This window comes from Micromonospora sp. CPCC 206171 (genome assembly GCF_036906755.1).
GTDB classification, from domain to species: Bacteria; Actinomycetota; Actinomycetes; order Mycobacteriales; family Micromonosporaceae; genus Micromonospora; species Micromonospora purpureochromogenes.
Genome location: NZ_JBAKHT010000001.1, coordinates 343884 through 574569, shown reverse-complemented (window position 1 = coordinate 574569; position 230686 = coordinate 343884). Strand labels below are relative to the sequence as shown.

Sequence of the window (230686 nt, the reverse complement as noted above, 5' to 3'; positions counted from 1 at the left end):
TGGCCGCGTCGGGCAGCCCCACCGTGTGCAGCAGCGGGCTGAGCAGGTGTTCGATCGCCGGCTCGGCGAGCGCGCCGAGCCCCAGGGTGCACAGCGTGATGCCAAGCTGCGCGCCGGCCAGCATCAGCGACAGTTCGCGGACGCCGTCCAGGGCGGCCCGGGCCGCCCGGCCGCCACCGGCGGCCCCCTGTTCCAGGCGGTAGCGCTTGCTCGCCACCAGGGCGAACTCGGCGGCCACGAAGAAGCCGTTGAGCGCCAGCAGCAGCGCCGAGACCAGCAGTGCGACGCCGGGGCTCATGCCGCCACCTCCCCGCCGGGCGCCTCGCCGGCCATCCGCAGCCGCACCGAGTCGGCCACGTGCCGGTCCACCACGAGCACCTCGACCAGGGCGCGCTCGCGCGGCTCCTCGCCGTCGGCGAGCAGGCTGATCTCCAGCCGGTCACCCACCTCGGGCACCCGGCCCAGCTCCCGCATGACCAGCCCGGAGAGGGTGTCGTACTCGGGGGCCTCGGGCAGCGCGATGCCGGTGCTGTCCGCGACCTCGTCGATCCGCCAGCGGGCCGGCACCACCCAGGAGCCGTCCGCCTGCCGGGCGGGGGCGCGCTCCGGCGGGTCGTCCTCGTCGCGGATCGGGCCGACCAGTTCCTCGGCGATGTCCTCCAGCGTGATCACGCCGGCGAAGCCGCCGTACTCGTCGACCACGCAGGCCAGCTGCCGGTGCCCGGACCGCAGCCGGTCCAGCACCGTCGGCAGCGGCAGCGTCTCGGGCACCAGCAACGGGGGTACGGCCACCGCGCTGACCGGGGTGGTGGCGCGCCGCGCCGGGGGTACGCCGAGCACGTCGGCGATGCCGACCACGCCGACCAGGTCGTCCACGCCCTCGGCGCCGCGCACCGGGAAGCGGGAGTGGCCGGTGTCGAGCAGCTCGACGACCCGACTGACCGGCTCGTGCGCCCGTACGGTGTGCACGTCGACCCGGGGCACCATGGCCTCCCCGGCGGTCAGCTCGCGGAAGTCGAGGCCCCGGTCGAGCAGGTCGGACATCTCGGCGTCGAGGTGCCCCTCCTCCCGGGACTCGGCGATGATCTGCTCCAGGTCCTCCGGGGTGGCGCCGCTGGGCAGCTCCTCGATCGGCTCGATGCCGACCCGGCGCAGCAGCCGCACCGCCGCCCGGTCGAAGAGCGTGATCAGCGGGCCGGCGACCTTCAGGTACATCAGGGTGGAGCGGCTCAGCGCCCGGGCCAGCGGCTCGGCGCGGGCGATGGCCAGGTTCTTCGGGGCGAGTTCACCGAGGACCATCTGCACCACGGTGGCGATGAGCAGGGCCAGCACCACCGACAGCGGGAGGCTGACCGCGGTGGAGACACCGGCGCCGCCGAGCAGTTCGGCCAGCCCGGCACCCAGGTACGGCTCGGCGACGTAACCGACCAGCAGGGCGGTCACGGTGATGCCGAGTTGGGCGCCGGAGAGCATGAACGACAGCCGGCCGGTGACCTCCAGGGCCCGGGCGGCCGCCTGGTCGCCCTCCTCGGCCTGTTGCTTGAGCCGGCCGCGGTCCACGGCGACGTAGCCGAACTCCTGGGCCACGAAGTAGCCGGTGGCGGCGGTGAGAACGATGATGAGTACGAGACCGACGACGATCAACACGGGTCGCTCAGGGCTCCCGGGGACGTCGGGGCGATGGGATGCCGGGCACGACCCGGCTGGCTACTGCTGCCCTCCTGGGCAGAGGAGTCGATCATGCGCCAATTCTATCCGCGGTCGCTGAAAGCCCGCTGAAGGTGGGGACAAAGCCGCCGCTCATCCCCTATTTCCGGTGCTCGGCGAGTTCATCCCGGTCCAGCAGGGTCCGGTCCACCCGCCCCGACCGGTACGCGGCCCGCCCGATCATCTGTGCGGTCACCGGCGCGGTGGTCAGTTGGAAGACGGCGACCAGCGCGATCATGCCGAGGTCGGCGGGACTGCGCAGCCGCAGCGCCAGCCCGAGCAGCAGGAGCAGCGCCCCGAGCACCTGCGGCTTGGTGGCGGCGTGCATCCGGTCCAGCACGTCCGGGAAGCGCAGCACCCCGATCCCGGCGGCGAGGCTGAGCAGCGCCCCCGCCACCAGGGCGACCGCTCCCAGCCAGTCGGCGACCGTACCCGCACTCATCGGGCCACCTCCTCGCTCGCGACGGCGGGGCTCCGCTGCGCTGCACTCCTCGCGCTCACCGGGCCACCTCCGGTGCGGCGTCGCGGCACCGCACCGGGCCCGGCCACGACTGCGGGCACCCGGGCCGGGGCATGGCGGGTCACGCCTGCTCCCGGACGGCGAAGCGGACCAGAGCCACCGAGCCGACGAACCCGAGCAGCGAGAGCACCACCAGCACCGGCAGGGTGGTGCCGTGCCGGTTGACCGCGGCCTCCGCCCCCACCGCGCCGAGCATGATGGCGAGCAGCAGGTCGGCGGCGATCACCCGGTCCAGCAGCGACGGGCCCCGGTAGATCCGGGCCAGCGCCAGCAGCGCGGTGACCGAGAGCAGCACGGTCAGGACGACGGTGAGGACGACGGTCATGTGGACCTCCGGTCGACGGGATCGGTGGCGAGCAGGCGCACCTCGGCGTCGGAGCCGACCGCCCGGACGACGCGTTCCTCGACGGCGAGGACCCGGTCCCGGCTGTCGGACAGGTCCTCCGGACGCCGGACGTCCAGGACGTGCACGTAGAGGACGCCCGCGTCGCGGTCGACCTCGAGGATCAGGGTGCCGGGGACCAGCGAGAGCAGCTCGGCGGTGAGCGCCAGGTTGAGGTCGGTGCGCACCCGCAGGCGTACGCCGATGATCGCCCCGCGCGGCCGGTAGCCGGGGCGGACGGCGATCGCGGCGACGTGCACGCTGGCGTCGACCAGCTCGACGACGAACCTCGCCAGCAGCACCAGCAGCGCCCGGGGCCGCAGCCGGCCGCCGAAGGAGACCGGCGGCAGCGGGAAGAACAGCAGCACCGCGACGCCGACCAGCGCCCCGCCGAGCAGGTTGCCCCAGGAGATCTCGCCCCAGAGCAGGTTCCAGACCGCGATCAGCCAGCCCAGGGCGATGGCCTGGTCGCGGCGGCGGCCGGCGCGCCCTGTGGGCGGCGACCCGGCGGTGTCCGGGGTGGTCACGGGGCACCGCCGGGCAGCACGGCCCGCACGTACGGGGTGCGCTGCCGCAGGTCGGCCGCGGCGTCGGCGGTGACGCGGAACAGCGGACCGGCGGCGAGCGTGAACGACAGGCCCAGCACCACCAGGGCGGCGGTGGCGCCCACCATCAGCTGCGGCAGCCGGACCACCGGTTCGTCGGTGGCCAGCCGGGGGGCCCGCCAGAACGCGATGTTCCACACCCGCGAGGCGGCGTAGAGGGTGAGCAGGCTGGTCGCCGCGCCGGCGGCGACCAGCACCCAGGGCAGCGGCCCGCCGACCGCCACGCCGGCCTGGAGCAGGCCGACCTTGCCGAGGAAGCCGGAGAAGGGCGGGATGCCGGCGAGGTTCATCGCCGGGACGAAGAAGAGCACCGCCAGCAGCGGGGCGATCCGGGCCAGGCCGCCGAGCCGGCGCAGGTCGGTGCTGCCGGCGCGCTCCTCGACCAGCCCGGCGACGAGGAAGAGCGTGGTCTGGATGGTGATGTGGTGCACCACGTAGAAGATCGCGCCGGAGAGCGCGGCGGCGGTGCTCAGCGCCACCCCGTAGATCATGTAGCCGATGTGGCTGACCAGCGTGAACGAGAAGAGCCGCTTCATGTCCGACTGCGCCACCGCGCCGAGCACGCCGACCACCATGGTCAGCCCGGCCACCGCCATGAGCAGGTCGGAGACCTGCCCGCCGGGGAAGAGCAGCGTCTCGGTCCGGATGATCGCGTAGACGCCGACCTTGGTGAGCAGGCCGGCGAAGACCGCGGTCACCGGGGCCGGCGCGGTGGGGTAGCTGTCCGGCAGCCAGGCGGAGACGGGAAAGACCGCCGCCTTGATGCCGAAGGCGAGCAGCAGCATCAGCTGCAACCCCAGCCGTACGCCGTCCGGCAGCGCGTCGAGGCGGGTGGCGAGCTGGGCCAGGTTGAGGGTGCCGGTGGCGGCGTACACCAGGCTGACCGCGACCAGGAAGATCATCGAGGAGAGGATGCCGACGACGACGTAGATCGAGCCGGTGCGGATCCGGACCTCGGTGCCGCCCAGCGTGATCAGCACGAAGCTGGCCGCCAGCAGCATCTCGAAGCCGACGAAGAGGTTGAACAGGTCCCCGGCGAGGAAGGCGTTGGTGATGCCGGCGGTCAGCACCAGGTAGGTCGGGTGGTAGATGCTCACCGGCGCGGATTCGCTGGTCTCGCTCCGGCCCTGGCCGATGGAGTAGATCAGCACGCAGAGGGTGACCGCCGACGAGACCACCAGCATCAGCGCGGCCAACTGGTCGGCGACCAGCACGATCCCCACCGGTGCCGGCCACCCGCCCACCTGCGTCACCACCGGCCCGTGCCGGTACGCCTGCACCAGCAGCGCCACCGCCACGACCAGGTTGCCGGTGAGCGCGACCACGCTGACCGTGCGCTGCAGCCGGGGCAGGTTGGCCAGGATCAGGGTCAGCGCGGCGCCGAGCAGCGGCACCACCACCGGCAGCGGCAGGAGCCGGTTCACTGCCGCCCACCCCGTCGGCGCAGCCGACGCCGGGCGGGCTCCGGGTCCACCTGCTCCGGGTCGTCGTCCGGCCCCTCCCCGCCGAGGTCGCCGTCGAGCGCCTCGTTGCGCTCGGCGAGCTGCATGATCTGGCGGTCCTCCAGGTCGTCCTGCACCTCGTCGTCGCCGCCGAGATACCAGCTGCGGTAGGCGACCGCCGCGAGGAACGCGGTCAGTCCGAAGGTGATCACGATGGCGGTGAGCACCATGGCCTGGACCAGCGGGTCGCTGAACTCCGCCACCTCGGCGGTGCCGACCACCGGTGCCGCGCCGGACCGGCCGCCGAGCAGGATGAGCAGGTTCACCCCGTTGCCGAGCAGGATGACGCCGAGCAGGATCCGGGTCAGGCTGCGCTCCAGCAGCAGGGTCACCCCGGTGGCCGCGAGCACGCCGACGGCGAGCACCAGCACCAGGGTCGGCCCCGCGCCGCCCTGCCTCACCCCGACTCCCCCTCCCGCTCGACGACGAGCCCTCGCTCGGACCTGCCGGCCGCCTCGATGTGCCGGTCCACCTCGGCGCCGAGGCTGCGCAGGATGTCCAGCACCAGCCCGACCACGACCAGGTAGACACCGACGTCGAAGAAGAGCGAGGTGACCAGGTACGGCTCGCCCAGCCAGGGCAGCGGCAGGTTCACCTTGGCGCTCGCCAGCACGTCGCCGGTGGTCAGCAGGGACACCACGCCGCCACCGACGGAGATCGCCAGCCCGGCGCCGAGCACCGTCCCCGCGCCGACCGGGGCGCCCTCGGCCAGCTCGTACCGGCCGCCGGCGAGGTAGCGCAGGGTCAGCGCGAGGCTCGCCACCAGGCCGCCGGCGAAACCGCCGCCGGGGGCGTTGTGGCCGGAGAAGAGCAGGAAGAACGAGAAGAGCACCATGGTGTGGAAGATCAGCCGGGTGACCACCTCGAAGACGATCGAGCGGCGCCGCTCCTGCAGGGTCGGGCCACCGCTGAGCCAGACCGGCCCGGTGTCCCGCCGGGGTGCCCGCGACGGTTCGCCCCGGCGCGGTCGAGGGCCGGTGCGGGACCGCTCGAAGATCAGGCTGGCCACCCCGGTCGCCGCCACCACCAGCACCGCGAGCTCGCCCATGGTGTCCCAGGCCCGGATGTCCACCAGGGTCACGTTGACCACGTTGCGGCCGTACCCCTCGACCACGGCGAGGTCGGGGAAGGCCAGCGAGATCGGCGCGGCGGTCCGGGAGCCGGCAGCGACCAGGGCGAGGCCGGCGAGGACCACTCCGACGCCGACGCCGACCAGCCGCCGTGCCCACCGGCTGCGGCGCAGCGGGCGGGCGGAGAAGCGTTCCGGCAACCGGCGCAGCACCAGCACGAAGACGGCGATGGTCGCCGTCTCCACCAGGAACTGGGTCAGCGCCAGGTCGGGCGCGCCGTAGAGCACGAAGAGCATCGCGGTGCCGTAGCCGGTCACCCCGACCAGCAGCATCGCGGTCAGCCGCCGGCGGGCGCGGACCGCCAGCAGCGCCGCGACCGCGACGACGAGGGTGACCACCAGCTGCAACGGGCTGTCCCAGAGCGCGATCCGCTCACGCCAGGGGCGGGCGGCCAGCAGCGTCGCGCCGGGCACCAGCACCAGGGCGAGCAGCATCGCGCCCAGGTACTGCGGCAGGGAACCGCGCTGGGTGGCGCCGGTGACCTCGATGGCGAGCCGGTCGAAGCGGTGGGTGACCCACTCGTACCCCTGGTTGCCGCCGACCGGGGCGCGCAGCCGGGCCAGCGCGGGCGCGAGCGGGCCGCGCACCGCGTGCAGCAGGTAGCCGCCGGCCAGCGCCACCGCCGACAGGCCGAGCGCGGGGGTCAGGCCGTGCCAGAGCGCCAGGTGCTCGTGGGGTGCGCCGAACAGCTCCGCGTACGGGCGCAGCGGCCCCTCCAGCCCGGCCACGGCGGGACCGGCGACGAGCCCGCCCACGGCGAGCAGGGCCGGCGGCAGCAGCATCGGCACGGGCACCGGGTCGGGCTCGGTCGGCTCGACGTCCGGCCGGGTGGCGAAGGCGCCCCAGATGAGCCGGATGCTGTACGCGACGGTGAGGGTGGTGCCCACGACCAGGCCGGCGAGGACGACCGGCCGCTCGGCGAGCGCGGTGAAGACCGCCTCCTTGCCGACGAAGCCGAGCAGCGGCGGCACGCCCGCCATGGAGGCGGCGGCGAGCGCGGCCACCGCGGCGAGCACCGGCGTCCGTCGCCCCAGGCCGGACAGCTCCCGCAGGTCACGGGTGCCGACCTCGTGGTCGATGATGCCGACGACGAGGAAGAGCGCCGCCTTGAACAGGGCGTGCGCCAGCAGCATCACCACCCCGGCGAGCGCGGCGTCCGGGCTGCCGGCGCCGAGCACCACCGCCAGCAGCCCGAGCTGGCTGACCGTGCCGTACGCCAGCAGCAGCTTCAGGTCGCACTGCCGCAGCGCCGCCCAGCCGCCGGCGATCATCGTGACCAGGCCGAGGGTGAGCACCACCGGTCGCCACGGCCCGACGTCGGCCAGCACCGGGGCGAGCATTCCGATCAGGTAGATCCCGGCCTTGACCATGGCCGCCGCGTGCAGGTACGCGCTGACCGGCGTGGGTGCGGCCATCGCCACCGGCAGCCAGGCGTTGAACGGCACGATCGCCGACTTGGCGAGCGCGCCGGTCAGGATCAGCAGTACCGCGACGACCAGCGCGGACCCGCCGGGCAACGGCGCGCCGGTGATCTCCGACCAGCGGTAGCTGCCGGCGTGCTCGCCGAGGATCAGGAAGCCGACCAGCATGGCCAGGCCGCCCAGGGTGGTGACGGTCAGCGCCTGGGCGGCCGCCCAGCGGCTGGCCCGCCGCTCGGTGCTGTGGCCGATCAGCAGGTAGGAGAAGACCGTGGTCAGCTCCCAGAAGACGTACAGCAGCAGCAGGTCGTCGGCGAGGACCAGGCCGAGCATCGCGCCGGCGAAGGCGACCAGCACCCCGACGAACCGGACCAGGCCGGCGGAGTCGGGGGCGAAGTACCGGCCGCAGTAGACCAGCACCAGCGCGCCGACGCCGCCGACCAGCAGGGTCATCAGCCAGGAGAGCGTGGTCAGCCGCAGCGCCACGTCGAGGTCGAGCTGGTCGATCCAGTGGTACGTCTCGACGACCGCGCCGCCGTCGCGGACCGTCGGCGTACGGGTCAGCGCCCAGCCGAACGCGGCGGCCGGCGCCAGCGCGAGCGGGTAGCAGGCGCGCGGACCCCACCGCCGGACCAGCAGCGGCGCGGCGAGGGCCGCCGCCAGGTGGAGGAGCAGCAGTACGAGCACGCGTCCTCCCCGGTCGAGGCTGGCGGCGCGCGCCGGGAGGAATGTCCCGGTCTGCACCGATCAGACGCCAGATCGCCGGTGGATGGGGCGTTTTGCGGAAATCGCCCGCCGTCGCCGTACTCAGGGCGAGGGTGGCAGAGGCTCCCGCCGCCCCTGTCGAGCTGATGTCGTGAGCGACTCAGCCGCGCGGCTGACCCTCTCGGCCGGTCAGCGCAGCGCGACGTCGCCGGCCGGCACGGCGGCCTCCCGGGACGGCCGGTCCCGCCGGGTCTCCACCAGCAGGTCGGGGCGGCCGAGCTGGACGACCACCTTGTTGACCACGCGCTGGGCGGCGGCGAGCGAACGGACCGAGAGCAGGTTGCCCCGGCTCTCCCGGCGCAGGACGAAGTAGTGCACGGCGGCCCGCACCTGACCCCGGTCGGCGGCGCTGGCCTGGGCGGTGGAGACGACCAGCTCGCGCAGGGAACCGGCGAGCCGCTCGGCGAGCTCCAGCTCGGGGCCGCGCAGACTGCCCCGGACGGCCGCGAGGTGACTGTCGACCTTCCGGATGAGCACGTCGGTGGCGGGCGCGAAGCCGGGCTCCTCGACGGTCATCCGATCCCCTCCACCCGACGCTGCGTTGCGAGTGAAGTTACTTTATGTTGCGCGTCACAAGCAAGCAGTTAGTTAAGACGTAACACGCAAGGCACTCATCCAACCCGTAAGCAGCCGCAGCCGGACAGACCACGTCCGCGTGCCGGCCGGATGTCACACCGACCGGGCAGGATGGAAGGCGTGACAGAGCAGGTGGGCGGGGCCGACAGCGCGCGGGTGATGGCCGGCTTCGGCGCGGCGACCCGGGAGTGGTTCACGGCCGCCTTCGCCGCGCCCACCCCGGCGCAGACCGGCGCCTGGCGGTCGGTGGCCGCCGGGCGCAACGCGCTGGTGGTCGCGCCGACCGGTTCCGGCAAGACCCTCGCCGCCTTCCTCTGGTCGCTGGACCGGCTGGCCAAGGAGCCGCCGCCGGCCGAGGCGCGGCAGCGCTGCCGGGTGCTCTACGTCAGCCCGCTCAAGGCGCTCGCGGTCGACGTCGAGCGCAACCTGCGCGCCCCGCTCGCCGGCATCCGCCAGGCGGCCACCCGACTCGGCATCGCACCCCCGGAGATCACCGTCGGGATGCGCACCGGCGACACTCCCGCCGACGAGCGGCGGGCCTTCGCCCGCACCCCGCCGGACATCCTCATCACCACGCCGGAGTCGCTGTTCCTGCTGCTCACCTCCGCCGCCCGGGATTCGCTGCGCGGCGTCGAGACGGTGATCGTCGACGAGGTGCACGCGGTCGCCGGCACCAAGCGCGGCGCGCACCTGGCGCTCTCCCTGGAACGCCTCGACGAGCTGTTGGAGACCCCGGCCCAGCGGATCGGCCTCTCCGCCACCGTCCGCCCGATCGACGCGTGCGCCCGGTTCCTCGGCGGTGCCCGCCCGGTCGACGTGGTGCAGCCGGCCAGCACCAAGACCATCGAGGTGAGCGTCCAGGTCCCGGTGGAGGACATGACCCGCCTCGACGAGCAGGAGCCGCCGGAGGACGACCTGGGCGGCCCGGGGCCGCGCCGGGCGTCGATCTGGCCGGCCGTCGAGGAACGCGTCTTCTCGCTGATCCGGGCGCACCGGTCGACCATCGTGTTCACCAACTCCCGGCGCAGCGCCGAACGGCTCTGCGCCCGCCTCAACGAGCTCGCCGCCGACGAGCTGGCCGCCGCGAGCATCCCCGACGGCACTCCGGAGGCGGGGTCCGAGGCGTGGGGCGGGCCGGTCGGGCCGCTGCGGGCCAACCGGCCGCCGGCCGAGGTGATGGCCCAGTCGGGCGGGGCGGTCGGCGCGCCGCCGGTGATCGCCCGTGCCCACCACGGCAGCGTGTCGCGCGAGGAGCGCAAGCACATCGAGGAGGCGCTCAAGTCCGGTCAGCTCCCCGCCGTGGTGGCCACCTCCAGCCTGGAGCTCGGCATCGACATGGGCGCGGTCGACCTGGTGGTGCAGATCGAGGCGCCGCCGAGCGTCGCGGCCGGCCTGCAACGGGTCGGCCGGGCCGGGCACCAGGTCGGCGCGGTCTCCCGGGGCGTGGTCTTCCCCAAGCACCGGGGCGACCTGCTCTCCTGCACCGTGGTCGCCGAGCGGATGGCCGAGGGCGCCATCGAGGAGCTGCACTACCCGCGTAACCCGCTCGACGTGCTGGCCCAGCAGGTCGTCGCGATGGTGGCCCTGGAGCCGTGGCGGGTCGGCGACCTGGCCGTGCTGGTCCGCCGGGCCGCCCCCTTCGCCGAGCTGCCCGACTCCGCGCTGCACGCCGTGCTCGACATGCTCTCCGGCCGCTACCCGTCCACCGCCTTCGCCGAGCTGCGCCCCCGGCTGGTCTGGGACCGCGCCGCCGACGTGCTCACCGGCCGGCCCGGGGCCCAGCGGCTGGCCGTGACCAGCGGCGGCACCATCCCCGACCGGGGGCTGTTCGGGGTCTTCCTGGCCGGCGCGGAACGCGCCGCCCGGGTGGGCGAGCTGGACGAGGAGATGGTCTACGAGTCGCGGGTCGGCGACGTCTTCCTGCTCGGCTCCTCCTCCTGGCGGATCGAGGAGATCACCCCCGACCGGGTGCTGGTCTCCCCCGCCCCCGGTCAGGCCGCCCGGATGCCGTTCTGGAAGGGCGACCAGCTCGGCCGGCCGGTGGAGCTGGGTCGCGCCATCGGTGCCCGGGTGCGGGCCCTGCTGCGGCAGAGCGACGAGACGGCGGTCGCCGCGCTGCGCGCCGGCGGGCTGGACGACTGGGCCGCCGGCAACCTGATGGCGTACCTGCGCGAGCAGAAGGCCGCGACCCGCTCGCTGCCGGACGACCGCACGGTGGTGGTCGAACGGTTCCGCGACGAGCTGGGCGACTGGCGGCTCGCCGTGCACAGCGTGCTCGGCGCCCGGGTCAACGGGCCCTGGGCGCTGGCCATCGGCCGCCGGCTCGCCGAGCGGTACGGGGTGGACGCCCAGGTCATGCCTTCGGACGACGGCATCGTGGTGCGGCTGCCCGACACCGCCGAGGAGCCGCCCGGCGCCGACGTGGTGGTCTTCGAGCCCGACGAGATCGCCCAACTGGTCGAGGAGTCGGTCGGCACCTCCGCGCTCTTCGCGTCCCGGTTCCGCGAGTGCGCCGCCCGGTCGCTGCTGCTGCCCCGTCGTGACCCGCGCCGCCGCCAACCGCTCTGGCAGCAGCGGCAGCGCGCCGCGCAACTGCTCGACGTCGCCCGCGAGTACGCCGACTTCCCGGTCACCCTGGAGGCCGCCCGGGAGTGCCTCCAGGACGTCTTCGACCTGCCGGCCCTGGCGGAGCTGATGCGCGACCTGACCGCCCGCAAGGTGCGCCTGGTCGAGGTGGAGACCGACCGCCCGTCGCCGTTCGCCCGCTCCCTGCTCTTCGGCTACGTCGGCGCCTTCCTCTACGAGGGGGACGCCCCGCTCGCCGAGCGCCGGGCCGCCGCACTCGCGCTCGACTCGGCCCTGCTCGGCGAGCTGCTCGGCCGGGTCGACCTGCGCGAGCTGCTGGACCCGGCGGTGCTCGCCGAGACCGAACGGCAACTGCGCTGGCTCACCGAGCAGCGCCGCCCCCGCGACGCGGAGGACGTCGTCGAGCTGCTCCGGGTGGTCGGCGACCTCGCCGAGGCGGAGCTGGCCGAGCGGGGCGCGCCGCTGCCCTGGCTGACCGAGCTGGAAGCCGCCCGCCGGGTGCTGCGGGTCCGGGTCGCCGGCGAGGAACGCTGGGTGGTCGTCGAGGACGCCGCCCGGCTCCGCGACGCGCTCGGCGTGGCACTGCCGGTCGGGGTGGCCGAGGCGTACCTGGCGCCGGTGGCCGACCCGCTCGGCGACCTGGTCGCCCGGTACGCCCGCACCCACGGGCCGTTCGCGGCGGCGACCTGCGCCGCCCGCTTCGGGCTCGGGGTGTTCGTGGTGGAGCAGGCGCTGCGCCGACTCGCCGCCACCGGGCGGGTGGTCTCCGGGGAGTTCGCCCCGGACACCGTCGGCACCCAGTGGTGCGACGCCGAGGTGCTGCGGCTGCTGCGCCGACGCAGCCTGGCCGCGCTGCGCCGGGAGATCGAGCCGGTGCCGCCCCGGGCCCTCGCGGCGTTCCTGCCCCGCTGGCAGCAGGTCGGCTCGTCGGCGCGGGGCGTGGAGGCGCTGGCCGCCACCATCGAACAGGTGCAGGGGGCGGCGGTGCCGGCATCCGCGCTGGAACGGCTGGTGCTGCCCGCCCGGGTCGCCGACTACTCCCCCGCCCAGCTCGACGAGCTCTGCGCCAGCGGCGAGGTGGTCTGGGCCGGCTCCGGAGCGATCTCCGGCGGGGACGGCTGGGTCACCCTCGCGTACGCGGACACCGCGCCGCTGCTGCTGCCGCCGCCGGACGAGGCGCTGACCCTCACCCCGCTGCACGAGGCGGTCCTCGACGCCCTCGCCGAGGGGCAGGCGCTCTTCTTCCGCGCCCTGTCCGACCGGGTCGGCGCGACCGACGACGCGGCGCTGACCGGCGTGATCTGGGACCTGGTCTGGGCCGGTCACCTCACCAACGACACCCTCGCCCCACTGCGGGCCGTGCTCGGCGGCGGCGGGGCGCACCGGTCCCGGCCGGCCGCGCCGCGCACCCGCTACCGCCGGCCGGGCCGGGTCGCGCTGCCCACCCGGGGCGGCCCGCCGACGGTGGCCGGGCGCTGGTCCCGGCTGCCGGAGCGGGACACCGACCCGACCCGACGTTCCGCCGCACTGGCCGACCTGCTGCTCGAACGGCACGGGGTGGTCACCCGGGGCGCGGTGATGGCCGAGCAGGTGGTCGGCGGCTTCGCCGCGGTATACCCGGTGCTCTCCGCCCTCGAGGAGCGCGGCGCCGCCCGGCGCGGTTACTTCGTGGAGGGGCTGGGCGCGGCCCAGTTCGCCGTGCCCGGGGCGGTGGACCGGATCCGAGCCCTGGCCGACCCGATGGACGGGGCGCGGGGCCGGGGCGGGCCGGCGGTGGTGCTCGCCGCCACCGATCCCGCCAACCCGTACGGGGCGGCGCTGCCCTGGCCGGAACGGGTGGTGGACTCCGGGGACGGGGCCGTCCCGGCGACCGGGCACCGGGCCGGGCGCAAGGCCGGTGCGCTGGTGGCGCTGGTCGACGGGGACCTGGTGCTCTACGTGGAGCGGGGCGGCCGGACGATCCTGTCGTTCACCGACGACGCCGAGGCACTCGCGGCGGCTGGCAAGGCGCTCGCCGACGCGGTGCACTCCGGCGCGCTGGGGGCGATGTCGGTGGAGCGGGCCGACGGCGAGGCGGTGCGCTCCTCGCCACTGCGCGACGCGCTCACCGCCGCCGGTTTCCGCGCCACCCCGCGCGGGCTGCGGCTGCGCGGCTGACCCCGGGCTGTTCCGCCCTGCCCACTGCGATGCGACGGACGGGCGCTGCCACCGCCGCCTTTCCCCTGCCACCGCGATGCGACGGACGGGCGCTGCCACCGCCGCCTTTCCCCTGCCACCGCGATGCGACGGACGGGCGCTGCCACCGCCGCCTTTCCCCTGCCACCGCGATGCGACGGACGGGCGCTGCCACCGCCGCCTTTCCCCTGCCACCGCGATGCGACGGACGGGCGCTGCCACCGCCGCCTTTCCCCTGCCACCGCGATGCGACGGACGGGCCGCACCGCGCTGGCATGCCCCCTGGGCCGGCGGCCGACACGCTGGGCGACACCCTCACCCGGCACTCCTCTACCGTTCTGGGGCCGGCGGCGGTCGGCACGGCGACCGTGATACCTCAGAGGCATATCGATACCTCTGAGGTATCACGCTCACGGGGAGGTCCGCCGCCGGCGCAGGCTCGAACCGGTGACCGGTGACCGGTGACCGGTGACCGGTGACCGGTGACCGGTGACCGGTGACCGGGGCGGATCGACGGCCAAGAGCAGGTCCGCTGCCGGCGCAGGCTCGAACCGTGCTGGCGGCCGGCGCGGCGCTGCTCTGCGCGCCCGAGCTGCTGGAACGGCTGACCGGGTGGGATCGACCGCCAGGAGCAGGCCCCGCCGCCGCGGCCTCGAACCGCTCACCGGCGTCCGGCATGGACCGATCGCCAGGAGCAGGGCGCGGACCCCGCCGGCACCGGGCGTCCGGAACCTGGCGTCCGGCCCCGGACGGGCACCCCGGCGCGGCGGTCAGCTCAGCTTGGTGAGGACGTCGTTGTACCGCTTGCGCTCCGCCGCCCCGGTCTTCGTGCCCAGGTAGCTGAGCACCACGGCACCCTTGCGGAAGGCGTCCCCACCCCAGACGTCCATCTGGTTGGTCGCGTTCGCCTCGTTGGGGAAGACGTACACCTTGACGGCATCGGTGGTCAGCAGCTCGGCGCAACCGATACCGGCACCGTCCGGTCCACAATCGACCGTCCGGTTGCGCAGGTTGGTCACCTTCAAACCGGCCGTCTTGAAGGCGTCGACGACCTTCCGGGCGCCCGGGGTGCCGGCCGCCTTCGTCGGCATCCGGAACGCCGGGGTGGACGGGCTCTCCGACGGGGTACGGGGCGCCTTGCCGTTCGTCGGGGCGGCCGGGTCCTCGGGCGGCGGCGCCTCGCTGGTGGCGACCGCCTTCGGCGAGCCGTTGGCCCAGGCCGGGTCACCGGGCTCCGGGTCGTCGCCACAGGCGGCAAGCCCGAGGGCGAGCAGGATCGTCACGGCGGCCGGGAGGAGGCGAGCGCGTTTCGTCACCCCGGCAGTCTGCCGAACGCGGTGACCGGACGGCACCGGCCGGTCGGCCGACCGGCGTTCTCCGGTCAGCGCCGCCCCCGCACCGGCTAGCCTGCTGACCATGGCCCCGACCGCCTGGATCTCGCTGACCACCGACTACGGCCTCGTCGACGGGTTCGTGGCCGCCTGCCACGGGGTGATCGCCCGGCTCGCCCCGGCGGTGCGGGTCCTCGACGTGACCCACCTGGTGCCGGCGGGCGACGTACGGCGCGGGTCGGCGGTGCTGGCGCAGACGGTGCCGTCCCTGCCGTACGCGGTGCACGTCGCCGTGGTCGATCCGGGTGTCGGCACGGCCCGGCGCGGGATCGCGCTGGTCACGCCGGGCGGGCTGCTGGTCGGGCCGGACAACGGCCTGTTGCTGGCCGCCGCCGAGGCCCTGGGCGGGCTCACCGCAGCGGTGGAGCTCACGAACCTGGCGTGGCTGGCCCCGGAGGTGTCCCGCACCTTCCACGGTCGGGACGTCTTCGCCCCGGTCGCGGCCCGGCTCGCCCTCGGCGCCCCGCCCGCCGACGCGGGGCCGCCGGTGGACCCCGCCACCCTGGTCCGTCTGCCCGAACCGGTGCTGCGACGGGACGCCGACGGATTCACGGCCGAGGTGCTGACCGTCGACCACTTCGGCAACGTCCAACTCGCCGCCGGGGCCGACCTGCTGGCCACGGTGCCTCCCACCGCGCGGGTGGCCGGGCGGGCCGCCGTACGCGGGCGGACCTTCGGCGACGCGCCGGCCGGGGCGCTGGTGCTCTTCGTGGACTCCGCCGGCCTGCTGGCCGTGGCGGTGAACGGCGGCCGGGCGGCGGACCTGCTCGGGGTGGCGCCGGGCGACGTGGTCACGGTGTGCGGGAAGCGCTGACCCTGCCGCCGCGTCGTCCGGTGTGGAATGCTGCTCGGCGTGGGTGAGCTCTGGGTACCGATCGCCTGTCCCTGTTGCGCCGCAAGGACCGGCGGGGGCACCTGTCCGATCTGCTTCTGGACCGACGACGGCCAGGCCGACGCGGACGCCGACGTGGTACGCGGCGGCCCGAACGGCGACCTCAGCCTGAGCCACGCGCGGCTGAACTTCGCCGTCTACGGCGCCAGCCACCCCCGCTACCAGGACATGGTCCGTTCCCCCCGTCCGGACGAGCGGCCCTGACCGCACCGCCCTGACCGCACCGCCCTGACCGGGCGACCTGGACCGGGCGACGGGGAGCCCGCGGAACCGGCGGGACGTCCGTGCCCCGCCGGGCAGTTGCCGGGTCAGCAGAGCGAAACGGTCCCGCCGTAGACGGCGGAGATGTACGCGTGACTGACGTACTGGCCACCGGCCAGCCGGTTCCACCGGTTGGTGGTGCGGTACGGCCCGGTCACCGTCTGCCCGACGACGTAGCACTGGATCGGCACGTTGGCGTACCTGGCGGCGAGCCCGCGCACGCCGTACCCGGTGCCGGGGCCGGTACGGACGTTGAGCGGCCCGTCGCCGACCACGCCCCGGGGTCCGGCCCCGGTCCACAGGTACGCCACGTCGACCCAGGCGTTGTCGGTCAGCCGCAGCCCGTCGGCGAACGTGCCGTCGGCCAGGTCGATGCCGGCCGGGTTGCGCACGGTGCGCCCGAACTGGTCCCGCCCACCGTTGTAGCCGGACTGGTACGCCGCCTGCGCCTCCGGCCACCCCTGCGGCAGGTCCTTCCAGTTCTCCCGGACCGCGCTGGGGTTCCAGTAATCGTCCCGGGTGTTCCACGGCCCGACGTCCCAGACCGGGGCGTACTCGCAGCGGCTGCCGCTGGTGGTGCAGACCCGTACCGTGTAGTCGCCGGTGTTGAGCGGGGCGAGCCCGCGCCGGCTGGGCAGCGCCACGAAATGGTCCCGGGCCTGGATGATCCGCCCGTTGGCGGTCTGCCCGCCGACCGAGCCCTGGCGGGTGGCGAAGACCCGGTAGACGAGGCCGGTGGTGGCGGCCGAGACGGTGGCGACGGTGTCGGCGGTGAGCTCGACGGCGCGTACCGACGCGGTGGCGCGGGGGTCGCGGGCGGTGAGCAGCACCCGGGTCTGGACCCGGGTGACCGGCCGGTCGAAGACGGCGCCCGCGCCGGCGGCCTCCCGCCACTCGGTCCAGCCGGCGGCCCGCCAGCCCCGCACCTGGGCCTGCACCCCGCCGCCCCGCGCCACCTCGGCGGTGACCTGGGCGCGTACCCGGGTGGCCGGGCGGGCCAGGGTGCGCGCCGCGGCGAGCAGGGCGCCCTCGGCGACCGGCCCGCCGACGGCGGCGGGGCGGGTGCGGGCGGCCGGCCGGGTGTCGGCGAGCCGAAGCCGGCCGGCGTCCCAGCGGACGTTGACGTCGTCGCCACCGGCGACGGCGAGGTCCACGGACCAGCGCTCGACGCCAGGCACGGCGGCGGTGGCGGCGGGAACGTCCGCCGGAGCTGCCAGCGCCGCGGCGGGGACGAGACTCGCGGCGGTGGCGGTCAGCACGCCCGCGAGCAGGGCGGACAGGGTACGAAATGGGGAACAGCCCATGGCATTCTCCTCAGAACCTCCTGATAGTGCGTTGTCAAGACATGAAGGGGAAGCACCGTACAAATAGCGACACATGCGAATTCGGCTCGACCGAGGGAGGATGGTGGGGTGCCCGAAGGCGACACCGTCTGGAACACCGCGCGCGTCCTGCACCGGGCGCTGGCCGGCGCTGCCCTGACCGGCAGCGACTTCCGGGTGCCGCAGTTGGCCACCACCGACCTCACCGGATGGACGGTGCGCGAGTCCGCCAGCCGCGGCAAGCACCTGCTGCTGCGCCTGGCCGCGCCAGAGGGGCGGTCGGACGTGCGGCACTGGACACTGCACTCCCACCTACGGATGGACGGCGCCTGGCGGGCGTACGCGCCGGGGGAACGCTGGGGGGCGCGGCCCGCGCACCTGATCCGGGTGGTGCTGCGCGCCCCCAGCGCGGTGGCCGTCGGCTACCACCTGCACGAGCTGGCCCTGTTGCCGACGGCCGAGGAGGAGTCCCTGGTGGGGCACCTCGGCCCCGACCTGCTCGGCCCGGACTGGGATGCGGCCGAGGCGGTCGGCCGGCTCGCCGCCCACCCGGAGGCCACCATCGGCGAGGCGCTGCTGGACCAGCGCAACCTCGCCGGGGTGGGCAACCTCTACAAGTGCGAGGTGCTCTTCCTACGCGGCGTCTCGCCGTGGACCCCGGTCGGGGCGGTGCCCGACCTGGCCGGCACCGTGGCGCTGGCCCAGCGGCTGCTCGCGGCCAACCGGGGCCGCTGGACGCAGAGCACCACCGGCTCGCTGCACCGGGGCGGGACCAGCTACGTCTACGGCCGGCGCGGGCAGCCCTGCCGGCGCTGCGGCACCGCGATCCGTAAGGAGGAGCTGGGCGAGCGGGTCACCTACTGGTGCCCGAGGTGCCAGCCGGCACCCGACCCGCCACAGCCCTGACCCGACAGACCCGACCCCGCCGACCCGACCCCGCCCGACCCGACACGCCGGTCCGACAGGACACGTACCGGATTGGGACGATTGGGTAGTTCCGAACCGGCCTCCCAGGTCGCATGCTGCGGTTGAGTGCTCACCGCTCGTCACTGCCGGGCGCGACCACCCGCCACGTCGAGGTGGCGGCCGTCGTGCCCCCAGTCCCCGGGGAGAGCCATGGCCCTGTTCCGCAGACTGCGCTCCAGTTGGCCGGTCCGCGCGGTCCGCACCGACCGCGCCGGTGGACCGACGGTGCCGACGGCGCGTACCGGCGAACCGGCCGGACCGGCACCGGCCAGCCTGGACCCGGCCGCCGTCCCACGCTGCTTCGGGCCGGTGCCGAACTTCGCGCACAGCCCGCTGCCGGCGCTCGACGGGCACGGCCGGGTGGTGCCGGGCACCGGAATCCGCAAGTTCGTCGACGCGCTGCCGCTGCCCGGCCCGCTCGGACGCAACGGGCTGGGCGCGCACCTGCCCGTGGCCGTGCCGGACACCATCAGCTACCCGGGCTGCGACTACTACGAGATCGGGCTCTGCGAGTACACCCAGCGGCTGCACCGCGACCTGCCCACCACCCGGCTGCGCGGCTACCGGCAGCTCAACCTCGGCACCGACCCCGACGGGCACAACACCGTCGCCCCGCCGGAGCGGCCGTACCACCTGGGGCCGATGATCGTCGCGCGGCGGGGGCGGCCGGTGCGGGTCAAGTTCATCAACCAGCTGCCCACCGGGCGGGCCGGCGAGCTCTTCCTTCCGGTCGACACCACCCTGGACGGTGCCGGCATCGGGCCGCTGGACGGGCCGGCGCCGTACCCGCAGAACCGGGCCGTGCCGCACCTGGCCGGCGCGCAGACCGGCTGGACCAGCGCCGGGAACCCGTGGCAGTGGGTGACGCCGGCGGCCGAGATCACCCCGTACCCGAACGGGCCGGGACTGAGCCACGTGCCGGACATGCCGGCCCCCGGCCTGGGCGCCACCACGCTCTACTTCCCGAACGAACAGAGCGGGCGGCTGATGTGGCTGCACGACAACACCCTCGGGATGTCCCGGCTGACCGTCTACTCCGGACAACTGGCCCCCTACCTGCTCACCGACCCGGCCGAGGAGCGGCTGGCGGCCGACGGGGTGGTGCCCGCCGAACAGCTCCCCCTGGTGATCCAGGACAAGACCTTCGTCCCCGACGACGCCCAGCTCGCCGCCGAGGACCCGACCTGGGACCGGGACCGGTGGGGGGCCCGGGGCAACCTCTGGCACCCGCACGTCTACCAGCCCCGGCAGAACCCGTACGTCGCCTCCGGGCGCAACCCGACCGGGCGGTGGGACTACGGCCCCTGGGTACCCGGTTCGGGCGGCGACGACCCGCTCTGGGTCGGCCCGGTGGACAACCCGCACCACGATCCGGTCGCCGCCCCGGAGGAGCCGCCCCGCGCGCCGGGCCTGCCGCACCCGAGCGCGGTGCCCGAGGCGTACGGGGACACCGCTCTGGTCAACGGGATCGCGTACCCGTACCTGAGGGTGCAGCCGAAGGCGTACCGGTTCCGGATCCTCAACGCCTGCGCCGACCGCAGCCTCAACCTGGCGCTCTACCGGGCCCGCTCGGACGCCGCGATGTGGCACCCGGACGGCGCGCTGGCCGACGCCGGGGCCGGTGAGGTGCCGATGGTGGAGGCGATGCGCGCCTCGGGACGGCCCCCCGACTGGCCCACGGACGGGCGGGAGGGTGGCGTGCCCGACCCCCGGGCGGCCGGGCCCCGCATGATCCGGATCGGCAACGAGTGCGGCCTGCTCCCCGCGCCGGTGGTGGTGCCGAACCGGCCGGTCGGCTACCGCTACGACCGCCGCGACCCGACGGTGCTCAACGTGGACACCCACGCGCTGCTGCTCGCCCCCGGCGAACGGGCCGACGTGGTGGTGGACTTCTCGACCGTCCCGCCCGGCGGCACGCTGATCCTCTACAACGACGCCCCGGCCCCGCTGCCCTGCTTCGACCCCCGCTACGACCAGCACAGCGACGCACCGGACCGCAGCGCCGAGGGCGGCGTCGCCAGCACCCGCCCCGGGTACGGCCCGAACACCCGCACCCTGCTCCAGTTCCGGGTGGCCGGCACCCCGGCCGAGCCGTACGACCTGGGCCGGCTGGTCGAGCGGTTGCCCGCGGCGTACGCGGCCAGCCAGCGACCGCCGATCGTGCCGCAGCCGGAGTACGACGCGGCGTTCGGCACCCGTACCGCCGGGCGGACGCTGGTGCCGGTGCACGCCACCACGGTCAGCTTCACCCCGGCCGGCGCCACCGCCCCGGTGACCCTGCCGATCCAGGTGAAGACGGTCGGGCAGGTCTTCGAGCCGGGGCACGGCCGGCAGGCCGGGCGGCTCGGCGTCGCCCACCCGCACGCGGGGCCGCTCGGTCCGGCGTCCCTGCCGCTGGGCCCGGTCGACCCGGCGACCGAGGTGCTGGTCGCCGCCGAGCCGGACGGGCCGCCGGGCGCGGCGGCCGACGGCACCCAGGTGTGGCGGATCAGCGGCACCGGCCGGCAGACGCACGTGGTGCGGATCAGCGGCTGCGACGTGCAGCTGGTCAGCCGGGTCGGCTGGGACGGCACGGTCCGGCCGCCGGAGGGCGGGGAGCTGGGCTGGAAGGAGACCATCCGGGTGAACCCGGCCGAGGACGTGGTGGTGGCGCTGCGCCCGGTGGTGCCGCCGTTGCCGTTCAAGATCGGCGACAGTCTCCGGCTGCTCGACCCGACCCGCCCGGCCGGCGCCCGGGTCGGCTCCACTCCGGTCAGCCCGCTGGACGGGCGCCCGGCGACGGTGGTCAACCAGCTGGTCAACCTGGGCTGGGAGTACCGCTGGTCGAGCGGCGCGGCCGGCCACCGCGATCTGGGGATGAGCCGGCCGCTGGTGCTGCGGGTCGCCCCCCGGGGGCCGAGCGGGCTCACCGCGACGCCGCTGCCCGGCTCGGCGACGGCGTTGCCGGCGATCGCCCTGGCCTGGACCGGCAACGGCAGCCGCCCGCCGGCCAGCAGCCACCTGCTCCAGCGGGCCACCGACCCGGCCTTCATTGAGGGGCTGACCACGATCACCGTGGCGGCCACCGCCACCCGGTACACCGACGCGACGGTCACCCCCGGCGTCACCTACCACTACCGGATCCGGGCGGAGAACGCGGTGAGCTGCTCGGCCTGGTCCAACAGCGTCCCCGCGTCGGTACGGCTCAGCGCGCCGACCGGGATCGCCGCCGCCGTTCCGCCGGCCGCGCCGCTGCGGATCGCGCTGCGCTGGACGAACCGCTCCTTCGCCACCGGGATCGACGTGCAGCGGGCCACCAACCCCACCTTCACCAGCGGGCCGGCCACCACCGCTGTCGGCGTGGCGGACAACCACCTCGACCCGGCCGTCGCCCCGGACACCACGTACTACTACCGGGTGCGCACCACGTACCTGGGCGCGGCGTCGCCGTGGTCGACGGTGGCGACGGTGACCACCCCGCCGGCTCCGACCGTGCCGACCGGGGTGACCGCCACCCCGAGCGCCCCCGCGCCGGACACGGCCACGGTGGTGCTGAACTGGGCGGCGGGTACGCCGAACGGGCCGGGCGCGGGCTTCACGGTGCAGCGGGCGCTCGACCCGTCCTTCACCCGGGAGGTGGCCACCTTCACCGTCACCGGTCGGGGCTTCACCAACACCGGGCTGGCCCGGGGCGTGACGTACCACTACCGGATCCGCTCGTTCAACGTGGTGGGCAGCTCACCGTTCACCGGGCCGATCCCGGTCACCACGCCGGACTGAACCGCCCGGGCGGCGGCGTGCCGGGCGGGTCGGTCAGCGGGTGGGGGCGCGCAGTGGCTCGCCGACGGCGCGCAGCTCCGCCAGGGCCGACGCCACGCCGTGCAGCAGGTCGGTCGCCTCGGTCAGCCGGGAGGCGGCCGGGTGCTCGGTGCTGGGGCGGGCGTCCTCCGCGACGTAGCCGGCGGCCGCGGCCACCAGCCCCTCGTACGCGGCCACCCCGCTGTCGAGCTGGCCGATCAGCGTCCGGTGCGCCTCGGCGAGGCGGGGCCGGGCCTCGGCCGGGGCCAGCTTGAGGGCGCGTTCCACGCTGGCCGCCCGGCCGGCCAGGTCACGCAGCGAGCGGTCGGCAGCGGCGGCCTCCAGCACCGCCGGCTCGGCCAGCCCGGTCAGCCGGGGCGCCATCCCGGCCAGGGTGAGCGCCGCCCGGTCCAGCCGGGCCCACGCCTGCGCGGCGGTGGTGCCGCGCAGCGCCAACCGGGACCGGACCCGGCGCACCTCGGCCAGCACCCCTGGGCCGACGGGAAGGCGTTCCACGGCGGCGACCAGCCGGGCCCGGGAGCGGGCGGCGGCCTCGACCGGGTCGAGGGCGGCCGGCGCCGGCCGGGCAGCGAGGGCCCGCAGGTCGACCCAGCGCCAGACGGCCAGTGCCACCGCGCTGCCCGCCGCGCCGGCCCAGGCCGCGTCGGGCAGCCCAAGCCCCGCGTACGGGGTCAGCACCGCCGCCGCGCCGCCGAGCCCACCGGCCAGGACGCTCCACCGTCGGGCGGAACGCCGCAACCGGCGCAACCGACGGAAGTGTCGTGCTCGCTCGTCCGCCACCCGTACCTCCTCGTGCCGTCCGCTCAGCCGGCGGCGGTGGTGTCCCCCGTGCCGCGGTCGCGGGTCATGCTCGCCCGGATCTCGTCGAGCCGGGCGGCGGCGGCCGGGTCGGCCGCCGGGGCGGCCGGCTGGGTCTGCTGCTGCACGGCCGGCTGCTCCTGCTTGCCGAGCTGGTCACCGGCCATGCTGGCGCGGATCTGCTCCAGCCGGGACGAACCGGCGCTGTCCAGCGTCGACTTCTGGATCTCCAGCATCCGCCCCTCGACGGAGTTGCCGGCCAGCTCGGCGCGGCCCATCGCGTTGGCGTAGCGGCGCTCGATGCGGTCGCGCACCTCGTCCAGGGAGGGGGTGTTGCCGGGGGCGGTGACCGCGGACATCGACTCCAGCGAGCGGGCCACGCTCTCCTGCATCTTGGCCTGCTCCAGCTGGCTGAGCAGCTTGGTGCGCTCGGCGAGCTTCTGCTGGAGGATCATCGAGTTGTTCTCGACGGCGCGGCGGGCCTGGGCGGCGGCGCCGAGCGCCTGGTCGTGCAGGGTCTTCAGGTCCTCGGTGGCCTGCTCGGCGGAGACCAGCTGGGTGGCCAGCACCTGGGCGGACTGCTCGTAGCGGCCGGCCTCGGTCTCGTCGCCCCGGGCGCGGGCCTGGTCGGCGAGGACCAGCGCCTGCCGGGCGTTGGCCTGGAGCCGTTCGACCTCGGACATCTGCCGGGAGAGCTTCATCTCCAGCTGGCGCTGGTTGCCGATCACCGCGGCCGCCTGCTGGACCAGCGCCTGGTGCTGGCGCTGCGCCTCCTCGATGGCCTGCTGGATCTGGACCTTCGGATCGGCGTGCTCGTCGATCTTGGCACCGAAGAGCGCCATCAGGTAGTGCCAGCCCTTGACGAACGGGTTCGCCATCTCCGCGGTATCCCCTCAGTAGCGTCGCTGCGCCTCGACCGGAGCCGGCCCGGCCGGCCACGCGGTGTGCTCCCATCGTCGCAGCGGGACGCCAGTCGGGCATCCGCACCGCGGGAGTGCGCCGTACGGCCTGCGATCAACCCTACGCGGCGGGGGCGAGCCCGGCCATGCGTCGCGGCGGGCGGGAGGTCAGGCGGCGCAGACCACGTCCCGCTCGGCGGGGCGGACCCGGGTGCTGCGCAGGGTGGCCTTCAGCGGCGAGTCCTGGCGGACCGAGACGGCCACCTTGCCGTCCGAGGTGACCTGGCGGACGCCCCGGTTGGTGGCCTTGCGCACGGCCACCGGGGCGGGCGTCGGCTCGGCCGGCTCGTCCTGCATCGGCACCAGCACGCCCGGCAGCTGCTCGGCGAGGGCCACCGTGTCGCTGACCTCGCGCAGCAGCTCGGAGAGCCGGGCGCCGAGGGCGTCGCAGATCGCGGCCAGCAGCTCGCTGGAGGGCTCCTTCTGGCCACGTTCGATCTCGGACAGGTAGCCGAGGCTGACGTTGGCGGCGGTCGAGACCTCACGCAGGGTGCGGTGCTGACCCTGTCGGCGCGCCCGCAGAGCGTCGCCGATCACGCGGCGTAGCAGGACCATCGCACCTCCCCCTGACGGGAATCCCTCTCGCCCGGGCATCCGCCCGCGCCGTACACGGTCACCCGCGCCGTCGCCGGCGTCGCGCGCCGGAGCCTTCCCGCAACCGTACCCGTTGCCCGCCCCGCCGACATCCCACCCCGCCCGGCAAATCCGATCACCGGGTCACCGCCGGCCGGTCGCCGCGGCGGTGGCGTCGTCGTCCACGCCCGCCCCGGCAGGGTCGCCGGCGGCCTGGATCCGCTCGACCAACAGCCGCAGCGCCTCGATCACCGCGGCGGAGCGGATGTGGTCCCGGCCACCGTCGAGGTCCAGTTGGCGGACGACCGTGCCGGCCGGCCCGGCCGCCGCGACGTAGACCAGCCCGACCGGCTTGCCGTCCTGCGGCTCCGGCCCGGCCACGCCGGTGGTGGCCAGCCCCCAGTCCGCCCCGCAGCGCCGCCGCCCGCCCTCGGCGAGCGCCCGCGCCACGTCCGGGTCCACCGGCCCGCGCTCCGCCAGCAGCTCCGCCGGTACGCCGGCCAGCTCCGACTTCAGCTCGGTGGCGTACGTGACCAGGCCGCCCCGGTAGACCCCGCTGACCCCGGCGATCTCCACGATCGAAGCGGAGAGCAGCCCACCGGTCAGGGACTCGATGGTGGCCAGCGTCTCGCGTCGCTCGTGCAGGCTGTGCACCACGGCCGCCGCCGGACTCCCGGCGGGCCGCTCGTCGTTCGCATCCGTCCCCATGTCCCGCTTCCCTTCCCCGCCTGCCGACGCCTACTCGTCCTCCGCCCGGAGGCACTGGTCACGGCGCTGTCGCGGCGACCTGCCGGACCCCGCCCCGGCGACCGCGGGTCGGCCGGGGTGCGCGTCAGCGGGCGGGGCGGCGCAGCCGCAGCGCCTGGGCGACGTAGTCGAAGCCGGTGACGACCGTGACCACCACGGCGGCGGCCATGATCCACGGGCCGACGGCGGCGAGACCGGCCGGCATCGGCCAGAGGTACCAGGTGATCGCGAGGATCTGCAGCGCCGTCTTGATCTTGCCGCCCCGGCTGGCCGCGATCACCCCGCGCCGGATCACCCAGAAGCGCAGCGCGGTGACGCCCCACTCCCGCACCAGGATCACCGCCGTCACCCACCAGGGCAGCCGGTCGTACCAGGAGAGCAGCACCAGGGCGGCGCCGGTGAGCGCCTTGTCGGCGATCGGGTCGGCGACCTTGCCGACCGAGGTGACGAGCTGGAACCGGCGGGCGATCCAGCCGTCGACCAGGTCGGTCGCCGAGGCGAGCACGAAGATCAGGCAGGCGGCCATCTGCCAGCCGGCGTGGGTCGTCCCCGAGACGATCACCGACACCGCGAAGACCGGCACCAGCACCAGCCGCAGGGCGGTCAGCGCGTTGGCCGCGTTGAGCACCGGCACCCGGGCGACCACCGGCGCCGGCTCCGTCGCCCCGGTCACGGCCGCACCCCGCTCGGGCCGCCGGGGCGTACCAGGCACCGCACCACGTGGCCTCCCCGCTTCCTCCGGACCCGCCGTCACCGTTCCGCGCCGGGCGCCGCCGAGATCATCTCATCCGGCACGGCGACCAGGTCGACACCCTCGGTCGCGGTGACCGTCGCCCGGACCAGGTCGCCGGGGCGCAGCGCGGCCAGGTCGACCCCGCCGCCGACCGGCGCGACCAGCGTGGTCGAGCCGTCGACCTCGGGAGCCTGGTGGGCCGCCCGCCCCTCGACGACGCCGCCGTCGACCGAGTCGACCAGCATCTCGACGGTCGAGCCGAGCCGCTCCTCGGCCCGCTGCGAGCAGAGCTCGTCGGCGAGCGCGCTGAGCTTGTCGTAGCGGCGCTTGACGGTGGCGGCGGAGACCTTGCCGGGCAGGCCGGCGGCCTCGGTGCCGTCCTCGTCGCTGTAGTCGAACATGCCGATCGCGTCGAGGCGCGCCTCGGTCAGGAACCGGACGAGCTCGTCGACGTCGGCGCGGGTCTCGCCGGGAAAGCCGACGATGAAGTTGCTCCGCGCGCCGGCCTCCGGCGCCAGGGCCCGCGCCCCCGCCAGCAGCTCCAGGAACCGGTCGGTGGAGCCGAACCGACGCATCCGGCGCAGCACCGGCTCGCTGGAGTGCTGGAAGGACAGGTCGAAGTAGGGCGCCACGCCGGGCGTGGTGGCGATCGCCTCGACCAGGCCGGGCCGGGTCTCGGCGGGCTGGAGGTAGCTCGCCCGCACCCGGACGATGCCGTCGATGGCGGCCAGCTGCGGCAGCAGCTTCTCCAGCGCCCGGGGGTCGCCCAGGTCCTTGCCGTACGAGGTGGAGTTCTCGCTGACCAGCACCAGCTCACGGACGCCGGTCTTGGCCAGCCACTCCGCCTCGGCCAGCAGCTCGTCCGGCGTACGCGAGACGAAGGCGCCGCGGAAGGCGGGGATGGCGCAGAACGCGCAGCGCCGGTCGCAGCCGCTGGCCAGCTTCAGCGAGGCGACCGGGCCGGTGTCGAGCCGGCGGCGCAGCACCTGGCGCAGGTGGGCCGGGGTGTGCTCGTCGGTCTCGGTGACGCCCCGAGCCGGGGTGCCGTGCCCGGGCAGCGAGACCGCGCTGTCCCGGCGGGAGACCGGGGTGAGCGGCAGCAGCTCGCGCCGGTCGCGGGGGGTGTGCGCGGCGACCGCCTCGCCGGCGACGACCGCGTTCAGCCGGGCGGAGATCTCCGGGTAGTCGTCGAAGCTGAGCACCGCCTGCGCCTCGGGGAGGCTGTCGGCCAGCTCACGCCCGTACCGCTCGGCCATGCAGCCGGCCGCGACCACCTTGGCGCCGGTGTCGGCGGCGGCGAGCAGGGTCTGGATGGAGTCCTGCTTGGCCTTCTCCACGAAGCCGCAGGTGTTGACGACCACCACGTCGGCGCCCTCGCCGTCGGTGGTGACCTGCCAGCCGTCGGCGTGCAGCCGGGCGGCCAGCTCCTCCGAGTCGACCTCGTTGCGGGCACAGCCCAGGGTCAGCAGGGCGACACGGCGGCCGTCAGGAGCGGAGGAGGTGGCAGACACCATCCGAGGGTACCGGGCGGCGGGGCGGGGGCCGGCAACGGCGGGCCGCCGCATCGGCCGGCTCACACCCGCGACCGGTCAGACCGCCGCCGCGCCCACCCGCACCAGCCGGTCGAGGAGGAAGACCTCCGTGCCGGCCAGGCCGGTGGAGCAGAAGACGGAGACCTGGTCCGCGCCGGTCCGGCCGGGGACCGCGCCGGCCAGCAGCGCGCCCAGGTCGCGCAGCCGGCCCGCGTACGGCTCGACGGCGGCGAGCATCGGCGGGGAGTAGGCGCCCGCCTGGGCCGGCGAGTCGGTGACCAGCAGGTCGGCGCGGTCCAGCAGGTCGCAGCCGAACTCGTGCCGGTCGGCCTGCTTGAAGCCGACGGCGTTGACCTGGGTGCCCGGGGCGAGGTCGCTGGCGTCGAGCACCGGCGCGGTGCTGGTGGTGGCGAGCACCACCACGTCCCGGTCCCGGACCGCCGCCCGGGCCGAGTCCACCGCGCGGGCCGGCACCCCCAGCTCGGCGCGGACCCGGGCCGCGAACGCCTCCCGGCGGGCGGCCGAGCGGCTGTGCACGGTCACCTCGCGCAGCGGGCGTACCGCCGCGGCGGCCCAGACCTGCGTCCAGGCCTGCCGGCCGGAGCCGATCACCCCGAGGGTGGCCGCGTCCGGCCGCGCCAGCACGTCCACCGCGACCCCGCCCAACCCCCCGGTACGCCGGGAGCCCAGCTCCTCGCCGACCGCCACCGCCCGCACCGCCCCGGTACGCCCGTCGTGCAGCACCACCAGCTGCTCGGACTCCGGCAACCCGAAGGTGTCGTACGACCGGAAGCCGTACCACTCGCCGGTGAGGTGGCCGGCGGTGAGCACCATCCGCCCGCCGTCCAGCGGGGCTGCCGCCCGGGGTGGGGCGACGAGCCGGCCGGCGTGGGCGGCCAGCAGCGCGTCCCGCATCGCCGCGACGGTCGCCGAAGCGTCCAGGGCGGCGGCGACCTCCCGGTCGGTGAAGATCAGCGTCATGCTTGCCATCCTGCAACCTGAAGTCAGGTTCAGCTCAACCGGTGGTGCGCGAGATCACCACCCGCCCGGACGGGACGGTGTTAGCGTCGGCGGTGGCGGCCCCGGCCGTCCCGGACGAGTGGTGGGCGTACCCGGTCAGGCCAAGACGCCCCGCGACAGGCAGACCGACTCGTCCCGGGCCGCGAGGGTCCGGGCCCGCTTCCCGAGGTGATGACCCGTGGCCTGGATCGTGCTGGTGCTCTCCGGCCTGCTGGAGACCGCGTGGGCGGTGTCGCTCGACCGCAGCGCCGGCTTCAGCCGCCCGCTGCCCTCCGTCGTCTTTCTGGTCACCCTGGTGCTCAGCATGCTCGGGCTGGCGTACGCGCTGCGCGAGATCCCGGTCGGCACCGGCTACGCGATCTGGGTCGGCATCGGCGCGGTCGGCACCGCCGGGTACGGGATGGTGGCCCTCGGCGAGTCGGCCAGCCTCGCCCGGATCGTCTGCCTGCTGCTGGTGGTCGCCGGCGTGGTCGGGCTCAAGGTCTACCACTGAACCCCGCCGGGGTGCGCCGGGACGAGCGGTATCGGCCCTGATGAGTAGTCCGAGGCCGGAGTGGGTAGACAGCGGCCGGACACCCAAGAGGCTCTCACCACGGAGGACGTCATGGCCGACATGCACGCGACCGCTCGCCCGCGCAGCAACGCCGCCCGGATCTGCACGATCCTGGCCTTCGTCTTCGCCGTCGTCGCCATCTTCGTGGCGCCGGTGATCTTCGGTATCGCCGGCCTGGTGCTCGGCATCGTCGGCGCAGTGCTCGGCGACAAGCCGCTCGGCTGGTACGCCGCCGCCGCCAGCGTCGTGGGCGCCATCATCGGTGTCGCCCTCGTCGCCGCCATCATCAACAACTGACCACCGCAGACTCCCCACGAGGCCCGCCGGCGTTCGGCGGGCCTCGTGTCACGGGTGCCGCCGCGATGACGCCGACATTGCGGTGCCCCGGGCCGGAAAACACCGCCGGAACGGAGTCGATCAGCTGGCGGGCGGGGCCGGTCAGTCGGCGACGGGCCGGTCAGTCCTCGGCGCCGCGCAGGCCGACCAGGACCTCTTCCAGCTCGTCCGGCTTGACCAGCACGTCGCGGGCCTTGGAACCCTCGGACGGGCCGACCACACCCCGGGTCTCCATCAGGTCCATCAGCCGGCCCGCCTTGGCGAAGCCGACCCGCAGCTTGCGCTGGAGCATCGAGGTCGAGCCGAACTGCGAGGTGACCACCAGCTCGACCGCCTGCACCAGCAGGTCCAGGTCGTCGCCGATGTCCTCGTCGATCTTCTTCTTGCTGTCCTGCGCGGGGGCCAGCACGTCCGGACGGAACTCCGGCTCGCGCTGGTCCTTGCAGAACTTCACCACGTCGGCGATCTCGCGCTCGGTCACCCAGGCGCCCTGGATCCGCACCGGCTTGGAGGCGCCCATCGGCAGGAAGAGCCCGTCGCCCCGGCCGAGCAGCTTCTCCGCGCCCGGCTGGTCGAGGATGACCCGCGAGTCGGCCAGCGAGGAGGTGGCGAACGCCAGCCGGGACGGGACGTTCGCCTTGATCAGGCCGGTGACCACGTCGACCGACGGGCGCTGGGTGGCCAGCACCAGGTGGATGCCGGCCGCGCGGGCCAGCTGGGTGATCCGGACGACCGAGTCCTCCACGTCGCGCGGGGCGACCATCATCAGGTCGGCCAGCTCGTCGACGATCACCAGCAGGTACGGGTACGGGCGCATCTCCCGCTCGCTGCCCGGCGGGGCCTTGATCTCGCCGTTGCGCACCTTGCGGTTGAAGTCGTCGATGTGCCGGACCCCGTTGGCGGCGAGGTCGTCGTAGCGCATGTCCATCTCGCGGACGACCCAGTCCAGCGAGTCGGCCGCCTTCTTCGCGTTGGTCACGATCGGCGTGACCAGGTGCGGGATGCCCTCGTACCCGGTCATCTCGACCCGCTTCGGGTCGATCAGCAGCAGCCGCACCTCGTCCGGGGTGGCCCGGGTGAGGATCGACACCAGCAGCGAGTTCAGGCAGGACGACTTGCCGGCGCCGGTGGCGCCGGCGATCAGGATGTGCGGCATCTTGGCCAGGTTGGCCACCACGTAGCCGCCCTCGATGTCCTTGCCGAGCGCCACCACCATCGGATGGTGGTCGCTGGTGGCGGCCCGCGAGCGCAGCACGTCGCCGAGGGCGACGTTCTCCGGGTCGGTGTTCGGGATCTCCACGCCGACCGCGCTCTTGCCCGGAATCGGGCTGAGGATCCGCACGTCCGGCGACTTCACCGCGTACGCGATGTTGCGGGAGAGCTGGGTGATCCGCTCGACCTTGACCCCGTGCCCGAGCTCCACCTCGTAGCGGGTGACCGTCGGGCCCCGGGTGAAGCCGGTGACCGCGGCGTCCACGTCGAACTGCTCGAAGACGCCGGTCAGCGCCGCGATCACCTCGTCGTTGGCCTTGCTGCGGGTCTTCGGCGCGGCGCCGCTGCTGAGCATGTTCGCCGGCGGCAGCGTGTAGTCGCCGGCCAGCCCGGTGAGCGCGAGCTGCTCGGCGCGGGTGGGCGCGGGCGAGTGCTCCGGCGGCTCGACCGGCTTGCGGCTGGCGGGCACCTTCCCCGGCGGCTTGCGCGGCAGCACCAGGGTGTCCTGGAGGTTGACGGCGTCCGCGTCGGCCAGGTCGTCCGGGTCCAGCGGCGGCGGCGCGGTCCGCTTCGCCGGCCGGCGGCGGGCCCGCTTCGCGGCCGGGTCCTCCTCCGTCTCCGGGTCGGCCGGCGGCGCGACCAGCGTGCCGGCGAGCAGGCCGAGCCGCTCGGGGATCTTGTTGATCGGGGTCGCGGTGACCACCAGCAGACCGAAGACGAGCAGCAGGATGAGCAGCGGCACCGCCACCCAGGCGGTGACCCCCGCCTCCAGCAGATCGCCGACCCCGGCGCCGATGAGCCCGCCGGCGTAGTCGCGCTGCACCGGGTCGACCGGGTTCTGTCCGATGTGCAGCATCGCCGCCGTGGCCACCAGCATCGAACCCCAGCCCACCAGGCCACGGCCGCGGTGTTCCGGATCGGCGGGCGTGCGCATCAGCCGCCAGGCGCCGATCATCAGCAGCACCGGCACCACGATGGCGATCGCGCCGAGGAAGAGCCGGACGGTGTCGGCGAGCCGGGCGCCGAGCGGGCCCGCGCCGGAGAACCAGATCCCCACCCCGCTCAGGATGGCCAGGCCGAACAGCAGCAGCCCGGCGCCGTCGCGGCGGTGCTCCGGGTCGAGGTCGCGGGCGGAGGCGGCCTGCCGGCCGGCGGCGCGGACCGCCCAGCCCACGCCGTGCGCCAGCCCCATCCACAGTGCACCGACCGCGCGTCCGAGGTAGACCGTCGGGCCGGGCCGGGCCGCCGTTCGCCGCCGGGCGGTCGCCCGGGTGGCCTTCTTCGCCGGCTGGCGGGCACGGCTGTTCGTGGTACCGCGCGGCGACGCGCCGCGTCGCCGGCTCGCCTGAGAGGTACGGCCCGCCATACAGTCACCGTAACGGCGTGACCCGGGAGATCGCCGCTTTTCCGGGTCGTGTCCGCGCGTCGCAGCACGGACCACGCCTCCAGACGTGTTATTTGCCTCAGGAAGGGATGCCCGATGGCGTCGCCTGCTTTCGAGGACGGTCCGGACGACCCCCTGGCCGGGCACCCGCAGGCCCTGCGGCCACTGACCGGCGAACTGATCGCCGCCGTGCTCGGCAACCGCGGGTACGCGTTCTCCGCCGACGCCGACGGCGACCTGGTCGGCCGCTGGGACGACAACCTCATCTGGTTCCTGCGCCCCGGCGAGGCCGGCGAGCTGCTCCAGGTCCGCACCATGGCCGCCCCGGCCTTCGGCATCGAGTACGTCCCGACGCTCTACGCCTTCTGCAACTCCTGGAACCACGACCGGCTCTGGCCCAAGGCGTTCGTGCACGTCGACGACGAGGGGGTGGCCCGGGTCTGCGGCGAGGTGATCACCGACCTGGAACGGGGGGTGACCCCGCACCAGCTCGACCAGCTCCTCGACTGCGGCATCTCCACCGGCTGCCAGTTGGCCGCCGCCGTCGCCCAGCTTCCCGGCGGGACGACCCGGTGACCGGCCGGGGCGAGCCCGTCGGGCGGGGACTGACCGGCCGCGTCCCGGAGCTGGTCGGGGCGCTGGCCGACGCCCGGGACATGCCCGACGGCGAGGCCCGCTTCGCCGAGCTGGACCGGATCGCCGCCCGGGCCGACGCGCTGGGCGACGCGCACTCCGGGCTGGACGCCCGGTTCGCGCTGGTCGAGGCGTACCTGCTGCACGGGGAGCGGTGGCGACTGGCCGAGCCGGTGCGGCGCTGCCTGGCCGCCGTCGACCGGTCCCCCGGCCTGCTGACCGAACGCCCCGGCGACGCCGAGCTGCTGCGCCGGCACCAGCGGTACGCGGTCGAGGCGGCGATCGGCACCCCACGGGTCGGCCTGGACCAGGCCCGCGCCCTCCTCGACGACCTGGCACAGCGGGCCGGCGAGCGGACCGGGCTCGTCGCCCAGCTGCGCTGCCGGCTCGCCGACCACCTCGGCGACGAGCCCACCGCCCGCCGCCGGTACGACGACTGGGCCGCCGCCGAGCCCGACCCGACCGCCGGCTGCCCCGGCTGCCTGCCGGCCCGCCGCGCCGAACTGCTCGCCGGGTGGGGCGACGACGCGGCGGCGCTGGACACCTTGCGTCCCGTCCTCGACGGCGCGGTGGACTGCACCGACTCGCCCGAGCGGGCGCTGGCCGTGGCGCTGCTGCCGTGGCTGCGCACCGGCGAGGCGGAGCGGGCCGGGCAGGCGCACCTGCGGGCGTACCGGCGGCACCGGCGGGAGCGGGGGGCCTTCCCGTACCTCGCCGCGCACCTGCGCTTCTGCGCGCTGGCCGGGCACCCCGGCCGGGGCCTGGACATCCTCGCCGAGCAGCTGCCCCGGCTGGACCACCCGTACGACGACCTGTCCGCGATGGAGTTCGCCGCCGCCGGGGCGCTGGTCTGCGCCCTCGCCGCCGAGGCGGGGCTGGCCGGGCGGCGGGTGCACCGCCCGGCGCACGGCGGCCGGCCGGCGGCCGAGGTGGACGTGGAAACCCTCGGCACCGACCTGCTGACCGTGGCCACCGGGCTGGCCGGCAGCTTCGACGCGCGCAACGGCACCGGGCACCAGTCCGGCCGGATCGCCTCCTGGCTGGCGGAGCGGCCGCTGGCCACCCCGGTGCCGCTGCCCGACGAGGAGACCGGCGACGACCCGGCGACGGATCCGCCGTTCGTTCCGGCGGCCGACGAGCTGGCCCCGCTGAGCCTGTCGATGATCATCGCGGCGCTGGACCGCCGGGGCGACGTCTACGCCGTGGACGCCGGCGGAGTGGTGGTCGGCCGCTGGCACGAGGCGGTGATCCAGTTCCGGCAGGTCGGGCGGCGCGGCGAGATCCTGCACGCCCGGGTGGTGGCGGCGCGGCGACTGCCGGCGGCCCGGCTGACCGAGGCGTACGAGTTCTGCAACGCCTGGAACCACGACCGGCTGCTGCCGAAGGCGTACGTGCACGACCTGGGCGAGGGCGAACTGGTGCTGGCCGGGGACGTCACCACCGACCTGGAGCACGGGGTGGCCCCGGCGCAGCTCGGCGTCCTCATCGACGCGGCGGTCGCCACCGGCGTCGCGTACGCCGACGCGGTCGCCGCGCTGCCCTGACGCGCGGGTGAGGTCCGAAACCCGCCGGACGCCGACGCCCCGTGCTGGTGGACTTGCCGCATGACGACAGCACAGCAGCGGGCCGCCCGGCTGCGCGCCCTGCACCGGCCCGGTACACCGCTCGTCCTGCCCAACGCCTGGGACGTGGCCAGCGCCCGACTGGTCGAGGAGTGCGGGGCCGCGGCGGTGGCCACCACCAGCGCCGGCATCGCCTGGGCGCTGGGCGTCGCCGACGGCGGGGCGCTGGACCGCAGCCGGGCGCTCACGCCACTGGCCCGGATCGCCGCGACGGTGACGGTGCCGGTCACCGCCGACATCGAGGACGGGTACGCCGCCGACCCGGCCGGCGTCGCCCGGACTGTCAGCGAGGTGCTGGCCGCCGGCGCGGTGGGAATCAACATCGAGGACGCCGACCCGGCCGACCTGACCCGGCTGCGCCCCACGACGGAGCAGTGCGCCCGGATCGCCGCCGCCCGCCAGGCCGCCGAGGCCGCCGGGGTGGCGCTCTTCGTCAACGCCCGGATCGACACCTACCTGCGGGCGGTCGGCGACCCGGCGCAGCGACTCGCCGAGACCCTGCGCCGGGCCGAGGCGTTCCTGGCGGCCGGGGCGGACGGCGTCTTCGTGCCGGGGGTGGTCGACGTGGCGAGCATCGCCGCGCTGGTGTCCGGGGTGGACGGACCGGTGAACGTGCTCGCCGGCCCGGGCGCACCCACCGTGACCACCCTGGCCGAGCTGGGCGTGGCCCGGGTCAGCCTCGGCTCGTCGCTGGCCCAGGCCGCCTACGGCCTGGTCCGCCGTGCCGCCACCGAGGCACTGACCAACGGCACCTACACCGCCCTAACCCCCGCCACCTCCTACGACGACCTGAACGCCCTCCTCCACTGACCGCCCACCCCACCCCACCCCAGCGCGCTCTTTCCGAGAAAGCCTGGCTATTCCGCGCGCCGTAGCCACGCTTTCTCGGAAAGAGCGGCCACTCCGGAGCCCGGCGTCAGGAGCGGAGCCACCCGCCCCACCGCACCTTCCGGCCCCACCTCAGCGCGCACTTTCAGAGAAAGGGTGCCTATTCCGCGCGCCATGGCCACTCTTTCTCCGAAAGAGCAGCCACTCCGGAGCCCGCCGTCAGGAGCGGAGCCAATCCGGCCGACCGCAACGTCCACCCCAGCCCAGCCCAGCCCGGGGCGCGCTTTCCGAGAAAGCGTGGCTATTCCGCGCGGCATGGCCACGCTTTCTCGGAAAGAGCGGCCGTGGGGGCGGGGGGGCGGGGCGGGGACGTGGAGCGGCCCCCGACCACCGGGCGGTGGGGGTCGGGGGCCGCGGTCGGGGTGGGTCAGCTCGCCGAGAAGGCGAGGGTGTACTGGCCGGAGCCGGTCAGCGCGGTGACCCGGTAGCGGTAGGCGCCGGCCGAGCCGTCGGCCTCCAGCCTCGCCACGCCGTCGCCGGTGGCGGTGCGGGCCACGGTCCGGAAGCCGGTGCCGGTCCAGCGCTGGAGTTCCAGCACCAGCTGGGCGCCGGCGGGGGCGTCGAGGCAGGCGCTCTGCGCGCCGCCGTCGGCGACGAACCAGCGACCGTCGGGCTGCGCCTGGGAACGGCCGGCGGCGATGGCACCGGAGCGGCTGACGTCGCCGGTGCAGACCGCGGAGTCGCCGGCCGGTGGGGCGGTGGGGGCGGCGGTCGCCGGCGGGGCGGTGGCGTCGCCGCCGGCGGGCGGCTCGGCGGGGGCCGACCGGGTGTCCGCGGTGACCAGGGTCAGGTTGTTGCGCTGGAGGATCTCGTTGACCGGCTGGAAGAACGTGATGCCGCCGGCGGTGCAGTCGCCGGACCCGCCGGAGGTGACCCCCTGCGCCTGGTCGCCGGAGAGCCACGCCCCGCCCGAGTCGCCGGGCTCGGCGCAGACGTTGGTCCGGGTGAGCCCGGTGACCGTGCCCTCCGGGTAGTTCACGGTGGCGTTCTTGGCCTGAACCACCCCGCAGCGGGTGCCGGTGGTGGAGCCGGAGCGGCAGATCGAGGCGCCGACCGGGGCCTCGGTGGAGCCGTTGACCGGCACCGTGCCGCCGTTGAAGTCGTTCACCACGCCCTGCGGCGTCCACTGGTTGTTGACCTCGACGAACGCCCAGTCGTCGCCGGGGAACGAGGACGCGGCGAAGGTGCCCTGGGCGACCCGGTTCGCGCCGGTGGTGCGGTCCCCCGGCTGGCCGCAGTGTCCGGCGGTGACGAAGCCGCCGACCACGGAGAAGCCGACCGAGCAGCGGCCGGCGTTGTTGATGAGGTACGCGTCGCCGCCCCGCACGTCGAACAGCGGCCGGGGGGACTCGGTGGACGCGGTCACCCGTACCGCCCCGGCCGGCGCCCCGGTCGCCGCCGCGAACCGGCGTCCGGCCTCCTCCGCACCCGGCTTGGCGAGCACCACCACCGAGTTGGTGGCGACGTCGACGTACCAGCCGGCGATGTCCGGGGTGGCCCGGCCACCGGCCGAGTCGAGCCGGCCCTTGACCGCGTCCAGCTCCCGCACGCCCCGGTCGACCTCCTTCGGCACCGCACCGGCGGCGCGGACCCGGTCCGCCTGCCTCGGGTCGGCGACCGCCACGGTCAGCGTGGCGCCGTCGGCGCTGAGCCAGCTGCCGCCGTACGCCGCGCCCAGCTCGGCGCGCAGCCGGTTGAGGGTGCCGGTGGCCCGCCGCTCGGCCGCCAACCGCCGTACCGCCTGCTCCCGGCTGAGCGAGAGATCGCGGCTCATCGCGTCCAACACCTCGGGGGCCACCCCGCCGGCGGCGTTCGCCCCGGCCGGTCCACCGGCTCGCGGGGCGGCGTTCTCACCGGCGAACGACGGCAGGGTCACCGCCGCCGTCAATCCCGCCGCCGCCACCACGACACCGATGGCTGTCATCCGTCTGCGGTCCATCCGCCACGCTCCTCCCGGCCGGCGCGGGTACGCCTGCCGGACCGGAGTACGGAGACGACGGCCGATCGGTTGACCCGGAACCAGACCTTTCAGCGCAGCGTGTCCGGGCGGTCACTCGCCGGGGCGTACCCGGGACACGACGACGCCGGCCCACCGCGGACGGTGGACCGGCGTGCGGAGCCGGTGGGTCAGACCTCGACGACCGTCGGGACGATCATCGGGCGACGCCGGTACTTGTCGTTGACCCAGCGCCCGACGGTGCGCCGGACGATCTGCTGGAGCTGGTGCGGGTCGGTGATGCCGTCCGCGGCGGCCCGGTTGAGCGCCTCGGTGACCAGCGGGACGACCGGATTGAACGCCTCCGGGTCCTCGGAGAAGCCCTTCGCGGAGAGGGTGGGGCCGCCGACCACCTTGCCGGTGACCGAGTCGACCACCACGGTGGTGGCGATGAAGCCACCGTCGCCGAGGATCCGCCGCTCGGTGAGCAGTGACTCGCTGACGTCGCCGACGGCGAGCCCGTCGACGTAGACGTAGCGGCTCTTCACGTGCCCGACCAGGCTGGCCCGGCCCTCGACCAGGTCGACCACGTCGCCGTCCTCGCAGAGCACCACCCGGTCGGGGGCGACGCCGGACTCGACGCCGAGGCGGGCGTGCGCCCGCAGGTGCCGCCACTCGCCGTGCACCGGCATCAGGTTGCTCGGGCGCACCATGTTGAGCAGGTAGAGCAGCTCACCGGCGGGGGCGTGGCCGGAGACGTGCACCTTGGCCACGTCCTTGTGCACGACCACCGCGCCGGCGCGGGCCAGCCGGTTGATCACCCGGTAGACGGAGGTCTCGTTGCCCGGCACCAGCGAGCTGGCCAGCACCACCGTGTCGCCGGGGGCGATGGTGATGTGCCGGTGGTCGCCGCTGGCCATCCGGCCGAGGGCGCTCATCGGCTCGCCCTGGGAGCCGGTGGACATCAGCAGGATCTGCTCGGGCGGCAGCGTGGTGGCCTCCTCCAGCCCGACCACCAGGCCGGGCGGGATGTTGAGCAGGCCGAGGTCGCGGGCGATGCCCATGTTGCGCACCATCGACCGGCCGATCAGCGCCACCTTGCGGCCGTGCTCGATCGCCGAGTCGAAGACCTGCTGCACCCGGTGCACGTGCGAGGCGAACGAGGCGACGATGATCCGCCCCCGCGCCTTGGCGAAGATCGAGTCGAGCACCGGCCCGATCTCGCGCTCGGGGGTGACGAAGCCGGGGATCTCCGCGTTGGTGGAGTCCGACAGCAGCAGGTCGACGCCCTCCGCGCCGAGCCGGGCGAAGCCGGCCAGGTCGGTGATCCGGCCGTCGAGCGGGAGCTGGTCCATCTTGAAGTCGCCGGTGTGCAGCACCAGCCCGGCCGGGGTGCGGATGGCCACCGCGAGGGCGTCCGGGATCGAGTGGTTGACCGCGAAGAACTCGCACTCGAACGGGCCCAGCCGCTCCCGGCCGCCCTCCCGCACGGTCAGCGTGTACGGCTGGATCCGCCGCTCGGCCAGCTTCGCCTCGACCAGGGCCAGGGTGAACTGGGAGCCGACGAGCGGGATGTCCGGCTTGTGGGCGAGCAGGTACGGCACCGCGCCGATGTGGTCCTCGTGACCGTGGGTGAGCACGATCGCCTGGACGTCGTCGAGGCGGTCCAGGATCGGGCCGAAGTCCGGCAGGATCAGGTCGACGCCCGGCTGCTCGACGTCGGGGAAGAGCACCCCGCAGTCGACGATGAGCAGCTTGCCGTCGTACTCGAAGACGGTCATGTTCCGACCGATGGCGCCGAGCCCGCCGAGCGGGATGATCCGCAGGCCGCCCTCCGGCAGCGGCGGGGGCAGCTCACCCTCGATGTGCGCCTCGGTCACGCGTCCACCTCAATCTGCGACGCCGTTACCCGGCGTCCGTCGTGTCGTTCGATCATTCGGGCAGTTCCAGGCCCGCTGCGGCGCAGTCGGCGCGCAGCTGGGCGAGTTCGTCGGCGGTGGCGTCCGCCAGCGGCGGCCGCACCGGGCCGGCCGGCAGGCCCTTGGCCGCCAGGCCGGCCTTCACCAGGATCACGCCCTGGGTACGGAAGATTCCGGTGAACAGCGGCAGCAGCCGCCGGTGCAGCGCGAGCGCGGTCGCCGTGTCCCCCGCGTCGTACGCCTCGATCATCTGCTTGGCGGGCGCGCCGATGAAGTGCGTCGACGTGCCGACCAGGCCGACCCCGCCGACGGCCAGCGTCGGCAGGGTGAGCGCGTCCTCGCCGCTGTAGTAGGCGAGGTCGCTGCGGCTGAGCACCCAGCTGGTGGCGGTCAGGTCGCCCTTGGCGTCCTTCACCGCGACGATCCGGCCGTGCTCGGCGAGGCGCACCAGCGTGTCGGTGGCGATGGCCACCCCGGCCCGGTGCGGGATGTCGTAGAGCATGATCGGCAGCCCGGTGGCGTCGGCGACCGCGGTGAAGTGGCGCAGCAGTCCGCTCTGCGGCGGCTTGTTGTAGTACGGGGTCACCACCAGCAGGCCGTGCGCGCCCGCCTTCTCGGCCGACGCGGCCAGCTCGATGGTGTGCCGGGTGTCGTTGGTGCCCACCCCGGCGACGATTCTGGCCCGGTCGCCGACCGCCTCCACCACCGCCCGGATCAGGGTCTCCTTCTCCGCGTCCGTGGTGGTCGGCGACTCACCCGTGGTGCCGTTGAGCACCAGCGCGTCGTTGCCCTGCTCGTCGACGAGGTGGGTGGCGAGCCGTACGGCGCCGTCCAGGTCCAGCGAGCCGTTGTCGGTGAACGGGGTCACCATGGCCGTGAGCAGTCGCCCGAACGGGCGGGACGCGCCCCGATCGGGGGCGGCAAGGTGGTCGTGCGTCATGTTCACAACCTAGCGGACGACCACCGGAGAGCCGGTGGGGAAGGGCTCAGGACAGCTCGGCGTGCGGGCTGGTCGCCACCTCGGTGCCGTCGGCAAGGGTGGAGATGACGAAGTCGGCGAAGACGTTCGGGGCGACCTGCTGGAGCTGGCGCAGGCACTCCACCGCCAGCTCGCGGATCTCCACGTCGGCGTGCTCGGTGGCGCGCATGGCGATGAAGTGCCGCCAGGCCCGGTAGTTGCCGGTGACCACGATCCGGGTCTCGGTGGCGTTGGGCAGTACCGCGCGGGCCGCTTGCCGGGCCTGCTTGCGCCGCAGCGTCGGGTTCGGCTCGTCGACGAAGCGCTGCTCCAGCCCCTCCAGCAGCTCGGTGTACGCCCGGACGCTCGCCTCGGCGGCCTCGACGAACTTCTTGTGCAGCTCCGGATCCTCGGCGATCACCCGGGGCTCGACCATCGCCGCGTCCCGCTCCGGTACGTAGCGCTGGGACAGCTGGGAGTACGAGAAGTGCCGGTGCCGGATCAGCTCATGGGTGAAGGATCGGGAGACCCCGGTGAAGTAGAAGCTCACCGAGCCGTGCTCCAGCACGCTCAGGTGGCCCACCTCGAGGATGTGCGCCAGGTAGCCGGCGTTGGTGGCGGTCGCCGGGTTCGGCTTCTTCCAGCTCTGGTAGCAGGCCCGGCCGGCGAACTCCGCCAGGGCCTGACCGCCGTCGGCGTCGGTCGACCACGGCACGTCGTCCGGGGCCTGGAACTGGGTCCATGCGATCAGCTTGACCTGGGGCTGCACCATCTCCGGCATTCCTGGGACTGTAGTTGCCCGGCACCGGTGCGGGAAAGTTGACCTCCCGGCTGCGACAGCGGCCGTGAGCTGCGAATCTTGGACAGTTCGCGTGCCGGGGAAACGACAAGTGTCCAAGATCTCGCAGCCGCCACCGCGCGGCGGGCCGTCGGACGCGGCGCGGTGGCGGGGGCCGTCGGGTGCGGGGGTCAGACGTAGAGCGCGGTGAACGGGGCCCAGGGAAGGTTTCTCGCCACGGAGAAGGCCAGCCAGACGGCGAGGAATCCGGCGATCACCGGCGAGCTGATCCGCAGCTCGGGCAGGCGCCAACCGAAGGCCTGCTTCCCGGCCCACGCCACGAAGAGGTACGCCAGGAAGGGCAGCGCGAACACGAAGAGGAAGTGGTGCCGGGCGGCGGCGGGCAGGTCGCCGTGCAGCACGTACCAGAGGGCGCGGGTGCCGCCGCAGCCCGGGCAGTCCAGGCCGGTGGTCAGCTTGAGCAGGCAGCTCGGGGCGGCATCCGGGTCGCTGCGGGTGGGGTCGCTCACCAGCGCGTACGCCATCCCGATGCCGACGCAGCCGAGCGCGGCCAGCGGCGCCGCCCAGCGCGGCGAGCGCGCGTGCACCCGGAGCACGAAGCGGGTGAGCCGGTCCGGCTCGACCTGCTGGTAGGCGCCGGGCGGCCAGGCGGCGGACCCGCCGTCGTGCGCCCAGGCGCCCTCGGCGTGCCCGTGCGCGACACCCTCACCCGGAAGGGCCTCGGCGTGCGGGGCGGCCACCGCGCCGGGCGGTGCGGCCTGCGGCGCGCTGGTGTCGGACACCTGCTGACCCGGCTGACCCGCCGACCCGTCCACGCTCGTCACGCGCTCACGGTACACCGGCCACGCCCTTCAACGCGGCGGCCAGCGGATCGGCGAGATCCCCGGCGACCGGCGGGGCCACCGCGTCCAGGCCGAGCCAGCCGGCGAGCCGGTACAGCTCCGCCGCCAGCGCCACGGCGGTCTCCCCCGGGTCGGCGCCCGGCTCGATCCAGGCGGCCGGCACCAGCAGCACGCCCGCCCGCCGGTCGGCCTTCAGGTCCACCCGCGCGGTGAACCGCTCCCCCTGCAGGAACGGCAGCACGTAGTAGCCGTACACCCGCTGCGGCGCCGGCACGTAGATCTCGATCCGGTAGCTGAAGTCGAAGAGCCGCTCGGTGCGGGCCCGCTCCCACACCAGCGGGTCGAAGGGGCTGACCAGGGTGGTGCCGCGCACCCACCGGGGCAGCCGGGCGGTCTGGTGCAACCAGGCCGGCTGCCGCCAGCCCTGCACCGTCACCGGCCGCAGCTCACCGGCCTCGACCAGCTCGGCGATCGCCTGCCGGGCGCCGGCCAGCGGGAGCCGGAAGTAGTCGCGCAGCTCCGGCTCGGCGGCCACCCCGAGCGACCGCGCGGCCAGCGACACCAGCGTGCGGTACGCCTCGGCGTCGGTGGGGGTGGGCGCGGCCAGGGCGGCCGCCGGCAGCACCCGCTCGGGCAGGTCGTAGCGGCGCGCGAAGGAGGTCGTCCGGTCGGCGGCGCTCACCTCGCCGGCCCAGAAGAGGAACTCCAGGGCGCGCTTCACCGCCGACCAGTTCCACCCCCAGTTGCCGGTCTCCCGGGGCGCGTCGTGCTCGATCTCGGCGGCGGTCAGCGGCCCCCGGGCGGCCACCTCGTCGCGGACCCACGCGACCAGTTCGGGTTGCTCCTGGGCGATGCGCCGCATGCCGCCCCAGGCGTCGGAGTGGGCCTTGGCCATCCGCCAGCGCAGCGCCGCGTGCAGCCCCACCGGCACCAGCGACGCCTCGTGGCCCCAGTATTCGAAGAGCTCGCGGGGGCGGCGGTAGGCGGCGGTGTCGAGCAGGGTCGTCGGGTAGGGCCCGAGCCGGCTGTAGAGCGGCAGGTAGTGCGCCCGTTGCAGCACGTTGACCGAGTCCATCTGGATCAACCCGACCCGGTCCAGCACCCGGCGCAGGTGTCGCCGGGTGGGCACGCCGGTGGGTGCCGGGTCGGCGAAGCCCTGGGCGGCCAGCGCCACCCGCCGGGCCTGGGCGAGGGAGAGTGATTCCGGTGCGGCCATCGTCGGGCACCCTAAACCAGCGGTACGACGCCGGAGCGGACGCTGGACCCGACGCCCGGCGAGGAATAGAACGGACACATGCTCACCATCCGCCGCGAAGAGCCCGAGGACGCCGAGGCGATCGCCCGGGTGCACATCCACGGCTGGCAGGCCGGCTACGCCGGGATCATGCCCGACGAGGTGCTGCGCCGGCTCAACCCGGTGGCCTGGGCGCAACGGCGTCGGGACCTCGGCACCGCCGACCCGGAGCACCCGTTCACCACGCTGCTCGCCGAGGTCGACGGGGTGCCCGCCGGGTTCGTCACCTTCGGGCCGTACCGCAACAACCAGGACCGGGGCGACCTGGACCCGGCGTACGGCGAGGTGCTGGCGACGTACGTGGAGCCGGCGCACTGGGGTGACGGGACCGCGCGGGCGCTCCTGGCCGCGGCCCGCGACGGGCTGGCGGACCGGGGCTGGCGGGAGTACCGGCTCTGGGTGCTGGCCGGGAACACCCGGGCCCGCCGCTTCTACGAGCGGGCCGGGTTGTCAGCGGACGGCGAGCGGTCCACCTACCCGGTGCCGCTCGCCGGTGGGCGTCCCCCGGTCCGGCTCGACGAGTTGCGGTACGCCGGCCGGCTCGACGGCTGACCCGGCGGGTTCCGGACGGCCGGCGGCCGGACCGGCGGCGGCCGGGACGGCCCAGCGCCGGATCGGCAGCAGCACCAGCAGCGCCAGGCTGATCCAGACGTAGGTGTTGCTGCCCAGGAAGCCGTCCAGGCCGGTGAAGTCCTTCTCCCACGCCCAGACGATCCGGCTGATCAGCAGCCCGTACGCGACGACCGCGAAGGCCAGCAGGGCGCGCCGCCGCGGACCGTGCGCGGGCGCGGCCATCGCGTTGTCGACCAGCAGGATCAGCGCCGGGATCAGCCAGACCAGGTGATGCACCCAGGTGACCGGGCTGACCAGGCACATCAGCGCGCCGGTGAGCGCCAGCCCGGTGGCCTCGTCGCCGACGGCCACCGCCGCCCGGGACCGCCAGGCCCAGACCCCGAGGGTGGCCAGGACCAGCAACAGCCAGGCCAGGGTGCTCGGGTGGTCGGGGTCCAGCCGGGCCACCACTCCGCGCAACGACTGGTTGGAGACGAACGCCAACTCCCCCACCCGGCTGGTGTTCCACAGCGACGAGGTCCAGAACTCCCGGGAGGCGTCCGGGAAGAGCGCGGCGGCGAGCAGGGTGGCCACCGCCGCGGCCGCCGTCGAGGTGAACGCGGCCCGCCAGCGGCGGGTGATCAGCAGGTAGACGATGAAGACGCCCGGGGTCAGCTTGATCGCGGTGGCCAGCCCGATGCCCACGCCGGCCCACCGGTTGCCGGCCGGCAGCAGCCGCAGCAGGTCCAGTCCGACCAGGAAGAGCAGCAGCATGTTGACCTGGCCGAAGTTGATCGTCTCGCGCATCGGCTCGTACGCGGCGGCCAGGCAGAGCGCGACGGCCAGGGTGAACCAGCGGGACCAGCCGGCCCGGCGGGAGACCGGGTCGAGCAGCCACCAGATGAGCACCGCGCTGGCCACCACGCTGGCGGCCACGCTGACGGTGATCGCCGCCGGCCACGGCAGGTACGCCATCGGGAGCATCACCAGCGCGGCGAACGGCGGGTAGGTGAAGCCGTACTGGGTGCCGGGCTTGAGGTAGTCGTAGATCTCGCCGTGGTCGTGCACCCAGAAGGTCAGCGCGCCGTAGTAGACCTTGAGGTCGAAGAAGCCGTGCCGGACGGCCGCCACGGAGAGGAAGGCCGTCACCGCGACGGCGAGCGCGACCACCCCGGCGACCTGCGCGGCCGTCCGCCTGGCACCCTGCGCCACCATCGTCACTCCCGCCCTGCGTAGGCTTCCGTCCCGTGACTCCTCCAGTGCCTGACGGCACCGGCTTCTCAGGCCGATTCGGCGGCCTGACGGGCAAGCCCTGCCCGCAAGATGTTAACGGCGGCGTTGACGTCGGCATGGGCGATGTATCCACAAGCCACGCACCGGAAATGGGCCTGGTTGACGCGATTCTCGCGCGCACAGTGCCGACAAGACGAGCAGGTGCGCGACGTGTCACGGGCAGTCACCTCGACCACCGTTCGTCCGGCACTTTCAGCCTTGGCGCGCAGCACGTTGAGGAACACCCCCCATCCGGCGTCCAGAATGCTCCGGTTCAATCCACGCTTCTGCGCGACGTTGCGGCCAGGCGTATCAGCGGTTCCCGACGCCGAACGAGTCATCTGGGCGATCTGAAGACCCTCGTGAGCGATCAGGTCGTGCTGTGCGATGAGCCGGCGCGCGGTCTTGTGAGCGTGGTCGAGACGCTGACGACGCACTTTCCGGTACAGGGCGCCAACCCGCTCCCGCGCCTTGCGCCGCCGACTCGAGCCGCGCTGACGGCCGCCGACGACCCGCTGAGCAGTCGCGAGGCGCTCTGCCGACGCGTCGAGGTGGCGCGGGTTAGCTACCTGAGTTCCTTGAGAGGTGGTCAGGAAGGCGGCCACGCCCATGTCGATGCCGACCTGCGATCCGGTCGCGCTCAGCGGCTCAGCCGGCACCTCGTCGCAGGACAGGACAAGGAACCAGCGATCTCCCTCCCGCCGGACGGCGAGAGTCTTGACGTGGCCCGCAACCTCGCGATGAGCGTGAACTCGTACGTGGCCGATGCCCTGGAGATAGACGCGTCTGTGCCCGGACCCCGGAACGGAGTCCCACCGACAACCATCCCGGTCCTTCGGCCACTCGACGGTGTCGAACCATCCGGGCCCCTTGAAGCGCGGATAACCGGGCTTCTCGGCGGCCCTGATTCTGCGAAAGAACGCCGTGAAAGCCTTGTCGAGTCGACGCAATGTGGCTTGCTGGGAGGAGAAGGACCTATGTCCTTGCCCGTCGGGGTCGGCGCGTCGAATGTCCTTGAGCTGCGAGGACTGATCGCTGTAACGCACAGTCTTCCCAGCTTTCCGGTATACCTCCCGACGCTCCTCGAGCGCAGCGTTGTAGAGGAGCCGATGGTCCTTGAGGCAGGACTTCAATGCGGAGGACTGACGCCCCGTCGGGCGCAACAGGAACTTGTAGGACCGCCTCACGATTCCTGCTCCCGCAGCAGATGTTCCACTGCGTCAGGTCCCGCGTTGAAAACCCCCAGTACCGCGCGAGCCATGCGTAAATCATACCGGGTCGACACATCTGTAGCGGAAGGGAGGGAGCGCGGATCCGTCCTGCGCCTTCGGGTGCACACTTTCTCCGCGCGACAATAATGGCGATGGGGTTCGTACGCCCGGCGCGTCCCGAGGACTCCGGCGAGATCGCACGCATCCAGCTCGCGACCTGGCGGGTCGCCTATCGCCGGATCCTGCCCCGGCACGTGCTCGACAACCTGGACGAGGCGTGGCTCGCCCGGCGGTGGAGCGCGGCGGTGCAGGAGCCGCCCTCCGGCGCGCACCGCGTGCTGGTCGCCGTCGAACAGGCCGAGCAATCCTATCTGGTGGGGTTCGCCGCCTCCGGTCCGGCGGATGCCGAGGCGCTCGCCCCCGACGAGCCGGCCGAGTCCCTCGGCACGGGTGTGGTGGCGGTGACCGACCTGCTGGTCGAGCCCCGCTGGGGTCGACGCGGGCACGGCAGCCGGCTGCTCGCCGCCGCCGTCGACCTGTGGCGGGCCGACGGCTTCGAGCGCGCGGTGGCCTGGGCGTTCGAGGGCGACGAGGCGACCCGGAAGTTTCTCACCTCCACCGGCTGGGAGCCGGACGGCGCGGCGCGGGCGCTGGACGTCGACGACATGCTGGTCCCCCAGCTCCGGCTGCACGTCGCGGTCCCGGCCGAGCCGGTCGCCACCGACTGAGCGGCGGGCGGGGCGCGCCGTCGGCCTCCGGTGTCGGGGGCCTCGCCTACGGTATGCCGCATGACCGCACCGACGGCGAGATCCGACGCGGGCCCGAACCGGGCCGCCCCGGTGCCCGGCGCGCGCCCGGCGGCCGACCCCGCCGGCCTGGAGGGGTTCCGCGTCGAGCTGACCGGCTACGCCTACCGGATGCTCGGTTCGGTCTTCGACGCCGAGGACGCGGTGCAGGAGACGATGCTGCGCGCCTGGCGCGGCCTCGACCGCTTCGACGGGCGGTCCAGCCTGCGCACCTGGCTCTACCGGATCGCCACCAACGTCTGCCTGGACCTGCTGCGGGGCCAGGGCCGGCGGGCCCTGCCGATGGACCTCGGCGAGCCGGGCGCCCCGGTGGCGGCGTCGCTCGGCGCGCCCGGCTCGGGCCGGGAGTGGCTGGAGCCGGCGCCGGACGCCGCCGTCCTTCCCGAGGACCCGGCCGAGCTGGCGGTGACCCGCGAGTCGGTCCGGCTGGCCTTCGTCGCCGCCTTGCAGCACCTGCCGCCGCGGCAGCGCGCGGTGCTGATCCTGCGGGACGTGCTGCGCTGGCACGCCGGCGAGGTCGCCGAACTGCTCGACACCACCGTCGCGGCGGTGACCAGCGCGGTGCAGCGGGCCCGGGCCGCGATGGCCGACCGGGAGGCGGGCGCGCCGGCCCCCGCGCTGGACCGGGAGCACCGGGAGCTGCTCGACCGCTACGTCCAGGTCTTCGAGCGGTACGACATCGACGCCCTGGTGGCGCTGCTGCGCGAGGACGCGGTGCACGCCATGCCGCCGTACCCGCTGTGGCTGCGGGGGGCGGCCGACATCGGCCGGTGGCTGACCGGGCCGGGCGCCGGTTGCCGGGGTTCCCGGCTGCTGCCGGTGGCCGCCAACGGCGAGCCGGCCCTGGCGCAGTTCCGGCCCGACCCGGCCGGCGGCCACCGCGCGTTCTCGATCCAGCTGGTGGAGTCCTCCGGTGGCCGGATCACCCGGCTCACCCATTTCCTCCAGCCGCGGCTCTTCCCGCTGTTCGGCCTGCCCGACCGGCTGCCCTGAGCGGTACGGCGCCGACGGGCCCGGTGGCCGGACCCGCCGTCTCCGTGCAGGGCCCGCGCGACGGGGTCAGGAGGTGAGTTCGGCGACCAGTTCGTCGTCCTCCAGGGCACCGGTCGGGGCGAAGCCGAGGGCGGTGTAGAGGCGGGCCGCCGGGGTGTTGTCGGGGTGGTACGAGAGGCGGACCACGCTGCCGCCGTCCTGCGCGGCGAGCCAGTCGGCCAGGGTGCGGACGGTGGCCCGACCGACGCCCCGGTCCTGTTCGTCGGCCGCGATCACCATGCCGCCGATCCAGCGGGAGCCGTCGTCGTCCACCCCCCACATGGCGTGCCCGACCACCGTCTCGTCGGCGTAGACGGCCAGCGAGGTCCACACGTCGGAGCGCATGGTCAGCACCAGGTAACGCGCGGCCAGGGCGGGCACCCAGGCGCGCTGGTCGTCGCGGGGCGCCACGTCGGCGACATCCCGCCAGTTGTCGTCGTCGACCGGCCGCAGCGTGATGTGACGTCCGGCCCGGTCACGCAGCCCTGAATCGATCATGACGATCAGCCTAGGTCCCGGCCGGACCGGGCGACGAGCCAATTCACCCGGCCGGTCCGGCTCACCCGGCCCGTCCCCCAGGGCGCGGCCGGGTGCGCCTCGACCGTCCGGCTCAGTCAGCCCGGGCGTCCAGGTACGGCCGCGGGTCGCCGGCCCCGAGGTCGGTGATGCCGGCGGTGCGCAGCGCTCCGATGGCGAGGGTGCGGCGCACCGCGGCGAAGGTGATCACGTGTCCGATCGTGCCGCCCAGGGTGTGCGTGGTCGGCGGCGAGCAGGTGGTGTCGACGAAGGTGTCGGCCAGCGTGCCGTCGGCGAGCGTCCGGGCGACGAAGGCCCGCCAGTCCCGCCCGGCCACCTCGTGCCGGGCGGACAGTCCGACGATCGACCGGTCGCTCTCGTCGGGCCAGCCGCCCCCGCGCAACGCCGACAGCCAGTGCTCCTCCTGGGTCACCATGGCGTTGATCAGGGAACGGAGGGTCGGTCGGTCGTCGATGGTCTCCACCGAGACGGTGACGGGCCGGTCGAGCACCTCGTCATCGAGGGTGGCGGCCCGCTCGATGACGGCGGACAGGGTGGCGACGTGGTGGTCGACGAGATGTTGCAACACGTCCATGGCGGTCTCCTCGTGGGTGCCCGGCAGCCGCAGGCCACCGGGGGGCTGGAAGTGCACGCCGCTGGGACAGGGCAGCTCCAGCTCGCGGAAGGTGAGTGGCCGGCGCCGCCGGACCTGGGTCGGCGACGCGCCGTAGGAGCGCAGGAAGGCGCGGCTGAACGCCTCGTGGGAGCCGTACCCGGCCTCGACGGCGACGTCGAGGACGGTCCGGTCGGTGGTGGTGAGCCGGTGCGCCGCGCGCTCCAGCAGCAGCCGGCGGCGCATCGCGCCGGGCGGTTCTCCGGTGGCCGCCGCGACGAGCCGGTCGAAGTGGAACCGGGACAGGTGCGCCCGGGCCGCCAAGTCGGCCGGGCTGACGCCGGGATCGTCCACGCCCACCTGCACCCAGTGCAGGATGCGGGCCAGTCCGTCCGTCGTCATGCGAACAGCCTGCACCCGAGGGTGGCGGGCGCGCTTGACCGCCGTTGCGCACCTGCCGGCGCGACCGCCGGCCCGCGACCCGGGCCGGCGGGCGGACGCTCAGTCGAGCAGCGAGTCCAGGCCGATGGTCAGGCCCGGGCGGGTACGCACCGCGCGGACGGCCAGCAGCACGCCGGGCATGAACGAGGCCCGGTCGTACGAGTCGTGCCGGATGGTCAGCGTCTCGCCGGTGGTGCCGAAGAGCACCTCCTGGTGGGCGACCAGCCCGGTGGCCCGCACGGCGTGCACGCGTACCCCGTCGATGTCGGCGCCGCGCGCGCCCGGCACCTCGTCGGAGGTGGCGTCCGGCGACGGGCCGAGACCGGCGTCGGCGCGCGCCCGGGCGATCCGGCGGGCGGTGTGGGTGGCGGTGCCGCTGGGGGCGTCGAGCTTGCGCGGGTGGTGCTGCTCGATGATCTCGACGGACTCGAAGTGCCGGGCGGCCCGCGCGGCGAACTGCATCATCAGCACCGCGCCGATGCCGAAGTTCGGGGCGATCACCACGCCGACGCCCGGCTTGCGCTCCAGCCAACCGCGCACCCGCTCGATCCGCTGCTCGGTGAAGCCGGTGGTGCCGACCACCGCGCTGATGCCCTGGTCGATGCACCAGTGCAGGTTGTCCATGACGACGTCGGGGGTGGTGAAGTCGACGACCACCTCGGCACCCGCGTCGGAGGCGTTGAACAGCCAGTCGCCCTGGTCGACCATCGCCACCAGGTCCATGTCGGAGGCCGCGTCGACCGCCTTGCACACCTCGACGCCCATCCGGCCCCGGGCACCCAGCACGCCGACCCGGATCGGCTCGTCCAGGCCCTTCTCCTGCTCGTCAGTCACGGGGCACAACCTATCCCAATCGGGACGCGGTCACCCGCCGGGACCACCCACGTCCCATGGGACGCCGGTGATCCACGCGCGGCGGACCCGGCGCGCGGGTCGGCACCGCCGGTCGGGCGGGTCAGGCGGAGAAGTCGTGCTCGCCGAACGGGCCGACGACGGCCAGGGACATCGGCCGGCTCAGCAGCTCGGCGGCGAGCGTGTTCACGTCCGCCAGGGTGACCGCGTCGACCCGGGTGAGCAGCTCGTCCACCGGCATCAGGTCGCCGTAGAGCAGTTCTCCCTTGGCCAGCCGGCTCATCCGCGAGCCGGTGTCCTCCAGGCCCAGCACGAACGATCCCTTGCTCATGCCCTTGCCCCGGGCCAGCTCGGCCGCGGTGATCCCCTCGGCGGCCACCCGCGCCAGCTCGGCGCGGGTCAGCTGCAGCACCTCGTCCACCTTGCCCGGCGCACAGCCGGCGTAGACGGCGAAGAGGCCACTGTCGGCGTACTGGCTGGCGTACGAGTAGACCGAGTAGGCCAGGCCACGCTGCTCGCGGATCTCCTGGAACAGCCGGCTGGACATGCCGCCGCCGAGGACGTTGTTGAGCACGCCGAGGGCGAAGCGCCGCTCGTCGAGGCGGTCGATGCCGGGGCAGCCGAGGATGACGTGCGCCTGCTCGGACTCCTTCGGCTCCACCAGGGTGGCGGCCGGCCTGGTGCGTACCGCCGGGGTGGCCGGCCGGTGCGGAGCCGGGGTCGCCGGGTCGGTGTCCAGCGGGGTGCCGCGCAGCGCCTGGCGGACCAGCTTGACCACGGTGGCGTGGTCCAGGTTGCCGGCGGCGGCGATGACGATCTGCGGCGCGGTGTACCGGCGCCGGTAGAAGCTGTGGATCTGCCGCCGGGTCATCGGGGTGACGGTCTCCTCGGTGCCGGAGATCAGCCGGCCCAGGGGGTGGTCGCCGTAGACGGCGCGGGCGAAGAGGTCGTGCACCTCGTCGCCGGGCTCGTCGTCGTGCATGGCGATCTCTTCGAGGATGACGCCGCGCTCGGTCTCCACGTCGGCCGCCTCGATCACCGAGTCGGCCACCAGGTCGCACATGACGTCGATCGCCAGCGGCAGGTCCTCGTCCAGCACGCGGGCGTAGTAGCAGGTGTATTCCTTGGTGGTGAAGGCGTTGGTCTCGCCGCCCACCGCCTCGATCTCCGAGGAGATCTCCAGCGCGCCGCGCTTGTGGGTGCCCTTGAAGAGCAGGTGCTCCAGGAAGTGCGCCGCGCCGGCCTGCGGACCGGTCTCGTCCCGCGAGCCGACCGCCACCCAGATGCCGAACGAGACGCTGCGCATCGCCGGGATCGCCTCGGTGAGCACGCGCAACCCGCTGGGCAGCACGGTACGACGTACCGTGCCGCCCAGCGGGTCGTCACTCAGCGTGCGGGTGACCGCCCGGCCCGACCCCGCGCGACCGGCTTGCGTCCCGGTGGCGCGCCGGACGGCTCCGGACGGCCCCACCCCCCGTCGACCCGCAGGAAAAGACGAACGCTGGGCCCGACTCACGGAAACCTGCTTTCAGTTGACGAGGGGTGGGTGGTGCTGTGGCGCGGGTGGGTCAGCTGTGCCGGGTCCGGCGACGCGGACGCTCGCCGCCCTCGCCACCCTCGCCGCCGCCCTGGGGCCGGTCGCCGCGCTCCGGGGCACGACCGCCCCGGTCGCCGCCGCCGCGCGGGCCACGGTCACCGCCGCGGTCGCCACCCCGGCCGGCCGGACGCTCGCCACCGGCGGCCTCGCCGGCGGCCGGCGCCTCGGCGCCCTCCGGGCGGACCTTGTCCAGGTAGATCTTGCCGCGGGCGTCGATGTCCGCGATCTCGACCTCGACCTTGTCGCCGACGTTGAGGAAGTCCTCGACCTTCTCGACCCGCTTGCCGTCGCCCACCTTGGAGATGTGCAGCAGGCCGTCGCGGCCCGGCAGCAGCGAGACGAACGCGCCGAACGCGGCCGTCTTGACCACCGTGCCGAGGAACCGCTCCCCCACCTTCGGCAGGGTCGGGTTGGCGATGCCGTTGATCCGGTCCACCGCGGCCTGGGCCGACGGGCCGTTGGTCGCGCCGACGTAGATCGTGCCGTCGTCCTCGATGGAGATCTCGGCACCGGTCTCGTCCTGGATGGCGTTGATGGTCTGGCCCTTCGGGCCGATCACCATGCCGATCTTGTCGACCGGGATCTTGACCGTGGTGACCCGCGGCGCGTAGTCCGACATCTCGGCCGGAGCCTCGATCGCCGCCTGCATCACGTCGAGGATCGTCTGCCGGGCCTCGTACGCCTGCTGGAGCGCGGCGGCCAGCACGTCCGACGGGATGCCGTCGAGCTTGGTGTCGAGCTGCAGCGCGGTGACGAACTCCCGGGTGCCGGCGACCTTGAAGTCCATGTCACCGAACGCGTCCTCGGCACCGAGGATGTCGGTCAGCGTCACGTACTGGGTCTTGCCCTCGACCTCGTCGGAGATGAGGCCCATGGCGATGCCGGCGACCGGCGCCTTCAGCGGCACACCGGCCGACAGCAGGCCCAGCGTGGAGGCGCAGACCGAACCCATCGAGGTGGAGCCGTTGGAGCCGAGCGCCTCGGAGACCTGCCGGATGGCGTACGGGAACTCCTCGCGCGCCGGCAGCACCGGGATCAGCGCCCGCTCGGCGAGCGCGCCGTGGCCGATCTCGCGCCGCTTCGGCGAACCGACCCGGCCGGTCTCACCGGTCGAGTACGGCGGGAAGTTGTAGTTGTGCATGTAGCGCTTGGACTTCTCCGGGGAGAGGGTGTCCAGCGACTGCTCCATGCGCAGCATGTTCAGCGTGGTGACGCCCAGGATCTGGGTCTCGCCCCGCTCGAACAGCGCCGAACCGTGCACCCGGGGCAGCACGCCGACCTCGGCGGTCAGCGGGCGGATGTCGCGCGGGCCGCGGCCGTCGATGCGGATCTGCTCGCGCAGCACCCGGTTGCGGACCTCGGACTTGGTCAGCGACCGGAAGGCGGCGCTGAGCTCCTTCTCCCGGCCCTCGAACCGACCGCCGAGCTCCTCGGCGACCCGGGCCTTGACCCGGTCCAGGGCCTCCTCGCGGGCGGCCTTGCCGGCGATGGTGAGCGCCTCGGCCACGTCGGCGCGGGCCAGCTCGGCCACCGCCGCGTACACGTCGTCCTGGTAGTCCAGGAAGACCGGGAACTCGGCGACCGGCTTGGCGGCCACCTCGGCCAGCTCGCTCTGCGCGCGGCACAGCTCGCGGATGGCCGGCTTGGCGGCCTCCAGGCCGCTGGCCACGACCTCCTCGGTCGGGGCCGGGGCGCCGCCGGCGACCAGCGCCACGGTGTGCTCGGTGGCCTCGGCCTCGACCATCATGATCGCGACGTCGCCGTCGGGCAGGGCGCGGCCGGCCACCACCATGTCGAAGGTGGCCCGGGCCAGCTCGTCGATGGTCGGGAAGGCGATCCACTGGCCGTCGACGTGCGCCATCCGGGTGGCCCCGATCGGGCCGGAGAACGGCAGGCCGGAGAGCTTGGTCGACATCGAGGCGGCGTTGATCGCCACGACGTCGTACGGGTGCTGCGGGTCGAGCGCGAGGACGGTCTCGACGACCTGGACCTCGTTGCGCAGGCCCTTGACGAACGACGGGCGCAGCGGCCGGTCGATCAGCCGGCAGGTGAGGATCGCGTCCTCGCTGGGGCGACCCTCGCGGCGGAAGAACGAGCCGGGGATCCGGCCCGCGGCGTACATCCGCTCCTCGACGTCGACGGTCAGCGGGAAGAAGTCGAACTGCTCCTTCGGCTGCTTGCCGGCGGTGGTGGCGGAGAGGACCACGGTCTCGCCCAGCTGGGCGACGACCGAACCGGCGGCCTGACGGGCCAGCCGGCCGGTGGAGAAGGTGATCTCACGGGTGCCGAAGGACCCGTTGTCGATCACAGCGGTACGGGATTCGGTGCCGAGGTTGGTCTCGGTCATGGTGCTGTCGTGCTCCTTCGCGTCGGGGGCCCACGACACGGGAGCTGCTCAGACGGCCGGTCTTCGATCGAAGCGCCCGGGTGACCGGCGTGATGCCGGGGTGCCCGGAGGCCACTACCGGAGACCGGTACGCTGACCGGCTCCCTCTCGGGTGGTCGCGCGGCCCTGTTCTTCAGTGGTACCGGAACGGGGGAGCGGCCGCAGGCCGCTCCCCCGTCACGTCACCGGCGCAGACCGAGTCGCTCGATGAGCGACCGGTAGCGGTTGATGTCCTTCTTCTGGACGTAGTTGAGCAGCCGACGGCGCCGGCCGACCAGCAGCAGCAGCCCGCGGCGGCTGTGGTGGTCGTGCTTGTGCACCTTCAGGTGCTCGGTCAGCTCGGCGATCCGCTTGGTGAGGACCGCGACCTGCACCTCCGGCGAACCGGTGTCGCCCTCGGCGGTCGCGTACTCCGCACGGATCGTGGCCTTGGCTTCCTGGTCGAGCGCCATGTTCTCCCTGTTTCGGTGGGTTGATCACTGGTGTCCGTCGAACCGGTCAGGAGACCGGAACGGACCGGTACCTCGCACCCGCGGCGTCGTGCAGGCACGCGAGGCCCCACGTCGGTCAGCCGACGTCCCCGCCAGACTACCAGTCCGGCCCGGTCCGATCCGGTCAAGGTCGGCAAAGCCGCCCGCGGCGCGCTCAGCCGACCGCCCGGCGGGTCCGCTCGACGTCCTCGGCGATCTGCGCCAGGAGGGGCTCGATGGAGTCGTACCGGCGCTGCTCCCGCAGGTGCGCGACGAAGTCCAGGGCCAGCCGCTCGCCGTACAGGTCGCCGGAGAAGTCCAGCGCGTACGCCTCCACCCGCCGCTCCCGACCGGAGAAGGTCGGGTTGGTGCCGATCGACACCGCGGCGACCAGGGGCTCCGGCTGACCCCGCCGCACCATCCGAGCGGCGTACACCCCGTCGGCGGGGACCGCGGCGTACCGGTGGCGGAGCAGGTTGGCGGTGGGGTAACCCAGCTCACGTCCGCGCTGGTCGCCCCGGACCACCACCCCCTCCAGCCGGTGCGGGCGGCCCAGCGCGGCGGCCGCGGCGGCCACGTCGCCGGCGTCGACGCAGGAGCGGATGTACGTCGAGGAGAACACGGTGCCGGCCTCGGCCACCAGCGGCGCGCCCTCCACGCCGAAGCCGAAGGTGCGGCCGAGCCGGGTCAGCAGCGCCACGTCGCCGGCCGCCCGGTGCCCGAACCGGAAGTTGTCCCCCACCACCACCAGCGCGGCGTGCAGGTGCTCGACCAGGACGTCGTGCACGAACGCCTCCGCCGGCAGCCGGGAGAACTCCGGGGTGAACGGCACCACGCAGAGCACGTCGACGCCGAGGGCCTCGATCAGCTCCGCCTTGCGGGCCGGCTCGGTGAGCACGGCGGGGTGCGAGCCCGGGCGGACCACCTCCGCCGGGTGCGGGTCGAAGGTGACCACCACCGACTTCACGCCCAGCTCCCGGGCCCGGGCCACGGCGTGTCCGATGGTCGCCTGGTGCCCCTTGTGCACGCCGTCGAAGACGCCGATGGTGACGACCGAACGCCCCCAGCCACCGGGTGCCGCGTCGTACCCCCGCCACCGCTGCATGCCGCTCCTCCCCTGCTTCCCCGGCCTCGCCGGGTACCCGCGCCGGCCGCGTGACCGGCGCACCCGCCACCGCCGTCAGGCCGGGGCGAGGACGATCTCCGCGCGGGCCCGGCCGTCCCGCTCGCTGACGATAGCGATCAGTCCGCCGTCGGGACCGAAGACCGCGTACGGCCCGGCGATGCCGGCCGCGTCGAGCGGCCCGCCGTGGGAGAGCACCTTCGCCTCGTCGGCGCTGGCCTCCCGGCGCGGGAAGAACCGGTCGGCGGCCGCGTCGAGCGGCAGGTTGACCACCTCGGGGGCGCGCTGCTCCAGCTCGTCGAGGGTGGCGGCCTCGGTCAGCCGGAAGCCACCCACCGCGGTACGCCGCAGCGCGGTGAGGTGCCCGCCGACCTGGAGCGCCAGGCCCGCGTCCCGCGCGATGGCCCGGATGTACGTCCCGGACGAGCAGGTCACGTCGATGTCCACGTCCAGCACGTCGGGGGTGTCCCGGCGGACGGCCAGCACGTCGAGGCGGGAGATGGTGACCCGCCGGGCGGGCAGCTCGACGCTCTCGCCCTCGCGTACCCGCTTGTAGGCCCGCTGCCCGTTGATTTTGATGGCGCTGACCGCGCTGGGCACCTGGTCGACCTCGCCGGCGAGCGCGGCGAACGCCGCCCGGACCGCCTCGTCGGTGAGCTGGCCGGCCGGGGTGGTGGCGATCACGTCGCCCTCGGCGTCGTCGGTGACGGTGGCCTGCCCGAGCCGCACCGTGGCGGTGTAGCTCTTGCCGGCGCCGATCACGTACGTCAGCAGCCGGGTCGCCCGGCCCACCCCGATCACCAGCACGCCGGTGGCCATCGGGTCGAGGGTGCCGCCGTGCCCCACCCGCCGGGTCCGCGCCAGCCGGCGGATCCGCGCCACCACGTCGTGCGACGTCATGCCGCCCGGCTTGTCCACCACGATCAGCCCGTCACCGCTCACGACCGCCAAGCCTGCCAGACGGGGTCGCCGGGGCCGTCACCGCACGGCACAATGCCCCTCGCGTCCCCACGACCGTCCCCCGGAGTCCCGATGAGCAACCCGCCCTCCCACGAGCACCGCGCCCGGGTCGACCTGCCGGAGTGGATGCGCAACCCCGAGCCGCCCCGCCGCACCCCGGGCCGGCTGCTCTCCGAGCTGCTCGACCGGACACCGGTGCTGCGCGAGCTGCGGCGCGCGGTGTGGCGGTGGCGGGAGCACACCCGGTTCAGCGAGCGGCACCCGGTGCTCTCGGCGGTCGTGTCGTTCGTGTTCGTCGCGGCCGTCGCCACGGTGCTCGTCGCGGGCGCGGCCTACCTGTTCGGCAGGATGCGCGAGGGCAGCCTCTGAGGCCGGGCCCGTCCGGGCCGCGGGTCGCGAGGGCTGGCGTTCGATCGGCGGCCGGGACGACCGCATCCGGACAGGGACGACGCGACGGGCCGCCGGGGTGCGAAGATCATGCGCCCGCTCCCTCCGCCCGACTCAAGAGGCGCCCGATGACGGACGAACGGTCCCCCGGCAAGACCCACGACCGGTTCGCGGTGGCCGCCGCCGACGAGCCGGTCCGGCTGCCGTCCTGGATGGCCGAGACCGGGTCGGAGCAGGAGCTGACCGGCGCGGAACGCCGCCGGCTGACCTGGGCGCGGCACCGCGGCAAGCTCGGCGCCGGATTCGTCGTGGGCGTCGCCGTACTCCTGGTCGCGCTGACGATCGTGGTCGGCGTCGCCGTCGTCCGGCTGGTCCGCGGGGAGGCACCGCCGGCACCCGCGCCCACCGGCACCGCCGGCGCTGCGCAGGACGGCGGCACCGACGGCTAGGCGCGACCCGGCGGGTCACCGCACCCGGGCCACTGCGGTCAGCGGACCGCGCCGGTCACCGCCCATCCGCCCGAGCGCAGCCGCAGCAGCAGCGCGACCAGCCGGATCACGATGAACAGGGTCAGTCCGGCCCAGATCCCGCCGAGCCCCAGGTCGAGCCCGTGGGCGAGCCAGATCGCCGGCAGGAAGCCGCCGAGCGCCGCGACGATGGTGAGGTTGCGCAGGTAGCGCACGTCCCCGGCGCCGATGAGCACGCCGTCGAGGGCGAAGACCACGCCGGCCAGTGGCTGCATCGCCACGAACCAGGGCCAGGCCACCATGGCCTGCTCGCGTACCTGCGGATCGGAGCTGAACCAGGACGGCACCACGCCGGCCCCGGCGGCGATCAGCACCGCGAAGCCGATGCCGGCAACGCCGCCGAGCAGCGCGAACCGGCGGGCGAGGGCCCGCGCCCCGGCGGCGTCGCCGGCCCCGAGCGCGGCGCCGATCAGCGCCTGGGCCGCGATGGCGAGGGCGTCGAGCACCAGCGCGGTGAAGAACCACAGTTGCAGGGCGATCTGGTGGGCGCCGACGGCGGCGGCGCCGAACCGCGCGGCAACCGCCGTGGCGGAGAGGAAGCTGGCCTGGAACGCGACGCCGCGGACCAGCAGGTCACGGCTGAGCGCCAACTGCTGCCGGATCAGCCGGGGCCGGGGCCGCAGGGAGACCCGCTCGCGGACCAGCGCCGCGGCGAAGAGCGCGCCGGAGACGGTCTGGGCGACGGCGTTGGCCACCGCCGAGCCGGCCAGCCCGAGCCCGGCCGGGTACACCAGCAGCGGGCAGAGCAGCGCGGAGAGCAGGTTGGGCGCGAGCACGAAGACCAGTGGGCGGCGGGTGTCCTGGATGCCGCGCAACCAGCCGTTGCCGGCGGCGGCGAGGAGCAGCCCGGGCGCGCCGAGCGCCGCGATCCGCAGCCACTGCGCGGCCGCGCCGGCCACGTCGTCACCACCCCCGGCGAGGGCACGCGCCAGCGCCCCGCCGCCGAGCTGCATGGCGAGCGCGACGAGCACGCCCACCCCGAGGGCGAGCCAGGACGCCTGCACGCCCTCGGCCACCGCCGCCGCCCGGTCGCCGGAACCGAACCGCCGGGCCGCCCGTCCGGTGATCCCGTACGCGAGCACGGTGCCCAGCCAGGCGGTGAGGGTCATCACGGTGCCGCCGACGGCCAGCGCGGCGAGCGGCACCCGGCCGAGGTGCCCGACCACGGCGGTGTCGACCAGCACGTAGAGCGGTTCGGCGGCGAGCACCACCAGCGCGGGCAGGGCGAGGGCGGCGATCCGGCGCGGCGGCGCGATCGCGGTGGCGGTCTGACTCATCGCCGCCGATCCTGGCACGGGATAGGTAAGGATCGCAAGACCAGTCAGCGCTTACGCCTACGGTGACTTCGGGTGGCTCGTTCTGAGCGGGCTTCGACCCCTGCGCATGACCGGGAGATCCACTCCAGATGCGGCATGTCGGGGTGCCCCGCTCGAGAAGACCCCGACATGCCGCGTTCCGCGTCGATCACGGGACCGGGAGCCGGCCCGCCGGCGGACGGCTGGCAGGGCCCGGGGGTTCAGCGGGAGGGGAGGGTGTCGAGCCAGCGGCGGACCTGGCGGCGGCTGCGCAGCCGGACGACCGGCAGTTCCGGTGCGTGGGCGGCGACCGCGGCGAACACCCGGGGCCGGGAGCGGCCGGGATACCGCCAGATGTAGCGCAGGAAGCCCAGGTCGAGCCGTTCGGGGCAGCCGGCGGGCAGGTCGGGGCGGTCGGCGGCGCGGCGGTCCCAGCGGCGACGGACGACCCGGGCGAGGCAGAGCGGCCAGGGCAGGTCGACCAGCACCAACAGGTCGGCGCGGGGCAGGCGGAGATCGAGGGTGCTGCCGTAGTTGCCGTCCATCACCCAGCGCTCACCGGCGGCGAGCGCGGCGACCTGGGTGCGGAAGGCCGCGTCCTCGGCGGGGATCCAGCCGGGTCGCCAGTAGTGCCGGTCGAGGTGGATCAGCGGCAGGTCGAGCCGGCGGGCGACCGCGCGGGCGAGGGTGCTCTTGCCGGCACCCGAACTGCCGACGATCAGGATGCGAGGCACCGGGCGACGCTACCGGCCAGGGGTCGGACGGCGGGGGCCTCGACCGCTCGGATGCGGGAGGCTGCGGCCTTCGCCGCCACAGGCGGGCGACTCGACGGGCCGAGCCGGGTCGGGCTGGGGCCCGGTGGTGGCGCCGGGCCGGAGAACAGGACCGAGAGGCGGTGACGTCGGCGACGCGGGACGTCGGCGGCGTCACCGCCGGTCGGGCAGCGTCACTGACGGGTGTCCATCGAGGTCTGCAGGGCGCGCCGCATCTGCTCGCGCGCCTCGTCGGTGGTCTCGGGCTTGGGCTTGGTCGGCATGGGAGTTCCCTTCCAGGGCGCGGACCACCGGGGACGGCGGCCCTACGGGCGGGTTCTGCTGAGCGCCCGACGGCGGTCCGGGATCACCGGAGCGGCTCGCCTGGCAGCGTGAGCCCGGGTCGGTCTGACCCTGGAGGGAGGCGGCGCCGGGTGTGGCACCACCGCCCACGACCTGCGTCGCGGCGCGGCGCCCGGTCGTTTCCCAAGTTAACGTTCAGTTCCACATGCTGCCCACAGTTCCCGCCATCTGGACCAGATGGCGGCCGGGCGCTCACCGGGCCAGGAAGTGCCAACCCAGCCACCACCAGAAGCCGAACACGCCGATCCGGCCCACCGGGACCGGCCCGACCTCGTACCGCATCACGTACGCGCAGACGTCGCCGAGCGACGGCACCCGGGAGCCCGGGCGGCGGGAGGCCCACTCGACGGCGGCGAAGAGCAGCAGGGCGGCCAGGAAGCCGGTGACGGCCAGGGTGCGCATCATCGCCGGACCAGCCCCCAGAAGGCGGCCAGCCAGCCGAACCACGCGGCGGAGCGGACCAGCTCGTCGGTGAGCAGCGGGTCCGCGAGCCGGGAGAAGGTGGGGAACTCGTTACCGACCGACAGCACGAACGTGGCCGCTTCGAGGACGCCGAAGACGGCCGCCGGCAGCACCCACCAGAGCGCGCCCCGCCCCAGCCGGTGCGGCGCCGGCCGGCGCGGCACCCGGTTGCCCAGACCGAGCCAGATCAGCGTGCCGCCGGTGCTCAGGGTCCACAGGTTGGCCTGGGTCGAGAAGGACGGCAGCTGCCCACCGACCAGGGAGAGGCAGGCCAGCACCGGCACCGTGACCACCGGACGGTCCCAGGCGCGCGGCAGGTCGACGGTGAGCTCGGGGGGCTGCTCCATCCTCCGATTCTCCCCGCGCTCACACAGCGCGGGAAGACCAACACACGTCGGGGCGCGCGGAGATCAGCGGGCGATCAGCGCGCCGTCCAGCTCGGCCCGGATGGCGCGCACCACGTCCTCGGCGCTGCCCGCCCCGGTGAACCCGGCGGCGAACCGGTGGCCGCCGCCGCCCAGCGCCACCGCCACGGCGCTCACGTTCACCGCGCCCTTGCTGCGCATCGACACGGCCCACTCGGCCGGGCCGACCTGCTTGAGCACGCAGGCCACGTCGGCTTCGGCGGTGCACCGCACGGAGTCGATCAGCGCCTCCAGCACGTACGGGCGCTGGTCGTGCCGGGCCAGGTCGTCCTGGGTCGCGTACGTCCAGACCAGTCCGTGACCGGCGGCGGCCGACGGCTCCAGGCGGGCCCGGCCCAGCACCTCGCCGAAGAGCCGGACGGCGCCGAACGGCCGGGTGTCGAAGACCTGGCGGGAGATGTCCCCCGGGCGGATGCCGGTGGCCAGCAGCCGGGCCGCGAACTGGTGCACGGCGGGGGTGGTGGCCTCGAACCGGAACGACCCGGTGTCGGTGGTCAGCGCGACGTAGAGGCACTGGGCGATCTCCGCGTCCAGCGGCACGTCGAGCCGGGTGAGCAGCTCGTCGACGACGACCGAGGTGGCCGCGGCCGCCGGATCGACCAGGTGCACCCGGCCGAACCGGGTGTTGGAGGCGTGGTGGTCGAGGACCAGCGCGTCGCCGGCGGTGTCGAGGCGGTCGATCAGTTCACCCAGCCGGGACTCGCTCGCCGCGTCGAAGCAGACCACCAGATCCGGATCCGGGTACGCCCCGGTCGACGGCACCAGCAGGTCGAGCCCCGGCAGCCAGCGGAACGGCTCGGGCACCTCGGGCGGCCCGGGGAAGGTCGCCTGGAGGTGCCGTACGCCGAGCCGGCGCAGCCCGAGCCCGAAGCCGAGCATGCTGCCCAGCGCGTCGCCGTCCGGGTTGACGTGACAGATCAGCAGCACCCGGGCGTCGGCCGGCAGCCGGCGTACCGCCGCGACGGCGGCGGCCCAGTCGGACTCGTCCGGGCCGGTGCGGGCCGGCCCGGTGAGCAGATCGCCGGCCGCGCCCGGGGTGCCGCTCACCGCCGATCCGTGGCCGACGGGGTGCCCTCGTCGTCGTCCTGGTCGCCCTCGACGTCCTCGTCCTCGTCGAGCCGGTACGGCTGGGCCTCGCCCGCGTACTTGGCCTGGGCCGCCAGCCGCTGCACCTCGGCGTCGGACTGGCGAGCCGCGGCGAGCAGGTCGTCGATGTGCTTGACCTGGTCCTGCACGTCGTCGAGGACGAAGGTCAGGGTCGGCGAGTGGCGCAGCCCGAGCGCCTTGCCGACGGTGCTGCGCAGCATGCCCTTGGCGCTCTCCAGGGCGGCGGCGGTGCTGGCCTGGGCGGCCGCGTCACCGAGCACCGTGTAGAAGACGGTGGCGTCGCGCAGGTCGGCGGTGATCCGGGCGTCGGTGATGGTGATCATGCCGAGCCGGGGGTCCTTGATCTGGCTCCGCACCACCGACGCGACCAGTTCGCGAATGCGCTCCGCGTGCCGGCGTACCTTGGCCGGATCCGTCATGTCCCCCACCTCCAGGGCGTTCTGCTCCCGGCCGGCACGACGGCGCAGGGCACCGCCGGGACCGACCGCCCAACATGTCGAACACTACCCGCGCGGCCGGGCCGGTCGCGCGGCACCGCCGGTGGCGACGGCCACCCCGGGCGTCAGTCGTCCTCGCCGTGCAAGCGGCGGCGCACCGACAGCAGTTCGGTCTCGGGGCGAGCGGCCACCAGGCGCTCACAGGAGTCGAGCACCTCGCGCACGTGGGCCGCCTCGGCGGCCACCACGGCCACGCCGATCTCGGCCCGGCCGTGCAGGTCCAGCGCGCCCACCTCGGCGGCCGACACCTCGAACCGGCGCAGCGCCGCCACGATGGGGCGGACATATGATCTCTTGGCCTTGAGCGACCGTGAGTCGCCCGGCAGCAGCAGGTCGAAGACCGCGGTTCCCGTGTACATCGCTCCGGACGATACGGACATCCCCGGACATGATCAAGGGGTTTACGCCGAACGGCGTAAACCCCTTGATCACTGTGTCAGCACCGGATCAGGCGCGCGGCTTCTCCCGCATCTCGAAGGTCTCGATGATGTCGCCGACCTGGACGTTGTTGAAACCGCCCAGCGTCAGACCACACTCGAAGCCCTCGCGGACCTCCGTCGCGTCGTCCTTGAACCGCTTGAGGGAGCTGATCGTGAGGTTGTCCGCCACGACCGCCCCGTCCCGCAGCAGCCGCGCCTTGGCGTTGCGGCGGATGATGCCGGACCGGACGATACAACCGGAGATGTTGCCGATCTTGGACGAGCGGAAGACGTCGCGGATCTCCGCGCTGCCCAGCTCGACCTCCTCGTACTCCGGCTTGAGCAGACCCTTGAGCGCGGCGTCGATCTCCTCGATGGCCTGGTAGATGACCGTGTAGTACCGGATCTCCACGCCCTCGCGGTCGGCGATCTCGCGGACCTTGTTGGCGGCCCGCACGTTGAAGCCGATGATCGTGACCGCCTCGGACGAGGCGCTCGCGAGCATGACGTCGCTCTCGGTGATCGCACCCACGCCCCGGTGGATGATCCTGAGCTGGACCTCCTCCGGGATGTCGAGGTTGAACAGCGCGTCCTCGAGCGCCTCCACGGAACCGGAGACGTCGCCCTTGAGCACCAGGTTGAGCGAGGTCTTCTCGCCCTCCTTGAGCTGCTCCATGAGGGTCTCGAGGGTGGCCCGACCGCGGGAGTTGGCGAAGGACGCCGCCCGCCGCCGTGCCTGCCGCTGCTCGGCGATCTGCCGCACCGTACGGTCGTCGGCCGCCGCGAGGAAGGTGTCGCCGGCGCCCGGCACCGCGGTCAGACCGAGGACGAGCACCGGACGGGCCGGCCCTGCCTCGGCGACCTGGTTGCCGTTCTCGTCGAGCATCGCCCGAACCCGGCCGTGCGCCCCGCCGGCGACGATCGAGTCGCCCGCCCGCAGGGTGCCCTTCTGCACCAGCACCGTCGCCACCGCACCGCGACCCTTGTCCAGGTGCGCCTCGATGGCCACACCCTGCGCCGGCCCGTCGATCGGAGCGGTCAGCTCCAGCGACGCGTCGGCGGTCAGCAGGACCGCCTCGAGCAGGTCGTCGATGCCGATACCCGGCTTGGCGGCCACGTTGACGAACATGGTGTCGCCGCCGTACTCCTCGGCGACCAGCCCGTACTCGGTCAGCTGCTGGCGGACCTTGTCCGGGTTGGCCTCGGGCTTGTCGACCTTGTTGACCGCCACCACGATCGGCACCTCGGCCGCCTTGGCGTGGTTCAACGCCTCGATCGTCTGCGGCATCACGCCGTCGTCGGCCGCGACCACCAGCACCACGATGTCCGTCACCTGGGCACCACGGGCACGCATGGCGGTGAACGCCTCGTGACCCGGGGTGTCGATGAAGGTCACCGCCCGGTCCTCGCCCTCGTGCGGGACGTGGACCTGGTAGGCACCGATGTGCTGGGTGATGCCACCCGCCTCACCGGCCACGACGTTCGCCTTGCGGATCGCGTCGAGCAGCTTGGTCTTACCGTGGTCGACGTGACCCATGACGGTCACCACCGGCGCACGGCTGACAAGTCGCTCCGCCGCGACCTCGGCGTCGAGGTCGATGTTGAACTGCGCGAGCAGCTCGCGGTCCTCGTCCTCCGGGCTGACGATCTGCACGTCGAAGCCGAGGTGCTCACCCAGCAGCAGCAGGGTCTCGTCAGAGCAGGACTGGGTCGCCGTGACCATCTCGCCCAGGTTGAACATCTCCTGGACCAGCGAACCCGGATTGGCGTTGATCTTGTCGGCGAAGTCCGACAGCGAGGCGCCACGGGAGAGCCGGACGACCTGACCCTGACCCCGGGGGGCACCCGAGCTCATGGTCGGGGCCGACAGGTTGTCGAACTCCTGTCTGCGCTGCTTCTTGGACTTGCGACCGCGGGTCGGCCGGCCACCCGGACGCCCGAAGGCACCCGCGGCACCGCCGCCACGGCCACGACCGCCGCCACCGGGACGACCGCCGCCGCCGGCCGGGGCACCCGGACGGAAACCGCCGCCCGGAGCACCGCCGCCGCCACCGGGACCGCCACGGAAGCCACCGCCACCGCCGCCGCCACCGGGACCGCCGCGGAAGCCACCGCCGGCGCCGCCGCCACCGCCACCGGGGCGGAAGCCACCGCCGGCGCCGCCGCCGGGACGACCTGCGCCGCCACCGGGGCCGCCACGACCGCCACCGGGGCCGCCGGGGCGACCGGTGGTGGGACGCTGGCTCGGCATGGAGGCCGGGCTGGGCCGCGGCGGCATGGAGGCCGGGCTCGGCCGCGGCGGCATGCCTGCCGGGCTGGGCCGGGGGCCACCGGCACCGCCGGCCGGCGGCCGCTGCTGGCCGCCCTGGATACCGAACGGGTTGTTACCGGCGCCGCGCGCCGGCGGACGACCGCCCGGACGGGCACCCGGACCCGGGGTCGGCGCGCCGGGACGACCGGCGGCCGGGGTACCCGGACGCGGGGGCACGGCGTTGGGACCCGGGCGGGGACCCGGACGGGGACCACCCTCGGTCGGGGGCTCCCGTCGGACGTTCTCGCGCTGCTGCTGGCGGGCGGCCTGCGCGGCCTTGACCGCGGCCTCCTGCTCAGCCTTCAGCGCGGCGGCACGCGCCTCGGCGGCCGCCACCTCGATGTCGTGGGCGCTCGCCGGCTTGGCGACCGGGGCCGCCGGCTGCGGCGGACCGGGAACGGGGCCCTTGGGCTTCGGCCCAGGGGTCGGCGCGGCCGGCCGCCGGGGCGGCATCGGCTTGGCCGACACCCGGGGGGCGCCCGGGGCCGGGGACGGCGTCGGGGTCGAGGCCGGAGTCGGTGCGGCCGCCGGCGGGGCGGCCTGCGCCGAGGCACCTCCGGCGGACGCGACGAATGCGCCACGCAGCCGTCGGGCGACGGGCGCCTCGACGGTGCTGGACGCGGACTTCACGAACTCGCCCATTTCCTTCAGCTTGGCGAGAACGGTCTTGCTTTCGACCCCGAGCTCTTTTGCCAGCTCGTGTACGCGGGCCTTACCTGCCACTGCACTCCTCACTCCGAGGTCGTGCGGGCAGTACCCGCAACAACCTCACTCGTGCACTTGAAGCCTGGTCATTTCAGGGACTTCATCGTGTGCTCATGTCGGTCGTCCTACCCTGCTAGCGACCCTCGCCCGGTCGGGTTGACCGGACGTAGTGGTTGGCGCATCGACATACTCCGCCAGCTCGCCGTGGTCGAGGACCCCGGTGATGCGCAGCGCACGCCCGAAGGCGCGCCGCCGCACCGCCTGCGCGAAGCAGGCCGGATCCGGGTGCATGTGCGCTCCCCGACCCGGCAGCCTGCGAGCCGGATCGGGCCGGAGGCTGTGACCAGCCTCGTCGCCGACCGCGACGATCCGCAGCAATTCGCTGGCCGGCGCACGTCTCCGGCAACCCACACAGGTGCGCTCCGGCTGCGCGCGTCGTACCACTGGAGGAAGTCTACCCCTAGCTGCTCGAGATCGCGCCGCCCGGCTCCGGCACGTGATCGGCTCCGCCCCGTCCCGCCGGGCTGGTCTGCTCCGCGTCCGACCGGATGTCGATCCGCCAACCGGTCAGTCGGGCGGCAAGCCGGGCATTCTGCCCCTCGCGCCCGATCGCCAGCGAGAGCTGGAAGTCCGGCACGGTGACCCGGGCCGTCCGGCTGGCCAGGTCGACCACCTCGACGCGCAGCGCCTTGGCCGGCGACAAGGCGTTGCCGACGAAGGTCGCCGGGTCGTCCGACCAGTCGATGATGTCGATCTTCTCACCGTGCAGCTCGCTCATCACCGCGCGGACCCGCTGGCCCATCGGGCCGATGCAGGCGCCCTTGGCGTTCACGCCCTGCGTGGTGGAGCGCACCGCGATCTTCGTACGGTGACCTGCCTCACGCGCGATCGCGCCGATCTCCACCGTGCCGTCGGCGATCTCCGGCACCTCCAGCGCGAAGAGCTTCTTGACCAGCGCGGGGTGCGAGCGGGAGAGGGTGATCTGCGGGCCGCGCATCCCCTTGGCCACGTGCACCACGACGCAGCGGATCCGCTCGCCGTGGTTGTAGCGCTCGCCGGGCACCTGCTCGGACTGCGGCAGGACGCCCTCCAGCTTGCCCAGGTCGACGCTGACGATGCCCTTCTCGACCCGCGCCTCGTGCGCCTGCACCACGCCGGTGACCAGGTCACCCTCGCGGCCGACGTACTCGCCGAAGTGCACCTCGTCGGTGGCCTCCCGCAGCCGCTGGAGGATCACCTGCTTGGCGGTCATGGCGGCGATCCGCCCGAAGTCGTGCGGGGTGTCGTCCCACTCCCGCACCACGGTGCCGTCGGAGTCGACCTCCTGGGCGTAGACCAGGGCGGCCCCGGTCTTGCGGTCGATCTCCACCCGGGCGTGCGGCTCGGCCCCGTCGGTGTGCCGGTAGGCGGTCAGCAGTGCGGTCTCGATCGCCGCGAGGATCGTGTCGAACGGGATCTCCCGCTCGCGCTCGAGTGCGCGCAGCGCCGCGAGGTCGATGTTCACCTCTCCTCGTCCTCCACATCATCTTCGTCGTCGATGTCGTCAATGTCGTCGGTGTCGTCGGTGTCGTCGCCGGCCTCGTCGATCTCGTCGAGGCGGCTGAACTCGACCTGCACCCGGCCGGGGCCGAGCTCGGCGTACGGGTGCTCGGCGCGGCCGGAGTCGGTCTCCAGCACCACGCGCTCGTCGTCGGCCGCCACCACCCGGCCGGTGACCTGACGGTCCCCGGCGGGCTGCTCGCCACGCGGCCCGGGCAGGCCCGCGCCGGCCCGGGTGGTCACCTTGACCAGCCGGCCCACGTTGCGCCGCCAGTGCCGGGGCAGGGTCAGCGGCCGGTCCACGCCGGGGGAGCTGACCTCCAGCTGGTACTCGCCCGCCACGATGTCGCCGCCGGCCTCCTCGGCCGCGTCCAGCGCCGCCGAGACCGCCCGGGAGACGTCCGCGACGCCGTCCAGGTTGATCCCGCCGTCGGCGTCCACGATCACGCGTACGACGTGCCGCCGGCCGGCCCGGGACACCGACAGGTCCTCCAGGTCGTATCCGGCGCCCTGCACGACGGGCTCGATCACCTCGCGCAGCCGGTTGCGCCGGGCGGCGAGGTCACCGCCCCGGGGTGCGCCCGCACGGTCCCCGCCCCGGGGGCCGTCGGTACGACGGGGTCGCCCCGTCGGGCCGGTCGGCCTGGTGGCACGGCCACGCTGCGTCATCTGGCGCACCCTTCTCCTGTTGTGCGGCGGCCCGGTGGCCCGCATGCCCACACGCCACCGGGGCGAACCCGCCGGTGGCTGCGCAGAGCGTAACGCGCCGGGCGGGTGCCGGACCGGGCGGCGCACCGACGCCGGTCGCCCACCTGACGGCGGAGATGGTGTTGACTTGTCCGGTGGCGACGGGAAGAACGACTACGCAGCGCGGTGGACCGGGGCAAACCCGGCGGGCGGTGCTGCGCGCGGGGGCACTCCTGACGGCGGGCGGCGCGACCCTGCCGCTGACTGGCTGTGATCTTTTCGACCGGAACGAACCGCCCCCGCCGCCCGATCCGCTGGAGCCGCTGGCCGCCGAGTCACGCGAGCTGGCCGCCCGGCACCGGGCCGCCGTCGCGGCCGATCCGGCGCTGGCCGACCGGCTCACCCCGATCGCCGACGCGCACGCCGCGCACGCCGAGGAGATCCAGCGGCTGATCGGGCGCCCCGCGCCCGCCGGCTCCCCCGCCGCCGGCACCACCGGACCGGCGACCGACCGGGACGGACTGCTCGCCGAGCTGCGGACGGCGGAGAAGCGTGGCCGGGAGTCGGCCGCGAAGGCGTGCGGGGCGGCCCCGGCGGAGCGGGCCGCCGTGCTCGGCTCGATCGCCGCCGCCCGGGCCACCCACGTGGAGGTGCTGAAGTGATCCGGGGACAGGCACCCACCGACCCGGCCCAGGCGCTGGCGGACGCGCTGGCCGCCGAGTACGCGGCGATCTTCGCGTACGGCCCGATCGGGGTACGGCTGACCGACGCCGCCCGCCGCGACGCCCGGGCGGCCGAGGCGGCGCACCGGGCCCGGCGTGACGCGCTGGTGCTCCAGCTCAGCGCCGGGGGCGGCCAGGTTCCGGCGGACCGGGCCGGCTACGCGCTGCCCTTCCCCGTCACCGACCGGGCCGCCGCGCTGCGGCTGGCGGTGGAGATCGAGGAGCGCACGGCGGCGTTCTGGCGCGCGGCGCTGCCGGTGACCACCGGCGCGGACCGCACCCGGGCGTTGAACGCGCTGACCGACTGCGCCGTGCGCGCCACCCGGTGGCGGCGGACCGCCGGCGTGTCGCCGGTCACCGTGGCGTTCCCCGGCCGGCCCACCTGAGCGTGCCGACCCGCGTTCCGGTTGCGGAGCGCATACCAGGTATGCATACTCCGTTGCCATGTCCATCCGTCACGGCCTGCTCGCCCTGCTCGAGCGTGGCCAGATGTACGGCTACCAGCTGCGCGCCGCGTTCGAGGAGTCGACCGGCTCGACCTGGCCGCTGAACATCGGGCAGGTCTACACCACCCTCAACCGGCTGGAGCGCGACGGCCTGGTCCGGTCCCTGCCCGAGCACGAGGGCGGGCAGCGGCCGTACGAGATCACCGACGCCGGGCGGGCGGACCTGGCCCTCTGGTTCGCCACTCCGATCAGCCGCGCCGACCGGCCCCGGGACGAACTCTCCATCAAGCTGGCCCTGGCGCTGACCACCCCCGGCGTCGACGTCCGCTCGGTGGTGCAGACCCAGCGCAGCGCGACCATGCGCACCCTGCAGGAGCTGACCCGGTTGAAGTTCGCCAGCGACCGGCCGGAGGACCTGCCCTGGCGGCTGGTGCTGGACGCGATGGTGTTCCAGGCCGAGGCGGAGATCCGCTGGCTGGACCACTGCGAGACGAGCCTGGTCCGGTACCGCCCGGCCCCGCCCACGAGCCCCGCCGGGCGGCCCGGGGCGGTGTGGCACGCCGACGAGGAGGCCCGCCGGTGAGCGACGGCGACCACGAGCGGGCGGGCGTGCGGTGAACGCGGCCGGCGGCCCGGTGCTCGAACTGCGCGAGGTGCACCGCACCCACGGCGAGGGCGCCGCCGCCGTGCACGCGCTGCGCGGGGTGAGCCTCACCGTCGAACCGGGCGAGCTGGTCGCCGTGATGGGTCCCTCCGGCTCCGGCAAGTCGACCCTGCTGACCCTGGCCGGCGGACTGGACCGCCCCACCGCCGGTGAGGTGCGGGTCGAGGGCCAGTCGCTGGGCGCGCTCGACCGCCGCGAGCTGGCCCGGCTGCGCCGCCGCCGGATCGGGTACGTCTTCCAGGACCTCAACCTGCTGGGCAGCCTCACCGCGGCGGAGAACGTGGCGCTCCCCCTCGAACTCGACGGCGTCGGCGTCCGCCCGGCGCGCCGGGCGGCGCTGGCCGCGCTGGACGAGGTGGGACTGACCGGGCTCGGCGGGCGCTTCCCCGACCAGATGTCCGGCGGCCAGCAGCAGCGGGTGGCGATCGCCCGGGCGCTGGTCGGCGAGCGCCGGCTGGTGCTGGCCGACGAGCCGACCGGGGCGCTGGACTCGCAGACCGGGGAGGCGGTGCTGGCCCTGCTGCGCCGCCGGGTCGACGCGGGGGCGGCCGGCGTGCTGGTCACCCACGAGGCCCGGCACGCCGGCTGGGCCGACCGGGTGGTCTTCCTGCGCGACGGGGTGATGGTCGACTCGACCGCGCCGCTGGGCGGCGTCGAGCAACTGCTCTCCGGCAGCGGCCGGTGAGGCGGTCGCCGGTGCGGCGCGGCACCGGGCGCCTCGCCGGGGCGGTCGGGTCGTGGCGGGCCGCGCTGCGGATCGCCCGCCGGGAGGCGCGCCGGGCGCGCGGGCGTACCGCGCTGGTGCTGGCGATGATCACGCTGCCGGTGCTGGCGCTGACCTTCGTCGCGGTCAGCTACGACATGGCCGCGCTCACCCGCGGCGAACGCGCCGCGCAGCGGCTCGGCGCCGCCGACGCCGAGCTGCGGTGGATCGCCGACACCGCGGTGACGCAGGACCCGTGGGGAGACAGCGCCTACCCGACCGGGGACGACCCGTCGCGCAGCCGGGTCACCGCCGAGGAGGTCGTCGCGCTGCTGCCGGCCGGCACCCGGGTCGCCCGGGTGCGCTGGTGGGTGCCGTTCGAGGTACGCGTCGACGACGACCTCGTGGCCTTCAACGGCCGGTCGCTCGACCTGGCCGACCCGCTCGCCCGGTCGACGGCCCGGCTGCGCGCCGGCCGGACGCCCACCGGCCCCGACGAGATCGCGGTCAGCGCCCGGGCGTTGCGCCGCCTCGGAGCCGAGGTGGGCGAGCGGGTGACCCTGGCCGACGGCTCCCGGAGCTACGCCGTGGTCGGCGTGGTGGAGTTCCCCGACGACCTGACCGAGGTGGTCGCGCTGCACCCGGGGGCGGCGCCCCCGCCGGAGAGCGCGGCGGAGGAGAGCTGGCTGGTCGACCTGCCGGGACCGGTGGACGCGACGCTGACCGACCGGCTCAACGCGCACGGCATCACGATCAGCGCGCGGACGCCGGTCCCCGGCGCGGCCGTCGTCGAGACCGACCTGACCCGTACGCCGGTCCCGGGCGACGCCGAGGAGACCGGCACGCTGGTGCTGGTCGGCGGGCTCGGCCTGCTGGAGGTCGTGCTGATGGTCGGGCCGGCCTTCGCGGTCGGCGTCCGCCGGCGACGCCGGGACCTCGCCCTGGTGGCGGTGGCCGGCGGCGATGCGACCCACCTGCGCCGGATCGTGCTCGCCGACGGGGTGGTGCTGGGCGCCGGCGGGGCGACGCTCGGGCTCGCGCTCGGCATCGCCGCCGCGTTCGCCGGTCGGCCGCTGGTCGAGCAGTACCTCTTCGGTGCCCGCGGCGGCGGCTACCGGGTCTTCCCGGCGGCGCTGGCCCTGATCGCGGCGGTGGCCGTGCTGGCCGGGGTGCTGGCCGCGCTCGCCCCGGCCTGGGCCGCGGCCCGGCAGGACGTGGTGGCGGGCCTGGCCGGCCGCCGCACCGTTCCGCCGCACCGCCGGCGCTGGCTCGTGCTCGGCGCGGCGCTGACCGTCGTCGGGTCCGCGATCGCCGCGTTCGGGGCGCAGCGCAGCGGACCGACGGTGATCCTCGCCGGGCTGACCCTCGGCGAGCTCGGGTTGGTCTTCGCCACTCCCACGCTGATCGGGCTGCTCGCCCGGGCCGGCCGGGCGCTGCCACTGGCGCCGCGGATCGCGCTGCGCGACGCCAGCCGCAACCGCTCCTCGGCGGGCCCGGCCATCTCCGCGGTGATGGCCGCGGTCGCCGGCAGCGTCGCCCTCGGCGGCTACGTCGCCAGCGACGACGCCCGCACCCGCGCCGACTGGCAGCCCGGTGTCCCGCCCGGTCATGTGCTGCTGCTGCGGTCCGGCCCGGCGAACGGGCCGGACCTGCCGCCGGTGCCCGCCGTCGCCGACCGGGTGCGGGCCGTGCTCCCCGCCGGCTCGGTCGGCCCGGTCGACGTGCCGATCTGCGCGCCACCCCGCGAGCCCGACGACTACTGCAACGTCACCGCGATGCTGCCGCCCGAGCGGGTCTGCCCGTTCGAGGCGGAGGTGTTCCGGTCGGCCGCCGTTCGGCAGCGCGCCCTGGCGGACCCGCGCTGCCGGCGGCCGACGCCCAGTCCCCAGGGGATGTACCTGCCGGTGCTGGTGGACGACGGGGCCGCCCTGCCGGCGCTCACCGACGCCCCGCCGGACGAGGTGGCGCGGGCGACAGCCGTGCTGCGGGCCGGCGGAGTGGTGGTGACCGACCCGCGCTATGTGGTCGACGGGACGGTGGCGGTGACGGCGGACCGGGCGTCCGAGAATCCCGGTCCGCCGGTGAGCACCACCGTCGCCGCCCCCGGGTACGTGCTGCGCGGTGGTCTGCCGGTCGACCGGCTGGTGCTCTCCGCCCCGGCGGCGACGAGGCTCGGCCTGGCCGCCGAACACCTCGGCTACGCGGTGCAGACCGACGGCACGCCGAGCGCCGCCCAGCAGCGGCGTCTCGCCGCCGAGCTGCGCTCGCTGATCCCGGTGCTGGTCGAGGTGGAGTCGGGGCCGCCGGCGTCGGACCAGCGACCGCTGCTGCTCCTGCTGGCGCTCGGCGCCGGCGTGATCACCCTGGGCGCGGCCGGCACGGCCACCGGGCTCGCCGCCGCGGAGGGCCGCCGGGACCTGACCACGCTCGCCGCCGTCGGCGCCAGTCCAGCGGTACGCCGGGTGCTCTCCCTCTGCCAGGCCGGAGTGATCGCCGGACTCGGCTCGGTGCTGGGCATCGTGGCCGGCCTCGGCTCGGCGGTGATCATCCTGACCTCGATCAACCGCCAGTACGCCGAGGCCTGGCCGATCCAGACGCCGTACCCGGTGGTGGTGCCCTGGCCGACCCTCGGGGTGCTGGTGGTGGTGCCGCTGGTGGCGATGCTCGGCGCGGGCCTGTTCACCCGGTCCCGGCTGGCGGTGGAGCGGCGGCTGGACTAGCGGGGGTGTCCCCGGGCCCGCCGACCCGGCAGACTGGCGACGTGTCCGTCCTGGGAACCCTCACGCGCCGACTCGGTCACCACGCGTGGTTCGGCGCCACCATGCGCCTGCTCGTCCCCGCCGACCGGGTGGTCGGGCGGCTCACCCGCGGCCGGGTGGTCGCGCTCGGGCTGATCCCCTCGCTGGTCATCACCACCACCGGCCGCCGCTCCGGCCAGCCCCGCAGCAACCCCCTGCTGTACGTGCCGGACGGCGACGCGTACGTGGTGATCGGGTCGAACTGGGGGCAGCAGCACCAGCCGGGCTGGGCGATGAACCTGCTCGCCGAACCGAACGCCGAAGTGGACGTGAAGGGGCGCCGGTTCGCGGTCCGCGCCGAGGTGGCCACCGGCGCCGAGCGGGACCGGCTCTGGAGCCTGCTGGTCACCGAGTGGCCGGCGTACCGGACGTACGTCGAGCGGGCCGGCGGCCGGGAGATCCGGATCTTCCGGCTGGTGCCGACCGGCGGACCGGTCGGCGACGCGCCGGACTGACCCGGGCGCGGCGGCCCGGCGCGGCGGCCGGCGCTGACTAGGGTGCGGTGTACCGACGGTGCGCGAACCGTGACGGAGGTGGTACCCGGTGGGCGTCAGCAGCACCGAGATCGGCGCCGAGGAGCACCTCGACGATCCACGGTGGCGGGTCGCCGAGCGGGTGGCCGAGGCGGCCCGGCGGCGGTTCCCGGCGGACATCCTGGCGGTGGCGGTGCACGGCCCGCTGGCGCACGGTGACGACGACGGCGGCGGGGACCGAGAGGTCGGCCTGCTGCTGGCCACCTACCGGGCCGGGGCCGGCCCGGAGCCGTCGACCCGGCGGGTGGACGGCGTGCTGGTCGACCTCACCGTGGCCGGCGCGGAGGACTACCTGCGGCAGGCCCGGGCGCTGACCGCGCTCTGGCCGTTGACCGCCGACCGGTACGTCACCACCACCGCCCTGTACGACCCGACCGGCTGGCTGCGCACCCTGCGCGACGAGCACCTGGGCCGGTTGGCCCGGGCCCGCCCGGCGGAGTTCAGCACCGCCGCCCGGCAGGCCTGGTACCGGGGCTGCGCGGCGCACGCCCGGGCGGCCCGGCTCGCCGAGTGGTACGAGACCGACCAGGCGCTGCTGATGCTCGGCGAGGCCCGGCTGGCCGCGGCCACGGTGACCGGGCTGCTCACCCGCACCTACTTCCGTGATCCCGGTGACGCGGTCCGGCGGACCGGGCTGGCGGGCGCGGACATGACCGAGGTGGGCGCGGTGCTGCGCCGGCAGGCCGACGAACTGGCCGCCCGCGGCCGCCCCGTCGACGGCACCGTAGACGACCTCCTCACCACCTGACCCACCCCGCCCGCCCGCCGCCCGTGTTTTCGAGCGCCCTCTTTCACGAAAAGAGTGGCTATCCGACGCGGAACAGCCACTCTTTCTCGGAAAGTGCGCGCCGGGAGGGGGCCCGGGAGGCGCGCGCCGGGAGGGGGTTAGGCGAGGCCGTTGATGCCGATGAGGGCGCCGACGAGGTAGGTGGCCGCGGCGGCGGCGGTGCCGAGCAGGAGTTGGCGCAGGCCGCTGGTCCACCAGGGGCGGTTGGTGAACCGGGCGACGATCGCCCCGGCCACGAAGAGGCCCACCGCGCCGACGCCGAGCGCCAGCCAGAGACTGGTGAAACCGAGCAGGTAGGTCAGCAGCGGCACCAGCGCACCGACCGAGAAGCAGAGGAACGACGAGGTCGCCGCCGACCAGGGGCGGGGCTGCTCGTCGGGGTCGACGCCCAGTTCCTCCCGGACGTGCATCCGCAGCGCCTCCTCCGGGTTGCGCCGGACCGCCTCGGCGACCTGGGTGGCGAGGTCGCGGGGCAGGCCCCGGGCGACCCACGCGTCGGCCAGCTCGCGGGCCTCCGCCTCGGGGTGCCGCTCCAGCTCGCGCCGTTCCTTGGCCACCTCGGCGGCGACCTGCTCGTTGGCCGAACGGACGCTGGTGTACTCCCCCAGCCCCATCGAGATGGCGCCGGCGACCAGGCCGGCGGTGCCGGTGAGCACGATGCTGCGCGGGGAGACGCCACCGCCGCCGACGCCCGCGATCAGGGCGATGTTGGTGACCAGTCCGTCCATCGCGCCGAAGACGGCCGGGCGCAGCCAGCCGCCGGACACGTCCGCGTGGTGCGCCTCGCGCAACGCCGCCGGGGTCTCGGTCACGGCAGGGTCAGGATCTCGTAACCGTCGTCGGTGACGACGATGGTGTGCTCGAACTGGGCCGTCCACCTGCGGTCCTTGGTGACCACCGTCCAGCCGTCGTCCCACATGTCGTACTGGTAGGTGCCGAGGGTGATCATCGGCTCGACGGTGAACGTCATCCCCGGTTCCATGATGTCGGTCGGGCGCGGGCTGTCGTAGTGCGGCACGTAGAGGCCGCTGTGGAAGGCCTCGCCGATGCCGTGACCGGTGAAGTCCCGTACCACGCCGTAGCCGAACCGCTTGGCGTACGACTCGATGACCCGGCCGATCACGTTGATCTGGCGGCCGGGCCTGACCGCCTTGATCCCGCGCATCATCGCCTCGTGGGTGCGCTCGACCAGCAGCCGGGCCTCCTCACCGACCTCACCGACGCAGAACGTCGCGTCGGTGTCGCCGTGCACCCCGTCGAGGTACGCCGTGACGTCGACGTTGATGATGTCGCCGTCCTGGAGCACGGTCGAGTCGGGGATGCCGTGGCAGATCACCTCGTTGAGGCTGGTGCAGCAGGACTTCGGGAAGCCCTTGTAGCCCAGGGTCGACGGGTAGGCGCCGTGGTCGACGAGGAACTCGTGCACCACCCGGTCGATCTCGTCGGTGGTCACCCCCGGCTTGCAGTGCTCGCCGGCGAGCTGGGTCGCCTGCGCGGCGAGCCGACCGGCGACCCGCATCTTCTCGATGGTCTCCGGGGTCTGCACGTGCGAGCCACGCCACTCCTGCGGACGCTTCTTGCCCACGTACTCCGGACGGACGATGTGGCCAGGAACCGCTCGCCACGGGGAGAGCGTGCCTGGGGTCAGCGGCGCACGGACGGTCATGGCGACAGCCTATCGCCGAGCCCCACGGTGACCCCCGCCACGGCCGGGCCGCGAGGGTTGTTGCCGTGGGCATACGGCTGTGCCATTGTGGCTGCGTGGATCAAGGAGGAGCACCTCCCGTCTTCGCCGTGAGCGCGGAACTCGACGGAGACCACCTCCACGTCCTGGTGACCGGCGAGGTCGACATGGCGACCGCCGACACGATGCTCCAGGCCGCCCTGCGCGAGCCCGCCGCGCGGGTCACGCTGGACCTGCGGGCCGTGACCTTCTTCGACTCGGCCGCCATCCACGCCGTCGTCCGGCTCGCCCAGCGCGTTCCCGGCCGGCTGGCCGTGCTGCCGTCCCGGCAGGTCGCCCGGGTGCTGGAGATCTCCGGCCTCGGCGAGCAGGACTGGCTGCGCCGGGACTGACCGGGTGCCCGGGGGCCGGCCTCAGTCCCGCAGCCGCCGGGTCAGTCGCACTTCCGTCCCGTCCGCGCCCCGGCTGACCGTCAGCTCGCCCAGCGCCTGGATCAGCGCCAGTCCCCGGCCGCGGAAGCCCGCCCCGGTCGACTCGCGCCACTGGCCGCTGTCGCGCACCGTCGCCACCACCGTCCGGTCGGCGATGGTCACCTCGACACTGATCGTCGGCTCGGTGGGCGCCACCGGGTGCTCGATCGCGTTCGCGGCGGCCTCGGAGACCGCCACGGTCAGGTCGAACAGGTCGGTCTCGCCGACCCGGTGGGCGACCAGGAAGTCCTCCAGCCGCTTGCGCAGCACGCTGAGCCGGGTCGGGTCGGCCGGCAGCCGCAGCGCGAACCGGTTGAGCTCGACGGCCTCCAGCGCCAGCACCGCGACGTCGTCGTGCCGGGTCCGCTCGGCGACCCGCTCCACCACGGCGTCGATGAGGTCGGCGACGTGCTCGCCCCGGACGGCGGCGTCCCGGCGGAGCTGGGCCAACGACTCGTCGATGCCCACCTGCCGGTCCTCGACCAGTCCGTCGGTGTAGAGCAGCAGCCGGCCGCCGGGGGCCAGTTCGCCCTCGACGGTGCGGTACGTGGTGCCGGCGATCGCGCCGATGGGCGGACCGAGCGCCGCCTCGTGCAGGAACGCCACGTCGTCTCCTCGGATCAGCAGGGGGGACGGATGGCCGGCGCTGGCGTACCGCAGCCGGCCGGTGCGGGGGGAGAACCAGAGGCACACCACGGTGGCGAACGACTGGCGCTCCGTGGAGCCGACCAGCCGGTTCAGCCGGGTCAGTGACTCTCCCGGGTCATAGCCCTCCAGCAGGTACGCCCGCAGCCCGTTGCGCAGCTGGCCCATCGCGGCGGCGGCCTGGACGCCCTTGCCGACCACGTCGCCGATGACCAGCACGACCTCGTCGTCGGCGACTCCGATCACGTCGTACCAGTCGCCGCCGACCTCCACGTCGGCACTGCCGGGCAGGTAGCGGCTGGCCACCACCGCGCCGGGCAGCTGGGGCAGCGTCCGGGGCAGCAGGCTGTGCTGGAGGGTGGTGGCGATACGGTGCTCGGCCTCGTAGAGCTGGGCGTTCTCCAGGCGTACCCCGACCAGGCGGGCCAGTTCGGTGAGCGCGGCCTGCTCGGTGCCGTCGCCCTCGCGGTGCCACACCCGCAGCTCGCCGAGTTGCGCGCCGGCGGTGCCGGTCAGCGGCAGCACGTGTGACGGCTCGGCCGGGACGGTCCCGCCGGCGTCGACCTCGTGGCGGGCGCCGGCGGTGGTGACGAGCACTCGGGCCGCCTCGGCCAGGCTGAGTGCGTGCCGGGCGGCGACCTGCACCACCTCGGCGGTGGACCGGGTCGTGTTGACCGCCACCGCCGCGTCGGCCAGTGCCCGGAGCCGGCGGATGATCTCACCGCGCAGCTGGCCCAGCTCGACGTTGGCCCGGACCCGGGCGATCAGCTCCTGGCCGGAGAAGGGCTTGGTCAGGTAGTCGTCGGCGCCGACGGCGAGCCCGGCGACCGCCTCGGCGGAGCCGGCCCGGGCGGAGAGCAGCACGATCGGCACGTGCCGGGTCCGCGGGCTCGCCCGCAGCGCCGTGACCAGGCCGAAGCCGTCCAGCCGGGGCATCATCACGTCGGTCAGCACCAGGTCGAAGGAGCTCTCCGTCGTCTGTTCGAGCGCTGCCATGCCGTCGGGCACCGCCACCACCTCGTACGACGAGCTGAGCAGTCGGGTGACGTGTTCGCGCAGGTCGGCGTTGTCGTCGGCGAGCAGAATCCGGCCGGTGCCCGCGGTCACCGGCCGGTCGTCCGGCTCCGGTGGGTGCGCGACGTCGCCGTCGTCGCCCCAGATCGCGGTCTCCGCGACGTAGAGCCGGGCCTGCTGCGGCTCGGCCAGCGGGGCGGGCGCGCCGCTGGCGACCCGGTCGGCGGGCAGGTGCGCGGAGCCGAACGGGACCGTCACGGTGAACGTGCTGCCCTGGTCCACCCGGCTGCTCGCCACCACCCGACCGCCGTGCATCTCGATCAGCTCGCGGACCAGCGCCAGGCCGATCCCGGTGCCCTCGTGGGTGCGCGAGCGCACGCCGGGCACCCGGTGGAACCGCTCGAAGACGTGCGGCAGCTCCTCGGGCACGATGCCGACGCCGGTGTCGCTGACCTCCAGCCGGGCGACGCCGTCGACCGCCCGGATCCGCACCCGGATCTCGCCGTCGAAGGTGAACTTCAGCGCGTTCGACACCAGGTTGAGGACGATCTTCTCCCACATGTCCCGGTCGACGAAGACCGGCCCGGGCAGCGGTGGGCAGTCGACCACCAGGCTCAGCCCGGCCCGCGCGGCGGCCGAGCGGAAGGTGCTCACCAGCCGGGAGGTGTAGTCGGCCAGGTCGGTGGGCTGGTAGTGGGCGGCCAGCCGGCCGGACTCCAGCCGGGAGAAGTCGAGCACCGTGTTGACCAGCTTGAGCAGGCGCAGCGCGTTGCGGTGCATCACCGTCAGCCGGTCGGTGTACGCCGGGGGCAGTGCCGGATCGGCGAGCATCTCCTCCAGCGGCCCGAGGACCAGGGTCAGCGGGGTGCGGAACTCGTGGCTGACGTTGGCGAAGAAGTTGGTCTTGGCCCGGTCGAGCGCGGCCAGCTCGGCGGCGCGGGCCCGCTCCTGGGCGTACGCCCGTTGCTGTCCGACGGCCCGGGAGATCTGCGCGGCGACCAGGTCGAAGAAGTTGCGGTACTCGTCGCCGAGGAACAGCCGCCGGGAGACGCCGACGACCAGCACCCCGGCGGGCTCGTTGGTGGCGGTCAGCGGCAGCGCCAGGGCCCGGTCGGCGGCCTCCGGCGGCACCGTGCCGAACAGGTCGGCCACGTCGATCTCGGCGGGGACGCCCTCCTCGGCGACCCGGAGCAGCGCGGGCGACGCGTCGGCCGGGACGCTCCCCGGGCCGGTGCCGCTGCACCCGGCCAGCGCGAGCTGACCGGTGTCGTCGTAGAGCCGGAGGCGGGCGAAGGGGATGTCCGAGCGGTATCCGTCGAGCACCTCGGCGGCGACCCGGCCCACCTCCGCCACGGTGCGCGCCTCGCCGAGCCGGGAGCCCAGCTCGGCCAGCGCCCGGAGCCGGCGCTCGCCGAGCACTCGGCCGGTGGTCTCGTTCACGAAGCAGAAGACGCCGGTGACCCGCCCGTCGGCCGCCCGGATCGGGTCGTACGAGACGTCGAAGTAGACCTCCTCGACGAAGCCCTGCCGGTCGATGACGAAGGGGTGGTCCTCACCGTGGTACGGCTCGCCGGTGCGCAGCACGCCGTCCAGCACCGGGCCGAGCACGTCCCAGGTCTCGGTCCAGTGTTCGCGGGCCGGCTGGCCGATGACGCCCGGGTGCTTGGTGCCGATGGTGGGCAGGTAGGCGTCGTTGTAGAAGGTCCGGTGGTCCGCCCCCCAGAACATGGCGATCTGGGCGCGGGAGGCGAGCATCATGCTGACCGCGTGGCGCAGCGCCGCGGGCCAGGTGTCGGGGGTGCCGAGGGGAGTGCGGGACCAGTCGTACCCGGCCAGCCTCCAGCCCATCTCGCCACCGGCCGCGAACGCCTCGGCGAGCTGCGGAGGGAGTGAGCCGTCGCCGGACCGACCCGACGAGTTCCGCTCGCCCTCGCCCACCTGGGCCGAGCTCATGAATCCTCCCGCTCCGGCCGTGCCCCGCGACGCCTCAGCGTTCACCGGCCGTGCCCCGCCTCCTACCCAGACGGATCAGCAACGTAACGCATCGGTCCCGGTGGACGCTGGTTACCTGGATCTCATCCTGCCGTCACCGGCGGCGGACCGCTCGCCCGGAGCAGGCCCGTCCGGCCGCAGCGGCGGGTCAGAAGACCGGCAGGCCGTCGATGCTGGCGGCGTTCTTCCTGCTCCGGTAGGCCGCCAGGTCCTCGTCCGTGCGACGGGAACCCCACTCGATCAACAGGTCGCGTTCGCCGCGGTAGTCCATCAGCGGCACCGCGTACCCGCAGGAGTCGCTGACCCGGTCGACGGCGACCGTGACCACGCTGCGGACGGCGTGCGGGTCGGGCGGGTCCGGGAAGCCGGCGAGCAGGGCCGGGAAGCCCGGGTCGGTGAGCGGGGTGGCGGCGCCCCGGCCGTGCACCCGGACGATCTTGGGCGGGCCGGTGAACGCGCAGAACATGACGGTGACCCGGCCGTTCTCCCGCAGGTGGGCCAGGGTCTCCGCGCCGCTGCCGTGGTAGTCCAGCCAGGCCACGGTCAGCGGGTCGACGACTCCGAAGGTGCCGCGCATCCCCTTGGGCGAGACGTTGACGTGCCCGTCCGGCCCGGACGGGGCGGAGGCCACGAAGAACACCGGCTGCGCCTCGATGAACTCCCGCAGCCGCCCGCCGATCTCCGGATACACCTTCCCCATGCCGGCCATCCTCGCACCCGTTGCCGAAGAGTGGGACGCCCGTTCCCGTCAGTTGGAACGGGCGGCCCGGACCAGGGCGGTGACCGGGCGCGGGTCGGCCTCGTTCTCCGGGTGCCACTGCACCCCGAGCAGGAAGCGCCGGCGCGGATCCTCGACCGCCTCGACGACCCCGTCGTCCGCCCAGCCGGTGGCGACCAGCCGCCCCGGGTCGGCGACCCCCTGGTGGTGGTAGGAGTTGACCCGGTCCACCCCGGCCATCACCGCCCCGGCCAGGCTGCCCGGCGCGAACCGGACCGGGTGCGCGCCGTACCGGCCCGGGGCCGGGCGGTGCCGGTCGTGACCGACCACGTCCGGCAGGTGCTGGTGCAGCACCCCGCCGTGGGCGACCACCAACAGCTGCAGGCCCCGACAGATGCCCAGCACCGGCAGGTCGGCGGCGAGCGCCCCGGCGAGCAGCGCCAGCTCGCCGGCGTCCCGGTCCGGCCGGGGCTCGGTACGCGGGTCGGGCGGCTGGTCGTACCGCTCCGGACCGACGTCGGCGCCGCCGGCCAGGACCAGCCCGTCGAGCACCCGGACCACGTCGGCGTCCACGTCGTCCGGGGGCAGCACCAGCGCCCGTCCGCCGGCCGCGCTGACCGCCCGGACGTACGCCTGCGGTACCAGGGTCGCCGGCACGTCCCGCCACACCGCCCAGGCGACCGGCTCCACGTACGCGCTGATCCCGATCAGCGGGCGGCTCACCGGGCCGGCACCGTTCGGGACCGCGGGGCTCGCAGACCCGGCTCACTCCTCGCGCTCACAGCGGGGTGACGTAGGCGCCGGTGATGCCGCCGTCCACCACGAACTGCGCGGCGGTCATGAACGACGCGTCGTCGCTGGCCAGGAAGGCGACCGCGGCGGCGATCTCCTCCGGGGCGCCGAACCGCCCCATCGGCACGTGCACCAGCCGGCGGGCGGCCCGCTCCGGGTCGGCGGCGAAGAGCTCCAGCAGCAGCGGGGTGGCAACCGGGCCGGGGCAGAGCGCGTTGACCCGGATCCCCTCCCGGGCGAACTGCACGCCCAGCTCCCGGGTCATCGCCAGCACCCCGCCCTTGCTCGCCGTGTACGCGATCTGCGAGGTGGCCGCCCCCATCAGCGCGACGAAGGAGGCGGTGTTGATGATCGAACCCCTGCCCTGCCGGCGCATGTGCGGGATGACGTACTTGCAGCAGAGGTAGACGCTGGTGGTGTTGACCCGCAGCACCCGCTCCCAGGCGTCCAGCCCGGTCTCCAGGATCGAGTCGTCGTCGGGCGGGGAGATGCCCGCGTTGTTGAACGCCACATCGACCCGGCCGTGCCGCTGCACCACGCCGTCGAACAGTTCCCGGACGGACGCCTCGTCGGCCACGTCGCAGGCGACGAACTCGCCGCCGACCTCGTCGGCCGCCCGCTTGCCCGCCTCGGTGTCGATGTCGACGCAGACCACCCGGGCCCCCTCGGCGGCGAAGCGCCGCACAGTGGCCAGACCGATCCCGCTGCCCGCCCCGGTCACCACGGCCACCCGGTCCTGAAGTCGTCCCTGCACGCTGGTCACTCCTCTGTGCTGATGAACACGTTCTTGACGTCGGTGAAGGCGTGCAGCGCGTCCGGACCCAGCTCACGGCCGAGGCCGGAGCGCTTCATCCCACCGAACGGGGTCCAGTACCGCACCGAGGAGTGCGAGTTGACGCTCAGGTTGCCCGACTCGACGGCGCGGGCCACCCGCAGCGCCCGGCCGACGTCCCGGGTCCAGACCGACCCGGACAGGCCGTACTCGGTGTCGTTGGCCAGCCGCACGGCGTCGGCCTCGTCGTCGAACGGGAGCACCGACACCACCGGCCCGAAGACCTCCTCCCGCCAGTGCCGGTCGGCCGGCGACTCGGCGAGCAGCACCGTCGGGGCGTGCCAGTAGCCGGTGCCGTCGGGGCACGAGCCGGTGAAGGCGACCTTCGCGCCGTCGACGTACCCGGCGACCCGGTCCCGGTGCGCGGCCGAGATCAGTGGCCCCATCTCGGTGCTCTCGGCGGCCGGGTCGGCCACCCGGAAGGCGCGCACGGCCGGTTCGAGGAGTTCGAGGAAGCGGTCGTACACGCTGCGCTGGACCAGGATCCGGGAGCGGGCGCAGCAGTCCTGGCCGGCGTTGTCGAAGACCGCGTACGGCGCGGTGGCCGCCGCCTTCGCCAGGTCCGCGTCGGCGAAGACCAGGTTGGCGCTCTTGCCGCCCAGCTCCAGGGTCACCCGCTTCACCTGCGCGGCGCAGCCGGCCATGATCCGGGTGCCGACCTCGGTGGAGCCGGTGAAGCAGACCTTGCGCACGGCCGCGTGGGTGACGAACCGCTCCCCCACCACGGCACCCTGCCCCGGCAGCACGGTGAACACCCCCTCCGGCAGGCCCGCCTCGACCGCCAACTCGCCCAGCCGCAGCGCGGTCAGCGGGGTCAGCTCGGCGGGCTTGAGCACCACCGTGTTGCCGGCGGCGAGCGCCGGGGCGAAGCCCCAGCCGGCGATCGGCATCGGGAAGTTCCACGGCACGATCACCCCGACCACGCCGAGCGGCTCGTGGAAGGTGACGTCCAGCCCGCCCGGCACCGGGATCTGCCGACCGGTCAACCGCTCCGGGGCGCCGGCGTAGTAGTCGAGCACGTCCCGGACGTTGCCCGCCTCCCAGCGGGCGTTGCCGATGGTGTGCCCGGCGTTGTGCACCTCCAGCCGGGCCAGCTCCTCCAGGTGCGCGTCCACCACGGCGGCGAACCGGCGCAGCAGCCGCGCCCGGTCGCCCGGCGCCACGCCCCGCCACCTCTCGTACGCCCGCGCGGCCCGCTCGATCGCCGCGTCCACCTCCGCCGGCGAGCTGGCCGGCACCTTCCGCAGGATCTCCCCGGTCGCCGGGTTCCGCACGTCGGTCACCCGTCCCACCCTGCCCTCTCCACGGTGTCTGCGCAGCTGTCGTCCCGGCGCGTCGTGCCCGTCCCGCGCCGGCCCGACGGGCGGCCGAGGCGGGCGGCCTCAGAGACGTTCGAAGCCACGGACGAGTTCCCAGTCCGTCACGGCGGCGTCGAAGGCGGCCAGTTCGACCTTCGCCTGGTTGGCGTAGTGGGCGACCACCTCGTCGCCGAAGGCGTCCTTCGCGACGGCGGAGGATTCCCACAGCGTGAGGGCGTCGCGGAGGGTGGCGGGAACCCGCTCGGCGGCCGGGTCGTCGTACGCGTTGCCGGCGCACTCCTCGCCCAGCTCCAGCTCCCGTTCGATACCGTGCACCGCCCCGGCCACCAGGGCGGCGATCGCCAGGTACGGGTTGACGTCCGCGCCGGGCACCCGGTTCTCCACCCGCATACCCTGCCCGTGCCCCACCAGCCGCAGTGCGCAGGTGCGGTTGTCGGTGCCCCAGCGCAGCGCGGTCGGGGCGAACGAGCCGGGCTGGTAGCGCTTGTAGGAGTTGACGTTCGGCGCGAAGAAGAGGCTCAGCTCGCGCATGGTGTCGAGCAGCCCGGCCAGCACCCGCTGCCCGGTCACCGACAGGTGGGCGGGCCCGTCGCCGAGCATCGCGGAGCGGCCGTCGGCGTCGCGCAGCGAGAAGTGGATGTGGCAGGAGTTGCCCTCGCGGGCGTTCGGCTTGGCCATGAAGGTGATCGACATGCCCTCCTGGGCGGCGATCTCCTTGGCCCCGTTCTTGTAGATGACGTGGTGGTCGGCGCAGGTCACCGCCTCGTCGTACCGGAAGGCGATCTCGTGCTGGCCGAGATTGCACTCGCCCTTGGCGCTCTCCGGGGTCAGCCCCGCACCGGCCATCTCGGTGCGGATGCGGCGCAGCAGCGGCTCGACCCGGGCGGTGCCGAGCAGCGAGTAGTCCACGTTGTACTGGTTGGCCGGGGTCAGCTCCCGGTAGCCGCGCCGCCAGGCGTCCTCGTACGAGTCGCGGAAGAGCACGAACTCCAGCTCGGTGCCGGCGTACGCGGTCAGGCCGTGCGCGGCCAGCCGGTCGAGCTGACGGCGCAGGATCTGCCGGGGCGAGGCGACCACCGGCCCGCCGCCGTCCAGCCACTCCAGGTCGGCCAGCAGCATCGCGGTGCCCGGCTGCCACGGCACCCGGCGCAGGGTGGCCAGGTCCGGCCGCATGGCGAAGTCGCCGTAGCCCCGCTCCCAGCTCGACATGGCGTACCCGTCGACGGTGTTCATGTCGACGTCGACCGCGAGCAGGTAGTTGCAGCCCTCGCTGCCGTGCCGGACCACCTCGTCCAGGAAGAACGGGGCGTGGAACCGCTTGCCCTGCAACCGGCCCTGCATGTCGGTCAGGGCCAGCACCACCGTGTCGATCTCGCCGCCCCGGATGGCGACCCGCAGTTCTTCGAGCGTGAGCGGAGCTTTCCTCATCGGCGAGCCTCCATCACCAAGGTCTACCGGCCTGGCGGATCACCGTCAATGCCCCGGGCCGGACCCCCGGCAAACCAGGTCGACCGGCTGATCGGGCAGGACGGCTGATCCCCGCCATCCGGGCCGCCTCCGACGCGGCCGCTGATGGTCGCCTCCACCTCCCCGGGGTGGCGGTATCCGAGGCCCGCCGACACCCCCACCTCGGCGTACCGGGGTCGATCACGGCGCGGGTGACCCGCAACTATTCCCAGGTCAGGGGCGTTCTGCTCAGCAGCGGGCCGTCATCATCCAGGCCTACCGGTAACCGGCAACGCCCCGGCGCGGTCGGGGACGAGACCGAGGAGTTCACATGCGTCGGATCGTCGCCGCCGTCGCGGCCGTGCTCGCCGTCGGGCTGGGCGCCACGGACGCCCGGGCGGATCGGCAGCCGCCGGCCGGCACCGGACGGCCGCCGGTCCCGGCCGGCTTCGATTTCACGAACCCGCAGGTGGTCGCCGCCGGCCTGGAGGCGCCCTGGGGGCTCGACTTCCTGCCCGACGGCAGCGCGCTGGTGGCCCAGCGCAACCTGGGCACCGTCGTGCGGGTCCGGCCCGGTGCCCCGCCACGTCAGGTCGCCCGGATCGCCGGCGTGGTCGCCGGTGGGGAGGCGGGCCTGCTCGGGCTGGCCGTCTCCCCCACGTTCCGGCGGGACCGGCTGGTCTACGTCTGCTACACCACCGCCTCCGACATCCGGATCGCGCGGTTCCGGCTCCACGCGCCACAGTCCCTCCGGGTGATCCTCAGCGGTATCACCCGGGCGGCCGCCCATGACGGCGGCCGGATCGCGTTCGGCCCCGACGGCATGCTCTACGCCGGCATCGGTGACGCCGTCGTCCCCGCCAACGCGCAGAACCTGGCCAGCCGGAACGGCAAGATCCTGCGGATGCGGCCGGACGGCGGGGTGCCGGCGGACAACCCGTTCCCCGGTTCGCTGGTCTACAGCTACGGTCACCGCAACGTGCAGGGTCTCGCCTGGGACCGGCGGGGGCGGCTGTTCGCCACCGAGTTCGGCCAGAGCACCTGGGACGAGGTGAACCGGATCGTCCCGGGCGGCAACTACGGCTGGCCGGTCGTCGAGGGCAGAGGCGGCGATCCCCGGTTCCGCGACCCGGCCGTCGTCTGGTCACCCGCGGAGGCGTCACCGAGCGGGGCGGCCTTCGCCGCTGGCACGCTGTTCGTCGCGGCGCTGCGGGGAGCGCGGCTCTGGGCCGTACCCGTGGACGCCGCCGGTCGGGTCGGCACGCCGACCGCCGTGTTGCAGGGGGCCTACGGCCGCCTGCGTACCGTCGAGGTGGCCCCGGACGGCGCGCTCTGGGTGACCACCAGCAACCGGGACGGCCGGGGTAGCCCGGCGGCGGACGACGACCGCGTCCTCCGCTTCCCGGCCGGGGCGCGGCAGCCGCAGCCCCCGGCGCTCCTCGTCGGCGCCGGGTGACCCGGCGCCGACGAGGGGGGCGGGTCAGGCCGGCTCGTCGGCCCGCGCGGCGTCGGTGGCCGCGCGCGGCGAAGGCAGGTCGACGGTACGGCGGGGGCCGGTGAACCACTTCCGGGCCGAGGCGTACCACCAGACGGCGACCAGCAGCAGCAACCCGCCCACCGCGAGCGGCGCGTAGTTCACCGCCGACCAGCTGAAGTCGGCGTTGCCGGGCACCCCGGCGGGGACGATCGGCAGCACGAAGTAGACCGAGATGACGGCGATCTCGATCACCGCGATCCAGCCGAGCAGCTTGTACTTCGGGCCGAGCGTCCACGGCCCGGGCTGGAACCGGTCGCCCATCCGCAGCCGCAGCGCGATCGGGATGACGAACGACAGGTAGAGCCCGAGCACCGCCACCGAGACCACGGCGTAGAACGCGACCGGGATGCCGGACGGGCTCTCGTAGAGGGCGGGCAGGGTGAGCACCAGCCCGGCCAGGGTGGCGCCGATGATCGCGTTGGCGGGGGTGCCGTTGCGGTCCACCTTCGACCAGAGCCGCCAGCCGGGCACCGCGCGGTCCCGGCTGAACGCGTACGTCATCCGGCTCATCGAGGTCACGCAGCTCATCCCGCAGAAGAACTGGCCGATGGTGGAGATGATGATGACGGCCTTGAAGAAGAACGGCGTCAGCGCGGTCTCGAAGATCGCCCCGGAGAACCCGCCGGCCTCGTTGATCGCGTCGACGTCGGTGGCGGCGAAGAGGAAGGCCAGCAGCAGGATCCAGCCGCCGACCGCGGAATAGAAGATCGACCGCCAGAGTCCCTTGGCGGCGGCCTGCGACGCGCCCCGGGTCTCCTCGGAGACGTGCGCGCAGGCGTCGAAGCCGGTGATCGTGTACTGGGTGAGCAGGAAGCCCAGTGGCAGCACGTAGAACCAGAAGGTCAGCCCGCCGGTGTCGCCGTCGCCGAAGCCGGAGTTGTTGAACCGCTCGGTGAAGACGAATTTGAAGCTCTGGTGGTCGTCCGGCACCAGCAGCAGGATCGCCACCACGGCCGCCGCGCCCGCCACGTGCCACCAGACCGAGACGTTCTGGAGCACGTCGATGATCCGGTGCCCGAAGATGTTGATCAGCCCGTGCAGCACCAGGATGATCACGAAGAGCAGGAACGCCTGGCGTAGCGTCCCCGCCCAGCCGTCGAAGAGCGCCGACAGGGTCAGGTTGAGGAAGGTCGCGCAGCCGTAGTCCACCGAGGCCGTGACGGCGACCAGCCCGATCAGGTTGAGCCAGCCGGTGAACCAGCCGTGCACCGGGCGGCCCATCTTCGCCGCCCACCAGTAGATGCCGCCCGCCGTCGGGTACGCCGAGACCAGCTCGGCCATGCAGAAGCCGATGATCAGGATGAACAGCGAGATCAGCGGCCAGCCCCAGGAGATGGCGACCGGGCCGCCGTTGTTCCACGCCTGGCCGAAGGTGGTGAAGCAGCCGGCCAGGATCGAGATGATTGAGAACGAGATGGCGAAGTTGGAGAAGCCGCTCCACTTGCGGCGCAACTCCTGCTGGTAACCGAGTTCGGCGAGCCGTCGGGCGTCGTCGTCCATCGGTTGCTCGGCGGTCGGCGAGGGCGTCGTGGCCACTGCACACCTCCCTGAGGTGATCCCCGGTACGAGTGCGCCCGAGTCTCGTCCCGTGGATCACCGCGGTCAATCCGTCGCAGGTCCCGAACTCGCAAATTGCGTTGCCGACCGGGGTGGCCCGGCGGCATGCTTGAGCCCGTCACCAGGCCCGATCGCGACGGGCCTTCCCCGGGCGCTCGGCAACGCCCGGTCCGCGGCGGCGCGGGGGCACCCACCTCTCTCTCACGTACGGCGTGCTCCGCCGTGCCCGACGGGTGCCCCGCGCCGCCGTCCCTCCGCCCGGGCGGTCCGGCGAGAAGGGCTCACCTGATTCGGGTGGCAGCACACCACCTGACCGCCTTACCGTGCCAGCCGTGCCCATCCATGACGACGAGATCCGAGCCACCGTCGGCCAGGTGCGCCGCCTGGTGGCGGCCCAGTGCCCGCAGTGGGCCGACCTTCCCGTGACACCCCTGGCCGACGATTTGGAGGGCACCGACCACGTACTCTTTCGGATCGGCAACGACCTCGTCGCCCGGATGCCCAAGATCGCCTGGGCGGTCGACCAGGCCGATTCCGATGCGCGGTGGCTGCCCTTGCTGGCGTCCCACCTGCCGGTGCGGATTCCCGTTCCGCTTCATCTGGGCGAGCCGGGCGCGGGGTACCCGTGGCGGTGGACCGTGGTGCCGTGGGTCGTGGGGAGCACGCCTCCCAGGCTTGGCTGCGACGACGTACTCCTGGCCCGCGAGGTGGCAGCCTTCGTTCGCGCCCTGCACCGGGTGGATCCGGCCGGAGGTCCGCTCAAGCCACCGGGTTCCCGCGGGGCAGCCCTGCTCCACGCCGATGAAGGCGTCCGCCGTGTGCTGCCCCGGCTCGCCGAACATGACGACGGCTTCGATGTGACCGCGGCCGAGGCGGCCTGGGACGCCTGCCTGGCTGCTCCTGACTGGGACCGGGACCCGGTATGGATCCACGGTGATCTGCAACCGGGCAACCTGATCACCGACCGCGGCCGACTGGCCGCGGTCATCGACTTCGGCGCACTCGGTGTGGGCGATCCGGCGCCGGACGTGGCTCCGGCGCTGTGGACCTTCACCGGCGCGGCCCGGGCAGCCTACCGAGAGGCAATCGGGTACGACGACGCTACCTGGCGCCGCGCCTGCGGCTGGGCCCTCGCACCGTCGCTGACCGGCATCGACTACTACCGACACACCTTCCCGCGAATGGCCGAGCACGGCCGCCGAATGGTCCGCGCAGTGATCGCCGAACTGGCGTGAGTGCCACTGGCAGTCGAGTGGCTGCGCGCCCTCGCGGGTTGCTCAGAGCCGGGCATCTCTTCTTCACTCGTTGGCGAGAACGCTCACGGGAGTCGGCAATGCCTTCGCGGTCCGGGTTGGCCTGGTCGGGCGCCTACGGAGCGCCCATTCGATCACGGCAAGGTTGATCACCCAGCCCGCGAGCATCAGCAGCGCCCGGCTGAGCCCACCCGGTTGACCGACCAGCAGAATCCAGGGCAGGTGGGTCAGGACCTGAGTACCCGCCCCGAGGCCGATCGCGTAGCCGCGGGCCATCCAGGCGCGGTGACCAGCGATGTCCCGATGCCGGATGGCGGCGAAGCCGAGGACGATACAGCCGACCATGGCCGAGCCGAATACGAGCCGGAAGCCGGTCAGGAGCTCGACGTCGCTGGGCGGGCGGGGATAGAACAGCGTCATCCACAGGCCCGACAGAGCCGCGGCGAGCCCGAGGGGGATCAGCAGCCGCCCGGCCATGCGGTGCCACCCGGGTCTGCGGCGGCGGAAGCCGCCGGCGAACTGGAACGCGCCCAGCAGGCAGTACAGGCTGGCGCCGACGATGTGCACCAGCACGGGTACCGGCGAGGCGAAGAACCGAGCGCTGTCCGGCGTGACCGTCGCACCACCGGTGAGCTCCGCGAACCGGGCGGCGCCGGCGACCACCGGAACGGCGCTGAGCATGATCAGCCCTGCGGGCACCAGCCACTGTCGCGCAGAGGAGGTCACCACGAGTCCCTTCTTCATTCCGGCCATCGATAGGCCGGCCGCTTCGACACCACCCGCAGGTGTACGGCGTACACCTGCCGGTTAGCGTAGAGTGTACGCCGTACACCGTCAAGAGCGGGGTGTCGGTCCACACCGGTTCGAAAGGAAGGCGGTCGAGATGGTCCAGCAGGTGGACGGGGCACGCCGGGCCCCCCTCAACCGGGACCGCGTGCTGCGCGCCGCCGTCGCGCTCGCCGACAACGCCGGGATCGAATCGCTGAGTATGCGCAACCTCGCCCAGGAGCTGGGCGTGGTGCCGATGGCGCTCTACAAGCACGTGGCCAACAAGGAACAGCTCCTCGACGGGATGGTCGACGTCGTCGTCGGCGAGATCGATCCACCGGTCCCCGGCGCCGACTGGAAGGTCGCGATCCGCCAGCGCATCCTTTCGGCCCGAAAAGTCCTTTTGCAACACCCCTGGGCGTCGCGCGTCATCGAGTCCCGTCCCCAGCCCACCCCGGTCGTACTGGACTACCTGAACTCGATCATCGGGATGTTCCGGGCCGGCGGCTTCTCCGTCGACCTCACCCACCATGTGATGCACGTTCTGGGAAGCCGCGTGTGGGGATTCACCCAGGAACTCTTTCCCGCCTCACCGCTGCCCGCCGACCCGGAAAAGCAGGAAGCCATGTTCCGCGAGATGGCAGGCAGGTATCCCCACATCGCGGAGATAGCCATGGCCGCCGCCCACGACGAAGGGTCGGTCGTCGGTCACGGCTGCGACGACCAGTTCGAGTTCGAGTTCGCGGTCGACCTGCTGCTCGACGGGTTCGAAAGGCTCCACCGGCAGGGGTGGACGTCCACCAACCGGTCCTGACGAGACGACAGCGTCTGCGGTCGACCCTGACCGATGCCCACCGCCCGGACCGGCCGCTGGCTCAGGCGAACAGCAGGCCGGCGACCCAGAGGGCGGCGACGACCAGCCCGGCCAGGAACTCCACCATCATGGACAGCCCGGCCGCCTTGAGCGCCTGCACGGTCGCCGGCCAGGCGAGCTGGTTGCTGCCCAGTCGGAGCCGCTCGGCGCCGAACACCCCGCCGACGAAGCCGAGCACCAGCCCCACCACCGGGATCACGAAGAACCCCACCACCCCGAGCAGGCCGCCGGCGAGCAGCGACGAGGTGGGCACCCCGGTCCGCTTCAGGTTCCGCCCCGGCCAGGCGTACTTGACGACGGTCCCGCCGGCGGCGACCACGGTGGCCGCGGCGAGCACCGCCCACCGACCCGGGCCCGCGCCGCCGAAGAGCGCCCAGACCAGCACCCCGCCCCAGCACAGCGGCAGCGTCGGCAGCCCGGGCACCACCACGCCGGCCAGTCCGGCCAGGATGGCCAGCGCGGCCACCACCGACACGGCCGCCTGTGAATCGGTCAGGCCCACGCCGCCTCCGCCCGTCGCACACGGCCCCCGGCGGGACCACCACCCGGGTACGCCCCGCCGCGCCCGACCCGCGCGCTCACGCCGCCGCCTTCCCGCCGCGCAGCCGGGCGGTGATCTCCTCCGCCGGCATCGGCGGGCCGAACCAGCGCCCCTGACCGGTGTCGCACCGCAGCGCCCGCAGCCGTTCGGCCTGGGCGCCGGTCTCCACGGCCTCGGCGGTCACCGACAGCTCCAGCGCGTGCGCGAGCCGGACCAGGGCGTCCACGATGCGCTCGTCCCGGTGGTCCCCGGGGGCGTCCGGTTCCTCGGCGCGGATCCCCTCGACGAACGGGCCGGCCAGCTTCAGGCAGTGGATCGGCAGCCGCCGCAGGTACGCGAGGTTGGAGTAGCCGGTGCCGAAGTCGTCGATGGCGAGCCGGACGCCCAGCCCGGCGAGCCGGCGCAGCGAACGCAGCGGCTCCCCGGCGGTGCCCATCACGGCGCTCTCGGTCAGCTCCAGCTGCAACAGCTCCGCCGGCAGGCCCGTCCGGGTCAGCGCGCCCGCCACGGTGTCGACGATGGCCGGGTCGTCGGCCTGCCGGGCGGCCAGGTTGACGCTGACCACCAGCGGCTGCGCGGGGAACTCGTGGTGCCAGGCCCGGGCGTCCCGGCAGGCCTGCCCCAGCACCCACTCGCCGAGCCGGACGATCAGGCCGGTCTCCTCGGCCAGCCCGATGAACCGGTCCGGCCCGACCAGGCCCAGCTCCGGGTGCCGCCAGCGGACCAGCGCCTCCACCGCGAGCATCGCCCCGTCCAGCAGCGAGACGATCGGCTGGTAGTGGACCACGAACTCGTCCCGGTCCAGGGCGGCCGGCAGCCCGGCGGCGAGCGCCGACCGGGCGATGTCGGCGGCGCTGCGCTCCGGGTCGTACACCGCCCAGCGGCCCCGGCCCTCCGCCTTCGCCCAGTACAGGGTGGTGTCGGCAGCCTTCATCAGCTCGGAGGCGCTGGTCTCCGCGGCCGGGCACTCCACCACGCCGACGCTGGCGGAGACCGCGAGCTGCTGGTCGCCGACCAGCACCGGGGCGGAGACGGCGGCCAGGGCCAGCTCGGCGACGCCGACGGCGTCGTCCAGCCCGTCACCGCCGTCGACCAGGATGACGAACTCGTCGCCGCCCATCCGGGCGACCAGGTGGCCCTGCCCGGCCACGCAGTCGGCGAGCCGGCGGGCGATGGTGATCAGCAGCCGGTCGCCGAGGTCGTGGCCGAAGCTGTCGTTGACCGCCTTGAAGCCGTCCAGGTCCAGGAAGCAGACGGCGATCCGCTGCTCCGGACCGGCCCGCTCGAAGCACCGCCCCAGAGTCTCGAAGAACAGCGTCCGGTTGGGCAGGCCGGTCAGCGGGTCGTGCAGGGCCTGGAACCGCAGTCGCTGCTGGAGTTCGTACCGCTCGGTGATGTCCTCGATCATCGCCACCGTGAACCGGGGGCGTCCGTCGTCGTGTCGGATCAACGAGACCGCCAGGTCGGTCCAGACGATGGTGCCGTCCTTGCGGTGGTAGCGCTTCTCCACCCGGGCGTGGTCATGCTTGCCCTCGATCAGCTCCTGGTACAGCTCCCACATGCCGGCGGCGTCGTCGGCGTGGAACAGCGACGCCACGTTGAGCTGCCGCAGCTCGTCGACGGGGTAGCCGAGCATGTCGGCGAAGGACTGGTTGACCTCGATGATCTGACCGTCGATGCCGGCGATGCCGATGCCGATCGCCGCGCCGGTGAAGACCGCGCGGAAGCGCGCCTCGCTGTCGCGCAGCGCCCGCTCCACGGCGTCCCGGGCCTGCCACGCGGAGCGGGCGATGCGTTCCTGCTGGCTGAAGGTCCGGTTGCGCAGGGCGCGGGCGAACCCGGCCGCGAGCGCCCCCTGCAACGCCGCCACCCGGTCGGCGACGTCGGCGGGGTGGACCCGGTCCGGCAGCACCTGCGCCAGGAACCGGTGACCGAGGGCGTGCACCGACCAGTCCAGCACCCGGGGCTCGGTGAGGTGCGCCTCCACCAGCGCCCGGCCCACGTCCTCCGCCGGGGTGGCGGAGAACTGCCGGGCCAGCACGGCCTGGCCCAGCCGTACGGTGTGGACGAGCAGCAGCCGCTCGGTCTCCTCCGCGCTGAGCGGCACGAAACCGAGCCGGCGCACCGCCCGGGCCCAGTCGGCGGCGTACCGCTGGGCGCCGGGGCGGTGGAGATCGTCCCCGCCGGAATCCGGGACGGCGGCCATGTCGGGCTCAGCCGGCGGCGCGGTCGTACCGGGCGACGCCGCCGAAGGCGCCGAACCGCTCGGGGTGCTCGTCCACGTCGGAGGCTGCGTCCGGCCGCCACAGCGGCATGTGCACCACGCCCGGCTCCAGGATCGTCCAGTCGCCGAAGAAGCCGGTGATCTCGGCCCGGGAGCGCAGCGTGATCTCGGTGGCGGTACGCGCCGACAGCCGCTGCGCGTCGAGCATCTCCTGCGGCTGGTCCTCGAAGGTCGAGTGGGAGATGACCAGGAAGCTGCCGGGCACCGCGGCGGCCCGCAGGGCGGCGAGGATGTCGGCCGGCCGGTCGGCGTCGGGGATGAAGTGCACCACCCCGGCGAGCAGGATGCCGACCGGGCGGCTGAAGTCGATCAGGCCGCTGGCCCGGGCCTCGTTCAGGATCAGCTTCGGCTCGCGCAGGTCGGCGTGGATCGCGATGGCCCGGTCGTTGCCGGCCAGCAGCTCCAGGCTGTGCGCCACGGCCACCGGGTCGATGTCGACGTAGACGATCCGGGCCTGCGGGTTGGCGGCCTGCGCCACCTCGTGCACGTTGCCCACGGTGGGGATGCCGGAGCCGATGTCGAGGAACTGGTCGATGCCGGCGTCGAGCAGCACCCGGACGGCCCGGCGCAGGAACTCCCGCCCGGAGCGCATGGTGGCCGCCAGGTTCGGCGTCATGCTGGCGATCTGCTCGGCGAGCTGCCGGTCGATCTCGAAGTTGTGCGCTCCGCCGAGGAAGTAGTCGTAGACGCGGGCCGCGCTCGGCCGGCTCAGGTCTATCTCGGCGGGAGTTCCGTCCGGCATCTGCATCGGTTCGCCCCAGTTCGTCGCCGCGGTGCGGGAGGGCACCGGTGTCCGGACGCCCGCAGGCACGCGGAGGCGACACCGGCCGACCCGCGGAAGGTGTGGTGCTGACCACTCTAGGCGCGTACGCCCGAGCGCGGGAGATCCACAGTTGGGCGGTGATCATCGGCTCGCCCGCGGCGTCCGCCGCCGGCGGTGACCCGGGGCCCGGGACACCGCCGGCTGTCCGACCGCGCGCCGCCGACCGGCGCGACGGGTCAGGCGGCGGACTCCAGCATCAGCGCGATGCCCTGCCCGACGCCGATGCACATGGTGGCCAGCGCCCGCCGGCCGCCCCGGCGGCGCAGCTCCAGCGCGGCGGTCAGCGCCAGCCGGGCGCCGCTGGCGCCGAGCGGGTGGCCGAGCGCGATGGCGCCGCCGTTGGGGTTGACGTGCTCGGCGTCCTCCGGCAGGCCCAGCTCGCGCAGCACCGCCACGCCCTGCGCGGCGAACGCCTCGTTCAGCTCGACCACGTCGACGTCGCCGAGGCCCAGGCCGAGCCGGTCGAGCAGCTTACGGGTGGCCGGCACCGGCCCGATGCCCATGATCCGGGGCGGTACGCCGGCCGCGGCGGCCCCGCCGATCCGGGCCAGCGGGGTCAGTCCGTACCGGGCGACCGCGGCCTCGGAGGCGACCAGCAGCGCCACCGCGCCGTCGTTGACGCCGGAGGAGTTGCCGGCGGTCACCGTGCCGCCCTCGCGGAACGGGGTGGGCAGCGCGGCAAGCTTCTCCAGCGACGTCTCCCGGGGGTGCTCGTCGACCTCGACCAGCTTCGTCTCGCGCCGCCCGGCCGGCACGGTCACCGGCACGATCTCCTCGGCGAACCGGCCGTCGGCCTGGGCCTTGGCGGCCCGCTGCTGGGAGCGCAGCGCGAACTCGTCCTGCGCGGCCCGGTCGACGCCGAACTCGGCGGCCACGTTCTCCGCCGTCTCGGGCATCGAGTCGATGCCCCAGCCGGCCTTCATCAGCGGGTTGACCAGCCGCCAGCCGATGGTGGTGTCGTACACCTCGGCGGTGCGGGCGAACGGCGTCGCCGCCTTCGGCATGACGAACGGCGCGCGGCTCATGCTCTCCACCCCGCCGGCGACCACCAGGTCGGCCTCGCCGGCCACGATGGACCGGGCGGCGATGGCCAGCGCGTCCAGGCCGGAGCCGCAGAGCCGGTTGACCGTGCTGCCGGGGACCTCCTCGGGCAGCCCGCCGAGCAGCGCCGCCATCCGGGCGACGTTGCGGTTGTCCTCGCCGGCCTGGTTGGCGCAGCCGAGCACCACGTCGTCGGTGCGGGCCCAGTCCACCGACGGGTGGCGGGCGACCAGCTCGCGGATCACGTGGGCGGCGAGGTCGTCGGGGCGTACCCCGGCGAGGGCGCCGGCGTACCGGCCGATCGGCGTGCGGACTCCGGCCACGAGGTATGCCATGGTCATCGGCGCTGTCCTTCGGGGGTGGAAGGGGTTCGGCGTCGCCCCGGTCGCGGGGACGCCCGAGCGCCAGGATATCCGCGGGCCGAGCCGATAGGTTGACGGCATGGCCCGGGCCCAGTTCAGCGCAGAGACCGCCGGCGGCGGCGCGTTCGTCCGCCAGCCCAACCGGTTCACCGGTCGGGTCACCCCGCACTCCACCTCGCCGCCCGGTGGCGGGCCGGACGAGCAGGACCGCTGGCCGCTGGAGCCGGGCCGCTACCGGCTGATCTGGTGCCGCGCCTGCCCGTGGGCGCACCGGGCGCGGATCGTGCGCGGCCTGCTCGGCCTCGACGAGGCCATCTCGCTCGGCACGGTCGACCCGATCCGCGACGAGCGGGGCTGGCGGTTCGCCCTCGACCCGGACGGCTTCGATCCGGTGCTGGGCATCGGCTTCCTCTCCGACGCGTACCTGGCCACCGACCCGGACTACACCGGGCGGGTGACCGTGCCGGCGCTGGTCGACACGCTCACCGGCCGGGTGGTCACCAACGACTACCCCCAGCTGACGCTGGACTTCTCCACCGAGTGGCGGCGGTTTCACGCCCCGGGCGCGCCGGACCTCTACCCGGTCGAGCTGCGCCCGGAGATGGACGCGCTGATGGCCGAGATCCACACCGACGTCAACAACGGCGTCTACCGGTGCGGCTTCGCCACCTCCCAGGAGGCGTACGACGAGGCGTACACCGCGCTCTTCGCCCGGCTGGACGCGCTCTCGGAGCGGCTGGCCGGGCGCCGCTACCTGATGGGCGAGCAGATCACCGAGGCGGACGTCCGGCTGTTCACCACCCTGGTCCGCTTCGACGTGGCGTACCACGGGCACTTCAAGTGCAACCGGCAGAAGCTGACCGAGCTGCCGGTGCTCTGGGCCTACGCGCGGGACCTGTTCCAGACGCCGGGCTTCGGCGAGACGGTCGACTTCGACCAGATCAAGCGGCACTACTACGCCACCCACGAGATGATCAACCCGACCCGCATCGTGCCGCTCGGCCCGGACCTGCACGGCTGGACCACGCCGCACGGGCGTGGCTGAGCCGGACCGGGCCGTCGGCCCCGCCCGGGCCGCCGCCGCGTCGGCCGCCGCCGGCTGTGTGCTGGCCGGCACGGTCGCGGTGATCGTCGCCGTGGTCGCCGGTCCCGGCCCGGGCCTGACCGGGTACGTCAGCGAGGCCGGCGTCGCCGAGAGCGCGTACGCCCCGACGTACCGGATCGGGGTCTTCGCCCTGGCCGCGGCGCTGCTGCTGCTCGCCGCCGCGCTGCCGGCGGCGCTGCGCCTCGCCGCGGCGCTGCTCGGCGCGGGCAGCGGGTTCACCCTGCTCTCGGCGGTGGTGACGTGCAGCACCGGCTGTCCGCTGCCGCCGTTCGAGGCGGCGACGGTGGCGGACCTGGTGCACGGCGGGTCGAGCATCGCGGCGGTGGCGGCGGTGGTCTTCGCGATGCTCGCGCTGGCCTGGTCCCCGGCGACGACGCCCGCGGTGCGTCGGCTCTCCGCCCTGGGCGGGGCGCTGGCGCTGCCGCTGTCCGGCGCGATCGCGCTGGCCATGCTGGTCGCCGGTCGGGGCGGGTTGGTGGGCGGCCTGGAGCGGGTGCTGCTGGCGGTGACCTTCGGCTGGGGCCTGGCGGCGGCGACGGCGCTGGGGCTGCGCCGGGACCCGACCGCGACGAAGCGGTCAACGGACGACGAACCCGCTCTGTAAGGAGCCTCACGCCCTTCGGTCCTTCCCGTTGCGCGGTGGCCGGGAGTAGCGTCGCCAAACGATGACCAATGTCTGGCACCTCACCGTGCGCCTGTACGTCGATCTCCGACTGCAGGCCAGCGGCGTCTGTCCGGCGCGGCCCGCTCTCTGACGCCGCCCGTACCGACCTCCGACAGACCTTGGACGCATCCTCATGGCTTCCGCCCTGCGCAAGATTCCCTTTTCCGCCCAGATCCTGCTCGGCCTCGTCCTCGGCGTGGCGCTGGGCTTCCTCGCCCGCGCCAATGACCTGACCTGGCTGGCCAGCACCCTCGACACCGTCGGCGGCCTCTTCGTCCAGCTGCTCAAGCTGGCCGTCCCGCCGCTGGTCTTCACCGCCATCGTGGTCAGCGTGGTCAGCCTGCGCGGCGTGGCCAACGCCGCCCGGCTGGCGCTGAAGACGCTGCTCTGGTTCGGCATCACCGCGCTGATCGCGGTCGGCATCGGCATCGGCCTCGGCCTGCTCACCGACCCGGGTCGCGGCGTCTCGCTAGACACCGGCGCGGCGAGCGTCCCGAAGAAGACCGGCTCCTGGACGGACTTCCTCACCGGCATCGTGCCGACCAACCCGGTCGGCGCGTTCGTCGAGGGCAACGTGCTCCAGATCGTCTTCCTCGCCCTGGTGGTCGGCGCCGCCGCGCTGCTCGTCGGCGAGGCCGCCGAACCGTTCGTGGCGCTCAACCGCTCGCTGCTGGAGATCGTGCAGAAGGCGCTCTGGTGGGTGATCCGGCTCGCCCCGATCGGCACCCTCGGCCTGATCGGCAACGCCGTCGCCTCGTACGGCTGGGACCTGATCGCCCCGCTCGCGAAGTTCACCACCGCCGTCTACGTCGGCTGCGCGATCGTGCTGTTCGTGGTCTACCCGCTGGTGCTGGTGGTGGCCGGCCGGCTCAACCCGCTGCGCTTCTTCGCCGGCGCGTGGCCCGCGATCGAGCTGGCCTTCGTCTCCCGCTCCTCGGTGGGCACCATGCCGGTGACCCAGCGTTCCGTCGAGCGCCTCGGTGTCCCCCGCGAGTACGCCTCGTTCGCGGTGCCGTTCGGCGCCACCACGAAGATGGACGGCTGCGCCGCGATCTACCCGGCCCTGGCGGCGATCTTCGTCGCGCAGGTCTTCGGGGTGGACCTGGGCGTCACCGACTACCTGCTGATCGCCTTCGTCTCGGTGGTCGGCTCGGCCGCCACCGCCGGCCTGACCGGCGCGATCGTGATGCTGACCCTGACCCTGAGCACGCTGGGTCTGCCGCTGGCCGGCGCCGGCCTGCTGCTGGCCATCGACCCGATCCTGGACATGATCCGCACCGCCACCAACGTGGCCGGGCAGGCGCTGGTGCCGACCATCGTCGCCGCCCGGGAGGGCACCCTGGACCGGGCCGCGTACGACTCCGCCGGCACGCGTGACCTCGTCGACACCGAGGAGCAGCGACCGACCCGCTCCGACGAGCTGGCACCGGTTCCCGCCTGAGTCGCCCCTTCGGGTGCGTTTCCGGTCGCCGGAGCGACCGGAAACGCACCCGAACCACGTGGACCGCCGAACGGCCGCCGCATCCCGCGGACATCGGGCTCCGCGAGCACCACCGGTCACGCCGGGCCCTCCCCGGCGGGTCCCGCCCGTCGCCTCTCCCGGAGGATCACCTCATGAGTGCCCTGTTCACCCCGCTGACCCTGCGCGCGGTCACCCTCCCCAACCGGGTCGCCCTCGCCCCGATGTGCCAGTACAGCGCCGGCCCGGACGGCCTGCCCACCGACTGGCACCGGATCCACCTCGGCTCCCGGGCCGTGGGCGGCGCCGGCCTGATCATCACCGAGGCCACCGCCGTCGTGCCGGAGGGGCGGATCAGCCCGCAGGACACCGGCCTCTGGTCCGGGGCGCACGTCGACGCCTGGCGCCCGGTCACCGGGTTCGTCGCCGCCCAGGGCGCGGTGCCGGCGGTGCAGCTCGCGCACGCCGGGTTCAAGGCGTCGACGTACCGGCCGTGGGCCGAGCGGCGCGGCGGCGTGCCGGACGCCGAGGGCGGCTGGACCCCGGTGAGCCCCGGCGCCGAGCCGTTCCTGCCCGACTACCGCGAGCCCACGGCGCTCGACGAGGCCGGGATCGCCCGCGTGGTGTCCGCCTTCGCCACCGCCGCCGGCCGGGCGGTGGACGCCGGCTTCGGCGCGGTGGAGATCCACGCCGCGCACGGCTACCTGCTGCACGAGTTCCTCTCCCCGCTGACCAACCACCGCACCGACGGCTACGGCGGCGACCGGACCGCCCGGATGCGGCTCCCCCTGGAGGTGGCTCGCGCGGTCCGGGCCGCCGTCGGCGAGCGCGTGCCGGTGCTGACCCGGATCTCGGCCACCGACTGGGTCGAGGGCGGCTGGACCGTCGAGGACAGCGTCGTGCTCGCCGGCGAACTCGCCGCCGCCGGGGTCGACCTGGTCGACGCCTCCTCCGGCGGCGCGGCGGCCCGGGCCAGCATCCCGGTCGGGCCCGGCTACCAGGTGCCCCTCGCCGCGCGGATCCGCCGCGACGCCGGGGTGCTCACCGGCGCGGTCGGCCTGATCGTCGAGCCGGAGCAGGCCGAGCAGATCGTCGCCGGCGGCGAGGCCGACCTGGTGCTGCTCGGCCGGGAACTGCTCCGGGACCCGTACTGGCCCCGCCGCGCCGCCGCCAAGCTCGGCGCCCGCCCCGGCTGGCCCGACCAGTACGCCCGCGCCTTCTGACCGTGCCCCGCCGACGCTGATCCGCTCCGTGGCGGCGTGGCGCGGTGTCCCCGCTCGGGGACACCGCGACACGCCGCACACCGTCGAGCGCCCGGCCGGGGTCAGCCGGCCAGATGGCCCCAGTCGTCCTCCAGGTCGCGCCAGGGACCCTGCGCGGCGACCGCCCCGTCGCGCAGCACCACCACGTGGTCGGCCCGCACCAGCGCCGCGCGTTTCGACGTCGAGCCGACCACGGTCACGCCGTGCTCGCGCAGCGCCGCCCAGAGCGCCAGCTCGGTGGTGACGTCCAGCGCCGACGAGACGTCGTCGGCCACCAGCAGCTCGGTACGCGGCGCCAGCGCCCGCGCCAGCGCCAGCCGCTGCAACTGGCCGCCGGAGAGCCGGGTCCCCTTGTGCCCGATGAGCAGCCCCAGCCCACCCCCGGCGGCGGCCAGGTCGTGGTCGAGCTGCGCGGTCGACACCGCCCCGGCCGCGTCCACCTCGTGGCCGAGCGCGATGTTGTCGGCGACCGTGCCGGAGAGCACCCGGGGCAGCTGCCCGACGTACCCGACCTGCTGCGGACGCAGGAACAGCTCCGGCTCGGTCACCGGCTCGCCGTTCCAGCGCAGCGTGCCGATGTGGTGCACGATCCCGGCCAGCGCGCGCAGCAGCGAGGACTTCCCGGAACCGACCGGCCCGACGACCAGCACCAGCTGCCCCCGGTCGACGGTCAGGTCGACGTCCCGCACGGCCAGGGTGCCGTCGGAGTGCAGGGCCCCGAAGCCGGCCAGCTCCAGCCGCCGCAGCGGACGCCGGGCCGGCGGCACGGGTGCCGGTGCGGTGCCGGCGGCCAGATCGACCCCGGGGACCGCCGCCGAGTACGTCCCGACCCCGCACATCGCCGCCGTCCGCCGGGTCCAGACCCGCGCCGACGGGTAGTGCGAGACCAGCGACGCGGTGGTCCAGGCGAACCAGCGGGCCGCACCCAGCGTGGAGACCGCCACCAGGGTCGCCCCGGCGGAGAGCCCACCGGCCAGGTAGAGCGCCCATGCGCCGATCGGGAGCAGGCCGCTGACCAGCGACGGCGTGGACCGCGCCCACACCTGCGCGGAGATCTCCCGGCGCTGCCGGTCGCTGCGCACGGTGTCCAGGGCGGCCAGGTGGGTCAGCACCGGCCGGGTGGCGCCGGCCAGCTTCACCGTGCGGGCCGCGGAGAGCGCGGAGACCAGCGCGGTGGCGAAGGCCGCCCGCGCCGCCACCGTGCCCCGGGCGGACCGCTCCAGCCGAGGCCCGAACAGCGTCGCCGCCAGGCCGGAGACCACCATCGTCCCGGCGAAGAAGAGCGCCGGTACGAAACTGCCGGTCACCGCCGTCATGGTGGCCACGATCGCCAGGGCGATGAACTGGTCCATCAGGTTGTCGGCGAGCTGCACCACCCGCTCGGTGTCGCCGCTCTGGGCGACCACCTCCGCCGGCGTGTGCCCGCTGACCCGGCGCGCCCCGGTCTGCCCGTGCACCAGGCGCAGGCTGATCCGCAGCATCTGGCGTACCCACCACTGCGGGAACCACAGGTTGGTGTAGAACGGCAGCGGCAGGACGACCAGCAGCGCGGCGGCGATGCCGAGCGCGGGCAGCCACGGGCTGCCGCCGTCGACCACGTCGGCCCAGAGCCAGGGCAGCACCGCGCCGTCCAGGCCGAGCAGCGTCATCACGACGAACATGGCGACCGAGACCAGGCCGTACCTCGGGTCGTTGGTGCCCAGCCGGAGGATCTCCCGCATGGTGCGGGCGGGCGGCGGGGCGGGCAGCGGCGGCGGGTCGGTCTTCGGCACCGCCACGGTGGCCGGCCGCTCGACCGGTGCCGCCGGTGCCGACGCCGGCGGCTCCACCTCCCACTCCTCGCGCGGCCCGGGCAGCAGGTCCACCCCGCTCCCGCCCGCGCCGGCCGGGGCGTACGCGGCGGCGTGGCTGCTGGCCAGCAGCTCGGCGAAGCGTTCCGACTCGCGCAGCGGGCCGGCCTCCAGCACCGCGCCGTCGGCCATCACCACCACCTCGTCGCAGCGGCGCACCGAGGAGAGGCGGTGCGCGATGACGATGCCGATCCGGTCGGTGAGCAGCCGCTCGGTGGCCTGCCGCACCCGGGTCTCGGTGACCGGGTCCAACCGGGCGGTGGCCTCGTCGAGGATCACCACGTGCGGGTCGCGGACCAGGATCCGGGCGAACGCCACCAGCTGTTCCTGCCCGGCGGACAGCACGTGCCCGCCCTCGCCGAGCCGGGTCCGGACGCCGTCGGGCAGCTCGGCGATCCACCCGGCCAGCCCCAGCTCCTCCAGCGCCCGGGTGGCGTCGTCGAGCAGGTCGGGGTCGAAGAGCGCGACGTTCTCGGCCAGCGTCCCGGCCAGGATCTCGGTGCGCTGCGGGACCACGGCGACCCACCGGCGCAGCTCCTCGACGTCCAGGTCCACTAGGTCGGTGTCGCCCAGAAACACGGTGCGGGGGGGCACGTCGACCGCGCGGGTGAGCACCTTGGCCAGCGTCGACTTGCCCGACCCGGTCCGCCCGACCAGGGCGTACGACCGGCCGCGGGCGAAGGTGAGCCGGATGTCGCGCAGCGCCGGCCCCCGCTCGCCGTCGGCGGTGTCCGGGTACTGGAAGGTGAGGCCGCGGACGCTCAGGTCGCCCTCGGCCGGGGCCGCGCCGCCCGCCGGCTCCTGCCGGGCGTCGGAGAGCAGTTGCACCCGGGCCCATGCGCCGAGCGCGTACTGCAGGTGGGGCACCCAGCGGGCGAGGTGCTCGACGGTGGCCCCGAAGGCGATGGCGAGCAGCCAGATCGCGGTCAGCCGGGCGCCGTCGATCCGGCCGGTGGCCAGCGCCCAGGCCCCGCCGAGCACGACGGCGGCGATACCGGCGCGGATCGCGCCGGCGGCGATCGTGGTGACCCGCGCGGACATCAGGAACACCCGCCGGCACCGGGCCAGCACCTCGGCGGCGCGCCCGGCGTAGAGCCGCAGCACGTACGGCCGCGCCAGGCTGGTCCGCACGTCGTCCTGGCCGTGCACCGCCTCCTCCATCACGGCGGCGAGGTCCGACCAGGCCTCCTCCTCGGCCATCCGGGCCGGGGCGATGCGGGCGGTGGGGCGGCGCAGCACGACGCCGAGCAGGGCGGTGAGCACGAGCATGCCGACACCGGCCGGCCACCAGACGAACAGGGCGCTGACCGTGGCCAGCAGGCAGACCGCCAGCCCCTGGACGAGCCGTACGCCGGTGTTCCGCAGCTCGGAGGCGACCTGGTAGACGTCGTTGTCGATCCGGTCCAGCAGCTCGCCGACCGGCGTGGTCTCCAGGGTGGTCAGGTCCTGCCCGAGCGCCACCCGGCAGAGCCGGCGGCGGACGTCGGCGGACCAGTCGGCGGTGAGCCCGGCCATCAGCAGGCCGATGACGAGATCGCTGAGGACGGCGGCGACCAGCGCCAGCACCAGCAGGGCGAAGAAGGTGGCGGAGCGGTGCACCAGGACCGGGCCGGCCAGGGCCGAGGCGGCGGCCTGCCCGGCGGCGCCGAGCACGATCAGGACGACCACCACCGCCATCCGACGTGGGGCGGTGGCCCAGAGATCACGGAGCAGGCGCATGGGAGGGTCCCTCCGGACTCGGGTGGTGGTGGCGGTACGTCCCAGCCTGGTCCTCCGGCCGCGACGATTCAACGCATTTACCGCGCCCCCACCCGCGCCCCGACCTGCGCGCACGCCCCCGCAGGTCAGGTCTGGGCGACCCGGCGGACGATGCCGAGCAGCGCCTCCTGCACGTCCTCGATCGGCCGGTCCGGCTGGAAGACCAGCCAGTCCACGGCCACCACCAGACCGACGCCGAACAGCGCCGACGAGGCGGTCCGCACGTCCAGGTCGGCGGGAAGGTCACCGCTGGCCACCCCGGCCCGGACGGTGTCCGCGATCACCTCGATCGCCTCCCCGCGCAGCAGGCGCAGGGTCTGCTGCCACTCGCGGTTGGTCCGCCACATCTCCGAGAGCAGCAGCTGGGCGAAGGCCCGGTAGCGCCGGATGTACTCCAGCTCGGCGCGGACCAGGGCGCCGAGCGCCTCGCGCGGCGGCAGGCCGGCCACGGCGGCCCGGAAGTCGGCGGTGAGCAGGCCGATGCCGTGCCGCAGCAACTCCTCGAAGAGGACCGTCTTGGACTCGAAGTTGTAGTAGACGGTGCCCTTGGCCACCCCGGCGCGGGCCGCGATGTCGTCCACGGTGGTGGCGGAGAAGCCCTGCTCGGCGATGAGTTCCACCGCCGCCACGAAGAGGCGCTGCCGGGTGTCCTCCCGCCGCCGCGACCGTCCGTCCGTCACTCGCCCTCCCCGTCCGCCCGACCGGCCCGTGGCGAACCGGTGCGAGCCGGGGAGGGGTTGCTCGCGTACCCCCGTCCGGCCCACCAGCATCCTCACATGGTCAGTTCGGGGTGCAGCTTCGCCGGGGTCAGTCGCCGGGACCGGCGCGCCGCGGCGACGGTGAGCACCAGCGCCGCCGCGCCGAAGGCGACGATGACCAGCGCGCCGGTGACCACGGTCGCCGACGACCCGCCGTTGATGGTGTGCCGCAGCCCCTGCACCACGTACGTCATCGGCAGCCACGGGTGGACGGCCTGGAAGAAGTCGGGCGAGGTCTGCACCGGGTAGGTGCCGCCGGAGGAGGTGAGCTGGAGCATCAGCAGGGCCAGCGAGGCGAGCCGGCCGGCCGGGCCGAGCTGCGCGCCGAGCCACTGCATGATCGCGGTGAACGCCAGCGAGGTCAGCGCGAGCAGCCCGAACGCCGCCGCCGGGTACGCCGGGTCGAGGCCGAGCACCAGGGTGACCACGGTGAAGAGCACCCCGGCCTGGGCCAGTCCGATCGCCGCGGCGGGCAGCCAGCCGGCGAGCGCGACCCGCCAGGCGGGCGCGTCGGACATCACGTGCCGCCGGTTCACCGGCCGCAGCAGCATGTACGTGATCATCGCGCCGACCCAGAGCGCCAGCCCGAGGAAGTACGGGGCGAAGCCGACGCCGTACGAGCCGGCGGGGTGCTCGGACGTGCGGTCCAGTGCGACCGGGTCGCCGAGGACGCCGGCCCGGGCGGCCGCGTCGTCGTACCCGGGGATCTTCTTCTCCCCCGCGGTCAGCCCGTCGGCGAGCTGGCCGGCGCCGCCCTCCAGCTTGGTCAGGCCGGCGGCGAGCCGGTCGCCGCCCCCGCTGAGCCGGGCGAGCCCGCCGTCGAGGTCCCGGGCCCCGGTGGAGAGCCGGAACAGCCCGCCCCGCAGCTGGTCGGCGCCGGTGGCGGCGGTGCCGAGCCCGTCGCGCAGCTCGGCGTTGCCCTTCGCGATCCGGTCGATGGCGTCCGCGAGCCGGTGCACCTTGGCGTTGGCGCCGGCCACGTCGTCGGCGAGGTGCGGCGCCGCGGCGGCCACCTCGCGGGCGGCGACGGCGACCTCCCGCATCTTCTTCTGCAGCGCGGCCAGGTCGGTCCGGTCGATGGTGGCGGTCAGGTCCTCGGCCTCGGCGACGGCCCTGTCGGCGGCGGCGCGGGCGGCGGTGACGGTCGGGTCGTCGGCGAGTTCGGGGTGCGCCGCGACGAGCGCGTCGAGGCGGTCGGCGACCTTGCGCGCCTGGGTCAGCACGACGTCGGCCTGCTCGGGCAGCGTGTCGAGCCCGTCGGCCAGCGCGTCGGCGCCCTCGGCGATGACGGTGGCGGCCGCGCCGATCTCGTCGGCGTTGTCGCGCAGGAACGGCTCGGCCCGGTCCGCGAGGGCGTCCACCTTGTCGGCGGCGGCCCGGGTGGCGGTGGCCGCCTGGGCGCTGCCGTCGGCGAGCTGGGTCGCGCCGGTGCGGAGTTCGTCGAGGCCGGCGGAGAGCTGGTCGGCGCCCTGGGCGCTGCGGTCCAGGCCGGTGGCGAGCTGCCCGGCACCCGCCTCCGAGCGGTCCAGTCCGTCGGCGAGCTGCCCGGCGCCGTCCTGCGAGGTGCCGAGCCCGTCGGCGAGCTGGCCGGCGCCGTCTGCGGCCTTGCCGGTCTCGGCCTTCAGGTCGGTGAAGCCGACCAGCATCTTGTCGAAGTAGCCGCTGGCGGTGCTCTCCGCGGCGGCGGCCCGGATCTCGCTGAACGCGGAGCGGGCGAGCAGGCCGGAGAGGTAGTTGGTGGCGTCGTCGTTGACCACCCGCAGCTCGCCGCGGCGGGCCGGCTGGTCGGGCTCCGGGCTGGCGACGAGGGTGGCGGAGAAGTCCGCCGGGATGGAGAAGACCAGGTGGTAGCGGCCGCTGCGCAGGCCGGCCGTGGCGTCGTCGGCGTCGGTCACGTGCCAGCCGAAGACCTTGCGGTCGAGCAGCTCGTCGGTGAGGTCCTGCCCGGCGTGCACCACCCTGCCGTCGCCGGCGGTGGCGGGCCGGTCGGCGTTCACCAGCGCCACCGGGATCCGGTCCATGTGCCCGTACGGGTCCCAGAAGGCGTAGAGGTAGAGGGCGCCGTAGAGCAGCGGGATCACGGTCAGCACGGCGAGCGCGGCGCGCGGCAGCCGGCCCCGGGTCATCCGGCGCAGCTCGAAGCGGGCGAGGCGGAAGACGCTCATCGGTTCACCTCGGGGTCGACGATGTCGGGGGTGGCGGGGTCGCCGGCCGGGCCGCCGTCGGCGGCCCCGGTCCGGGCGGGGTCCGGACCGGTCGCGGCGTCGGTCGCGGTGCCGTCCGGCTCGCCGGCGAGATCCAGGTCGGCGGTGGCGCCGGGGTCGGCGGTCGGGTCGGAGTCGGCGGTCGGGTCGGGGTTGGCGGTCACGCCGGGGTCGGAGTCGGCGGTCACGCCGGGGTCGGAGTCGGCGGTCACGCCGGGGTCGGCGGCGTCCGTCCGGACGGCCTGGGCGGGGACGGCGACGGTGCGCGCCGGGGTGGTGCGGGCCGGGAGGCTCAGGTCGGGCCGGACCGGCAGCGACGGGTCGCCGAGCCGGTGCACGACGGCCGGGGCGCCGGGCTCGACCGCGCGGGCGCTGGCGACCACCGCATAGCCCCGGTCGGCGAGGCGGGCCAGGGCGTCCCAGAGCCAGGCCCGCTCGGGGGCGTCGGAGCCGGCGTCCACGTCGTCGGCGACGATCAGGCTGGGACCGCTCAGCGTGGCCAGGACGAGGCCCAGGACCTGCCGCTGCTGCGGGGTGAGGTCACGGCCGCGCACGTCCGGATCGAGGGGTACGTCCGTGAAGCCCGCCCCGGCGATCGCGGCGGCGAAGGCGTCCCGCCGGTACGCCCGGCGGGCCCGGACGGCGGCCACCGGCACCAGTTGGCGACGGCGGCGCGGGACGGGCCCGAGCAGCAGCAGCCGCTCCTGGATGTGCTCGGCGACGGTGAGCGCGGGGTCGGGCTCGTGCACCCCGGCGACCTGGCCGAGCGCGGCCGGCCCCCGGGTGCGCAGGGTGCCCTCGGTGTGCGGGAAGCGACCGGCCAGGGCGAGCAGCAGCGAGGTACGCCCGCTGCCGGGCGGCCCGGTTAGGGCGTGCAGCTCACCCGCCTCGGCCGTCAGGTCGACGTCCCGGTACACCCAACCCCGCCGGGTGCGCAGACCCAACCCGTGCGCCTCGACGATCTTCACTTGCCATCCCGACATGCTTGAACTGACTGGTCAGTATAAAAACATGCCCAGCATAGCGCCGGACGTCCGGTTTCCCGATAGGGGCGGGCGTGATCCCCGCCATGGCTGACGGGCGGGAGGGGTCAGAACAGCACGGTGGCGAGGGTGCCGACCGGCTGGAAGCCGCAGCGCTCGTAGACCCGGCGGGCGGGCAGGTTGAAGTCGTTGACGTAGAGGCTCACGGTCGGCGCCACCCGCAGCAGCGCGTCGCGCACCACCGCCGCCATCGCCGCGGTGGCGATCCCCCGCCCGCGCCACTCGGGAGCCACCCAGACCCCCTGGACCTGGGCGGTACGCCGGGTCACCACGGCCAGCTCGGCCTTGAAGACCACCCGGCCGTCGACGAAGCGGGCGTACGCCCGACCGGCCCGCACCAGGTCGGTGACCCGCCGCCGGTAGGCCCGTCCACCGTCCTCGGCCAGCGGCGAGACGCCGACCTCCTCGGTGTACATGGCCACCGCCGCCGGGAAGAGCCGGTCGATCTCACCCGGGCACACCCGGCGTACCTGCGGGTCGGCGGAGACCGGGGGCAGCGCGTCGGTGGCGAGCAGCGGCTGGTTGGGGCGGACGTCCCGGGCCGGACCCCAGTAGGTGGAGAGCCGGTCCCAGAGGCCGAGCACGGCGTCGGCCCGCCCGACGATCGAGGAGCAGAGGCGCTCCTCGGCGGAGAGCTGTTCGGCGAAGGCGGCGACGGCCGGCTCCGAGGCGAGCACCGGGGTGAGGTTGCCGCCCAGCCAGCAGATCGACTCCAGGTTGCGGCGCGCCCCGTACCCGAGGATCCGCCCCTCGGCCCGCCACCAGGCCAGGCCACGGGCGGCGACCCGCTCGGCGACCTGCGCGCCCGCGAACGGGTCGAGGTCCAGCAGCCGCTCGACCGCGCGGCGCTCCGACTCCCCCAGTTGGCGTACCGGCACCGTCAGCACGGCTACCAGCCTGCCAGATGTGGGCGGCCACTCGCCGGTCGACCGGTCAGACGGCGACAGGTTCGGCCACCGGCTCGGCCGGCCGGGTCCGCGCCGCCCACCGCACCACCGGCGGCACCAGCGCGCCGAGCACCAGGAACAACCCGCCGAGCACCAGCCAGCCGGGCGCGCCCCAGCCGACCGCGAGACTGGTCACCACCACCGGGGCGACCATCCCGCCGAGCTGCATGCCCATTCCGTACGCCCCCTGGTACTGGCCCTGCGCCCGGGCGGGGGCGAGGCCGAAGGAGATGCCCCAGCCCGCCGCCGCGTGCCACAGCTCGCCGACCACGTGCACGAGCGCCCCGGCCAGCAGCAGCGCCACGGCGACCGGGGTCGGCACGCCGGCGCTGGCGGCGAAGAGCGCGCAGGCCACCGCGATGACCACGCCGGCCCGCCGGGCGGCCCGCGCGGCCCCGGGCAGTTCCTCGGTGCCCCGGGAGGCGCGCACCTGGAAGAGCACCACCGTCACCGTGTTGACCAGCATGCAGGCCGAGATGAGCCAGTGCGGCGCCGTGGTGTGGTCGGCGATCCAGAGCGGCAGGGCGATGTTGAGCAGCCCGAAGTGCATCGACATCAGCCCGTCGAGCACGGTGAACGCCAGGAAGGGGCGGTCCCGCAGCGCGATCAGCCGTGGCCCGTGGGTGGGCGCCGGCACGGGCGGGACCGGCGCCAGCCGGAGCAGGACCACCGCCGCCAGCAGGTAGGTGACGCAGTCGAGCAGGATCAGCGCGACGTACGCGGCGCGGGTGTCGGCGGCGAGCCCGAGGCCGGCGACCACGGCGCCGACCGAGATCCCGACGTTGGTCACGGCGCGCAGCCAGGCCCGGGTGCGGACCCGCTGGTCGGCGGGGACCGCTCCGGCGATCAGCGCGCCCCGGGCACCCCGGCTGGCGGCGTCGGCGACCGCCATCAGCACGCCGACGATCAGGAACGTCGGGAACGACCGGACGGCCACCAGGGCGGCGGTGAAGACGCCGGAGGCGACCAGCGCGGCGAGCTGGATGCCGCGTGGGCCGTGCCGGTCGGCGAGGTACCCCATCGGCGTGCTGGCGATCAGGCTGACCAGGGCGGTGACGGTGAGGCCGACGCCGACCTCGCGCACCGAGAGGCCGACCGAGCGGGTGAGGAAGAGCGCGCTGACGGTCAGCCAGGTGCCCCGGCCGACGGTGTTGACCAGGGTGGAGAGGGCGAGGGTCCGGGCCGGACCCGGTTCAGGAAGCAGGCGCACACCGACACTCTAACAAGACGTACGTACGGTTTGGTACCCGCCTCGGTCGACCTTCTTGCTGCCGACACGTTGCCGATATATCGTCGATGCATCAACGACAGTCCGAGAAGGGATCGTGGCATGGGATTCCATCAGCACTTCCACGCGATGCACGAAGCCCGTCGACGCGGGTTCGGCTTCCCGCCCGTCCCGCCGGGTCCGCACGGGCACGGCGGCTGGGGTGGGGGCCGGGGCGGCCGGGGTCGGGGACGCGGGCGCCGGCCGAACGTCCGCGGCGCCGTGCTGGCGCTGCTCACCGAACGGCCGATGCACGGGTACGAGATGATCCAGGAGATCGACTCCCGCACCGGCGGGGCCTGGCGGCCCAGCCCCGGCTCGATCTACCCGACCCTCCAGCTCCTGGAGGACGAGGGGGTCATCGAGGCCAGCACGGACTCCTCCACCGGTGGACGGAAGCGGTTCGGCCTCACCGACGCCGGCCGCGAGGAGGCCGCCGCCGCGGCGCAGAACCCACCCTGGGCGGAGTTCGCCGAGAACACCGTCAACAGCTGGCACGACATCCGCGACGCCGGCGCGCAGGCGATGAACGCGCTGCGCCAGGTGATGATGACCGGCACCGACGACCAGCGGGAACGGGCCGCCCAGGTCCTCGACGAGACCCGCCGCAAGCTCTACGCCATCCTCGCCGAATCCGACTGACCCCCGCCCGGCCCCGCGAACGGACGCGTGGGGTCGGCAGATACAGAGAAAGAGTGGCTATTCCCTCCGGAATAGCCACTCTTTCTCTGAAAGTGCATCCGCGGCGCGGGGGGCGCCCGGGCGCGGGGTGGGTCAGTGGACGGTGACGGTGGCGCCGGGGACCAGGTCGCGGAGTTCCTCGGGGATCTCGGCGCCCATCTCGTCGGCGAGGCGGAGCGCCTCCTCGATCAGCGTCTCCACGATCTGCCCCTCGGGCACGGTCTTGATGACCTGGCCCTTGACGAAGATCTGGCCCTTGCCGTTGCCGGAGGCGACGCCGAGGTCGGCCTCGCGGGCCTCGCCCGGGCCGTTCACCACGCAGCCCATGACGGCGACGCGCAGCGGCACCGGCAGCCCCTCCAGGCCGGCGGTGACCTCCTCGGCCAGCTTGTAGACATCGACCTGGGCCCGGCCGCAGGACGGGCAGGAGACGATCTCCAGGCCCCGCTCACGCAGGCCCAGCGACTCCAGGATCTGGTTGCCGACCTTGATCTCCTCGACCGGCGGCGCGGAGAGCGAGACCCGGATGGTGTCGCCGATCCCCTCGGCCAGCAGCGCGCCGAAGGCGACCGCCGACTTGATGGTGCCCTGGAAAGCCGGGCCGGCCTCGGTGACGCCCAGGTGCAGCGGGTAGTCGCACTGCTCGGCGAGCTGCCGGTACGCCCGGATCATGACCACCGGGTCGTTGTGCTTGACCGAGATCTTGATGTCCCGGAACCCGTGCTCCTCGAAGAGCGAGCACTCCCAGAGCGCCGACTCGACCAGCGCCTCGGCGGTGGCCTTGCCGTACTTGGCGAGCAGCCGCTTGTCCAGCGAGCCGGCGTTCACGCCGATCCGGATCGGCACACCGGCCGCACCGGCCGCCTTGGCGATCTCCTTGACCTTGTCGTCGAACTGCCGGATGTTGCCCGGGTTGACCCGGACGGCGGCGCAGCCGGCGTCGATCGCGGCGAAGACGTACTTCGGCTGGAAGTGGATGTCGGCGATCACCGGGATCTGCGACTTGCGCGCGATCGCCGGCAGCGCCTCGACGTCGTCCTGGCTGGGCACGGCGACCCGGACGATCTGGCAGCCGGACGCGGTCAGCTCGGCGATCTGCTGGAGGGTGGCGTTGACGTCGGAGGTGAGGGTGGTGGTCATCGACTGCACCGAGACCGGCGCGCCGCCACCGACCGGCACCGAGCCGACCATGATCTGGCGGCTGGCCCGACGGGGGGCCAGCGGCGGGGGCGGTACGGCGGGCATACCGAGACTGACAGCGGTCACTTCAGGCACTCACCTTGAGAAGAGCGTGATCGGATTGATGATGTCCGCGGTGGCGGTGAGCAGCGTGAAGGCGCCACCGACCAGGATCACCGCGTACGTGAGCGGCATGAGCTTCATGTAGTCCACCCGGCCCGGGTCGCGGCGGCCGATCCGGGCGTACAGCCAGGAGCGGACCCGCTCGAACCAGGCGATGGCGATGTGACCGCCGTCCAACGGCAGCAGCGGCAGCAGGTTGAACACGCCGACGAAGAAGTTCAGCGAGATGAACAGGTAGACCAGCACCTGCCAGAAGCCGTTCGCAAGCGCCTCGCCGCCCAGCCGGCTGGCGCCGACCACGCTGATCGGGGTGTCCTTGTCCCGCTCGCCACCGGTGATGGCGGTCCAGAGGGCGGGGACCTTCTCCGGAATCCGCTTCATCGCCTCGTACGTGCCGACGGCCAGGTCCCCGGTGTAGCCGGCGGTGGCCGGGATCGCCTCGACCGGGCCGTACGTGACGTTGGCCGGGACCCCCGGGGGCAGCGACGGGCCGGCGACGCCGAGGGCGGAGACGGTGACCGGGGCGCCGTTCGGATCGTCCAGCGGCTTGCGCTGCACGGGGGCCAGCTGAACCTGGGCGTCGCTCTGCACGCCGTCCCGCTCGTAGCGGATGGTGGCCTTGCCCGGCGGCAGCTCGCGGACCTTCTTGACCAGGGCGGTGTAGTCGGCCACCGAGGTCCCGTTCACCGCGAGGATCTTGTCGTCGTCGCGCAGCCCGGCCTGCTTGGCGGGGCTGACCGGGTCGCCGGGGGCGCACTCGCGCTGGGCGTCGGTGGGGATGACGCAGTCCACGACCTTGACGTGCGCCGGCAGCGGGTTGGGCAGGTCCCGGTTCGGCAGGCCCATGAACATCGCGGCCAGCCAGATGGCGATCACGGCGAGGGCGAAGTGGGTCACCGAGCCGGCGGACATCACAATCGTCCGCTTCCAGACCGGATAGCGCCACATCGCCCGGTGCTCGTCGCCCGGCTCCACGTCGTCGTCCTGCGGCGTCATCCCGACGATCTTGCAGAAGCCGCCGAGCGGGATGGCCTTGATGCCGTACTCGGTCTCACCGCGGCGGAAGGACCAGAGGGTCGGGCCGAAGCCGACGAAGTAGCGGGTGACCTTCATCCCGAACGCCTTGGCGGTCAGCATGTGACCCGCCTCGTGCAGGCTCACCGAGATGAGAATCCCCAGGGCGATCACCACCACCCCGAGCAGATAGAGCATCAAGCTTCCTTCCCCGACCCCGAGATGATCTCCTGCGCGTGCGCGCGTGCCCACGACTCGGCCGCGAGCACGTCCTCGACGGTACCTGGTTCGCCGAAATCGGGTGCCTCCTCCAACACCCGGCGCAGGGTGTCGACGATGCCGAGGAAGGGCAGCCGGCCGGCGACGAAGGCGGCGACGCACTCCTCGTTCGCCGCGTTGTAGATGGCCGGGCGGCAGCGGCCGGTCTCGCCGGCGGCCTTGGCCAGGGCGACCGCCGGGAACGCCTCGTCGTCCAGCGGGGCGAACTCCCAGGTGTGCGCGGTGGTCCAGTCGACTGCGGCGGCGGCGTCGGCCACCCGGTCCGGCCAGCCGAGGCCGAGGGCGATCGGCAGCCGCATGTCCGGCGGGCTGGCCTGGGCGAGGGTGGAGCCGTCGACGAACTCGACCATCGAGTGGATCACCGACTGCGGGTGGACCATCACGGTGATGTCGGCGTAGGGCACGTCGAACAGTTCGTGCGCCTCGATCACCTCCAGCGCCTTGTTGACCATGGTGGCGGAGTTGATCGTGACGACCGGGCCCATGTTCCAGGTGGGGTGGGCCAGGGCCTGCGCGGGAGTGACCTCGGTCAGCTCGTCGCGACGCCGGCCGCGGAACGGCCCGCCGCTGGCGGTGACGACCAGCCGGCGCACCTCGCCGCGGGCCCCGCCGCGCAGGCACTGCGCCAGCGCCGAGTGCTCCGAGTCCACCGGCACGATCTGCCCCGGCCGCGTCACCGCGGCCTTCACCAGCGGGCCGCCGGCCACCAGCGACTCCTTGTTCGCCAGGGCGAGGGTACGGCCGGCGCGCAGCGCCGCCAGGGTCGGCGCCAGCCCCAACGACCCCACCACCCCGTTGAGTACGACGTCGCAGGGCCACTGCGCCAGCTCGGTCATGGCGTCCGGGCCGGCGACGATCTTCGGCAGCCGGAAGTCCCCGGTGGCCCAGCCGCGCCGGCTCGCCTCGGCGTAGAAGGCGAGCTGGAGGTCCTGCGCGGCGGAGGACTTCGCCACCCCGACCGCGTCCACGCCCAGCTCCAGGGCCTGCGCGGCGAGCAGCTCGACGTTGCCGCCGCCGGCCCCGAGCGCCACCACCCGGAACCGGTCCGGGTTGCGCCGCACGATGTCGATGGCCTGGGTACCGATCGAGCCGGTGGAGCCGAGCAGAACGAGGTCGCGGGGAGTTGTCACGCGGCCATTCTGCCCCGGCGTCGCTGTGCGCCCGCTGGGAGCCTCGGCCCTCGCCGTCCGGATCCTCGGCCGGCGCCTCCTCATCGAGGAGTTCGGCCTGCCGCCGCGCCTCCGCTGCCCCGTGGCGTGTCGCGGTGAGGGCGACGTATGCCTGGTGAGCGATATACCTCAGAGGCATAAATATGACGCTCAGGTATATCGCTCACCGGCACGTCGGGAGGGTGGGCACCACCGTGCGTGACCGATCCCTCGGGGCGACCTAGCGCCGGACGGCCTGCGGCCCCGGCTCGACCGGATCGGCGGTAAGCAGTCCCCGACCGCGCAGGTAGGCGTACAGCTCGGCCCGTTGTTCCGCGCGAAGACCGTCGATCGGCACCGGGAACAGCTGGTGCCGGCTGAGCCGGAAGAGCAGGTGGTCGGGGATCGGCTCCACCCCGGTCAGCGCCGCCCAGCGCACGACGCTGTCGGAGAGCGCGTTCACACAGCGGACGCCCTCGTCGGAGATCGTCCACGTGATCGGGATGCCGTGCATCTTCCAGCTGGCCCGGACCAGCGCCCGCAGGACCAGCGGGGACAGCAGCGTGGCGGTCACCGCGGCGGCGACCCAGGGCACCCCCTCCAACGGATCTCCGAGGAGCACGTCGACCAGAGCCGGCAGGAGCAGCGCGACCGGGCAGAGCCAGTACAGCAGCAGCGTGCGGCGGTAGGCGCGGCGCAGGGCGGCGGTGAGCCGCCGCCGGTCCGGCTGCGTCTCGAAACTGATCATCACGGCGGACGACGATACGGCCCCCGCGGAGCCCCCCGCTGCCCCGCCGGGCGTCAGGCATCCGCCCGGCGGACGAAGGTCTCCAGCACCTCGCCGCCGTACCAGTCGGTGCGCCGGCCCAGATGTGTCATGCCGAGCCGGCGGGCCACCGCCATCGACGGGTGGTTGCCGGGCGAGACCACGGCGTACACCTGCAAGGTGCCGGCGGCGAACTCGCGGGCCAGCACCGCGCGGGCCGCCTCGGTGGCGTACCCGTGCCCCCAGGAGTCCGGGTGCAGGTGCCAGCCCACCTCGATGTCGTCGGTCTCCGTCACGCCGTCCGCGCCCGGCAGCGGCTTGAGGATCAGGGTGCCGGCGACCCGGCCGGTGTCCCGGACCTCCATCGCCCAGGTGCCGTACCGGCCACCCTGGCCGGCATGCCGTTTCCGCCAGATGGCCAGCCGATCCAGGGCCTGGACCGGGTCGGTCAGCGGCAGGCCGGACGCGGCCAGCCAGCGGGTGATCTCGGTACGCGAGTAGATGTCGAAGATCCGATCCAGGTCCGCCGGGGCGTCGGTCCAGTCCCGCAGCACCAGGCGTTCCGTGGTGAGCACCGTCATGACGCGCGATCGTAATGCGTGCCCCCGGCCAGGAGGGGGAAGGAGATCGCGATGGGCCAGGCATGGCAGCGCACCAAGCGGATCACCAGCGCCGCCTTCCGGCCGGTACGCGGCCGGGACCTCTCGCTGCACGCCGCCGCGATCACCTTCTACGGGGGGATCGCCGTGGTGCCGGTGGCGCTGCTGGCGATCTGGACGACCTCGCTGCTGGTCGGCGCGGACCGGGTCCGCCGGCTCACCTCGTACGCGGTCAACACGCTGCCGGACGCGATCGGGGCCCCCCGGGCGGTGGAGGCGCTGGTCGCGGCCGGGGTGGAGTTGACCCCGCTGCTCGCGCTGGCCTCCCTGCTGCCGGCGTCGCTCTACGGCGAGGGGCTGCGCCGGGCGTTCGTCTCGGTCGCCACGCCGCCGAACCCCGACGAGTCGCTGGTGGGGTGGCGGGGGCGGCTGCTGCTGCTGCCGCTGCTCGCCCCGGCCCCGGCGCTGCTGCTGTCGATCCTGATCGCGCTGCCCACCACCACCCACCTGGTCCGGCAGGGCGGCTGGATCGGCGCGCTCGGCGTGGTGCTGTCGTTCCTGGGAGTGTGGCTGGTGCTCACGCCGGTGCTGATGTGGGTGTTCCGGGTCGTCGGGCCCGCCTCCCCGGACTGGTTGTCCACTCTTCTGCTCGGCTCGTTCACGGCGGCGAACCTCTCCGGCTTCCTGCACGGGTTCGTGCTGTTCGCCTCGCTCCCGATCGACCTGGGGGCGCCCTTCGGCGGCTTCGACGAGATCGGCGCGGGCGTCGCGGTGCTGCTCTGGCTCTACCTGTTCCACGTGATCGTGCTGGCCGGCTACTCCGCCACCCTGGCGCTGAGCCGCTGGCGCGCCATCCGCCGCTGAACCCTGCCGCCACGCGCAGCCCTGCCGCCGCTCAAGCCCTCCCGCCGCTGAAGCCCTCCCGCCGCGGGCCGCGCCGCACTAGGCTGCCCGGGCATGAGCGAAGCGAGTGAGCTGCCGGCCCGCGCCGACGTCGTGATCGTCGGATCCGGGCACAACGGGCTGGTCTCGGCCGTCCTGCTGGCCCGCGCCGGGCTGGATGTGCTGGTGCTGGAGGCGGCGGAGGAGATCGGCGGGGCCACCCGCACCGAGAACCCGTTCCCCAAGGTCCCCGGGCTGCGCCACTCCACCGGGTCGTACCTGCTGGGGCTGATGCCGCCGGAGCTGCTCGCCACGCTCGACGTGCGGATCCCGGTGCTGCGCCGCGACCCGCACTACTTCCTGCCCACGCCGGGCGGCATCGGCTCGCCGTACCTGCTCTTCGGCAGCGACACCGCGGCGACCCGCAAGCAGCTCGCCGAGTTCTTCTCCCCCGCCGACGCGGCGGCCGACGACGCGTTGCAGGCCGAACTGGCCCAGCTGCGCGAGGACCTGGCGCCGGCCTGGCTGGCCGAGCCGCTGCCGGTGGAGGAGACCGCCGAGCGGTACGTCCGCCCGGCGCTGCGACAGGCCTTCGTCGACCTGGTCCGCGGCTCGGTCGCCGACCACCTGGCCCGCTTCGACTTCCGCTCCGAACTGCTGGTCAGCATGTACGCGGTCACCGACGGCCTCTCCGGCCTCAACGCCGGCCCGGACGACCCCGGTACCGGACACAACTTCCTGGTGCACAACATGTGCCGGCTGCCCGGCGCGGACGGCACCTGGATGATCGCCCGGGGCGGCATGGGCACCGTCTCGCGGACCTTCGCCGAGGCCGCCCGCGCCGCCGGGGCCACCATCCGCACGGGTACACCGGTGACCGGGGTGACCCTGGACGGCGGCGCGGCCAGCGGGGTGACGCTCGCCGACGGCCGGCACGTCGCCGCCCCGGTGGTGCTCGGCGCCTGCGACCCGTACCGGCTGATGGACCTGCTGCCCGACGGCGCGCTCCCGGCGCCGCTGCACGAGCGGATGACGGCGGTCCGCCGCCCCGGCACCACCCTGAAGCTGAACCTGGCGCTGACCGGGCTGCCCCGCTTCGCCTGCCTGCCGGCGGGGGCGCCGAGCCCGTTCGGCTCCACCATCCACCTGCTCCCCGGCTCGGCCTCGCTGGTCGGCGGGGGCGGCGAGGCGCCGATGGCCGCGCTGCGCGCGATGTGGGCGGACGTGCAGGCCGGGCGGCTGCCCGAGGAGCCGACCATCGAGTGGTACCTGCACACCACCGTCGACCCGTCGCTCTCCGACGAGGCCGGCCACCACTCCTCGGCCCTGTTCGTGCAGTCGGTCCCCTACGAGTTGGCCGGCACCACCTGGGACGAGGCCATGCCCGGGTACGTCGAGAAGCTGATCGCCATCTGCGAGCGGTACGCCCCCGGCGCCGGCGACCTGATCGCCGACGCGGTGCCGCTGTCCCCGCCCGGCATCGAGGCGCACTTCGGCATCACCGGCGGGCACATCCACCACGTCGACAACACCGTCTCGTTCACCGACCGCATGCCGTACGCGACCGGCGTCGACGGCGTCTACGCGGGCAGCGCCGGCTGCCACCCGGCGGGCAGCGTGATCGGGGCCGCCGGCTACAACGCCGCCCGTCGCATCCTCAGCGACCTCGGTCGCTGACCTCACCGCCGGCCTCGGCGGGGGGCAGATCGCCGGGGCGGCGGATGAGGGAGAGGCCGACGAGCAGCAGGTAGAGGACGAGGCTGAGGATCGGGTCGACGAAGACGAAGGCGAAGGCGATCAGATAGAGCAGGGGGCGCACCAGCAATCGCCGCGAGACCGCCCGGGCCAGCTGGGGGTCCAGGTCGGGGTGGAGCAGCCGCCGCCGTCGAGCCCACCACCAGCTCAGGTTGAAGAAGAGCGACTCGCCGAGCACGGTGCCGAGGTAGAGGCCGGCGGTCAGCCGCTGCTCGGTCGCGCTGCCGCGCAGGTTGTCCGACAGCAGGTCGGCGGTGAACGGGATGGCGGCCACGAAGAGCAGCACGAGCAGGTTGAACACCAGCAGCAGCTGGTCGACCCGGACCACGTACCGCCACATGTTGTGATGGCCGAGCCAGATCTGACCGGCGATCCCGAAGGTGATCACGTACGCCAGGTAGGTCGGCCAGGCGTGGGCGAGGGCGTCGGGAAGCTCCCTCCCGCCGGCCCTGGCCGGCCCGTACTGGAGCAGTTCGACGGCCATCACCGTCAGCACGACCGCGAAGACGCCGTCGCTGAACGTCTCCACCCGGGAGGCGTCCCGGGTCATCTCCCGGTCACGCCTGAACCGGTATCCGCTCCTGCCCGCGCCGTCGGCCACGCCGCCGCCCCCCTTCCCGACCTGATGGTCACCCGGCGGGGGCGGCGGGCGCGGGGAAACCGCTAGCTGAGCGCCTCCCCGGCGGGCGCGGGGGTCTGCTCGTCGGCGCGGTGCGCGCGGATCTTGTGGCCGACGCTGGTCAGGCAGCGGCCGCTGGGCATGTCGAACTTCCAGCCGTGCAGCTGGCAGGTGAGCTGGTCGCCCTCGACGATGCCGAACCGGCTCAGGTCCGCCTTCAGGTGCGGGCAGCGGCGCTGCACCACCCAGTCGCCGATGGTGATGTCCTCGGCGTCGACGGCCCGCTCGTGCTCGTCGTACCAACCCTCGGCGTACTGGAGACGCTCCTCCGAGAGGCACTTGAAGAAGGCGTAGACGAACTCGTTGTACTGGCCGATCCGGGCCGCCGAGAAGCGGCACGAGAGGAAGAGGGAGTTGACCCAGTCCACCTCCCCGATGTGCAGCAGGTGCTCGATCAGCGCCCGCTCGGTACGGAACCGGTAGCGCACCTTCTCGTCGGCGTACGGCCGGACCTCCTTGCCCGGGAAGTCCACCACGATCGACTCGACGCTCTCGCCGTCGTAGCCGACCAGGTCGAAGCGGACCGGGCCGCCGACCCCCTTGGCCAGGTAGATCGACTCGTCCAGCAGCGGCTCGATGCGGCGCTTCATCTCGCCGAGCACGTCCACCTCGGGGTGCCGCCAGGACGCCTTCTCCGCCTCGATGATCGGGCGCTTGCGCTCCCGCATCTCCTCCAGGTGGGCCACCTTGTTCGCGAAGAACTCCTCCACCGGCACCGGGTGGGTGGTGCTCGCGCCCTCCGTGGTCACCTCGGCGACGCTGCCCGGCAGCAGCACGATGCCGTTGGTGCCGCCGACCTTGGCGTACTCGGCGAGGAAGACCGACTGGTCCGGGAAGATGTTGCCCTCGTCGCCGTGGATGTCGTTGAACTGCCACAGCGCGTCGTCGAGGAAGCACGGCGGGCCGGCGATCGGGAAGACGTGGTCAGCCTTCAGGTCGTCGATGTATCGCCAGGTGCGGTCGAACTGCCGGTCGCGCTTCTGCTTGCCGAACGCCGTCTTGGCCGCCTGCGGCAGCTCGTAGACCATCGGGTACCAGATCGCGCCGGAGAACTGCAGCAGATGCGCGTGCACATGACCCAGCTCGGCGAAGACGCTCAGGTCGGTCGGGCGGGCGTCGTTCTGGTTCAGCAGCCGGACCCCGTCGTACTCCACCCAGAGCGAGGAGTCGCCGATCGGGCCGTCGGTCGGGCTGGTCAGCGCCTGAATCATGATCTTCAGGCCGCCGTCGAGCTCCACGACCTGCTCGTTCGGGGCCTTGAGGAACTTCGTGAAGCCGAGCGCCCGCAGCTCGTCCTCCATCTCCGAGGTGGGGAACTCGGGCAGGAGCACGGTGGCGTCCTTGGAGACGTACCGCTTGAGGTGGGCGGCGTCGAAGTGGTCCCGGTGCAGATGCGAGACGTACAGGTAGTCGACGTCGCCCAGGGCCGCCCAGTCGAGCTGGGAGTTGTCCGGGAAGGGGAACCACGAGGCGAAGTAGGCGGGATTGACCCACGGGTCGCACAGGATGCTGCCCGCGGCCGTGTCGATCCGCATGCTGGCATGTCCCGTACCGGTCACTCGCACCGCAGTCCCCCTCAAAACGACAATCAAGGTGTACGTCAGAACGCTACCGGAGGCAGTGTTGTCGCCGACCCGCGACGCCGTACCCCCATCAGGCCGGACCCTGCGCCGGGCCCGCCGCGGGGCGTGCCAGACTAACCGGAGATCCGATCGCGAGGGAAGGACCGACAGTGGCAGGAAGCGAGCCGGTAACCGCGCCAGATCAGCACAAGCCCGGGCACCGCAGGTCCGGACGGATCGGCGCGGTGCTCTCCGCGTTGGCGCTGCTGGCGATGCTGTGCGGCAACCACGAGGGCAGGGTCGAGGACATCTGGCTGGTCGGCCTGGCCGCGCTGCTGCTGGCGATCGTCATCGGCGACGCCGTGCTGCGCCGCAACGGCCTGCGCTCCTGACCCGACCGCCACGCCGGACCGGACACGTACGAAGGGCCCACCCCCTCGGGGGTGGGCCCTTCGTCACATCGGTCCTCGCCGCGCCGGTCAGCGGCCGAAGAGGATGTCCTGCACGTCCTTGAGCGCGGCGTCGACCTCGGCCTCGAAGTAGCCGCCCGGCACCAGACCGAAGCGCAGGGTGTCCAGGTCCTTCGGGTTCACCGGCATCGGGTTGCGGCCCTGCATGCCGCCGAGCAGCGTCTCGAAGAACCGGTCCACCTGGTCCGGGTCGTACCCGCTGCCGAAGCGACGGACCTGGAAGCTGCGCCGGATCTGGTCGACCCGGTAGAGGTCGCTGCCGGGCGGACCGGCCATCGGCGGGCCGCCCACCGGCGGACCGGCCATCGGCGGCGGGCCGCCCATCGGCGGGCCACCGAGCGCCGGCGGCTGCATGGGCGGGCCGGCCGGGCCGCGCCCGCGCATGTCGCGCTGGTCCCGCTCCGGCATCCGGATCTCGGCGGTCATGTCGGCGCGGCCGTGCCGGCCCGCCTCGAAACCGTCGAACCGGGGATCCTCCGGGGCGCCGTAGCCACCCGGACCGGGGGGCAGGCCACGCTGCGGCGGACCGCCGTGCCCGCCCTGGCCACCGGGACCACCCGGACCCATCGGGCCACCCGGGCCGGGGCCACCCGGGCCGCGCGGAGCGTCGTAGCCGCCCCGGGGGGCGTCGTACCCGCCGGCGAAGGCGCCGGTGGGCTCGTCGTACCGGTTGCCGTAGCCCTGCGGGCCGGCCTGGGCCGGCATCGCACGCGGCGGGAGCGGCTGCGGCACCGGGGAGAGGCCGCGGTGGTCGTCGCGCATCGGCGGGCCGAGGCGGTCGGCGCCCCGCGGGTCGGCGCCGCGACCGCCGAGGCCGCCGCGCTCCTCCAGCTCGGCCAACTGCCGCTCGACCCGGTCCAGGTGCAGGTCGACCTGCCACTCGTCGTAGCCGTTGAAGCGGACCCGGAAGACGACGTCGTGGACCTCCTGGGAGGCCACGGGCGCGCCGACCGGCTGGCCGGCGAGTGTCGCCTCGACCCGGTCCAGGAAGGCGTCCACCTCGTCGACCTTGTATCCCCGGCGGAGCGCCTTACGCCGGAAACGCTGACCCTGACTCGCCACTATGTCTCCTGGTCTCGTCGCTACGCCCGGTCACGCCCGCGCGGCGCATCGGTGTCCCTGTCCTCGGTGGCAGCCAACTGCCCGCACGCGCCGTCGATCTCGCGCCCCCGGGTGTCCCGCACCGTCGTGGACACCCCGGCCTCGCGGAGTCGCCGGACGAACTCGCGCTCGACCGGCTTCGCGCTCGCGTCCCAGCGGCTGCCGGGTGTCGGGTTGAGCGGGATGAGGTTCACGTGGGCCAGCTTGCCGGCCAACAGCCGCCCGAGCAGGTCCGCCCGCCACGGCTGGTCGTTCACGTCCTTGATCATCGCGTACTCGATCGACACGCGGCGCCCCGTCCGGGCCGCGTAGTCCCACGCTGCGTCCAGCACCTCGGCTACCTTCCAGCGCTGGTTGACCGGCACGAGTTCGTCGCGCAGATCATCATCGGGCGCGTGCAGCGACAGCGCAAGGGTCACTGAGAGGTCTTCGCTGGCCAGTCGGCGGATGGCCGGAACCAGGCCGACCGTGGAAACGGTGATGTGCCGCTGCGACAGGCCCAGGCCCTCGGGGGCCGGCGCGACCAGCCGACGGATCGCCGCCACCACCCGGTTGTAGTTCGCCAACGGCTCGCCCATGCCCATGAAGACGACGTGCGACAGCCGCGGCGGCGACCCGGCTACCGCGCCGGAGGCCGCGACGCCGGCGAGGTAGACCGCCTGGTCGACGATCTCCGCCGTGGACAGGTTGCGGGTCAGCCCGGCCTGGCCGGTGGCGCAGAACGGGCACGCCATGCCGCAGCCGGCCTGGCTGGAGATGCAGACGGTGACCCGGTCCGGGTAGCCCATCAGCACGCTCTCCACCAGCGAGCCGTCGTGCAGCCGCCAGAGCGCCTTTCGGGTGGCGCCGTCGTCGCAGGCCAGCTCGCGGACCGGGTTGAGCAGGGTCGGCAGCAGCGCGCCGGCCAGCCGCTCCCGGGTGGCCGCCGGCAGGTCGGTCATCAGCTCCGGGTCGCGCACCAGCCGGCCGAAGTAGTGGTTGGAGACCTGCTTGGCGCGGAAGGCCGGCTCGCCCAGCTCGGTCACCAGCGCCTGCCGGCCCGGCAGGTCCAGGTCGGCGAGGTGGCGGGGCGGCATCGCGGGCCGGCGCCCGGGGGCGTCGGGGTCTACGGGGATCACAGGCAGGCTCGTCATGGCCGGTCCAGTCTGACACGCCGACCGGGGAACACAGCCGTCCGGAGGTGCCGAATCGACCCCCACCGGGCGGGCGACACGGTTTCCCGGGCGTGATTCATGCCTCAGCCCACCACCGGCACGAAGACCGCCAGCAGCAGGTACGCGGTGGGAACGGCGAAGAGGATCGAGTCGAGCCGGTCCATCAGGCCGCCGTGCCCGGGCAGCAGGTTGCTCATGTCCTTCACGCCCAGGTCACGCTTGATCATGGACTCGCCGAGGTCGCCGAGGACCGCCGCGACGGAGACCGCGACCCCGAAGAGCGCGCCCCACCACGGCGCCAGGTCGAAGAGCAGCCAGAGCAGCACGGCGCTGCCGACCGCCGCCGCCGAGACCGAACCGGCGAAGCCCTCCCAGGACTTCTTCGGGCTGATCGAGGGGGCCATCGGGTGCTTGCCGAAGGACACCCCCGCCGCGTACCCGCCGGTGTCGGAGAGCACCACGGCGACCAGGGTCGCCAGCACCCGCAGGTGCCCGTCGTCGGGCGCCGCCGCGAGCAGTGCCGCGAAGCCGCCGAGGAACGGCACGTAGACCGCGATCAGGGTGGCCGCGGTGAGGTCCCGCTGGAAACCGCCCGGGCCGTCGCCGAGCCGCCAGATCATCGTGCCCAGCACGGTGACCAGCAGCCCCAGGCTGAGCGCGTCCGGCCCGGCGTACCAGGCCAGCCCGATCATCAGCACGCCGCCGGCGATCAGCGGCACCAGCGGCGGGTGGGCGCCGCTGCGGCGTACCGCCCGGGCCATCTCCCAGATGCCCACGCCGATCGCGCCGGCCACCACGGCGAGGAACGCCGGCAGGTAGAAGAAGAGCGGGACCAGGATCAGCGCGCCGAGCCCGAGGCCCACGCCGATGGCGGCCGGCAGGTTGCGGCCGGCCCGGCTGGGCGCCGGCTGCCCGGTCGCCGGTCGGTCCGCGCTGGCCCGCCGCCGGCCGGGCTGCCGCCGGCCCGGGGGCCGCTGCGGGTCGCGCTCCGGCTCGGCGGACTCCCGCACCGGGGGGAACTGGGAGGTCGGCACGTCGTCGTCGCGGACCGGCGGGAGCGAGGAGGTGGGCATCTCGTCGTCGCGCGGCGGGCGCCCGGGACCGCGCCGGTCGTACCCGTCGTCGTAGGCCCCGTAGCGGTCGACGTCGTGGCGCTCGTACGGGTCGCCGTGCCCGTCGTACGGGTCGAGGGCGGGCTCGTCGTACCGGCGGGCGGTCGAGCGGGGGCGAGCCTGCGGGCCGGCGTACAGGTCGGCGCCGGACTGCCGGTTCCACGGGCCGGTGGGCTCGACGTCACGCTCCGGCCAGGGCAGCGCGGGCGGGCGTTCGGGTCGGTCCCAGCCGCGAGGCTCGGCGCCGCCGTAGGGGTCGGGGTGGGACATCACGCACCGAGCGGGGACGGTACGAGTTCCACCACATGCCGCAAGACCAAGGCCATCCCCTACACGCGTGACTGTTCCGTCCGGTTGACCGGCCCGATGGCCGGCCGATTCCCGCCGTTCACCGCGCGGTGGCCGGGAATCGTGCCGAGCCTACTGCACGGGGCGGCCGGGGGCGGCGGACGAGGCCAGCCGGCCACCGGCACCCGGTCGCAGGGACGGTACGACCAGGCACCGGACGGTCGCCGGCGGCCGGGCGGGCCGTCGCGGTTCGAGTTGCACGACGCGTACCGGGGGAGGACGTTGACCGGGACGACCCGGAGCGTGCGGATCCCGCGCCGGACGAGGTGAGGCCCGCTCCCCGGGTTCCGGGGGGCGGGCCTCGGTGGCCTTCGGACGGGGCGTCCCGTCCGGGCGGCTACACCTCGAGCAGCTCGGTCTCCTTGTGCTTGACCAGATCGTCGACGCTGGCGACGTACCGCTGGGTCAGGTCGTCGAGCTCCTTCTCGGCGCGGCGGCCCTCGTCCTCGCCGACCTCGCCGTCCTTGACGAGCCGGTCCAGCTCTTCCTTGCCCTTGCGGCGGATGTTGCGGATGGCCACCTTGGCCTCCTCACCCTTGTGCCGGGCCACCTTGATCATCTCGCGGCGGCGCTCCTCGGTCATCTGGGGGAGCAGGATGCGCAGCTGGTTGCCCTCGTTGTTCGGGTTCACGCCGAGGTCGGAGTCGCGGATCGCCTTCTCCATGGCGTTGATCTGCGAGTTGTCGTACGGCTTGATGATCACCATGCGCGGCTCGGGAACCCCGATGGAGGCCATCTGGGGCAGCGGGGTGGGGGTGCCGTAGTAGTCGATGACGACCTTGGAGAACATGGCGGCGTTGGCGCGGCCGGTGCGGATGGCGCCGAACTCTTCCTTGGCGTGCTCGATGGCACGGTCCATCTTCTCTTCGGCCTCGAGGAGGGTGTCGTCGATCACCGGTCTCCTCGCCTCCTTCTGTTACTCGTGGTGGGCTCTGCTGCTGTCCGTCGGAGGACCGCCGAGACGGTCGGCCGGGGGAGTTCAGGCGGTGATCAGGGTACCGATCTTGTCGCCGCCGACGGCGCGAATGATCGTGTCGTCGCCCTGGGCGCCGAAGACCAGCATCGGCAGGCCGTTCTCCATGCAGAGGCTGAACGCGGCGGCGTCGGCCACCCGCAGGTTGCGGCGCAGCACCTCCGAGAAGGTGATCGAGTCGAACTTGCTGGCGGAGGGGTCGATCCGGGGGTCGGCGGTGTAGACGCCGTCCACGCCGTTCTTGCTCATCAGCACCACGTCGGCGCGGATCTCCAGCGCGCGCTGGGCGGCGACGGTGTCGGTGGAGAAGTACGGCATGCCGGCGCCCGCGCCGAAGATGACCACGCGGCCCTTCTCCAGGTGCCGGATGGCGCGCAGCGGGATGTACGGCTCGGCGACCTGGGCCATCGTGATCGCGCTCTGCACGCGGGTCTCGATGCCCTCCTTCTCCAGGAAGTCCTGGAGGGCGAGGCAGTTCATCACGGTGCCGAGCATGCCCATGTAGTCGGCCCGGGCCCGGTCCATGCCGCGCTTCTGCAGCTCGGCGCCGCGGAAGAAGTTACCGCCGCCGACCACCACGGAGACCTGCACGCCGCGGCGGACCACGGTGGCGATCTGCCGGGCAATGGCCTGTACGACGTCCGGGTCGACGCCGATCGCCCCGCCGCCGAAGACCTCGCCGGAGAGCTTCAGCACCACCCGGCGGGCGCGCCCGGGCGGCGGCGCCGTCGGGTCGTCCGCTTCCAGGCTCCGGTCACTCACAACCTGCGTCATCCGCCCCGCCCTTCCCCGCGCGCACGTCCTGCACGCCATGTACCCCGCAACTGCCGCTGCCGACCCTATGTGACGAGGAGGCCGCGGTGCCTGTCACGTACACCGGCGGCCTCCTCGTCGACGTTTCCTGCCCTCGGACGCGTCACACGCCCGATCCGGCGGCTCAGGCCTGGCCGACCTCGAACCGCAGGAAGCGGGTCACCTCGATGCCGGCCTCGGCCAGCACCTGCTTCACGGTCTTCTTGTTGTCGGCCACCGACGCCTGCTCGACGAGGACGTAGTCCTTGAAGAAGGCGTTGACCCGACCCTCGACGATCTTCGGCAGCGCCGCCTCGGGCTTGTTCTCCTCGCGGGCGGTCTGCTCGGCGATGCGCCGCTCGGACTCGACGACCTCGGCCGGAACCTCGTCCCGGGTGAGGTACTTCGGCCGCATGGCGGCGATCTGCATGGCGGCGGCGCGCGCGTCGGCGTCACCGGCCTCGTCGGTCTGGCCGGCGTACTCCACCAGCACGCCGACGGCCGGCGGCAGGTCCTGGCTCTTGCGGTGCAGGTAGACCGCGACGTTGCCGTCCAGCTTGGCGAAGCGGTTGAGCACCAGCTTCTCGCCGATCTTGGCGGACTGCTCCTGGATCAGGTCGGCGACGGTCTTGCCGTCCAGCTCGGAGGCGAGCAGCTCCTCGGCGTTGCTGACGCCGCTGCGCTCGCCGTGCTCGACCAGCTGCTGGGCCAGGGCGACGAACGCCTCGTTCTTGGCGACGAAGTCGGTCTCGCAGTTGAGCTCCAGCAGGGCCTTGCCGGAGTGGGCGATCAGGCCGTTGGCAGCGGTACGGCCGGCCCGCTTGCCCACGTCCTTGGCGCCCTTGACACGCAGGATCTCGACGGCCTTGTCGAAGTCGCCCTCGGCCTCGGTCAGCGCCTTCTTGCAGTCCATCATGCCGGCGCCGGTGAGGTCGCGGAGCTTCTTGACGTCCGCGGCGGTGAAGTTGGACATGGCTCTCTCTTCGATGTCGGAACTGCGGGGTGGGATGGTCTGGGTGCCGGTTACCCGGATCCGGGCCGGATGTGCCCGGCGTACCCGCCGCTCCCCACCGTCGGTGAAAACGGACGGTGGGGAAGCGGCGGTGCGGTCACTCCGCGGCGGCGGTCGCCGGCTGCTCGGCCGGCTTCTCGGCCGGCTGCTCAGCCTGCTGCGCCGGCTGCTCGTCGGCCTTCTTCGGCTCCTCGAGCAGCTCGCGCTCCCACTCGGCCAGCGGCTCGTCGGCGCCGACCTGGCCCGGCTCGGGCTTCTCGTCGGTGCCCCGGCGGCGGCCGGAGCGGGCGATCAGACCGTCGGCGACGGCGGCGGCCACGACCCTGGTCAGCAGCTCGGCCGAGCGGATCGCGTCGTCGTTGCCCGGGATCGGGAAGTCGACCTCGTCCGGGTCGCAGTTGGTGTCGAGCACCGCGATCACCGGGATGCCCAGCTTGCGGGCCTCGTCGACGGCGATGTGCTCCTTCTTGGTGTCGACCACCCAGATCGCGGCCGGGAGCTTCTGCATGTCCCGCAGACCACCGAGGGTCTTGGTGAGCTTGGTCTTCTCGCGGAAGAGCTGCAGGGTCTCCTTCTTGGTGTAACCCGCGGCGGTGCCGGTCAGGTCACCCAGGGCCTCCAGCTCCTTCATCCGCTGAAGGCGCTTGTACACCGTCTGGAAGTTGGTCAGCATGCCACCGAGCCAGCGGTGGTTGACGTACGGCTGGCCGACCCGGGTCGCCTGCTCGGCGATGGCCTCCTGGGCCTGCTTCTTGGTGCCGACGAAGAGGATGCTGCCACCCTCGGCGACGGTCCCGCGCACGAACTCGTAGGCCTTCTCGATGTAGTCGAGGGTCTGGCGCAGGTCGATGATGTAGATACCGTTGCGCTCGGTGAAGATGAAGCGCTTCATCTTCGGGTTCCAGCGCCGGGTCTGGTGCCCGAAGTGGACACCGCTCTCCAGCAGCTGACGCATGGTCACGACGGCCATGGTGGGTACTCCTATTGTCCCTGGTTGTCCCGTCCGGCCGGCGGCCGGACGCCTGGCGCCCGGTCGTCGGCCATGACGGACCCGACCAAGATCGGGACCAGGGAGGCCGCCGCCCCACGACGAACCGTGGAGAGGGCGCGCGAGGTCGACCGCGCGAGGCGGTCGCCAGTCGACCAGTGTACGCGCCTGTCGCGCCGCCGAGCTGGCGGGTGCGCGAACCCGCCGGTCCGATGCTCCGGTCGCGAATTCGGACGCGGCACGCCGACCGGATCTCCGGCACCTGCTCCGCGCCGCGCCGACCCGGGCCCGCGAGGCCGCGTCCCGCCCGGGTTGGCGCGCGGCGTCCCGCCCGGGGTCGGCGCGCCGCGTCCCGCCCGGGTCGGCGCGCGGCGTCCCGCCCGGGTCAGCCGGCGGCGAGCGCGGCGGCGAGGAAGAGCACCAGCCCGACGGTCAGGTAGGCGGTCGGCGGGCGCAGCCAGCCCCGCGCCCCGTCGGCCATTGCCAGGCCACCGGTGCGCAGCCCGTACAGGCCGGCGGCGAAGATCGGCAGCCCGGTGACGAGGAAGGTGCCGACGACGACGTGCGACGTCGAGACCGGGTCGCCGGTCAGGCCGTGCAGCAGCACCCGCAGCGCGGGAAGCTCGAAGACCAGCACCAGCGCGACGAGGAGCACCGCCAGCGCCGGCCGCCGGGTCCGGTAGACGCCGTCGGAGGGCCCGCCGGGCGGACGGTACGCCGCCTCGGGGCCCACCGCGCCGTCCACGCGGGGCATGACCGCGGGCATCGGGCCGGTCGGCATCTCCAGCGGGTGCGCCGGCTCGGCAGGGCGGGTCGGCTCGACGATCGGGTACCCGCCCAGCGGAACGGACCGCACCGGATCCGGCCGCTCCCCCACCTCCACGCCGGCCGGCCCGGGACCGCCGAGTCGGTCGACACCGCCGGTCAGCGGCCCGGCGCCGGTGGTGGAGAGCCGGTCTACGGAGGTCAGCGGACCCGCGCCGGTGGTGGTGAGGGGGTCGGCGCTCTCCCGGGCCGCCCGCCGGCCGGGGCGGTCGCCCGGCAGCTCGCCGGAGACGTCGGGGTCGTCGGCACGGCGTGAGCGGGTCGGGCGGTATCCCTCGGAGTCGCCCCGCGAGTCACCCAGCGGGTCCGCCGCGCCGTAACGCCCGGTCTGGTCGTACCGTCCCGGGCCGCCCGGATCGCCGAACCGGCCCTCCTCCGCCGCGCGCTGCTCGGGGGTCGGGTACTCGTCGTCCCGGATGCGGGACTCGCCCGCGCCACGCCAGTCCGGCTCGCCGTAGCCGCGCTCCTGCCCGGCGGGGTACCAGCGTGACTCCTGATCTTCGGGATAGCTCCGTCGTGCGTCCACGTCCGGCACCGTATGCGACCCATCCCAGCGGCGCCATTCGTCCCTCCCGGCACAGGTCCGGGCGCTTCGGCGGCGGAGCCCTCCCCCGGCCGACGGCGGCCGGCCGTGACCGCGGGCCCCTAGCACGGGACACCCATGATCGTCCGCCCGTCCACAGGCCGGCTCGTCGTCCACAGGCACCCCGCCGCGGCCCCCGGCGCGAACGCCGGCCGGACCACCCTGACCGGCATGACGAAGCGGAACCAGGCGGTCGGCGCGTACGGCGAGCGGTGCGCCGTCCGGCACCTGATCGGTGCCGGGCTGCGCCCGGTCGCCCGCAACTGGCGCTGCCCCGACGGGGAGATCGACATCATCGCCTGGGACGGCCGGGTGCTCGCCTTCTGTGAGGTGAAGACCAGGAGCACCGACGACTACGGCACCCCGGCCGAGGCGGTCGTGCCGGCCAAGGCCCGCCGGTTGCGCGGGCTCGCCGCCCGCTGGCTGGCCGAGAGCGGGGTCGACGCCGACGAGGTGCGCTTCGACGTGCTGGCGGTCCGGCTGCCGGCCGCCGGCGCGGCCCGCGTCGAGCACCTCAAGGGGGCGTTCTGATGCGTACGCCGGGGGTGGTGGCGTGAGCTACGCGAAGGTGTTCAGCGTGGGGCTGGTCGGGGTCACCGGCCACCTGGTCGAGGTGGAGGCCGACCTGGCCGCCGGGCTGCCAGCGGTGGTCATCTCGGGGCTGCCCGACAGCGCCCTGCACGAGGCACGCGACCGGGTACGGGCCGCCATCGTCAACTCGGGTCAGCGCTGGCCCAACCGGCGGATCACGCTCAACCTGCTGCCCGCGACGATGCCCAAGTACGGCTCCGCCTTCGACCTGGCCATCGCGGCGGCGGTGTTGGGCGGCTCCGGCGAGCTGCCGCTGGTACCGCTGGACGGCGTGGTGATCCTCGGCGAGCTGGGCCTGGACGGGACCGTCCGGCCGGTGCGCGGGGTGCTGCCGATGGTGGCGGCCGCGGCCCGGGCGGGACGGGACCGGGTGATCGTGCCGGTGGAGAACGCCGCCGAGGCGGCGGTCATCCCCGGGATCCGGGTCCGGGCCGTCGACACGCTGCACCGGCTGGCCTGCTTCGTCCGCGACGGCAGCCCGTTGATCGAGCCGCCCGCCGCGCCGGCGCCGCCCCCGGTCGACGGCCCGGATCTGGCCGAGGTGGCGGGGCAGGCGCTGGGCCGGCGGGCGCTGGAGGTGGCCGCCGCGGGCGGGCACCACCTCGCCCTGCTGGGGCCGCCCGGCGCAGGCAAGACCATGCTCGCCGAGCGGCTCCCGTCGATCCTGCCGGAACTGGACGACCCCGCCGCGCTGGAGGTCACCGCGCTGCACTCGATCGCCGGCCTGCTCCCGCCGGGCGGCCGGCTGCTGCGCCGGCCGCCGTTCCAGGCGCCGCACCACACGGCGACCATCCCCTCCCTGGTCGGCGGCGGGTCCGGAATCGCCCGGCCGGGGGCCGTCTCGCTGGCCCACCGCGGCGTGCTCTTCCTCGACGAGGCGCCCGAGTTCAGCAAGGGCGCGCTGGAGGCGCTGCGGCAACCGCTGGAACACGGCCGGATCCGGCTGGCCCGCAGCGGGGGCGGCACCGAGTACCCGGCCCGCAGCCAACTGGTGCTGGCGGCCAACCCGTGCCCGTGCGCGAAGCCGGCCGGCGACGCGTACTGCGAGTGCAGCCCGCTGGCCCGGCGGCGGTACCTGGGCCGGCTCTCCGGGCCGTTGCTGGACCGGATCGACGTGCAGGTGAAGCTGCTGCCGGTGCGGGCGGCGGAGCTGATGGAGGTGGCCGTGGCCAGCGAGTCCTCGGCGACCGTGGCCGCCCGGGTCGCCACGGCCCGGCAGGCCGCGGCGGTGCGCTGGGCTCCGGTGGGTCGCCGGCTCAACGCCGAGATCCCCGGCCCGTACCTGCGACGGCCGCCCTGGCGGCTGCCCGCCCGGGACACCGCCGAGCTGCGCGGCCGGCTGGACTCGGGCGCCGTCTCCGCCCGTGGCTTCGACCGGATCATCCGGCTGGCCTGGACCATCGCGGACCTCGACGGGCGGGCCCGGCCGCAGCGCGAGGACGTGTTGGAGGCCATCCAACTCAGGACGGGAGAGGGAGCATGAGCACCAGCGAGGAGCGGCTGCTGGCCCGGGTGGCGTTGACCTGGCTCACCGAGCCGGGCACCCGGTCGGTGCACCGGCTGGTCCAGCAGCTCGGCCCGGTGGCGGCGCTGGACCTGCTGCTCGACGGGGGCGCGCCGGAGGCGAGCCTGCACACGGCGGTGTCGGCGCGCACGGCCGCCGGGGACGCCCGGGCCGCCGCCGCCGACGCGCTCGCCCGCACCGAGCGCGTCGGTGCCCGCATCCTCACCCCGGAGGACGAGGAGTGGCCCGCCCGCCTCGACGACCTGAGCCGGCTGGTGCTGCCCGGGGCGGGCCGGCGGGTCGACCTGGAGACCGCCCCGCCGCTCTGCTTCTGGGTACGCGGCGGCTGGCCGCTCGGCGAGGCGCTGGACCGCTCCGTCGCCGTGGTCGGCGCGCGGGCCGCCACCGGGTACGGCCTGCACGTCGCCACCGAGATCGGGTACGGGTTGGCCGAGCGGGACTGGACGGTGGTCTCCGGCGGGGCGTTCGGCATCGACGCGGCGGCGCACCGCGGCGCGTTGACCGCCGGCGGGCTGACCGTGGCCGTGCTGGCCTGCGGCGTCGACCGGCCGTACCCGATGGGCAACGCCGCCCTGTTCGACCGGATCGCCGAGACCGGGCTGCTGGTGAGCGAGTGGATGCCCGGCGCCGACCCGCTACGGCCGAGGTTCCTGATCCGCAACCGGGTGATCGCCGCCGCCACCCGCGGGACGGTGCTGGTGGAGGCGGCGGCCCGCAGCGGAGCGACGCAGACGGTGAACCGGGCGATCGCGATGGACCGGCGGGCGATGGTGGTGCCGGGCCCGGTCACCTCGGCGATGTCGGTCGGGGCGCACGAGGTGCTGCGGGAGCAGCCGGCCGCGCGGCTGGTGACCGGGGTGCCGCACGTGCTGGAGGAGGTCGGCCGGATCGGGACGGACCTGGCCCCGCCCGCACGAGGTCCGGAGCGCCCGGCCGACCTGCTCGACGACGAGGCGACCATGGTGCTGGAGTCGCTGCCCCGGCGCGGGGTGGTCGGGCTCGACGCGCTCGCCGCGCGGGCCGGGGTCGACGTACGGACGGCGATGCGGAAGCTGTCCCTGCTGGAGGAGCTGGCGATGGTGCTCCGCCGGGACGGCGGGTACGCCCTGGCGCGGCCCGCCACGTCGGCGCGCGCCCCCGCCGGCCCGGGGCGAGGGGCCGGGCGGTGACCGGGTTCAGTCCCCCTCGAACCGGATCTCCAGGTCGCGCTCGCGTACGCACCGGCGGACCAGCACCGCGACCCGCCGCACCTGCGCGGTCTCGGCCGGAGTGCGGGCGGCCTCGACCAGGCAGTCCAGTTCGGCCAGGAGCTGAGGTGCCCGCTCCGCCCCGACGACCAGCTCACCGAGCGGGTCGACCCGGTCCAGCGTCGGGGTGCGTCCGCCGCCCCGCCCCCGCTTCAGCAGGTCGAGCAGCAGGTCGTCGGGGTCGGGCACCACCTGCGCCGCGACCGAGGACGGCCGACGGCCCGGGCCGCCACGGACCAGCCGGTAGAGGACGACGTCCAGGCCCATGAGCGGTCCCCTCCTCCCGTCGGCGTTCCCGCCGAGGCAACCGGGCGACGGCAGGCACCGTCCCTGTCTCCAGTCTCCCCGTCCACGCCACCGCCGACCAGCACCGACGGCGTGCCGCCGCGCAAGGTCAGGTCTACTTTGTCCACGCCACGCCCATGGGACGGCTGGGCCGGTGGGCGTGCTCGCGCAGCGTCGTGTCGTGTCGATGCGCCGCGTTCTGCCGTCTGCCCGGCACGCGCTTACGCTGAGCCCATGCCAGGCGGACGTCATGCGTTGCCACGCCTCCCCGCTCCGGCCCGCCCGTCGACGGCACGGGCGGGGCGATGACGGGCGGCACGCGGGCCACCCGGGCCACCCACGAGGCGCTGCCACCGGCCATGCGGGAGGCCGTGGACGACTTCGCCGACCACCTGGCCCGGGTGCGCAACCGATCCGCGCACACCGTGCGGGCGTACGCGACCGATGTCGTCTCGCTGCTCGACCACGCGGTACGGATGGGCTGCTCCGCACCCGCCGAGCTGGATCTGACGGTGCTGCGCAGCTGGCTGGCCCGGCAGCGCACCGTGGGCGCGGCCCGGACGTCACTGGCCCGGCGGGCGGCGGCGGCGCGGACCTTCAGCGCCTGGGCGCACCGCGCGGGGGTGCTCCCCGCCGACGTGGCGGCTCCGCTGTCCAGCCCCCGGGCGCACCGCGACCTGCCCACCGTGCTCCGGGCCGACCAGGCCGCCGCCCTCGTCGAGGCACCCGATCAGCGTCCCTCCGCCACCCGGCCCGCGGAAGCGACGGGGCCCGACGCGGCCGAGCCCGACGCGGGCGGACGTCGGGACGGCTCGGCCACCGAGGCCGCCCGGCAGGACGATGCCGCCGGCTCCGCCCGCCTCGAGGACGAACCGGTGCGGCTGCGCGACCGGGTCCTGCTGGAACTGCTCTACGGCACCGGGGTACGGGTCAGCGAGGCGTGCGGGTTGGACGTCGCCGACGTGGACCACGGTCGCCGGGTGATCCGGGTCCTCGGCAAGGGTGGCCGGGAACGCTCGGTGCCGTACGGGGTGCCGGCCCAGCGGGCGATCGACGCCTGGCTGCGCTCCGGGCGGCCCGCCCTGGCGGTTCCCGGCGCCGGAGAGGCGCTGCTGCTCGGCGCGCGCGGCGGGCGGCTGAACCCGACGACGGCGCGCCGGATCGTGGCCGGGTACGCCGAGTCCCTCGGCCTGCCCCGGGTCAGTCCGCACGGGCTGCGGCACTCGGCGGCGACGCACCTGCTGGAGGGGGGCGCGGACCTGCGCGCCGTGCAGGAACTGCTCGGCCACTCCTCGCTCGGCAGCACCCAGATCTACACGCACGTCTCGGTCGAGCGGTTGCGGGCCGCGTACCGGCAGGCCCACCCGCGCGCCTGACCCACCGACTGCGCCCCGTTCGATCCTCGACACGCCGCCGGTCAACGACCCCGGACTGCAGTCGGCCAACCGGCGCCGCCGCACGGGTCGAACCGCCGGCAACACCGCCCGCTGCCGCCGACGCTGGCTGCCGCCGACGCGCGCTGCCACGGACGCGCGCTGCCACCGACGCGCGCTGCCGCCGGCGCGGGCTGCCGCCGGGGGACGCCGAACCGACGACGGTTGATCCCTCGACGGATATGATCACCACGTGACCGTCGCCCGGCCGCCCGAGCCGATTCCCGGGGCCCGACTGCTCTTCTCGCTAGACCCGGCGGTCAGCTATCTCAACCACGGCGCGTTCGGCGCGGTGCCGGTCAGCGTGCAGCGGGCGCAGCAGCGGTTGCGCGACGAGATGGAGGCCAACCCGCTGCGCTTCTTCACCCAGGGGCTGGCCGACCGGATCGGCCACACCCGGCGGCACCTGGCCACCTTCCTCGGTGCCGATCCGGACGGCACGGCGCTGGTCGGCAACGCCACCACCGGCGTCGCGGTGGTCCTGCAGTCCCTCGGCCTGCGGGCCGGCGACGAGGTGCTCACCACCGATCACGGGTACGGCGCGGTCGGCTTCAGCATCGAGCGGGAGTGCCGGCGTACCGGGGCGGGCACCCGTGCGCTGCGGGTTCCGCTGACCGCCACCGACGAGGAGGTCGTCGAGATCGTCCGCACCGGTCTGCGGCCCGGGCGGACCCGACTGCTCGTCGTCGACCAGCTCACCTCGCCCACCGCCCGACTCTTCCCGGTCGCGGCCGTGGCGCAGGTGGCCCGGGAGCGGGGCGTGCCGGTGCTGGTGGACGGGGCGCACGTGCCCGGCATGCTGCCGGTCGACGTCGGCGCGGTCGGCGCGGACTTCTGGGTGGGCAACCTGCACAAGTGGGCGTTCGCCCCGCGGGGCACCGCCGTGCTGGTGGTCGCCCCACCGTGGCGGGAGCGGATCGAGCCGCTGGTGGTCTCCTGGGAGCAGGGCGCCGGCTTCCCCGGCAACGTGGAGTGGCAGGCCACCCTCGACTACACGGGTTGGCTGAGCGCCCCGGCGGGGCTCTACGCGCTGCGCAGCCTCGGCCTGGACCGGGTGCGGGCGCACAACGCGGCGCTGGCCGCGTACGGGCAACGGGTGGTCGGGGACGGCCTCGGAGTGGCGCCGGCCGACCTGCCCGACCCGGGTGGACCGGCGGTCGCCATGCGGATCGTGCCGCTGCCGCCCGGCGTGGCCACCACCATCGACACCGCGCGGGCTCTGGCCGGCCGGATCGCCGAGCGGCTCGCCGCCGAGGTGGCGGTGATGACCTGGGGCGGTCGGGGCTGGCTACGGCTCTGCGCGCAGGTCTACAACTCCGCCGAGGAGTACGAACGGCTGGCGGTCCGGCTGCCCCCGCTGCTCGCCCGACCCTGACCCCGGCCCACGCCGACCACACCGGCAGACGGCCCTCGCGGCCCGCTCGGCGAGGGCGCCGCTCGCCGACTGCTCGGTGAGCGTGCCGCTCGCCATCCGCTCGGTCAGCGCGCCGCTCGCCGTCCGCTCGGTGAGCGGGTCGCTCGGGTCGCGCACCGGGAGCAGCCGGACCGGTCCGAGCCCGAGCAGGGCCAGCGGATCGAGGTAGTCCGCGCCGCGCCGCAGCCCCCAGTGCAGGCAGGCCGGGCTGGGACAGCCGGGATGCCCGGCCAGCAGCACGCCGAGCGGCGCGCCGGGCCGGACCCGGTCGCCGGGGCGTACCTCGGGTCGGACCGGCTCGTAGGTGGTCCGCAGGCCCGCCGCGTGCCCCACGGTGACCACCGGCCGGCCGGCGACCACGCCCGCGAAGAGCACGGTCCCGGCGCCGGCCGCGCGCACGGTCGCCCCCGCGGCGCCGGCCAGGTCGACCCCGCGATGACCGGGCAGCCACGGTCGGGGCGGCGGGTCGAAGCGCCGCACCGGGCGGGGCGTGCCGTCGAGCGGCCACCGGAAGGCCGGCGCACCGGCCGCCGCACCGAGGCTGGCCCGCGCCGCGACTTTCGGGGGCGGTCGGCGGTCGACCGCTCCGCCGGACGGGGCGGGCGACGCGGCACGGGTGGCTGTGGCGGCCGGCGGTGCGACGGGCCAGACGCCGCCCGCCCGGCCCGCCCCCGATCCGGGGGTCGCCGCGACGACGGCGCCCGGCGGGCCGAGGACCAGCAGGACCGTCCACCACACCGTCACCGCCCGCAGTGCTCTCCGCATGTCCGCAGCATGCCCGCATCGGCCGCCGACCGACCCGGACAGCGCGTCCGCTGTGGACGGCCGGCCGCCCTGTGGACAACGCCCAACATTCGAGTCGATCTGCTAGGCGACGGGGGCGGCGCGAGCCGCGCCGGCACCGGACCGGTGGACCGGCGCGGCGACTAGGCTGGGCTTGCGCGCCGAGGGCAGAAATCGGGCGGCCGCCGTGACCAGCGTGGACGATGTGAGCCGCCCCTCCCGGGTGGCCGGGTCGGACGAGGCGATCAGCGCCGAGGAGCTGCAACTGGCCGCCCGCAACCACGGCATCCCGCTGGAGGCGTTGCGCTACGACGTCACCCCCGCCGGCCTGCACTACCTGCTGATCCACTACGACATCCCGGACGTCGATCCGGCCGGCCACGCGCTGACCGTCGACGGCGCGGTACGCCTGCCGCGCATCCTCGGGCTGGACGAGCTGCGCTCGCGCCCCCGGGTGACCCGGCGGGTGACGCTGGAGTGCGCCGGCAACGGCCGGGCGCTGCTGCACCCGCGCCCGGCCGTTGCCGGCCCTGGCTGGTGGAGGCGGTCGGCAACGCCGAGTGGACCGGCACCCCGCTCGCGCCGCTGCTGCGCGAGGCCGGCATCGCTCCCGAGGCGGTCGACGTGGTCTTCACCGGGGCCGACCACGGCGTCGAGCGTGGCGTCGAGCAGGACTACCAGCGGGCCCTCCCGGTCGCCGACGCGCTGCGGGAGGAGGTGCTGCTGGCGTACGAGATGAACGGCGCTCCCCTGCTGCCGCAGCACGGCGCGCCGCTGCGGCTGATCGTGCCCGGCTGGTACGGCATGGCGCACGTGAGGTGGCTGCGCGGCATCACCGTGCTGACCGAGGAGTTCGACGGCTACCGGGGTGCGGGCCAGTGCTCCGCCCTTCAGGGCGGTGGTGAAGGCCCGCGCTGGGAGGGCCGCCAAGGCCCGAGCGGTGCCTTAGACCGGGCGGTTCTGCTGTTCGATGTACTGACGCACGGCACTCAGCGGTGCGCCGCCGACGGAGCCGGCGAAGTACGAGCCCGACCAGAGCTTGTTGGCCCGGTAGTGGTGCCACCGTAAGTCGGGGGAACTCCTGCCGGAGTCGCCGCCTGGACACGACCCTTGAGGCTGTTGACCAGTTTCGCCGGGGCGACCTTGGGTGGGAAGTTGACGAGCAGGTGGACGTGGTTGTTCTCGCCGTTGAACTCGACCAGTTCGGTCTCGAAGTCGGCGCACACCGCCCGCATGATCTCTTCCATGCGGGCGAGGTGCGCGTCGCCGAACACCTTGTGCCGGAACTTCGTCACGAAGACCAAGTGAGCGTGCAGAGCGAACACGCAGTGCTTATCTGTGCGATGCCTTCGAGTTCTGTCATAAGCCAATGGCACAGTGCACGGGTGCAGCTCCGTTACAACTACCGGGTGTACCCGGACGCCAGTCAGCGCGAGGCGCTGGCCCGGTCGTTCGGGTGCGCCCGGGTAGTTTTTAACGACGGGCTGCGGGCACGGCAGCAAGCCCGGCTCGAGGGTCTGCCGTATCTGTCGGACGCCGAGCTGTCCAAGCGGGTCACGGCGGCCAAGCTGACCCCGCAACGGGCGTGGCTGGGCGAGGTGTCCTCGGTCGTGTTGCAGCAGGCCCTCGCGGATCTGAACGTGGCGTACCGCAACTTCTTCGCCTCGATCTCGGGCAAGCGCAAGGGCCGCAAGGTGGCACCGCCGCGGTTCCGCTCGCGTAAGGACAACCGGCAGGCGATCCGGTTCACCAAGAACGCCCGGTTCAAGGTCCTGGACAACGGCCGGCTGCGGCTGCCGAAGATCGGCGACGTCGAGGTGCGCTGGTCACGCAACCTCCCATCGGACCCGTCGTCGGTGACGGTGATCCGGGACGCGGCCGGGAGGTACTTCGCCTCGTTCGTCGTGCAGAGCACCGACGAACCGCTTCCGGTCGCGGACTCCGAGATCGGCATCGACTTGGGCCTGACCCACTTCGCGGTCCTCTCGGACGGTACGAAGGTGGCCGCCCCGAAGTTCCTGCGCCGCGCTGCACGCAAGCTCAAGCGGTTGCAGCAAGACCTGTCCCGCAAACAGCGTGGCAGTCAGAACCGCAAGAAGGCCGTCGTGAAGGTCGCCCGCGCTCATGCGCGAGTGGCCGACACCCGGCGAGACTGGCAGCACAAGCTCTCGACACGGATCATCCGTGACAACCAAGCGGTGTTCGTCGAGGACCTGTGCGTCGTCGGTCTCGGCCGGACCCGGCTCGCCAAGTCCGTGCACGACGCGGGGTGGGCCAGCTTCACCGGCATGTTGGAGTACAAGGCCGTCCGGTACGGGCGCACCTTCGGTCGAGTGAACCGGTTCTTCCCGTCCACCCGGATGTGCTCGGACTGCGGGCGGATCAACGACAAGATGGCGCTCGACGTCCGAACGTGGAAGTGTCCGTGCGGCAGCACCCGCGATCGGGACGTCAACGCGGCCATCAACGTGCTCGCGGCGGGACGCGCCGAGAGCCTAAACGACCGTGGAGCGCGGATCAGACCACCAGCGATGGTGGCACCGCGCGGCGAAGCGGTAATCCACCCGGACGCCGCGTGTTCCACGCGCAGCGTGGAGGGAATCTCCGTCCTTTAGCTTTAGGGCGGAGAGATCGTCAACAGAACGCGGTGGCCTACCGGCTGCGCCGGGACGCCGACGACCCGGGCGAGCCGGTGACCCGGATCGAGCCGCGTGCCCTGGTCCGCCCGCCGGGGTTCCCGGACTTCATGACCCGTACCCGGGTGCTGCGTCCCGGGCGGTGCACGGTGGACGGTCGGGCCTGGTCCGGGCACGCGCCGGTCACCTCGGTGGAGGTGACCACCGACGGCGGGGCGACCTGGGCAGCGGCCACCGTGGACGCGCCGCGCGGCGGGGACTGGTCCTGGCGGCGCTGGCGGTACGAGTGGTCGCCGCAACCGGGCCGGTACGTCCTCGGCGCCCGGGCCACCGACGCGTCGGGACGGACCCAGCCGGTCGAGCAGCCGTGGAACCGGGGCGGGTTCGCCAACAACCTGGTCCAACGGGTCGAGGTCGCGGTCCTCCCGGACTGACGAGGGAGGCGGCGCCCGGCGACCGCCGCGCACAAGAGTGCCGTGGGCGATGCGGGCAGGCGTGGCGGGCGGAATCCGGCCGCCAGGCCGGAATGCCCGCGCCCGGAGGCAGGCGGCAGGTCGGGGAAGAGGTCGCGCGGGCCGGCGGGTGGGGGATGCCGGTGGGAGGAGTGGTGCGTCAGCCGCCGAAGCCGGAGTCGGCGGGGAGGGAGATGTCGGGCTTCTCCAGTTCCTCGACGTTGACGTCCTTGAAGGTCATCACTCGGACGTTCTTCACGAACCGGGCAGGGCGGTACATGTCCCACACCCAGGCGTCGTGCATCTCGACCTCGAAGTAGACCTCACCGTCGGAGTTGCGCACGTGCAGGTCGACCTGGTTGGCGAGGTAGAAGCGGCGCTCCGTCTCCACCACGTAGGAGAACTGGCGGACAATGTCGCGGTACTCCCGGTAGAGCTGCAGCTCCATCTCGGTCTCGTACTTCTCGAGATCTTCCGCGCTCATCGCACTCCGCCTTCCATGACCACATCTTCCCCCACCGGCGCCGGAGGCCGAGGCTGCTCGCCCAACGCCACGCCGACGGTACCCCCTGACGCGTCGAAGCGCTCCATCGGCTCGGGCGCGGGCCCGACGGCGGGGCGTCGGGACCGCGGCGGACGGCCGGCGCGGCCGGACACGGCGGCCACGTTGACGTACGAGAACCGGTGCTCCACGCACGGACCGCGCTCGCGCAACGCCTCGCTGTGCTCCGGCGTGATGTACCCCTTGTGCTCGGCGAAGCCGTAGCCCGGGTACTGCCCGTCCAGCTCGACCATGAGCCGGTCCCGGGTGACCTTGGCCAGCACGCTGGCCGCCGCCACGCAGGCTGCCACCCGGTCGCCCTTCCACACCGCCAGCCCCGGCACGTCCAGCCCGTCCACGCCGAAGCCGTCGGTCAGCACGTACTCCGGCCGGGTGGTCAGCGACGCCAGCGCCCGGCGCATCGCCGCGACGTTGCACACGTGCAGGCCCCGGGCGTCGACCTCCTCGGCCGGGATGATCACCACCGCGTACGCCAGGGCGCGGGCGACGACCTCCTCGTACACCCGCTCCCGGCTGGCCGGGGTGAGCAGCTTGGAGTCGGCCAGCCCGTCGATCTCACCGCGCCGCCCCTCGGGCAGCACCGCGGCGGCGGCGACCAGCGGCCCGGCGCAGGCGCCCCGACCGGCCTCGTCGGCGCCGGCGACGTGCCGGAAGCCGCGCCGCTGCAGGGCCCGTTCCAGGGCGTAGAGCCCACCTTCGCGGCGCACCACGGTGCGCGGGGGCGTCAGCACGGCGCGCCCCCGCTCGGGTCGGTCAGGGCCCGGGTCAGCACGGCGGGCAGGTCCTCCGGGTAGTAGCGGTCGCCGGTCGCGGTGAGTTCGTCGACCGACCACCAGCGGTGCCCCGAGACGCTGGCCCGCTCGATGTCGGTGAAGCCCGTGGTGTCCACCTCCCAGCCCGGCACCCGGACCAGGAAGAACTCCTGCTCCTGCCGGTACCAGACGCCGTCGAAGGGGAACTCGACGGTCTCCGACCAGACCGGCGCGCCCAGCTCGCCCGGGTCCAGCCGCAGCCCGGTCTCCTCGGCCAACTCCCGGGCGGCGGCCTGGCCGGGCGTCTCCCCCGGGTCGAGCCCGCCCCCGGGAGTGAACCAGTACCGGTGCTCGGGACGGGACGGGTCCCAGCCGCTGAAGAGCAGCACCCGGCCGCCCGCGTCGACGAGCAGCACCCGGGCCGCACGGCGAGGGGTGTAGACGGTCACCGCCCCAGCCTGCCAGACGCCGGTGACGAACTGCCACGCCCGGGGGGCGGGCCGCGGGTTCGCTACGGGTTGGGGACGGCGTCGAACTGCTCGGGTACGGTGAGCCAGGTCGCCCGGTCCACCGGCCAGAACACGGTGAAGGCCCGCCCGACGACCTGGTCCTCGGGAATGGTGGCGCTGTCGATGTTCCGACCGGACTGCTGCCAGTGCTCCAGGGAGTCGCCGGAGGCGGAGCGGTGGTCGCCCATCACCCAGAGCCGCCCCTGCGGCACGGTGATGTCGAACTCCTGGTCGGCCGGCTTGTCCCGCTCGCCGTTGGCCGAGAAGATGTACGGCTCGTAGAGCGGCTTGCCGTTGATCACCAGCTTGTCGTCGTCGCAGCAGACCACGTGGTCGCCGCCGACGCCGATCACCCGCTTGATGAAGTCCTCGCCGTCGGGGTTGCCGCTCCACTCGGTCGGCGCCTTGAAGACGACGACCTCGCCGCGGTGCGGTGACCGGAAGTCGTAGACCAACTTGTTGACCAGCACCCGATCGTCGATCTGAAGGGTGTTCTCCATCGACGGGGACGGGATGAAGAAGGTCTGCAACACGAAGTAGCGGACCAGCACCGCCACCAGGATTGCCACGCCCAGGAGGATGGGCAGTTCCTTCCAGAAGGAACTGCGGGGCTTGTCGGTCTGCTCGTCAATCACGGGTGGAGCCTACGTCCCCGGGTGCGGGCCGATCGTCCGGAACGCGCGACAACGGACATCAGGGTCACCGCCGGGAGGACGAGAGCGACACCACCCACCGGGGCCGGTTCGGCCGGCGGCGGGGCGGCCGGCGCGGCGGCCGGCCGGGAGAGCCCGTCGAAGGTCTCCGGCACCGGCAGCGAGGTCCACCGCTGGGACGGCCAGACCACCATGAACGCCCTACCGACCACGTTGTCGATCGGCACCGGACCCTGGCAGCGGGCGTCCTGCGAGACCAGTCGGTGGTCGCCCATCACGAAGATCTGGCCGGGCGGGACGACCACCTCCTCGAAGCGCCGGGACCGGCACTCGCGGGCGTTGGGCGGTACGTCCAGCGGCGAATTGCGGATCACGTACGGCTCGTCCAGAGGGGTGCCGTTGACCAGCACGCGCCCCTGGTCGTCACAGCACTTGACCCGGTCGCCGGGTACGCCGATGACCCGCTTGATGAAGTCCTTCTCGCCAGGGCGGCTGACCCCGACCAGGTCGCCGAACGTCCGCCCGACCTTGCCGGCGAAGCCGGGCTCGGGCTCCTGGACCTCCTGCGCGACCCACCGGTCGGTGCCGCGGAAGACCACGACCTCGCCTCGCACCGGGTCGCGCACGTCGTAGACGACCTTGTTGACCAGCACCCGGTCGCCGATGAGGAGGGTGTCCTCCATCGAGCCGGAGGGGATGAAGAAGGCCTGGAGCAGGAAGGTGCGGATCAGCACGGCCAGGCAGAAGGCGACGACCAGCAGCAGCGGGAGCTCCTGCCAGAGCGGCATCTGCCGGCGGGTGCGCCGGGTCCGCCGGCGCCACGGATCGACTGTGCCGTCCTCGTCAAGCACCTGCACCACGCCACTCCCCGGTCCGCAGAAACGACACTACCGCCCGGGAGCCTCGTCGAGGCCCCACGGGCGGTAGTGGACATTCGCACGCCGTGACCAGCGTCGCGGCGTCGCTGCCCCGCTGCGCCCGTACGACCAGGGTAATGCGATCTGGTCGATACGACACCCGCGCAGCTCAGGCGGCGTGGCGAGCGGGAAGTCAGCTGGGCTGCTTCTCCCGCTTCTCCTTGATCTTGGCCTTCTTGCCGCGCAGCTCGCGCAGGTAGTAGAGCTTGGCGCGACGCACGGCACCGCGGGTCACGACCTCGATCCGGTCGATGCCCGGGCCGTTGAGCGGGTACGTCCGCTCCACGCCGACGCCGAAGCTGACCTTGCGGACCGAGAAGGTCTCGCGCAGACCGTCACCCTGGCGGCGGATGACGACGCCCTGGAAGATCTGGACACGGGACCGGTTGCCCTCGACGACCCGCGCGTGCACCTTGACGGTGTCACCGGCACGGAAATCGGGGAGGTCGGTCCGCTTCGACTGGGCGTCAAGGGCGTCCAGGATGTTCATCGCTGCGTCCTCGTGAGGCTCACGGCGCACCGTCACTCGGTGCGCGGATGGGTGATTCTGATCCCCGGGTGGTGGTCGGCGGGCCGACCCCGGTCGAGGATCCTCGCAGCCGCCCGCGGGCGCGGGTGGATGCGGCAACCCCCCTACTTTGCCACATCCCCCGGCGGCAGCTGAAATCCGGCCCGGTCCAACGCGGCGACGTCCCGTTTGTCCAGGCTCTCCGGCGGCAGCGCGGCGATCATGTCGGGCCGCCGGACGGCGGTGCGGGCCAGCGCCTCGTCGCGCCGCCACCGGGCGATCCGCCCGTGGTCGCCGGAGCGGAGCACCTCCGGCACCTCGTGCCCGCGCCAGGTCGCCGGCTTGGTGTACATCGGGGCCTCCAGCAGCCCGTGCGCGTGCGACTCCTCGTCCAGCGAGCCGGCGTTGCCGAGCACCCCGGGCAGCAGCCGGGTGACCGCCTCCAGGATCACGAGCACCGCCACCTCGCCGCCGAAGAGCACGTAGTCGCCGAGGGAGACCTCGGTGACCCGCATCCGGGTCGCGGCGTGCTCCAGCACCCGCTGGTCGATGCCCTCGTACCGGCCGCAGGCGAAGAGCAGGTGCGACTCGGCGGCCAGCTCGTGGGCCATGGCCTGGGTGAACGGGACGCCGGCCGGCGAGGGCACCAGGAGTCGGGGCAGGGTGTGCCCGTCGGGGCTGAGCTCGTCGGGGGCGAGGGCGTCGAGCGCCTCACCCCAGGGCTCCGGCCGCATGACCATGCCCGGCCCGCCGCCGTAGGGCGTGTCGTCGACCGTGCGGTGCACGTCGTGGGTCCAGCTCCGCAGATCGTGTACGGCCAGCCGCAGCGTCCCGTTCTCCCGGGCCCGGCCGATCAGCGACAGGTCCAGCGGGGCGAAGTACTCCGGGAAGATCGACACGACGTCGACGCGCATGGGGGTGGCTCCGGTCTCAGAGGTCGAGCAGACCGGCCGGCGGGTCGACCACGACGCGCCCGCCGGCGAGATCGATCTCGGGGACGATCGCCTTGACGAAGGGGATCAGCGCGGTACGCCCCTCGGGACGGCGCAGGACCAGCAGGTCCGAGGCGGGGGCGTGGTCGATCCGGGCCACCTCGCCCAGGTGCTCGCCGGCCGGGGTGACCGCGGCGAGACCGACCAGCTGGTGGTCGTGGAACTCCTCGGGGTCCTCCGGCGGCGCGACGTCGGCGCTGTCCACGCCGAGCAGGGTGCCGCGCAGCGCCTCGGCGACCTCGCGGTCGAGGATGCCCTCGAAGGCGACCAGCATCCGGCCCTGGTGCCAACGGGCCGCCTCGATGGTCAGCTCGGCGGGGACCGTGAAGGGCACTCCGGGGCCGGGGGCGGGGTTGGCCGGGGCGGTCGCCCCCGGCTCGGTCCGAAGGACCGTGCCGGGGGCGAAACGCGCTTCGGGCTCGTCGGTCCGCACCTCCACGGTGACCTCACCGCGGATGCCGTGCGGTTTGCCGATCCTGCCGACGATGAGCAGCATCAGTACGAGTCGACGATGTCGACGCGTACTCCGCGTCCACCGATGGAGCCGATCACCTGGCGCAGTGCCTTGGCGGTCCGGCCGGACCGCCCGATCACGGTGCCGAGGTCCTCGGGGTGCACGCGGACCTCGAGCCGCTTGCCCCGACGGGAATCGACCATCCGGACGCGCACGTCGTCCGGGTGGTCCACGATGCCCTTGACCAGGTGCTCCAGCGCGGGACGCAGCGGCATGTCAGGCCTGCTCACCGGCGTCGGCAGCAGCGGCCGGGGCCTCGGCCGGAGCCTCGGTCTTCGGCGCCTCGGCCGGAGCCTCGGCCTTCGGGGCCTCGGCCTTGGCGGCCTTCTTGGCCGGCTTGGCCGGGGTCTCCGGAGCCAGGCCGGCGGCGGCCTTCGCCTCGGCCTCGTACGCCGCCTTGCGGTCGGCGCGCTCGGGGGCGACCTTCAGCGGCGGCGGGGCCGGCAGGCCCTTGAACTTCTGCCAGTCACCGGTCAGCTCCAGCAGACGCTGCACCGCCTCGCTCGGCTGCGCGCCGACGGAGAGCCAGTACTGGACCCGGTCCGACTTGACCTCGATCACCGAAGGGTCTTCCTTCGGCTGGTACACGCCGACGAACTCGATCGCACGACCGTCGCGCTTGGTGCGCGAGTCGGCGATGACGATGCGGTACTGCGGGTTGCGGATCTTGCCCATCCGCAGGAGCCGGATCTTTACGGCCACAGTTGTTTCGCTCCTGTTGCGATCTCACCGGCCCGGTACGGGCGGTGCACGGGTGAGCGCCGACCGGCACAGTGGGGTTGGGCCGGAGACAGCTCGGTGGACTGGCGACACGCCCGGGTTAGAGGGCGCCGGACGTGCGCCGGATACCAGCGACCCATTCTGCCAGATCCGGCGCGGATCTCTCACACCGGACCCGGACAGGTCACCCGACGCGGCGTGATGGTGACGCGGAACACGGTCAGCGGACCGGCGGACGGTCCCAGCCGGGCGGCAGTTCGTCGGGTACGTCCCAGTCCGGCGGCGGGACGAAGTCGCACCAGGTGCCGTCGAACGGGAACACCCCCGCCTCGGCCCGGGCGATCACCCGCTCCCCCTCGGCCCGTACCGCCGCCTCGTCGGCCACCCAGTAGTCGTCTCCGAAGGCGAGCCGCTCGGCGAACTCCTCCTCGTCCTTCCACCGCCAACTGTGGTCCGGGTACACCACCACGTCGAGGTCCTGGTCGACCACGTCGACCCCGGCGACCTGGCCGTCGTCCCAGCGAACGCCCGGCTCCTCCAGGTTGACGTACCAGTGGGCGAACCGGCCCCGCGCGTCGGAGAACCACCAGACCGAGTGGGCCGCCCCGGTGGGCAGGAACTTCAGCAGCGGCGGGCCGCTCCAGCGGCCGTGCGCCAGCCGGTACGACGAGGAGATCCACTCGGCGAAGGGCATCGCCCGCATCCCCAGGCCGGCCTCGGTGACCTCGTGGGCGACCGGGGTGTCCCGGGCGATCCAGATCAGCAGTCCACGCTCGTCGTCGCTGACCACCCGGCCCGGCCGGACCCAACCGATCCGGCCCTGCCGCACGTTGCGGTGCATGATCAGACGACCCGGCGCGAACCGGTCGGCGGGACCGCCGGGGCGCACCTCAGTAGGCGCGGGCGAGGATGGCGACCAGGTCCGACTCGTCCTCCGAGTCGGGCACCGAGCCGTCGGCGCGGAGCAGGCAGCGCACGGTGACGCCCTGACCGTTCGCCTCGGCCTCACCCGCCACCCCGACCGCCGACCACGGCACCTTGGCCCAGCCGGTGGCCGCCGCCTCGATCGCCTCGGCCAGCGTCGACACCTCGACGGTGCGGGACTCGCGGTGCGCGAGCGCCTGGTCGTGCAGCACCCGCTGGTCGGCCTCCAGGGCGGCCAGCACCGCGCCGACCACGTCCGCCACCGGGGTGGGGGCCTTCGAGCCGTCCGTACGCCGGACCACGACCGCGTTGCCGGCGGCCAGGTCGCGGGGGCCGACCTCGACGCGTACCGGATAGCCGCGCAGCTCGGCGTCGACGGCCCGGCGGCCGAACGCGGTGTCGGTGCGGTCGTCGAGCGCGACCCGGACGCCGGCGTCCCGCAGGCCGTCGCGGAGCTTGGCCGCCGCCTCGGCGACGCCCTCGCCGTCCTTGACGATCATCACGTACGCCTGGATCGGCGCCAGCTTCGGCGGCACCCGCAGGCCGTTGTCGTCGCCGTGGGCCATGATCAGGCCGCCGAGCATCCGGGTCGAGGTGCCCCAGGAGGTCGTCCAGGCGTGCTCCCGGCCGCCCTCGGCGGAGGAGTAGCTGATGTCGAAGGCCTTGGCGAAGTTCTGCCCCAGCTCGTGGCTGGTGCCGAGCTGGAGAGCCTTGCCGTCGCCCATCATGCCTTCGCAGGTGTACGTGGCGGTCGCGCCGGCGAAGCGCTCCCGGGCGGTCTTCAGACCGACCACCACCGGGATGCCGAGCACGTTGACCATCAGGTCCTCGTACGCCTCGTGCAGGATCCGCCGCGCGTAGGCGCGGGCATCCTCGCGGGTGGCGTGCGCGGTGTGCCCCTCCTGCCAGAGGAACTCGCTGGTCCGCAGGAAGATCCGGGGGCGCAGCTCCCAGCGGACCACGTTCGCCCACTGGTTGAGCAGCAGCGGCAGGTCCCGGTACGAGTCGATCCACTTGGCCATGAACTCGCCGATCACCGTCTCGCTGGTGGGGCGCACCACCACCGGCTCGGCGAGCTGCTTGCCGCCGCCGTGGGTGACCACGGCGAGCTCCGGCGAGAAGCCCTCGACGTGCTCGGCCTCGCGCTTGAGGTAGCTCTCCGGGATGAAGAGCGGGAAGTACGCGTTCTCCGCGCCGGCCGCCTTGATCCGGGCGTCCATCTCGGCCTGCATCCGCTCCCAGATGGCGTAGCCGGCCGGTCGGATGACCATGGTGCCGCGGACCGGGCCGTTGTCGGCCAGCTTCGCCTTGGCGATCAGGTCCTGGTACCAGCGGGGAAAGTCCTCCGCACGGGGAGTGAGCACGCGTGCCATGACCGCACATCCTAGGCGGCGTCCGCCCCGCCGCTGCGCCCGGGAGGCGGCGCGCCGCGTCCGCGTCGCCGCGCGGCCCGGCGTCCCCGTGCCCGGGCCGGTGGTGCGGGCGCGGGGCCTGCCGGGCGGAGGTCGGGCCGGATCGCGATCGTAGACTTCGACCACCATGGTTGAGCTGAGGGATTCCGCCCGGCAGCGGCTGCGCGACACGATCGTCGACGCCGCTCGCGCGCAGACCGTCGCGTCCGGCTGGGACGGGGTACGGATGGGTGGGGTGGCGGCCGCGGCCGGGGTGAGCCGGCAGACCGTCTACAACGAGTTCGGCAGCAAGGCGGGGCTGGCCGAGGCGCTCGCCCGGCGGGAGGTGGACCGGTTCGTCGCCGACGTCCGCGCGGCCCTGCGCGAGCACGGCGCCGACGTGCGGGCCGGCGCGTACGCGGCGATCTGGCACACGCTGACCGAGGCGGCCGGCAACCCGCTGATCAAGGCGATCCTGACCAGCGCCCGGGGCGGCTCCGACGCGCTGCTGCCGTACCTGACCACCCGCGCCGAACTGGTGCTCACCGAGGCCTCCGGCGCCCTGCTGGACTGGGCGGGCGACCACCTGCCCGCCGCTGATCCGGCCGCCCTGGCCTTCGCCGCCGACACCGTCGTCCGCCTCGTGGTCAGCCACATCGTCCTGCCCCGCGCCCCCATCGACCAGACCGCGTCCTCCCTGGCCGACCTCGCCCTCCACCTCTTCCTCACCGCAGCAACCCCCTGACCCCGGGTTCGGCCCTCCCCCACCCCACCCCGAGATCGGCGTGCACTTTCACGGAATGAGTGGCCAAGCAGCCCGGAATAGCCACGCTTTCCCTGAAAGTGCACGCCGGGGGCGGGTTGGGGGCGCGCGCGGCGGGGCGGGTTAGGGGAGGGTGTGGCCGCGGAGGATGGTGCGGGAGGGGGTGCGGACCACGCGGAGGTCGCGGCGGGGGTCCTCGGGGTAGACGGTGAGGTCGGCGAGGCCGCCCTCGACCAGGCCGGGGAAGCCGAGCCAGGCGCGGGCGCCCCAGGAGGCGGCGGCGAGGACGTCCGTGGCGGACATGCCGGCCTGCTCGTGCAGGAGCAGCATCTCCTCGGCGGCCAGCCCGTGGTCGATGCCGCCGCCCGCGTCGGTGCCGACGTAGATCGGCACGCCGGCCTCGTACGCGGCCCGGACCACCTCGGGGAAGCGGTCGCGCAGGGTGAGCATGTGGTCGGCGTACCCGGGGAACCTGGCCCGGGCCTGGTCGGCGATGCCGCCGAAGGTCCGAATGTTGATCATCGTGGGGATCAGCGCGGTGCCCTGCCGGGCCATCAGGTCGATCAGGTCGAGGCTCAGGCCGGTGCCGTGCTCCACCGAGTCCACCCCGGCGCGCACCATGATCTCCACGGCCGACTCGGAGAAGGTGTGCACGGCGGCCCGGGCCCCGGCGGCGTGCGCGGCCACGACGGCCGCGGTCATCGTGTCGGCGTCCCAGGACGGCGCCAGGTCGCCGACGCCCCGGTCGATCCAGTCGCCGACCAGCTTGACCCAGCCGTTGCCGGCGGCGGCCTGGGCCGCCACCGTCGCGGCCACCTCGGCCGCGCCGACCTCCACGCCGATGTCGCGCAGGTAGCGCTTCGGCGGGGCGACGTGCCGCCCGGCGCGGGCCAGGCGCGGCAGGTCCGGCTCGTCGTCGAGTTCCGGGTACGGGTACGGCGAGCCGGCGTCCCGGATGGCCAGCACCCCGGCGTCCCGGTCGATCCGGGCCAGCTCCCGGGCCTGGTCGAGCGAGGTGATCGGGGAACCGCCCCGGGCGATGCCGATGTGGCAGTGCGCGTCGACCAACCCGGGCAGTACGTACCCGCCGTCCACCACGGTCTCGGCGCCGGGCACCGGTTCGAAGGTGACCCGGTCGCCGACCAGCCAGAGATCCCGGACCTCGTCGTCCGGCAGGAGCACACCGCGCACATGCAGAGCCATGTGCACAGTCCTACCCGATCACCCCCCGCCGTGCCGCGCCGGGCCGGAGCCGCCCTGGCGGTCACCCCGGCAGGCTCACCCGGATGGGGTGGGGCGGCCTCACCCGGTGCCGGTGGACGGTGGTCGGACCCCGAGAGGTCAGGGAGGAAAGATGGCTGTCCGGACGACGGTACGTCCCTCGCCCACGGACGAGGTCCCGCTGCACCCGGCGTACGGCTACTCGTTGCGCCGCCAGCGGCACCCGGTCGGCGTCCGCGGCGGGCCGCGGCGCGCCCCGCGCGGGTTCCACCTGAGCGACGCCGACCAGCGGCAGGTCCGGGCGGCGTACGAGCTGCGCATGCGGCAGTTGGCCCGCGCGGTGGTGACGGCCGGCCGGCAGCCGGGCGACGCGACGGAGAACCTGGTCGGGCAGTTGGAACAGCGGATCGACGCGCTGGTGCACCGGGCCGGTTTCGCGCCCTCGGTCGACGCGGCGCGGGATCTCGTCGCCCACAACACCTTCACCGTCGACGGCGGCAAGGTCAACCGGTCCTCGTACCTGGTCCAGCCGGGGCAGACCATCCAGGTGCGCCCGGACCGGCAGTGCCGCGCGCCGGTCGCCATCGCCGTGGCCGAGTACGCCGAGGGCGACGCGCCGCCGTACCTGGAGGTCAGCTCGGAGCGGCTCACGGCGACCCTGACCCGGGAGCCGCAACGGCAGGAGGTGCCCGCGCTGCGGGACATCCCCCTGGCCGTCCACGCCGACGAGGAGGTCGCGCGATGAGCATGCCGATTCCGAACGATCGACGGGTGCCCAACTACCTGCGGCAGAGTGGCCGGCCGCAGCTGACGCCGCGGCAGCGGCGCCGCGCCGAGCACAAGGAGGCGCGGCGGGAGAGCCTGCTGGGTCAGCGTCCACCGAAGCGGTCGCGGGACCGGTGACCCGGAACCGGGTGGCGGTACCGACCGCCACCCGGCGGAGGTGGGTCGGTCGGGGTCACTCCCCCTGGCCCGCCAGGAGCGCCGCGCGCCGGGCGGTCAGCGCCGGGAGGTCCACCGAAACCTTCCAGGGGCGCTCGGTGACGAAGACGTCGTCGGTGTGCGCGACCGCCTCGTACTCGCCCTTGGGGCCGAGGACGAACTGGGTCAGCGTCATCCGCTCGCGCAGCGGGTCGACCACCCAGTACGTCTGCACACCGGCGTGGGCGTAGACCCGCGCCTTGTCGTACAGGTCGCGGAAGACCGAGGTCGGGGAGATCATCTCGACGGCGAGCAGGGCGTCCTCCACCGGCACGGGGCTGCGGTCGGCGTGCTCCCGGCGGATCGCGACCACGTCCGGCCGGGGCTCGTTGCGCCGGTCGACCCGCATGGACAGGTCGATGCTGACCAGGTACTCGGGCGGGCAGTTGATTCGGAGTGCGAGCAGGATCTCGACACAGAGGTCCTGATGGAGTGCGGTGGGGGGCGGCAAGATCAACCTTCCGTTGATCAACTCATACGGAAGGTCCTTCGGCAGGTCGCCGAGGTCGTCGACCGTCCACTCCGATCGCTCGGGCAGGATTGGCGCCACGGTCATGACTCCTCCTCCCAGGGGGCGACGTAACCCCAAGTGCTGGCCACGTCGCCCACCGCCACCGACACGCGTCAGCGCGGGCGGTTGTCGCCCTTGCCGAGCTTGTTGAAGTCGATCTTCGGGAGCTTGAAGCCCGGGGGCAGGCCCTGGCCGCCGGCCAGGTCGCCCGGGTCCAGCCCCGGCGGGAGCTGCGGCATGCCGCCCGGGAACCCGCCCGGCAGCCCGGCGCCCGCCCCGGTACGCGGCCGACCGCCGCCCTTGGTGCCCTTGCGCTTGTTCTTCGGCGACTTGGTCGCCTTGCGCCGGCCCGCGCCGGGCAGGCCCATCATGCCGCCCATCTGCTTCATCATCTTCTGCGCGTCGGCGAAGCGGTTGAGCAGCTGATTGACGTCCATCACGGTGACGCCCGAGCCGGTCGCGATGCGGGCCCGGCGGGAGCCGTTGATGATCTTCGGGTTGGTGCGCTCGCCCGGGGTCATCGACCGGATGATCGCGGTGACCCGGTCGAAGTGCTTGTCGTCCAGCTCGGCGAGCTGGTCCTTCATCTGCCCCATGCCGGGCATCATGGCCAGCACGTTGGCGATCGGGCCCATCCGGCGGACCGCGATGAGCTGGTCGAGGAAGTCCTCCAGGGTGAACTGCTCGCCGCCCATCAGCTTGGCGGTCATCTTCTCCTTCTGATCGGTGTCGAAGGCCTGCTCGGCCTGCTCGATCAGAGTGAGGACGTCGCCCATGCCGAGGATCCGGCTGGCCATCCGGTCGGGGTGGAAGACGTCGAAGTCCTCCAGCTTCTCGCCGGTGGAGGCGAAGAGGATCGGCTGTCCGGTGACCTCCCGGACGGAGAGGGCCGCGCCACCGCGGGCGTCGCCGTCGAGCTTCGACAGCACCACGCCGGTGATCCCGACGCCGTCGCGGAACGCCTCGGCGGTGCGGACCGCGTCCTGACCGACCATCGCGTCGATGACGAAGATGACCTCGTCCGGGTCGACCGCGTCGCGGATGTCGGCGGCCTGCTGCATCATCTCGGCGTCGATGCCGAGGCGGCCGGCGGTGTCGACGATGACGATGTCCCGGGCGGCCCGCCGGGCGTGCTCGATCGAGGCGCGCGCGACCTGCACCGGGTCGCCGGTGCCGTTGCCGGGCTCCGGGGCGTACACCTCGACGCCGGCGCGGCCACCGAGCACCTGGAGCTGCCCGACGGCGTTGGGGCGCTGGAGGTCGGCGGCGACCAGCAGCGGCTGGTGACCCTGGGCCTTGAGCCAGCGGGCCAGCTTGCCGGCGAGGGTGGTCTTACCGGAACCCTGGAGGCCGGCCAGCATGATCACGGTCGGCGGCTGCTTGGCGAACTGGAGCCGCCGCCCCTCGCCGCCGAGGACGTTGATCAGCTCCTCGTTGACGATCTTGACGATCTGCTGCGCCGGGTTGAGCGCCTCGGAGACCTCCGCGCCGCGGGCCCGCTCCTTGAGGTTGGCGATGAAGCCCTTGACCACGGGCAGCGCGACGTCCGCCTCCAGCAACGCCATGCGGATCTCGCGCGCGGTGGCGTCGATGTCGGCGTCGGTGAGCCGACCCTTGCCGCGGAGCTTGGTGAAGATCCCGGACAGGCGGTCACTCAAGGTGTCAAACACGCGAACATCCCGTTTGTCGGTGTTACGGCGGGCACTACCCGGCCGGTGTACAGCGGCCGGCCACCGCTAGGGTAGCCCGCCGCCCGCACCCGCGTACCAGCCCGGCCCAGCCCCCGGGGCCGGCCCGGTCCCCCGCCCGGGCCGGCCCGCACGGCGACGGCTGAATCGTCTACGTCATCAGCTCGACAGCGTCTGCGGGACCCTCCGCCCCCTCCGAGCGACGGCAGCGCCCCGCCCGCCGCACCCGGCCGTCTCGGGCCGGAGCAGGGTCGATCACGAGCTGACCAACCCTGACTGGTACGCGAAGACCACCAGCTGGGCCCGGTCCCGGGCGGCCAGCTTGACCATCGCCCGGCTGACGTGGGTACGCGCCGTGGCCGGGCTCACCACCAGCCGGTCGGCGATCTCCGCATTGCTGAGCCCCTCGCCGACCAGCCCGACCACCTCCCGCTCCCGCTCGGTGAGGGTGTCCAGCCGGGGGTGCGGGCGGGGCACCCGGGCCGGTCGGGTGGCGAACTCCCGCACCACCCGCCGGGTCACCGACGGCGAGAGCAGCGCCTCCCCCTCGGCGACGAGGCGCACCGCCCGCAGCAGCTCGGCCGGCGGAGTGTCCTTGGTCAGGAAGCCGCTCGCCCCGTGCCGCAGCGCGTCGAAGACGTACTCGTCCAGCTCGAAGGTGGTCAGCACGATGACCCGGGTACCGGCCAGCTCCGGGTCGGCGACGATCCGGCGGGTGGCCTCGATGCCGTCCACGCCGGGCATCCGGACGTCCATCAGCACCACGTCGGGGCGTACCTGGCGGGCCAGCTCCACCGCCCGCAGCCCGTCGGCGGCCTCGCCGGCCAGGGTGAGGTCGTCCTCGCTCTCGATCAGCGCGCGCAGCCCGATCCGGACGAGGTCCTGGTCGTCGGCGACCACCACCCGGATCATCGCCGCGCCTTCACCGGCAGCCGGGCGGACACCCGGAAGCCACCGTCGGGGCCGGGGCCGGCGGTCAGCGTGCCGCCCAGCGCGGTGACCCGTTCCCGCATCCCGGCCAGCCCGTGCCCCGCCGCACCGGGCGCGCCCACGCCCCGGTCGGTCACCTCCACCACCAGCTCCTCCCGGCCGTAGTCGACCCGCACCCGCGCGGCGGCCACCCGGGCGTGCCGCAGCACGTTGGTCAGCGCCTCCTGCACCACCCGGTACGCGGCCAGGTCCACCGCGCCGGGCAGCGGCCGTGGCTCCCCGGTCACCCGCAGGTCGACGGCGAGGCCCGCCTCGGCCAACCGCTCCCGCAGGGCGTCGAGCCGGGCCAGCCCCGGCACCGGCCCCCGCTCGGTGCCGCGCCGGACCGCCCCGAGGGTGACCCGCAGCTCGTCCAGGGCCTCCCGGCTGGTCCGGCTGATCGCGGTCAGCGCCGCCTCGGCCTGCTCGGGCCGCTTGGGCAGCAGGTGCAGCGCGATGTCGGCCTGCATGCTGATCGCCGCGAGCCCGTGCCCCACCACGTCGTGCACCTCCTGGGCGATCCGCAGCCGCTCCTCGTCGGCCTGCCGGCGGGCCTGCTCGGCCCGGGCCCGGGTGACGGTCTCCCGGTTGGTCCGCACCGCCACCCCCAGCGCGAACGGTACGACGACCCAGGCCGATCCGGGCAGCACCCCGGGCAGGCCGGGCGAGGCGCCCCGGGACCAGAAGACGTGCACCAGGATCACCACGAGCGCCGCCGCCCCGGCGACGGCGGCCGGGCGGATCGGCAGCCGGACCGCCACCGTGTAGACGGCGACCAGGAAGGTCAGCAGCACCGGCCCGTACGGGTAGCCGAGCACCAGGTAGGTGGAGACGGCGACGGCGACCACGGCGAGGGTGGCGCGAGGGGCGAGGCGGCGCCCGGCCAGCGCGAGAGTGGCGACCGCGACCAGGGCCAGGCAGCCGGCGTCGACCGGCGTGGTGCCGGGCTGGTTGCGGCCGGCCGGGCCGGTGGCGAGCAGGCCGAGCAGCAGCAGGACCACGGCCAGCGCCAGGTCGGCCGCCGCCTCCTGGCGACGGCCGCCGGAGTGTTCCCGCGGGCGCATGCCGGTCATTCTGCCCCCGGTCCGGGCGGGCGTCGTCCGCCCGCGTGCGGCACCGCGGCTACGCCGCCGGACGTACCCGCCCTCGGCGGTCGGGTCAGACGGCGGCCAGCACGGCGGCTTCGAGCCGGGCCCGTTCGGCGTCGGAGGGCCAGCCGCCGACCAGGTAGAACGCGTCCACCACGTCACCGCCGAGGGTGGAGATCCGGGCCGCGCGAACCTGGGCGCCGGCCTCGTCGAGGGCGCAGGTCACCCGGTAGAGCAGCCCGGCGGCGTCGGCGGCGCGCAGCTCCAGCAGCACCGCGTCGGTGGCCGCCTCCCGGTGCCAGACCACTCGCGGCGCGGCCCCCTCCCCCCGCGCCGCGAGCGCCCGGCCGCGCAGCCGCTGGGTGACGGAGACGTCCCCGTTGACGGCGCGACGCAGGTCGGCGCTGAGCGCGATCGGGTCCGGCGCGAGCCCGTAGCGGGGCTGCACCCGGCACTCGACCAGGGCCCGGCCGTCGACCGTGGAGGCGTCCGCGGCGAGCACCTCCAGCCGGTGCAGGGCCAGGCAGCCGGCCACCGTCGCGAGCAGGCCGCGCCGGTCCGCCGCGGCCACCGACACCCGCTCCTCCGTCAGGTGTACGACCGGCAGCGGCCCCGCCACCAGCGCCGGGTCCGGGGCCGGGGGCGCGGGCAGGGCGCCGGTGTCCAGCGCGGTACGCACCCGGGTCACCAACTCGGCGACCAGCCGCCCCTTCCAGTCCGACCAGGCCGCCGGCCCGGTGGCCGCCGCGTCGGCGCGGACCAGGGCGTGCAGCAGGTCCAGCGTCGTGGTGTCGCCGACCCGCTCGGCGACCCCGGCGATGGTCACCGGGTCGTCGAGGTCCCGCCGGGTGGCCACGTCGGGCAGCAGCAGGTGCAGCCGGACCAGCGTGCCGATCAGCGCCGCCTCGGGCGCGGGCAGGCCGATCCGGGCGGCCACCGCCTCGGCCACCGGCGCCCCCACGCTGCTGTGGTCGCCGGGCAGCCCCTTGCCGATGTCGTGCAGGAAGGCGCCGAGCAGCAGCAGGTCGGGGCGGTCCACCTCGCGGGTGTGCCGGCTCGCCTCGTACGCGGTCTGCACCAGGTGCCGGTCGAGGGTGAACCGGTGCACCGGGTTGTGCTGGGGCAGGCTGCGCAGCCGGGTCCACTCCGGCAGCCAGCCGTCGATCAGGCCGTACCGGTCGCAGGTCTCCCAGGCGGGCACCAGACCGGGACCGGCCCCGAGCAGGGTGATCAGCGCGGCGCGGGCGGCCGGCGGCCAGGGCGCGGGCAGCGGCGGGCAGTACGCGGCCAGCCACTCGCAGGTGGCCCGGGCGATCGGCAACCGGGTGGTGGCCGCGGCGGCGGCGATCCGCAGCGACAGGCTCGGGTCGGGGCGGGCGCCGATGGCGGTGCGGGCCAGCACCAGTTCCCCGTCGTGCTCGACGACGTCCCGGGCGACGGGCCGGCGCACCGGGCGGCCGTCGCCGCCCCGGCGGCGGCCGGAGCGCAACCGGTCGGCGGCCCGCCAGGCGTCGTCGAGGGCGTGGCTGACGGTGCGGGCGTCCCCGGCGACCCGGCGCAGCAGCACGTCACCGTCGCTGGCCTGCTGGGCGTCGTCGGACCCGCCGGGCGGGGACTGGCGCAGGCCGAGCAGCCCGGCCACGCCGTCGCGTTCCTGCGCGACGAGCCGGTCGACCCGGCGGCCGACCTGCTGGTGCAGGGCGTCACGGGTGTCCAGCAGACGCAGGTGCGCGGCCCGGACGGCGGGGCGCAGCGCGTCGGTGATGCCGGCGGTGGCGATGGCCCGCAGCAGGCCCACGTCGCGCAGCCCGCCGGCGGCCTCCTTGAGGTCTCCTTCGAGCAGGAAGGCCAGCTCGCCGTGGGCGCGCCAGCGGCTCTCGGTGATCTCCCGCAGGGCGGGGAGCCGGCGGACGGCGGTCCGCCGCCAGTGGTCGGCGGCCGTGCGGATGAGCGTGTCGGCGAGCGCCCGGTCGCCGGCGACGAAGCGCGCGTCGAGCAGCGCGAGGGCGACCTTGACGTCGTCCTGGGCCACCGACAGCGCCTCGGCGAGGGTGCGCACCGAGTGGTCGAGCCGCACTCCGGCGTCCCAGATGGGGTACCACAGCGACGCGGCGAGTTCGTCGACGCCGGGCACCCCGGCGTGCAGCAGCACCAGGTCGAGGTCGCCGTGCGGCGCGCACTGCCGCCGCCCCAGCCCGCCGACCGCGACCAGCGCGATCCCCTCCCGCCCCGGCACCAACCCTCCGAGCCAGGCGTCGAACCCGGCAGCCCGCTCCCGCCGCGCCACCTCCCCGATGCCACCGACCTCGTTGATCAAGAAGTTTGCGTCACCGTTGTCGGCGTTTCCTGACGCATTCCTCTTGATCAACGAGGTCATGGTGGCTCCTAGAGGGCGTCGAGGCCGCGTTCGCCCGTGCGGACCCGGACGACCTCCTCGACCCCGGTGACCCAGACCTTGCCGTCGCCGATCTTGCCGGTCCGGGCGGCGGCGACGATCGCGTCCACGATCTTGTCGACGTCCATCTCGTCGGTGAGCACCTCAACCCGGATCTTGGGCAGGAACTCGACCGTGTACTCGGCACCCCGGTAGACCTCGGTGTGCCCCTTCTGCCGCCCGTACCCCTGGACCTCGCTGACGGTCAGGCCGGCCACGCCGAGGGCGTGCAGGGCCTCCTTCACCGCGTCCAGCTGGTACGGCTTGATGACCGCGGTCACCAGCTTCATGTCCAACCCCTCCATCCCAGGAACGTTAACCGGCGACCTTCTCGTTGACCGGCTCGGTGGCCGGTTCGCCGGCCTCGCCCGAGGCTGGCTTCCCGGCGCCCGGGGTGAGCCCGGCCAGCGCGAAGGCCCCACCGCCGGCGCTGCCGGTGGTCGGCGACATGTCGTACGCGCTCTCCGCGTGCTCGGCCACGTCGATGCCGGCGACCTCGTCCTCGGCGTCGGAGCGGAGCCCGATCAGCGCCTTGACGGCGAGGGCGATCACCACGGCCACCCCGAAGGAGTAGACCGAGACGATGCCGCTGCCCAGCGCCTGACGGCCGAGCTGGGTCAGCCCGCCGCCGTAGAACAGGCCCTCGCTGCCGCCCAGGCCCTCGATGGCCGAGTTGACCTGGAGGGTGGCGAAGAAGCCGATGGAGAGCGAGCCGATCCAGCCGGCGACGAAGTGCACGCCGACCACGTCGAGCGAGTCGTCGAAGCCGAGCTTGTACTTCAGGCCGACCGCCACCGCGCAGACCGCGCCGGCGACGAGGCCGAGCAGCACCGACGGCAGTGGCGCGATGAAGCCACAGGCCGGGGTGATGGCGACCAGGCCGGCGACGGCGCCGGAGGAGGCGCCGACCAGGGTCGGCTTGCCGTTGCGCAGCCACTCGACGATGATCCAGCCGACCAGGCCGGCGGCCGTGGCGACCTGGGTGTTGACGAAGGCCACCGCGGTGGTGCCGTCGACGGTCAGCTCGGAGCCGGCGTTGAAGCCGAACCAGCCGAACCAGAGCAGGCCGGCGCCGAGCGCGACCAGCGGGACGTTGTGCGGTTTGAAGCTCTCCCGAGGCCAGCCGAGCCGCTTGCCGAGCACCAACACCAGGCCGAGCGCGGCGGCGCCGGCGTTGATGTGGACCGCGGTGCCACCGGCGAAGTCCAGTGCCTTGATCTTGGCGCCGATGAAGCCGCCACCCCACACCCAGTGCGCGACCGGGATGTAGACCAGCGTGAACCAGGCGAAGGCGAAGAGCAGCCAGCCGGAGAACTTCAGCCGGTCGGAGACCGCGCCGCTGATCAGGGCCACCGTGATGACCGCGAACATCATCTGGAAGACCAGGAAGACGTACGTGGGGATGCCGGTCCCCGCGCCGAGGAAGAGCCACTCCTCGCCGATGAAGCTGGTCTCGGTGCCGAGGTACTGGGTGAAGCTGCCGATCACGTTGTTGACGCCCGCGTTGTCGTTGGTGCCGAACGCGAGGGTGAAGCCGTAGATGACCCAGAGAACGGAGATGAGCCCGATGGCGGAGAAGCTCATCATCATCATGTTGAGTACGCCCTTGGACCGGTTGAGCCCCCCGTAGAACAGGGCCAGCCCCGGCGTCATGAGCAGCACGAGCGCAGACGACAGGAGCAACCAGGCGGTGTTGCCGGTGTTGATCTCCACGCTGCCTCCTCTCGGTGTGGAAGTCCTCCCATCCGACTGGAACCTGGCAGCATCGCCCGTCAGCCGGTTGGCGGGAAGCTTCGCCGCCGCCTGTTTCCTTCACCGACACCGCTCGATTTCCGACGCGTGACGGGTTGTTTCGGGCGTGTGAAGAACGTCGATCATGTTCGGCGGAAACGGCGAGAGTGGCCGTCGCGCGCGCGACGGCCACTCCTCCCGGGTGGACCGGGTCAGCGCAGGGCGTACTCCAGGGCGTGCCGCTCGTAGTCGAGCAGCCGCAGGTCGCGCATCGGGCGGCGCAGGTGGCCCTTGTGCACGATCCGGACGAACGCCGGCTCGCCGGCCGCCGCCATCCGACGGATGCCCTCGACGTGGTCGACGATCCGCTTGCGGATGGTCCGGATCAGCCGGTGCCGGTCCCGCGGGATCAGCCCGTACGCGTCGGCGAAGAGCCGCAGCCGACGCGGCCGGTCCGGGTGCTTCCAGCCGAGGGTGATCGAGTCCCGGTCGGAGAAGATCGGCACCCAGGTCCAGGCCGCGTACGCCACGTCGTAGATCCGGGCGCCGGGCGAGGCGAGGTCGAAGTCGATCAGCCCGAGGGTGCCGTCCGGCCGCCAGATGACGTTGTGCGGCGCGGCGTCGTGGTGGCAGATGACCTCGGTGTCCGGCGGGGGCGGGCCGAACGAGCGCCAGACCGCCCCGGGCGGCGGGGCGAAGCCGTACTGCGCGTCGTGGAACATCCGCAGCATGGTCGCCACCGTCACCAGCGCCTCGTCGGTGACCCAGTGCGGGGCCAGCGGGTATTCCCCGCACTCCCCCTCCAGGTACGACAGGACCTCCCGGTTGCGCTCGTCCATGCCGAGCGCGCGGGGCGCGCCGGTGAACCCGACGTACTCCAGGTGGCGCAGCAGGGCGTGCACGGAGGGCGTCCACGGGCCGGCGTTGCGCCGGACGGTGTCGCCGACCCGGACCACGGTGCTCACGTTCCCGCCGTGCAGCGGGATCTCCTGCGAGGTCACGTACGGTCTCCCCAGGGCCGGCGGCGCGTGGCGAGGGTCACGCCACCCGGCGAACGCGCGATCGTCAGTCGTCACCGCGAGATTACGCGTCCCGGGCGAGCGGCTCGGTGCCGAGCAGCGCGTCGACGAACTGCGCCGGGTCGAACGGGGCCAGGTCGTCCGCGCCCTCGCCCAGCCCGACCAGCTTGACCGGGATGCCGAGCTTGCGCTGTACGGCGATCACGATGCCGCCCTTGGCGGTCCCGTCGAGCTTGCTCAGCACCACCCCGGTCACGTTGACCACCTCGGTGAAGACCCGGGCCTGCTCCAGGCCGTTCTGGCCGGTGGTGGCGTCCAGGACGAGCAGTGTCTCGTCGATCGGGCCGTGCTTCTCGACCACCCGCTTGACCTTGCCCAGCTCGTCCATCAGGCCGACCTTGTTCTGCAGGCGACCGGCGGTGTCGATCACGACGGTGTCGGTGCCGGCCTCGATGCCCTCACGGACGGCGTCGAAGGCGACGCTGGCGGGGTCGGCACGCTCGGCGCCGCGCACGGTGATGGCGCCCACCCGGCTGCCCCAGGTCTGCAGCTGGTCGGCGGCGGCGGCCCGGAAGGTGTCGGCCGCGCCGAGGGTGACCGTCCGGCCGTCGGCGATCAGCACCCGGGCGATCTTGCCGCAGGTGGTGGTCTTGCCCGCGCCGTTGACGCCGACCACCATCAGCACCGCCGGCCGGCCGTCCTTGGGTGCGGTCCGCAGCGCGCGGTCCAGGCTCGGGTCGAGGGCGTTGACCAGCTCGGCGGCGAGCAGCGCGCGCAGCTCGTTGGCCGAGCGGGTGCCGAGCACCCGGGTCCGCTCGCGGAGCCGGTCGACGATCTCCCGGGTGGCGTCGACGCCGACGTCGGCGGTGATCAGGCTGTCCTCGATCTCCTCCCAGGTGTCCTCGTCGAGGTGGTCGCGGCTGAGCAGGCCGAGCAGGCCCTTGCCGAAGGCGTTCTGCGAGCGGGACAGCCGGGAGCGCAGCCGGACCAGCCGGCCGGCGGTCGGCTCGGGCACCTCCAGCGCGGGCGCCTCGATCACCGGCGGCTCGACCAGGATGCCGGTGGTGAGTTCGGCCTCGGGTGCCTGGACGGGTGGACCCGCCAGGTCCTCCTCGGCCCGGGTGTCGACCTCTGTCTCCGGCAGCGGCGGCTCGGGGCGCCGGCGCAGCCGGGGCACCACCAGGCTGAGGCCGCCGAGGATCAGCACCGCGAGCAGGGCGAGCGCGACGAGGAGGTATTCCGTCATGCCGAAATCCTGTCAGATGCCGGCGGCGGCGTCTCATCGACCGCACCCCGTGGCGGCGGCCGGCTCCGGCGGTAGGCTCGGCCACAGCCAGCAGTGGTGCGACCGCCGGCGGGGTAGTAAAGATGAAGTCCGCTCACCTCGGAGGTCTCACCATGCCCGCCCCATGCCTGCTCATCGGCCCCCTGCTGCGGCGGGTGGTCGGCACGCGGGCCACCGTCTGGGTCGAGACCAACGCGCCCGCGGTGGTCACCGTCCGCACGGCCGACGGGGCCGTCGGCAGCGCGCCGACCTTCTCCGCGTACGACCACCACTACGCGCTCGTGGTCGTCGAGGGGCTGACTCCGGAGAGCGCCACCAGCTACGAGGTGCTCCTCGACGGTGAGGTCGCCTGGCCGGTGCCGCGGGACGGCTTCCCGCCCAGCGTGATCCGTACCCGGGCCGCGGACGACCTCGACCAGCCGGTGCGGCTGATCTTCGGCTCGTGCCGGGAGACCACCCAGCACGCCACCACCCGGCGGCTGCCCCCGGACGCGCTCGACGCGTACGCCCGGCGGTTGATGGCCGACCCGGACCCGGCCGACCTGCCCGACCTGCTGGTGCTGCTCGGCGACCAGGTCTACGCCGACGTGACCTCGCCCACGGTGAAGCGGCTGCTCAAGCGGCGCCGCCGGCGCCCGAAGAACGCCCCCACCGACCAGGTGGTGAGCTTCGACGAGTACACCAAGCTCTACCTGGAGTCGTGGCGCGACCCGGAGATCCGCTGGCTGCTCTCCACCGTGCCGAGCGTGATGATCTTCGACGACCACGAGGTCATCGACGACTGGAACACCTCCGCGTCGTGGCGGGCGGAGATGCGCACGCAGCCCTGGTGGGCCGAGCGGATCCGCAGCGGCCTCGCCTCCTACTGGGTCTACCAGCACCTGGGCAACCTCTCCCCGGACGAGATCGCCGACGACCCGCTCTACGCCAAGGTGGTCGCCGCCGAGGACGCCACCACCGTGCTGCGCGAGTTCGGCGAGCGGGTCGACGCCGAGGCCGACGAGGCGCACGACACCGAGCGCTGGCGGGCCGTGCAGTACCAGTGGAGCTACGCCCTGGACCTGGGGCGGACCCGGCTGGTCATGCTGGACAACCGGTGCAGCCGGGTGCTGCAGCCGGGCAACCGGGCCATGCTGCCGCCCGGCGAGTGGTCCTGGTTCCTCGACCGGGCGCACGGGGTCTACGACCACCTGGTGGTCGGCGCGTCGCTGCCCTGGCTGCTGCCCCCGGGGATCCACCACGTCGAGGCGTGGAACGAGCGGCTCGCCGACTCCCGGCGGCCGTGGCTGGCCGGGCTCGCCGAGCGGATCCGCCGGGCCTGTGACCTGGAGCACTGGGCCGCGTTCAGCCGCTCCTTCGACGCGCTCGGCGCGCTCTTCGCCCGGCTCGGCAGCGGCGCTCCGGGCAGCCCGGGCGAGCGGGTCGGCGCCGGCCCGGCGTACGCGCCGCCGGCCTCGATCAGCGTGCTCTCCGGCGACGTGCACCACTCGTACGTGGCCCGGGCCCGGTTCGACGACCCGGCGGTGCGTACCCCGGTGCACCAGTTGACCTGTTCCCCGATCCACAACCAGGTGCCGGCCGGGATGCGCCCGCTGATGAAGCTGGGCTGGTCGCCGGGGCCGGCCGCGGCCACCCGGGCGCTGGCCCGCTCCGCCGGGGTACGCCGGCCCAGCGTCCGCTGGCGGAAGCTGGCCGGGCCGTACTTCGGCAACGCGGTGGCCACGCTGGCGCACACCGGCCGGCAGGCCGAGGTGCTGATCGAGGGCACCACCAGCGACGGCCACCTGCGCGAGGTGGCCCGGCAGCGGCTCACCCCGGCGGCCTGAGTCGGCCCCGTACGCTCGGTGCCGTGGAAGAGCATCTGCCGGAGACCCTGCGCGCGGTGGAGGACGAACTGACCGCGTTGCTGCGCCGGGGTCGCGCGTTGTCCTGGGAGATCGCCCGGGAGGTGCACCCGAACCTGGAGCCGAACGCGTACGGGCTGCTGCTCTGGCTCCGGCGCTCCGGTTCGATCCGGCTGACCGACCTGGCCGTCCGGCTCGGCATCGGCAAGGGCACACTCAGCCGGCAGATCCACGGCCTGGAGGGGCTCGGCCTGGTGCGCCGGGACCCGGACCCGGACGATCGGCGGGCGGCGCTGATCAGCCTCACCGAGGAGGGCACCCGGCGCTTCGACGCGGCCCGGGCGGCTCGGCTGGGGCAGATCCGCCGCACGATGGAGAGCTGGCCGAGGCGGGACGTGGCGGAGTTCGCCCGACTGCTGCACCGGTTCAACGAGACCTTCTGACCCGACCGTCCGGCGGAATACCGTGCCGGTCCGCCAAGTTGTTGCTTTAGGCAACTAAGCCGTACGGTTGCCCGAGGCAACTCCTTCTCGACTCCCACCGGAGGCAGTCACGATGACCCAGGCGTCAGCGCCCACCCGGGCGACCGCCGTCGACATGACTCACCGGCAGATCCTGGAGGCCCTCTCCGGCCTGCTGCTGGGCATGTTCGTCGCCATCCTCTCCTCGACGGTCGTCTCGAACGCGCTGCCGCGGATCATCACCGAGCTGAAGGGTGGTCAGTCCGCGTACACGTGGGTGGTCACCTCGACGCTGCTGGCGACCACCGCGACCACCCCGATCTGGGGCAAGCTCGCCGACCTGACCAGCAAGAAGATCCTGGTCCAGCTCTCCCTGACCATCTTCGTGCTGGGCTCCGTGCTGGCCGGGCTCTCCCAGTCCACCGGGCAGCTGATCGCCTGTCGGGTGCTGCAGGGCGTGGGCGCCGGCGGCCTCACCGCGCTGGCGCAGGTGATCATGGCGACGATGATCTCGCCGCGCGAGCGGGGCCGCTACAGCGGCTACCTCGGCGCGGTGATGGCCGTCGGCACCATCGGCGGCCCGCTGATCGGCGGCGTGATCGTCGACACCTCCTGGCTCGGCTGGCGCTGGTGCTTCTACGTCGGGGTGCCGTTCGCCATCCTCGCCCTGGTCGTGCTCCAGAAGACCCTGCACCTGCCGGTGGTCAAGCGGGCGGCGAAGATCGACTGGTGGGGCGCCACCCTGATCACCGCCGCCGTCTCGGTGCTGCTGATCTGGGTCACCCTCGCCGGCGACCGGTACGCCTGGCTCTCCTGGCAGACCGCCGCCATGGTGGCCGGCGCGCTGCTGCTGGCGGTGCTCGCCGTCCGGGTCGAGAACCGGGCCAGCGAGCCGATGATCCCGCCGTACCTGTTCCGCAACCGCACCATCGCCCTCGCCGTCATCGCCAGCATCGCGGTCGGCGTCGGCATGTTCGGCGCGTCGGTCTTCCTCGGCCAGTACTTCCAGATCAGCCGCGGCGAGAGCCCGACCATGTCCGGCCTGATGACCCTGCCGATGATCCTCGGCCTGCTGGTCTCCTCCACGGTCACCGGCCGGATCATCACCAGCACCGGCCGCTGGAAGCGGTACCTGGTGGCCGGCTCGGCGCTGCTCACCCTCGGCTTCGCGCTGATGGGCACGCTGCGCTACGACACCCCGTACTGGCTGCTCGGCGGCTACATGGCGCTGATCGGCATCGGGCTCGGCATGACCATGCAGAACCTCGTGCTGGCCGTGCAGAACACCGTCGGCGCGCACGAGCTCGGCGCCGCCAGCTCGACCGTCGCCTTCTTCCGCAGCCTCGGCGGCGCGATCGGCGTCTCGGCGCTCGGCGCGGTGCTCGGGCACCGGGTCAAGGACTACATCGCCGACGGGCTGACCGGCCTGGGCATCCCCGCCTCCGGCTCCGGCAGCGGCGGCACCCTGCCCGACGTGCACACCCTGCCCGCCCCGATCCGCCTGGTGGTGGAGTCCGCGTACGGCCACGGCGCCGGGGACATCTTCCTGGTCGCCGCGCCGTTCGGACTGATCGCCCTGATCGCGGTCTGCTTCATCCGGGAGGTGCCGCTGCGCCGGCACACCGGTGACCGGCTCGCCGCCGAGGTCGAGCGGGAGTCGACCGTCGCCGCCGGCGGCGGGGTCGCCGTGGTACGGACCGGCATCAAGGAGTGACGTCGTGAGCGCATCGGTGGACCGCGAGGAGTACGGCCCGCAGACCCGTCCGCTGCCGTTCGAACGCGGCACGGACGGGCCCCGGGTGGTGCTCGTCGGGGTGGACGGGACCCGCACCGCCGAGCGGGCCGCCTGGTACGCCGCCGGCCTGGCCCGCCGGCAGGGCTCCGCCCTGGTCGTCGTCTTCGTCAGCTCACCGCCCGGCTTCACCACGCTGATTCCCGGCGTGGACGCCGGTGCGCTGCAGCGCACCCACGACGAGCTGATCGCCGAGCTGCGCCGGGAGTGCCGGCGGGGCGCGGACGAGTTCGGCGTACCGGTCACCCTGCTCTGCCGGCGCGGGGACGCGTACACCGAGCTGCGCGCGGCGGCCGACGAGACCCGGGCGGACCTGGTCGTGGTCGGGGCGTCGGAGCAGGCGGGGCACCGCCTCGTCGGCTCCGTCGCCACCCGGCTGGTCCGCACCGGCCGCTGGCCGGTCGTCGTGGTGCCCTGACCCGCACCGGCGGGCGCCCTCCGAGCCGGCGGGCGATAACCACTCGCCGGTGTCGTACCCGAGGACGAGGATGTCCGGATGACCTGGAGAGCACCGGAGATCAACCGGACCACCGAACCGTACGTCGGCGACGAGCGCACCATGCTCGAGGGCTGGCTCGACTACCACCGGCAGACGCTGCTGCTCAAGTGCGCGGGGCTGACCGCCGAGCAGCTCAAGACGCCGAGCGTGGAGCCGTCCGGGCTGACGCTGCTCGGGCTGGTGCGGCACATGGCGGACGTGGAGCGCTGGTGGTTCCGGATCCGGGCCGCCGGGCAGGACATCGCCGGCATCTACGGCACGGACGACGACCCGGACGCCGACTTCAACGCCGTCGCCGACGCCGACGCCGAGGCCGACTTCGCCACCTTCGCCGCCGAGGTCGAGGCCGCCCGCAAGGCCGCCGCCGGCCTGTCGCTGGAGCAGACCTTCTCGCGGCAGCGCCGCGACGGCAGCGCCGACGAGTTCAGCGTCCGCTGGGTGTACGTCCACATGATCGAGGAGTACGCCCGGCACAACGGCCACGCCGACCTGATCCGCGAGCGCCTCGACGGGGTGACCGGCGACTGACCCCTCCCGCCGCCGGGCGTCGGTCAGCTGCCGCGCCCGGCCCGCAGGAGGTGCTCCCCGAGCGGGGTCAGCGTGCCGCGCCTCAGTACGCCAGCGCCGCCCGCAGGTAGCGCAGGTCGGCCGAGCCGCCCCACCGGTGCGCCGACAGCCCGGCGGCGCGGGCGCCGCGGACCGCCCAGTCCTCGTCGTCGACGAAGAGCACCCGGGCCGGCGGGGTCTGCAGCGCCTCGCAGGCCGCCTGGAAGTACTCCTTGGCCGGCTTGTGCACGCCGATCACCGAGGAGTTGACCACCACGTCCAGCTCCCCGACCAGGCCGAGCGCGGCGAGGTCGGCGTCGAGCAGGTCGGTGGCGTTGGTACCCAGCCCGACCCGGACGCCGGCCGCGCGGACCTCCCGGACGAACGCCAGCACCTCCTGGTCGACCTCGCCGCGGTAGCGCTGCCATTGCTCGACGGCGGCGCGGGCCCGTTCCGGGCTGCCCACCGACTCGGTCAGCGCGTCCGCCACGCTGCCCACCCACTCGGCGTGGCTGACCCGGCCGGTCAGCACCGGCTGGAGCCGCCCCCACTGCATGGCGATCTCGCCGAGCACCCCCTCGGAGAGGCCGTACTCCCGCTCGACACCGGCGGCCACCGCCGGGTCCCACCGCCGCAGTACGCCGTCGAAGTCCAGCAGGAGCGCCGTCGCGCGTTCCCGAGCCACTACCCGTTCTCCTCGCCGCGGCCAGGCCGCTCGTCCTCGTCGGCCCGGTTGAGCCGTTGGCTGATCACCTGGGTGACCCCGCTGCGCATGGTCACGCCGTAGAGCGCGTCGGCGATCTCCATCGTCCGCTTCTGGTGCGTGATGACGATCAGCTGGCTCTTCTCCCGCAACTGTGCCAGCAGCGTGATCAGTCTGCCGAGGTTCACGTCGTCCAGCGCCGCTTCCACCTCGTCCATGATGTAGAACGGGCTGGGCCGGGCGCGGAAGATCGCCACCAGCATGGCCACCGCGGTCAGCGACCGCTCGCCGCCGGAGAGCAGCGACAGCCGCTTGATCTTCTTGCCCGGCGGGCGGGCCTCCACCTCGACGCCGGTGGTGAGCAGGTCCTCCGGGTCGGTGAGGATCAGCCGCCCCTCGCCGCCGGGGAAGAGCACGGTGAAGACCTGCTCGAACTCCCGGGCGGTGTCCTCGAAGGCGCTGGCGAAGACCTCCAGGATCCGGTCGTCGACGTCCTTGACCACGGTGAGCAGGTCCCGCCGGGTGGCCTTCAGGTCCTCCAGCTGCTCGGAGAGGAACTTGAAGCGCTCCTCCAGCGCGGCGAACTCCTCCAGCGCCAGCGGGTTGACCTTGCCGAGCAGGGCCAGCTCCCGCTCCGCCTTGGCGGCTCGCTTCTCCTGCACCGGCCGCTCGTAGCGGACCGGCTCGGGCACCGGCAGGCCGTCGCGTTCGGCCGTCGCCACGTCGACCTGGGTGGGTGGAACGAGCTGGTCCGGGCCGTACTCGGCGACCAGGGTCTCCACGTCCAGGCCGAAGTCCTCGGCGGCCTTCGCCTCCAACTGCTCGATGCGCAGCCGCTGCTCGGCGCGGGCCACCTCGTCGCGGTGCACCTGGCTGGTCAGCCGCTCCAGCTCCGCGCCGAGGCGCTTGGCCGCGCCGCGTACCTCCTGGAGTTCGGCCTCGCGGGCGGCGCGTTCGCGCGCCACCGCGTCGCGGTGCTCCTCGGCTGCGGCGATCGAGGCGGTGAGCCGGGTGAGCGCCTCGCGGGCGCCGCCCACCACGGCCCGGGCGATGGCCGCGCCGCGGGTGCGCGCCGCCCGCCGGGCCGCGGCGCGTTCGCGCGCCGCCCGCTCGGCGGTGGCCTGCCGGGCCAGCGAGTCGGCCCGGCCGGCGATCGAGGAGACCCGCTCCTCGGCGGTACGCACCGCCAGCCGGACCTCCATCTCGTTCTGCCGGGCCCGGGGCACCATCGCGGCGAGCTGGTCCCGCTCCTCGGTGGAGGGTTCGGCGTCGATCGGGGTGTCCTCGGCCAGCCGCAGCCGCTCCTCCAGCTCGGCCAGGGCGAGCAGGTCGCGTTCGCGGGCCGCCTCGGCGCGGGAGCGGGACTCGCCGAGCCGGTCTGTCTCCGCCTTCGCGGAGCGGGCGGCGGCGCCCAGCTCGGCGAGCCGGCGGGCGGCGGCGTTGCGGTGGCTCTCCGCCTCCCGCTTGGCGGCGGCCGCGTGCTGCACCGCCTCCTTCGCGGCGGCCACCTCGGCCCGCGCGTCGACCAGCTGGTCGCGCAGCTCGGCGCTGGTCCGCTCGGCGGTGAGCCGGTTGGCGCGGGCCTCCTCGACGGCGGCCTGCACCTCGATGTAGCTGGGCGCCTTGGCCGACCCGCCGGCCGCCGCGTACGCCCCGACCACGTCGCCGTCCGGGGTGACCGCGCGCAGCTCCGGGTTGCCGGCGACCAGCTCGGCCGCGGCGGCCAGGTCGGCGACCAGCACCACGTCGCGCAGCGCCCGGTGCACGGCCGGGCGGATCTCGGCGGCGCACTCCACCAGGTCGGGCGCCCAGCGGGCGGTGTCCGGCAGCTTCGGGCGCAGGGCGTCGACCGGGCCGTCCATGCCGGGGCCGGCGGGGCTGCCGACCAGCAGCCCGGCCCGCCCGGCGTCGGAGATCTTCAGCAGCCGCATCGCCTCGACGGCCTCGTCCACCCCGCTGACCGCGACCGCGTCGGCGAGCCCCCCGAGGGCGGCGGCGAGGGCCGCCTCGTGGCCGGGGGCGACGGTGAGCAGGCCGGCCAGGCTGCCCAGCAGGCCGGGCACCTCGCCCGCGCGGGCCAGCAGCGCGCCCGCGCCGTCCTTGCGGCGCAGGCCGAGGGCGAGCGCCTCCTCGCGGGCCTTCCAGGTGGCGGCGTCCTTCTCGGCGGCCCGCTCGGCGTCGGCGAGGGAGCGTACGGCGGCCTGGGCCTTCTCGTGCACGGCGACCGCCTCGGCGTGCCGCTCGTCGAGTTCGGCGTTGTCCCGGTCCGCCTCGGTGGACTGTTCGGCCACCGCGTCCAGGTCGGCCTGGGCCTTCTCGGCGCGGGCCAGCGCGTCGGTGTGGGCGGCGGCGAGCCGCTCGATCTCCTCGCCGGCGCTGGTGGTGCGGGCCCGGGCCGAGTTGACCTGCCCGGTGAGCCGGGCCAGGCCCTCCCGGCGGTCGGCGATGGCCTTGGCGGCGGCGACCAGTTCCCGCTCGGCGGCGGCCAGTTGCCGTTCCAGCTCCTGCCGGTGCTCCACCGCCTCGGCCAGCCGGATCTGGTCGTCGGTGAGCGCCGCGCGCAGCTCCTCCTCCTGCTCGCGGACCCGCTGCGACTCGGCCTCCAGCTGCTCCGGGTCGCGACCGGGCCGCTCGTCGTCGGCGGTGGCGCTGAGGTGGCGCAGCCGTTCCCGGGCGAGCTGCTCGATGGAGCGGAACCGTTCCTGCAGGGCGGAGAGCTTGTACCAGGTGTCCTGGGCGGCGGCGAGCAGCGGCGCGTCCTCGGCCAGGGCCGCCTCCAGCTCGCCCAGGCGGGCCTGCACCTCGCCGTGTTCGGCCTCGACCTGCTCGCGCCGCTCGCGCAGCGCGGTCTCGTCGGCGATCTCCCGGTCCAGGGTGGTGCGCAGGGTGGCGAGGTCGTCGGCGAGCAGCCGCAGCCGGGCGTCGCGCAGGTTGGCCTGGATGGCGGCGGCCCGCCGCGCCACCTCGGCCTGCCGGCCCAGCGGCTTGAGCTGGCGGCGCAGCTCGGCGGTGAGGTCGGTCAAGCGGTTGAGGTTGGTCTGCATCGCGTCGAGCTTCCGCAGCGCCTTTTCCTTGCGCTTGCGGTGCTTGAGGACGCCGGCCGCCTCCTCGATGAACGCGCGCCGGTCCTCCGGCTTGGCGTGCAGCATGCCGTCGAGCCGGCCCTGCCCGACGATGATGTGCATCTCCCGGCCGATGCCGGAGTCCGACAGCAGCTCCTGGATGTCGAGCAGGCGGCAGGAATCGCCGTTGATCTCGTACTCGCTCTCGCCGGAGCGGAACATCCGGCGGGTGATGGAGACCTCGGTGTACTCGATCGGCAGGGCGCCGTCGGTGTTGTCGATGGTGAGGGTGACCTCGGCCCGGCCCAGCGGCGCCCGCCCGGCGGTGCCGGCGAAGATGACGTCCTCCATCTTGCCGCCGCGCAGCGCCTTGGCGCCCTGCTCGCCCAGCACCCAGGCGATGGCGTCGACGACGTTGGACTTGCCGGAGCCGTTCGGGCCGACCACGCAGGTGATCCCCGGCTCCAGCTTGAGCGTCGTGGCGGAGGCGAAGGACTTGAAACCCTTCACCGTCAGGCTCTTGAGATGCACCTTCTCGATCCTCGTCCGGTGGCCGCCGTACCGTCGCCGGCTGCGCGAGCCTGGTGAACCCGCAGACTAACCCCTTGGCAGCGACCCGTCGGCACGCGACCCGCCCCACGGGACGGCCACCGCGCGCGGACCGGACGGCAAATGGCGCGGTGAACGCCCACAAGATCGGGAAATTGCGGGCGGAAAGCCACGGGAGACAGAGCTGCGCGCCGGCACATAAGTGTCGGCGCGCGTTTTCGCGGTGGTGCGATTCAGTTTTTCCGGATCCCGTGGATCAGGTCAGGGCCGGCTCGGCCAGCCGGAGGAGGTCGTCGGCCTCCGCGGCGGCCGCGGCGAGCCGATCATTGTCGGCACGCAGCCGCGTGATCTCGAACTCGAGTGCCTGAACCCTGGCCCGCAGACGGGTGACCTCGTCGAGCAGACGCCGGTCGGGCGCTGCACCTACGTGGCCGTAGAGGGCTTTCGCCATGCTGACTCCTTGATATGCGCTGCCGGAAAGGCCGGCCAACGCGCGCCCAATAACTGTCCGCGACTGCCACCCCGGCATAATCCGGGCATGACTGGGCGCGACTGGCGACACCTACATATTGAGCCGACACCCCCCTCTTCGTCAAGTTCTCGCAGGCCGTAGATCATCTCTACGTCTACCCTGTCTACTTGTCGGGGGGCCGCAAGGCTCGGACACGCTCTGTCCGGACTCCTTAACTGTACGCCGGGAAATGTGCGTACGGTCACTACGTGAGTCGACATCGCCTTAACTCTTCCTTAGCCACGTTGCCGCAGTTCAGGGCCCACCCGTAGCGTCAGCGCGGCCCACAACCGACCCCGTGGAGGCGACAGGCGTGTACGGCTGGACCGACCCGATCGACCCGGACGGCGCCCCCCGGCGCCCGCAACCGCCCACCGACGAGCCGCCGGCCTGGCTGACCGACCGTCCCGAGCCGCGCTCGGCGTACCTCTTCGGCGACGAGCCGGAGCAGCCGGGCGACGACCTGGCGGACGCCCCGACCGCGCAGTGGCGTACCGAACCGGACGACCCGCCGTACGCGTGGACCGACCGGACCCCGGCCGGCCCGCCGAACGGTCACCTCGACCCGACGGCGTACCCGGACGCGCCCGGCGCCGCCTTCCCGCCCGCTCCCGAGTTCGCCCCGCCCGCCGACTGGCGGCACGCCACGGGCGGCCTGCGGGCCGTGGACGCCGAGCCGTCGGCCGAGGGGCAGGGCCGGCACCGGCAGCGGAGGCGGTTCCCGCGCCCGCTGGTCATCGGCGGCGCCGCCGCGGCCGCCACGCTGGTGGTGAGCCTCGGCGTGGGCGCCCTGGCGCTGCCCGGCGGCGACGGCGGAGCGGCCGACCCGGCCTCCGTCGACGATCCCATCGCCGCCGCCCCGCTGGCGCCGGACGCCGGGACCCCCGCCGACGCGCTGGCCGGCACCGCCACCGCCTCCCCCACCGCGACGCCGACCACCGGCCGCCCGACCCCGTCGCCGAGCCGGACGGTCAAGCCGACGCCCGCGCCGAAGCGGACCACGGCCGCGTCCCGGCAGAGCACCCGGACCGGCGGCGCGACGACCCCGAACTCCGTCAGCCCCGGCGTCAGCAGCCAGAAACAGCAGGTCGCCGACCTGGTCAACGCCGAACGGGCCAAGGCCGGCTGCGGGAAGGTGAGCATCGACGACAAGCTGATGCTGGCCGCCCAGCGGCACAGCCAGGACCAGGCCGACCACCGGAACATGTCGCACACCGGCAGCGACGGCAGCGACGCCGGTGACCGGATCGAGCGGGTCGGCTACACCTGGCGCACCTACGGCGAGAACGTGGCCTGGAACCAGCAGACCCCGGCCGCGGTGATGGACGCCTGGATGAACAGCTCCGGGCACCGGGCCAACATCCTCAACTGCGCGTTCACCGAGATCGGCGTCGGCGTGGCCAGCAGCAACGGGCCGTACTGGACCCAGGTCTTCGCCGCCCCGCGCTGAGGCGTACCGGGCGCCCCCGTCCACGACGCGACCGCGTCGTCGGCGGGGGCGTCTCGTTTGACCGGGTGAGGTGCGCCGTGCGGGACGGCGCGGGGCGGTGTGGCGCCGACCGACGACCCGGGAGCTGCCGATGCGGATCCGGCTGCCAGCGTCCGCGCGGCGGAGCAGGCCGCTGCCGAGCGCCGCGCGCCGGCGACCGCCGACCCGGCGCGGCGTCCGGCGGGCCCTGCCGGCCGCCGTCGCGCTCACCCTGCTGACCCCCGCCTGCCACACCCCGCTGGTCCCGCCGGGCGCGCCGACGCCGTGGCCGACCGCGTACGCGCAGCGGTGGCAGTGGCAGTGGCAGCTCGAGGGGCCCGTCGACACCGACGTCGCGGCGGACGTCTTCCTGCTCGACCCGGTACGGACCACCGCCGCCGAGACCTCCGCGCTGCGCCGGCGGGACCGCCGGCTGGTCTGCCAGGTGCACGTCGGCTCGTACGCCGGCACCGACCCGGACGTCACCCGCTTCCCGACGGCGGTGCGGGGCACCCCCACCGGCCGGGCGCAGCGCCGCTGGCTGGACGTACGCCGGTGGGACGTACTGGAGCCGGTGCTGGCCGACCGGTTCCGGCTCTGCCGCGGCAAGGGCTTCGGCGCGGTGGCGCTGGCCGACGCCGACGGGTACGCCCACCGCTCCGGCTTCCCGCTCGGCTACGACGACCAACTGACGTTCAACCGACGGCTGGCGGTGCTGGCCCGCTCCCTCGACCTCTCCCCCGGCCTGCTGAACGACGTCGGCCAGGTCGCCGCGCTCGCGCCCGACTTCGACTTCGCCGTCGTCGAGGAGTGCGTCCGGCTGAAGGTCTGCGCCAAGCTGCTGCCGTTCGCCGACGCCGACAAGCCGGTCTTCCACGTCGAGTACACCGGGCACACCGCGACGTTCTGCGTGACCACCCTCGGGTACGGCTTCGCCTCCATCCGCAAGAACCGGTCGCTGGACGCCTGGCGCGACCCCTGCCAGCTCCCCTGACGCCGCGGGGCCCCTGCCGTGGCAGGGGCCCCGCAGCAGGGGATTCAGCGGACGCCGACCAGCTCCGGGGTCGGAGCGGGCGGGTCGGCCGGCGGGGCCACCTGCTTCTGCCGCAGGAAGCGCGGCGCCCACCAGTTGGCGTCGCCGAGCAGTGTCATCAGCGACGGCAGCACCACCGCCCGGATGATCGTGGCGTCCAGCAGGATCGCGGCGGCCAGCCCCAGGCCGAGCTGCTTCATGTCGATCGTGCTGAGCGAGGCGAAGATCCCGAACACCCCGACCATGACGATGGCCGCGCTGGTCACCACGCCCGCCGACGAGGTGATCCCGTACGCCACCGCGTCGCGGTTCGACATGCCGGCCCGGACCCCCTCGCGGATCCGGCTGACCACGAAGACGTGGTAGTCCATGGAGAGCCCGAAGAGCACCACGAAGAGGAAGAGCGGCAGCCAGGAGACGATCGCCCCCATCGAGGTGAAGCCGAGCAGCCCCTCCGCCCAGGTGCCCTGGAAGACCAGCACCAGCAGGCCGTACGCGGCACCGGCGGAGAGCAGGTTGAGCACGATCGAGGTGAGCGCGACGACCACCGAACGGAACGTCAGCACCATGACTGCGAACGTCAGCGCCAGCACGAAGGCCATCACGATCGGCAGCTTCTCCTGCACGTGCCGCGCGTAGTCCTCGCTGGCGGCCACCCCACCGCCGACCGCGTACGTCACGTCGGGAATCCCGCGCATCGCCGCCGGCAGCAGGTCGTCGCGGAGCGTACGCAGCGAGCGGGCCGCTTCGTCGTCCCGGCTGGCGTACGGGGTGGCCACCTCCAGCACCGACACCCGCCGGTCGGCCGACACCTCGATCTTCGGGCCGTCCCCCTCGGCCGGCGCGAAGAGCGGGTCGGCGGCGGCCCGCCCGGCGAGGTCGGTCAGCGCGGCGCGCACCCGGTCAGCCTGGTCGGCCGGTGCCCGGACGGCCACCTGGTGGCTGGTGCCGGTGCTCGGGAAGGCGGCGGTGAGCCGGTCGTACGCCTGCATGGCCGGCGTGGTCCGCGGCAGGTCCTCCATGCCGGGGAACTTCAGCTTCATGCCGAGCGCCGGCGCGGCCAGCACGAGCAGCAGCCCGACCGAGACCACCAGGGTGGCCAGCGGCGCCCGCAGCGCGGGCCGCAGCACGGCCGGCCAGAAGCGCGGCGTGGCCGCCCGGCCGTCCCGCCCGGTACGCGGGGCGGTGAGCCGCCAGAGCAGCGGCACCCGGGGCCGGTCGACCCAGCGGCCGAGCTTGGCCAGCAGCGCCGGCAGCACGGTCAACGAGCCGGTCACGGCGACCGCGACCACCAGGATCGAGCCGATCGCGAGGGAGGAGAAGACCGCGTCGTTGGCGAGCAGCAGCCCGGCCATCGAGATGATCACGGCGAAGCCGGAGACCACCACGGCGTGCCCGGACGTCTCCGCCGCGATCTCCACCGCGTCGAGCCCGGAGCGCCCCTTGGCCCGTTCCTCGCGTTCCCGCCGGACGTAGAACAGCGAGTAGTCGACGCCGACCGCCATGCCGATCAGCAGGATCACGCTGGCGGTGGTGTCGGTGGCCGGCACCAGGTGCGAGGCGAGGGTGGACAGGCCCATCGCGGCGGCCACCGAGGAGAGCGCCAGCAGCACCGGCACGCCGGCGGCGATCAGCGCGCCGAACGCGACGATCAGGATGGCCAGGGTGACCGGCAGGCTGAGCAGCTCGGCCCGCTTGAAGTCCTTGCCCAGGGTCTCGTCCAGCGCCTGGTTGATCGACGGCCCGCCGACCTCCTCGACGCGCAGCTGCGGGTGCGTCGCCTGCACCTCGGCGGTGGCGTCGCGCAGCGGCTGCACCCGGTCGGCCGCGTCCTCCGGGTCGCCGGCCATGGTGACCGGCACCAGCAGCGCGTTGCCGTCACGGGACGGCACCGGCGCCCCGACCGAGGCCACCCCGGTCACCTGCCGCAGCCGCGCGGTCGCGTCGGCCGCCGCGGCCTGCGCCGTCGCCTGGTCCAGCACCCCGGTACGCGGGGTGATGAGGATGTTCTCGACCGCCGGATCGTCGAAGTTCCCCTCGGTGACGATGATGTCCGCCCGGCCCGCCTCGCCGATCGCCATGTCGGCGTCGGTGGCCTCCTTCAGCCCGGCGGCGCTGCCCCCGACGAAGCACACCGCCACGAACACCACCCAGAGCGCGATCGCGCGCCACGGGTGCTCGGCGCTCCACCGCGCCACCCGCACCGTCACCGGTCTCCTGCCCATCTCCCGGGCCCCCCTCCACGCGTCGGCCCGCTGCCGACCGTGTCGACGCTAGGGACAACGGCGGGCGCGGACATCGGGGATCGGCCCCGGCTCGTCCCGGACCCGGCGAAAGCCGGCTGTGCGGGTGATCGGAGCGGACGGCCGGGCAAACCGGGCGGATCTGCGGGACGCCGGGGGACGGCACACCGGCGCAACCCCGAGCCGGCTCGGGGTCACCCCTTCAGGGCGCCCCGGGGCCGCGGCTGACACCGCGGGCAGCTGAACGACGACCGGTTCATGAACGACTCGCGCCGGATCGGCGTACCGCACCGCCGGCAGGGCTCACCCTCCCGGCCGTACGCGTTGAGCGACCGGTCGAAGTAGCCGCTCTCGCCGTTGACGTTGACGTAGAGCTCGTCGAAGCTGGTGCCGCCCTGCCTGATCGCCTCGCCGAGGACGTCGCGGGCGTGGCCGAGCAGCCGGGTGGCCGCCGGCGCGGTCAGCGCGTCGGTCGGCCGGGCGCCGTGCAGCTTCGCCCGCCAGAGCGCCTCGTCGGCGTAGATGTTGCCCACCCCGGAGATCAGCGTCTGGTCCAGCAGCGCCCGCTTCACCTCGGTACGCCGTCGCCGCAGCGCCGCGACGAACCCGGCGTCGGAGAACTCCTCGTCCATCGGGTCCCGCGCGATGTGTGCGATCTCCGCGGGCAGCTCGGCGCCGCCCTCGCTGACCGAGAGGCCACCGAAGGTGCGCTGGTCGACGAAGCGCAGCTCCGGACCGTCGTCGGCGAACCGGAACCGGACCCGCAGGTGCAGCTCGTCGGCCGCCGCGATCGGCTGGAGCAGCAGCTGGCCGGACATCCCGAGGTGGCCGATCAGGGCGTCACCGCTGTCCAGCGGGAGCCAGAGGTACTTGCCGCGCCGGCGCACGTCGGTGACCGTACGACCGGCCAGCACGTCGGCGAAGTGGCCCGCGCCGGGGGCGTGCCGCCGGACGGCGCGCGGGTGGCGTACCTCGACCGAGGTGATCCGGCGGCCGGTGACCCACTGGGCCAGGCCCTGCCGGACCGTCTCGACCTCGGGCAGCTCAGGCACGGCCCAGCCCCGCCTCGGCCGGGTCGGTGGCCGCCTCGGCCTCCGCCGCCGCCCGCTCGGCCTGCTCCTGCTCGGCCCGCTCGGCCTGCTCCTTCTCGGCCTGCTCGGTCAGCTCCCGCCAGGCCGCCTCGGCCGCCCGCTGCTCGGCCTCCTTCTTGCTGCGCCCCTCGGCCCCGCCGTAGCGGTTGCCGGCCACCACCACCCAGGCCGTGAAGGTCTTGAGGTGGTCCGGTCCGGTGCCCTCGATGCGGTACTCCGGAACGCCCAGCCCCAGCGCGGCGGTGAGCTCCTGGAGGCTGGTCTTCCAGTCCAGCGCGGCGCCCCGGCCGGCCGACTCCGCCATCAGCGGGTCGAAGAGCCGGTGGATGACGATCGCCGCGGTCTCCAGGCCGTACTGGAGGTAGATCGCGCCGAGCAGCGCCTCCAGGGTGTCGGCGAGGATGCTCGCCTTGTCCCGGCCTCCGGTGCTCTCCTCGCCCTTGCCCAGCAGCAGGTACGCGCCGAGCCCGTCCGGCCCCAGGCCGCGCGCCACGTCGGCCAGCGCGCGCATGTTCACCACGCTGGCCCGCAGCTTGGCGAGCTGCCCCTCGGGCAGGTCCGGGTGGTTGCGGAAGAGCGCAGTGGTGATCACCACCCCGAGCACCGAGTCGCCGAGGAACTCCAGCCGCTCGTTGGTGGGCAGGCCGCCGTTCTCGTACGCGTACGAGCGGTGGGTCAGCGCGCGCTCCAGCAGTTCGGGGTCGAGCGTCACACCGAACGCCGCCTCGAGGTGACCGACGGGAGCACGCCGCCGCTTGTCGTTCGTCATGTGCCTACCTCTTCGTTCGGGACTGCCGGGGGCGCGAACCCCGTTCTCGCGCTCACGGGCGTACCTCGTCGGTGCGGTCCACGGCCGGCGACCCGACGGCGGCGCCGTCGAGCAGCGCGCGGACCCGGTCGCTGGCGCTCCGCCGCCACAGGTGGGCGGCGAGGGCGATGCCGGAGGCCACATCCTCGGCCCCGGCGGCGCCGTGGCACACCACCACCGTCCCGGCCACCCCGAGCAGGGCCGCCGCGCGGGGGGCACCACCGCCGGCGGGCGGGCCGCCGGCCATCGCGTACGCGCCCTCGATCGCCTTGAGCAGCACGTTACCGGTGAACCCGTCGGTGACCACCACGTCGGCGCGCGCGCCGAGCGCGACGTCGTACCCCTCGACCAGGCCGACGTAGCGCGCCCCGCAGGGCAGCGACGCGGCGGTGAGCAGGGCGTCGGCAGCCTTGCGGGGACGGTCGCCCTTGCCGGCCTCCGTGCCGACCGAGAGCAGGCCGACCCGGGGCCGGTCGACGGCGTGCGCGACCGCGGCATAGGCGGCACCGAGCACGGCGTGCCGGGCGAGGGTGAGCGGGCGGGGTTCCAGGGAGCCGCCGACGTCGAGCAGGACCACCGGGCCGGCGACCGCCGGCAGGGTGGCCACCAGGGCCGGCCGGCGGACGTCGGCCCAGCGGCCGAAGCCGAGCGCGGCGGCGGAGACGGTGGCGCCGGTCGAACCGGCGGAGACCAGCGCGTCGGCGGCACCGTCGCGGATGGCGGCGACGGCCGCGCGGACGGTGCTCTCGGCGCGCGGCGCGTGGTGCGCCGGGCCGGCGGCGGCCCGCACCGGGCGGACCGTCGTCCGGGCACGCTGCGCCGGGGTGAGGGCGTCGATCACCGCGGCCGCGACCTCGGTCGGGCCGACGAGCAGCAGGTGCAGGTTCGGATCGGCGCGTACGGCTCGCAGAGCGCCGTCAACCACGACGGCGGGGGCATCGTCCCCGCCGAGGAGGTCAACGGCGATCCGCGCGGTGCCCGGCTCCATCGGAACGCCGGCCGGAGCAGGCCGGCCGGCGTCGGAAGGAGCCGGGGCACCGGGCGATCGCCAGGGTGCGCGCGCCACCCGACCCGTGGTCGGGGGCGTCACTCGGCGTCCAGGTCTCAGACCTCGAGGACCTGGCGGCCGTTGTACGTGCCGCAGACGGAGCACGCGGCGTGCGGCAGCTTGGGCGACTTGCACTGCGGGCAGGCCACGGTCGCGACCACGGCCGCCTTCCAGTTCGCCCGGCGGGACCGGGTGTTGCTGCGCGACATCTTGCGCTTCGGGACGGCCACGGTTCCTACTCCTCTGTACGGTTCAGTTGCGACAGGCCCGCCCAACGCGGGTCGATCTGCTGGTGGCTGTGATCGGCCGGCAGATCGTCCCAGTGCACCCCGCACTCGGGGCACAGTCCTGGGCAGTCCTCCCGGCAGAGCGGGTTGGTCGGCAGCGTCAGCACCACCGCGTCCCGCAGCGCCGGCTCCAGGTCGATCAGATCGCCCTGCATCCGGCCTACCTCGTCCTCGTCGGTCGTGTCGTCCGTGGTGCTGTTCTCGTACGCGTACAGCTCCTGGATGTTCACGACCACCGAGTCGTTGATCTGGCGCAGGCACCGGCCGCACTCGCCCCGGACGGGACCGCTGATGGTCCCGGAGACGAGCACGCCCTCGGACACCGACTCCAACCTCAGGTCGAGGTCGAGGTCCGCGCCCTCCGGCACGCCGATCAACTCCACGCCGAGGTCCGCCGGTGCCGAGGCGACCCGCTTGACCGTACGCAACGCACCAGGCCGGCGCGGCAGGTCCCTCGTGTCGAGGACCAGCGGCGACCTGGGATTGAGTGTCGATGGCGAGTGTTTGGGCATAGTCAGACTCCGGCCGGTGAGAGGCCGACAAAAAAGGTTACCTGGGCGAGGGCCCCAGCGTCGAACCGGGGGCGACGCCCACCTGAGGTGTCGGCTGGTGAGGTGCCGCTCAGAAGGGTAGCGGGCGTTCGGCCTCGTCCCCACCGAAGGTGCCGATCTCGCGCAGCGCGTGCATCTTGTCCCGGCCGCGCTCTATCGAGGCCAGCGCCCGGGTCAGGAACTGCTCGAAGTTGGCCAGCGCCGTGTCGACGTAGTCGTCGACCTCGTCGCGCAGCCGCTGCGCCTCGGCCCGGGCCTCCGCGATGATCCGGGCCCCCTCGTGCTCCGCCGAGACGGTGATCTCGTTCACCGACACCAGGCGGGCGTGTTCCGCCTCACCCTCGCTGATGATCCGGTCGGCCTCCCGCTTGCCGGCCTCCATGATCTTGTCCCGCTCCTCCAGGAGGGCGGCGGCCCGGCGCAGGTCGGCGGGGAGTTCGGCGCGCAGCTCGTCCAGGACCGCGATCATCTCGCCCCGGTCGACCATGCAGTTGTTCCGCGACATCGGGACGGAGCGGGCCTGCTCCACCATGGCGATCAGTTCGTCGATGCGATCGAGCGGGTCCACCGGTACCTCACTCCTGTCGTTCGTCGGCCGACCTACATGATGCGGGTTACGGCCGGGTTCCCGCTCCACACATGATGTCCTGCGCGGGCGAGCCCCGCCCGATCCGCCCCGGCGCGGCGCGTCGCGACGAGCCGCCCGCCGGGACCGGCGGGCGGCGGTACGCGGCGAGGTGTCAGCCGCGGTGCTCGGGGCCGAGCCGGGCGACCAGCTCGTGGCGTACCACGTCCGGCACGTGCGCGGAGATGTCGCCACCCCACTTCGCCACGTCCTTGACCAGGCTGGAGGAGAGGAAGGAGTAGAGCGGGTTGGTCGGCATGAACAACGTCTCGACCCCGGCGAGGCCGATGTTCATCTGCGCCATCTGCAACTCGTAGTCGAAGTCACTGACCGCCCGCAGGCCCTTGATCAGCACGCTCGCCTCCTGCGCTCGGCAGAAGTCGACCAGCAGGCCACGGAAGGACTCGACCCGGACGTTCTCGTACGAGGAGGTCACCTCGCGGAGCATGTCGATCCGCTCCTCGACGGTGAACAGGCCACTCTTGGCCTGGTTCACCAGCACGCCGACGATCACCTCGTCGAAGAGCCGGCTGGCCCGTCCGATGATGTCGAGGTGTCCGTTGGTGACCGGGTCGAACGAGCCGGGACACACCGCACGTCTCATGATCGGCGACCGTACCAAAGGGAGGTCTCGCCGTAACGGCGACTGCGCTCCGCGGTGACGCCTTCCACCCACTCGACGGGGCCGGTGCGGCTGGAGCGCTCCACCACCACCAGCGCTCCCGGGGCCAGCCAGTCGTGTTCCACCAGGGCGGCCAGCATGGCGGTGATCTCGGCGTCGGGCACCGCGTACGGCGGGTCGGCGAAGACGACGTCGTACGGCTCGCCACCCGGACCGGCCGCGAGCACGCCGGCCACCTTGCCGGTGACCAGCCGGGCGGCCGGGGCGGCCCGGAGCGCGGCGACGTTCTCCCTGATGACGCGCGCGGCACGCGGGTCGGACTCGACCAGCAGCACGTGCTGGGCGCCCCGGGAGAGCGCCTCCAGCCCGACCGCGCCGGAGCCGGCGTACAGGTCGGCGAAGCGGGCGCCGACCAGGTCGATCTCGGTCTGCACCGCGCTGAACAACGCCTCGCGGACCCGGTCGGAGGTGGGTCGGGTGCCGGCGCCGGGCGGCGCGGCGATCCGCCGGCCGCCGAGCGTGCCGGCGACGATCCGGGTCACGGTCTACCCCTGCTCATGGAGATGACGCTACGCGACAGTCGAGCCGGCCCGGCCGACACGGTGCGTGCCGGACCGGTGCCCTCATGATCACTGCCGGTATATCAATGATCTCAGATCAATAACATGATCCTTAGTCCATCCTGAGCGCTGTAGCGCCGACGGCGATCCGTTTAGGGTCGGCCGGGTGCCGGCGACGCTCCGCCGGCCACGCGGCGCCGGGGAGCGCTCCGTCACGGGACGTGCCGCAATGCGACCGGGACCAACGCCACCGCCACCCCACGCCGCACCCTGACGCATCTTCACCCCGGGAGTACGCGTGATCCGTCCCCAGCCCTCGCTCCGGCGACCGCTCGCCGTGGCCGCCGCCGCGCTGGCCGGCCTCGCCACGGCCTTCGCCTGCACGGCCCCGGCGGGCGCCACCAACACGTCGCCCTCGCCGTCGGCCTCCCCGACCGTGACGGCCTCGTCGAGCACGCCGACGCAGCCGGCGCCGAACTGCGTCAAGGCCGTCGACGCGACGTACACGCACACCTTCGACGGCCCGAAGGGCGAGGCCTCGATCACCCTCACCAACGGCCCGCTCTGCGCAGGCGAGCAGCAGGAGCTGGCCCTGGTGTCGTACGTGACGCCGTCGGCCACATTCGCCGTGCCGCAGTACGTGCTCGACAAGTCGATCAAGAAGTTCGTCGGCGTTGGCGACGGTCAGCTGGGTGTGGCCACCCTGGACTTCCGGGTCGAGGTGCCGACCTGCCACACCCAGGTCGACTTCCTCTTCGGCAGCACGATCATCGACCCGCTGACCGACACCAGCGACCGGTACGGCGACCGCAAGGTCGGCAGCCCCTCCGGCATCGGCGCCCGGTCCACCGGCCCGAAGGGCTGGTACAACGGCGGCTCGGGCAGCTGCTCGGCGGCGCCCGAGGTGATCGCCGAGTCCGACTGCGCGGGCGGCGTCGAGCTGACCATGGTCAACCGCACCGGCAACGCCGCGGCGATCTTCACCATCACCGGCAGCGGCGGCTTCACCCAGACCGTCACCGTGCCCATGCGCAAGATCGAGACGCGGAAGCTCAACCCCGGGCAGGCGCAGGAGATCGGCGTGGCCGCCGCGGGCATGAAGGACTTCACCGGCGGCTGGCAGAAGCCCGAGGACTGCCAGCGGCCCGAGGTCGGCGCGCCGGACGCCGACTACGAGTCGACCTGCGACGCGATGACCTTCCGGATCAGCAACCCGGAGGACGGCGCGACCGTCACCTCGACCTTCACCCCGAGCAAGGGCGAGGCGAAGACGCTGACCGTCGAGCCGGGCCGCACCGGCTCCGTCAGCTTCACGGCCAGCAAGGGCCTCACCGTGACGGTGACCGGCGACCTGGACTCCGGTGGGCCGCTGGCCTGGGAGCAGCCGAAGGACTGCGCCGAGGGCGGCGCGGGCGGCGGTACGCCCGGTGCGGGCCTGCCGGTGACCGGCGCGGCGGCCAGCGGCATCGCCGCGGGCGCGCTGGCCCTGCTGGCGGCCGGTGCGGTGCTCTTCGTCGTGGCCCGACGCCGACGGATCCGCTTCACCGCCTGATCCACTGTGATCGCCTGAGGGCGCGCCGACCGACCGGTCGGCGCGCCCTTCGCGTACCAGCCGTCCATTCTGGAGTCCGCAGTCGTCCGGTGACGCTCGGTCTATCGATGATCTCGAAACGGCAACAACCGCCCTCGGCGGCGGGACCGCCCACTACCCGTCGGTACATTCACCCGGCGCGCTCGCGCTCGCGCGGACGCGCCGCGACCCCGAGGATGTTGCGCTGAGCCACGACCGCTCGGTCCCGCACGACCGCTCGGTCCCGCCGGCTCCCGCCTCCCCGGCCGCACACCCCGCGAACCTCCCCCCGTCAGGAGTACACGTGAACCGCCTGAAGTTCCGGCGCGTCGCCGCAATCGCCGCCGGCACGCTGATCGGCCTCGCCGGCGTCGCCACGGTCGCCGGACCCGCGATGGCCCACCACCCCGAGCCCTCGGGCACCTACTGCGCCGCGCCGGACGGCAAGATCATCGTCAGCTGGACCGTCGGCAACAGCGAGACCGACCTCGCCGGCACCATCACCAAGCTCGAGTCGACCGTGCCGGGTGACTTCACCGGCGCGCTGGCGCTGAACGCGGTGCTGCCCAAGAAGGGTGACGGCCCGCTGACCGGCACCCAGGCGCACACCTTCACCGGGGCGCTGCCGGAGCTCAAGCTGACCGTCGAGGCCCGGTGGGAGCGGGGCGACCGGATCATCACCGAGGAGCGCACCGTCTCCGCGCAGCCGGCCGGCGACTGCGCCGCAACCGAGTCGCCGTCGCCGTCGCCGACCACGCCGGAGCCGACGAAGTCCCCGGAGCCGACCAAGTCCCCCGAGGTCACCCCGTCGCCGTCGACCACCAGCCCGAGCGCGACCCCGTCGGCCACCACGCCGAGCGCGCCGGAGGAGCCGGTGTTCCGGCTCGAGGAGACCTGCGACGAGATGACCTTCATCGTGGAGAACCCGGCGAAGGGCATCCCCTTCACCGCCACGTTCACCACCGAGAAGGGCGTCACCAAGAAGCTCGAGTCGAGCCCGGGCAAGACCAGCTCGGTCAGCTTCGACGCATACCAGGGCCTGAAGGTCACCGTCTCCTACGACGTGGTCGAGGGCTCCGAGACCATCGAGTACACCCAGCCGAAGAAGTGCGACGAGGGTGAGGGTGGTGGCCTGCCGGTCACCGGCGCCGCCACCGGTGGCATCGCCGCCGGTGCCGTCGTGCTGCTGGCCGCGGGCGCGATCCTGTTCGTGGTGGCCCGCCGCCGCCGGGTGCGCTTCACCGCCTGAGCACCACCTGCCTGAAGCCGAGGGCGCGTCGACCGACCGGTCGGCGCGCCCTCGCGCCGCTCCCGCCCGCCCGCGTTGGATCCGCGACAGCGCCCGGCCGGGCTCAGCTCGACCGGTGCCCACGCAGGCCAGCGCCTCCAGCGCGCCGTCGGCGCCCGGTTCGCACGGCGCGCCGCACCCGCGCAGGGCCGACGCCACCTCTGCACGCCCTGTCGAACTGATGGCGTGAACGATTCAGCGCGAGCGAGTCCGGGGCGATGCCGCAGCACGCCACGGCAACGGCGCGTGGCACGGCACGGGGCCTTGGGACGGCATGAGGCCGTGGGACGGCATGAGGCCGTGGGACGGCACGGGGTCGCACTGCCGGTGCACGTACGCCAGGGCCGGCCGGCGGCCGTGGGACGGCACGGGGTTGGCGCGGCACGGATGACGGCGCAGGACGGGTGACGGCAGGAGTCGTCGTGCGCGGGGCGCAGCAGATCGCCCCCGCCCGGGCCACCCGCCGCCGTGAGTCGTCTACGTCATCAGCTCGACAGGGGCCAGGACACCGGTCCCGTCCGACGAGACCGACCGGCGGGCGGCGGGATCGGGGACACGCGACGGCGGCCGCCGAGGGTATGCAGGACCGCGAACTCGCCGAGCCGCGTCGCGCCGAGCCGGCTGCCCGAGATGAAGGAGGTCGTCACGCCGGTCGACACCGGCGAGGCCGAGCTCAGCCCTTTTCCAGGTACTCCGCGCGCTCCTCGTCCACCAGCACGGCGACCGACGCGGCCAGCGCCGGGTGCCGTTCCAGCTCCGGGTCCTCCTCGACCAGGGTGATCGCCTCGGCGCGGGCGTCGCGGATCAGGTCGGTGTCGCGCAGCAGCGACAGCAGCCGCAGGTGCGAGCGGCGGCCCGACTGGGTGGCGCCGAGCACGTCGCCCTCCCGGCGCTGTTCCAGGTCCAGTTCGGCCAGCTTGAAACCGTCCGTGGTGGAGGCCACCGCGTCGAGGCGTTCCCGGGCCGAGGACCCTTCGGCCGCCTCGGTCACCAGCAGGCAGAGCCCGGGGGCGGTGCCCCGACCCACCCGGCCGCGCAGCTGGTGCAGCTGGGAGACGCCGAACCGGTCGGCGTCGAGCACGATCATCACGGTGGCGTTCGGCACGTTGACGCCGACCTCCACCACGGTGGTGGCGACCAGCACGTCCAGTTTCCCGTCGGCGAAGGAGCGCATCACCGCGTCCTTCTCGTCGGCGGGCAGCTTTCCGTGCAGGACGCCGATCCGCAGCCCGTGCAGCGGCCCCTCGGCGAGCAGCGGCGCCACCTCCGTCACGGCCAGCGGGGGCCGCCGCCCGTTGTCGTCCTCCCGCGGCGGCTCCTCCTCGCTCTGCGGCCCCTCGCCAATCCGCGGGCACACCACGTACGCCTGGTGGCCGGCGGCCACCTCCTCGCGCAGCCGGCGCCAGGCCCGGTCCAGGAAGGCCGGCTTCTCCGCCGCCGGCACCACGTGCGAGGCGATCGGGGAGCGGCCCTGCGGCAGCTGGGACAGGGTGGAGGTCTCCAGGTCGCCGTAGACCGTCATCGCCACCGTGCGCGGGATCGGCGTCGCGGTCATCACCAGCACGTGCGGCGGCTGGTCGGCCTTGGACCGCAGCGCGTCGCGCTGTTCGACGCCGAACCGGTGCTGCTCGTCGACGACCACCAGGCCCAGGTCGGCGAAGTCCACCCCCTCGTAGAGCAGGGCGTGAGTGCCGAGCACGATGCCGGCCCGCCCCTCCGCGACCTCGGTCAGCGCCCGCCGCCGGGCCGCCGCCCCGAGCGAACCGGTGACCAGCTCCACCCGGGTGGCGTCGTCGGCCGCGCCCAGCTCACCGGCCGTGGCCAGCGGCCCGAGCAGGTCCAGCATGCCCCGGTAGTGCTGCGCGGCGAGCACCTCGGTCGGGGCGAGCAGCGCCGCCTGCCCCCCGGCGTCGACCACCTGGAGCATGGCCCGCAGCGCCACCACCGTCTTGCCGGAACCCACCTCGCCCTGCAACAGCCGGTGCATGGGGTGCGGGGTGGCCAGGTCGGCGGCGATCTGCACGCCGACGTCGCGCTGGCCGGAGGTCAGCTCGTACGGCAGCCGGGCGTCGAACGCGTCGAGCAGGCCGCCGGGCTTCGGCGGGCGGGGCCGGGCCGGCCAGGACGCCGCCCGGTGCTTGCGCTGCACCAGGGTGAGCTGGACGGCGAACGCCTCGTCCCACTTGAGCCGGCGGCGGGCCCGGTACAGCTCCTCCTTGCTGGAGGGGCGGTGGATCTCCCGCAGGGCGGTGCCGATGCCGACCAGGTTGCGCCCGGCCCGCACGGTCGCCGGCAGCGGGTCCTCCGGCGGGGTGAAAGTGTCCAGCACCACCCGGACGCAGCGGGCGATCACCCAGGTCGGTACGGCCGCGGCGGCCGGGTAGACCGGGATCAGCGCGCCCGCGAACTCCTCGATCTCCTCGCTCGCCGCCGCCTCGCCGTCGGTCGAATCCCCGAGGAGCTGGTATTCCGGGCCGTTGAGCTGCCGCTTGCCCCGGAACTCGGTGACCTTGCCGGCGAAGAGCCCCCAGCGCCCGGGGCGCAGCTCCCGCTCCCGCCACGCCTGGTTGCCGAAGAAGGTCAGGGTGAGTACGCCGCCGGAGCCGTCGCCGACGGTCACCTCCAGCAGGTTGCCCCGGCGCTGGCGCATCGGCCGCACCGCCGTGCGCTGCACCTGGGCCAGCACGGTGACCTGCTCGCCGACGTCGAGGGAGCGGATGTCCGTGTGCTCGCCGCGCTCGTCGTACCGGCGGGGGAAGTGGTAGACCAGGTCGCCGGCGGTGTGCAGGTCGAGGTGGCTGGCCAGGGCCTTGGCCGTCTTCTCCCCGACCAGCTTCTTCAGCGGCGTGTCCACCGTGGACGGCTTGGACGTCATTCGACCCCCACCAGGAGCGGATAGTGCGGCTGGCCGCCCGGGTACGCCTGCACCTCGACGAACGGCCAGCGCCGGCCGACGTGCGCGCGCACCGCGTCGGCGAGACCGTCCGGGGCGTCCGCGCCGGTGAGCAGGGTGACCAGCTCGCCACCGCCGCCCAGCATCCGGTCCACCACGGCGGCGCAGGTGTCGACCAGGTCGGCGCCGATCAGGTGCACCTCCCCCTCCACCAGCGCCAGCACGTCGCCGGGGCGGCAGGGGCCGGCCACGGTCAGCGCCTCCCGGCTGGCGTGGCAGACCTCGGCGTACCGGCAGGCGCCAGCGGCCTCGGCCATCGCGATCACGTCGTCCTCGAAGCGCCGCCGCGGGTCGCGCACCGCGAGCGCGGCCAGCGCCTGCACCGGTGAGCGGGTCGGCACCACGCTGACCTTGATGCCCAGCCGGTGCGCCTCCTTCGCGGCGGCGCTCGCCACGGCCTGGGTGTTCGGGTCGTTCGGGAGCACCACCACGCGGGCCGCGTCGGTGGCGCGGATCGCGTCCAGCAGCTCGCCGGTGGACGGGTTGCCCGGCACGACCGTGGCGCCCTCGCCGGCGAAGAGCTCCGCGATGCCCGCGCCGGCCGCGACCACCACGGCCGCCCGGCCGTCGGCGGCCGGGCCGGGCCGGGGCGCCGGCGCGGCCTGGTCGGCGAAGCGGGTCACCGAGATCCGGTACGGCCGGCCGGCGACCACGCCCGCCTCGACCGCGGCGCCCACGTCGTTGACGTGCACGTGCACGTTCCAGGTGGTGGAGGCCGCCGGTGAGGCGCCGTCGCCGACCACCACCAGCGAGTCGCCCAGCCCGGCCAGTTCGGCGCGCATCCGGGCCACCGACTCGTGGTCGGCGTCGAGCAGGAACTGCACCTCGTACGCGTACTCGGCGGAGCCGGCCTCGCGGACGGTGGTGAGCGGCGGGCGGACCGCCCGGGTCACCGGCGCCGGCCGGGGTGGGCTCTCCCCGGTGACCACCTCGACCAGCGCGTCGAGCAGCAGGCAGAGCCCCCGGCCGCCGGCGTCGACGACGCCGGCCCGAGCCAGCTCGGGCAGTTGCTCCGGGGTGCGGGCCAGGGCGCGGGCGGCCTCGCCCGCCGCCGCCCGGGCCACCGTGCGCAGGTCGTCGCTGTCGGCCTGCTCGGCGGCCGTCGCGGCGGCCGCGACCACGGTCAGCAGTGTCCCCTCCACCGGGCGGGCGACGGCCGCGTAGGCCGCGTCGGCGGCGGCGCGCAGCGCGACGGCCAGCGCCCGGCCGGCCACGGCCGGGACGGGGGCGAGCGCGTCGGCCAGGCCGCGCAGGATCTGCGACAGGATCACCCCGGAATTGCCCCGGGCGCCGAGCAGCGCCCCGCGCGCCATCAGCCGCAGCGCGTGCCCGTGCGCGGTGGGCCCGTCCCCCGGGAGGGTGTCGAGGTCCATCGCCAGCGCCTGCTGAGCGGAGGTGAGGGTGAGCACCATGTTGGTGCCGGTGTCGCCGTCGGGGACGGGGTATACGTTGAGCTCGTCGATCTCGCCCTGGTGGCGCCGCAGCGCGGTGAGCCCACCCACGCACCAGCGGCGCACCGCGGCGGCGTCGAGGGTGTCCAGCACGGCCAGAAGCCTACTGTCGCGCACCGACACCCGCCCGGTCCGTCCGGGGCGGTTGGTCGGACCCCCCGTTCATCGGGTAACCTGGCCAGGTTGCCCGGGCAGCGCCTGCCGGCGACCTCATGAACGTATCAATCCCAGGAGTATCCCGTGGCTAGCGTGTGCGACGTCTGTGGCAAGGGACCGGGCTTCGGCCACAACGTGTCCCACTCGCACCGGCGGACCAACCGCCGCTGGAACCCGAACATCCAGTCGGTGCGTACCCCGGCCGGTGGCGGTAACACCAAGAAGATGCAGGTCTGCACCTCGTGCATCAAGGCCGGCAAGGTCACCCGCGCCTGACGCGGTAACGCCTCCAGCTCGAACATTCGCCAGCACCGGCGGGCCGTGACGGTCCGCCGGTTCTGTCGTGTCCGGGGTCGATCGCCGCGCCGGTGACCGGTCCCCGACGACTTTCTCGACCCGCCCCGGGCGCCCGGCTACGGTCTGCCTGCGCCGCCCGACCGACCGGTCTCCGGCCTCGGCGCACCGACGCCGTACGGAGGACCGACCGGTGGACCTGGACCTGGACCTGGGCCGCGACGAGCTGATCTTCGTCGGGGCCGCGCTCGGCATGCTGCACTGGCTCGACGAGCAGCTCCCGCCCGGCGCCGTCGTGCTGATCGAGGAGCCCGACGTCATCCACCGCCGGAACGTCGCGGCGCTCGCGGCCGACCTGCCCGTCGTCTCGCGGGTGGTGCCCGCCGAGTACCAGACCGGGCTGGACGTCGACGCGCTGCTGGCCCGGGAGCCCGGGCTGGCCGCCGCGCGGTTGGTGGTGCCCGGCATCGAGTACGCCGTCCCGGCCGCCGCCCGGCTGGCCGACCGGCTCGGCCTGCCCGGGGCCGGCCCGGGGGCCGCCGAGGTCTTCGCCGACAAGCACCGGATGCGGCAGGTCGCGGCCGGGGCCGGGCTGCCCAACCCGGCGTACGAGCTCGTCGGCACGCCCGAGCGGGCGGCGGCCTTCGCCGAGCGCTTCGGCGGCCGGTGCGTGCTGAAGCCGACCCGGCGCTCCGGCAGCCTGGGCGTGCAGCTGATCACCGAGCCGGCAGCGATCGCCTCGGCCTGGGCGACGACGGCCGCGCCGGAGGAGCCGCCCGAGGCCACCGACCGGGGCCTGCCCACCGAGGTGCTGGTCGAGCAGCTGGTCGTCGGCCCGGAGCACAGCGTCGAGCTGCTGGTCGCCGACGGCGAGGTGTGCTTCGCCAACGTCACCGACAAGCGGGTGCTGCCCGGCCCCCGACCGGTCGAGACCGGTCACACCGTGCCGTCGGCCCTGCCCGCGGCCGCCCGGGCCGAGCTGGTCGAGGTCGCCACCCGGCTGGCGGCGGCGGCCGGGTTCCGCACCGGGGTGCTGCACAGCGAGTGGATCGTCGCCGACGGGGTGCCGACCCTGGTGGAGTGCGCCGCCCGACTGCCCGGTGACATGATCGCCGCGCTGGTCTCGGTCGCGTACGACTGCGGGTTCATCCCCGCGTACCTGCGGCTGCTGCGCGGCGAACGGCCCGCGCTGCCGGCCCGGCCGGCGGGCGCGGCGGCGGTGGAGTTCCTGCTCGCCCCGCCCGGCACGGTGACCGCCGTGACGGGCGTGCGCGCCGCGCTGCGGGCGCCCGGGGTGCTCAGCGCACAGGTGGACGTCGCGGTCGGCGAGATCCTCGGCGAGGTGGTCTCCTCGGCCCGGCGCAGCGGTCTGGTGCTGACCTGGGGCGACGACCCCGCCGAGGCGACCCGGGCCGCCCGGCACGCGGCGGGGCTGGTGGAGATCAGCGTCGGCTGAGGCCGACCCCGCCGGGCCGGTCAGAGGGTACGGCCGAAGGAGAGGCAGCCCGGCGCGTCGGCGTAGAAGCCGAAGTTGGGGATCGGCTCGTACCCGGCCGAGGTGTACATGCCGATCGCCTCGGGCTGCTTGTCGCCGCACTCCAGGATCATCCGCTTGCGCCCGTGGTAGCGGGCGGACTCCTCGACGGCGGCCAGCACGGCGCGGGCCACCCCGCGGCCCCGGGCGGTCGGGGCGGTGTACATCCGCTTCAGCTCGGCGGTGTCGTCGCCGTGGCTGCGCCAGCCGCCGCAGCCGACCGGTTCGCCGTCGAGGTACGCGACCAGGAAGGCGCCCTGCGGTGGGACGAACTCGCCCGCGTCGACCGGCGTGTCGTCGCCGCTGCCGCCGTACCGTTCGCCGAGGTCGGCCAGGGCCGCGCTGATCAGCGACCGCGCCACCGGCGAGTCGAAGGCCAGCGGGCGAATCTCGATCTCACTCACGGGTGAAGGGTACGACCACCCCTTACCGGAAGTGGTCCCAGCCGCCCCGACCGTCGTACTTCTCACCGTCGACGGTGACGCCGGCGCCCTCCACCACCCGGCCGACCGGCCGCCACTCGTCGGGCAGCGCCACCGAACGCGGGAAGGTGGCCGCGAGCGCGTGGTCGTCGCCCCCGCCGAGGATCCACGAGTACGGGTCGACGCCGAGCGCCTGCGCGGCGTCCCGCATCTGCCGGGGCACCTCGAAGGCGTCCCGGTGCACGTCCAGGCCGACCCCGCTGGCCTTCGCCACGTGCCCCAGGTCGGCCACCAGCCCGTCGGAGATGTCGATCATGGCGGTGGCCCCGAGCCGGGCCGCGTGCGGGCCGGCGGCGTACGGGACCGCCGGCCGCCGGTACGCCTCGACCAGCAGCCGGGGCGTGCGGAACCCGCGGGAGAGCACGGTCAGCCCGGCCGCCGCCCAGCCGCTGCGCCCGGCCACCGCGACCACGTCCCCGGGCCGCGCCCCGGAGCGCACCACCGGCGCCCGGCCGCCCAGGTCGCCGAGGGCGGTGACGGCGATGGTCAGGGTCGGGCTGGCGGACATGTCCCCGCCCACCACGCTCGCCCCCACCGTGGCCGCCTCCGCGGCCAGCCCGTCGGCCAACTCCTCCGCCCAGGCCGTCTCCAGGTCTGTCGGCATGCAGAGGGCGACCAGCAGCGCGGTCGGGGTGGCCCCCATGGCCGCGATGTCGGCCAGGTTGGCCGCCGCCGCCCGGTGGCCGACGTCCCGCGCGCCGGACCAGTCCCGCCGGAAGTGCCGCCCCTCGACCAGCACGTCCGTCGACGCGACCACCCGCGCGTCCGGGGCGGCCACCACCGCGGCGTCGTCGCCCGGACCGAGCAGGCAGCTCGATCCGTACGTCAGCCGCGCGGTCACCCGGTCGATCAGGCCGAACTCCCCGACACCCGCGACACTCATGGCACTCCCTCGCCGCGCTCGCTCACTGCTTCCCCTCGACCACCGATAGGGATCACGCCTGCTCCGTAAGGTACTTTCACCCTTCGGGCCGCCCACGGGCGGCGACGGACGGAGGTCGAGTCGTGGTACAGGCGTACATCCTCATCCAGACCGAGGTCGGCCGGGCGCGTGACGTGGCCGGGCTGATCGCGGACCTTGCCGGCGTGGTACGGGTCGACGCCGTCACCGGGCCGTACGACGTGGTGGTGCTCACCGAGGCGAACACCGTCGACGAGCTCGGCAAACTCATCGTCAGCAAGGTGCAGATGGTGCCCGGCATCACCCGCACCCTCACGTGTTCGGTGGTGCGCCTGTAAGTGGACGAGATGACTTCCTCCCCGACCGCCGGCGCCGAGCCGGCCGAGCAGACCGCCGGCCGCAAGCCGGCCACGCCGACCGCCGCCCGCAAGCCGGGCTGGGACCGGTCGACCCGCCGCGCCGCGCTGGTCGCCACCCTGGTCGCGGTGCCCGTGACGGTGGCTGTGGCCGGATTCACCTTCGCCAAGCTGGCACCGGACACCCCGGCCGCCGCGCCCAGCCCCACCGCCGTCAGCGCCCGCCCGCAGTCCACCACCCCGGTCGAGATGGCCGCCCCGGCGCTGGCCGCCCGGCCGGCCACCGTCTGCCGGGCGCTGATGTCGCAGCTCCCCCCGTCGGTGCGGGACCTGGCCCAGCGGCCGGTGACCGCCGGTGCCGAGCAGAACGCCGCGTACGGCGATCCGGCGCTCACCGTGGCCTGCGGCGGAGCCGAGCCGGCCGTCCCGGCCACCGGCGACGTCTGGACGATCAACAAGGTCTGCTGGTACGCGGCCGAAGAGGCCGGCGCGACCGTGCTCACCACCGTCGACCGGGAGACCGCGGTCCGGGTGACCGTCCCCCGCGCGTACGAGCAGCCGTTGCAGTGGATCGCCCCGCTCGCCGACGCCGTGGTCGCCTCGGTCCCCTCCGCCGGCGACACCCCCGCCGGCTGCACCCCCTGACCCCTCCCCCCCTTCCCCTCCCCCCGGGCCCCGGCCCCCGGGCCGACGCCCGGATTCGGGTGCACTTTCCGAGAAAGAGTGGCCATTCGGGCGCGGATGGCCACTCTTTCCGTGAACGTGGGCGGATCTTGAGCGAGGTGCGCGCGGGGCCGGGTCAGGGTCAGCGGGGGCCGGTGTTGCGGTGCAGGGCGGTGCGGATGAGGCGGTTGACCAGCTTGGGGTACTCCAGGCCGGAGGCCGCCCACATCCGGGGGAACATCGAGGTCGGGGTGAAGCCCGGCATCGTGTTGATCTCGTTGAGGTAGACGTCCAGCTCCGGGGTGACGAAGAAGTCGACCCGGGCCAGGCCGGAGCAGTCCAGCGCGGTGAACGCCCGGGTGGCGTACTCGCGCACCTGCCGGGTCACCTCCTCCGGCAGCCCGGCGGGGATGTCGTACTCGCAGGCGTCGTCGATGTACTTGGCCTCGAAGTCGTACCAGTCGTGGCCGGAGACCACCCGCACCTCGGCCAGCACGGACGCCTCGGGCGCGCCGCCGGCCTCGCCCTCCAGCACCCCGCACTCGATCTCCCGGCCGACGATCGCGCCCTCGACCAGCACCTTGGTGTCGATCTCGCGGGCGGTGGCGACCGCCGCCTCGAGCTGCGCCCAGTCGTCGACCTTGGTGATGCCGAACGACGAGCCGGCCCGGGACGGCTTGACGAAGACCGGCAGGCCGAGCCGCTGCTTGTCCTGCTCGCTGAGGGTCATCCCGTTGCGCAGCACCGCGTACGGGCCGACCGGGATGCCCTCGGCGGCGCAGAGCTTCTTGGTGAACTCCTTGTCCATCGCGGCGGCGGAGGCGAAGACGTTCGCCCCGACGTACGGAATGTCGGCCATCTCCAGCATCCCCTGGATGGTGCCGTCCTCGCCGTACGCGCCGTGCAGCACCGGGAAGACCACGTCCACGTCGGCGAGCGCCCGGGGCCCCTCGGTCGGGTCGAGCACCATCAGGCCACCCGCCGTCGGGTCGGCGCGGAGCACCACCTCGGCGCCGGAGCCGGCGGTGATCTCCGGGAGCTTGCGGTCGCTGATGGCGAGCCGGGCCGGGTCACCGCTGGCCAACACCCACTGCCCCTGGCGGGTGATGCCGACCGGCACCACCTCGAACTCGTCGGGGTCCAGCGCGCCGAGCACACTGCCGGCGCTGACGCAGGAGATGCCGTGCTCGGGGCTGCGGCCGCCGAAGACGATCGCCACGCGGGTCTTGCCTGGGGTGGTCACTGGGTCACCTCTCGGTACGCGACTGCGGAGCCGCCAGCGGCGCTCACCCGGTCGACCTTACTGTGGGTGGCGGCGCGCCGATGGTGATACCCAGGAGGACGCGTACCTCCCTCGCAAACGGTCACCCGTACCGATACGGTGCGTAGTCGACTCAGTCGCCTCCGACGCTGACGGCACCGTGCCGGCGACCGACGGCGATCACCTTCACCCGCTGCCGCCCGGCGCGCACCATGCCCAGCGCCATGAACGCCCCGGCGATCCGGTCGGCGGCCTCCCGGCTGCTCGCACCGACCACCTGGCGGCGCCGCTCGGGGGCCCGTCGCTCGTCCCGGATCTCGCCCTCCACGGGGCGGACGTCGGTGAGCACCACGAGGAAGCGGGTCATCGCCGCTCGCCCCGGTGTCCGGTCACGGTCATCGGCGAAGTCCTCCCGGTGGACGGTCGCGGGTGGCACGTGGCGATCGGGTACGGGGGAGTAAACCCGATCGCCACGCGCCCCATCCCCTCCGGTCGCTCACCACCGCCGTCGCCACGACAACCGTTGGTGAGGACGCCATCACAGATTGACAGGTGGACACGCGTGAATGCAACTCTCATCGACGTTCTCTCATGCACACCTTCCCGTGAACATATGTCACCATCAACGTATGGCTCCGAAGACCGCCCGGGCCCGCCGGCTGGGCATCGCCCTGCGCACCCACCGCGAGGCCGCCGGCCTGACCCTCGAGGCCGCCGCCGACGAGATCAACAGCACCCGCAGCACCCTGTCCCGCTATGAGAACGCCCAGACGCTGGTCAACCCCGCCACCGTGCGCGCGCTGCTCAGCCTCTACGGCGTCGGGTCGGACGACATCGCCGCGGCGGTGCAGTTGGCCAAGGACACCCGCAAGCCCGGCTGGTGGGTGCCGTACTCACACCTGCTGGACAAACGCACCATCGACTTCATCGCCCTGGAGGCGGAGGCGACCGGCATCGCCAACTTCGAGCCCTCGGTGGTGCCCGGCCTGTTGCAGACCGCGGACTACATCCGGGGCGTGATGCGCGGCGGGCCGCACACTCTCGGCGACGACCAGGTCGAGCAGCGGGTGCAGTTACGGCTGGACCGGCAGCAGCGGATCACCGCCGACGACCCGCCCATCTTCGACGCGATCATCGACGAGGGTGCCCTGCTGCGCCCGGTCGGTGACCACTCGGTGATGGAACGGCAGCTGCACCACCTGCTCAAGATGGCCGAGCTGCCCAACGTCACGGTGCAGGTCATCCCGCTGGCGGCGGGCTACCACCGGGGTACCCGCGGCTCGCTGCACATCCTCGAGTTCGCCGACCCCGAGGACCCGATCATCGCCTCGGTGGAGACGGTCGCCGGGCAGATGGTCCTCGACCGGCCGGGCGACCTGCGTACCTGCACCAAGATCATGGAACACCTGCGGACCGTCGCGCTCAGCCCGACGGACAGCCGCGACCAGCTCCTGCAACTGTTGAAGGGACGGTAGGACCATGACACCGACGATCAGCGCGGCGCTGGCGACGGCCAGCTGGCGCAAGAGCACATACAGCGGGGACCAGGGCGCCTGCGTGGAGCTGGCGACCGTGCCCGACCGGGTCGCGGTCCGCGACTCGAAGGACCCGGCCGGCCCGGTGCTGCTCTTCCCCCCGGCCGCCTGGGCGGCCTTCGCCACCGCCCCACCTCGCGGCTGACCCCGGCCCACCCATCGGGTTGGTCACGAAGTTCGCGTCCCGGATGGCCCGATCCGGGACGCGAACTCCATGGTCAACCCGGTCGGCCGCCGGGGCGGGTCAGGCCGCCAGGGTGGGCCGGGAGACGGGAGCGGCGCGCAGCGCCTCCAACGCGGCGATGGCCACGCCGCGCGCGCCGGCCATGTCGCGGTCGGGCACCAGGGCGAAGGTGGCCACCGCCGCCTGCTCCGCGCGGAGCACGGTGTTCTCCCGCACGGTGGCCAGGAACCACTCCCGGAACTCCGGCGCCGCCTCCACCACCCCACCCCCGACGAAGTACGCGTGCGGGTCGGTGAAGTTGGCCGCGATGGTGAACAGCCGGCCCAGCGCCGCCGCCTGCTGGGCGAAGACCTCCCGGGCCAGTTCGTCGCCGCGCTCGGCGTACCCGCGCAGCAGCTTGGCGGCCCGGTCCGCCGGCTCGGCGGCGAGCGGGTGGTCGGGGTGGCGCCCCAACCAGAACGGCAGCAGGCTGCGCCGGATCCCGGTCAGCGAGGCGATGCTCTCGGCGTCCCCGACGAAACCGCAGGCGCAGGTCGGTTCCGGCTGGCCGGGGGCGAGCAGCCCGGTCAGCGGGATGTGCACGTGCCCGAACTCGCCGGCCATCCCGGCCGCGCCGGTGACCACCCGACCGTTCTCCACGACACCGCCGCCGAGCCCGGTGCCGACGATCGCCGACACCGAGGACCGGACCATCGCCTCGGCTCCGAAGTGGACATGGTGGGCGTAGAGCGCGGCCGCGTTGCCGTCGTTGTGGTAGACCACCGGCAGGCCGAGCCGCCGCTCCAGCGCGCCGCGCACGTCGTACCCGTGCCAGGCCGGCTGGGCGAAGTTGGTCGACCCCCGCGAGGAGATGACGCCGGTCGCGCTGGCCGGTCCCGGCGTGTCCAGCCCGACCGCCCGGACCAGCTCACGGGGCACGCCGGTGTGCGCCAGGACGCCGTCCAGCGCGCGGGCCAGCGCCTCGATCGCTGCCTCCGGGCCGGCCTGGACCTCGCTGGGGATCTCCAGCAGCCCGTCGACCAGGAACCGGCCGTCCAGGGTGAGCACGGTGGCGTTGTCGCTCGTGCCACCGTTGTCCAGACCGACCACCACCGGCACGTCCACGCCGCCACCGCCTCCCGCCCGACCTTGGAACGAGGCTAGTTCCCGTCTTTCGCCCCCGCCATGCCGCGAACGGCCAGCGCGCCCGCCGATCCGGCGGCCGGGTGGTCAGTCGGGCCGGCGGGCGGTGACCGCGGTGGCGTCCCACTCCGGCTCCCGCACCACCGTCGGCATCAGCCCCAGCGCGCTCATCGCCGCGCAGAGGGAGTCCGCCTGGGTCTCGCTGACCTCCACCACCAGGTGGCCACCGGGCGTCAGCCAGTCCACCGCCCCGGCAGCCACCCGGCGCAGCACGGCCAGCCCGTCCGCCCCGCCGTCCAGCGCCACCGGCGCCTCGTGCAGCCGCGCCTCGGCCGGCAGCAGCGCCACCGCCTCCGTCGGCACGTACGGGGCGTTGGCCACCACCAGGTCGAGGCGCCCCCGCCAGGCCGGCGGGAGCGGGTCGTACAGGTCGCCGGTCAGCACCGGCACGTCGCGACCGGCGAGGTTGCGCCGGGCGCAGGCCACCGCGGCCGGGTCCACGTCGACGGCGGCGAGCCAGCGCGGGGCGAGGCGCTCGGCGAGGGCGAGCGTGGTGCCGCCGGAGCCGCAGCAGAGGTCGACCACCGCCGGCGCCGGCCCGGCGATCGCGGCCGCGGCCTCCACCAGCAGGGCGGTACGGCCCCGCGGCACGAAGACGCCGGGGTCGACGGCGACCCGCAGCCCGCAGAACTCCGCCCAGCCGAGCAGGTGTTCCAGGGGAACGCCGGCGACCCGGCGGTCGGCGAGGGCGGTCAGCGTCTCGGCGGAGTCGGCGGCGGTGAGGAGCAGTTCCGCCTCGTCCTCGGCGTAGACGCAGCCGGCGGCGCGCAGCCGCGAGACGAGGGCGGGACGGTCGACGTGGAACGCGGTCGGTGCCATGGGATGCCTTTCGGGAACGCTCGTCGGCGCTCCCGGCCGTCGCCTAGCGGTGCGACGGGGACTCGGAGAGGAGCGCCGTTCCTGCTGTCTGGCGGATCGGACTCACCTCCTCGGGTCGGGGCCCGCGCGGGCCGGGGATCACGATAGCGGACCGACCGGCCCGGCGGCGTCCAGCGCGGCGGCGATGTCGGCGACCAGGTCGGCGGTGTCCTCCACGCCGCAGGAGAGCCGGACGAAGCCCGGCGCGGTGTCGTCGCCCCACTGCGCCCGCCGGTCGGCGGTGGTGTGCAGGCCGCCGAAGGAGGTGGCGGCGGCGACCAGTCGGGCGGCCTCGACGAACCGGCTCACCCGGTCGGCGTCGCCGAGGTCGAAGGAGACCACGCCGGGCATCCGCCGCATCTGCGCCGAGGCCACCGCGTACGCCGGGTCCTCCGGTCGCCCGGGCCAGCGCAGGCCGGTCACGTCGGCGCGCCCGGCGAGCAGTTCGACCACCGCCGCCGCGTTGGCGGACTGCCGGGCCAGTCGCAGGTCGAGGGTGGCCAGCGACCGGTGCGCCAGCCAGGCGTCGAAGGCCCCGGGCACCGCGCCGGTGGTGGTGCGCCAGGCGGTCAGCGTCTCCAGCAGCTCCGCCGAGCGGGTCGCCACGTAGCCCAGCAGCAGGTCGGAGTGCCCGGTCAGCGCCTTCGTGCCGGAGGCGACCACCAGATCGGCGCCGAGGTCCAGCGGGCGTTGCCCGAGCGGGGTGGCGGTGGTGTTGTCGACCACCAGCAGGGTGCCGGCGGCCTGCGCCTCCCGCGCGAGCGCGGCGACGTCAACCACGTCCAGGCCGGGATTGGCCGGGGTTTCCAGCATCAGCAGCCGGACGCCCTCGAACGACGGGTACGGCCCGACGGTCGGCACGAACCCGACCCGCACCCCGATCCGCTCCAGGGTGGCGGTGGCGAAGGCGCGCACCGGGAAGTACCCGTCGGCGGGGAGGAGCACGGTGTCCCCGGGTCGCAGCACGGCCAGCAGCAGCCCGGTGATGGCGGCCTGACCACTGGCGAAGACCCGGCAGTCGCCCCCCTCCAACTCGCCGATGGCCGACTCCAGCAGCCGTCGGGTGGGGTTGTCCGGCCGGCCGTAGCCGTTCGCCGTGGCGGCCGGCCCCTGCCACGGGTCGAGGTGGTACGGCGCGGCGAAGACCGGCCCAGGCAGGAACGGGTCCCCGGGCACCGGCTCCGGCAGCCCGGCCCGGACGCAGCGGGTGCCGTCCCGCCACCGCGGCTCGGCGGCGCTCATTCGTACGACTCCGGCTTGGCGGTGCGGCTCATCAGGGCGTCCACGGCGAGCCGGGGGTCCATGCCCTCGTGGCAGATCCGCTCGATCTGCTCGGTGATCGGCATCTCCACCCCGTGCGCCCGGGCCAGGTCCCGGATGGCCAGGCAGCTCTTCACGCCCTCGGCGGTCTGCCGGGTCGCCGCCTGCGCCTGCTCCAGCGTCTCGCCCCGGCCGAGGTGCTCGCCGAAGGTGCGGTTGCGGGCCAGCGGCGAGGAGCAGGAGGCGACCAGATCACCCATGCCGGCGAGGCCGGCGAAGGTGATCGGGTCGGCGCCGAGCGCGACGCCCAGCCGGGCGGTCTCGGCGAGCCCGCGGGTCATCAGCATCGCCCGGGTGTTGTCGCCGAACCCCATCGCGGTGGCGATCCCGTACGCCAGGGCGATCACGTTCTTGACCGCCCCGCCCAACTCGCAGCCGATCACGTCGTCGTTGGTGTACGGGCGGAAGTACGGCGTCCGGATCGAGGACTGCACCAGCGCGGCGCGGCGGGCGTCGGTGCCGGCGACCACCGTCGCGGCGGGCTGCTCGGCGGCGATCTCGGGGGCCAGGTTGGGGCCGGAGACCACCACCACCCGGTCCGGGCTGACCCCGGCGGTCTCGACGATCACCTCGCTCATCCGCCGGGTGGTGCCCAGCTCGATGCCCTTCATCAGGGAGACCAGGGTCGAGTCCGGGGCAAGGTGGCCGACCCAGTCGGCGAGGTTGCCGCGCAGCGTCTGCGACGGCACCGAGAGCACCACCAGCTCGGCGCCGGAGATCGCCTTGGCCGCCTCACCGGTCGCGGTGACCCGCTCGGGCAGCCGCAGGTCCGGCAGGTAGTCCGGGTTGCGCCGGTGGACCCGGATGGCGTCGGCGACCGACTCCCGCCGGGCCCAGATCGTCACGTCCCGGCCGGCGTCGGCGAGGATCTTGGCGAAGGCGGTCCCCCAGGACCCGGCCCCCAGCACCGCCACGTGGCCGCTCATGCCCCCGCCTCCACACGATCGGCGGCGCGCGGCGCCACCACACTGAGCTGGTCGAGCTCGCTCATCAGGTCACCTCGGGAGTACGCGGACGGGCGGGACGGTCCCACAGCGGAGGCGGCGTGCCACCGCGGATGTCGGCCAGCAGGGCGCGCAGGCTCAACATGATCTCGTCGGTCATCTCTTCCAGCACCGCCCGGCTCGGGGTGGCGCCCGCCCACCGGCTCAGGTCGACCGGCTCGCCGGCGACCACGGTCACCGGGGTGCGGGGCCGCAGGCCGAAGCGGGTGGTCCGCGGGTCGAACAGCTTCTCCGGGCCCCACATCGCCAGCGGGATCACCGGCGCGCCGGTGGCCAGCGCCAGCCGGGCCGCCCCGGTCTTGCCCTTCATCGGCCACAGCTCCGGCTCGCGGGTGATGGTGCCCTCCGGGTAGATCACCACCGCGCCGCCCGCGTCGAGCGCGGCGATCAGCTTGTCCAGCGACTTGACCGCGTCGGCGGTGCCGCGCTCCACCGGGATCTGCCGGCAGCGGTGCAGGATCCACCCGATCACCGGCACCCGGAAGACGCTGGCCTTGCCGAGGTACTGCGGCCAGCGGCCGGCCTCATAGATGAAGTGCGCCGAGACCAGCGGGTCGGCGTGCGAGAGGTGGTTGGGCACGATGATGATGCCGCCGTCGCGGCCCAACTGCTCGGCGCCGCGCCAGGTGCGCCGGGTCCAGACCAGCATCACGGGCTTGACCAGCGCCACGGCGAAACGTTGCCAGAAACCCAGCCTGCGCCGTGTCACCCTGCCTCCTCGTCGCCCCAACCCCGCGCGCCGCACCCACCGGTGCGGCCCGCAGCGGAAATCATGCCTGCTCGCCCCGGGTACGGCCAGTGCGGGTACCACCGTCGACGCTGGCAGGATTGTCGCGTGGGTCAGAGGCGGTGGACCGTGGTGGTGCCGGTGAAGCGCCTGGGCGCGGCTAAGAGCCGGTTGCGGGGCGCGCTGCCGGCCGTACCCCACGAGGAGCTGGCACTGGCCCTGGCGGCCGACACGGTCCGCGCGGTGCGGGCCTGCCCCGCGGTCGCCGAGGTCCTGGTGGTCACCGGCGACGAGCGGGCCGCGGCGCTGCTGGGCGCGGCCGGCGCCCGGATCGTGCCGGACGAGCCGGAGGCCGGGTTGAACGCCGCGTTCCGGCACGGCGCCACGGCCGCCGCGGCGGGCGCCTGGGTGGCGGGGCTCACCGCCGACCTGCCGGCGCTGCGTCCGGCGGAGCTGGCGGCGGCGCTGCGGGCCGCCGCCGACGATCCGGGGGTACGCCGCTTCGTCGCCGACGCCCCGGGCAGCGGCACCGTGCTGCTCACCACACCGCCCGGCGTGCCGTTGGAGCCCCGGTTCGGGGTCGACTCGGCGGCGGCGCACGCCGCGAGCGGGGCGCTCCCGCTGGCCGGGCCGTGGCCCTCGCTGCGCCGCGACGTGGACACCGCCGCCGACCTGACGGCGGCGCGGCAGCTCGGGCTGGGGCCGCGCACCGCCGCGCTCGCCGCGGACCGAGGGGAGAGCGCGGCGGGGTACGGTGCTGGCATGCAGGGCACGGTGGCGACCTTCGACGCGCAGACCCGCACCGGCGTGCTCCTCCTGGACGACGGCACCGAGCTGGCCTTCCCGGCGCCCGCCTTCGACGCCTCGGGGCTGCGGCTGCTCCGCCTCGGGCAGCGGCTGCGGGTGGACCTCGGTCCGGACGGCGAGGTCGTCCGGGTGACATTGCCGACGATGGCCTGACCCGACCCGCCCGAGTTCATTTTGCGTTAACCCGGATCGGGTGATTATGAGCGGGTGAGCACCCCTCGCGAGCACCCCGCCCGCCCGCCCCACGCCGCCGACCCGACCGGCCCCCGCAACGGCGCCCGCCGCCGCGGCGGCACCCGCGCTCCCGAGGAGACCGCCGCCACCACGCCCGACTCCCCCGGCGCCAGCGCCGCCGGGGCCTCCGCCGGGCTGGAGGAGGTGCTCGACCCGGGCGAGCGGCCCACCCCGCCGACCGGTCCGGACGGCGAGCCGCCGGCCGTCGCGCCGCTGCCCGAGGACCGCTTCCTCAACCGGGAGCTCTCCTGGCTGGACTTCAACGCGCGGGTGCTGGCGCTCGCCGAGGACCCGCGCACCCCGCTGTTGGAGCGGGCCAAGTTCCTGGCCATCTTCGCCAGCAACCTGGACGAGTTCTTCATGGTGCGGGTGGCCGGGTTGAAGCGCCGCCTCTCCGCCGGCCTGCCGGTACGCGGCGGCGACCGGCTGCCGCTGCGCACCCAGCTGGAGCTGATCACCGAGAAGACCGCCGAACTGGTCGGCCGGCACGCCGCCTGCTTCGTCGACGACGTGCTGCCCGGACTGGCCGCCGAGGACGTCCGGATCCTGCGCTGGGCGGAGCTGGACGACGCCGAGCGGGAACGGCTGCGCACCTACTTCCGCGAGCACATCTTCCCGGTGCTCACCCCGCTCGCCGTCGACCCGGCGCACCCGTTCCCGTACATCTCCGGCCGGTCGCTGAACCTGGCGGTGGCGGTCCGCGACCCGGACGGCGGCTCCGAGCTGTTCGCCCGGGTGAAGGTGCCCAACAACGTGCCGCGCTTCGTCCGGGTCGCCCGGGACCAGCCCGGGCTGCGGATGCTGCCGGTGGAGGAACTCATCTCGGTGCACCTGGGGCAGCTCTTCTCCGGCATGCAGGTGGTCGAGTGCCACCTGTTCCGGGTCACCCGCAACGCCGAGGTGGAGGTCGACGAGGACCGCGACGAGGACCTGCTCCAGGCGCTGGAGCGGGAACTGGCCCGGCGCCGCTTCGGCCCGCCGGTACGCCTGGAGGTCGCCGCCAGCATCTCCGACCACATGCTGGAGCTGCTCGTCCGGGAACTGGACATGGACGCCCAGGACGTGCTCCGGGTGCCCGGGCTGCTGGACCTCTCATCGCTCTGGCAGCTCTACGGCGAGGCCGACCGCCCCGACCTGAAGGACCCGCCGTTCGTGCCGGCCACTCACCCTCGGCTCGCCGAGGGCGAGGTGCCGCGCAGCGTCTTCGCCACCCTGCGCGACGGGGACGTGCTGGTGCACCACCCGTACCACTCGTTCGCCACCAGCGTGCAGCGCTTCATCGAGCAGGCCGCCGCTGACCCGAACGTGCTCGCCATCAAGCAGACCCTCTACCGCACCAGCGGCGACTCCCCCATCGTCGACGCGCTGGTCGACGCGGCCGCCGCCGGCAAGCAGGTGGTGGTGCTGGTGGAGGTGAAGGCGCGCTTCGACGAGGTGGCCAACATCGGCTGGGCGCGCACCCTGGAACGGGCCGGCTGCCACGTCGTCTACGGCCTGGTCGGGCTCAAGACGCACTGCAAGACCGCCCTGGTGGTACGCCAGGAGGGCAACCAGATCCGGCGCTACTGCCACATCGGCACCGGCAACTACCACCCGAAGACCGCCCGGCTCTACGAGGACTTCGGCGTGCTCACCGCCGACCCGGAGATCGGCGCCGACCTGACCGACCTGTTCAACGTGCTCACCGGCTACAGCCGGCAGACCGCGTACCGGCGGCTGCTGGTGGCGCCGCAGGGCATCCGCAGCGGCCTGATCGAGCGGATCGAGCGGGAGATCGACCACGTCCGCCTCGGCATGCCGGGGCTGGTGCAGTTCAAGGTGAACGCGCTGGTCGACGAGGAGATCACCGACGCGCTCTACCGGGCGTCCCGGGCCGGCGTCCACGTCGACCTGCTGATCCGGGGCATGTGCACGCTGCGGCCGGGGGTGCCGGGGCTGTCGGACAACATCCGGGTCCGCTCGATCCTCGGCCGGTTCCTGGAGCACTCGCGGATCTTCCGGTTCGGCAACAACGGCGACGCGGAGTTCTGGATGGGCTCGGCCGACCTGATGCACCGCAACCTGGACCGGCGGGTGGAGGCCCTGGTGCAGGTCAGCGACCCGGTCGCCCGGGCCGAACTCGACCACGTGCTGACCGCCGCGTTCAGCCCCGAGGTGGACTCTTTCGAGCTGGCCGGCGACGGCACCTGGACCCGCCGCGCCGGCTCCCCGGAGGAGCCGCTGACGGACCTGCAGGAGCTGCTGCTGCGCCGGGTGGGCGGCACCGCCGGCTGACCCGGTACGGCGACCGCCATCGCCCGCCGTACCGGGTCCGGGCGGCGCGGTGAGGTGCCGCCGGACGAAGCTGAGCGGCCCGTGCGGCGGGTCGCCCGGACGTAGGGTGATCGGATGGCGCAGGAGCAACCGGTCGACATCCGGGCGGCCGGTGGAGTGGCCTGGCAGCCGGACGCCGACGGGAGCCTCCAGGTCTGTCTGGTGCACCGGCCCCGCTACGGCGACTGGTCGCTGCCGAAGGGCAAGCTGGAGCCCGGCGAGCACCCACTGCTGGCCGCCGTCCGTGAGGTGGCCGAGGAGACCGACGTACGGGCCGTGCCGCAGGTCCGGCTCCCCACCGTGCGGTATCGCAGCGAGGGCCGGCCGAAGACGGTGGACTACTGGTCGATGCGGGCGGTGGGCGAGGGCGGCTTCCAGCCCGGCACCGAGGTCGACGACGTCCGCTGGCTCCCCGTCGACGACGCGATCCGGCTGGTCAGCTACCCGCACGACGCGGAGGTGCTGGCCGCGTTCGCCGCGTTGCCCCGGGTCACCGCGACGATCGCGCTGGTCCGGCACGGCCGCGCCGGCAAGCGCGCCACCTGGTCCGGCCCGGACGACGGGCGCCCGCTGGACGTGACCGGCCGGGCGCAGGCCGAGCGGCTGGCGCCGCTGGTGGCGCTGATCCGCCCCACCAGGCTGCTGTCCGCCTCGGCGCGCCGCTGCGTGCAGACCCTCGACCCGGCGGCCGCCCTGCTCGACCTGCCGATCGAGGTGGACGGCGACCTGGACGAGCCGCGGCCGGGCCAGCTCGGCGACGAGTGCGCGCTGGCGACCGCCGGCCGGCTGGCGGAGCTGGCCGCCGCCGGCGAACCGGTCGCGGTGTGCAGCCAGGGCAAGGTGATCCCGGGCGCGCTGGAGCGGCTGACCGGACGGGCCGACGACTTCACCACCCCGAAGGGCGGCGGCTGGCTGCTCGCCTTCGCCGCCGACCGGCTGGTCGCCGCCGACCGGCTCTGAGACCGGCGGGATCCGCGGCGCTCCGCCGGGTCAGGCCCGCGGCAGGGTCAGGGTCACCGCGACCGGCAGGTGGTCGCTGGCGGTGCCGCGCGGCGCGACGACGTCGGCGCCGGTGAGGCCGGGCGAGACGAGGACGTGGTCGATCTGCTCGCGCGGGTCGTCGGCCGGGCTGGTCGGCAACGGCCGGGCCGCCGCCAGCGCGTCCACCAGGCCGGCGCGGGTGAACTCCGCGAAGCCGGGAGCACCGGGTTCGGTGTTCAGGTCGCCGGCCACCACCAGGGGCCGGCCGGCGGCGTACCCCAGGGCGAACGCGGCCACCGCGCGGGCCTGGACCACCGGCTCCCGCCCGGGCGGCGGTTGCAGGTGGGTGGCCACCACCGCGAGGCGTACGTCGGCACCGAGGTCGACGGTGACGCCGAGCGCCTGCGCCCCGGTCGGCGCGCCCACCGCCGGCAGCCGGCGGGTACGCGCCGCCGCCAACGGCCACCGGCTCAGCACCGCGTCGCCCCAGAGCGGGTCGGCCGCCGGGGCGAAGACGTACGGCATGTCCAGCCGCTCGGCCAGCAGGTCGAGGGTGTCGTGGCCGCCGTTGAGCAGCCAACCCCGGTCAACCTCGCTGAGGACCACCACGTCGGCCCGGCCGACGGCGCGGGCCAGGGCGTCCGGATCGAACCGGCCCTCGATGCCGAAGCCCATCCGGATGTTGTACGCCGCCACCCGCACCGTCGCCGGCGGTCCCTCGCGGTTGCCCGCCACCAGCGTCTCGTCGGCGGTCAGCGCGGCGACCAGCGCCAGCGCCGTGGCGCACGCGGCGGTCCGCACCGGCGGCAACGACGGCGCGGTACGCGCCGGCACGGGACCGTCGGACAGCGCCGGCACGGTCCCGCTACGCACCGGCGCGCGCCCGGCGGACAACGCGACGACAGCCGTCAGGACGGCCACGGCCACCGGCACCCATCCGTTGGGGTAGCCGAGGTCGTAGGCGGCGTAGTGGAGCACCGCCGCGACGGCGAAGACCAGCATCCCGCCGACCGCGGCGTACCCGCGGCGGCTCCCCTCCCGCTGGAGTCCGCCCGCCTCGTCGTCGCCCGGTCCCCCCGCCCACGGCCCGACGCCGGTGTCTTCCACGGCCGGCGCGACGCCGGCGGGTGCCGTCGGCGGCGTGACGCCGGTCGCGGCCGTCGCCGACGAGACGCCGGCCCACACGGTCACCGGCTCGACGCTGGTCGCCGGGATCGCCGGCGCCCGCTCCTCGGCGGTGTCGCAGCGGGCCAGGCAGCCACCGAGGCCGACGGCGGTGAGCAGGACGGCCGGCAGCAGCAGCTCACCCCGCCCCAGGGCCACCAGGACGGCCCCGGCGAGCAGGGCCACCGGGCCGATCCACCGCCCGGCCGGCCGGCGCGGCGGCGTCAGCGCCGCGAGCAGGAACCCACCCACCGCCACCGCGACCGGCAGCGGCCCGAACAGCGGCGCGACGGCCACCCCCGAGCCCTGCGCGGTCGACGACTCCAGCAGCCCGAACTGGTAGGACATCGCCGTGCGGGCCACCGCCGGGGAGAGCGCCACCATGCCGGCGAGCAGCAGCGCCGGCCCGACCAGCAGCCAGCCACGCGCGCCGCCGACGCCCGGCCCGGGGTGAGCCGCAGCCTCGCCGGCGGGCGGCACGGGCAGCGCCTGTCCGGCCAGGAAGAGCGCGGCCAGCACGACGCCCAGCACCCAGACCTCCGCACCGCCCAGCCAGGGCGAGCGGTAGGTGTCGGAGACGGTGTGCAGGACCGCGGCGGCGGCCAGGCCGAGCGCCAGCCCGGGTACCGGCCGGTTCGACCCGGCGGCCACGGCGGTGAGCCAGCACAGCCCGGCGACCAGGCCGGCGGTGGCGAGCCAGAGCTGGGCCCGCCCGCCGGGGAAGCCGGTGACGGCGAGCCGGGCGCCGGCCAGCACCACCGCGGCGACCAGGGCCACGGGCCGGACGCCGACCCGGCGCAGCAGCGGCGGCACGGCCAGGGCGAGCACGAACCAGCCGAGGGCGAACGCCCCGAGCAGCTCGGCCGGAGTGGACGCCGCCTGCCCGAAGATGGTGATGACCGACGGCAGGAAGACCCGCAGCACGTCGGTCAGCAGGACCAGGCCGAGGGCGGTGACGACGGTGGTGCGGTGGCGGTAGCGCACGAGGGCCTCCTCGCCGACCGGTGGGGGTGCGGCGATTCTGCGCAGCCGGCGGGCCCCGGGTCAACCGGCGGGAAACGGCGTGCGGGGCGCCCACCTCAGCGGTGGGCGCCCCTGACGGGCGTACGTGCGCAGGTCAGCGCCGAGCGGCGGTCTTCTTCGCCGGGGCCTTCTTCGCCGGGGCCTTCTTCGCCGTGGTCTTCTTGGCCGCCGTGCTCTTGGCGGCGGTGGTCTTCTTCGCCGGCGCGGCCTTCTTGGCCGCGGCGGTCTTGGCCGCGGCGGTGGTCTTCTTCGCCGGCGCGGCCTTCTTGGTGGTGGCGGCCTTGGTCGCGGTGGTCTTCTTGGCCGCCGTGGTGGTCGTCTTCTTCGCGGCGGCGGCCTTGGCGCCGGTCGCCTTGGCCCCCGTCGCCTTCGCGCCGGCGGCCTTGGCGGCGGCCGCGGTGGTCTTCCTCGCCGGCGCGGCGGCCTTCGGCACCTTGCCGCTGGCCACCATCTCCTTGAAACCGGCGCCGGCGCGGAAGGTCGGGACGGATGTCTTCTTGACCTTCACCGCCTCACCGGTACGTGGGTTGCGCGCTGTTCGGGCGCCCCGGACGCGCTTTTCGAAAGCTCCGAATCCGGTGATCGCCACCTTCTCGCCCTTGGTTACCGCCCCCTGGACCTCGGCGATGACCGCGTCGAGCGCCGCCGTCGCCGTCTTCCGGTCCCCCAGGCGAGCGGCGAGCGCCTCGATGAGCTCGGCCTTGTTCACGACTTCCTCCCGATTGTGCAACTGACTCGACGCGAGCCATTCTGCGCGCACGGTATGCCCTGTGCTGCCGGGACACAAACATTCGGTGGAAAAAAGCCCTTGTGTCGTAACGGATTCGCCCCCACCGGGCGGACCGGTGAGGGCGAAAATCGATGAGCGGTCGGGCGTACGGCTATGCCACGGCGGGCTTGAACGACGGCCGGGACGCCTCGTACGCGCTGATCTCCGCGGCGTGCCGAAGGGTGAGTCCAATGTCATCCAAGCCTTCCATCAGCCGCCAGCGGCTGTGGTCGTCCAGGGGGAACGACCAGCTCGCCGGGCCGACCCGGACCTCACGGGCGACCAGGTCGACGGTGACCTCGATGGTCGGATCGGACTCGACCCGGTCCCAGATCTCCTCGACGGCTTTCAATTCCAGCTCCACCGGAAGGAGGCCTTCCTTGAGGGCGTTGCCCCGGAAGATGTCACCGAATCGCGGTGAGATCACCGCGCGGAAGCCCCAGTCGCGCAGCGCCCAGACGGCGTGCTCGCGCGATGATCCGGTGCCGAACTCCGGACCGGCCACGAGAATCGACGCTCCGGAATGGGCCGGATCGTTGAGCACGAATGCCGGATCTTCCCGCCACGCACTGAAGAGCCCGTCGGCGAAACCGGTCCGGGTCACCCGCTTGAGGTACACGGCCGGAATGATCTGGTCAGTGTCCACGTTGGACCGGCGCAGCGGCACGGCGGTGCCGGTGTGGGTGGTGAACTTGTCCATCTCGGCTGCCCTTCTACAGGTCGGCGGGGGCGGCGAGCCGGCCGACCACGGCGGTGGCGGCGGCGACCGGCGGGGACACCAGGTGGGTGCGCCCTCCCCGGCCCTGGCGGCCCTCGAAGTTGCGGTTGGAGGTCGAGGCCGAGCGTTCGCCGGGCTTCAACGTGTCGGGGTTCATCCCGAGACACATGGAGCAGCCGGCGAAACGCCACTCGGCGCCCGCGTCGGCGAAGACCTTGTCCAGCCCCTCCGCCTCGGCCGCCTCCCGCACGGCCGCGGAACCGGGCACCACGAGCATGCGTACGCCGTCGGCGACCTTGCGCCCGCGCAGCACGTCGGCGGCGGCGCGGAGGTCCTCCAGCCGCCCGTTGGTGCAGGAGCCGACGAAGACCACGTCGACCGCGAGGTCGCGCAGCGGCGTGCCCGGGGTCAGCGCCATGTACTCCAGGGCCCGGCGGGCGGCGGTCCGCTCCACGTCGGTGCCGAAGTCCTCCGGGGCCGGCACGGCCGAGCCGAGCGGCGCGCCCTGACCCGGGTTGGTGCCCCAGGTGACGAACGGGGTGATCCGGCCGGCGTCGAGGGTCACCTCGGCGTCGAAGGTCGCACCCTCGTCGGTGGGCAGGGTCCGCCAGTAGGCCACCGCCGCGTCCCAGTCGGCGCCCCGGGGCGCGTTCGGCCGCCCCTTGAGGTACGCGAACGTGGTCTCGTCCGGCGCGATCAGGCCGGCCTTGGCGCCCCACTCGATGGACATGTTGGCGACGGTCATCCGCCCCTCCATGGACAGCGCGCGGATCGCCTCGCCCCGGTACTCCACGATGTGGCCGCGCCCGCCGCCGGTGCCCACCTGGGCGATCAGCGCGAGGACCAGGTCCTTGGCGGTGACGCCGGGGCCGAGCCGGCCGGTCACCGTGACCGCCATGGTGCGCGGGCGGGCCTGCGGCAGCGTCTGGGTGGCCAGCACGTGCTCCACCTCACTGGTGCCGATGCCGAAGGCGAGCGCACCGAAGGCACCGTGGGTGGCGGTGTGCGAGTCGCCACAGACGATGGTCATGCCGGGCTGGGTGACGCCCAACTGGGGGCCGATCACGTGCACGATGCCCTGGTTCTCGTCGCCGAGCGGGTGCAGCCGCACCCCGAACTCGGCGCAGTTGCGGCGCAACGTCTCGATCTGCGTACGCGAGGTGGGGTCCGCGATGGTGAGCAGATCACCGCGGCGGGACCGGAAACTCGGGTCGTCGTACCCGGTCGGGGTGTTGTGGTCCTCGGTCGCGAGCGTGAGGTCGGGACGGCGGACCGGACGACCGGCCAGGCGCAGGCCGTCGAACGCCTGCGGGCTGGTCACCTCGTGCAACAGGTGCAGGTCGATGTAGAGCAGGTCCGGTTCACCCTCGGCGGTCCGTACCACGTGCGCGTCCCAGACCTTCTCGGCCAGGGTCCTCGGTCGAGTGACTCCCACCATCTGGACATCCTAAATTCTGGGAGGTAAGTTTCGGCTTGTGGGACACAGTATGAGCGGTGTCGGCGTGCTCGACAAGGCGGTGGTCATCCTGGCCGCCTGTGTCGACGGCGCCAGCCTGGCCGAACTCGTTGAACGCACCAAGCTGCCCCGGGCCACCGCGCACCGGCTGGCGCAGGCGCTGGAGATCCACCGCATGCTGGTCCGGGACACCCAGGGGCGCTGGCGTCCGGGGCCCCGGCTCGGCGAGCTGGCCAACGCCGCCCCCGACGTGCTGCTGACCGCCGCCGAGCCGTTGCTGGCCGCGCTGCGCGACGCCACCGGGGAGAGCGCCCAGCTCTACCTGCGCCGCGCCGACGAGCGGGTCTGCGTGGCGGCCGCCGAGCGGGCCAGCGGCCTGCGGGACACCGTGCCGGTCGGCTCGGTGCTGCCGATGACGGCCGGTTCCGCGGCGCAGATCCTGCTCGCCTGGGAGCCCCCGGAGGCGGTCATGCCGCTGCTGCCCCGCGCCAAGTTCACCGGCCGCACCCTCGCCGAGGTACGCCGCCGCGGCTGGGCGCAGAGCGTCGCCGAGCGGGAGGCGGGTGTGGCGAGCGTCTCGGCCCCGATCCGCGACCGCACCGGCCGGGTGATCGCCGCCATCAGCATCTCCGGCCCCATCGAGCGCCTGGGCCGCCGCCCCGGCGAACGCCACGCCATGGCCGTGGTCCGAGCCGGCCAGCGCCTCTCCGGCCTCTGACCGGTCCCTCCCCCGACCCCGCACCGGACTCGCCACGCCCGACCCGGCCCTGCCTCCGCTCAACCCGGCGCCGGCCTGCCCCTGGCCAGCGCCGCCCGACCCGGACCCGGCCTGCCTGGGCTGAAAGTTGACCAAGAGGTTTGCGTCCGCCGCCGCCTCCGGCGGGACGCAAACCTCTTGATCACCGAGGCCGGCGGCCGGGGGGACCTCGATTGATCTGGTTCTGGTCGGGCGGGTCGGGGCAGGGGTCGGTTGCTGTAGAGCTGGTGTCGTGAACGAACACGGGTGGGACGCCGCCGGCCGCCGGCACCCACCCGCCGCCACCTGGCCACCGGCACTCGCCCGCCGGCACCCGGCCGAGGCTTCCTGAGGGTCGACTCCGAGCGTCGGTCCACCGCAGGCAACCCACCCGGCCGGGCTGCGGCCCGGAATGGCGAACGGCCCGCCTCGCTGTCGCGAGACGGGCCGTTCGGCGGTGTAGCCCCGACCGGATTCGAACCGGCGCTACCGCCTTGAGAGGGCGGCGTCCTGGGCCGCTAGACGACGGGGCCAGGCACTTTTCCTGCTTCACCGCCCTGGTGGGCGGCGCGGCTGTAGTCTAGCGGCACCACCAGCGTCCGACGACGAGGGGTCCGGCGGCTCGCGACCGGAGCCGTGGCGGAGGCGGCCCGACAGGGGCGACACCGCTCGGCCCACCTGCCCGACACGTGAGGACGCGCGAGGGCCGGGCGCCGGTGGAGGACGGGACGCGGGGAGAGCCGCGAGCGGGGAACACGAAACAGCCCGCCCCACCGAGGTGGAACGGGCTGTCAGCACTGTAGCCCCGACCGGATTCGAACCGGCGCTACCGCCTTGAGAGGGCGGCGTCCTGGGCCGCTAGACGACGGGGCCAGAACTTCACCTGCTTCCCCACCCTGGCGGGTGGGGAAGCTGCACTCTATCAGAGATCATCTGCCGCCCCTCGGGAGGGACGGAGCGGAACTCCGCCAGAATCCAGCGTCCGGGATTCTCGCGAATCCGCGGTTGCGCTGGGGTACCAGGACTCGAACCTAGACTAACTGAACCAGAATCAGTCGGGCTGCCAATTACCCCATACCCCATTGGCCCCTTGCGGCGCCGGGAATGAACTTTACCCTCCCCGCGCCGGCAGGCCAAATCCAACCCCCCCGAAACGCCTGTGAGCTGCGAAAACAGGGCGTCGGACGCGTCAGGCGACCGGCACCACCGGATTGGTGAGCTCGCCGATCCCCTCGATCCGCACGGTGACCGTATCCCCCTCCGTGAGCGGGCTAACCCCCGCCGGCGTGCCGGTCAGCACGACGTCGCCGGGCAGCAGCGTCATCACGTGCGAGATGTAGGACACCAGGGCCGGTACGTCGAAGACCATGTCCTTCGTCCGGCCGAGCTGGCGTACCTCCATCTCGTCCGGGTTGCGACCCACCTCGCACCGGATCTCCAGGTCGGAGACGTCCAGTCCGGTGGTGATCCAGGGGCCGATGGGGCAGAACGAGTCGAAGCCCTTGGCCCGGGTCCACTGCCCGTCGGAGCGCTGGAGGTCCCGCGCCGTCACGTCGTTGGCGCAGGTGTAACCGAAGATGGCCTTGGCCGCGGCGGCCCGGTCGGCGCGGCGGGCGCCCGGAGCACCGATCACCACGGCCAACTCCGCCTCGTGCTCGACCTGCTTGGAGAAGATGGGCAGCCGGATGGCGTCGCGCGGGCCGATCACCGACGTGGACGGCTTCAGGAAGAGCAGCGGCTCCTTCGGGACCTCGCTGCCGTGCTCGGCGGCATGCTCGGCGTAGTTGCGACCGACACAGACCACCTTGCTGGGCAGGATCGGCGAGAGCAGTCGGACGTCGGAGAGCGCCCAGCGGGCGCCGGAGAAGGTGACCTGACCGAACGGGTGGCCCTCGATCTCGGCGATGGTCAGGCCCTCCGGCCCCACCCCCGGCTCGCCCTCGACGACCCCGAACGACATTCCCTTGGCATGAGCAAAACGAGCGATACGCACCTGGCCAATCTAGCTCCCGCCCACCTGGTGGCACCCCGTCGACGCCGGAGGCCGCGGTGAGTCGGCGCAGGGTAGGCGATCGGCCGGTGATCGGGGCGGGCTTCGGCACTTCGTACCCGGGCGGAGTGTCCGCGCCCCTACCGTCGGCTCCGGAGGTTCGGTTCGTATGCCTGCATCGAGACGACACCACAGGGCCCTCGCCGTGTTCGTGAACGGCCTGGGCATCCTCGCCGCCGTACCGGCGCTGCCGACGGCGACGCCCACGACCAGGGCCGAAGCGGCACCGGCGGTCACCACGCCGGCCAGTCCGCCGGCCACGGCCACGCCCAGCGGCCCGGCCGCCACACCCCTGCCCACGGGTCCGGCCACACCGATGGCCACCCCTGCGCCGGCGGGGCACGCGCCGCCGGCGGCGCCCGGGGCGGCGGCGACCGGAGCCGTGATCCCGGTGCCGCCGGGGATGCCGGCGCCGGGGATGGCCACCACCGCGAATCCGGGGTCGCCCCGACCGGCCCAGCCGGTCACCGTGACGGTGGCGCCGGCCGGGACGCCGGTGCCGGGGTACCGGATCCAGCTGCGCAACGAGAGCGTCTTCCCGCTCGACACCACCGTGCGCCAGGAACTGCCGGCCGGCGCGTCGCCGACCGCGGTCAGTGCGGGCGGTCGGGCCGTCCGGTCCGCCGGGAACGGCACGGCCGAGGTGACCTGGCGGCTCCGGCTGCCCGCCCGCAGCACCACGACCCTGGACACCGCCCTGGCGGCGACCCCGCCGGGCACCTCGGTGACCGCACCGGCCTGCGCGTTCACCAGCGACGGCAACCGGCCGTACGACTGCGCGACCGCGACCTGGCAGGCGGCGGCGGCGCCGGCGACCCGGGTGGAGGAGGCGGCCCCGGCCTGGCGACGGCCGCCGATCCTGGCGGCGGCGCTGGCCGGGCTGCTGCTGATCGCCGGCGGTGGCCTGTGGTGGGGGCAACGGGCCCGGCGGCGGCGCAGCGGCGTCGAGCCGACCGGCGCGGCCCCGACGGTGGTCGGGAATCCCACGTACGCGGGCGGCGCCGCCGCGCCCGGCGGTGGCACCGTCTACCCGCGCCCGGCCGCGCCGGGCGGGTCGGGGCGACGGCGGACGCCACCGGTCTGGATGATCGTCGGCGTGGCCGCGGCGATCCTGGCCGGGGTGGTCTTCGCCGCGGCGTGGACGGCCACCCAGCGGGTCGCCGCGATCGACACCACCAAGCAGCCGACCAGCGGCGCCTGGATGGGCCGCGGCGCCACCGGCAGCGTCGGCGTGCCGCTGCGGGAGAACGCGTTCGAGTTCACCGTCTACCGGGTGGCCTGCGAGCCGGCCGGCGGGACGGGCCGCCGGTGCCACGCGACCGTCGGGGTGCGCAACGTCACGCCCGAGCAGCAGGTGTGGCACGGCCAGCTCCAGCGCGCCTACCTGCCCGGGGGGAACTGGGTCAGCACCGACGAGCCGGCCACCCGGCTGGCGAACCTGGGCCGGGACGTCTTCGCCCAGCCGGTCGCGGCCGGCAACCGGGTGGTGCTGCCGCTGGTGTTCACGGTCAACGGGGCGCAGAAGCCGAAGCAGCTGGAGCTGCGCAGCGGGGTCTTCTCCGCCGGGGTCCGGGTGGACGTGCCCTGACCGGCGGCCGGGTGGCGGTCGTACCCTTTGGTCCGTGACCGCCGCCCTCGCACCCGCTGCCCTCGACGCGGCCGACTGGCGGGCCCGCCGGGCCGCGCACGTCGCCCGGGTCGACGCGTGGCTGGCGCCGCACCTGGCCCGCCGCCGCAGCGGCGGCCGGCACCCGGTCGAGGACTTCCTCTTCACCTACTACTCGCACCGGCCGGCCCAGCTGCGCCGCTGGCACCCGGGCGCGGGGGTGGTGCTGCGCGACGCGGAGCCGGCCGAGTTCGGCCCGGACTACCGCGCCGACGCCGCCGGGGTCACCCTCGACACCGATCGGGTACGCGCCCGGCGCGCCGAGTCGATCGCCTGGATCCGCGACCTGCTGGCCGCGACCGCCGGCCGGCCGGCCCATCTCGGCTGCTTCGGCATGCACGAGTGGGCGATGGTCTACCGGCAGACCCAGGAGGAGGTGCGGCACAACTCCTGGCCGCTGCGGCTGAGCCCGGAGCGCACCGCCGCGGTGGTCGAGGAGCGGGGCGTACGGTGCAGCCACTTCGACGCGTACCGGTTCTTCACCGCGCCGGCCCGGCCGTTGAACCTGCTCAGCCCGACCCGGGAGAGCCAGCACGCGCTGGAGCAGCCCGGCTGCCTGCACGCCAACATGGACCTCTACAAGTGGGCGTACAAGCTCTCGCCCCTGGTCGCCTCCGAGCTGGTGGCGGACTGCTTCGCGCTGGCCAGGGAGATCCGGGCGCTGGACATGCGGGCCAGCCCGTACGACCTGGCCGCGCTCGGCTACCCGCCGGTGCGGGTGGAGACCCCGGAGGGCCGGGCCGAGTACGCCGCCGCCCAGCGCGGCTTCGCCGAGCGGGCCGCCGTGCTGCGCTCCCGCCTGCTGACCGCCCTCGACACCGTCGCCTGACCGCCTCCGATCCGACCGCTGTGCGGGATCGGACGATCGACCGGGATCGGGTCATCGACGAGCGGGCCGGCGGATCGGCCGCACGGACCGTCACCGGTTGACAGAGTGATGAGGTGGGCGGCTTCGGGCGGATCGAGCTCGCGGGCGAGGGCGACGGCGTCAGCCGCCTGGAGCTCTTCGTCGACCTGATCTTCGTGTACGCCTTCCTGAACGTCACCGGGGTCATCTCCGAGCAGTTCAACCCCGCCGGCGTGCCCCGTGGACTGCTCATCCTGGTGCTGCTCTGGTGGTGCTGGGTCCGGTACGCCTGGTTGGGCAGCGCGGTCCGGCTGGACCGCGGTTTCGTGCCTGGGTTGATCTTCGGGGTCAGCGCGACCCTGCTGGTGATGAGCCTGACCGTGCGGGAGGCGTTCGGCGACCAGCCGGGCGGCCTGTCCGGGCCACTCGTCTTCGCCGTCGGCTACGCCCTCGTGCAGGGCGGGGGCCTGGCGCTGGGCAGCTGGGCGCGCTGGTCCGACCCGGGGTCGCGGCGGCAGTTCCGTCGGGTCTGGCTGCCCGCCGGCGCCGGGATCATGCTGCTGCTGGCCGCGGCCCTGGTGCCGAGCGGCACGGCCGACGACACCGCCCGGGAGTGGATCCGGTTCGCTTTGGTGGTGAGCGCCGTCCTGGTCGAGTACGTCGGCTTCGCGCTGGTCGGGGTGGGCAGCTGGCGGATCCATTCGATCACCTACTGGGCCGAGCGGCACGGCCTGATCATCCTCATCGCGTTCGGCGAGACCATCCTGTCGGTGGGCCTGAGCCAGGGCGCCGCCATCGCCCAGCCGCTCACCTGGCCGGTGATCGCCGGCGTGCTGCTGAGCGTGATGCTGGTCGGCACCCTGTGGTGGACCTACTTCGACGTGGCCCGGTTCGCCGCCGAACAGGCACTGCACGACGTCACGGGCCCCCGGCAGACCCGGCTCGCCCGGGACGCGTACAGCTATCTGCACCTGCCGATGGTCGGCGGCCTGATCCTGGTGTCGCTCGGCCTCAAGTACGCGCTGGGCGAGCTGCGGGTGCCGTCGGAGAAGTCGCCGATTCTCGGGCTGGCCGCCCTCTACGGGGGCGTGCTCCTCTACCTGGCCGGGCTGATCGCCTTCGAGCTGCGTACCCTGCGCCTGCTCGGCCGGTCCCCGATCCTCGGCGTCGCGCTGGTGGTGGCCGCCGCGCCCCTGGCGGCCGGCGCCCCGGTGCTGGCCAAGCTGGCGCTGGTCGCCGCCGCGACCGCGGCGATGGCGCTCAGCGACGTGACGGTCTTCCGGCACAAGCACCGGCGCCTGCACGCGGCGCTGGGGCCGGCCGGCCGGGAACCGCCGGGGGTCACCCCGAAGGAGCTCTTCTTCGACCTCGTCTTCGTGTACGCGTTCCTTCAGGTGGCCGCCTTGATGGCGGAGGACCCGACGTGGCCGGGACTGCTGCGCGGGCTGCTGGTGCTCATCGTGCTGTGGTGGGCCTGGGCGGCGTACGCCTGGCTGTCCAACACGGTGCGGGCCGAGACCCCCGCCGTGCGGGGGGTGATGCTGCTGGCCGTCGCGGTGACCGCGGTCATCACGATCGCGATTCCGCAGGCGTTCAACGACGCGGTCGGCGGTCTCTCCGGCCCGGTGCTCTTCGTCGGCTGCTACACGGTGATCCGGCTGTTGCACCTCGGTTCGTTCTGGGCGGTCACCCGCGTCGAACCGGCGCTGCGCGGCCGGATGCTGCCGATGGCCGTGCCGACCCTCACCGCGCTGGCCCTCCTGATCGCCGCCGCGCTGATCCCCGAGCCGGTCGGGGACGTCCGGCTGCTCAGCCCCGTCCGCGCGGGCCTCTGGCTGCTCGCCATCGCGATCGACCTGTCCGCCGGGGTGGCGCTGCTCCCCCCGCCCTGGCGGATCCCGTCCGCGTCACACTGCGCGCACCGGTACAGCCTGATCGTCATCATCGCGCTCGGCGAGGCGGTCATCTCGATGGGCGCGGCGGTGATGTACACGCCGATCTCACTGCGCATCGTGGTGGCCTCAGCGCTCGGCACCGCGCTGCTGGCCGCGCTCTGGTGGTGGTACTTCGACGTCGACTCGACGGCCGGGGAGCACGCCCTGGACCGGGCCGAGGGCGAGCGTCGGACGACGCTGGCCCGGATCGGCTACGGCTACCTGCATCTGCCGATGATCGCCGGCATCGTGCTGGTCTCCCTCGGGCTGCGCACGACCATGTCGGTGCTGGGCACCCACGGCCTGCTGACGGCCGCGCCGCCCCTGCGGTGGCCCGCGCACCTCGCCCTCTTCGGCGGCGTGGTGCTCTTCCTCCTGGCCGACCAGCTCTTCTGGTGGCGGCTCACCGGTGGGCTGCGGCGGATCCGGGCGGCCGCCACCCTGGCGCTGCTGGCCCTGATCCCGCTGACCGTCGGGGTCGGGCCGCTGCTGGCCCTGGCGCTGCTGGTGGCGGCGTGCCTGGCCCTGATCGCGGCGGAGACGCTCGGCGCCGCGCCTTTGCGGCAGGCCGTGCGGCACTGACCCGCCGGCGCCTGCCGGGCGCGGCTCAACGCCCTCCCGCCATTCGGTCGGGCGACGGCCGTTCACGCCGCCGGGCGCAGCCGGTCCTCCAGCTCCGCCATCGTCTCGACGAACCAGAGCTGGCGACCCCGGTTGGACTCGGTGACGAAGTCCCGCAGGGCGGTGCTGCGCGCGACGTGCGCGGAGATGTCGCCGACCACCACCACCGGCAGCCGGTAGTTGACGAACTTCTGCACCAGCTCGCCGGCCACCCCGGTGCGCAGCGTGAAGAACTCGTCGGCGAGCCGCCGTACCGGCAGCACCACCAACTCCGCCCGCTGCCCGAGCGCCTCGCCGATCACGTCCAGCGCGTCGCCGCCCCCGCACAGCCGGGGTCCGTCGGGGGCGCAGGCGAGCAGCGAACGACCGTGCAGCGTGACGAGGGTGTCGGTGGACATGCTGGCAGCCTAGGCACCGCTCCCCCGCCGGCACACCGGATTTCCCGCTCAGTCGCCGTCGACCCGGCGGTCCCGCTTGCGTTGCGACTGGCGCTTCTTCTCCGCCAGCCGGCGTTCCTTGGCGCCGCGCGACGGGCGGGTCGGTCGTCGGGGCGGTGGCGGCGGCGCGACGGCCTCGCGCAGCAGCGCGGTCAGCCGCTCCCGGGCCGCCTCCCGGTTGGCGAGCTGGGCGCGGTGCTCGCTGGCGGCGATGGTCACCACCCCGTCGACCAGGCGGCCGGCCAGCCGTTCCAGCGCCCGCGCCCGCAGCGCCGGCGGCAGGCTGGGCGAGGCGGCCAGGTCGAAGCTCAGCTCCACCCGGGAGTCAGCGGTGTTGACCCCCTGCCCGCCCGGCCCGGACGAGCGGGAGAACCGTTCCCGCAGTTCGGCGGCGGGCACGATCCACCGGTCGGTCACCCGCAGTCCGTCGTCCACGCCCCGAGGCTAGCGCCCCTTCGGGGCACCGTGGGTGGCGGACGAGCTCGGCGACGGGCTGGGCGCCGGTTCCGCCCGCTCGTGGTCGGGGCCGACGGCGGCGTACGCGACCGCCCCGACGAGCAGCAGCGCGATGACGCCGACCTTGGTGGTGACGGCCCGGACCAGCAGCCACGCTGTCTTCCGGGCGCCCGGTACCGCGTTCTTGGCGGCCTTGTAGTCGGTCCAGCCGCGCTTGGCCCGGGCGTACTGCACGCCCACGCCCCATCCGATGAAGAGTCCCACCGCCAGCAGGACCGCTATGAGAGGAAGCTCCACCCACGCCAGTATCCATACTCAGCGTGATATTTCTATGGCCCGATGGTTCCTCGCCAGGAATCCGACAGTTTTACCGTTACGACCGCCGCGTCCCGGGCGCGCCCGACTAGCCGCCTTTGCCGATGATGGTGTCGGCGGTCTGCTGCACCTGCTCGATCGGGATGGCGAACCCGATGCCGATCGAGCCGTTGCCGTCGATGGTGGCGATCGCGGTGTTCACCCCGACCACCTCGCCCCGGGCGTTGACCAGCGGCCCTCCCGAGTTGCCCGGGTTGATCGAGGCGTCGGTCTGCACCGCGCTGCGCCGGGTGGTGCCGAGGCGTACCTGGCGGTCGAGGGCGCTGACGATGCCGGCGGTGACCGTCCCGGCCAGGCCGAGCGGCGAACCGACCGCCAGCACCGGCTCACCGACCTTGGTGGAGCGCGGCTTGGCCAGCGGCAGCGGCGCCAGCCCGGCCACCGCCGGCACCCGCAGCACCGCCAGGTCGCTGCCCGGCTCCCGGCCGACCACCTCGGCGGCGTACCGGCGGCCGTCGGAGAGCTCCACGGTCACCTCGCCGCCGCCGCCCTTGGCCAGGATGTGGTCGTTGGTGACGATGTGCTGCTGGTTGTCGATGGCGAACCCGGAGCCGGACGCCGAACTGGCGGCGCCGCCGCCGACCATCACCGACACCACGCCCGGCACGGTCTTCTGCGCCGCGGTCACCAGCTCGGCCGGGACCGGCGCGGCGGACGCCGCCGAGGGCCCCGCACCGCCGTCCCGGCCGGCCACCCAGCCACCGGCCGCCGCGCCGGAGACGGTGGAGAGCGCCACCACCGCCGCCGCCGTCAGCAGCCGGCCGCGCCAGCGCCGCCGCGACGGGCCCTCCCCCGCCCCCGGTACGTCCCGCCGGGGCCGCCCGTCCGGCCCCAGCTCGGGCGAGACGAACCACGGTCCCCGGGGCTCGCCCAGTCCGGTCTGCACTGCCATGCGTGCGCTCCTCACTGTCGCTTCGGCGGGCTCAGGGCAGGCGGGAGAACCACCGCATCGACCCGGCCGCGGCGCCCATCGCGAACATCAGCCCGAGGCCGATGAACCGGGCGGAGATGTCCTGGCGTTCGGTGCGGTAGCCGACCGACGAGCCGATGTCCTCGTAGACCTTGCGCAGTTCCGCGCTGTTGCCCGCCTCGTGGAAGCCACCCCCGGTGTCCTCGGCGACCGCCTTGAGGGTCTGCCCGTCGACCGGCACCTGGATCGGCCGGCCGCCCCGGTCGACGAACCCGCCGGGGGTGCCGAAGGAGATGGTGTGCACCGGCACCTTGGCCGCGACGGCCGCGGCGGCGGCCTCCATCGGGTCCATGCCGGAGGTGTTCGCCCCGTCGGAGAGCAGGATGACCCGGGCCGGCGGGGGCTGCTTCGCCGCCGTGGAGTCCAGGCTCTTGACCGCGCCGAGCGAGGCGCTGATCGCCTCGCCGATCGCGGTGCCCTGCACTCCGGTGATGCCCTCGGCGAGCCGGTCGATCCCCTCGTGCAGCGCCTCCCGGTCGGTGCCGGGCGGCACCACCACCGCCGCGCTGCCGGCGAACGCGACCAGGCCGACGTTGAACTCGTCGGGCAGGCCGTCGACGAACCGCCGGGCCGCGTGCTTGGCGGCGGCGAGCCGGTCCGGTTCGACGTCGGTGGCGAGCATCGAGGTGGAGACGTCGACGGCGACCATGACGGTGGCCCGCTCGCGGGGCACCCGTACCTCGGCCGTCGGCCGGGCGAAGCCCACCACCAGCAGCGCCAGCATGGCCAGGAAGAGACCGGCCGGCACGTGCCGCCGCCAGGCCGGCCGGGTCGGCGCGACCCGGTCGAGCAGCCGGAGGTTGGTGAAGCGCACCGCGTACCGGCTGCGCCGGCGCTGGGCGAGCAGGTAGCCACCGGCCAGCGCGAACACACCGAGCAGCAGCAGGAGCCGGGCGGGCGACTGCCAGGTCACGCGACACCTCCCCGGGCGGCGGCCGGCGCGGCGGCCAGGCGGCGCTGCGCGTGCACGTGCCGTACCACGTCGGCGGTCCAGTCCCGGTCGGTGCGCAGCGGCAGGTGGGTGGCGCCGGACCGGCGCAGCGCCCGGCGTACCTGCTCCCGCTGGGCGGCCGCCGCACTGGCGTAGCGTCGGCGCAGCGCCTCGTCGCCGGTCCAGACCTCCCGCCGCCGGCCGGTCTCCGGGCAGACGAGGGTGATCAGGCCGACATCGGGCAGTTCCAGCTCGCGCGGGTCGGTGATCTCGACCGCGAGCACCTGGTGCCGGGCGGCGAGGCGGCGCAGCGCCGGCTCCCAGGGCATGGGCTCGTCGTGGTGCTCGGGCAGGCCGTCGAGGAAGTCGGAGACCACCACGACCAGGCCGCGCCGGGTGGCGACCCGCTGCACGGCCGCGAGCGCCTCCGCCAGGTCGGGCGGGTCGGGCGGGACCACCCGCTCGTCCTGGTCACCGGTACGCGGCGCGGCCAGCAGCGTGCGGAGCACGCCCAGCAGATGGGTACGGCCGCTGCGGGCCGGGAAGCGGCGCAGCCCGGTCGGGGTGAGCAACTGCGCCCCGAGCCGGTTGCCGGTGCCTGCGGTGAGGAAGCCGATCGCCGCGACGGCGGCCACCGACAGCTCCCGCTTGTCCAGCTCGGCGGTGCCGAACTCCATGCTGGGGCTGGCGTCCACCAGCAGCCAGGTGCTCAGTTCCCGGTCGGCGTCGACCTCGCGGACGTGCGGCACGGTGGTGCGGGCGGTCACCGCCCAGTCCATCCGGCGCACCTCGTCCTCGCCGGGGCGGTACTCCCGGCTGCCGGCGATCTCGCTGCCCGGCCCGGGCAGCAGACCCCGGTGCTGGCCCTGGAGCAGCCCGTCCAGCCGGCGGGTGACGGTCAGTTCCAGCCGGCGCAGCCGCTGGTCCCCGGCGAGGTCGGCCAGGCCCGGTCCGGCGGGCGCCGGGGCGGTGCGGCGCCTCATGCGGCAGCCAGGTCGGCGGCGGCGTGCTCGGGCTGCCCGGTGGCCAGCACGGGCGGGGGCACCGCCTGCACCAGCCGGTGCACCAGCGCCTCGGGCGAGACCCCGTCGGCCACCGCGTCGAAGGAGAGCACCAGCCGGTGGGCCAGCACGTCGACGGCGAGCTCGCGGACGTCCTCCGGCAGCACGTACTCCCGGCCGCGCAGCAGCGCCTGGGCGCGGGCCGCGGCGACCAGGCCGAGGGTGGCCCGGGGGCTCGCCCCGTACGCCAGCATCGGGGCGATCTCCGGCAGCCCGAAGCGGCCCGGGTCGCGGGTGGCGAGGATGAGGCGGACGACGTACTCGGCGAGCGCGTGGTGCACGAAGATGTGCTCGGCGCGCTGTTGCAGCCCGCGCAGCCGGCCCGGGTCGAGCACCTGGTGGGCGCGCGGCCGGTCGGTGCTCATCCGGTAGAGGATGGCCAGCTCGTCGGCGTCGCTCGGGTAGTCCACCACGATCTTCATGAGGAACCGGTCGCGCTGCGCCTCGGGGAGCTGGTAGACCCCCTCGGACTCGATCGGGTTCTGCGTCGCGAGCACCAGGAACGGCTCCGGGACCGGCCAGCTCCGGCCGCCGATGGAGACCTGACGCTCGGCCATCGCCTCCAGCAGGGCGGACTGCACCTTGGCCGGGGCCCGGTTGATCTCGTCGGCCAGCACCAGGTTGGCCATGATCGGGCCCAGCTCGACGTCGAAGCTCTCCTTCGACGCCCGGTAGATGCGGGTGCCGACGATGTCGGAGGGAACCAGGTCGGGGGTGAACTGGATCCGGGAGAAGGTGCCGCCGACGACGGTGGCGAGGGTCTGCGCGGCGAGGGTCTTCGCCACGCCGGGTACGCCCTCCAGCAGGCAGTGCCCGTCGGCGATCAGTGCGGTGAGCAGGCGCTCGACGAGCCGATCCTGCCCGACGATCACGCGCCTGACCTCGAAGAGGGTCTGTTCCAGCTCGGTGGCCGCCGCGTCGGGATCGGCCGGGCTGGGCAGGCTGGCCAGGGTGTCCGAGATGTCCGTCACGGTGCTTGCTTCCCGGGGTACCGGGCGGGCAAACGTCGGAATATCACCCCCTGGCAGGCCTTTTCCCGCCCGGAGCGGGACGAGCCGCCCGTTACGGCGCCGCCGGGCGGTGACCGCGCGTTCCACACCAGACGGTGCCGACCCCCGGGTGGAACCGGCACCGCCTCGGGTGTCGCTCAGTTGGCGACGATCAGGTGGAACGGGCGGCCGGGTCGCCGCGTGCGCCTTCAGCACGACGTCGTAGTCGAGCAGCACCTGGTACTGGCCCGGGCCGTCCTTCGTGATGGACACGACGTTGGCGGAGTGCTGGACCAGCGTCCCGTTGGCGGCGACGACGGCGAAGGCGACGGCGCCGGGCGGGGTGGCGCGTCACCGCCGCCGCCTTGCGCCTGAAGAATGTGGTCATGTCAGGCCTGCCCTTTTTCTGACCGTGGAAATACGGCCGACCCACATTTTCGAATGGGCCCGCTGATCGTTGCAGACGAGCCGAGCTGACGAAAGCAATACACTTTCGACCGCACCTGAAACGTTGATGCTTCACCGGTTCTTACCCGCCTTGAGCTGGGGTTACTACACTTTGCTGTAGCGCCACAACCAGGAGGAAGGCAGCACGGCAAAAAGCCGAGCGTCAATAGTTGATCGAGGCGTTCAACATTCCTTCCGGATGATTGTCGTCATTGTGAGAGACGAGGGCTGCACCATTCATGAAACGGGCCGGGCACCCTGCGGCCCGGGCGCGAGCGCTAGTCTGGCCCTCATGATCACCATGGAGCCGCCGGCCCGGACCCGGCTGCCGGTACGCGCCCTGCTCTGCTGGCTGGCGGTCGTGCCCGGTGCCGCCTGGGCGCTGGTCCGCCTCGCCGGGATGGAGCGCGGGCCGCTGGTGCAGGCGGTCGCCTTCACCCCGTACGTCGCGGGCTGGAGCCTGTTGGCGCTGGTGCTGGCGCTCGCCCTGCGGCGCCGGGGGCCGGCGGTGGCCGCGGCGGTGGTGGCGCTGGCGCTGCTCGGCGCGGTGGCCCCCCGGGCGGTCGCCGCCGACCAGCCGTCAGCCGGCGGGCCGGTGCTGCGGGTGCTCACCGCCAACCTGCTCAAGGGCGGCGCCGACGCGGGGACGGTGGTGGACCTGGTGCGCCGCCACCGGGTGGACCTGCTGGCCGTGCAGGAGTTCACCCCCGAGGCCCGCGACGCGCTCGACCGGCAGGGCCTGGCCCGGCTGCTGCCCCACCGGCAACTCAACCCGGAGGTCGGCACCACCGGTTCCGCCCTCTACTCGCGGCTCCCACTCGCCGAGGGTGGCTTCCGGCGCAACGCCGGCTTCCAGTTCACCCAGGCGTACGCCGTCGTGGCGGTGCCGGGGGCGCCGCCGGTGCGGGTCGAGTCGACGCACCCGGCCGCGCCCTACGCCGTCGCCGCGGTCGACGAGTGGTTCACCGACCTGCGGGCGCAGCCCCCGGCCACCCCGGACGGGCCGCTGCGCATCCTCGCCGGCGACTTCAACGCCACCCTCGACCACGCCCCGCTGCGCGCGCTGCTGGCCACCGGGTACGTCGACGCGGCCGACGCCGCCGGGGCGGGGCTCGCCGGCACCTGGGGCCCGTACGACGGCGACCTCATTCCACCGGTCACCATCGACCACGTGCTGGTCGACCGGCGGATCGCCGTCCGGTCCGTCGCCGTGCACCCGGTGCCCGGCAGCGACCACCGCGCGGTGCTGGCCGAGCTGCGCCTGCCGGCGGCCTGACCCCGGCGGACCCCCGACCCGGCCCGGCGCCGCCCGGTCGACCGGAGCGGGGCTCAGACCCGGGCGCGGTCCAGGCCGTAGGTGAGCGCGTCGACCAGGGCGTGCCAGCTCGCCTCGACGACGTTGGGGTGCACGCCGACGGTGGTCCAGTCGCGGCCGGTGCCGTCCGCGGTCTCCAGCAGCACCCGGGTCACCGCGCCGGTGCCGTGGCTGCCCTCCAGGATGCGCACCTTGTAGTCGGCCAGCTCGAAGTCCCGCAGCTCCGGGTAGTGCCGGGACAGGCCGACCCGCAGCGCCTCGTCCAGGGCGTTGATCGGGCCGTTCCCCTCGGCGGTCGCGATCACCCGCTCGCCGCGTACCCGGATCTTCACGGTCGCCTCGGAGACCACCGCGCCGTCCTCGCGGTGCTCGACCAGCACCCGGTAGGACTCCAGCGCGAACGGCCGGGGCGGCGCGGCGTCCGGCAGCTCCGAGCGGACCAGCAGCTCGAACGACGCGTCCGCCGCCTCGAACGACCAGCCGCCCGCCTCCAGCTCCTTGACCCGGCTGGTGACCTTCGACAGCGCCTCGGGATGGCCGGCCAGGTCCAGGCCGAGCTCGCGGCTCTTGAGCTCGACGCTGGCCCGGCCGGCCATCTCGGTCACCAGGATCCGCATGTCGTTGCCCACCACCGACGGGTCCACGTGGTTGTAGAGCAACGGGTCGACCTTGATCGCGCTCGCGTGCAGCCCGGCCTTGTGGGCGAAGGCGGCGGCCCCGGCGTACGCCTGGTGGGTGTCGGGGGCGATGTTGGCGATCTCGGCGATGGCGTGCGCGACCCGCACCATCTGCTCCAGGCAGCCCTCGGGTAGGACGGGCAGCCCGAGCTTGAGCTGGAGGTTGGCGACGACCGCGAAGATGTCGGCGTTGCCGGGGCGCTCGCCGTACCCGTTGGCGGTGCCCTGGACGTGGCGGACCCCGGCCTCGACTGCGGCGACGGTGTTGGCCACCGCGCAGGCGGTGTCGTTCTGGGCGTGCATGCCGAACAGCTCCGGGGCGATGCCGGTACGCGCGCTCAGGTCGGCGATCGCGGCGGTCACCATGGACGGCAGCATCCCGCCGTTGGTGTCGCAGAGCACGAACCGCTCGGCGCCGGCGGCGAGCGCCGTCTCGACCACCGCGGCGCCGTACGCCGGGTCGTGCCGGTAGCCGTCGAAGAAGTGCTCGCCGTCGACGAAGACCCGCCGGCCCTGTGCGACCAGGTGGGCGACGGTGTCGCGGATCATCGCCAGGTTCTCCGGGCCGGTGGTGCGCAGCGCCCGCTCGACGTGGCGGAGGTCGGCCTTGGCGACCAGGGCGACCGCCGGGGTCTCGGCGTCGAGCAGCCCGCGCACCTGCGGGTCGTCCGCCACCGGCACCCCGGCCCGGCGGGTGGCGCCGAAGGCGACCAGGACGGCGTGCCGCAGGTTCAACTCGGTCCGCGCCCGGCGGAAGAACTCGGTGTCCTTCGGCACCGCGCCCGGCCACCCGCCCTCGATGAAGCCCACCCCGAACTCGTCGAGCAGCCGCGCCACGGCCAGCTTGTCGACCACCGAGTAGCTGAGCCCCTCACGCTGGGCACCGTCGCGCAGCGTCGTGTCGTACACCTGGAACGTCATGGGAGTGCCTTCCTCACGGACCTCGGGCGGGGGAGCAACAAAAAGACCCCCCGCGGATGCGGGAGGTCTGCGCGCTCGGCGGAGGGGAAGCCGGCGCGCTAGCTGCCAATAATCAGGACGGTGCTGGTCACGATCGCCACTCTGCCACCCCACCCCCGGTTTTGGGAGGAACAATCCACATCTCGGGACGGTGACTCAGGGTGGCGAATGCCGGATCAATCACCGTGACCCGGGCGGGCCGCGCCGCTGGTGATCGACTTCACAAGTCACCCGGCCGCCACCAGGCGCGAACAACGCTGCGGAAGTATCTGGAACCGATCAAGTTACCGGCCTCGCGCCGTTGACAACCGCTTGCCAAGGAGGACCCGTGCTCACTGTCGGTGACCGCTTCCCTGAGTACGAACTCACCGCCTGCGTCTCGCTGGACGCCGACAAGGCGTTCGAGACCATCAACCACAAGTCCTACGAGGGCAAGTGGCGGGTGGTCTTCTTCTGGCCGAAGGACTTCACCTTCATCTGCCCGACCGAGATCGCCGAGTTCGGCCGCCTCAACGGCGAGTTCGCCGACCGCGACGCCCAGGTGCTCGGCGTCTCGGTGGACAACGAGTTCGTCCACTACGCCTGGCGCAAGGACCACCCGGACCTGCGTGAGCTGCCCTTCCCGATGCTCAGCGACATCAAGCGCGAGCTGACCGCCGACTGCGGCGTGCTCGGCGAGGACGGCGTGGCGCAGCGGGCCACCTTCATCGTCGACCCGGACAACGAGATCCAGTTCGCCATGGTCACCGCCGGCTCGGTCGGCCGCAACGTCTCCGAGGTGCTGCGGGTGCTCGACGCCCTGCAGACCGACGAGCTCTGCCCGTGCAACTGGAACAAGGGCGGCGAGACCCTGGACGCCAACGCGCTGCTCGCCGGTGCCGGTGCCTGAGATGGGTCTGGACGCGGTCAAGGCGGCGCTGCCCGAGTACGCCAGGGACATCAAGCTCAACCTCGGCTCGACCGTCGGCACCTCGACCCTCAAGCCGGAGCAGGCCTGGGGCACCGCCCTGGCCTGCGCGGTCGCCGCGCGTAACCCGGTCGTGCTGAAGGAGATCGCCGACGAGGCGACCACCCACCTCACGCCGGAGGCGATCGAGGCCGCCAAGGGCGCTGCCACCATCATGGCGATGAACAACGTCTACTACCGGGCCAAGCACCTGATCGGCGACGACCAGTACGCCTCGATGCCGGCCCGGCTGCGGATGCAGATCATCGCCCGGCCGGGCGTGGACAAGGGCGAC

Annotated in this window: 206 protein-coding genes, 3 tRNA genes, 7 pseudogenes and 1 riboswitch (2 of these 217 only partly in view); of the genes and pseudogenes, 71 read left to right on the top strand and 145 right to left on the bottom strand. The window is 74.1% G+C overall.

Features of this window, described 5'->3' with window-relative positions; genetic code table 11:
* The 9 genes and pseudogenes from V6U89_RS02580 to V6U89_RS02540 form a co-directional block, all read right to left on the bottom strand.
* A protein-coding gene (locus V6U89_RS02580) for a hemolysin family protein (protein WP_334568945.1) crosses the window boundary here: on the bottom strand, nt 1–298 show its 5' end (the start). Its footprint begins 767 nt before the window's first position; 298 of the gene's 1065 nt are visible here — the first part of the coding sequence; its start codon is at nt 296–298; its stop codon lies off the left edge, out of view.
* Nucleotides 295–1647 (bottom strand): hemolysin family protein, encoded by a 1353-nt coding sequence (locus V6U89_RS02575; RefSeq protein ID WP_334568944.1) that lies wholly within the window; start codon nt 1645–1647, stop codon nt 295–297. Before V6U89_RS02575 ends, V6U89_RS02580 begins: the two co-directional genes overlap by 4 nt.
* A 160-nt stretch (nt 1648–1807) precedes the next feature.
* Nucleotides 1808–2149, bottom strand: coding sequence for a monovalent cation/H(+) antiporter subunit G (mnhG, locus tag V6U89_RS02570; RefSeq protein ID WP_334568943.1), 342 nt, complete (start codon nt 2147–2149; stop codon nt 1808–1810).
* 139 nt (nt 2150–2288) lie between these two features.
* Complete coding sequence (locus V6U89_RS02565) at nt 2289–2552, bottom strand: monovalent cation/H+ antiporter complex subunit F (protein WP_334568942.1); 264 nt, start codon at nt 2550–2552, stop codon at nt 2289–2291.
* Nucleotides 2549–3136 carry a Na+/H+ antiporter subunit E gene (locus V6U89_RS02560; protein ID WP_334568941.1) on the bottom strand — a complete coding sequence of 196 codons (588 nt, stop codon included), beginning with the start codon at nt 3134–3136 and terminating at the stop codon, nt 2549–2551. Before V6U89_RS02560 ends, V6U89_RS02565 begins: the two co-directional genes overlap by 4 nt.
* A complete protein-coding gene (locus V6U89_RS02555; protein WP_334568940.1) occupies nt 3133–4638 on the bottom strand; it encodes a Na+/H+ antiporter subunit D in 1506 nt (501 codons plus the stop codon). Before V6U89_RS02555 ends, V6U89_RS02560 begins: the two co-directional genes overlap by 4 nt.
* Nucleotides 4635–5117, bottom strand: a complete 483-nt coding sequence (locus V6U89_RS02550; RefSeq protein ID WP_334568939.1) for a Na(+)/H(+) antiporter subunit C — start codon at nt 5115–5117, stop codon at nt 4635–4637. The genes V6U89_RS02555 and V6U89_RS02550 overlap by 4 nt, the downstream gene beginning before the upstream one ends.
* On the bottom strand, nt 5114–7951 hold the full coding sequence (locus tag V6U89_RS02545) for a Na+/H+ antiporter subunit A (RefSeq protein ID WP_334568938.1): 2838 nt from the start codon (nt 7949–7951) through the stop codon (nt 5114–5116). The genes V6U89_RS02550 and V6U89_RS02545 overlap by 4 nt, the downstream gene beginning before the upstream one ends.
* A 236-nt stretch (nt 7952–8187) precedes the next feature.
* Nucleotides 8188–8545: pseudogene (locus V6U89_RS02540) on the bottom strand (hypothetical protein); the annotation flags it as partial.
* A 219-nt stretch (nt 8546–8764) separates the two neighbouring features.
* Here V6U89_RS02540 and V6U89_RS02535 point away from each other — a divergent pair.
* Nucleotides 8765–13348 carry an ATP-dependent helicase gene (locus V6U89_RS02535; RefSeq protein WP_334568991.1) on the top strand — a complete coding sequence of 1528 codons (4584 nt, stop codon included), beginning with the start codon at nt 8765–8767 and terminating at the stop codon, nt 13346–13348.
* 788 nt (nt 13349–14136) lie between these two features.
* On the opposite strand, the gene V6U89_RS02530 is transcribed toward V6U89_RS02535, so the two are convergent.
* Nucleotides 14137–14682: a hypothetical protein gene (locus V6U89_RS02530; RefSeq protein ID WP_334568936.1), complete on the bottom strand. Its 546-nt coding sequence runs from the start codon at nt 14680–14682 to the stop codon at nt 14137–14139.
* Between the two features lie 100 nt (nt 14683–14782).
* Here V6U89_RS02530 and V6U89_RS02525 point away from each other — a divergent pair, with 100 nt between their 5' ends.
* Together V6U89_RS02525 and V6U89_RS02520 are read left to right on the top strand one after the other, a co-directional pair.
* Complete coding sequence (locus V6U89_RS02525) at nt 14783–15571, top strand: SAM hydrolase/SAM-dependent halogenase family protein (protein ID WP_334568935.1); 789 nt, start codon at nt 14783–14785, stop codon at nt 15569–15571.
* Between the two features lie 39 nt (nt 15572–15610).
* Entirely contained in the window at nt 15611–15853 is a 243-nt protein-coding gene (locus V6U89_RS02520; protein WP_334568934.1) for a CPCC family cysteine-rich protein, read from the top strand.
* Between the two features lie 104 nt (nt 15854–15957).
* Here the strand turns inward: V6U89_RS02520 and V6U89_RS02515 are convergent, their stop codons facing one another.
* A complete protein-coding gene (locus tag V6U89_RS02515) occupies nt 15958–17214 on the bottom strand; it encodes a hypothetical protein (protein WP_334568933.1) in 1257 nt (418 codons plus the stop codon).
* Nucleotides 17215–17322: 108 nt separating this feature from the next.
* Between V6U89_RS02515 and V6U89_RS02510 the strand changes: the two genes are divergently transcribed.
* Together V6U89_RS02510 and V6U89_RS02505 are read left to right on the top strand one after the other, a co-directional pair.
* Nucleotides 17323–18138, top strand: a complete 816-nt coding sequence (locus V6U89_RS02510; RefSeq protein ID WP_334568932.1) for a zinc finger domain-containing protein — start codon at nt 17323–17325, stop codon at nt 18136–18138.
* A 210-nt stretch (nt 18139–18348) separates the two neighbouring features.
* Nucleotides 18349–21957: a hypothetical protein gene (locus tag V6U89_RS02505; protein WP_334568931.1), complete on the top strand. Its 3609-nt coding sequence runs from the start codon at nt 18349–18351 to the stop codon at nt 21955–21957.
* Nucleotides 21958–21990: 33 nt separating this feature from the next.
* On the opposite strand, the gene pspM is transcribed toward V6U89_RS02505, so the two are convergent.
* The 7 genes from pspM to V6U89_RS02470 all read right to left on the bottom strand — a co-directional run bounded on the left by pspM (nt 21991) and on the right by V6U89_RS02470 (nt 28319).
* Nucleotides 21991–22776: a phage shock envelope stress response protein PspM gene (pspM, locus tag V6U89_RS02500; protein ID WP_334568930.1), complete on the bottom strand. Its 786-nt coding sequence runs from the start codon at nt 22774–22776 to the stop codon at nt 21991–21993.
* Between the two features lie 23 nt (nt 22777–22799).
* A complete protein-coding gene (locus V6U89_RS02495; RefSeq protein WP_334568929.1) occupies nt 22800–23672 on the bottom strand; it encodes a PspA/IM30 family protein in 873 nt (290 codons plus the stop codon).
* Nucleotides 23673–23861: 189 nt separating this feature from the next.
* The gene (locus V6U89_RS02490) at nt 23862–24308 is read right to left on the bottom strand and encodes a helix-turn-helix domain-containing protein (protein WP_334568928.1); all 447 of its coding nucleotides are present in this window, start codon (nt 24306–24308) and stop codon (nt 23862–23864) included.
* A 162-nt stretch (nt 24309–24470) separates the two neighbouring features.
* Complete coding sequence (locus V6U89_RS02485; protein ID WP_334568927.1) at nt 24471–25034, bottom strand: CinA family protein; 564 nt, start codon at nt 25032–25034, stop codon at nt 24471–24473.
* A gap of 124 nt (nt 25035–25158) precedes the next feature.
* Nucleotides 25159–25746, bottom strand: coding sequence for a CDP-diacylglycerol--glycerol-3-phosphate 3-phosphatidyltransferase (gene pgsA, locus V6U89_RS02480; RefSeq protein ID WP_334568926.1), 588 nt, complete (start codon nt 25744–25746; stop codon nt 25159–25161).
* Nucleotides 25747–25823: 77 nt separating this feature from the next.
* Nucleotides 25824–27320: a 30S ribosomal protein S12 methylthiotransferase RimO gene (gene rimO, locus V6U89_RS02475; protein ID WP_334568925.1), complete on the bottom strand. Its 1497-nt coding sequence runs from the start codon at nt 27318–27320 to the stop codon at nt 25824–25826.
* Nucleotides 27321–27395: 75 nt separating this feature from the next.
* Entirely contained in the window at nt 27396–28319 is a 924-nt protein-coding gene (locus V6U89_RS02470; protein ID WP_334568924.1) for an ornithine cyclodeaminase family protein, read from the bottom strand.
* A gap of 91 nt (nt 28320–28410) precedes the next feature.
* Nucleotides 28411–28474: riboswitch (guanidine-III (ykkC-III) riboswitch) on the top strand.
* Nucleotides 28475–28536: 62 nt separating this feature from the next.
* Between V6U89_RS02470 and V6U89_RS02465 the strand changes: the two genes are divergently transcribed.
* Both V6U89_RS02465 and V6U89_RS02460 read left to right on the top strand, forming a co-directional pair.
* The gene (locus V6U89_RS02465; RefSeq protein WP_334568923.1) at nt 28537–28851 is read left to right on the top strand and encodes a DMT family transporter; all 315 of its coding nucleotides are present in this window, start codon (nt 28537–28539) and stop codon (nt 28849–28851) included.
* A gap of 111 nt (nt 28852–28962) precedes the next feature.
* The gene (locus V6U89_RS02460) at nt 28963–29208 is read left to right on the top strand and encodes a hypothetical protein (RefSeq protein ID WP_154942785.1); all 246 of its coding nucleotides are present in this window, start codon (nt 28963–28965) and stop codon (nt 29206–29208) included.
* A 160-nt stretch (nt 29209–29368) separates the two neighbouring features.
* Here V6U89_RS02460 and V6U89_RS02455 read toward each other — a convergent pair whose 3' ends face one another.
* Nucleotides 29369–31825 carry an FtsK/SpoIIIE family DNA translocase gene (locus V6U89_RS02455; protein WP_334568922.1) on the bottom strand — a complete coding sequence of 819 codons (2457 nt, stop codon included), beginning with the start codon at nt 31823–31825 and terminating at the stop codon, nt 29369–29371.
* Between the two features lie 114 nt (nt 31826–31939).
* Between V6U89_RS02455 and V6U89_RS02450 the strand changes: the two genes are divergently transcribed.
* The 3 genes from V6U89_RS02450 to V6U89_RS02440 are packed head-to-tail and all read left to right on the top strand — an operon-like array spanning nt 31940 to nt 34908.
* Nucleotides 31940–32419: a YbjN domain-containing protein gene (locus tag V6U89_RS02450; protein WP_088963396.1), complete on the top strand. Its 480-nt coding sequence runs from the start codon at nt 31940–31942 to the stop codon at nt 32417–32419.
* The gene (locus tag V6U89_RS02445; RefSeq protein WP_442933849.1) at nt 32416–34020 is read left to right on the top strand and encodes a YbjN domain-containing protein; all 1605 of its coding nucleotides are present in this window, start codon (nt 32416–32418) and stop codon (nt 34018–34020) included. Before V6U89_RS02450 ends, V6U89_RS02445 begins: the two co-directional genes overlap by 4 nt.
* A gap of 60 nt (nt 34021–34080) precedes the next feature.
* Complete coding sequence (locus tag V6U89_RS02440; protein ID WP_334568920.1) at nt 34081–34908, top strand: isocitrate lyase/PEP mutase family protein; 828 nt, start codon at nt 34081–34083, stop codon at nt 34906–34908.
* A 445-nt stretch (nt 34909–35353) separates the two neighbouring features.
* Here V6U89_RS02440 and V6U89_RS02435 read toward each other — a convergent pair whose 3' ends face one another.
* The 6 genes from V6U89_RS02435 to V6U89_RS02410 form a co-directional block, all read right to left on the bottom strand.
* Nucleotides 35354–36925 (bottom strand): S1 family peptidase, encoded by a 1572-nt coding sequence (locus V6U89_RS02435; RefSeq protein WP_334568919.1) that lies wholly within the window; start codon nt 36923–36925, stop codon nt 35354–35356.
* A gap of 188 nt (nt 36926–37113) precedes the next feature.
* Complete coding sequence (locus V6U89_RS02430) at nt 37114–38802, bottom strand: ribonuclease J (protein ID WP_154942780.1); 1689 nt, start codon at nt 38800–38802, stop codon at nt 37114–37116.
* 52 nt (nt 38803–38854) lie between these two features.
* Nucleotides 38855–39781 carry a 4-hydroxy-tetrahydrodipicolinate synthase gene (dapA, locus tag V6U89_RS02425; protein WP_334568918.1) on the bottom strand — a complete coding sequence of 309 codons (927 nt, stop codon included), beginning with the start codon at nt 39779–39781 and terminating at the stop codon, nt 38855–38857.
* Nucleotides 39782–39827: 46 nt separating this feature from the next.
* Nucleotides 39828–40571 (bottom strand): FAD-dependent thymidylate synthase, encoded by a 744-nt coding sequence (gene thyX, locus V6U89_RS02420; RefSeq protein ID WP_334568989.1) that lies wholly within the window; start codon nt 40569–40571, stop codon nt 39828–39830.
* A 197-nt stretch (nt 40572–40768) separates the two neighbouring features.
* Nucleotides 40769–41422, bottom strand: coding sequence for a DUF2752 domain-containing protein (locus V6U89_RS02415; protein WP_334568917.1), 654 nt, complete (start codon nt 41420–41422; stop codon nt 40769–40771).
* 4 nt (nt 41423–41426) lie between these two features.
* Nucleotides 41427–42656, bottom strand: coding sequence for a winged helix-turn-helix domain-containing protein (locus V6U89_RS02410; RefSeq protein WP_334568915.1), 1230 nt, complete (start codon nt 42654–42656; stop codon nt 41427–41429).
* Between the two features lie 78 nt (nt 42657–42734).
* Between V6U89_RS02410 and V6U89_RS02405 the strand changes: the two genes are divergently transcribed.
* Nucleotides 42735–43286: a GNAT family N-acetyltransferase gene (locus tag V6U89_RS02405; protein ID WP_334568914.1), complete on the top strand. Its 552-nt coding sequence runs from the start codon at nt 42735–42737 to the stop codon at nt 43284–43286.
* On the opposite strand, the gene V6U89_RS02400 is transcribed toward V6U89_RS02405, so the two are convergent.
* Together V6U89_RS02400 and V6U89_RS02395 are read right to left on the bottom strand one after the other, a co-directional pair.
* A complete protein-coding gene (locus V6U89_RS02400) occupies nt 43185–44498 on the bottom strand; it encodes a glycosyltransferase 87 family protein (protein WP_334568988.1) in 1314 nt (437 codons plus the stop codon). The two genes, V6U89_RS02405 and V6U89_RS02400, sit on opposite strands and share 102 nt — an antisense overlap.
* Nucleotides 44499–44566: 68 nt before the next feature.
* Nucleotides 44567–45745, bottom strand: coding sequence for an RNA-guided endonuclease InsQ/TnpB family protein (locus V6U89_RS02395; protein ID WP_334568913.1), 1179 nt, complete (start codon nt 45743–45745; stop codon nt 44567–44569).
* Nucleotides 45746–45915: 170 nt separating this feature from the next.
* Here V6U89_RS02395 and V6U89_RS02390 point away from each other — a divergent pair, with 170 nt between their 5' ends.
* Both V6U89_RS02390 and V6U89_RS02385 read left to right on the top strand, forming a co-directional pair.
* Entirely contained in the window at nt 45916–46497 is a 582-nt protein-coding gene (locus V6U89_RS02390; RefSeq protein ID WP_334568912.1) for a GNAT family N-acetyltransferase, read from the top strand.
* 60 nt (nt 46498–46557) lie between these two features.
* A complete protein-coding gene (locus V6U89_RS02385) occupies nt 46558–47568 on the top strand; it encodes a sigma-70 family RNA polymerase sigma factor (protein ID WP_334568911.1) in 1011 nt (336 codons plus the stop codon).
* Nucleotides 47569–47634: 66 nt separating this feature from the next.
* Here V6U89_RS02385 and V6U89_RS02380 read toward each other — a convergent pair whose 3' ends face one another.
* The 8 genes from V6U89_RS02380 to truB all read right to left on the bottom strand — a co-directional run bounded on the left by V6U89_RS02380 (nt 47635) and on the right by truB (nt 56547).
* Nucleotides 47635–48105, bottom strand: a complete 471-nt coding sequence (locus V6U89_RS02380) for a GNAT family N-acetyltransferase (protein WP_334568910.1) — start codon at nt 48103–48105, stop codon at nt 47635–47637.
* Nucleotides 48106–48217: 112 nt separating this feature from the next.
* The gene (locus V6U89_RS02375) at nt 48218–49138 is read right to left on the bottom strand and encodes an AraC family transcriptional regulator (protein ID WP_334568908.1); all 921 of its coding nucleotides are present in this window, start codon (nt 49136–49138) and stop codon (nt 48218–48220) included.
* A gap of 99 nt (nt 49139–49237) precedes the next feature.
* Nucleotides 49238–50011, bottom strand: coding sequence for a 4-hydroxy-tetrahydrodipicolinate reductase (gene dapB, locus V6U89_RS02370; RefSeq protein WP_334568907.1), 774 nt, complete (start codon nt 50009–50011; stop codon nt 49238–49240).
* A 121-nt stretch (nt 50012–50132) separates the two neighbouring features.
* A complete protein-coding gene (locus V6U89_RS02365; RefSeq protein WP_334568906.1) occupies nt 50133–51500 on the bottom strand; it encodes a M16 family metallopeptidase in 1368 nt (455 codons plus the stop codon).
* Nucleotides 51501–51597: 97 nt separating this feature from the next.
* Nucleotides 51598–53973: a polyribonucleotide nucleotidyltransferase gene (locus V6U89_RS02360; protein WP_334568987.1), complete on the bottom strand. Its 2376-nt coding sequence runs from the start codon at nt 53971–53973 to the stop codon at nt 51598–51600.
* A gap of 221 nt (nt 53974–54194) precedes the next feature.
* Nucleotides 54195–54464 (bottom strand): 30S ribosomal protein S15, encoded by a 270-nt coding sequence (gene rpsO, locus V6U89_RS02355; protein ID WP_088963411.1) that lies wholly within the window; start codon nt 54462–54464, stop codon nt 54195–54197.
* 193 nt (nt 54465–54657) lie between these two features.
* A complete protein-coding gene (locus V6U89_RS02350) occupies nt 54658–55587 on the bottom strand; it encodes a bifunctional riboflavin kinase/FAD synthetase (protein WP_334568904.1) in 930 nt (309 codons plus the stop codon).
* A gap of 75 nt (nt 55588–55662) precedes the next feature.
* Nucleotides 55663–56547, bottom strand: coding sequence for a tRNA pseudouridine(55) synthase TruB (gene truB, locus V6U89_RS02345; protein ID WP_334568902.1), 885 nt, complete (start codon nt 56545–56547; stop codon nt 55663–55665).
* A gap of 90 nt (nt 56548–56637) precedes the next feature.
* Here truB and V6U89_RS02340 point away from each other — a divergent pair, with 90 nt between their 5' ends.
* Nucleotides 56638–56934, top strand: a complete 297-nt coding sequence (locus V6U89_RS02340; protein ID WP_334568900.1) for a hypothetical protein — start codon at nt 56638–56640, stop codon at nt 56932–56934.
* A gap of 146 nt (nt 56935–57080) precedes the next feature.
* Nucleotides 57081–57401 (top strand): hypothetical protein, encoded by a 321-nt coding sequence (locus V6U89_RS02335; RefSeq protein WP_334568898.1) that lies wholly within the window; start codon nt 57081–57083, stop codon nt 57399–57401.
* A 38-nt stretch (nt 57402–57439) separates the two neighbouring features.
* Here the strand turns inward: V6U89_RS02335 and V6U89_RS02330 are convergent, their stop codons facing one another.
* From V6U89_RS02330 to rimP, 11 genes are all read right to left on the bottom strand, one after another.
* Nucleotides 57440–58756, bottom strand: a complete 1317-nt coding sequence (locus V6U89_RS02330; protein WP_334568897.1) for an MATE family efflux transporter — start codon at nt 58754–58756, stop codon at nt 57440–57442.
* A 239-nt stretch (nt 58757–58995) separates the two neighbouring features.
* The gene (locus V6U89_RS02325; RefSeq protein WP_334568896.1) at nt 58996–59508 is read right to left on the bottom strand and encodes an AAA family ATPase; all 513 of its coding nucleotides are present in this window, start codon (nt 59506–59508) and stop codon (nt 58996–58998) included.
* A gap of 573 nt (nt 59509–60081) precedes the next feature.
* Nucleotides 60082–60291, bottom strand: coding sequence for a DUF6186 family protein (locus V6U89_RS02320; RefSeq protein WP_334568986.1), 210 nt, complete (start codon nt 60289–60291; stop codon nt 60082–60084).
* Nucleotides 60291–60698: a hypothetical protein gene (locus V6U89_RS02315; protein WP_334568895.1), complete on the bottom strand. Its 408-nt coding sequence runs from the start codon at nt 60696–60698 to the stop codon at nt 60291–60293. Before V6U89_RS02315 ends, V6U89_RS02320 begins: the two co-directional genes overlap by 1 nt.
* Before the next feature lie 63 nt (nt 60699–60761).
* Nucleotides 60762–61793: a DHH family phosphoesterase gene (locus V6U89_RS02310; protein ID WP_334568985.1), complete on the bottom strand. Its 1032-nt coding sequence runs from the start codon at nt 61791–61793 to the stop codon at nt 60762–60764.
* A gap of 26 nt (nt 61794–61819) precedes the next feature.
* Nucleotides 61820–62302: a 30S ribosome-binding factor RbfA gene (gene rbfA, locus V6U89_RS02305; RefSeq protein ID WP_334568894.1), complete on the bottom strand. Its 483-nt coding sequence runs from the start codon at nt 62300–62302 to the stop codon at nt 61820–61822.
* A 143-nt stretch (nt 62303–62445) separates the two neighbouring features.
* Nucleotides 62446–62739, bottom strand: coding sequence for a DUF503 domain-containing protein (locus V6U89_RS02300; RefSeq protein ID WP_334568893.1), 294 nt, complete (start codon nt 62737–62739; stop codon nt 62446–62448).
* Between the two features lie 88 nt (nt 62740–62827).
* Nucleotides 62828–65833: a translation initiation factor IF-2 gene (infB, locus tag V6U89_RS02295; RefSeq protein ID WP_334568892.1), complete on the bottom strand. Its 3006-nt coding sequence runs from the start codon at nt 65831–65833 to the stop codon at nt 62828–62830.
* A gap of 93 nt (nt 65834–65926) precedes the next feature.
* Nucleotides 65927–66259: a YlxR family protein gene (locus V6U89_RS02290; protein WP_334568891.1), complete on the bottom strand. Its 333-nt coding sequence runs from the start codon at nt 66257–66259 to the stop codon at nt 65927–65929.
* Nucleotides 66260–66275: 16 nt separating this feature from the next.
* Complete coding sequence (gene nusA, locus V6U89_RS02285; protein WP_334568890.1) at nt 66276–67319, bottom strand: transcription termination factor NusA; 1044 nt, start codon at nt 67317–67319, stop codon at nt 66276–66278.
* Entirely contained in the window at nt 67316–68023 is a 708-nt protein-coding gene (gene rimP / locus V6U89_RS02280) for a ribosome maturation factor RimP (protein ID WP_334568889.1), read from the bottom strand. Before rimP ends, nusA begins: the two co-directional genes overlap by 4 nt.
* A 230-nt stretch (nt 68024–68253) precedes the next feature.
* Here rimP and V6U89_RS02275 point away from each other — a divergent pair, with 230 nt between their 5' ends.
* The 7 genes from V6U89_RS02275 (at nt 68254) to V6U89_RS02245 (ending at nt 74655) form a co-directional block, all read left to right on the top strand.
* On the top strand, nt 68254–68703 hold the full coding sequence (locus V6U89_RS02275) for a hypothetical protein (protein ID WP_334568888.1): 450 nt from the start codon (nt 68254–68256) through the stop codon (nt 68701–68703).
* Nucleotides 68700–69149, top strand: coding sequence for a ferritin-like domain-containing protein (locus V6U89_RS02270; protein WP_334568887.1), 450 nt, complete (start codon nt 68700–68702; stop codon nt 69147–69149). Before V6U89_RS02275 ends, V6U89_RS02270 begins: the two co-directional genes overlap by 4 nt.
* A 58-nt stretch (nt 69150–69207) precedes the next feature.
* Complete coding sequence (locus V6U89_RS02265; RefSeq protein WP_334568886.1) at nt 69208–69792, top strand: PadR family transcriptional regulator; 585 nt, start codon at nt 69208–69210, stop codon at nt 69790–69792.
* Nucleotides 69793–69823: 31 nt separating this feature from the next.
* Nucleotides 69824–70558: an ABC transporter ATP-binding protein gene (locus tag V6U89_RS02260; RefSeq protein ID WP_334568885.1), complete on the top strand. Its 735-nt coding sequence runs from the start codon at nt 69824–69826 to the stop codon at nt 70556–70558.
* Entirely contained in the window at nt 70555–73296 is a 2742-nt protein-coding gene (locus V6U89_RS02255) for an FtsX-like permease family protein (RefSeq protein WP_334568884.1), read from the top strand. Before V6U89_RS02260 ends, V6U89_RS02255 begins: the two co-directional genes overlap by 4 nt.
* Nucleotides 73297–73337: 41 nt before the next feature.
* Nucleotides 73338–73829, top strand: coding sequence for a nitroreductase family deazaflavin-dependent oxidoreductase (locus V6U89_RS02250; RefSeq protein WP_334568883.1), 492 nt, complete (start codon nt 73338–73340; stop codon nt 73827–73829).
* An 88-nt stretch (nt 73830–73917) separates the two neighbouring features.
* On the top strand, nt 73918–74655 hold the full coding sequence (locus tag V6U89_RS02245) for a nucleotidyltransferase domain-containing protein (protein ID WP_334568882.1): 738 nt from the start codon (nt 73918–73920) through the stop codon (nt 74653–74655).
* A 137-nt stretch (nt 74656–74792) separates the two neighbouring features.
* On the opposite strand, the gene V6U89_RS02240 is transcribed toward V6U89_RS02245, so the two are convergent.
* Nucleotides 74793–75506 (bottom strand): VIT1/CCC1 transporter family protein, encoded by a 714-nt coding sequence (locus V6U89_RS02240; protein WP_334568881.1) that lies wholly within the window; start codon nt 75504–75506, stop codon nt 74793–74795.
* Nucleotides 75503–76360, bottom strand: a complete 858-nt coding sequence (gene map / locus V6U89_RS02235; RefSeq protein ID WP_334568880.1) for a type I methionyl aminopeptidase — start codon at nt 76358–76360, stop codon at nt 75503–75505. Before map ends, V6U89_RS02240 begins: the two co-directional genes overlap by 4 nt.
* A gap of 95 nt (nt 76361–76455) precedes the next feature.
* Between map and V6U89_RS02230 the strand changes: the two genes are divergently transcribed.
* Nucleotides 76456–76770: an STAS domain-containing protein gene (locus V6U89_RS02230; RefSeq protein WP_442933848.1), complete on the top strand. Its 315-nt coding sequence runs from the start codon at nt 76456–76458 to the stop codon at nt 76768–76770.
* A 21-nt stretch (nt 76771–76791) separates the two neighbouring features.
* Here the strand turns inward: V6U89_RS02230 and V6U89_RS02225 are convergent, their stop codons facing one another.
* From V6U89_RS02225 to V6U89_RS02200, 6 genes are all read right to left on the bottom strand, one after another.
* The gene (locus tag V6U89_RS02225; protein ID WP_334568878.1) at nt 76792–80460 is read right to left on the bottom strand and encodes a SpoIIE family protein phosphatase; all 3669 of its coding nucleotides are present in this window, start codon (nt 80458–80460) and stop codon (nt 76792–76794) included.
* A gap of 187 nt (nt 80461–80647) precedes the next feature.
* The gene (locus tag V6U89_RS02220; protein WP_334568877.1) at nt 80648–81199 is read right to left on the bottom strand and encodes a pyridoxamine 5'-phosphate oxidase family protein; all 552 of its coding nucleotides are present in this window, start codon (nt 81197–81199) and stop codon (nt 80648–80650) included.
* A gap of 48 nt (nt 81200–81247) precedes the next feature.
* Nucleotides 81248–81940, bottom strand: a complete 693-nt coding sequence (locus tag V6U89_RS02215) for a gamma-glutamyl-gamma-aminobutyrate hydrolase family protein (protein ID WP_334568876.1) — start codon at nt 81938–81940, stop codon at nt 81248–81250.
* Between the two features lie 55 nt (nt 81941–81995).
* On the bottom strand, nt 81996–82763 hold the full coding sequence (locus V6U89_RS02210; protein WP_334568875.1) for a 3-oxoacyl-ACP reductase: 768 nt from the start codon (nt 82761–82763) through the stop codon (nt 81996–81998).
* A 5-nt stretch (nt 82764–82768) separates the two neighbouring features.
* On the bottom strand, nt 82769–84115 hold the full coding sequence (locus V6U89_RS02205; protein ID WP_442933852.1) for an aldehyde dehydrogenase family protein: 1347 nt from the start codon (nt 84113–84115) through the stop codon (nt 82769–82771).
* Nucleotides 84116–84223: 108 nt separating this feature from the next.
* Nucleotides 84224–85588 (bottom strand): glutamine synthetase family protein, encoded by a 1365-nt coding sequence (locus tag V6U89_RS02200; RefSeq protein WP_334568873.1) that lies wholly within the window; start codon nt 85586–85588, stop codon nt 84224–84226.
* A gap of 349 nt (nt 85589–85937) precedes the next feature.
* Here V6U89_RS02200 and V6U89_RS02195 point away from each other — a divergent pair, with 349 nt between their 5' ends.
* A complete protein-coding gene (locus V6U89_RS02195) occupies nt 85938–87062 on the top strand; it encodes a PQQ-dependent sugar dehydrogenase (protein ID WP_334568872.1) in 1125 nt (374 codons plus the stop codon).
* A 24-nt stretch (nt 87063–87086) separates the two neighbouring features.
* Here V6U89_RS02195 and V6U89_RS02190 read toward each other — a convergent pair whose 3' ends face one another.
* The gene (locus V6U89_RS02190; RefSeq protein WP_334568871.1) at nt 87087–88679 is read right to left on the bottom strand and encodes an amino acid permease; all 1593 of its coding nucleotides are present in this window, start codon (nt 88677–88679) and stop codon (nt 87087–87089) included.
* A gap of 353 nt (nt 88680–89032) precedes the next feature.
* On the opposite strand from V6U89_RS02190, the gene V6U89_RS02185 reads away from it, so the two are divergent.
* The gene (locus V6U89_RS02185) at nt 89033–89935 is read left to right on the top strand and encodes an aminoglycoside phosphotransferase family protein (protein ID WP_334568870.1); all 903 of its coding nucleotides are present in this window, start codon (nt 89033–89035) and stop codon (nt 89933–89935) included.
* Nucleotides 89936–89998: 63 nt separating this feature from the next.
* On the opposite strand, the gene V6U89_RS02180 is transcribed toward V6U89_RS02185, so the two are convergent.
* Nucleotides 89999–90652: a DUF2306 domain-containing protein gene (locus tag V6U89_RS02180; protein ID WP_334568984.1), complete on the bottom strand. Its 654-nt coding sequence runs from the start codon at nt 90650–90652 to the stop codon at nt 89999–90001.
* A gap of 184 nt (nt 90653–90836) precedes the next feature.
* On the opposite strand from V6U89_RS02180, the gene V6U89_RS02175 reads away from it, so the two are divergent.
* Entirely contained in the window at nt 90837–91535 is a 699-nt protein-coding gene (locus V6U89_RS02175; protein ID WP_334568869.1) for a TetR/AcrR family transcriptional regulator, read from the top strand.
* A gap of 61 nt (nt 91536–91596) precedes the next feature.
* Here V6U89_RS02175 and V6U89_RS02170 read toward each other — a convergent pair whose 3' ends face one another.
* From V6U89_RS02170 to pcaF, 4 genes are all read right to left on the bottom strand, one after another.
* Complete coding sequence (locus V6U89_RS02170; RefSeq protein ID WP_334568868.1) at nt 91597–92097, bottom strand: DUF456 domain-containing protein; 501 nt, start codon at nt 92095–92097, stop codon at nt 91597–91599.
* A gap of 76 nt (nt 92098–92173) precedes the next feature.
* Entirely contained in the window at nt 92174–94342 is a 2169-nt protein-coding gene (locus V6U89_RS02165) for a putative bifunctional diguanylate cyclase/phosphodiesterase (RefSeq protein ID WP_334568867.1), read from the bottom strand.
* Between the two features lie 7 nt (nt 94343–94349).
* On the bottom strand, nt 94350–95168 hold the full coding sequence (locus V6U89_RS02160) for an SAM-dependent methyltransferase (protein ID WP_334568865.1): 819 nt from the start codon (nt 95166–95168) through the stop codon (nt 94350–94352).
* A 251-nt stretch (nt 95169–95419) separates the two neighbouring features.
* Nucleotides 95420–96625 carry a 3-oxoadipyl-CoA thiolase gene (pcaF, locus tag V6U89_RS02155; RefSeq protein WP_334568864.1) on the bottom strand — a complete coding sequence of 402 codons (1206 nt, stop codon included), beginning with the start codon at nt 96623–96625 and terminating at the stop codon, nt 95420–95422.
* 100 nt (nt 96626–96725) lie between these two features.
* On the opposite strand from pcaF, the gene V6U89_RS02150 reads away from it, so the two are divergent.
* From V6U89_RS02150 to V6U89_RS02135, 4 genes are all read left to right on the top strand, one after another.
* On the top strand, nt 96726–97691 hold the full coding sequence (locus V6U89_RS02150; RefSeq protein WP_334568863.1) for a glutathione S-transferase family protein: 966 nt from the start codon (nt 96726–96728) through the stop codon (nt 97689–97691).
* On the top strand, nt 97684–98355 hold the full coding sequence (locus V6U89_RS02145) for a DUF998 domain-containing protein (RefSeq protein ID WP_334568861.1): 672 nt from the start codon (nt 97684–97686) through the stop codon (nt 98353–98355). The genes V6U89_RS02150 and V6U89_RS02145 overlap by 8 nt, the downstream gene beginning before the upstream one ends.
* A 205-nt stretch (nt 98356–98560) precedes the next feature.
* Nucleotides 98561–99856, top strand: a complete 1296-nt coding sequence (locus tag V6U89_RS02140) for a dicarboxylate/amino acid:cation symporter (RefSeq protein ID WP_334568983.1) — start codon at nt 98561–98563, stop codon at nt 99854–99856.
* Nucleotides 99857–100029: 173 nt separating this feature from the next.
* Nucleotides 100030–101097, top strand: coding sequence for an NADH:flavin oxidoreductase/NADH oxidase (locus tag V6U89_RS02135; RefSeq protein ID WP_334568860.1), 1068 nt, complete (start codon nt 100030–100032; stop codon nt 101095–101097).
* A gap of 101 nt (nt 101098–101198) precedes the next feature.
* On the opposite strand, the gene V6U89_RS02130 is transcribed toward V6U89_RS02135, so the two are convergent.
* From V6U89_RS02130 to V6U89_RS02105, 6 genes are all read right to left on the bottom strand, one after another.
* Complete coding sequence (locus V6U89_RS02130) at nt 101199–104705, bottom strand: ABC transporter ATP-binding protein/permease (RefSeq protein WP_334568859.1); 3507 nt, start codon at nt 104703–104705, stop codon at nt 101199–101201.
* Nucleotides 104706–104830: 125 nt separating this feature from the next.
* Nucleotides 104831–105424 carry a TetR/AcrR family transcriptional regulator gene (locus V6U89_RS02125; protein WP_334568858.1) on the bottom strand — a complete coding sequence of 198 codons (594 nt, stop codon included), beginning with the start codon at nt 105422–105424 and terminating at the stop codon, nt 104831–104833.
* Between the two features lie 92 nt (nt 105425–105516).
* Nucleotides 105517–107667, bottom strand: a complete 2151-nt coding sequence (locus tag V6U89_RS02120) for a YhgE/Pip domain-containing protein (protein ID WP_334568857.1) — start codon at nt 107665–107667, stop codon at nt 105517–105519.
* Nucleotides 107664–108674, bottom strand: a complete 1011-nt coding sequence (locus V6U89_RS02115; protein ID WP_334568856.1) for an ATP-binding cassette domain-containing protein — start codon at nt 108672–108674, stop codon at nt 107664–107666. Before V6U89_RS02115 ends, V6U89_RS02120 begins: the two co-directional genes overlap by 4 nt.
* 122 nt (nt 108675–108796) lie before the next feature.
* The gene (locus V6U89_RS02110; protein WP_334568855.1) at nt 108797–109636 is read right to left on the bottom strand and encodes a GNAT family N-acetyltransferase; all 840 of its coding nucleotides are present in this window, start codon (nt 109634–109636) and stop codon (nt 108797–108799) included.
* A 46-nt stretch (nt 109637–109682) separates the two neighbouring features.
* Entirely contained in the window at nt 109683–110906 is a 1224-nt protein-coding gene (locus tag V6U89_RS02105) for an MFS transporter (RefSeq protein ID WP_334568854.1), read from the bottom strand.
* A 120-nt stretch (nt 110907–111026) separates the two neighbouring features.
* Here V6U89_RS02105 and V6U89_RS02100 point away from each other — a divergent pair, with 120 nt between their 5' ends.
* On the top strand, nt 111027–111605 hold the full coding sequence (locus V6U89_RS02100) for a PadR family transcriptional regulator (RefSeq protein ID WP_334568853.1): 579 nt from the start codon (nt 111027–111029) through the stop codon (nt 111603–111605).
* Between the two features lie 132 nt (nt 111606–111737).
* Here V6U89_RS02100 and ispG read toward each other — a convergent pair whose 3' ends face one another.
* The 5 genes from ispG to V6U89_RS02075 all read right to left on the bottom strand — a co-directional run bounded on the left by ispG (nt 111738) and on the right by V6U89_RS02075 (nt 116734).
* Nucleotides 111738–112910 (bottom strand): flavodoxin-dependent (E)-4-hydroxy-3-methylbut-2-enyl-diphosphate synthase, encoded by a 1173-nt coding sequence (gene ispG / locus V6U89_RS02095; RefSeq protein WP_088963467.1) that lies wholly within the window; start codon nt 112908–112910, stop codon nt 111738–111740.
* A gap of 9 nt (nt 112911–112919) precedes the next feature.
* Nucleotides 112920–114158 carry a M50 family metallopeptidase gene (locus V6U89_RS02090; protein WP_334568852.1) on the bottom strand — a complete coding sequence of 413 codons (1239 nt, stop codon included), beginning with the start codon at nt 114156–114158 and terminating at the stop codon, nt 112920–112922.
* Entirely contained in the window at nt 114158–115369 is a 1212-nt protein-coding gene (gene dxr, locus V6U89_RS02085; RefSeq protein ID WP_154943506.1) for a 1-deoxy-D-xylulose-5-phosphate reductoisomerase, read from the bottom strand. Before dxr ends, V6U89_RS02090 begins: the two co-directional genes overlap by 1 nt.
* Before the next feature lie 259 nt (nt 115370–115628).
* The gene (locus V6U89_RS02080) at nt 115629–116138 is read right to left on the bottom strand and encodes a YcxB family protein (protein WP_442933847.1); all 510 of its coding nucleotides are present in this window, start codon (nt 116136–116138) and stop codon (nt 115629–115631) included.
* 50 nt (nt 116139–116188) lie between these two features.
* Nucleotides 116189–116734: a GNAT family N-acetyltransferase gene (locus V6U89_RS02075; RefSeq protein WP_334568850.1), complete on the bottom strand. Its 546-nt coding sequence runs from the start codon at nt 116732–116734 to the stop codon at nt 116189–116191.
* Between the two features lie 51 nt (nt 116735–116785).
* On the opposite strand from V6U89_RS02075, the gene V6U89_RS02070 reads away from it, so the two are divergent.
* Together V6U89_RS02070 and V6U89_RS02065 are read left to right on the top strand one after the other, a co-directional pair.
* A complete protein-coding gene (locus V6U89_RS02070; protein ID WP_334568848.1) occupies nt 116786–117616 on the top strand; it encodes a YhjD/YihY/BrkB family envelope integrity protein in 831 nt (276 codons plus the stop codon).
* A gap of 93 nt (nt 117617–117709) precedes the next feature.
* Nucleotides 117710–119311 (top strand): phytoene desaturase family protein, encoded by a 1602-nt coding sequence (locus V6U89_RS02065; RefSeq protein ID WP_334568847.1) that lies wholly within the window; start codon nt 117710–117712, stop codon nt 119309–119311.
* Here the strand turns inward: V6U89_RS02065 and V6U89_RS02060 are convergent.
* Complete coding sequence (locus tag V6U89_RS02060; protein ID WP_334568846.1) at nt 119292–119939, bottom strand: TMEM175 family protein; 648 nt, start codon at nt 119937–119939, stop codon at nt 119292–119294. The two genes, V6U89_RS02065 and V6U89_RS02060, sit on opposite strands and share 20 nt — an antisense overlap.
* A 113-nt stretch (nt 119940–120052) precedes the next feature.
* Nucleotides 120053–121633 (bottom strand): Rieske 2Fe-2S domain-containing protein, encoded by a 1581-nt coding sequence (locus V6U89_RS02055; protein ID WP_334568845.1) that lies wholly within the window; start codon nt 121631–121633, stop codon nt 120053–120055.
* A gap of 167 nt (nt 121634–121800) precedes the next feature.
* Here V6U89_RS02055 and V6U89_RS02050 point away from each other — a divergent pair, with 167 nt between their 5' ends.
* A complete protein-coding gene (locus tag V6U89_RS02050; RefSeq protein ID WP_334568844.1) occupies nt 121801–122022 on the top strand; it encodes a DUF2631 domain-containing protein in 222 nt (73 codons plus the stop codon).
* Nucleotides 122023–122109: 87 nt separating this feature from the next.
* Here V6U89_RS02050 and V6U89_RS02045 read toward each other — a convergent pair whose 3' ends face one another.
* The 8 genes and pseudogenes from V6U89_RS02045 to V6U89_RS02010 all read right to left on the bottom strand — a co-directional run bounded on the left by V6U89_RS02045 (nt 122110) and on the right by V6U89_RS02010 (nt 130968).
* On the bottom strand, nt 122110–123162 hold the full coding sequence (locus tag V6U89_RS02045) for a DivIVA domain-containing protein (protein WP_334568843.1): 1053 nt from the start codon (nt 123160–123162) through the stop codon (nt 122110–122112).
* Nucleotides 123163–123182: 20 nt separating this feature from the next.
* Nucleotides 123183–124334, bottom strand: a complete 1152-nt coding sequence (rlmN, locus tag V6U89_RS02040; protein ID WP_334568842.1) for a 23S rRNA (adenine(2503)-C(2))-methyltransferase RlmN — start codon at nt 124332–124334, stop codon at nt 123183–123185.
* 104 nt (nt 124335–124438) lie between these two features.
* Complete coding sequence (locus tag V6U89_RS02035) at nt 124439–125737, bottom strand: phosphatidate cytidylyltransferase (RefSeq protein WP_334568841.1); 1299 nt, start codon at nt 125735–125737, stop codon at nt 124439–124441.
* Between the two features lie 415 nt (nt 125738–126152).
* Nucleotides 126153–126710 carry a ribosome recycling factor gene (gene frr / locus V6U89_RS02030; protein WP_334568840.1) on the bottom strand — a complete coding sequence of 186 codons (558 nt, stop codon included), beginning with the start codon at nt 126708–126710 and terminating at the stop codon, nt 126153–126155.
* An 84-nt stretch (nt 126711–126794) separates the two neighbouring features.
* Entirely contained in the window at nt 126795–127562 is a 768-nt protein-coding gene (gene pyrH / locus V6U89_RS02025; RefSeq protein ID WP_334568839.1) for a UMP kinase, read from the bottom strand.
* Nucleotides 127563–127725: 163 nt separating this feature from the next.
* Nucleotides 127726–128553 (bottom strand): translation elongation factor Ts, encoded by an 828-nt coding sequence (gene tsf, locus V6U89_RS02020; RefSeq protein ID WP_334568838.1) that lies wholly within the window; start codon nt 128551–128553, stop codon nt 127726–127728.
* Nucleotides 128554–128689: 136 nt separating this feature from the next.
* Nucleotides 128690–129562: a 30S ribosomal protein S2 gene (rpsB, locus tag V6U89_RS02015; RefSeq protein WP_334568837.1), complete on the bottom strand. Its 873-nt coding sequence runs from the start codon at nt 129560–129562 to the stop codon at nt 128690–128692.
* Between the two features lie 403 nt (nt 129563–129965).
* Nucleotides 129966–130968: pseudogene (locus V6U89_RS02010) on the bottom strand (hypothetical protein).
* Between the two features lie 191 nt (nt 130969–131159).
* On the opposite strand from V6U89_RS02010, the gene V6U89_RS02005 reads away from it, so the two are divergent.
* From V6U89_RS02005 to V6U89_RS01995, 3 genes are read left to right on the top strand one after another with little or no spacing between them, the layout of a single operon-like run.
* The gene (locus tag V6U89_RS02005) at nt 131160–131519 is read left to right on the top strand and encodes a YraN family protein (RefSeq protein ID WP_334568836.1); all 360 of its coding nucleotides are present in this window, start codon (nt 131160–131162) and stop codon (nt 131517–131519) included.
* A gap of 22 nt (nt 131520–131541) precedes the next feature.
* Complete coding sequence (locus V6U89_RS02000) at nt 131542–133062, top strand: YifB family Mg chelatase-like AAA ATPase (RefSeq protein ID WP_334568835.1); 1521 nt, start codon at nt 131542–131544, stop codon at nt 133060–133062.
* The gene (locus tag V6U89_RS01995) at nt 133059–134273 is read left to right on the top strand and encodes a DNA-processing protein DprA (protein ID WP_334568833.1); all 1215 of its coding nucleotides are present in this window, start codon (nt 133059–133061) and stop codon (nt 134271–134273) included. The genes V6U89_RS02000 and V6U89_RS01995 overlap by 4 nt, the downstream gene beginning before the upstream one ends.
* A gap of 6 nt (nt 134274–134279) precedes the next feature.
* Here the strand turns inward: V6U89_RS01995 and V6U89_RS01990 are convergent, their stop codons facing one another.
* Nucleotides 134280–134618, bottom strand: coding sequence for a hypothetical protein (locus V6U89_RS01990; RefSeq protein WP_334568832.1), 339 nt, complete (start codon nt 134616–134618; stop codon nt 134280–134282).
* Nucleotides 134619–134941: 323 nt separating this feature from the next.
* Here V6U89_RS01990 and V6U89_RS30150 point away from each other — a divergent pair.
* The 3 genes and pseudogenes from V6U89_RS30150 to V6U89_RS01980 all read left to right on the top strand — a co-directional run.
* Nucleotides 134942–135374, top strand: a pseudogene (locus V6U89_RS30150) (site-specific integrase); the annotation flags it as partial.
* 134 nt (nt 135375–135508) lie between these two features.
* Nucleotides 135509–136012: pseudogene (locus V6U89_RS30145) on the top strand (tyrosine-type recombinase/integrase); the annotation flags it as partial.
* A 250-nt stretch (nt 136013–136262) separates the two neighbouring features.
* Complete coding sequence (locus tag V6U89_RS01980; RefSeq protein ID WP_334568829.1) at nt 136263–137444, top strand: aminotransferase class V-fold PLP-dependent enzyme; 1182 nt, start codon at nt 136263–136265, stop codon at nt 137442–137444.
* On the opposite strand, the gene V6U89_RS30140 is transcribed toward V6U89_RS01980, so the two are convergent.
* Nucleotides 137358–138248, bottom strand: coding sequence for a murein hydrolase activator EnvC family protein (locus V6U89_RS30140; RefSeq protein WP_442933846.1), 891 nt, complete (start codon nt 138246–138248; stop codon nt 137358–137360). The genes V6U89_RS01980 and V6U89_RS30140 overlap by 87 nt on opposite strands.
* Nucleotides 138249–138453: 205 nt before the next feature.
* On the opposite strand from V6U89_RS30140, the pseudogene V6U89_RS01965 reads away from it, so the two are divergent.
* Nucleotides 138454–139334: pseudogene (locus V6U89_RS01965) on the top strand (molybdopterin-dependent oxidoreductase).
* Here V6U89_RS01965 and tnpA read toward each other — a convergent pair.
* Nucleotides 139218–139636, bottom strand: a pseudogene (gene tnpA / locus V6U89_RS01960) (IS200/IS605 family transposase); the annotation flags it as partial. The pseudogenes V6U89_RS01965 and tnpA sit on opposite strands and share 117 nt — an antisense overlap.
* On the opposite strand from tnpA, the gene V6U89_RS01955 reads away from it, so the two are divergent.
* The gene (locus V6U89_RS01955) at nt 139610–140881 is read left to right on the top strand and encodes an RNA-guided endonuclease InsQ/TnpB family protein (protein WP_334568827.1); all 1272 of its coding nucleotides are present in this window, start codon (nt 139610–139612) and stop codon (nt 140879–140881) included. The pseudogene tnpA and the gene V6U89_RS01955 overlap by 27 nt on opposite strands.
* Nucleotides 140882–140913: 32 nt before the next feature.
* A complete protein-coding gene (locus V6U89_RS01950) occupies nt 140914–141336 on the top strand; it encodes a hypothetical protein (protein ID WP_334568826.1) in 423 nt (140 codons plus the stop codon).
* A 178-nt stretch (nt 141337–141514) separates the two neighbouring features.
* Here V6U89_RS01950 and V6U89_RS01945 read toward each other — a convergent pair whose 3' ends face one another.
* The 12 genes from V6U89_RS01945 to proS all read right to left on the bottom strand — a co-directional run bounded on the left by V6U89_RS01945 (nt 141515) and on the right by proS (nt 149778).
* Nucleotides 141515–141838 carry a DUF2469 domain-containing protein gene (locus tag V6U89_RS01945; RefSeq protein WP_007075222.1) on the bottom strand — a complete coding sequence of 108 codons (324 nt, stop codon included), beginning with the start codon at nt 141836–141838 and terminating at the stop codon, nt 141515–141517.
* On the bottom strand, nt 141835–142647 hold the full coding sequence (locus tag V6U89_RS01940; RefSeq protein ID WP_334568825.1) for a ribonuclease HII: 813 nt from the start codon (nt 142645–142647) through the stop codon (nt 141835–141837). Before V6U89_RS01940 ends, V6U89_RS01945 begins: the two co-directional genes overlap by 4 nt.
* Entirely contained in the window at nt 142641–143117 is a 477-nt protein-coding gene (locus V6U89_RS01935) for an NUDIX hydrolase (RefSeq protein WP_334568824.1), read from the bottom strand. Before V6U89_RS01935 ends, V6U89_RS01940 begins: the two co-directional genes overlap by 7 nt.
* A 62-nt stretch (nt 143118–143179) precedes the next feature.
* On the bottom strand, nt 143180–143812 hold the full coding sequence (lepB, locus tag V6U89_RS01930) for a signal peptidase I (RefSeq protein ID WP_334568823.1): 633 nt from the start codon (nt 143810–143812) through the stop codon (nt 143180–143182).
* Nucleotides 143809–144690, bottom strand: coding sequence for a signal peptidase I (gene lepB, locus V6U89_RS01925; RefSeq protein ID WP_334568822.1), 882 nt, complete (start codon nt 144688–144690; stop codon nt 143809–143811). The genes lepB (V6U89_RS01930) and lepB (V6U89_RS01925) overlap by 4 nt, the downstream gene beginning before the upstream one ends.
* 190 nt (nt 144691–144880) lie before the next feature.
* A complete protein-coding gene (rplS, locus tag V6U89_RS01920) occupies nt 144881–145237 on the bottom strand; it encodes a 50S ribosomal protein L19 (protein WP_088991045.1) in 357 nt (118 codons plus the stop codon).
* Between the two features lie 143 nt (nt 145238–145380).
* On the bottom strand, nt 145381–146169 hold the full coding sequence (trmD, locus tag V6U89_RS01915; protein WP_334568821.1) for a tRNA (guanosine(37)-N1)-methyltransferase TrmD: 789 nt from the start codon (nt 146167–146169) through the stop codon (nt 145381–145383).
* A gap of 16 nt (nt 146170–146185) precedes the next feature.
* A complete protein-coding gene (gene rimM, locus V6U89_RS01910; protein WP_334568981.1) occupies nt 146186–146740 on the bottom strand; it encodes a ribosome maturation factor RimM in 555 nt (184 codons plus the stop codon).
* A 2-nt stretch (nt 146741–146742) separates the two neighbouring features.
* Nucleotides 146743–147003 carry an RNA-binding protein gene (locus V6U89_RS01905; protein ID WP_172862164.1) on the bottom strand — a complete coding sequence of 87 codons (261 nt, stop codon included), beginning with the start codon at nt 147001–147003 and terminating at the stop codon, nt 146743–146745.
* Nucleotides 146978–147463, bottom strand: a complete 486-nt coding sequence (gene rpsP, locus V6U89_RS01900; RefSeq protein WP_238449756.1) for a 30S ribosomal protein S16 — start codon at nt 147461–147463, stop codon at nt 146978–146980. The genes V6U89_RS01905 and rpsP overlap by 26 nt, the downstream gene beginning before the upstream one ends.
* Before the next feature lie 238 nt (nt 147464–147701).
* On the bottom strand, nt 147702–148322 hold the full coding sequence (locus V6U89_RS01895; protein ID WP_334568820.1) for a DUF402 domain-containing protein: 621 nt from the start codon (nt 148320–148322) through the stop codon (nt 147702–147704).
* 49 nt (nt 148323–148371) lie between these two features.
* Nucleotides 148372–149778 carry a proline--tRNA ligase gene (proS, locus tag V6U89_RS01890; RefSeq protein ID WP_334568819.1) on the bottom strand — a complete coding sequence of 469 codons (1407 nt, stop codon included), beginning with the start codon at nt 149776–149778 and terminating at the stop codon, nt 148372–148374.
* A gap of 166 nt (nt 149779–149944) precedes the next feature.
* On the opposite strand from proS, the gene V6U89_RS01885 reads away from it, so the two are divergent.
* Nucleotides 149945–150541, top strand: a complete 597-nt coding sequence (locus V6U89_RS01885) for a TetR/AcrR family transcriptional regulator (protein WP_280838764.1) — start codon at nt 149945–149947, stop codon at nt 150539–150541.
* A 141-nt stretch (nt 150542–150682) separates the two neighbouring features.
* On the opposite strand, the gene V6U89_RS01880 is transcribed toward V6U89_RS01885, so the two are convergent.
* On the bottom strand, nt 150683–151762 hold the full coding sequence (locus V6U89_RS01880) for an amidohydrolase family protein (protein ID WP_334568818.1): 1080 nt from the start codon (nt 151760–151762) through the stop codon (nt 150683–150685).
* A 151-nt stretch (nt 151763–151913) separates the two neighbouring features.
* On the opposite strand from V6U89_RS01880, the gene rpsD reads away from it, so the two are divergent.
* Complete coding sequence (gene rpsD / locus V6U89_RS01875) at nt 151914–152525, top strand: 30S ribosomal protein S4 (RefSeq protein ID WP_334568817.1); 612 nt, start codon at nt 151914–151916, stop codon at nt 152523–152525.
* Nucleotides 152522–152683 (top strand): hypothetical protein, encoded by a 162-nt coding sequence (locus V6U89_RS01870; RefSeq protein ID WP_334568816.1) that lies wholly within the window; start codon nt 152522–152524, stop codon nt 152681–152683. Before rpsD ends, V6U89_RS01870 begins: the two co-directional genes overlap by 4 nt.
* A gap of 55 nt (nt 152684–152738) precedes the next feature.
* Here the strand turns inward: V6U89_RS01870 and V6U89_RS01865 are convergent, their stop codons facing one another.
* The 9 genes from V6U89_RS01865 to ftsY all read right to left on the bottom strand — a co-directional run bounded on the left by V6U89_RS01865 (nt 152739) and on the right by ftsY (nt 163447).
* Nucleotides 152739–153317, bottom strand: coding sequence for a Uma2 family endonuclease (locus tag V6U89_RS01865; protein ID WP_334568815.1), 579 nt, complete (start codon nt 153315–153317; stop codon nt 152739–152741).
* A gap of 68 nt (nt 153318–153385) precedes the next feature.
* Nucleotides 153386–154942 carry a signal recognition particle protein gene (ffh, locus tag V6U89_RS01860; protein ID WP_334568813.1) on the bottom strand — a complete coding sequence of 519 codons (1557 nt, stop codon included), beginning with the start codon at nt 154940–154942 and terminating at the stop codon, nt 153386–153388.
* 273 nt (nt 154943–155215) lie between these two features.
* The gene (locus tag V6U89_RS01855; RefSeq protein ID WP_334568812.1) at nt 155216–155872 is read right to left on the bottom strand and encodes a response regulator transcription factor; all 657 of its coding nucleotides are present in this window, start codon (nt 155870–155872) and stop codon (nt 155216–155218) included.
* Complete coding sequence (locus V6U89_RS01850; RefSeq protein WP_334568811.1) at nt 155869–156993, bottom strand: sensor histidine kinase; 1125 nt, start codon at nt 156991–156993, stop codon at nt 155869–155871. Before V6U89_RS01850 ends, V6U89_RS01855 begins: the two co-directional genes overlap by 4 nt.
* 94 nt (nt 156994–157087) lie before the next feature.
* Entirely contained in the window at nt 157088–159394 is a 2307-nt protein-coding gene (locus V6U89_RS01845; RefSeq protein ID WP_334568810.1) for a [protein-PII] uridylyltransferase, read from the bottom strand.
* Between the two features lie 8 nt (nt 159395–159402).
* A complete protein-coding gene (locus V6U89_RS01840; RefSeq protein WP_170285500.1) occupies nt 159403–159741 on the bottom strand; it encodes a P-II family nitrogen regulator in 339 nt (112 codons plus the stop codon).
* Between the two features lie 25 nt (nt 159742–159766).
* Nucleotides 159767–161164 carry an ammonium transporter gene (locus V6U89_RS01835; protein ID WP_334568809.1) on the bottom strand — a complete coding sequence of 466 codons (1398 nt, stop codon included), beginning with the start codon at nt 161162–161164 and terminating at the stop codon, nt 159767–159769.
* Nucleotides 161165–161394: 230 nt separating this feature from the next.
* Nucleotides 161395–162258, bottom strand: a complete 864-nt coding sequence (locus V6U89_RS01830; RefSeq protein ID WP_179803565.1) for a phosphotransferase — start codon at nt 162256–162258, stop codon at nt 161395–161397.
* 7 nt (nt 162259–162265) lie between these two features.
* On the bottom strand, nt 162266–163447 hold the full coding sequence (ftsY, locus tag V6U89_RS01825; protein ID WP_334568808.1) for a signal recognition particle-docking protein FtsY: 1182 nt from the start codon (nt 163445–163447) through the stop codon (nt 162266–162268).
* Between the two features lie 152 nt (nt 163448–163599).
* Between ftsY and V6U89_RS01820 the strand changes: the two genes are divergently transcribed.
* The 5 genes from V6U89_RS01820 to V6U89_RS01800 all read left to right on the top strand — a co-directional run bounded on the left by V6U89_RS01820 (nt 163600) and on the right by V6U89_RS01800 (nt 168610).
* The gene (locus tag V6U89_RS01820; RefSeq protein ID WP_334568807.1) at nt 163600–165312 is read left to right on the top strand and encodes an alkaline phosphatase D family protein; all 1713 of its coding nucleotides are present in this window, start codon (nt 163600–163602) and stop codon (nt 165310–165312) included.
* A gap of 23 nt (nt 165313–165335) precedes the next feature.
* A complete protein-coding gene (locus V6U89_RS01815) occupies nt 165336–165773 on the top strand; it encodes a MarR family winged helix-turn-helix transcriptional regulator (RefSeq protein WP_238449354.1) in 438 nt (145 codons plus the stop codon).
* A gap of 112 nt (nt 165774–165885) precedes the next feature.
* Entirely contained in the window at nt 165886–167505 is a 1620-nt protein-coding gene (locus V6U89_RS01810; RefSeq protein ID WP_334568806.1) for an MDR family MFS transporter, read from the top strand.
* 4 nt (nt 167506–167509) lie between these two features.
* Nucleotides 167510–168001, top strand: coding sequence for a universal stress protein (locus tag V6U89_RS01805; protein WP_334568805.1), 492 nt, complete (start codon nt 167510–167512; stop codon nt 167999–168001).
* A gap of 78 nt (nt 168002–168079) precedes the next feature.
* Nucleotides 168080–168610 carry a DinB family protein gene (locus V6U89_RS01800; protein WP_334568804.1) on the top strand — a complete coding sequence of 177 codons (531 nt, stop codon included), beginning with the start codon at nt 168080–168082 and terminating at the stop codon, nt 168608–168610.
* A gap of 82 nt (nt 168611–168692) precedes the next feature.
* Here V6U89_RS01800 and V6U89_RS01795 read toward each other — a convergent pair whose 3' ends face one another.
* The 3 genes from V6U89_RS01795 to V6U89_RS01785 form a co-directional block, all read right to left on the bottom strand.
* Nucleotides 168693–169313: an HAD family hydrolase gene (locus V6U89_RS01795; protein ID WP_334568803.1), complete on the bottom strand. Its 621-nt coding sequence runs from the start codon at nt 169311–169313 to the stop codon at nt 168693–168695.
* Nucleotides 169313–172924: a chromosome segregation protein SMC gene (gene smc / locus V6U89_RS01790; protein WP_334568802.1), complete on the bottom strand. Its 3612-nt coding sequence runs from the start codon at nt 172922–172924 to the stop codon at nt 169313–169315. The genes V6U89_RS01795 and smc overlap by 1 nt, the downstream gene beginning before the upstream one ends.
* Before the next feature lie 274 nt (nt 172925–173198).
* A complete protein-coding gene (locus V6U89_RS01785) occupies nt 173199–173393 on the bottom strand; it encodes a hypothetical protein (RefSeq protein WP_007456482.1) in 195 nt (64 codons plus the stop codon).
* Nucleotides 173394–173751: 358 nt separating this feature from the next.
* On the opposite strand from V6U89_RS01785, the gene V6U89_RS01780 reads away from it, so the two are divergent.
* On the top strand, nt 173752–174903 hold the full coding sequence (locus V6U89_RS01780; protein WP_334568801.1) for a CAP domain-containing protein: 1152 nt from the start codon (nt 173752–173754) through the stop codon (nt 174901–174903).
* Between the two features lie 130 nt (nt 174904–175033).
* Nucleotides 175034–175915: an endo alpha-1,4 polygalactosaminidase gene (locus tag V6U89_RS01775; RefSeq protein ID WP_334568800.1), complete on the top strand. Its 882-nt coding sequence runs from the start codon at nt 175034–175036 to the stop codon at nt 175913–175915.
* A gap of 44 nt (nt 175916–175959) precedes the next feature.
* Here the strand turns inward: V6U89_RS01775 and V6U89_RS01770 are convergent, their stop codons facing one another.
* The 9 genes from V6U89_RS01770 to rsmD all read right to left on the bottom strand — a co-directional run bounded on the left by V6U89_RS01770 (nt 175960) and on the right by rsmD (nt 183771).
* Nucleotides 175960–178179 (bottom strand): MMPL family transporter, encoded by a 2220-nt coding sequence (locus V6U89_RS01770; RefSeq protein WP_334568799.1) that lies wholly within the window; start codon nt 178177–178179, stop codon nt 175960–175962.
* Nucleotides 178180–178391: 212 nt separating this feature from the next.
* On the bottom strand, nt 178392–179249 hold the full coding sequence (gene mutM, locus V6U89_RS01765; protein ID WP_334568798.1) for a bifunctional DNA-formamidopyrimidine glycosylase/DNA-(apurinic or apyrimidinic site) lyase: 858 nt from the start codon (nt 179247–179249) through the stop codon (nt 178392–178394).
* On the bottom strand, nt 179242–180057 hold the full coding sequence (gene rnc / locus V6U89_RS01760) for a ribonuclease III (protein ID WP_334568796.1): 816 nt from the start codon (nt 180055–180057) through the stop codon (nt 179242–179244). The genes mutM and rnc overlap by 8 nt, the downstream gene beginning before the upstream one ends.
* A gap of 52 nt (nt 180058–180109) precedes the next feature.
* A complete protein-coding gene (locus tag V6U89_RS01755) occupies nt 180110–181084 on the bottom strand; it encodes a phosphate acyltransferase PlsX (protein ID WP_334568795.1) in 975 nt (324 codons plus the stop codon).
* A gap of 116 nt (nt 181085–181200) precedes the next feature.
* The gene (rpmF, locus tag V6U89_RS01750) at nt 181201–181374 is read right to left on the bottom strand and encodes a 50S ribosomal protein L32 (protein WP_088646032.1); all 174 of its coding nucleotides are present in this window, start codon (nt 181372–181374) and stop codon (nt 181201–181203) included.
* Between the two features lie 5 nt (nt 181375–181379).
* On the bottom strand, nt 181380–181943 hold the full coding sequence (locus tag V6U89_RS01745) for a YceD family protein (protein ID WP_334568794.1): 564 nt from the start codon (nt 181941–181943) through the stop codon (nt 181380–181382).
* 109 nt (nt 181944–182052) lie between these two features.
* Complete coding sequence (locus tag V6U89_RS01740) at nt 182053–182550, bottom strand: hypothetical protein (protein ID WP_154943401.1); 498 nt, start codon at nt 182548–182550, stop codon at nt 182053–182055.
* Nucleotides 182551–182722: 172 nt separating this feature from the next.
* Nucleotides 182723–183211, bottom strand: a complete 489-nt coding sequence (coaD, locus tag V6U89_RS01735) for a pantetheine-phosphate adenylyltransferase (protein WP_210777900.1) — start codon at nt 183209–183211, stop codon at nt 182723–182725.
* Nucleotides 183208–183771, bottom strand: coding sequence for a 16S rRNA (guanine(966)-N(2))-methyltransferase RsmD (gene rsmD, locus V6U89_RS01730; protein WP_334568793.1), 564 nt, complete (start codon nt 183769–183771; stop codon nt 183208–183210). The genes coaD and rsmD overlap by 4 nt, the downstream gene beginning before the upstream one ends.
* A gap of 316 nt (nt 183772–184087) precedes the next feature.
* Between rsmD and V6U89_RS01725 the strand changes: the two genes are divergently transcribed.
* Nucleotides 184088–185341: a cell wall anchor protein gene (locus V6U89_RS01725; RefSeq protein WP_334568792.1), complete on the top strand. Its 1254-nt coding sequence runs from the start codon at nt 184088–184090 to the stop codon at nt 185339–185341.
* A 322-nt stretch (nt 185342–185663) separates the two neighbouring features.
* Nucleotides 185664–186608, top strand: a complete 945-nt coding sequence (locus V6U89_RS01720) for a cell wall anchor protein (RefSeq protein ID WP_334568791.1) — start codon at nt 185664–185666, stop codon at nt 186606–186608.
* Between the two features lie 712 nt (nt 186609–187320).
* Here the strand turns inward: V6U89_RS01720 and recG are convergent.
* Together recG and V6U89_RS01710 are read right to left on the bottom strand one after the other, a co-directional pair.
* Nucleotides 187321–189522: an ATP-dependent DNA helicase RecG gene (recG, locus tag V6U89_RS01715; protein WP_334568790.1), complete on the bottom strand. Its 2202-nt coding sequence runs from the start codon at nt 189520–189522 to the stop codon at nt 187321–187323.
* The gene (locus V6U89_RS01710; RefSeq protein WP_334568788.1) at nt 189519–191144 is read right to left on the bottom strand and encodes a DAK2 domain-containing protein; all 1626 of its coding nucleotides are present in this window, start codon (nt 191142–191144) and stop codon (nt 189519–189521) included. Before V6U89_RS01710 ends, recG begins: the two co-directional genes overlap by 4 nt.
* Nucleotides 191145–191291: 147 nt before the next feature.
* On the opposite strand from V6U89_RS01710, the gene rpmB reads away from it, so the two are divergent.
* Both rpmB and V6U89_RS01700 read left to right on the top strand, forming a co-directional pair.
* Complete coding sequence (rpmB, locus tag V6U89_RS01705; protein WP_088963534.1) at nt 191292–191483, top strand: 50S ribosomal protein L28; 192 nt, start codon at nt 191292–191294, stop codon at nt 191481–191483.
* Between the two features lie 211 nt (nt 191484–191694).
* On the top strand, nt 191695–192957 hold the full coding sequence (locus V6U89_RS01700; RefSeq protein WP_334568787.1) for an ATP-grasp domain-containing protein: 1263 nt from the start codon (nt 191695–191697) through the stop codon (nt 192955–192957).
* 20 nt (nt 192958–192977) lie between these two features.
* Here the strand turns inward: V6U89_RS01700 and V6U89_RS01695 are convergent, their stop codons facing one another.
* A complete protein-coding gene (locus V6U89_RS01695) occupies nt 192978–193439 on the bottom strand; it encodes a GNAT family N-acetyltransferase (RefSeq protein WP_334568786.1) in 462 nt (153 codons plus the stop codon).
* Nucleotides 193440–193461: 22 nt separating this feature from the next.
* A complete protein-coding gene (locus tag V6U89_RS01690) occupies nt 193462–194400 on the bottom strand; it encodes a thiamine-phosphate kinase (protein WP_334568785.1) in 939 nt (312 codons plus the stop codon).
* A gap of 122 nt (nt 194401–194522) precedes the next feature.
* Between V6U89_RS01690 and V6U89_RS01685 the strand changes: the two genes are divergently transcribed.
* On the top strand, nt 194523–194756 hold the full coding sequence (locus V6U89_RS01685) for an Lrp/AsnC ligand binding domain-containing protein (RefSeq protein WP_013284547.1): 234 nt from the start codon (nt 194523–194525) through the stop codon (nt 194754–194756).
* A complete protein-coding gene (locus V6U89_RS01680; RefSeq protein WP_442933845.1) occupies nt 194757–195419 on the top strand; it encodes a DUF3515 family protein in 663 nt (220 codons plus the stop codon).
* A gap of 160 nt (nt 195420–195579) precedes the next feature.
* On the opposite strand, the gene V6U89_RS01675 is transcribed toward V6U89_RS01680, so the two are convergent.
* A complete protein-coding gene (locus V6U89_RS01675) occupies nt 195580–196680 on the bottom strand; it encodes a D-alanine--D-alanine ligase family protein (protein ID WP_334568782.1) in 1101 nt (366 codons plus the stop codon).
* A gap of 151 nt (nt 196681–196831) precedes the next feature.
* A complete protein-coding gene (locus tag V6U89_RS01670; RefSeq protein ID WP_238451948.1) occupies nt 196832–197065 on the bottom strand; it encodes a hypothetical protein in 234 nt (77 codons plus the stop codon).
* A gap of 262 nt (nt 197066–197327) precedes the next feature.
* On the opposite strand from V6U89_RS01670, the gene V6U89_RS01665 reads away from it, so the two are divergent.
* Nucleotides 197328–198173 carry a helix-turn-helix domain-containing protein gene (locus V6U89_RS01665; protein ID WP_334568781.1) on the top strand — a complete coding sequence of 282 codons (846 nt, stop codon included), beginning with the start codon at nt 197328–197330 and terminating at the stop codon, nt 198171–198173.
* Between the two features lie 4 nt (nt 198174–198177).
* Nucleotides 198178–198378 carry a DUF397 domain-containing protein gene (locus V6U89_RS01660; protein WP_334568780.1) on the top strand — a complete coding sequence of 67 codons (201 nt, stop codon included), beginning with the start codon at nt 198178–198180 and terminating at the stop codon, nt 198376–198378.
* Nucleotides 198379–198477: 99 nt separating this feature from the next.
* Here V6U89_RS01660 and V6U89_RS01655 read toward each other — a convergent pair whose 3' ends face one another.
* From V6U89_RS01655 to V6U89_RS01635, 5 genes are all read right to left on the bottom strand, one after another.
* Nucleotides 198478–199521, bottom strand: coding sequence for an ROK family protein (locus V6U89_RS01655; protein WP_334568779.1), 1044 nt, complete (start codon nt 199519–199521; stop codon nt 198478–198480).
* 105 nt (nt 199522–199626) lie between these two features.
* Nucleotides 199627–200418, bottom strand: coding sequence for a putative protein N(5)-glutamine methyltransferase (locus V6U89_RS01650; protein ID WP_334568778.1), 792 nt, complete (start codon nt 200416–200418; stop codon nt 199627–199629).
* Between the two features lie 138 nt (nt 200419–200556).
* Entirely contained in the window at nt 200557–201699 is a 1143-nt protein-coding gene (locus V6U89_RS01645) for a cystathionine gamma-lyase (RefSeq protein ID WP_334568777.1), read from the bottom strand.
* Nucleotides 201696–202703, bottom strand: coding sequence for an NAD(P)H-dependent glycerol-3-phosphate dehydrogenase (locus V6U89_RS01640; RefSeq protein WP_334568776.1), 1008 nt, complete (start codon nt 202701–202703; stop codon nt 201696–201698). The genes V6U89_RS01645 and V6U89_RS01640 overlap by 4 nt, the downstream gene beginning before the upstream one ends.
* A 64-nt stretch (nt 202704–202767) precedes the next feature.
* On the bottom strand, nt 202768–203490 hold the full coding sequence (locus V6U89_RS01635; RefSeq protein ID WP_334568775.1) for a lysophospholipid acyltransferase family protein: 723 nt from the start codon (nt 203488–203490) through the stop codon (nt 202768–202770).
* A gap of 126 nt (nt 203491–203616) precedes the next feature.
* Between V6U89_RS01635 and cofC the strand changes: the two are divergent.
* The 3 genes and pseudogenes from cofC to V6U89_RS01615 all read left to right on the top strand — a co-directional run.
* Nucleotides 203617–204252 (top strand): annotated as a pseudogene (cofC, locus tag V6U89_RS01630) (2-phospho-L-lactate guanylyltransferase); the annotation flags it as partial.
* A gap of 432 nt (nt 204253–204684) precedes the next feature.
* Nucleotides 204685–206823 (top strand): RNA degradosome polyphosphate kinase, encoded by a 2139-nt coding sequence (locus V6U89_RS01620; RefSeq protein WP_442933851.1) that lies wholly within the window; start codon nt 204685–204687, stop codon nt 206821–206823.
* A gap of 114 nt (nt 206824–206937) precedes the next feature.
* Nucleotides 206938–207822, top strand: coding sequence for an NUDIX hydrolase (locus V6U89_RS01615; RefSeq protein WP_334568773.1), 885 nt, complete (start codon nt 206938–206940; stop codon nt 207820–207822).
* A gap of 30 nt (nt 207823–207852) precedes the next feature.
* Here the strand turns inward: V6U89_RS01615 and V6U89_RS01610 are convergent, their stop codons facing one another.
* From V6U89_RS01610 to leuC, 4 genes are all read right to left on the bottom strand, one after another.
* Nucleotides 207853–209991, bottom strand: a complete 2139-nt coding sequence (locus V6U89_RS01610) for an endonuclease/exonuclease/phosphatase family protein (protein ID WP_334568772.1) — start codon at nt 209989–209991, stop codon at nt 207853–207855.
* Nucleotides 209992–210124: 133 nt separating this feature from the next.
* Nucleotides 210125–210739 carry an HU family DNA-binding protein gene (locus V6U89_RS01605; protein ID WP_334568771.1) on the bottom strand — a complete coding sequence of 205 codons (615 nt, stop codon included), beginning with the start codon at nt 210737–210739 and terminating at the stop codon, nt 210125–210127.
* 172 nt (nt 210740–210911) lie between these two features.
* On the bottom strand, nt 210912–211499 hold the full coding sequence (gene leuD / locus V6U89_RS01600; protein ID WP_334568770.1) for a 3-isopropylmalate dehydratase small subunit: 588 nt from the start codon (nt 211497–211499) through the stop codon (nt 210912–210914).
* A 13-nt stretch (nt 211500–211512) separates the two neighbouring features.
* Complete coding sequence (gene leuC, locus V6U89_RS01595) at nt 211513–212955, bottom strand: 3-isopropylmalate dehydratase large subunit (protein ID WP_334568769.1); 1443 nt, start codon at nt 212953–212955, stop codon at nt 211513–211515.
* Between the two features lie 49 nt (nt 212956–213004).
* Between leuC and V6U89_RS01590 the strand changes: the two genes are divergently transcribed.
* On the top strand, nt 213005–213691 hold the full coding sequence (locus V6U89_RS01590) for an IclR family transcriptional regulator (RefSeq protein ID WP_088963553.1): 687 nt from the start codon (nt 213005–213007) through the stop codon (nt 213689–213691).
* A gap of 478 nt (nt 213692–214169) precedes the next feature.
* On the opposite strand, the gene V6U89_RS01585 is transcribed toward V6U89_RS01590, so the two are convergent.
* From V6U89_RS01585 to V6U89_RS01570, 4 genes are all read right to left on the bottom strand, one after another.
* A tRNA-Glu gene (locus V6U89_RS01585) sits at nt 214170–214242 on the bottom strand.
* 267 nt (nt 214243–214509) lie between these two features.
* Nucleotides 214510–214582 (bottom strand) — tRNA-Glu (locus V6U89_RS01580).
* Nucleotides 214583–214719: 137 nt separating this feature from the next.
* Nucleotides 214720–214791: transfer RNA gene (locus V6U89_RS01575), tRNA-Gln, on the bottom strand.
* Nucleotides 214792–214898: 107 nt separating this feature from the next.
* Nucleotides 214899–215702 (bottom strand): fumarylacetoacetate hydrolase family protein, encoded by an 804-nt coding sequence (locus V6U89_RS01570; protein WP_154943356.1) that lies wholly within the window; start codon nt 215700–215702, stop codon nt 214899–214901.
* Nucleotides 215703–215868: 166 nt separating this feature from the next.
* On the opposite strand from V6U89_RS01570, the gene V6U89_RS01565 reads away from it, so the two are divergent.
* The 3 genes from V6U89_RS01565 to V6U89_RS01555 all read left to right on the top strand — a co-directional run bounded on the left by V6U89_RS01565 (nt 215869) and on the right by V6U89_RS01555 (nt 220788).
* Nucleotides 215869–217347 (top strand): hypothetical protein, encoded by a 1479-nt coding sequence (locus tag V6U89_RS01565; RefSeq protein ID WP_334568767.1) that lies wholly within the window; start codon nt 215869–215871, stop codon nt 217345–217347.
* Nucleotides 217348–217381: 34 nt separating this feature from the next.
* Entirely contained in the window at nt 217382–218254 is an 873-nt protein-coding gene (locus tag V6U89_RS01560) for a 3-methyladenine DNA glycosylase (protein WP_334568766.1), read from the top strand.
* 113 nt (nt 218255–218367) lie between these two features.
* A complete protein-coding gene (locus V6U89_RS01555; protein WP_334568765.1) occupies nt 218368–220788 on the top strand; it encodes a low temperature requirement protein A in 2421 nt (806 codons plus the stop codon).
* 62 nt (nt 220789–220850) lie between these two features.
* Here the strand turns inward: V6U89_RS01555 and V6U89_RS01550 are convergent, their stop codons facing one another.
* The 7 genes from V6U89_RS01550 to V6U89_RS01520 form a co-directional block, all read right to left on the bottom strand.
* Entirely contained in the window at nt 220851–221225 is a 375-nt protein-coding gene (locus V6U89_RS01550) for a DUF4180 domain-containing protein (RefSeq protein WP_334568764.1), read from the bottom strand.
* 48 nt (nt 221226–221273) lie between these two features.
* Nucleotides 221274–221699: an alternative ribosome rescue aminoacyl-tRNA hydrolase ArfB gene (gene arfB, locus V6U89_RS01545; protein ID WP_334568763.1), complete on the bottom strand. Its 426-nt coding sequence runs from the start codon at nt 221697–221699 to the stop codon at nt 221274–221276.
* Nucleotides 221700–221708: 9 nt separating this feature from the next.
* Nucleotides 221709–222017 (bottom strand): hypothetical protein, encoded by a 309-nt coding sequence (locus tag V6U89_RS01540; RefSeq protein ID WP_088963559.1) that lies wholly within the window; start codon nt 222015–222017, stop codon nt 221709–221711.
* Nucleotides 222018–222123: 106 nt separating this feature from the next.
* On the bottom strand, nt 222124–222987 hold the full coding sequence (locus V6U89_RS01535) for a S1C family serine protease (protein WP_334568762.1): 864 nt from the start codon (nt 222985–222987) through the stop codon (nt 222124–222126).
* Nucleotides 222988–223018: 31 nt separating this feature from the next.
* Nucleotides 223019–223978, bottom strand: coding sequence for a VWA domain-containing protein (locus V6U89_RS01530; RefSeq protein ID WP_334568761.1), 960 nt, complete (start codon nt 223976–223978; stop codon nt 223019–223021).
* A complete protein-coding gene (locus V6U89_RS01525; protein ID WP_334568760.1) occupies nt 223975–224979 on the bottom strand; it encodes a DUF58 domain-containing protein in 1005 nt (334 codons plus the stop codon). Before V6U89_RS01525 ends, V6U89_RS01530 begins: the two co-directional genes overlap by 4 nt.
* The gene (locus V6U89_RS01520) at nt 224976–226028 is read right to left on the bottom strand and encodes an AAA family ATPase (RefSeq protein ID WP_334568758.1); all 1053 of its coding nucleotides are present in this window, start codon (nt 226026–226028) and stop codon (nt 224976–224978) included. The genes V6U89_RS01525 and V6U89_RS01520 overlap by 4 nt, the downstream gene beginning before the upstream one ends.
* 757 nt (nt 226029–226785) lie before the next feature.
* Between V6U89_RS01520 and V6U89_RS01515 the strand changes: the two genes are divergently transcribed.
* On the top strand, nt 226786–227769 hold the full coding sequence (locus V6U89_RS01515; protein ID WP_442933844.1) for an endonuclease/exonuclease/phosphatase family protein: 984 nt from the start codon (nt 226786–226788) through the stop codon (nt 227767–227769).
* Between the two features lie 53 nt (nt 227770–227822).
* Here V6U89_RS01515 and cimA read toward each other — a convergent pair whose 3' ends face one another.
* Nucleotides 227823–229406 carry a citramalate synthase gene (gene cimA, locus V6U89_RS01510; protein WP_334568757.1) on the bottom strand — a complete coding sequence of 528 codons (1584 nt, stop codon included), beginning with the start codon at nt 229404–229406 and terminating at the stop codon, nt 227823–227825.
* A gap of 367 nt (nt 229407–229773) precedes the next feature.
* On the opposite strand from cimA, the gene V6U89_RS01505 reads away from it, so the two are divergent.
* Entirely contained in the window at nt 229774–230334 is a 561-nt protein-coding gene (locus V6U89_RS01505) for a peroxiredoxin (RefSeq protein WP_238450507.1), read from the top strand.
* A gap of 1 nt (nt 230335) precedes the next feature.
* Nucleotides 230336–230686 carry the 5' portion of a carboxymuconolactone decarboxylase family protein gene (locus V6U89_RS01500; protein ID WP_334568756.1) on the top strand. 180 nt of this gene lie beyond the right edge of the window, so only the first 351 of its 531 coding nucleotides appear in the window; its start codon is at nt 230336–230338; its stop codon lies off the right edge, out of view.

Bases quoted from the DNA above. Each gene is read 5' to 3' on its own strand.
- V6U89_RS02330 (WP_334568897.1), bottom strand. From the start codon at position 58,756: ATGAGTCAGACCGCCACCGCGATCGCGCCGCCGCGCCGGATCGCCGCC.
- V6U89_RS02515 (WP_334568933.1), bottom strand. From the start codon at position 17,214: ATGGGCTGTTCCCCATTTCGTACCCTGTCCGCCCTGCTCGCGGGCGTG.
- V6U89_RS01995 (WP_334568833.1), top strand. From the start codon at position 133,059: ATGAGCACCAGCGAGGAGCGGCTGCTGGCCCGGGTGGCGTTGACCTGG.
- V6U89_RS02360 (WP_334568987.1), bottom strand. From the start codon at position 53,973: ATGACCGAGACCAACCTCGGCACCGAATCCCGTACCGCTGTGATCGAC.
- V6U89_RS02385 (WP_334568911.1), top strand. From the start codon at position 46,558: ATGACCGCACCGACGGCGAGATCCGACGCGGGCCCGAACCGGGCCGCC.
- V6U89_RS02485 (WP_334568927.1), bottom strand. From the start codon at position 25,034: ATGGGGACGGATGCGAACGACGAGCGGCCCGCCGGGAGTCCGGCGGCG.
- V6U89_RS01660 (WP_334568780.1), top strand. From the start codon at position 198,178: ATGACACCGACGATCAGCGCGGCGCTGGCGACGGCCAGCTGGCGCAAG.
- V6U89_RS02335 (WP_334568898.1), top strand. From the start codon at position 57,081: ATGACGGACGAACGGTCCCCCGGCAAGACCCACGACCGGTTCGCGGTG.
- V6U89_RS01885 (WP_280838764.1), top strand. From the start codon at position 149,945: ATGGTTGAGCTGAGGGATTCCGCCCGGCAGCGGCTGCGCGACACGATC.
- V6U89_RS02005 (WP_334568836.1), top strand. From the start codon at position 131,160: ATGACGAAGCGGAACCAGGCGGTCGGCGCGTACGGCGAGCGGTGCGCC.
- V6U89_RS02320 (WP_334568986.1), bottom strand. From the start codon at position 60,291: ATGCGCACCCTGGCCGTCACCGGCTTCCTGGCCGCCCTGCTGCTCTTC.
- V6U89_RS01800 (WP_334568804.1), top strand. From the start codon at position 168,080: ATGACCTGGAGAGCACCGGAGATCAACCGGACCACCGAACCGTACGTC.
- V6U89_RS01845 (WP_334568810.1), bottom strand. From the start codon at position 159,394: ATGACCTCGTTGATCAAGAGGAATGCGTCAGGAAACGCCGACAACGGT.
- leuD (WP_334568770.1), bottom strand. From the start codon at position 211,499: ATGGACAAGTTCACCACCCACACCGGCACCGCCGTGCCGCTGCGCCGG.
- V6U89_RS01650 (WP_334568778.1), bottom strand. From the start codon at position 200,418: ATGGCACCGACCGCGTTCCACGTCGACCGTCCCGCCCTCGTCTCGCGG.
- V6U89_RS02350 (WP_334568904.1), bottom strand. From the start codon at position 55,587: ATGCAGCGGTGGCGGGGGTACGACGCGGCACCCGGTGGCTGGGGGCGT.
- map (WP_334568880.1), bottom strand. From the start codon at position 76,360: ATGACCGTCCGTGCGCCGCTGACCCCAGGCACGCTCTCCCCGTGGCGA.
- V6U89_RS02200 (WP_334568873.1), bottom strand. From the start codon at position 85,588: ATGAGGAAAGCTCCGCTCACGCTCGAAGAACTGCGGGTCGCCATCCGG.
- V6U89_RS02120 (WP_334568857.1), bottom strand. From the start codon at position 107,667: ATGAGCGTCTTCCGCCTCGCCCGCTTCGAGCTGCGCCGGATGACCCGG.
- V6U89_RS02160 (WP_334568865.1), bottom strand. From the start codon at position 95,168: ATGCAGATGCCGGACGGAACTCCCGCCGAGATAGACCTGAGCCGGCCG.
- tsf (WP_334568838.1), bottom strand. From the start codon at position 128,553: ATGTCCAACTTCACCGCCGCGGACGTCAAGAAGCTCCGCGACCTCACC.
- V6U89_RS02175 (WP_334568869.1), top strand. From the start codon at position 90,837: ATGGTCCAGCAGGTGGACGGGGCACGCCGGGCCCCCCTCAACCGGGAC.
- V6U89_RS02060 (WP_334568846.1), bottom strand. From the start codon at position 119,939: ATGACCCGGGACGCCTCCCGGGTGGAGACGTTCAGCGACGGCGTCTTC.
- cimA (WP_334568757.1), bottom strand. From the start codon at position 229,406: ATGACGTTCCAGGTGTACGACACGACGCTGCGCGACGGTGCCCAGCGT.
- V6U89_RS02470 (WP_334568924.1), bottom strand. From the start codon at position 28,319: ATGACGCTGATCTTCACCGACCGGGAGGTCGCCGCCGCCCTGGACGCT.
- V6U89_RS02315 (WP_334568895.1), bottom strand. From the start codon at position 60,698: ATGGAGCAGCCCCCCGAGCTCACCGTCGACCTGCCGCGCGCCTGGGAC.
- rbfA (WP_334568894.1), bottom strand. From the start codon at position 62,302: ATGACGGATCCGGCCAAGGTACGCCGGCACGCGGAGCGCATTCGCGAA.
- rplS (WP_088991045.1), bottom strand. From the start codon at position 145,237: ATGAACATCCTGGACGCCCTTGACGCCCAGTCGAAGCGGACCGACCTC.
- V6U89_RS30140 (WP_442933846.1), bottom strand. From the start codon at position 138,248: ATGCGGAGAGCACTGCGGGCGGTGACGGTGTGGTGGACGGTCCTGCTG.
- V6U89_RS02195 (WP_334568872.1), top strand. From the start codon at position 85,938: ATGCGTCGGATCGTCGCCGCCGTCGCGGCCGTGCTCGCCGTCGGGCTG.
- V6U89_RS01550 (WP_334568764.1), bottom strand. From the start codon at position 221,225: ATGTCCACCGACACCCTCGTCACGCTGCACGGTCGTTCGCTGCTCGCC.
- trmD (WP_334568821.1), bottom strand. From the start codon at position 146,169: ATGCGCGTCGACGTCGTGTCGATCTTCCCGGAGTACTTCGCCCCGCTG.
- V6U89_RS01840 (WP_170285500.1), bottom strand. From the start codon at position 159,741: ATGAAGCTGGTGACCGCGGTCATCAAGCCGTACCAGCTGGACGCGGTG.
- V6U89_RS02035 (WP_334568841.1), bottom strand. From the start codon at position 125,737: ATGTCCCACCCCGACCCCTACGGCGGCGCCGAGCCTCGCGGCTGGGAC.
- V6U89_RS02565 (WP_334568942.1), bottom strand. From the start codon at position 2,552: ATGACCGTCGTCCTCACCGTCGTCCTGACCGTGCTGCTCTCGGTCACC.
- V6U89_RS02130 (WP_334568859.1), bottom strand. From the start codon at position 104,705: ATGCGCCTGCTCCGTGATCTCTGGGCCACCGCCCCACGTCGGATGGCG.
- ftsY (WP_334568808.1), bottom strand. From the start codon at position 163,447: ATGACGGAATACCTCCTCGTCGCGCTCGCCCTGCTCGCGGTGCTGATC.
- V6U89_RS01865 (WP_334568815.1), bottom strand. From the start codon at position 153,317: ATGACCGTGGCGCCAATCCTGCCCGAGCGATCGGAGTGGACGGTCGAC.
- V6U89_RS02220 (WP_334568877.1), bottom strand. From the start codon at position 81,199: ATGGGGAAGGTGTATCCGGAGATCGGCGGGCGGCTGCGGGAGTTCATC.
- V6U89_RS02525 (WP_334568935.1), top strand. From the start codon at position 14,783: ATGGCCCCGACCGCCTGGATCTCGCTGACCACCGACTACGGCCTCGTC.
- V6U89_RS01665 (WP_334568781.1), top strand. From the start codon at position 197,328: ATGGCTCCGAAGACCGCCCGGGCCCGCCGGCTGGGCATCGCCCTGCGC.
- V6U89_RS02150 (WP_334568863.1), top strand. From the start codon at position 96,726: ATGGCCCGGGCCCAGTTCAGCGCAGAGACCGCCGGCGGCGGCGCGTTC.
- proS (WP_334568819.1), bottom strand. From the start codon at position 149,778: ATGGCACGCGTGCTCACTCCCCGTGCGGAGGACTTTCCCCGCTGGTAC.
- V6U89_RS02410 (WP_334568915.1), bottom strand. From the start codon at position 42,656: ATGGCCGCACCGGAATCACTCTCCCTCGCCCAGGCCCGGCGGGTGGCG.
- V6U89_RS01785 (WP_007456482.1), bottom strand. From the start codon at position 173,393: ATGGCGAAAGCCCTCTACGGCCACGTAGGTGCAGCGCCCGACCGGCGT.
- V6U89_RS02490 (WP_334568928.1), bottom strand. From the start codon at position 24,308: ATGGTCCTGCTACGCCGCGTGATCGGCGACGCTCTGCGGGCGCGCCGA.
- V6U89_RS01690 (WP_334568785.1), bottom strand. From the start codon at position 194,400: ATGAGTGTCGCGGGTGTCGGGGAGTTCGGCCTGATCGACCGGGTGACC.
- V6U89_RS01870 (WP_334568816.1), top strand. From the start codon at position 152,522: ATGAGCATGCCGATTCCGAACGATCGACGGGTGCCCAACTACCTGCGG.
- V6U89_RS01515 (WP_442933844.1), top strand. From the start codon at position 226,786: ATGATCACCATGGAGCCGCCGGCCCGGACCCGGCTGCCGGTACGCGCC.
- V6U89_RS02340 (WP_334568900.1), top strand. From the start codon at position 56,638: ATGAGCAACCCGCCCTCCCACGAGCACCGCGCCCGGGTCGACCTGCCG.
- V6U89_RS01945 (WP_007075222.1), bottom strand. From the start codon at position 141,838: ATGAGCGCGGAAGATCTCGAGAAGTACGAGACCGAGATGGAGCTGCAG.
- pcaF (WP_334568864.1), bottom strand. From the start codon at position 96,625: ATGACCATGGCATACCTCGTGGCCGGAGTCCGCACGCCGATCGGCCGG.
- pyrH (WP_334568839.1), bottom strand. From the start codon at position 127,562: ATGACGCAGGTTGTGAGTGACCGGAGCCTGGAAGCGGACGACCCGACG.
- leuC (WP_334568769.1), bottom strand. From the start codon at position 212,955: ATGGTGGGAGTCACTCGACCGAGGACCCTGGCCGAGAAGGTCTGGGAC.
- V6U89_RS02225 (WP_334568878.1), bottom strand. From the start codon at position 80,460: ATGAGCTCGGCCCAGGTGGGCGAGGGCGAGCGGAACTCGTCGGGTCGG.
- V6U89_RS02505 (WP_334568931.1), top strand. From the start codon at position 18,349: ATGGCCCTGTTCCGCAGACTGCGCTCCAGTTGGCCGGTCCGCGCGGTC.
- V6U89_RS02375 (WP_334568908.1), bottom strand. From the start codon at position 49,138: ATGACGACGGACGGACTGGCCCGCATCCTGCACTGGGTGCAGGTGGGC.
- V6U89_RS01810 (WP_334568806.1), top strand. From the start codon at position 165,886: ATGACCCAGGCGTCAGCGCCCACCCGGGCGACCGCCGTCGACATGACT.
- V6U89_RS01775 (WP_334568800.1), top strand. From the start codon at position 175,034: ATGCGGATCCGGCTGCCAGCGTCCGCGCGGCGGAGCAGGCCGCTGCCG.
- V6U89_RS02075 (WP_334568850.1), bottom strand. From the start codon at position 116,734: ATGACGGTGCTCACCACGGAACGCCTGGTGCTGCGGGACTGGACCGAC.
- V6U89_RS01640 (WP_334568776.1), bottom strand. From the start codon at position 202,703: ATGAGCGGCCACGTGGCGGTGCTGGGGGCCGGGTCCTGGGGGACCGCC.
- V6U89_RS02135 (WP_334568860.1), top strand. From the start codon at position 100,030: ATGAGTGCCCTGTTCACCCCGCTGACCCTGCGCGCGGTCACCCTCCCC.
- V6U89_RS01990 (WP_334568832.1), bottom strand. From the start codon at position 134,618: ATGGGCCTGGACGTCGTCCTCTACCGGCTGGTCCGTGGCGGCCCGGGC.
- V6U89_RS02070 (WP_334568848.1), top strand. From the start codon at position 116,786: ATGGGCCAGGCATGGCAGCGCACCAAGCGGATCACCAGCGCCGCCTTC.
- V6U89_RS01670 (WP_238451948.1), bottom strand. From the start codon at position 197,065: ATGACCCGCTTCCTCGTGGTGCTCACCGACGTCCGCCCCGTGGAGGGC.
- V6U89_RS02460 (WP_154942785.1), top strand. From the start codon at position 28,963: ATGGCCGACATGCACGCGACCGCTCGCCCGCGCAGCAACGCCGCCCGG.
- V6U89_RS01855 (WP_334568812.1), bottom strand. From the start codon at position 155,872: ATGATCCGGGTGGTGGTCGCCGACGACCAGGACCTCGTCCGGATCGGG.
- V6U89_RS02440 (WP_334568920.1), top strand. From the start codon at position 34,081: ATGACGACAGCACAGCAGCGGGCCGCCCGGCTGCGCGCCCTGCACCGG.
- rnc (WP_334568796.1), bottom strand. From the start codon at position 180,057: ATGACGAACGACAAGCGGCGGCGTGCTCCCGTCGGTCACCTCGAGGCG.
- V6U89_RS02165 (WP_334568867.1), bottom strand. From the start codon at position 94,342: ATGGCCGCCGTCCCGGATTCCGGCGGGGACGATCTCCACCGCCCCGGC.
- V6U89_RS01955 (WP_334568827.1), top strand. From the start codon at position 139,610: ATGCCTTCGAGTTCTGTCATAAGCCAATGGCACAGTGCACGGGTGCAG.
- V6U89_RS02390 (WP_334568912.1), top strand. From the start codon at position 45,916: ATGGCGATGGGGTTCGTACGCCCGGCGCGTCCCGAGGACTCCGGCGAG.
- V6U89_RS02435 (WP_334568919.1), bottom strand. From the start codon at position 36,925: ATGGACCGCAGACGGATGACAGCCATCGGTGTCGTGGTGGCGGCGGCG.
- rpsB (WP_334568837.1), bottom strand. From the start codon at position 129,562: ATGGCCGTCGTGACCATGCGTCAGCTGCTGGAGAGCGGTGTCCACTTC.
- V6U89_RS02405 (WP_334568914.1), top strand. From the start codon at position 42,735: ATGCTCACCATCCGCCGCGAAGAGCCCGAGGACGCCGAGGCGATCGCC.
- rimO (WP_334568925.1), bottom strand. From the start codon at position 27,320: ATGGTGTCTGCCACCTCCTCCGCTCCTGACGGCCGCCGTGTCGCCCTG.
- V6U89_RS01880 (WP_334568818.1), bottom strand. From the start codon at position 151,762: ATGGCTCTGCATGTGCGCGGTGTGCTCCTGCCGGACGACGAGGTCCGG.
- rimP (WP_334568889.1), bottom strand. From the start codon at position 68,023: ATGACGCAGCGTGGCCGTGCCACCAGGCCGACCGGCCCGACGGGGCGA.
- V6U89_RS01895 (WP_334568820.1), bottom strand. From the start codon at position 148,322: ATGCACCGCAACGTGCGGCAGGGCCGGATCGGTTGGGTCCGGCCGGGC.
- rpsO (WP_088963411.1), bottom strand. From the start codon at position 54,464: ATGGCGCTCGACCAGGAAGCCAAGGCCACGATCCGTGCGGAGTACGCG.
- rpsD (WP_334568817.1), top strand. From the start codon at position 151,914: ATGGCTGTCCGGACGACGGTACGTCCCTCGCCCACGGACGAGGTCCCG.
- recG (WP_334568790.1), bottom strand. From the start codon at position 189,522: ATGACGTCCAAGCCGTCCACGGTGGACACGCCGCTGAAGAAGCTGGTC.
- V6U89_RS01645 (WP_334568777.1), bottom strand. From the start codon at position 201,699: ATGAGCGCCGCCGAGCCGCGGTGGCGGGACGGCACCCGCTGCGTCCGG.
- V6U89_RS01850 (WP_334568811.1), bottom strand. From the start codon at position 156,993: ATGCGCCCGCGGGAACACTCCGGCGGCCGTCGCCAGGAGGCGGCGGCC.
- rlmN (WP_334568842.1), bottom strand. From the start codon at position 124,334: ATGACGAGCCTGCCTGTGATCCCCGTAGACCCCGACGCCCCCGGGCGC.
- thyX (WP_334568989.1), bottom strand. From the start codon at position 40,571: ATGGTGCAGCCCCAGGTCAAGCTGATCGCATGGACCCAGTTCCAGGCC.
- coaD (WP_210777900.1), bottom strand. From the start codon at position 183,211: ATGAGACGTGCGGTGTGTCCCGGCTCGTTCGACCCGGTCACCAACGGA.
- V6U89_RS01770 (WP_334568799.1), bottom strand. From the start codon at position 178,179: ATGGGCAGGAGACCGGTGACGGTGCGGGTGGCGCGGTGGAGCGCCGAG.
- V6U89_RS02450 (WP_088963396.1), top strand. From the start codon at position 31,940: ATGGCGTCGCCTGCTTTCGAGGACGGTCCGGACGACCCCCTGGCCGGG.
- V6U89_RS02535 (WP_334568991.1), top strand. From the start codon at position 8,765: ATGGCCGGCTTCGGCGCGGCGACCCGGGAGTGGTTCACGGCCGCCTTC.
- V6U89_RS02265 (WP_334568886.1), top strand. From the start codon at position 69,208: ATGTCCATCCGTCACGGCCTGCTCGCCCTGCTCGAGCGTGGCCAGATG.
- V6U89_RS01590 (WP_088963553.1), top strand. From the start codon at position 213,005: ATGAGCGGTGTCGGCGTGCTCGACAAGGCGGTGGTCATCCTGGCCGCC.
- V6U89_RS02065 (WP_334568847.1), top strand. From the start codon at position 117,710: ATGAGCGAAGCGAGTGAGCTGCCGGCCCGCGCCGACGTCGTGATCGTC.
- V6U89_RS01755 (WP_334568795.1), bottom strand. From the start codon at position 181,084: ATGGAGCCGGGCACCGCGCGGATCGCCGTTGACCTCCTCGGCGGGGAC.
- V6U89_RS02495 (WP_334568929.1), bottom strand. From the start codon at position 23,672: ATGGCGAACCCGTTCGTCAAGGGCTGGCACTACCTGATGGCGCTCTTC.
- mnhG (WP_334568943.1), bottom strand. From the start codon at position 2,149: ATGAGTGCGGGTACGGTCGCCGACTGGCTGGGAGCGGTCGCCCTGGTG.
- V6U89_RS01535 (WP_334568762.1), bottom strand. From the start codon at position 222,987: ATGGCAGTGCAGACCGGACTGGGCGAGCCCCGGGGACCGTGGTTCGTC.
- V6U89_RS02100 (WP_334568853.1), top strand. From the start codon at position 111,027: ATGGGATTCCATCAGCACTTCCACGCGATGCACGAAGCCCGTCGACGC.
- V6U89_RS01745 (WP_334568794.1), bottom strand. From the start codon at position 181,943: ATGCCCAAACACTCGCCATCGACACTCAATCCCAGGTCGCCGCTGGTC.
- V6U89_RS01565 (WP_334568767.1), top strand. From the start codon at position 215,869: ATGCCTGCATCGAGACGACACCACAGGGCCCTCGCCGTGTTCGTGAAC.
- V6U89_RS02090 (WP_334568852.1), bottom strand. From the start codon at position 114,158: ATGCTCTATCTGCTCGGGGTGGTGGTGATCGCCCTGGGGATTCTCATC.
- V6U89_RS02380 (WP_334568910.1), bottom strand. From the start codon at position 48,105: ATGATCGATTCAGGGCTGCGTGACCGGGCCGGACGTCACATCACGCTG.
- V6U89_RS02455 (WP_334568922.1), bottom strand. From the start codon at position 31,825: ATGGCGGGCCGTACCTCTCAGGCGAGCCGGCGACGCGGCGCGTCGCCG.
- V6U89_RS01615 (WP_334568773.1), top strand. From the start codon at position 206,938: ATGGCGCAGGAGCAACCGGTCGACATCCGGGCGGCCGGTGGAGTGGCC.
- V6U89_RS02300 (WP_334568893.1), bottom strand. From the start codon at position 62,739: ATGTACACGGGAACCGCGGTCTTCGACCTGCTGCTGCCGGGCGACTCA.
- V6U89_RS01820 (WP_334568807.1), top strand. From the start codon at position 163,600: ATGCCCGCCCCATGCCTGCTCATCGGCCCCCTGCTGCGGCGGGTGGTC.
- V6U89_RS01525 (WP_334568760.1), bottom strand. From the start codon at position 224,979: ATGAGGCGCCGCACCGCCCCGGCGCCCGCCGGACCGGGCCTGGCCGAC.
- dapA (WP_334568918.1), bottom strand. From the start codon at position 39,781: ATGACGCACGACCACCTTGCCGCCCCCGATCGGGGCGCGTCCCGCCCG.